At 51.1% G+C, this 218,413-nt stretch carries 200 protein-coding genes, 1 tRNA gene, 1 other RNA gene, 1 pseudogene and 1 riboswitch; of the genes and pseudogenes, 102 read left to right on the forward strand and 101 right to left on the reverse strand.

Annotation, left to right across the window (positions count from 1 at the left end; genetic code table 11):
* Positions 1–54: 54 nt before the first annotated feature.
* The 4 genes from dksA to HMPREF2952_RS02015 form a co-directional block, all read right to left on the reverse strand.
* Positions 55–471, reverse strand: coding sequence for an RNA polymerase-binding protein DksA (gene dksA / locus HMPREF2952_RS02000; protein ID WP_004519243.1), 417 nt, complete (start codon positions 469–471; stop codon positions 55–57).
* A 233-nt stretch (positions 472–704) separates the two neighbouring features.
* Positions 705–1,262 (reverse strand): YggT family protein, encoded by a 558-nt coding sequence (locus tag HMPREF2952_RS02005; protein ID WP_004519242.1) that lies wholly within the window; start codon positions 1,260–1,262, stop codon positions 705–707.
* A 2-nt stretch (positions 1,263–1,264) separates the two neighbouring features.
* On the reverse strand, positions 1,265–2,062 hold the full coding sequence (gene proC / locus HMPREF2952_RS02010; RefSeq protein ID WP_004519241.1) for a pyrroline-5-carboxylate reductase: 798 nt from the start codon (positions 2,060–2,062) through the stop codon (positions 1,265–1,267).
* A 76-nt stretch (positions 2,063–2,138) separates the two neighbouring features.
* Positions 2,139–2,834, reverse strand: coding sequence for a YggS family pyridoxal phosphate-dependent enzyme (locus HMPREF2952_RS02015; RefSeq protein WP_039861911.1), 696 nt, complete (start codon positions 2,832–2,834; stop codon positions 2,139–2,141).
* Positions 2,835–2,951: 117 nt separating this feature from the next.
* On the opposite strand from HMPREF2952_RS02015, the gene HMPREF2952_RS02020 reads away from it, so the two are divergent.
* The 3 genes from HMPREF2952_RS02020 (at position 2,952) to yccS (ending at position 7,615) form a co-directional block, all read left to right on the forward strand.
* On the forward strand, positions 2,952–3,998 hold the full coding sequence (locus tag HMPREF2952_RS02020) for a type IV pilus twitching motility protein PilT (protein ID WP_004519239.1): 1,047 nt from the start codon (positions 2,952–2,954) through the stop codon (positions 3,996–3,998).
* Between the two features lie 86 nt (positions 3,999–4,084).
* Positions 4,085–5,314 (forward strand): PilT/PilU family type 4a pilus ATPase, encoded by a 1,230-nt coding sequence (locus HMPREF2952_RS02025; RefSeq protein ID WP_039861910.1) that lies wholly within the window; start codon positions 4,085–4,087, stop codon positions 5,312–5,314.
* Positions 5,315–5,479: 165 nt separating this feature from the next.
* Complete coding sequence (yccS, locus tag HMPREF2952_RS02030; RefSeq protein WP_049335626.1) at positions 5,480–7,615, forward strand: YccS family putative transporter; 2,136 nt, start codon at positions 5,480–5,482, stop codon at positions 7,613–7,615.
* A gap of 167 nt (positions 7,616–7,782) precedes the next feature.
* On the opposite strand, the gene HMPREF2952_RS02035 is transcribed toward yccS, so the two are convergent.
* The gene (locus tag HMPREF2952_RS02035; RefSeq protein ID WP_004519232.1) at positions 7,783–8,961 is read right to left on the reverse strand and encodes a phosphoglycerate kinase; all 1,179 of its coding nucleotides are present in this window, start codon (positions 8,959–8,961) and stop codon (positions 7,783–7,785) included.
* A 195-nt stretch (positions 8,962–9,156) separates the two neighbouring features.
* Between HMPREF2952_RS02035 and HMPREF2952_RS02040 the strand changes: the two genes are divergently transcribed.
* The 3 genes from HMPREF2952_RS02040 (at position 9,157) to HMPREF2952_RS02050 (ending at position 12,354) form a co-directional block, all read left to right on the forward strand.
* Complete coding sequence (locus tag HMPREF2952_RS02040; protein ID WP_049335628.1) at positions 9,157–10,506, forward strand: M16 family metallopeptidase; 1,350 nt, start codon at positions 9,157–9,159, stop codon at positions 10,504–10,506.
* 58 nt (positions 10,507–10,564) lie between these two features.
* Positions 10,565–11,863, forward strand: coding sequence for a M16 family metallopeptidase (locus HMPREF2952_RS02045; RefSeq protein WP_070695219.1), 1,299 nt, complete (start codon positions 10,565–10,567; stop codon positions 11,861–11,863).
* 131 nt (positions 11,864–11,994) lie between these two features.
* The gene (locus tag HMPREF2952_RS02050; RefSeq protein ID WP_004519228.1) at positions 11,995–12,354 is read left to right on the forward strand and encodes a DUF2628 domain-containing protein; all 360 of its coding nucleotides are present in this window, start codon (positions 11,995–11,997) and stop codon (positions 12,352–12,354) included.
* Between the two features lie 78 nt (positions 12,355–12,432).
* Here HMPREF2952_RS02050 and glmS read toward each other — a convergent pair whose 3' ends face one another.
* The 4 genes from glmS to HMPREF2952_RS02070 form a co-directional block, all read right to left on the reverse strand.
* Entirely contained in the window at positions 12,433–14,271 is a 1,839-nt protein-coding gene (gene glmS / locus HMPREF2952_RS02055) for a glutamine--fructose-6-phosphate transaminase (isomerizing) (RefSeq protein WP_070624839.1), read from the reverse strand.
* 164 nt (positions 14,272–14,435) lie between these two features.
* The gene (glmU, locus tag HMPREF2952_RS02060; protein WP_070624841.1) at positions 14,436–15,809 is read right to left on the reverse strand and encodes a bifunctional UDP-N-acetylglucosamine diphosphorylase/glucosamine-1-phosphate N-acetyltransferase GlmU; all 1,374 of its coding nucleotides are present in this window, start codon (positions 15,807–15,809) and stop codon (positions 14,436–14,438) included.
* A 98-nt stretch (positions 15,810–15,907) separates the two neighbouring features.
* Positions 15,908–16,192: a membrane lipoprotein lipid attachment site-containing protein gene (locus HMPREF2952_RS02065; protein ID WP_070695293.1), complete on the reverse strand. Its 285-nt coding sequence runs from the start codon at positions 16,190–16,192 to the stop codon at positions 15,908–15,910.
* Positions 16,193–16,253: 61 nt separating this feature from the next.
* Positions 16,254–16,901, reverse strand: a complete 648-nt coding sequence (locus HMPREF2952_RS02070) for a pyrimidine 5'-nucleotidase (RefSeq protein WP_070695220.1) — start codon at positions 16,899–16,901, stop codon at positions 16,254–16,256.
* Between the two features lie 64 nt (positions 16,902–16,965).
* Between HMPREF2952_RS02070 and HMPREF2952_RS02075 the strand changes: the two genes are divergently transcribed.
* The 3 genes from HMPREF2952_RS02075 to HMPREF2952_RS02085 all read left to right on the forward strand — a co-directional run bounded on the left by HMPREF2952_RS02075 (position 16,966) and on the right by HMPREF2952_RS02085 (position 19,470).
* Entirely contained in the window at positions 16,966–17,967 is a 1,002-nt protein-coding gene (locus tag HMPREF2952_RS02075; RefSeq protein ID WP_070695221.1) for a thiamine ABC transporter substrate-binding protein, read from the forward strand.
* Between the two features lie 113 nt (positions 17,968–18,080).
* Positions 18,081–18,926, forward strand: coding sequence for a mechanosensitive ion channel family protein (locus tag HMPREF2952_RS02080; RefSeq protein WP_070587831.1), 846 nt, complete (start codon positions 18,081–18,083; stop codon positions 18,924–18,926).
* Positions 18,927–19,002: 76 nt separating this feature from the next.
* Positions 19,003–19,470: a CinA family protein gene (locus HMPREF2952_RS02085; protein WP_070695222.1), complete on the forward strand. Its 468-nt coding sequence runs from the start codon at positions 19,003–19,005 to the stop codon at positions 19,468–19,470.
* Positions 19,471–19,550: 80 nt separating this feature from the next.
* Here HMPREF2952_RS02085 and efeB read toward each other — a convergent pair whose 3' ends face one another.
* From efeB to efeU, 3 genes are all read right to left on the reverse strand, one after another.
* Positions 19,551–20,816: an iron uptake transporter deferrochelatase/peroxidase subunit gene (gene efeB / locus HMPREF2952_RS02090; protein WP_049344915.1), complete on the reverse strand. Its 1,266-nt coding sequence runs from the start codon at positions 20,814–20,816 to the stop codon at positions 19,551–19,553.
* Between the two features lie 135 nt (positions 20,817–20,951).
* Positions 20,952–22,118: an iron uptake system protein EfeO gene (efeO, locus tag HMPREF2952_RS02095; protein WP_070695223.1), complete on the reverse strand. Its 1,167-nt coding sequence runs from the start codon at positions 22,116–22,118 to the stop codon at positions 20,952–20,954.
* Between the two features lie 12 nt (positions 22,119–22,130).
* Complete coding sequence (efeU, locus tag HMPREF2952_RS02100) at positions 22,131–22,955, reverse strand: iron uptake transporter permease EfeU (RefSeq protein WP_049322979.1); 825 nt, start codon at positions 22,953–22,955, stop codon at positions 22,131–22,133.
* 380 nt (positions 22,956–23,335) lie between these two features.
* Between efeU and HMPREF2952_RS02105 the strand changes: the two are divergent.
* The 3 genes and pseudogenes from HMPREF2952_RS02105 (at position 23,336) to HMPREF2952_RS02115 (ending at position 25,355) form a co-directional block, all read left to right on the forward strand.
* Positions 23,336–24,512 (forward strand): annotated as a pseudogene (locus HMPREF2952_RS02105) (cytochrome-c peroxidase).
* A 138-nt stretch (positions 24,513–24,650) separates the two neighbouring features.
* A complete protein-coding gene (locus HMPREF2952_RS02110) occupies positions 24,651–24,980 on the forward strand; it encodes an FKBP-type peptidyl-prolyl cis-trans isomerase (protein ID WP_094192864.1) in 330 nt (109 codons plus the stop codon).
* Between the two features lie 126 nt (positions 24,981–25,106).
* Positions 25,107–25,355 carry a BolA family protein gene (locus HMPREF2952_RS02115; RefSeq protein WP_003686612.1) on the forward strand — a complete coding sequence of 83 codons (249 nt, stop codon included), beginning with the start codon at positions 25,107–25,109 and terminating at the stop codon, positions 25,353–25,355.
* A 145-nt stretch (positions 25,356–25,500) separates the two neighbouring features.
* Here the strand turns inward: HMPREF2952_RS02115 and HMPREF2952_RS02120 are convergent, their stop codons facing one another.
* Both HMPREF2952_RS02120 and bioH read right to left on the reverse strand, forming a co-directional pair.
* Positions 25,501–26,295, reverse strand: a complete 795-nt coding sequence (locus HMPREF2952_RS02120; RefSeq protein WP_070695224.1) for a class I SAM-dependent methyltransferase — start codon at positions 26,293–26,295, stop codon at positions 25,501–25,503.
* 60 nt (positions 26,296–26,355) lie between these two features.
* Complete coding sequence (gene bioH / locus HMPREF2952_RS02125) at positions 26,356–27,102, reverse strand: pimeloyl-ACP methyl ester esterase BioH (RefSeq protein WP_049329346.1); 747 nt, start codon at positions 27,100–27,102, stop codon at positions 26,356–26,358.
* On the opposite strand from bioH, the gene HMPREF2952_RS02130 reads away from it, so the two are divergent.
* From HMPREF2952_RS02130 to rnpB, 7 genes are all read left to right on the forward strand, one after another.
* A complete protein-coding gene (locus HMPREF2952_RS02130) occupies positions 27,101–27,817 on the forward strand; it encodes a ComF family protein (RefSeq protein ID WP_070695225.1) in 717 nt (238 codons plus the stop codon). The genes bioH and HMPREF2952_RS02130 overlap by 2 nt on opposite strands.
* A 64-nt stretch (positions 27,818–27,881) precedes the next feature.
* Entirely contained in the window at positions 27,882–28,346 is a 465-nt protein-coding gene (gene trmL / locus HMPREF2952_RS02135; protein WP_070695226.1) for a tRNA (uridine(34)/cytosine(34)/5-carboxymethylaminomethyluridine(34)-2'-O)-methyltransferase TrmL, read from the forward strand.
* A 48-nt stretch (positions 28,347–28,394) separates the two neighbouring features.
* Positions 28,395–29,114: a septal ring lytic transglycosylase RlpA family protein gene (locus tag HMPREF2952_RS02140; protein ID WP_070695227.1), complete on the forward strand. Its 720-nt coding sequence runs from the start codon at positions 28,395–28,397 to the stop codon at positions 29,112–29,114.
* 98 nt (positions 29,115–29,212) lie between these two features.
* Entirely contained in the window at positions 29,213–29,797 is a 585-nt protein-coding gene (ruvA, locus tag HMPREF2952_RS02145) for a Holliday junction branch migration protein RuvA (RefSeq protein WP_070695228.1), read from the forward strand.
* A 32-nt stretch (positions 29,798–29,829) separates the two neighbouring features.
* Complete coding sequence (locus HMPREF2952_RS10845; protein WP_083314041.1) at positions 29,830–30,045, forward strand: methionine-binding protein; 216 nt, start codon at positions 29,830–29,832, stop codon at positions 30,043–30,045.
* 54 nt (positions 30,046–30,099) lie between these two features.
* The gene (locus tag HMPREF2952_RS02150) at positions 30,100–30,807 is read left to right on the forward strand and encodes a hypothetical protein (protein WP_070695229.1); all 708 of its coding nucleotides are present in this window, start codon (positions 30,100–30,102) and stop codon (positions 30,805–30,807) included.
* A 53-nt stretch (positions 30,808–30,860) separates the two neighbouring features.
* An RNA gene (rnpB, locus tag HMPREF2952_RS02155) (RNase P RNA component class A) lies at positions 30,861–31,222 on the forward strand.
* Positions 31,223–31,328: 106 nt separating this feature from the next.
* Here rnpB and HMPREF2952_RS02160 read toward each other — a convergent pair.
* Together HMPREF2952_RS02160 and HMPREF2952_RS02165 are read right to left on the reverse strand one after the other, a co-directional pair.
* Complete coding sequence (locus HMPREF2952_RS02160) at positions 31,329–32,651, reverse strand: murein transglycosylase A (protein ID WP_004519206.1); 1,323 nt, start codon at positions 32,649–32,651, stop codon at positions 31,329–31,331.
* A gap of 89 nt (positions 32,652–32,740) precedes the next feature.
* The gene (locus HMPREF2952_RS02165) at positions 32,741–33,313 is read right to left on the reverse strand and encodes an RDD family protein (protein ID WP_004519205.1); all 573 of its coding nucleotides are present in this window, start codon (positions 33,311–33,313) and stop codon (positions 32,741–32,743) included.
* Positions 33,314–33,554: 241 nt separating this feature from the next.
* Here HMPREF2952_RS02165 and asd point away from each other — a divergent pair, with 241 nt between their 5' ends.
* Positions 33,555–34,670 (forward strand): aspartate-semialdehyde dehydrogenase, encoded by a 1,116-nt coding sequence (asd, locus tag HMPREF2952_RS02170; RefSeq protein ID WP_070695230.1) that lies wholly within the window; start codon positions 33,555–33,557, stop codon positions 34,668–34,670.
* A 90-nt stretch (positions 34,671–34,760) separates the two neighbouring features.
* Here asd and HMPREF2952_RS02175 read toward each other — a convergent pair whose 3' ends face one another.
* Positions 34,761–35,558 carry a factor H-binding protein gene (locus tag HMPREF2952_RS02175; protein WP_070695231.1) on the reverse strand — a complete coding sequence of 266 codons (798 nt, stop codon included), beginning with the start codon at positions 35,556–35,558 and terminating at the stop codon, positions 34,761–34,763.
* Between the two features lie 197 nt (positions 35,559–35,755).
* Here HMPREF2952_RS02175 and HMPREF2952_RS02180 point away from each other — a divergent pair, with 197 nt between their 5' ends.
* A complete protein-coding gene (locus tag HMPREF2952_RS02180; RefSeq protein ID WP_049335666.1) occupies positions 35,756–36,238 on the forward strand; it encodes a dihydrofolate reductase in 483 nt (160 codons plus the stop codon).
* Positions 36,239–36,320: 82 nt separating this feature from the next.
* On the opposite strand, the gene HMPREF2952_RS02185 is transcribed toward HMPREF2952_RS02180, so the two are convergent.
* On the reverse strand, positions 36,321–36,587 hold the full coding sequence (locus HMPREF2952_RS02185; protein WP_003686685.1) for a DUF3079 domain-containing protein: 267 nt from the start codon (positions 36,585–36,587) through the stop codon (positions 36,321–36,323).
* Between the two features lie 166 nt (positions 36,588–36,753).
* Here HMPREF2952_RS02185 and HMPREF2952_RS02190 point away from each other — a divergent pair, with 166 nt between their 5' ends.
* Complete coding sequence (locus tag HMPREF2952_RS02190) at positions 36,754–37,209, forward strand: GNAT family N-acetyltransferase (protein ID WP_049335668.1); 456 nt, start codon at positions 36,754–36,756, stop codon at positions 37,207–37,209.
* Between the two features lie 68 nt (positions 37,210–37,277).
* Here the strand turns inward: HMPREF2952_RS02190 and dinG are convergent, their stop codons facing one another.
* A complete protein-coding gene (gene dinG / locus HMPREF2952_RS02195; protein WP_049335670.1) occupies positions 37,278–39,428 on the reverse strand; it encodes an ATP-dependent DNA helicase DinG in 2,151 nt (716 codons plus the stop codon).
* A 164-nt stretch (positions 39,429–39,592) separates the two neighbouring features.
* Positions 39,593–39,811, reverse strand: coding sequence for a DUF2061 domain-containing protein (locus HMPREF2952_RS02200; RefSeq protein WP_070826381.1), 219 nt, complete (start codon positions 39,809–39,811; stop codon positions 39,593–39,595).
* A gap of 128 nt (positions 39,812–39,939) precedes the next feature.
* Between HMPREF2952_RS02200 and HMPREF2952_RS02205 the strand changes: the two genes are divergently transcribed.
* Positions 39,940–40,890, forward strand: coding sequence for a D-2-hydroxyacid dehydrogenase (locus HMPREF2952_RS02205; protein ID WP_070695232.1), 951 nt, complete (start codon positions 39,940–39,942; stop codon positions 40,888–40,890).
* 195 nt (positions 40,891–41,085) lie between these two features.
* On the opposite strand, the gene gnd is transcribed toward HMPREF2952_RS02205, so the two are convergent.
* On the reverse strand, positions 41,086–42,534 hold the full coding sequence (gene gnd, locus HMPREF2952_RS02210) for a decarboxylating NADP(+)-dependent phosphogluconate dehydrogenase (RefSeq protein ID WP_004519195.1): 1,449 nt from the start codon (positions 42,532–42,534) through the stop codon (positions 41,086–41,088).
* Positions 42,535–43,016: 482 nt separating this feature from the next.
* Here gnd and ggt point away from each other — a divergent pair, with 482 nt between their 5' ends.
* A complete protein-coding gene (gene ggt, locus HMPREF2952_RS02215) occupies positions 43,017–44,786 on the forward strand; it encodes a gamma-glutamyltransferase (protein WP_049335672.1) in 1,770 nt (589 codons plus the stop codon).
* Between the two features lie 237 nt (positions 44,787–45,023).
* Here ggt and lpxC read toward each other — a convergent pair whose 3' ends face one another.
* Positions 45,024–45,938, reverse strand: a complete 915-nt coding sequence (gene lpxC / locus HMPREF2952_RS02220; RefSeq protein WP_049335675.1) for a UDP-3-O-acyl-N-acetylglucosamine deacetylase — start codon at positions 45,936–45,938, stop codon at positions 45,024–45,026.
* A 652-nt stretch (positions 45,939–46,590) separates the two neighbouring features.
* Here lpxC and gap point away from each other — a divergent pair.
* Positions 46,591–47,595, forward strand: a complete 1,005-nt coding sequence (gene gap, locus HMPREF2952_RS02225) for a type I glyceraldehyde-3-phosphate dehydrogenase (RefSeq protein ID WP_049335677.1) — start codon at positions 46,591–46,593, stop codon at positions 47,593–47,595.
* A 95-nt stretch (positions 47,596–47,690) separates the two neighbouring features.
* On the opposite strand, the gene tsaA is transcribed toward gap, so the two are convergent.
* Entirely contained in the window at positions 47,691–48,365 is a 675-nt protein-coding gene (gene tsaA, locus HMPREF2952_RS02230; protein WP_049335679.1) for a tRNA (N6-threonylcarbamoyladenosine(37)-N6)-methyltransferase TrmO, read from the reverse strand.
* Positions 48,366–48,535: 170 nt separating this feature from the next.
* Here tsaA and HMPREF2952_RS02235 point away from each other — a divergent pair, with 170 nt between their 5' ends.
* From HMPREF2952_RS02235 to HMPREF2952_RS02255, 5 genes are all read left to right on the forward strand, one after another.
* Positions 48,536–49,171: a nicotinamidase gene (locus HMPREF2952_RS02235; protein WP_070695233.1), complete on the forward strand. Its 636-nt coding sequence runs from the start codon at positions 48,536–48,538 to the stop codon at positions 49,169–49,171.
* A 46-nt stretch (positions 49,172–49,217) separates the two neighbouring features.
* Positions 49,218–50,186 carry a lipopolysaccharide heptosyltransferase I gene (gene waaC, locus HMPREF2952_RS02240; RefSeq protein WP_049335684.1) on the forward strand — a complete coding sequence of 323 codons (969 nt, stop codon included), beginning with the start codon at positions 49,218–49,220 and terminating at the stop codon, positions 50,184–50,186.
* 186 nt (positions 50,187–50,372) lie between these two features.
* Positions 50,373–51,122: an electron transfer flavoprotein subunit beta/FixA family protein gene (locus tag HMPREF2952_RS02245; protein ID WP_003686610.1), complete on the forward strand. Its 750-nt coding sequence runs from the start codon at positions 50,373–50,375 to the stop codon at positions 51,120–51,122.
* Between the two features lie 10 nt (positions 51,123–51,132).
* A complete protein-coding gene (locus tag HMPREF2952_RS02250; RefSeq protein ID WP_049335686.1) occupies positions 51,133–52,065 on the forward strand; it encodes an electron transfer flavoprotein subunit alpha/FixB family protein in 933 nt (310 codons plus the stop codon).
* Positions 52,066–52,126: 61 nt separating this feature from the next.
* A complete protein-coding gene (locus HMPREF2952_RS02255) occupies positions 52,127–52,738 on the forward strand; it encodes an IMPACT family protein (protein WP_070695234.1) in 612 nt (203 codons plus the stop codon).
* 54 nt (positions 52,739–52,792) lie between these two features.
* Here HMPREF2952_RS02255 and HMPREF2952_RS02260 read toward each other — a convergent pair whose 3' ends face one another.
* Positions 52,793–53,104, reverse strand: coding sequence for a DUF4298 domain-containing protein (locus HMPREF2952_RS02260; protein ID WP_070695235.1), 312 nt, complete (start codon positions 53,102–53,104; stop codon positions 52,793–52,795).
* A gap of 140 nt (positions 53,105–53,244) precedes the next feature.
* Here HMPREF2952_RS02260 and purD point away from each other — a divergent pair, with 140 nt between their 5' ends.
* Both purD and HMPREF2952_RS02270 read left to right on the forward strand, forming a co-directional pair.
* Positions 53,245–54,516: a phosphoribosylamine--glycine ligase gene (purD, locus tag HMPREF2952_RS02265; RefSeq protein WP_070695236.1), complete on the forward strand. Its 1,272-nt coding sequence runs from the start codon at positions 53,245–53,247 to the stop codon at positions 54,514–54,516.
* 71 nt (positions 54,517–54,587) lie between these two features.
* Positions 54,588–55,157 carry an L-threonylcarbamoyladenylate synthase gene (locus tag HMPREF2952_RS02270; RefSeq protein WP_070695294.1) on the forward strand — a complete coding sequence of 190 codons (570 nt, stop codon included), beginning with the start codon at positions 54,588–54,590 and terminating at the stop codon, positions 55,155–55,157.
* Positions 55,158–55,490: 333 nt separating this feature from the next.
* Here HMPREF2952_RS02270 and HMPREF2952_RS02275 read toward each other — a convergent pair whose 3' ends face one another.
* A complete protein-coding gene (locus tag HMPREF2952_RS02275) occupies positions 55,491–55,931 on the reverse strand; it encodes a surface-adhesin E family protein (RefSeq protein WP_004519182.1) in 441 nt (146 codons plus the stop codon).
* A gap of 210 nt (positions 55,932–56,141) precedes the next feature.
* On the opposite strand from HMPREF2952_RS02275, the gene purB reads away from it, so the two are divergent.
* Complete coding sequence (purB, locus tag HMPREF2952_RS02280) at positions 56,142–57,512, forward strand: adenylosuccinate lyase (RefSeq protein WP_004519181.1); 1,371 nt, start codon at positions 56,142–56,144, stop codon at positions 57,510–57,512.
* Between the two features lie 622 nt (positions 57,513–58,134).
* Here purB and msrAB read toward each other — a convergent pair.
* Positions 58,135–59,703, reverse strand: a complete 1,569-nt coding sequence (gene msrAB, locus HMPREF2952_RS02290; protein WP_039861899.1) for a bifunctional peptide-methionine (S)-S-oxide reductase MsrA/peptide-methionine (R)-S-oxide reductase MsrB — start codon at positions 59,701–59,703, stop codon at positions 58,135–58,137.
* 145 nt (positions 59,704–59,848) lie between these two features.
* Between msrAB and ftsY the strand changes: the two genes are divergently transcribed.
* Entirely contained in the window at positions 59,849–61,381 is a 1,533-nt protein-coding gene (ftsY, locus tag HMPREF2952_RS02295) for a signal recognition particle-docking protein FtsY (protein WP_168165175.1), read from the forward strand.
* A 158-nt stretch (positions 61,382–61,539) separates the two neighbouring features.
* Here ftsY and HMPREF2952_RS02300 read toward each other — a convergent pair whose 3' ends face one another.
* From HMPREF2952_RS02300 to HMPREF2952_RS02320, 5 genes are all read right to left on the reverse strand, one after another.
* Positions 61,540–62,436: a polyprenyl synthetase family protein gene (locus HMPREF2952_RS02300; protein WP_004519176.1), complete on the reverse strand. Its 897-nt coding sequence runs from the start codon at positions 62,434–62,436 to the stop codon at positions 61,540–61,542.
* On the reverse strand, positions 62,420–62,647 hold the full coding sequence (locus tag HMPREF2952_RS02305; RefSeq protein ID WP_003681131.1) for an exodeoxyribonuclease VII small subunit: 228 nt from the start codon (positions 62,645–62,647) through the stop codon (positions 62,420–62,422). The genes HMPREF2952_RS02300 and HMPREF2952_RS02305 overlap by 17 nt, the downstream gene beginning before the upstream one ends.
* A 135-nt stretch (positions 62,648–62,782) precedes the next feature.
* Complete coding sequence (locus tag HMPREF2952_RS02310) at positions 62,783–64,639, reverse strand: ribonuclease catalytic domain-containing protein (RefSeq protein ID WP_049335695.1); 1,857 nt, start codon at positions 64,637–64,639, stop codon at positions 62,783–62,785.
* Positions 64,640–64,747: 108 nt separating this feature from the next.
* A complete protein-coding gene (locus HMPREF2952_RS02315; RefSeq protein WP_049335697.1) occupies positions 64,748–65,668 on the reverse strand; it encodes a patatin-like phospholipase family protein in 921 nt (306 codons plus the stop codon).
* Between the two features lie 99 nt (positions 65,669–65,767).
* Positions 65,768–66,385: a tellurite resistance TerB family protein gene (locus HMPREF2952_RS02320; protein WP_049335840.1), complete on the reverse strand. Its 618-nt coding sequence runs from the start codon at positions 66,383–66,385 to the stop codon at positions 65,768–65,770.
* A 151-nt stretch (positions 66,386–66,536) separates the two neighbouring features.
* Between HMPREF2952_RS02320 and rsgA the strand changes: the two genes are divergently transcribed.
* Positions 66,537–67,403, forward strand: a complete 867-nt coding sequence (gene rsgA / locus HMPREF2952_RS02325) for a ribosome small subunit-dependent GTPase A (RefSeq protein WP_004519172.1) — start codon at positions 66,537–66,539, stop codon at positions 67,401–67,403.
* A gap of 108 nt (positions 67,404–67,511) precedes the next feature.
* Here rsgA and HMPREF2952_RS02330 read toward each other — a convergent pair whose 3' ends face one another.
* From HMPREF2952_RS02330 to HMPREF2952_RS02355, 6 genes are all read right to left on the reverse strand, one after another.
* Positions 67,512–67,706, reverse strand: coding sequence for a hypothetical protein (locus tag HMPREF2952_RS02330; protein WP_003747785.1), 195 nt, complete (start codon positions 67,704–67,706; stop codon positions 67,512–67,514).
* 28 nt (positions 67,707–67,734) lie between these two features.
* A complete protein-coding gene (gene metG, locus HMPREF2952_RS02335; RefSeq protein WP_049335699.1) occupies positions 67,735–69,792 on the reverse strand; it encodes a methionine--tRNA ligase in 2,058 nt (685 codons plus the stop codon).
* 127 nt (positions 69,793–69,919) lie between these two features.
* Complete coding sequence (gene murA / locus HMPREF2952_RS02340) at positions 69,920–71,173, reverse strand: UDP-N-acetylglucosamine 1-carboxyvinyltransferase (protein ID WP_049335701.1); 1,254 nt, start codon at positions 71,171–71,173, stop codon at positions 69,920–69,922.
* 196 nt (positions 71,174–71,369) lie between these two features.
* The gene (gene ftsX / locus HMPREF2952_RS02345; RefSeq protein WP_003747810.1) at positions 71,370–72,287 is read right to left on the reverse strand and encodes a permease-like cell division protein FtsX; all 918 of its coding nucleotides are present in this window, start codon (positions 72,285–72,287) and stop codon (positions 71,370–71,372) included.
* Positions 72,284–72,934: a cell division ATP-binding protein FtsE gene (gene ftsE / locus HMPREF2952_RS02350; RefSeq protein WP_003681151.1), complete on the reverse strand. Its 651-nt coding sequence runs from the start codon at positions 72,932–72,934 to the stop codon at positions 72,284–72,286. The genes ftsX and ftsE overlap by 4 nt, the downstream gene beginning before the upstream one ends.
* Positions 72,935–73,179: 245 nt before the next feature.
* A complete protein-coding gene (locus HMPREF2952_RS02355; RefSeq protein WP_003747814.1) occupies positions 73,180–73,662 on the reverse strand; it encodes a TlpA disulfide reductase family protein in 483 nt (160 codons plus the stop codon).
* Between the two features lie 169 nt (positions 73,663–73,831).
* On the opposite strand from HMPREF2952_RS02355, the gene arsC reads away from it, so the two are divergent.
* Positions 73,832–74,191: an arsenate reductase (glutaredoxin) gene (gene arsC / locus HMPREF2952_RS02360; RefSeq protein WP_004519164.1), complete on the forward strand. Its 360-nt coding sequence runs from the start codon at positions 73,832–73,834 to the stop codon at positions 74,189–74,191.
* A gap of 25 nt (positions 74,192–74,216) precedes the next feature.
* Positions 74,217–74,873, forward strand: a complete 657-nt coding sequence (locus HMPREF2952_RS02365; protein ID WP_070695237.1) for a YdcF family protein — start codon at positions 74,217–74,219, stop codon at positions 74,871–74,873.
* Between the two features lie 70 nt (positions 74,874–74,943).
* On the opposite strand, the gene HMPREF2952_RS02370 is transcribed toward HMPREF2952_RS02365, so the two are convergent.
* Complete coding sequence (locus HMPREF2952_RS02370; RefSeq protein WP_070695238.1) at positions 74,944–75,195, reverse strand: hypothetical protein; 252 nt, start codon at positions 75,193–75,195, stop codon at positions 74,944–74,946.
* Between the two features lie 106 nt (positions 75,196–75,301).
* Entirely contained in the window at positions 75,302–76,396 is a 1,095-nt protein-coding gene (locus HMPREF2952_RS02375) for an ABC transporter substrate-binding protein (RefSeq protein WP_070695239.1), read from the reverse strand.
* 159 nt (positions 76,397–76,555) lie between these two features.
* On the opposite strand from HMPREF2952_RS02375, the gene gltX reads away from it, so the two are divergent.
* The gene (gene gltX, locus HMPREF2952_RS02380; RefSeq protein WP_004519161.1) at positions 76,556–77,950 is read left to right on the forward strand and encodes a glutamate--tRNA ligase; all 1,395 of its coding nucleotides are present in this window, start codon (positions 76,556–76,558) and stop codon (positions 77,948–77,950) included.
* Positions 77,951–78,029: 79 nt separating this feature from the next.
* On the opposite strand, the gene HMPREF2952_RS02385 is transcribed toward gltX, so the two are convergent.
* A complete protein-coding gene (locus HMPREF2952_RS02385) occupies positions 78,030–78,986 on the reverse strand; it encodes a DUF2167 domain-containing protein (protein WP_004519160.1) in 957 nt (318 codons plus the stop codon).
* A gap of 444 nt (positions 78,987–79,430) precedes the next feature.
* On the opposite strand from HMPREF2952_RS02385, the gene HMPREF2952_RS02390 reads away from it, so the two are divergent.
* The 9 genes from HMPREF2952_RS02390 to HMPREF2952_RS11155 all read left to right on the forward strand — a co-directional run bounded on the left by HMPREF2952_RS02390 (position 79,431) and on the right by HMPREF2952_RS11155 (position 86,275).
* The gene (locus tag HMPREF2952_RS02390; protein WP_004519158.1) at positions 79,431–79,769 is read left to right on the forward strand and encodes a hypothetical protein; all 339 of its coding nucleotides are present in this window, start codon (positions 79,431–79,433) and stop codon (positions 79,767–79,769) included.
* 59 nt (positions 79,770–79,828) lie between these two features.
* Positions 79,829–80,164 carry a zinc ribbon domain-containing protein YjdM gene (locus HMPREF2952_RS02395; RefSeq protein ID WP_004519157.1) on the forward strand — a complete coding sequence of 112 codons (336 nt, stop codon included), beginning with the start codon at positions 79,829–79,831 and terminating at the stop codon, positions 80,162–80,164.
* Positions 80,165–80,380: 216 nt separating this feature from the next.
* Positions 80,381–82,690 carry a DNA helicase RecQ gene (gene recQ / locus HMPREF2952_RS02400; RefSeq protein ID WP_004519156.1) on the forward strand — a complete coding sequence of 770 codons (2,310 nt, stop codon included), beginning with the start codon at positions 80,381–80,383 and terminating at the stop codon, positions 82,688–82,690.
* A 222-nt stretch (positions 82,691–82,912) separates the two neighbouring features.
* Positions 82,913–83,362 (forward strand): HvfX family Cu-binding RiPP maturation protein, encoded by a 450-nt coding sequence (locus tag HMPREF2952_RS02405; protein ID WP_004519155.1) that lies wholly within the window; start codon positions 82,913–82,915, stop codon positions 83,360–83,362.
* A gap of 83 nt (positions 83,363–83,445) precedes the next feature.
* Complete coding sequence (locus tag HMPREF2952_RS02410) at positions 83,446–83,763, forward strand: HvfA family oxazolone/thioamide-modified RiPP metallophore (protein WP_003686668.1); 318 nt, start codon at positions 83,446–83,448, stop codon at positions 83,761–83,763.
* 86 nt (positions 83,764–83,849) lie between these two features.
* Entirely contained in the window at positions 83,850–84,692 is an 843-nt protein-coding gene (locus HMPREF2952_RS02415) for an HvfB family MNIO-type RiPP peptide maturase (RefSeq protein WP_004519154.1), read from the forward strand.
* Entirely contained in the window at positions 84,682–85,368 is a 687-nt protein-coding gene (locus HMPREF2952_RS02420; RefSeq protein WP_004519153.1) for an HvfC family RiPP maturation protein, read from the forward strand. Before HMPREF2952_RS02415 ends, HMPREF2952_RS02420 begins: the two co-directional genes overlap by 11 nt.
* A gap of 142 nt (positions 85,369–85,510) precedes the next feature.
* Positions 85,511–86,089: a sigma-70 family RNA polymerase sigma factor gene (locus HMPREF2952_RS02425; protein ID WP_004519152.1), complete on the forward strand. Its 579-nt coding sequence runs from the start codon at positions 85,511–85,513 to the stop codon at positions 86,087–86,089.
* A 12-nt stretch (positions 86,090–86,101) separates the two neighbouring features.
* Complete coding sequence (locus tag HMPREF2952_RS11155; RefSeq protein WP_004519151.1) at positions 86,102–86,275, forward strand: anti-sigma factor family protein; 174 nt, start codon at positions 86,102–86,104, stop codon at positions 86,273–86,275.
* Positions 86,276–86,513: 238 nt separating this feature from the next.
* On the opposite strand, the gene HMPREF2952_RS02430 is transcribed toward HMPREF2952_RS11155, so the two are convergent.
* Positions 86,514–90,662 (reverse strand): translocation/assembly module TamB domain-containing protein, encoded by a 4,149-nt coding sequence (locus HMPREF2952_RS02430; RefSeq protein WP_004519149.1) that lies wholly within the window; start codon positions 90,660–90,662, stop codon positions 86,514–86,516.
* A 78-nt stretch (positions 90,663–90,740) separates the two neighbouring features.
* The gene (locus HMPREF2952_RS02435) at positions 90,741–92,582 is read right to left on the reverse strand and encodes an autotransporter assembly complex protein TamA (RefSeq protein ID WP_039861895.1); all 1,842 of its coding nucleotides are present in this window, start codon (positions 92,580–92,582) and stop codon (positions 90,741–90,743) included.
* A gap of 448 nt (positions 92,583–93,030) precedes the next feature.
* Between HMPREF2952_RS02435 and sstT the strand changes: the two genes are divergently transcribed.
* Positions 93,031–94,254, forward strand: a complete 1,224-nt coding sequence (gene sstT / locus HMPREF2952_RS02440; protein WP_004519145.1) for a serine/threonine transporter SstT — start codon at positions 93,031–93,033, stop codon at positions 94,252–94,254.
* 227 nt (positions 94,255–94,481) lie between these two features.
* Entirely contained in the window at positions 94,482–96,338 is a 1,857-nt protein-coding gene (locus tag HMPREF2952_RS02445) for an ABC transporter ATP-binding protein (RefSeq protein ID WP_004519144.1), read from the forward strand.
* Between the two features lie 111 nt (positions 96,339–96,449).
* Here the strand turns inward: HMPREF2952_RS02445 and HMPREF2952_RS02450 are convergent, their stop codons facing one another.
* Complete coding sequence (locus HMPREF2952_RS02450; RefSeq protein WP_039861893.1) at positions 96,450–97,178, reverse strand: LOG family protein; 729 nt, start codon at positions 97,176–97,178, stop codon at positions 96,450–96,452.
* 140 nt (positions 97,179–97,318) lie between these two features.
* Here HMPREF2952_RS02450 and truC point away from each other — a divergent pair, with 140 nt between their 5' ends.
* The 20 genes from truC (at position 97,319) to HMPREF2952_RS02555 (ending at position 117,296) form a co-directional block, all read left to right on the forward strand.
* On the forward strand, positions 97,319–98,035 hold the full coding sequence (truC, locus tag HMPREF2952_RS02455; protein ID WP_004519141.1) for a tRNA pseudouridine(65) synthase TruC: 717 nt from the start codon (positions 97,319–97,321) through the stop codon (positions 98,033–98,035).
* A 97-nt stretch (positions 98,036–98,132) separates the two neighbouring features.
* Positions 98,133–99,236: a peptide chain release factor 2 gene (prfB, locus tag HMPREF2952_RS02460; protein WP_003681666.1), complete on the forward strand. Its 1,104-nt coding sequence runs from the start codon at positions 98,133–98,135 to the stop codon at positions 99,234–99,236.
* A gap of 199 nt (positions 99,237–99,435) precedes the next feature.
* Positions 99,436–100,893 carry an oligopeptide:H+ symporter gene (locus HMPREF2952_RS02465; RefSeq protein WP_004519140.1) on the forward strand — a complete coding sequence of 486 codons (1,458 nt, stop codon included), beginning with the start codon at positions 99,436–99,438 and terminating at the stop codon, positions 100,891–100,893.
* A gap of 325 nt (positions 100,894–101,218) precedes the next feature.
* Positions 101,219–101,575, forward strand: coding sequence for an NADH-quinone oxidoreductase subunit A (locus HMPREF2952_RS02470; RefSeq protein WP_003686600.1), 357 nt, complete (start codon positions 101,219–101,221; stop codon positions 101,573–101,575).
* A complete protein-coding gene (locus tag HMPREF2952_RS02475; protein WP_002215610.1) occupies positions 101,566–102,048 on the forward strand; it encodes a NuoB/complex I 20 kDa subunit family protein in 483 nt (160 codons plus the stop codon). Before HMPREF2952_RS02470 ends, HMPREF2952_RS02475 begins: the two co-directional genes overlap by 10 nt.
* A 12-nt stretch (positions 102,049–102,060) precedes the next feature.
* Entirely contained in the window at positions 102,061–102,654 is a 594-nt protein-coding gene (locus HMPREF2952_RS02480) for an NADH-quinone oxidoreductase subunit C (protein ID WP_002216335.1), read from the forward strand.
* Positions 102,644–103,900, forward strand: coding sequence for an NADH dehydrogenase (quinone) subunit D (gene nuoD, locus HMPREF2952_RS02485; protein ID WP_004519139.1), 1,257 nt, complete (start codon positions 102,644–102,646; stop codon positions 103,898–103,900). The genes HMPREF2952_RS02480 and nuoD overlap by 11 nt, the downstream gene beginning before the upstream one ends.
* Positions 103,900–104,373, forward strand: a complete 474-nt coding sequence (gene nuoE, locus HMPREF2952_RS02490) for an NADH-quinone oxidoreductase subunit NuoE (RefSeq protein WP_004519138.1) — start codon at positions 103,900–103,902, stop codon at positions 104,371–104,373. Before nuoD ends, nuoE begins: the two co-directional genes overlap by 1 nt.
* 57 nt (positions 104,374–104,430) lie before the next feature.
* Positions 104,431–105,726 carry an NADH-quinone oxidoreductase subunit NuoF gene (gene nuoF / locus HMPREF2952_RS02495; protein WP_070695240.1) on the forward strand — a complete coding sequence of 432 codons (1,296 nt, stop codon included), beginning with the start codon at positions 104,431–104,433 and terminating at the stop codon, positions 105,724–105,726.
* 20 nt (positions 105,727–105,746) lie between these two features.
* Positions 105,747–106,097, forward strand: coding sequence for a hypothetical protein (locus HMPREF2952_RS02500; RefSeq protein WP_141752699.1), 351 nt, complete (start codon positions 105,747–105,749; stop codon positions 106,095–106,097).
* Between the two features lie 214 nt (positions 106,098–106,311).
* Complete coding sequence (gene nuoG, locus HMPREF2952_RS02510) at positions 106,312–108,573, forward strand: NADH-quinone oxidoreductase subunit NuoG (RefSeq protein WP_070695242.1); 2,262 nt, start codon at positions 106,312–106,314, stop codon at positions 108,571–108,573.
* A gap of 2 nt (positions 108,574–108,575) precedes the next feature.
* A complete protein-coding gene (nuoH, locus tag HMPREF2952_RS02515) occupies positions 108,576–109,652 on the forward strand; it encodes an NADH-quinone oxidoreductase subunit NuoH (RefSeq protein WP_002216340.1) in 1,077 nt (358 codons plus the stop codon).
* 80 nt (positions 109,653–109,732) lie between these two features.
* On the forward strand, positions 109,733–110,212 hold the full coding sequence (gene nuoI, locus HMPREF2952_RS02520) for an NADH-quinone oxidoreductase subunit NuoI (RefSeq protein WP_002218650.1): 480 nt from the start codon (positions 109,733–109,735) through the stop codon (positions 110,210–110,212).
* A gap of 11 nt (positions 110,213–110,223) precedes the next feature.
* Complete coding sequence (locus HMPREF2952_RS02525) at positions 110,224–110,895, forward strand: NADH-quinone oxidoreductase subunit J (protein WP_004519136.1); 672 nt, start codon at positions 110,224–110,226, stop codon at positions 110,893–110,895.
* Entirely contained in the window at positions 110,892–111,197 is a 306-nt protein-coding gene (gene nuoK, locus HMPREF2952_RS02530; protein ID WP_004519135.1) for an NADH-quinone oxidoreductase subunit NuoK, read from the forward strand. Before HMPREF2952_RS02525 ends, nuoK begins: the two co-directional genes overlap by 4 nt.
* Positions 111,198–111,199: 2 nt before the next feature.
* Positions 111,200–113,224, forward strand: a complete 2,025-nt coding sequence (gene nuoL, locus HMPREF2952_RS02535) for an NADH-quinone oxidoreductase subunit L (RefSeq protein WP_070504145.1) — start codon at positions 111,200–111,202, stop codon at positions 113,222–113,224.
* 76 nt (positions 113,225–113,300) lie between these two features.
* Positions 113,301–113,606, forward strand: a complete 306-nt coding sequence (locus HMPREF2952_RS02540; protein ID WP_004519132.1) for a chorismate mutase — start codon at positions 113,301–113,303, stop codon at positions 113,604–113,606.
* Between the two features lie 221 nt (positions 113,607–113,827).
* The gene (locus HMPREF2952_RS02545) at positions 113,828–115,324 is read left to right on the forward strand and encodes an NADH-quinone oxidoreductase subunit M (protein ID WP_004519131.1); all 1,497 of its coding nucleotides are present in this window, start codon (positions 113,828–113,830) and stop codon (positions 115,322–115,324) included.
* Positions 115,325–115,333: 9 nt separating this feature from the next.
* A complete protein-coding gene (gene nuoN, locus HMPREF2952_RS02550) occupies positions 115,334–116,776 on the forward strand; it encodes an NADH-quinone oxidoreductase subunit NuoN (protein ID WP_070695243.1) in 1,443 nt (480 codons plus the stop codon).
* A 220-nt stretch (positions 116,777–116,996) separates the two neighbouring features.
* On the forward strand, positions 116,997–117,296 hold the full coding sequence (locus tag HMPREF2952_RS02555; RefSeq protein ID WP_039861891.1) for a DUF2818 family protein: 300 nt from the start codon (positions 116,997–116,999) through the stop codon (positions 117,294–117,296).
* A gap of 150 nt (positions 117,297–117,446) precedes the next feature.
* On the opposite strand, the gene HMPREF2952_RS02560 is transcribed toward HMPREF2952_RS02555, so the two are convergent.
* Positions 117,447–118,052: a hypothetical protein gene (locus HMPREF2952_RS02560; protein WP_224783379.1), complete on the reverse strand. Its 606-nt coding sequence runs from the start codon at positions 118,050–118,052 to the stop codon at positions 117,447–117,449.
* A gap of 532 nt (positions 118,053–118,584) precedes the next feature.
* On the opposite strand from HMPREF2952_RS02560, the gene frr reads away from it, so the two are divergent.
* From frr to murJ, 13 genes are all read left to right on the forward strand, one after another.
* Complete coding sequence (gene frr / locus HMPREF2952_RS02565; protein ID WP_004519127.1) at positions 118,585–119,142, forward strand: ribosome recycling factor; 558 nt, start codon at positions 118,585–118,587, stop codon at positions 119,140–119,142.
* A 57-nt stretch (positions 119,143–119,199) separates the two neighbouring features.
* Positions 119,200–119,946, forward strand: coding sequence for an isoprenyl transferase (locus tag HMPREF2952_RS02570; RefSeq protein ID WP_004519126.1), 747 nt, complete (start codon positions 119,200–119,202; stop codon positions 119,944–119,946).
* A 5-nt stretch (positions 119,947–119,951) separates the two neighbouring features.
* A complete protein-coding gene (locus HMPREF2952_RS02575) occupies positions 119,952–120,746 on the forward strand; it encodes a phosphatidate cytidylyltransferase (RefSeq protein ID WP_049335758.1) in 795 nt (264 codons plus the stop codon).
* Between the two features lie 33 nt (positions 120,747–120,779).
* On the forward strand, positions 120,780–121,529 hold the full coding sequence (locus HMPREF2952_RS02580; RefSeq protein WP_003747899.1) for an SIMPL domain-containing protein: 750 nt from the start codon (positions 120,780–120,782) through the stop codon (positions 121,527–121,529).
* Positions 121,530–121,647: 118 nt separating this feature from the next.
* Positions 121,648–122,829 (forward strand): 1-deoxy-D-xylulose-5-phosphate reductoisomerase, encoded by a 1,182-nt coding sequence (ispC, locus tag HMPREF2952_RS02585; protein ID WP_070695244.1) that lies wholly within the window; start codon positions 121,648–121,650, stop codon positions 122,827–122,829.
* A gap of 131 nt (positions 122,830–122,960) precedes the next feature.
* A complete protein-coding gene (gene rseP / locus HMPREF2952_RS02590; RefSeq protein WP_004519122.1) occupies positions 122,961–124,301 on the forward strand; it encodes an RIP metalloprotease RseP in 1,341 nt (446 codons plus the stop codon).
* A gap of 3 nt (positions 124,302–124,304) precedes the next feature.
* Positions 124,305–126,707 (forward strand): outer membrane protein assembly factor BamA, encoded by a 2,403-nt coding sequence (gene bamA, locus HMPREF2952_RS02595; protein WP_070587898.1) that lies wholly within the window; start codon positions 124,305–124,307, stop codon positions 126,705–126,707.
* A 111-nt stretch (positions 126,708–126,818) separates the two neighbouring features.
* The gene (locus HMPREF2952_RS02600) at positions 126,819–127,328 is read left to right on the forward strand and encodes an OmpH/Skp family outer membrane protein (protein ID WP_049344946.1); all 510 of its coding nucleotides are present in this window, start codon (positions 126,819–126,821) and stop codon (positions 127,326–127,328) included.
* Between the two features lie 100 nt (positions 127,329–127,428).
* Positions 127,429–128,469, forward strand: coding sequence for a UDP-3-O-(3-hydroxymyristoyl)glucosamine N-acyltransferase (lpxD, locus tag HMPREF2952_RS02605; protein ID WP_049335762.1), 1,041 nt, complete (start codon positions 127,429–127,431; stop codon positions 128,467–128,469).
* A 73-nt stretch (positions 128,470–128,542) separates the two neighbouring features.
* Positions 128,543–128,992: a 3-hydroxyacyl-ACP dehydratase FabZ gene (fabZ, locus tag HMPREF2952_RS02610; RefSeq protein WP_003681704.1), complete on the forward strand. Its 450-nt coding sequence runs from the start codon at positions 128,543–128,545 to the stop codon at positions 128,990–128,992.
* Positions 128,993–129,066: 74 nt separating this feature from the next.
* Entirely contained in the window at positions 129,067–129,843 is a 777-nt protein-coding gene (gene lpxA / locus HMPREF2952_RS02615) for an acyl-ACP--UDP-N-acetylglucosamine O-acyltransferase (RefSeq protein ID WP_004519117.1), read from the forward strand.
* 159 nt (positions 129,844–130,002) lie between these two features.
* Positions 130,003–131,178 (forward strand): lipid-A-disaccharide synthase, encoded by a 1,176-nt coding sequence (lpxB, locus tag HMPREF2952_RS02620; protein ID WP_004519115.1) that lies wholly within the window; start codon positions 130,003–130,005, stop codon positions 131,176–131,178.
* Positions 131,179–131,187: 9 nt separating this feature from the next.
* Positions 131,188–132,726 carry a murein biosynthesis integral membrane protein MurJ gene (gene murJ, locus HMPREF2952_RS02625; RefSeq protein ID WP_004519114.1) on the forward strand — a complete coding sequence of 513 codons (1,539 nt, stop codon included), beginning with the start codon at positions 131,188–131,190 and terminating at the stop codon, positions 132,724–132,726.
* 91 nt (positions 132,727–132,817) lie between these two features.
* On the opposite strand, the gene thiC is transcribed toward murJ, so the two are convergent.
* Positions 132,818–134,707 (reverse strand): phosphomethylpyrimidine synthase ThiC, encoded by a 1,890-nt coding sequence (gene thiC, locus HMPREF2952_RS02630; protein ID WP_070695245.1) that lies wholly within the window; start codon positions 134,705–134,707, stop codon positions 132,818–132,820.
* 93 nt (positions 134,708–134,800) lie between these two features.
* Positions 134,801–134,900: riboswitch (TPP riboswitch) on the reverse strand.
* A gap of 109 nt (positions 134,901–135,009) precedes the next feature.
* Between thiC and HMPREF2952_RS02635 the strand changes: the two genes are divergently transcribed.
* Positions 135,010–135,086: transfer RNA gene (locus tag HMPREF2952_RS02635), tRNA-Met, on the forward strand.
* 151 nt (positions 135,087–135,237) lie between these two features.
* Here HMPREF2952_RS02635 and HMPREF2952_RS02640 read toward each other — a convergent pair.
* Positions 135,238–136,383 (reverse strand): FUSC family protein, encoded by a 1,146-nt coding sequence (locus tag HMPREF2952_RS02640; protein ID WP_070695246.1) that lies wholly within the window; start codon positions 136,381–136,383, stop codon positions 135,238–135,240.
* Between the two features lie 154 nt (positions 136,384–136,537).
* Between HMPREF2952_RS02640 and rnhB the strand changes: the two genes are divergently transcribed.
* Positions 136,538–137,131, forward strand: a complete 594-nt coding sequence (gene rnhB / locus HMPREF2952_RS02645; RefSeq protein ID WP_039861927.1) for a ribonuclease HII — start codon at positions 136,538–136,540, stop codon at positions 137,129–137,131.
* 56 nt (positions 137,132–137,187) lie between these two features.
* Here the strand turns inward: rnhB and HMPREF2952_RS02650 are convergent, their stop codons facing one another.
* Positions 137,188–138,192, reverse strand: coding sequence for a quinone-dependent dihydroorotate dehydrogenase (locus tag HMPREF2952_RS02650; protein ID WP_070504155.1), 1,005 nt, complete (start codon positions 138,190–138,192; stop codon positions 137,188–137,190).
* Between the two features lie 248 nt (positions 138,193–138,440).
* Here HMPREF2952_RS02650 and HMPREF2952_RS02655 point away from each other — a divergent pair, with 248 nt between their 5' ends.
* Positions 138,441–140,450: an OPT family oligopeptide transporter gene (locus tag HMPREF2952_RS02655; RefSeq protein ID WP_004519106.1), complete on the forward strand. Its 2,010-nt coding sequence runs from the start codon at positions 138,441–138,443 to the stop codon at positions 140,448–140,450.
* A 347-nt stretch (positions 140,451–140,797) separates the two neighbouring features.
* Here HMPREF2952_RS02655 and waaA read toward each other — a convergent pair whose 3' ends face one another.
* From waaA to HMPREF2952_RS02705, 10 genes are all read right to left on the reverse strand, one after another.
* Positions 140,798–142,060 (reverse strand): lipid IV(A) 3-deoxy-D-manno-octulosonic acid transferase, encoded by a 1,263-nt coding sequence (gene waaA / locus HMPREF2952_RS02660; RefSeq protein ID WP_004519105.1) that lies wholly within the window; start codon positions 142,058–142,060, stop codon positions 140,798–140,800.
* 138 nt (positions 142,061–142,198) lie between these two features.
* Complete coding sequence (locus tag HMPREF2952_RS02665; protein WP_004519104.1) at positions 142,199–142,630, reverse strand: plastocyanin/azurin family copper-binding protein; 432 nt, start codon at positions 142,628–142,630, stop codon at positions 142,199–142,201.
* A 70-nt stretch (positions 142,631–142,700) separates the two neighbouring features.
* Positions 142,701–143,465 carry an ABC transporter ATP-binding protein gene (locus HMPREF2952_RS02670; protein ID WP_004519103.1) on the reverse strand — a complete coding sequence of 255 codons (765 nt, stop codon included), beginning with the start codon at positions 143,463–143,465 and terminating at the stop codon, positions 142,701–142,703.
* 10 nt (positions 143,466–143,475) lie between these two features.
* Positions 143,476–144,522, reverse strand: a complete 1,047-nt coding sequence (locus tag HMPREF2952_RS02675; RefSeq protein WP_004519102.1) for a FecCD family ABC transporter permease — start codon at positions 144,520–144,522, stop codon at positions 143,476–143,478.
* Between the two features lie 117 nt (positions 144,523–144,639).
* Positions 144,640–145,755 carry an ABC transporter substrate-binding protein gene (locus HMPREF2952_RS02680; protein WP_070695247.1) on the reverse strand — a complete coding sequence of 372 codons (1,116 nt, stop codon included), beginning with the start codon at positions 145,753–145,755 and terminating at the stop codon, positions 144,640–144,642.
* Positions 145,756–146,270: 515 nt separating this feature from the next.
* Positions 146,271–148,034, reverse strand: coding sequence for a phosphoenolpyruvate--protein phosphotransferase (ptsP, locus tag HMPREF2952_RS02685; RefSeq protein WP_049335774.1), 1,764 nt, complete (start codon positions 148,032–148,034; stop codon positions 146,271–146,273).
* Positions 148,034–148,303 carry an HPr family phosphocarrier protein gene (locus HMPREF2952_RS02690; RefSeq protein ID WP_003683718.1) on the reverse strand — a complete coding sequence of 90 codons (270 nt, stop codon included), beginning with the start codon at positions 148,301–148,303 and terminating at the stop codon, positions 148,034–148,036. Before HMPREF2952_RS02690 ends, ptsP begins: the two co-directional genes overlap by 1 nt.
* 49 nt (positions 148,304–148,352) lie before the next feature.
* A complete protein-coding gene (locus HMPREF2952_RS02695; protein ID WP_049335776.1) occupies positions 148,353–148,781 on the reverse strand; it encodes a PTS sugar transporter subunit IIA in 429 nt (142 codons plus the stop codon).
* A gap of 58 nt (positions 148,782–148,839) precedes the next feature.
* Entirely contained in the window at positions 148,840–149,403 is a 564-nt protein-coding gene (locus HMPREF2952_RS02700; protein ID WP_003681752.1) for a hypoxanthine-guanine phosphoribosyltransferase, read from the reverse strand.
* A 113-nt stretch (positions 149,404–149,516) separates the two neighbouring features.
* The gene (locus HMPREF2952_RS02705) at positions 149,517–151,046 is read right to left on the reverse strand and encodes an ABC transporter permease (protein ID WP_049335779.1); all 1,530 of its coding nucleotides are present in this window, start codon (positions 151,044–151,046) and stop codon (positions 149,517–149,519) included.
* 232 nt (positions 151,047–151,278) lie between these two features.
* Here HMPREF2952_RS02705 and HMPREF2952_RS02710 point away from each other — a divergent pair, with 232 nt between their 5' ends.
* Together HMPREF2952_RS02710 and pdxA are read left to right on the forward strand one after the other, a co-directional pair.
* Positions 151,279–151,809, forward strand: coding sequence for a cytochrome b (locus HMPREF2952_RS02710; protein ID WP_079453682.1), 531 nt, complete (start codon positions 151,279–151,281; stop codon positions 151,807–151,809).
* Between the two features lie 157 nt (positions 151,810–151,966).
* Positions 151,967–152,971, forward strand: coding sequence for a 4-hydroxythreonine-4-phosphate dehydrogenase PdxA (pdxA, locus tag HMPREF2952_RS02715; protein WP_049335780.1), 1,005 nt, complete (start codon positions 151,967–151,969; stop codon positions 152,969–152,971).
* Positions 152,972–153,162: 191 nt separating this feature from the next.
* Here pdxA and HMPREF2952_RS02720 read toward each other — a convergent pair whose 3' ends face one another.
* The 13 genes from HMPREF2952_RS02720 to HMPREF2952_RS02780 form a co-directional block, all read right to left on the reverse strand.
* Positions 153,163–154,158 (reverse strand): S49 family peptidase, encoded by a 996-nt coding sequence (locus tag HMPREF2952_RS02720; protein ID WP_004519091.1) that lies wholly within the window; start codon positions 154,156–154,158, stop codon positions 153,163–153,165.
* A 54-nt stretch (positions 154,159–154,212) separates the two neighbouring features.
* The gene (locus HMPREF2952_RS02725) at positions 154,213–155,235 is read right to left on the reverse strand and encodes a lysozyme inhibitor LprI family protein (protein ID WP_004519090.1); all 1,023 of its coding nucleotides are present in this window, start codon (positions 155,233–155,235) and stop codon (positions 154,213–154,215) included.
* 105 nt (positions 155,236–155,340) lie between these two features.
* Positions 155,341–156,555 carry a sodium/glutamate symporter gene (gene gltS / locus HMPREF2952_RS02730; protein WP_004519089.1) on the reverse strand — a complete coding sequence of 405 codons (1,215 nt, stop codon included), beginning with the start codon at positions 156,553–156,555 and terminating at the stop codon, positions 155,341–155,343.
* Positions 156,556–156,772: 217 nt separating this feature from the next.
* Positions 156,773–158,179, reverse strand: coding sequence for an SEL1-like repeat protein (locus HMPREF2952_RS02735; RefSeq protein WP_004519087.1), 1,407 nt, complete (start codon positions 158,177–158,179; stop codon positions 156,773–156,775).
* 348 nt (positions 158,180–158,527) lie between these two features.
* Complete coding sequence (locus HMPREF2952_RS02740; protein ID WP_049335783.1) at positions 158,528–159,787, reverse strand: capsule biosynthesis protein; 1,260 nt, start codon at positions 159,785–159,787, stop codon at positions 158,528–158,530.
* Between the two features lie 136 nt (positions 159,788–159,923).
* Positions 159,924–162,038: a capsular polysaccharide biosynthesis protein gene (locus HMPREF2952_RS02745; RefSeq protein ID WP_004519084.1), complete on the reverse strand. Its 2,115-nt coding sequence runs from the start codon at positions 162,036–162,038 to the stop codon at positions 159,924–159,926.
* Between the two features lie 34 nt (positions 162,039–162,072).
* Positions 162,073–162,612, reverse strand: a complete 540-nt coding sequence (gene rfbC / locus HMPREF2952_RS02750; protein ID WP_070695296.1) for a dTDP-4-dehydrorhamnose 3,5-epimerase — start codon at positions 162,610–162,612, stop codon at positions 162,073–162,075.
* Between the two features lie 53 nt (positions 162,613–162,665).
* On the reverse strand, positions 162,666–163,532 hold the full coding sequence (gene rfbA, locus HMPREF2952_RS02755; RefSeq protein WP_004519082.1) for a glucose-1-phosphate thymidylyltransferase RfbA: 867 nt from the start codon (positions 163,530–163,532) through the stop codon (positions 162,666–162,668).
* Between the two features lie 73 nt (positions 163,533–163,605).
* Positions 163,606–164,673, reverse strand: coding sequence for a dTDP-glucose 4,6-dehydratase (rffG, locus tag HMPREF2952_RS02760; protein WP_049335785.1), 1,068 nt, complete (start codon positions 164,671–164,673; stop codon positions 163,606–163,608).
* A 116-nt stretch (positions 164,674–164,789) separates the two neighbouring features.
* Positions 164,790–165,806: a UDP-glucose 4-epimerase GalE gene (gene galE, locus HMPREF2952_RS02765; protein WP_070695248.1), complete on the reverse strand. Its 1,017-nt coding sequence runs from the start codon at positions 165,804–165,806 to the stop codon at positions 164,790–164,792.
* 285 nt (positions 165,807–166,091) lie between these two features.
* A complete protein-coding gene (locus HMPREF2952_RS10865; protein WP_083314043.1) occupies positions 166,092–168,395 on the reverse strand; it encodes a capsular polysaccharide synthesis protein in 2,304 nt (767 codons plus the stop codon).
* Positions 168,396–168,437: 42 nt separating this feature from the next.
* A complete protein-coding gene (locus tag HMPREF2952_RS02775) occupies positions 168,438–172,136 on the reverse strand; it encodes a CDP-glycerol glycerophosphotransferase family protein (protein WP_070695249.1) in 3,699 nt (1,232 codons plus the stop codon).
* A gap of 19 nt (positions 172,137–172,155) precedes the next feature.
* Positions 172,156–173,259, reverse strand: coding sequence for a stealth family protein (locus tag HMPREF2952_RS02780; RefSeq protein ID WP_049335791.1), 1,104 nt, complete (start codon positions 173,257–173,259; stop codon positions 172,156–172,158).
* A gap of 119 nt (positions 173,260–173,378) precedes the next feature.
* Here HMPREF2952_RS02780 and HMPREF2952_RS02785 point away from each other — a divergent pair, with 119 nt between their 5' ends.
* From HMPREF2952_RS02785 to HMPREF2952_RS02810, 6 genes are all read left to right on the forward strand, one after another.
* On the forward strand, positions 173,379–174,557 hold the full coding sequence (locus HMPREF2952_RS02785; protein ID WP_049335793.1) for a polysaccharide biosynthesis/export family protein: 1,179 nt from the start codon (positions 173,379–173,381) through the stop codon (positions 174,555–174,557).
* Between the two features lie 11 nt (positions 174,558–174,568).
* Entirely contained in the window at positions 174,569–175,738 is a 1,170-nt protein-coding gene (locus HMPREF2952_RS02790) for a capsule biosynthesis protein (RefSeq protein WP_036492193.1), read from the forward strand.
* Positions 175,738–176,535: an ABC transporter permease gene (locus HMPREF2952_RS02795; RefSeq protein ID WP_004519071.1), complete on the forward strand. Its 798-nt coding sequence runs from the start codon at positions 175,738–175,740 to the stop codon at positions 176,533–176,535. The genes HMPREF2952_RS02790 and HMPREF2952_RS02795 overlap by 1 nt, the downstream gene beginning before the upstream one ends.
* Entirely contained in the window at positions 176,532–177,182 is a 651-nt protein-coding gene (locus tag HMPREF2952_RS02800; protein ID WP_036492188.1) for an ABC transporter ATP-binding protein, read from the forward strand. The genes HMPREF2952_RS02795 and HMPREF2952_RS02800 overlap by 4 nt, the downstream gene beginning before the upstream one ends.
* Before the next feature lie 64 nt (positions 177,183–177,246).
* Complete coding sequence (locus HMPREF2952_RS02805) at positions 177,247–179,520, forward strand: Tex family protein (RefSeq protein ID WP_049335794.1); 2,274 nt, start codon at positions 177,247–177,249, stop codon at positions 179,518–179,520.
* A 200-nt stretch (positions 179,521–179,720) separates the two neighbouring features.
* The gene (locus HMPREF2952_RS02810; RefSeq protein WP_049335795.1) at positions 179,721–180,062 is read left to right on the forward strand and encodes a hypothetical protein; all 342 of its coding nucleotides are present in this window, start codon (positions 179,721–179,723) and stop codon (positions 180,060–180,062) included.
* A gap of 57 nt (positions 180,063–180,119) precedes the next feature.
* Here the strand turns inward: HMPREF2952_RS02810 and HMPREF2952_RS02815 are convergent, their stop codons facing one another.
* On the reverse strand, positions 180,120–181,010 hold the full coding sequence (locus tag HMPREF2952_RS02815) for a LysR family transcriptional regulator (protein WP_049335797.1): 891 nt from the start codon (positions 181,008–181,010) through the stop codon (positions 180,120–180,122).
* 127 nt (positions 181,011–181,137) lie between these two features.
* On the opposite strand from HMPREF2952_RS02815, the gene HMPREF2952_RS02820 reads away from it, so the two are divergent.
* Both HMPREF2952_RS02820 and HMPREF2952_RS02825 read left to right on the forward strand, forming a co-directional pair.
* Positions 181,138–181,533, forward strand: a complete 396-nt coding sequence (locus HMPREF2952_RS02820; protein ID WP_049335799.1) for a DoxX family protein — start codon at positions 181,138–181,140, stop codon at positions 181,531–181,533.
* Positions 181,534–181,548: 15 nt separating this feature from the next.
* Positions 181,549–182,154 carry a nitroreductase family protein gene (locus HMPREF2952_RS02825; protein ID WP_049335801.1) on the forward strand — a complete coding sequence of 202 codons (606 nt, stop codon included), beginning with the start codon at positions 181,549–181,551 and terminating at the stop codon, positions 182,152–182,154.
* A 112-nt stretch (positions 182,155–182,266) separates the two neighbouring features.
* On the opposite strand, the gene cysS is transcribed toward HMPREF2952_RS02825, so the two are convergent.
* The 15 genes from cysS to rpmE form a co-directional block, all read right to left on the reverse strand.
* Positions 182,267–183,688, reverse strand: coding sequence for a cysteine--tRNA ligase (cysS, locus tag HMPREF2952_RS02830; protein ID WP_070624952.1), 1,422 nt, complete (start codon positions 183,686–183,688; stop codon positions 182,267–182,269).
* A gap of 33 nt (positions 183,689–183,721) precedes the next feature.
* Positions 183,722–184,165 (reverse strand): SRA domain-containing endonuclease, encoded by a 444-nt coding sequence (locus HMPREF2952_RS02835; protein ID WP_070624954.1) that lies wholly within the window; start codon positions 184,163–184,165, stop codon positions 183,722–183,724.
* Positions 184,166–184,205: 40 nt separating this feature from the next.
* A complete protein-coding gene (gene obgE, locus HMPREF2952_RS02840; RefSeq protein WP_070695250.1) occupies positions 184,206–185,360 on the reverse strand; it encodes a GTPase ObgE in 1,155 nt (384 codons plus the stop codon).
* 143 nt (positions 185,361–185,503) lie between these two features.
* The gene (locus HMPREF2952_RS02845) at positions 185,504–185,992 is read right to left on the reverse strand and encodes a peroxiredoxin family protein (protein WP_070695251.1); all 489 of its coding nucleotides are present in this window, start codon (positions 185,990–185,992) and stop codon (positions 185,504–185,506) included.
* Entirely contained in the window at positions 185,989–186,372 is a 384-nt protein-coding gene (locus HMPREF2952_RS02850; RefSeq protein ID WP_070695252.1) for an acyl-CoA thioesterase, read from the reverse strand. The genes HMPREF2952_RS02845 and HMPREF2952_RS02850 overlap by 4 nt, the downstream gene beginning before the upstream one ends.
* Positions 186,372–186,734, reverse strand: coding sequence for a hypothetical protein (locus tag HMPREF2952_RS02855; RefSeq protein WP_003681812.1), 363 nt, complete (start codon positions 186,732–186,734; stop codon positions 186,372–186,374). Before HMPREF2952_RS02855 ends, HMPREF2952_RS02850 begins: the two co-directional genes overlap by 1 nt.
* Before the next feature lie 114 nt (positions 186,735–186,848).
* Positions 186,849–187,676 carry an MlaA family lipoprotein gene (locus tag HMPREF2952_RS02860; protein WP_070695253.1) on the reverse strand — a complete coding sequence of 276 codons (828 nt, stop codon included), beginning with the start codon at positions 187,674–187,676 and terminating at the stop codon, positions 186,849–186,851.
* On the reverse strand, positions 187,673–187,951 hold the full coding sequence (locus HMPREF2952_RS02865; protein WP_036493932.1) for an STAS domain-containing protein: 279 nt from the start codon (positions 187,949–187,951) through the stop codon (positions 187,673–187,675). Before HMPREF2952_RS02865 ends, HMPREF2952_RS02860 begins: the two co-directional genes overlap by 4 nt.
* Before the next feature lie 62 nt (positions 187,952–188,013).
* Positions 188,014–188,604 (reverse strand): MlaC/ttg2D family ABC transporter substrate-binding protein, encoded by a 591-nt coding sequence (locus HMPREF2952_RS02870; RefSeq protein ID WP_070695254.1) that lies wholly within the window; start codon positions 188,602–188,604, stop codon positions 188,014–188,016.
* Between the two features lie 32 nt (positions 188,605–188,636).
* Positions 188,637–189,131: an outer membrane lipid asymmetry maintenance protein MlaD gene (gene mlaD / locus HMPREF2952_RS02875; protein WP_049329454.1), complete on the reverse strand. Its 495-nt coding sequence runs from the start codon at positions 189,129–189,131 to the stop codon at positions 188,637–188,639.
* Positions 189,132–189,180: 49 nt separating this feature from the next.
* Positions 189,181–189,957 carry a lipid asymmetry maintenance ABC transporter permease subunit MlaE gene (gene mlaE / locus HMPREF2952_RS02880; protein WP_070695255.1) on the reverse strand — a complete coding sequence of 259 codons (777 nt, stop codon included), beginning with the start codon at positions 189,955–189,957 and terminating at the stop codon, positions 189,181–189,183.
* A 64-nt stretch (positions 189,958–190,021) separates the two neighbouring features.
* A complete protein-coding gene (locus HMPREF2952_RS02885) occupies positions 190,022–190,822 on the reverse strand; it encodes an ABC transporter ATP-binding protein (RefSeq protein WP_049344969.1) in 801 nt (266 codons plus the stop codon).
* A gap of 222 nt (positions 190,823–191,044) precedes the next feature.
* Complete coding sequence (locus HMPREF2952_RS02890; protein ID WP_224783382.1) at positions 191,045–191,932, reverse strand: hypothetical protein; 888 nt, start codon at positions 191,930–191,932, stop codon at positions 191,045–191,047.
* A gap of 148 nt (positions 191,933–192,080) precedes the next feature.
* Entirely contained in the window at positions 192,081–193,739 is a 1,659-nt protein-coding gene (locus HMPREF2952_RS02895) for an ArnT family glycosyltransferase (protein ID WP_049335814.1), read from the reverse strand.
* Between the two features lie 235 nt (positions 193,740–193,974).
* On the reverse strand, positions 193,975–194,190 hold the full coding sequence (rpmE, locus tag HMPREF2952_RS02900) for a 50S ribosomal protein L31 (RefSeq protein ID WP_003681847.1): 216 nt from the start codon (positions 194,188–194,190) through the stop codon (positions 193,975–193,977).
* A gap of 281 nt (positions 194,191–194,471) precedes the next feature.
* On the opposite strand from rpmE, the gene HMPREF2952_RS02905 reads away from it, so the two are divergent.
* Positions 194,472–195,005 (forward strand): acyltransferase, encoded by a 534-nt coding sequence (locus tag HMPREF2952_RS02905; RefSeq protein WP_049335816.1) that lies wholly within the window; start codon positions 194,472–194,474, stop codon positions 195,003–195,005.
* A 61-nt stretch (positions 195,006–195,066) separates the two neighbouring features.
* Here the strand turns inward: HMPREF2952_RS02905 and HMPREF2952_RS02910 are convergent, their stop codons facing one another.
* From HMPREF2952_RS02910 to HMPREF2952_RS02950, 9 genes are all read right to left on the reverse strand, one after another.
* The gene (locus tag HMPREF2952_RS02910) at positions 195,067–195,522 is read right to left on the reverse strand and encodes a four-helix bundle copper-binding protein (protein WP_049335818.1); all 456 of its coding nucleotides are present in this window, start codon (positions 195,520–195,522) and stop codon (positions 195,067–195,069) included.
* Positions 195,523–195,737: 215 nt separating this feature from the next.
* Entirely contained in the window at positions 195,738–196,592 is an 855-nt protein-coding gene (locus HMPREF2952_RS02915; protein WP_036492138.1) for an amino acid ABC transporter substrate-binding protein, read from the reverse strand.
* Between the two features lie 74 nt (positions 196,593–196,666).
* Positions 196,667–197,398, reverse strand: a complete 732-nt coding sequence (locus HMPREF2952_RS02920) for an amino acid ABC transporter ATP-binding protein (RefSeq protein ID WP_049344970.1) — start codon at positions 197,396–197,398, stop codon at positions 196,667–196,669.
* Position 197,399: 1 nt separating this feature from the next.
* Complete coding sequence (locus tag HMPREF2952_RS02925) at positions 197,400–198,068, reverse strand: amino acid ABC transporter permease (RefSeq protein ID WP_049344971.1); 669 nt, start codon at positions 198,066–198,068, stop codon at positions 197,400–197,402.
* Positions 198,058–198,717, reverse strand: a complete 660-nt coding sequence (locus tag HMPREF2952_RS02930; protein WP_003748035.1) for an amino acid ABC transporter permease — start codon at positions 198,715–198,717, stop codon at positions 198,058–198,060. Before HMPREF2952_RS02930 ends, HMPREF2952_RS02925 begins: the two co-directional genes overlap by 11 nt.
* A 164-nt stretch (positions 198,718–198,881) precedes the next feature.
* Positions 198,882–200,096: an MFS transporter gene (locus tag HMPREF2952_RS02935; RefSeq protein ID WP_049344972.1), complete on the reverse strand. Its 1,215-nt coding sequence runs from the start codon at positions 200,094–200,096 to the stop codon at positions 198,882–198,884.
* 301 nt (positions 200,097–200,397) lie between these two features.
* Positions 200,398–200,826 carry a hypothetical protein gene (locus tag HMPREF2952_RS02940; protein WP_049332858.1) on the reverse strand — a complete coding sequence of 143 codons (429 nt, stop codon included), beginning with the start codon at positions 200,824–200,826 and terminating at the stop codon, positions 200,398–200,400.
* Positions 200,827–200,834: 8 nt separating this feature from the next.
* Positions 200,835–201,350, reverse strand: a complete 516-nt coding sequence (locus HMPREF2952_RS02945; protein ID WP_049332857.1) for an outer membrane protein assembly factor BamE — start codon at positions 201,348–201,350, stop codon at positions 200,835–200,837.
* 459 nt (positions 201,351–201,809) lie between these two features.
* Positions 201,810–202,448 (reverse strand): MBL fold metallo-hydrolase, encoded by a 639-nt coding sequence (locus tag HMPREF2952_RS02950; RefSeq protein WP_070695256.1) that lies wholly within the window; start codon positions 202,446–202,448, stop codon positions 201,810–201,812.
* 107 nt (positions 202,449–202,555) lie between these two features.
* Between HMPREF2952_RS02950 and HMPREF2952_RS02955 the strand changes: the two genes are divergently transcribed.
* Positions 202,556–203,374 (forward strand): DNA ligase, encoded by an 819-nt coding sequence (locus HMPREF2952_RS02955; RefSeq protein ID WP_141754806.1) that lies wholly within the window; start codon positions 202,556–202,558, stop codon positions 203,372–203,374.
* A 65-nt stretch (positions 203,375–203,439) separates the two neighbouring features.
* On the opposite strand, the gene HMPREF2952_RS02960 is transcribed toward HMPREF2952_RS02955, so the two are convergent.
* Entirely contained in the window at positions 203,440–204,090 is a 651-nt protein-coding gene (locus HMPREF2952_RS02960; RefSeq protein WP_070646253.1) for an HAD-IA family hydrolase, read from the reverse strand.
* A 10-nt stretch (positions 204,091–204,100) separates the two neighbouring features.
* Positions 204,101–205,087, reverse strand: coding sequence for an RluA family pseudouridine synthase (locus HMPREF2952_RS02965; protein ID WP_039861877.1), 987 nt, complete (start codon positions 205,085–205,087; stop codon positions 204,101–204,103).
* 515 nt (positions 205,088–205,602) lie between these two features.
* On the opposite strand from HMPREF2952_RS02965, the gene HMPREF2952_RS02970 reads away from it, so the two are divergent.
* A complete protein-coding gene (locus tag HMPREF2952_RS02970; RefSeq protein ID WP_070695257.1) occupies positions 205,603–208,500 on the forward strand; it encodes an Rne/Rng family ribonuclease in 2,898 nt (965 codons plus the stop codon).
* A gap of 233 nt (positions 208,501–208,733) precedes the next feature.
* Positions 208,734–209,453 carry a hypothetical protein gene (locus tag HMPREF2952_RS02975; protein WP_199900426.1) on the forward strand — a complete coding sequence of 240 codons (720 nt, stop codon included), beginning with the start codon at positions 208,734–208,736 and terminating at the stop codon, positions 209,451–209,453.
* Positions 209,454–209,574: 121 nt separating this feature from the next.
* Here the strand turns inward: HMPREF2952_RS02975 and mscL are convergent, their stop codons facing one another.
* Both mscL and fabI read right to left on the reverse strand, forming a co-directional pair.
* The gene (gene mscL, locus HMPREF2952_RS02980) at positions 209,575–210,018 is read right to left on the reverse strand and encodes a large conductance mechanosensitive channel protein MscL (protein WP_070695258.1); all 444 of its coding nucleotides are present in this window, start codon (positions 210,016–210,018) and stop codon (positions 209,575–209,577) included.
* A 449-nt stretch (positions 210,019–210,467) separates the two neighbouring features.
* Positions 210,468–211,256 (reverse strand): enoyl-ACP reductase FabI, encoded by a 789-nt coding sequence (gene fabI, locus HMPREF2952_RS02985; protein ID WP_049335828.1) that lies wholly within the window; start codon positions 211,254–211,256, stop codon positions 210,468–210,470.
* A gap of 208 nt (positions 211,257–211,464) precedes the next feature.
* On the opposite strand from fabI, the gene ppk1 reads away from it, so the two are divergent.
* The 3 genes from ppk1 to HMPREF2952_RS03005 all read left to right on the forward strand — a co-directional run bounded on the left by ppk1 (position 211,465) and on the right by HMPREF2952_RS03005 (position 216,276).
* Complete coding sequence (gene ppk1 / locus HMPREF2952_RS02990) at positions 211,465–213,522, forward strand: polyphosphate kinase 1 (RefSeq protein WP_070695259.1); 2,058 nt, start codon at positions 211,465–211,467, stop codon at positions 213,520–213,522.
* A 102-nt stretch (positions 213,523–213,624) separates the two neighbouring features.
* Positions 213,625–215,640: a prolyl oligopeptidase family serine peptidase gene (locus tag HMPREF2952_RS02995; protein ID WP_070695260.1), complete on the forward strand. Its 2,016-nt coding sequence runs from the start codon at positions 213,625–213,627 to the stop codon at positions 215,638–215,640.
* 426 nt (positions 215,641–216,066) lie between these two features.
* Entirely contained in the window at positions 216,067–216,276 is a 210-nt protein-coding gene (locus tag HMPREF2952_RS03005) for an aminotransferase class IV (protein WP_049332839.1), read from the forward strand.
* Between the two features lie 44 nt (positions 216,277–216,320).
* Here the strand turns inward: HMPREF2952_RS03005 and HMPREF2952_RS03010 are convergent, their stop codons facing one another.
* Together HMPREF2952_RS03010 and HMPREF2952_RS03015 are read right to left on the reverse strand one after the other, a co-directional pair.
* Positions 216,321–217,796 carry a DUF389 domain-containing protein gene (locus HMPREF2952_RS03010; protein WP_049344980.1) on the reverse strand — a complete coding sequence of 492 codons (1,476 nt, stop codon included), beginning with the start codon at positions 217,794–217,796 and terminating at the stop codon, positions 216,321–216,323.
* 274 nt (positions 217,797–218,070) lie between these two features.
* Positions 218,071–218,413: IS1595 family transposase (locus HMPREF2952_RS03015; protein WP_141754807.1), on the reverse strand; the 343-nt coding region annotated here is incomplete at its 5' end.

Below are 218,413 nucleotides of genomic sequence, written 5' to 3' on the forward strand. Positions count from 1 at the left end.
AGGCCGTCTGAAATGCTCTTTCAGACGGCCTTTTGAGGTTTCTATATCTATATTTTAGTCGGCGAACTGTTTTTTCATTCGTTCGCGTCGCTCTTGCGCTTCTACGGACAATGTCGCGGTCGGACGTGCCAGCAGGCGCTTGAGGCCGATGGGTTCGCCGGTATCGGCACAGAAACCGTAATCGCCTTCGTCAATACTGCGGAGAGTCGCTTGCACTTTATTGAGAAGTTTACGCTCGCGATCGCGGGTGCGCAGTTCTAAAGCGTATTCTTCTTCTTGAGTAGCTCGGTCGGCTGGATCGGGAGCGGATTCGTGCTCTTGAAGATGGCCGGTAGTGGTGTTTGCATTTTCAATCAGTTCTTCTTGCATTTTAACCAGTAGTTCGCGGAAGAAGGCCAATTGGTCGCTGTTCATGTAGTCCTCTTCAGGACCATCCCAGTTTAAAATATCTTGTTCTGTCAGCTTTGCCATGGTGTCTGCTTTCGGTTTGTTGTTAATGATTTGGATGCTACGGGTTTGCTTTTATTGGGTTTTCTTGAATTTCCGTTTTGGAAATTGGGCAAATCATATCATGTTTTACCTATTCATTTGTTCTTTATATTTCGATTTGCACTTTTTTGCACTACCTTACGCCTAAATATATTAATACGCTTTTTAGGACGTTGTATTTTTGGTCGTTAATACCTGCTGCGCTTTCAGACGGCCTATTGAAGCAAACATAGGTTGGTTTGCTGGATAAGTTGGGGAAACCATCGGGCCAGCCACAACCATAATAAGAGTGCCAACAGACTGCCTGAAAAATCGTATCGTCCTGCGCGTAAGAAGGAAAACGGTTTGAGCAATGGCTGCAGAATTCGTTCGATGGCATAAGCCAACGGGGAATAGCGGCCCTGTATGCTGCTCACCATTCTAATAATCAGACCAATAAGTAATGTATAGGCCGCGGCTTTCAGCATATGGAGTGCGGCAAACCAGAAGTTTGCCAAAATCAGCTTATTGCTGATGGACAGCGCCGGCGAGATGAAAATAATGGCGGTACAGGCAAGGTAGTACACCAGAAAACCTGCGGGCAGGCAGTACCAATCGGTTTTCTCGCCGGATGGGAATGCTTTTTGCCAAGGTTTGGTCAGCCAGCCTGTTGCCTGTATGCTGAATTTGAGCAGGGGGTGTTCTGCTGCCAATCCTGCGTATCGGAGCAAAAAGCGCGTGATACACAGGATGGCAATAGCGTCTGCCAATAATAAGAGCAAGTCGCCGCGCATGTTCAGACGGCCTTATATTGTTGCGCCATTTCTTGCGAACGTTTGACGCAGGCTTCTACGCCCTGTTCGATGGCTTCGGCAACGTGACGGGCTTTGAAGGTTTCGATGGCTTCGTGTGTCGTGCCACCTTTGGAAGTCACGTTTTGCTGTAATTGTGCAAATGCTTCGCCGGTCTGTTCGGCCAAAGCCACTGCGCCTTTAAATGTAGCAAGGCTCAGTTCGCGTGCGTCTTGTTCGTTGAAACCTTGTGCCAAAGCCGCATTTTGGAGCGCGCCCAAAAGATAGAAAACATAGGCGGGGCCGCTGCCGCTGATGCCGGTAATATTGTGGAGTTGATCTTCCTCGTTCAGCCAAACGGTTGTACCGACAGAGCGCATGATGCCGTCGGCGGCTGTACGGTCAGCTTCTGAAACGCCTGCATCGGCAAACATACCGGATACGCCTAAACCGATTTTGGCCGGCGTATTGGGCATGATGCGCACGATACGGCGTGTGCCGCCCAGATACTGGCTGAGGGTATCGATGGACAAACCTGCCGCTACGGACAACACCAGCGCGCCATTCAAACGGATGTTTTGACAGGCTGCCTGCATGTCTTGCGGTTTAACAGCGAGAATGAGGACATCGTCCGCACTCAATTCGGGCAGGTTTTCAGAAGTGGCTACGCCCAATTCTTGTACCAGTTGCTCCCGTCTTTCGGCGCCGCGTTCGACAATGTGGACACGATAGCCGTCTTGTTTGACCAAACCGCCTGCAATGGCAGTCGCCATATTGCCGCCGCCGAGAAAATAGATATTCATATATATGTCACTCCTTTGTGATATCGATCAAGCCGTCTGAAACTGCTGTCTGCCCTGTTCAGACGGCCTATTACTTTTATTGAGGATAATGCCGCTTGCCGAAAATCGCGCTGCCGATGCGGACATGGGTTGCGCCGCATTCTACCGCGATTGGCATATCTCCGGACATCCCCATAGACAAAACATCTGCTTCGACGCCTGCCGCGTTCAACTCAGCCAACAGCCGCTGCATGGTATGAAACTGGCTGCGCAACTCATCATCGCTGCTGTCGGCCTTGGCCACACACATCAATCCGCGCACTTTAATATTCGGCAACTTGGCCACTTCAAGGGCCAGCGCAACCGCTTCAGTGGGCGCTACGCCGTGTTTTGCTTCTTCCGCGGCAATGTTCACTTCAATGCACACCTGCAACGGCGGCATTTCAGACGGCCTTTGTTCACTCAAGCGCCGCGCCGTTTTCAGACGGCCTATCGTATGCACCCAATGTGCGCGTTCGGCCACAAATTTGGTTTTATTAGACTGCACATCGCCGATAACGTGCCAAACAATATCCGGCAAATCGGCCAGCGTTTCCGTTTTTTCAAACCATTCCTGAATATAGTTCTCGCCGAAATCGCGCTGACCGGCCGCATACACTTCGCGAATATCGTCTGCTGGAAACGTCTTGCTGACCGCCACCAGCTTCACCGCATCCGCAGACCGTCCTGCAGCCTCAGCCGCCTGTTCAACCGCCCGGCATACGTCCTGATAGTTTTGTTGCAATACCGACATGGTTTTCTCCTTTAACCCGTTCATCACTCGGCATTTTGAAAATTTTACTTGGTCGAACGGATTTATCTATTTAAAATAAAGCGATTTTATTATTCTAAACCAAAACAAGGCCACATTATGCAGATTACCGACTTACTCGCGTTCGGCGTGAAAAACAAAGCCTCCGACCTCCATTTGAGTTCGGGCATTTCCCCCATGATACGCGTACACGGCGACATCCGCCGCATCAACCTGCCCGAGATGAGCTCGGAAGAAGTCGGCACCATGATTACCTCGGTCATGAACGACCACCAGCGCAAGCTCTATCAACAGGATTTTGAAGTCGATTTCTCATTTGAGCTGCCTAATGTTGCCCGTTTCCGCGTCAACGCCTTTATGACCGAACGCGGCCCGGCCGCCGTATTCCGTACCATTCCGAGCACCGTCCTGACGCTGGAAGAATTGCGTGCGCCGCGCATTTTCCAAAAAATTGCCGAAAATCCGCGCGGTTTGGTCTTGGTAACCGGCCCGACCGGTTCGGGTAAATCCACCACGCTGGCGGCGATGGTCAACTACATCAACGAAACCCAACCGGCCCACATTCTGACCATCGAAGACCCGATTGAGTTCGTCCATCAAAGCAAAAAAGCGCTCATCAACCAGCGCGAGCTGCATCAGCACACCCACAGCTTCACCAACGCCCTACGTTCCGCCCTGCGCGAAGACCCAGACGTGATTTTGATCGGTGAGATGCGCGACCCTGAAACCATCTCCCTCGCCCTGACCGCCGCCGAGACCGGCCACTTGGTTTTCGGCACGCTGCACACAACAGGCGCCGCCAAAACCATCGACCGTATTGTCGACGTATTCCCTGCAGGCGAAAAAGAAATCGTGCGCTCCATGTTGTCCGAATCCTTGCGCGCCATCATTTCCCAAACCCTGCTGAAAACCCGCGACGGCAACGGCCGCGTCGCCGCACACGAAATCCTGATTTCCACACCGGCCGTGCGCAACCTCATCCGCGAGAACAAAATCGCCCAAATCAACGCCGCCCTCCAAACCGGTCAGGCCCACGGTATGCAAACCCTCGATCAAGCCCTGCAAACCCTTGTCCGCCAAGGCACCATCAGCCCCGAGCTGGCACGCAGCAAGGCGCAAAACATCGAAAACCTCTCTGTTTTCTAAACCATACCCAGGCCGTCTGAACCCCATCATCCCGTTTTCAGACGGCCTTTGAGCCTGACCGAATACCCGTTTTAAAGAGAATCATCATGAGCGACCTCGCCCCTCTGCACGACCTGTTAAGCGAAATGGTGCAAGCCTACTCACAAAAAAACCAAGCACCGCACATCCCCACCCCGGCCGAAATCGGCACACATCTTCATCCCCTGCTCGACCGCATGTGTGAAGAGGCCGAAAAACGCAACGCGTCCGACATCTTCATCAGCGCAGGCTTTCCTCCTGCCATTAAAGTCGGCGGCACCCTCACGCCCATGCCCCACAAAGCGCTGACCGGCGCGGACACCGCCGCCATCGCCGAATCCACCATGAACCCCGACCAACTCGAAGCCTTCAACCGCGACTGGGAAATCAACTATTCCGTCCAATCGCGCAGCAACACACGCTACCGCGTCAACGCCTACCACGAGCAAGGCCGCGTCGGCATGGTATTGCGCCGCGTCAGCCAAGACATTCCCGAGATGAAAACCCTCGGTTTGCCCGAAAAGCTCCAAGAGCTTGCACTCGCGCCACGCGGCCTGCTGATCCTCGCCGGCCCGACCGGTTCGGGTAAGTCCACCACCATGGCCTCCATGCTCAACTACCGCAACCAAAAGCTGCCCGGCCATATCGTCACCATCGAAGATCCCATCGAGTTTATCTACAAACCTTGCCGCAGCATCTTCACCCAGCGCGAAATCGGCATCGATACCGACAACTGGAAAATTGCCGTTCAAAGCGCCATGCGTCAAGCACCCGATGTCGTCTGTATCGGCGAAGTCCGCAGCGAAGAAAGCATGGAATACGCCCTTCAACTGGCTCAAACCGGCCATCTGTGCGTTTTCACCATCCATGCCAGTACGGCCTCCCAAACCATCGAGCGCATTATCAACTTCTATCCGGAAGACCGCCGCCAACAAGTTTTGATGGATTTGGCGTTAAACCTCGTCGGCATCATCGGCCAACGCCTCACCATCAAGAAAAACCGCCAACGCACGGCCGTTACCGACCTCCTGCTCAACACTCCGGCCATGCAGGACCTGATTTTCAAAGGCGAATTGCTGGAAATCCGCGACCTGATGGCACGCTCCGGCAGCAACGGCATGCAGACGTTCGACCAAAACCTCTTCAACCTCTACGCACAGGGCCAAATCGAACTCAGCGAAGCCCTGCGCCAAGCAGTTTCCGCCAACGATTTGCGCCTGCGCATTCAAATGCACGACGAGGGCAACAATACCGAGCGTCTCTACGACCGCATCAGCGACCTCAACCTGATGACCTGATGGCGCAAGCCAAAAAAGGCCGTCTGAACAAATGTGGAAACGAAATCAAGTATTTCCCCGTATCCGTTCAGACGGCCTTATCCTATTTCAAACATTCTGAAACCGACTGAAAATCCTGTTAAAATCCAATCATTCACCTCATAACGAATAATAAACAACACCATCATGAACACTCCGCCGCTCAAACCTCTGATCATTGCCTCCCTGCCCGTCTTCGCCAGCGTGTTCATCGCCGCCACCCTCGTTTGGCACTTCAACACGCCTAAGCTCGTCATGCCCTTCGTACTCGGCATTATTGCCGGCGGTTTGGTCGACTTGGACAACCGCCTCACAGGCCGTCTGAAAAACATCGTCATCACCGTTGCCCTGTTCACCCTCTCCTCACTGCTTGCCCAAAGCACCATCGGCACAGGCGTTCCCTTCATCTTGGCCATGACCCTGATGACTTTCGGCTTCACCATCCTCGGCACCGTCGGCCTCAAATACCGCACCTTCGCTTTCGGTGCGCTCGCCGTCGCCACCTACACCACGCTGACCTACACACCCGAGACCTACTGGCTGACCAACCCCGTCATGATTCTGTTGGGCACTGTCCTATACAGCGTCAACACCCTGATCTTCCAAATCATCCTGCCCCACCGCCCCGTCCAAGAAACCGTTGCCAACGCCTACGACGCACTCAGCAACTACTTCGATGCCAAAGCCGACTTTTTCGACCCCGACGAAGCCGCATGGTTGGGCAACCGCCAAATCGACTTGGCCATGAGCAACACCGGCGTGATTACCGCCTTCAACCAATGCCGCGGCGCACTTTTCTACCGATTGCGCGGCCAACACCGCCATCCGCGTACCGCCAAAATGCTGCGCTACTACCTCAGCGCGCAAGACATGCACGAACGCATCAGCTCCGCCCACGTCGATTACAGCGAAATGGCCGAGCAGCTCAAAAACACCGACCTCATCTTCCGCATCCGCCGCCTGCTCGAAATGCAGGGTCAGGCATGCCGCAACATTGCCGCCACCCTGCGCAACAACAAACCCTACGCATACAGCAAACGCCTCGGCCGCGCCATGGAAGGCTGCCGCCAGTCCCTCGGCCATTTTGCCGAGACCCACGCCGACAATGCCAACCTCCACAATATCCGCCGCCTGCTCGACAACCTCAGCAGTGTCGATTACCAACTGCGGCAACTGCAAAACGATGCGTCCCTTGCCGAAAACGACAACACCGACACCCGCATCGCCGCCCTTGAAAACACCAAGTTCCGCAATATCGGCGAAACCGTCATCAGCCAACTCAATTTCGACTCCGGCGTCTTCCGCCATGCCACCCGCCTCTCCATCGTCGTGGCCGCGGCCTGCATCATCGTCGAAATCCTCCATCTCAACCTCGGCTACTGGATTCTGCTGACCGCCCTTTTCGTCTGCCAACCCAACTACACCGCCACCAAAAGCCGCGTGTACCAACGCATTGCCGGTACGATTCTCGGCGTGATTGTCGGTTCGCTCGTCCCCTACTTCACCCCGTCCGTTGAAACCAAGCTCTGGATTGTTATCGCCAGCACCACCCTGTTCTTCATGACCCGCAGCTACAAATACAGCTTCTCCACCTTCTTCATCACCATCCAAGCCCTGACCAGCCTCTCGCTTGCCGGTTTGGACGTGTACCACGCCATGCCCATCCGCATCATCGACACCATCGTCGGTTCCGTTATAGCATGGGCTGCCGCCACCTACCTCTGGCCTGATTGGCGTTACCTCACCCTCAGCCATACCGCCGCCCAAACCATTACTGCCAACGGCCGTTATCTCGACGCCATCCTCGACCAGCTGCAAAACGGCAGCCGCGACGATGTCGACTACCGCCTTACCCGCCGCCAAGCCCATGAAAGCACCGCCGCCCTCAGCAGCACCCTGTCTGACATGAGCAGCAACCCGAAAAAATACCAAGACCGCCTGCAAGACGGTTTTACCCTGCTCAAAACCAGCTATGCACTGACCGGCCACATTTCCGCGCTCGGCGCATACCGCGACCAAGTCCGAATCGACGGCAACGACGGCTTTGCGCCCTATGCCAAGCTGACCCACCACATCGCCGAGTTGCTGACCCAAATGCCCCAAACCGACCCCGAGGCTTTTGAAACGGCCATGACCCAAATCCGTCAGGAATTTGCCGAGCTTGAACAAAACACACAAGCGCAGCAAGACCACATCCTCAAACACCAGCTCGACCTGATCATCCGCCAGCTTACCCCGTGCTATCAGGCATTGCACCGACAGGCCGACGTAGAGGCCGTCTGAAAAGAGCCGGACGCTTTCCAGACTGTTTAGCAACAAGTCTGCCAACCATCGGCGTTGAATCCAGCTAAACACTTCCTCAAATAAAAACCAAAAAACAAAAGGCCGTCTGAAACCTGATTTCCAGATTTCAGACGGCCTTTATTTTTAACAATCGATATTAAAACCGATTATGCGCCGCGTTTTTCCAAAGCAGCAACAGCAGGCAACTCTTTACCTTCCAAGAACTCAAGGAACGCGCCGCCGCCGGTAGAGATGTAGCTGATTTGATCGGTTACGCCGAATTTGGCAATCGCCGCCAAAGTGTCGCCGCCGCCGGCAATCGAGAACGCATCGCTTTGGGCAATCGCTTCGGCCAATACTTTGGTACCGCCGGCAAATTGGTCAAACTCAAACACGCCGACCGGGCCGTTCCATACGACCGTACCGGCAGCTTTGAGCAAATCGGCCAAAGCAGCAGCGGATTTAGGGCCGATGTCCAAAATCATGTCGTCTTCGGCAACGTCGGCAATGTCTTTCACCACAGCTTCCGCATCGGCGGCAAAGGCTTTAGCGACAACCACGTCGGTCGGCAGCGGAACAGAGCCACCTTTAGCCGCCATTTTCGCCATGATTTTTTTGGATTCTTCCACCAAATCGTGTTCGGCCAAAGATTTGCCGATGGCTTTGCCTTCTGCCAACAGGAAGGTATTGGCAATGCCGCCGCCGACGATGAGTTGGTCGACTTTGTCGGCCAAAGATTCGAGGATGGTCAGTTTGGTGGACACTTTGCTGCCGGCAACGATGGCAACCATCGGATGAGCCGGTTGTTTCAGGGCTTTGCCCAAAGCGTCGAGTTCGCCCGCCATCAACACGCCGGCGCAGGCAACCGGTGCGGCTTGGGCAACGGCTTCAGTCGAAGCTTGGGCGCGGTGGGCGGTACCGAATGCGTCGTTGACGAACACGTCGCACAAAGAAGCATAGGCTTTGCCCAGCTCCAAGTCGTTTTTCTTCTCGCCTTTGTTGATGCGCACGTTTTGCAGCATCACGACATCACCGGCGTTCAAAGTCGGTTTGTTTTCACGCCAGTCGTTCAATACTTTCACGTCTTTGCCCAACAGTTTGCCCAAATGTGCGGCAACAGGCGCTACATCGTCTTCAGGATGGAATTCGCCTTCGGTCGGACGGCCGAGGTGGGTCATCACGATCACAGACGCGCCGTTGTCCAAGCAGTATTTGATGGATGCGAGCGAAGCGCGGATACGGGTGTCGTCGCTGATGTTGCCGTCTTTAAACGGTACGTTCATATCGGCGCGGATCAGAACGGTTTTGCCTTGAACATTTTGTTCGGTCAGTTTCAAAAATGCCATGATGATTCCTTTGTGATGGTTGGAAACGGGAATGTTTGGGATTATCCGCGAATGAGGCGCGACGGTAAAGATTGGCAACGGCCGCGCTTGATGTGAATCAGCAGATAAGGCCGCAGGCCGTCTGAAACATTCGGCCTATCTTTGCAGATTTTCCGCTATACTTTGGCGATTGATTTTCATTTTACGGATTGAACCATGTTACGCCGAATTGCTTTAATGCTTGCCTTCACGCTGCCTGCCGCCTCATGGGCGCAGACGCTTTCTGAAACCCTGCCCAACGGTCTGAAAATCATCGTCAAAGAAGACCACCGCGCGCCTGTGGCCGTTTCGCAAATTTGGTACAAAATCGGCAGCGTGGATGAGAAACCGGGCAAAAGCGGCCTGAGCCACGCTTTGGAACACATGATGTTTAAAGGCACGAAAGACGTTCCCTCCGGCGAATTCAACCGCCGCGTGTCCGAGCTGGGCGGACAAAACAATGCCTATACCAACCGAAATGAAACGGTGTATTACGAAAACGTCGCCGCCGCCAACCTGCCTGAGATCCTGAAGCTCGAGGCAGACCGAATGCACAACCTCAACTTCAGTGACAAAGAATTCCTCAACGAGATGAACGTCATCCGCGAAGAACGCCGCCAACGCACGGAAGACACAGCCGACGGCAAAATGTGGGAACAAGCCTATCTTGCCGCCTTTACCCAACCGTCCATGCGCGCCTCCGTCATCGGCTACATGAAAGATTTGCACACCCTCAAAGCCGATGACCTGCGCACGTGGTACAAACAATATTACGCGCCCAACAATGCTGTATTGGTCATTGTCGGCGATGTCGATGCCAAACAAACGCTTCAGACGGCCGCCAAACTCTTTAGCGATATTCCCGCCAAAGCCCAGCCGCCGCGCAACAAACTCCATACCGAACCCTATTTGCGCAAGCCTGTTACGGTCAAAGCCACTTCTCCGGTTACACACCAGCCGCTGATTGCCATCAACTTCCGTGTACCGAAACTCCAAAAACTCGATGACACGATGCCTTTCGCCCTCGACATCCTCTCCGATATTTTGGCAGGCAACGCGTCCAGCCGTTTTGATAAAAACCTCGTGCGTGGCAAGCAAACCGCATTGAACGCAGGAACGCATTACGACATCATCAGCCGTGAAATTCCGCTGTTCAGCGTGATGGCCATGCCTGCCGAAGGCGTGAAAACCGATACTTTGATTGCCCAGCTGCGCCAAGAAATCAAAGACATTGCCGACCACGGCGTTTCCGAAGAAGAATTGCAGCGCGTCAAAACCCAGGCAGCGGTCAGCGAAATCTACGCCAAAGACTCCATGTCTTCCCAAGCCTCCATGATGGGCCGCCTCGAAGCGCGCGGTTTCCAATATACCGACGAACAAGAAATCCACCGCCGCTTACAGGCAGTCAGCGCACAAGAAGTACAGGCCGCCGCCCGAATGTTGACCGACGAGCGCATGAGCACCGTCATCATCGAGCCGCAAAAACCTGCCGCCGCGCCAAGCAAAAAAGCTGCCAAACGCCGATAAACATCAGGCCGTCTGAAAGCCCATACCCTTTCAGACGGCCTTAACAGAAAGCCACAACATGAAACCCACCCTGCTCGCCCTTGCCCTACTCCTGCCCTTAAGCATCCAAGCCGCCACCGACATCCAGCGTTGGCGCAACCGCGACGGCACCCAAATCCTCCTTGTCGAACGCCACGAAAACCCCATCATCGACCTTGAAGTCAGCTTCAAGGGCGCAGGCAGCATCGCCAATCCGGACGGAAAAAGCCAAGTTGCCGAATTTACCGCCGCTCTCCTGACCGACGGCACCCAAGAGCTGGACGAAGAAGCCTTCAATGCCGAAGCCGACAACATCGGCGCACAAATCAGCAGCGACAGCAATGCCGAGAGCGCATCCGCAGGCTTCCGCAGCCTCAGCAAAGCCGACATCCGCGACAAAGCCGCCAACTTGCTCAACCACTCGCTGACCCGTCCGCGCTTTGACGAAGCCGTTTTCCGCCGCCGTCAAATCCAATCCATTACCGGCTTGCAACAACAGGAAACCACCCCCGACTACACCGCTACGCGCGAACTGACCAAGCTCATCTACCCGAATCACCCTTACGGCAGTGGCGCAAACATAACCGTCGACAGCCTTAAACAAGTTAGTCTGGACGACATCCGCGCCTTCCACCGCACCCACTACGGCAAAGACAACGCCATCGTCGCCATCGTCGGCGACCTCAACCGCAAACAGGCAGAGCAACTGGTCGAACGCGTCCTCAAAGACCTGCCGGCCAAAGCCACCGCAACCCATGCCATCCCGCCCGTTCCCAAACAAACCGCCCAACGCCGCGACATCCCCTTTGCCGGCACACAGGCACAAGTCCTGCTCGGCACTTCCCTCTTCAAACGCCACGACCCCGACTATTACGCCCTCGTTGCCGGCAACTACATCCTCGGCGGCGGCGGTTTCGACAGCCGCCTCATGAAAGTTTTGCGCGACCAACACGGCTACACCTACGGCGTATACAGCAGCCTCGCCCCGGCGACAGAAGAAGGCACGTTTGCCGTTTCCTACTCCACCCAAAAGAAAAACACCAAAGCCTCACTGGCCGACACCCAAGCCGTCATTGAGCAGTTTATCGCCGAAGGCCCGACCGAAGCCGAGCTGAAACAGGCCAAAGCCAACATCGTCGGCGGCTTTCCCCTGCGCTACGACTCCAACGACAAACTGCTCAACTACCTGAGCCTGATCGGCCTCTACGACCTACCCAACGACTACTTGGAAGCCTACCCCAAAGCCATCAACAGCCTGACCGTCGAACAAGTCCGCGACGCATGGCAACGCCGCATCAAATTCAAAGACCTCAACACCGTCGTTGTCGGTGCAGAATAAAACGCTTTAAAACAACAGGCCGTCTGAAAGATTTTTCAGACAGCCTGTTTTCTTAATTATTCAAATCGTTTATGTTATCGTGATACAATCACTTGTTTTTTCAATTTTTGATCGTAAAAGGAATATATTTTATGAAAACTTACAAAATATTCAAAAATCCGACAGGTCAATATGAAGCTGTCAAACAAGGTTGGTCTTGGCCTGCATTTTTCTTTGGCGGCATCTGGGCATGCGTGAAAAAAATATGGGGCTTGGGTATCGGAATCTTTGTTGTATTTATAATTTTGAATTTAATCGCCGGTGACAATCAGGCCATGGGAAGCCTTGTCAGCGCACTTGGCTTCGGTGTAGGCATTGTACTTGGCTTACAAGGCAACAAATTGCGTGAAGGAAATCTGAGAAAACGTGGCTATCAAGAAGCGCCTAAAGTCATTCAGGCCAGCAATCCTGAAGCTGCTGTTGCACAATACATTTCTGAATACGAAAAATAAATCGGATTCTTAAAATGAAAAGGCCGTCTGAAACCCAAATCTCAGGTTTCAGACGGCCTTTTTTAACCGGTCAATTACTTATTCAACCGTTACTGATTTAGCCAAGTTGCGCGGTTTGTCCACATCTGTACCGCGTGCAAGGGCGGCGTGGTAAGACAGGAGTTGCACGGGGATGGTGTGCACAATCGGCGAGAGTACGCCGACGTGGCGTGGGGCGCGGATAACGTGCACGCCTTCGGTGGCGTTGAAGTTGCTGTCGAGGTCGGCGAAGACGAAGAGTTCGCCGCCGCGTGCGCCGACTTCCTGCATATTGGCTTTCACTTTGTCCAACAGGCTGTCGTTCGGGGCAATCACGACAACAGGCATGTTCTCGTCCACCAAGGCCAACGGACCGTGTTTCAGCTCACCCGCAGGATAAGCTTCGGCGTGGATATAGGTAATCTCTTTCAGCTTCAATGCGCCTTCAAGGGCGATTGGGAAGTGGATACCGCGACCCAAGAAGAGTGCGCTGGTTTTCTTGGCAAATTTTTGCGCCCAAGCGGCGATTTGTGGCTCAAGGTTGAGAACGTGCTGAATGCTGCCCGGCAGTTGACGCAATTCTTCAACGTATTCACGCGCCTGTTCATCGGAAACCAGACCACGTTGTTTGCCCAAGGTAACGGCCAAGCCGAACAGGACAACCAGTTGGGTCGTGAATGCTTTGGTAGAGGCAACGCCGATTTCTGCGCCGGCGCGTGTGTACAGTACCAATTCGCTTTCACGCGGCAGGGCGGATTCCATCACGTTACAAATAGACAGGCTGTGTTTGTGTCCCAAGGATTGCGCGTATTTTAGGGCTTCCATGGTGTCCAAAGTTTCGCCGGATTGGGAAATGGTGATGACCAATTGTTTCGGATCGGCAATCACGTCGCGGTAGCGGTATTCGCTGGCGATTTCCACGTCGGTCGGCACTTTGGCGATGGATTCGAACCAGTATTTGGCGGTCAGCGCGGCATAGTAGGACGTACCGCAAGCAAGAATTTTGATGCTGTGGATATCGTCGAACACTTCGCGGGCGTTGGCGCCGAAGTTTTCAGGTTCGAAGCCGCCATCAAGGAAGACTTCGGCGGTATCGGCGATGGCGCGGGGTTGCTCGTGGATTTCTTTTTGCATGAAGTGGCTGTATGGGCCCAACTCCAAAGAAGCCAGAGACAATTCGGATACTTTAACCGCGCGTTCGGTTTGCGCACCGGTTTTATCGAGCAATTTTTCGATACCGTTTGCGTTCAACAGGGCGATGTCGCCGTCTTCCAAGTAAGCGATGCGGCGGGTAAAGGCGATCACGGCGGATACGTCGGAAGCGATAAAGGTTTCTTGGTCGCCCAAGGCTACCAACAGCGGGCAGCCCATGCGCGCAACAACCATTTGTTCAGGGTTGTCTTGTGCGATAACGGCAATGGCGTATGCACCATGGAAACGGGCAGTCGCAGCTTGGACGGCTTCAAACAGTTTGCCGCCGTTTTGTGTGTATTCGTGGTTGACGCTGTGGGCGATGACTTCAGTATCGGTTTGCGATTCGAAGGTGTAACCCAACGCTTTCAGGCGTTCACGTTCGGCTTCAAAGTTTTCGATGATGCCGTTGTGGACAACCGCGATCATGCCGCCGGAAATATGAGGGTGGGCATTAGGCTCGGTTACACCGCCGTGGGTTGCCCAACGGGTGTGGCCGATGCCGATATGGCCGAACACGCCTTTTTCGCGTGCCGCATCTTCCATCAGCTGCACGCGGCCGACACGGCGGACGCGTTTGATTTTGCCGTCCATGTTGACGGCGATACCCGACGAATCGTAGCCTCGGTATTCAAGGCGTTTGAGACCGTCGGTCAGAAAATCGACTACATTGTGATTGGCGCGAATAGCACCTACGATACCGCACATATTAAGTTCCTTAGTATCAAAAGTTTGAGAAAATGACTGCTGCTCCGGCTCCCGAAAGCGGCAGTCGGAAAACGCCGTTTTATATTCATTGAAATGGCAAATCTAGGTTTCAGACGGCCTTTTATGTTTCTCAAGGCCGTCTGAAAACAAATAAAAGACCGGCCTTACTTCTTATCGCCTTTTTCCGGACGCACCCAGCCTTCGATGACGGTTTGGCGCGAACGGGCGAGAACGAGTTTGCCGTCTTCGCAGTTGCGGGTAATCGCGCTGCCCGCGCCTGTCGTCACTTTGTTGCCGAGGGTAACGGGGGCAACCAGTACGCAGTTTGAACCGATGCGCACTTCGTCGCCAATGACGGTTTTGTGTTTGTTCACGCCGTCGTAGTTAGCAATAATCGTGCCGGCGCCGAAGTTGGTTTTGCTGCCGATCTCGGCATCACCGATGTAGGTGAGGTGGTTGGCTTTGGTACCATTGCCGATGGAGGCATTTTTGACTTCGACGAAGTTGCCGATGTGTACGTCGTCGGCCAGTTTGGCTTGCGGACGCAAACGGGCGTATGGGCCGATTTGGTTGTTTTCGCCCACTTCGCAACCTTCAAAATGGGAGAATGGCGCGATTTTGGTGTTGGCACCGATTTTGGCGTTTTTGATCACGCAGTTGGCACCGATTTCGACGTTGTCGCCGAGTTCGACTTCGCCTTCGATGACGACGTTGACGTCAATCACGACATCTTGTCCGTGTTTCAGACGGCCCCGTAAATCAAAACGTGCTGGATCGCGCAGGGTGACGCCTGCTTTGAGCAATTCTTGCGCCTGTTCGGTTTGGAAAATACGCTCGAGTTCGGCCAGTTGGAGTTTGTTGTTCACGCCGGCGGCCAGATGGGAGGCGCGGACTTGGACGGGATGAACTTTAATACCGTCGGCAACGGCTTTGGCGATGAGGTCGGTCAGGTAGTATTCGCCTTGGGCATTGTTGCTGGAAAGGCTGTTCAACCAAGTTTCGAGTTTGGCGTTGGGCAAAACCAAAATGCCGGTATTGATTTCTTTTACGGCTTTTTGGGCGGCATCAGCATCTTTTTCTTCGACAATGGCGGTTACGCTGCCGTTGCTGTCGCGGATGATACGGCCCAAACCTGTCGGATCGTTAGGCACGTCGGTCAACAGGCCGACTTCGCTGCCTGCGGCTTCGAGCAGGGTTTCGAGGGTGGCTGCGTCAATCAGGGGAACGTCGCCGTACAACACCAGCGTGCGGCCTTCGGCAGACAGGTGCGGCAGGGCGGTTTTGACGGCGTGGCCGGTACCGAGCTGTTCGGTTTGTTCAACCCAAACGACATCGCGTTTGACGGTGTCCAAGACTTGCTCTTTGCCGTGGCCGATGACGACGCAGATGTTTTGGGGATTCAGGGAGGCAGCGGTGTCGATAACGCGCTCAACCATGGGAAGGCCGCCGATGCGGTGCAGCACTTTGGGCATTTTGGAGTACATGCGCGTGCCTTTGCCGGCGGCGAGGATGACGATATTTAAAGCTGTCTGAGCCATGATACGGTTTCCGTTGTCGTTGTTTGAGGCCGTCTGAAAAGTGGGGCAACAAGTGTTGGTTATTTTTCACTCCGTTTCAGACGGCCTTGGGGATATTGTTATTCGGTTGCTGGCTGTTGGTTGGCAAATTGCGGTTTTTGCCAATGTTGGCCGCGTTCGCCGTGTTCAGCATGATCCGCTTGATTGGATTGGACGGCGCGGCGCTCTGGGCGGAACTGGTTGTAATTCATGTTTTTAGAATAAGTACCGTCCTGATAAACAATGGGTGTGCCGGTAGCATATTTTTGGCGTACGGCGGTACGGCCGGATTCGGTGGTGTAGGTTTCCCAAGAGCAACCGGCCAAAACGGCGGCGGCGGTCAGAATTAAAGCGAGTTTACGCATGATGTTGTCCTTGTTTTTAAATGTCGGCAATACCGTGTATTGTACTTGTTTTTTCAAAACTTCACGGCAGTTTTGTGCAAAATTCAAGCAAACCCTGCATATCTTTCGCTATGCCGTCGGCAAATGGTAACGGATGGGCTTTTTCGCCATACCAAACGGTCTTCATGCCCAAGGCTTTGGCTTGGTGCAGATTGTCGGCGCTGTCGTCCACCATAATGCACTGTTCGGGTTTGATACCCAACAGGCGGCAAACGTTGAGATAGGCTTGCGGATTGGGTTTGTAGAGCAGGCCGAAGTCGTCCGTGCCGAACAAGCCGTCAAAATGCGCTTCCAAGCCCAATGCCTCAACCAATGCGCGGACATAAAACGAAGGCCCGTTGGAAAATACGGCTTTTCGCCCTTTCAGACGGCCTAAAACGTCATCAGTTCCATCCATACCCTCCACCTTTGCCAAAATTTGCTTAAGTGGATGACTTTCACGCAAAAATTCATCGATATCGACTTCGGGATGGTGGATTTGCAAACCGGCAAGCGTCGCGCCGTATCGGTGCCAATAATCTTGGCGCAGGTGGGAGGCGGCTTCTTCGGAAAGTTTCAGACGGCCTGCCATGTATTCGGTCATGGCGCGGTTGATGATGTAGAAAATGCCGGCTTCGGCATTGTGCAAAGTGTTGTCGAGGTCAAACAGCCAAACGAGGGAATAATTCATATCGTGCCTTGATATGCAGATTTTGTTATGATATTTCGTATTTTACCCGCACAAAGGAAAGAGAATGAAACTGAAATTGTCCGCCGTGGCCCTGTTGTTGGCTTCTGCAAACCTGTACGCCCAAACCGAAGTGCGTTTGGCCGTGCACAAATCCTTCAGCCTGCCCCAATCTGTCATCGCGCAATTTGAAAAAGCCAATGATGCCAAAGTGTCCGTTATCAAGGCCGGCAGCGGCAACGAAATGCTCAACAAACTGATTTTGAGCAAGGCTAACCCGATTGCCGATGCGGTTTACGGTTTGGACAACGCCAACATCGGCAAAGCCAAATCCGCCGGCATCCTCGCCGCCAACCAACCCAAATCCGCGCCCGTAAACGCTTCCCTGCCCGATGCGCTGGCCGTTGATTACGCCTATGTCGCCATCAACTACGACAAAAAATGGTTTGAACAGAAAAAACTGCCCCTGCCGCAAACCCTGCAAGATTTGACCAAACCGGAATATAAAAACCTTTTAGTAACCCCGTCTCCCGCCACGTCCTCGCCCGGCCTCTCCTTCCTCTTGGCCAACATCGGCGGCATGGGTGAAGAAGGCGCGTTCAAATGGTGGGCGCAAATGCGCCAAAACGGCGTGAAAGTTGCCAAAGGCTGGAGCGAAGCCTACTACACCGACTTCACCCAAAACGGCGGCGCCTACCCCCTCGTGGTCAGCTATGCCACCAGCCCGGCGGCCGAAGTCCACTACTCCAAAGGCAAATACAGCACCCCGCCCACCGGCAACCTCTTTCTCAAAGGCGGCACATTCCACCAAGTTGAAGGCGCGGCCGTTTTGAAAGGCGCGAAACAACCCGAGCTGGCGGCCAAACTGGTGAGCTGGCTGCAAAGCGGTGAAGTGCAAAAAGCCCTGCCTGCCGAAATGTGGGTCTATCCGGCTGCCAAAAACACACCGCTGCCCAAAGTATTCGAGTTTGCCCAAACCCCGAAACACAGCGATTCCCCCAACCGTGCCGACATCAACACCAAACAAAAACAATGGGTGAGCCGTTGGAGCAAAACCGTTTTACGTTAAGCTGAAAAAAATTTAAGAAAGATTAAAGGCCGTCTGAAAAAACAAATCATTAGTTTTTCAGACGGCCTTGTTTTACAATAACCTTTTAAACAACTTCACACGCACACACAATTATGAATTTCGATCTTCAAGTCCTCTCTTCGTTCTCCGGCTGGGAGCAACTCGCCCAAACCGGCATGTCTTTCGGTACCAACCTGCTGGCCGCCTTAGCCATCTTCTTTATCGGCCGCTGGATCGCCACACGCTTGGTAACACTGATGAAAGCCGCGCTGACACGCGCCAAAGTCGATAAAACACTGGTCAGCTTCCTCGGCAACGTCGCCAACATCGGCCTGCTGATCCTCGTCATCATCGCCGCACTGGGCAAACTCGGCATCCCGACCACTTCCGTTACCGCCTTGATCGGCGGCGCAGGCTTGGCCGTGGCTTTGTCTTTGAAAGACCAACTGTCCAACTTCGCCGCCGGCGCGCTGATTATCCTGTTCCGCCCATTTAAAGTCGGCGACTTTATCCGTGTCAACGGTTTTGAAGGTATCGTCCGCGAAATCAAAATGGTGCAGACCTCTTTGAGTACGCCGGACAACGAAGAAGTCGTCCTGCCCAACAGCGTGGTCATGACCAACAGCATCACCAACCGCTCCTCCCTGCCCCTGTGCCGCGCCCAAGTCGTTGTCGGCGTCGACTACGCCTGCGACTTGAAAGCCGCCAAAGCCGCCGTATTGAGAGCGGCAACCGAGCATCCATTGTGTGTTCAAACCGAAGAACGACCTGCCGTCGTATACATTACCAACCTTGGCGACAGCGCCATCGAAATTACCCTTTGGGCGTGGACGCAAGAAGAAAATCTCGGCCCGTTCCGATTCGCCCTGAACGAGCAAGTGGTTGAAAACCTGCGTGCCGCCAACATCAACATCCCGTTCCCACAATGTGATGTCCACCTCATTCAGCCGAAAGCCTGATTTCAGCTTTCAGGCCGTCTGAAACCCGGCGGGTCAAACGCCCGCCCCATTCCACCCTTTTCCATAAGGAGCCGCCATGTCCCATCTGCAAACCATCGCCGAACACCTGACCAGCCGCCGCCAAACCGTTACCTGCGCCGAGTCCTGCACCGGCGGCCTACTTGCAGGTGCGCTGACTTCCATTCCCGGCAGCTCGCAGTGGTTTCACCAAAGCTTCGTCACATACAGCAACCAAGCCAAACAAGACCGCCTCGGCGTCATGCCCGACACCTTGCTGAAACACGGCGCGGTCAGCCGCGAGACCGTCTATGAAATGGCTCGCGGCGCAAAAGCCGTCGCGCAGGCAGATTACGCCTTGAGTATTTCAGGCATCGCCGGCCCTGGCGGCGGCAGCGCGGCCAAACCGGTCGGCACAGTCTGGTTCGGCCTGGCCACGCCCGAAGACTCGTTTGAGCAAACCGCGCTATTCACAGGCGACCGCGAAGCAGTAAGGGCGCAAGCCGTCGAATACGCATTGGCTTTCTTGGCGAAACATTTAGTTTGATAGAAAAAACTCAGGCCGTCTGAAATCTGGAAATCAGTTTTCAGACGGCCTTTTATTATCTATTCAAACCATCGGCGGATTTATACGCCCAAAAGCTCTTTGCCGAGGAAGCTGCCTTTTTCGACACCCGGCAGGACGAAGAAATAGCCGCCGCCAAACGGGCTGATGTATTCCTCCAGCGGTTCGCCGTTGAGCAGGTTTTGCACGAAGATGAAGCCGTCGGCAAGGTTGGCCTGATAGCAGATGAACACCAAGCCGACATCGAGCTGGCCGTTGGCGGCGAGGCCGCGCGAGTAATTGAAGGCGCGGCGGTAGAGCAGGTGTTTTTTCATGAACTCCGGATCGCGCGGATTGGCAAGGCGCATATGGCTGTCTTTGGGCGTAATTTTGCCGTCGGGGTCTTTGGCGAAATCGGCGGTATCGCCCTCTTTTTTACCGTCCATGGGTGCGCCGCTGTATTTGCGCCGGCCGAAAATATCGGTTTGTTCCTGCATCGGGGTGCGATCCCAAAACTCGACAAAGTGGCGGATAAGGCGGACGGCCTGATAGCTGCCGTTTTTCGCCCATGCCGGTTCATCCAAGCTGTTGGCGGCAACGCCCGTCCACAGGACTTGATCGGCGACTTTGGGATCTTCGACTTTGGGATTGCCTGAGCCGTCGCGGAAACCTAAAAGATTGCGCGCGGCAATGGCGCCGGGTTCGGCTTTAGGGAGCCAACCGTCTATGCTCCAGCGGATCACGGCAAACTGGGCGGTGTTTTTGATGATGTCGCGCAGGGCGGCTTGGCAGGTTTCGGGGGAAAACGCGCAAATTTGCAGGCTGAGGTCGCCGTCGCACCAAGATTTTTGGAGTTTGTCGTTGGGGAAGTCGCGCATTTCCTGCAGGTGTTTCGGCTTTTTGTCTTTGAGGCCGAAGCGGTCGTCAAAGAGGCTGCTGCCGACACCGACGGTAACCGTCAGCCCGTCGGGACGGAATTGTTTGCCGAGGATGCCGCTGCCCGCAGGCGGGAGCTTGTCATCGCCATCTTGGTATTCGCCGCCTTGGGTGAGGAATTCGATGCGGGCGGTCAGGGCGCGGAACAGGTTTTCAAGTTGTTTGGCGTCTTTGGCGGTAACGTCAAAGGCACACATGATGCCGAAGAGCTGGTGTGGCGTGACAATGCCTGCCTGATGCTCGCCATAACACGGATAGGCCAGCTCGGAATGTTGGTTGTTTTGGGTCTCGGCGGCGGCTTCGCCTTGTTTTTTACCGGCAAAATAACCGGCAACGCCGATGGCGCCGGCGGCAAGGGCAGTTTTGAAAAGGGTTCGTTTTTCGGGTTGTGCCGGTTGCTTGTTTTGGCTCATGGTCTGCTCCTTGGCAGGGAACGGAAAGATTGCAATCGTGTGAAGTAAGGTCGGTTTTCAAGCATATTTTGTGTGGACGTCAATAAGATTCAGACGGCCTTTCAATATCCAAAGGCCGTCTGAAAACGCGTTATCTTATTTCAAACCCAAAATGCCACGCAGTTTGGCCAAATCTTCTGCCAAGGCATTAATCGGCGCCTGCAGGGCTTTGCGATCTTCTTCGCTCAGTTTGTCATACGGCTCGAAACCGTTCGGGGTTTTGTATTTCGCCAAAATGTCTTCAACCTGTTTGAAGTTGGCATCGGTTTTTTCCAACAACGCTTTGTCTTTGGCTTCGATCAGCGGACGGAACAAATCAACGATTTTTTTGGAGCCTTCCACATTGGCTTGGAAGTCGCTCAAGTCGGTATGGCTGTAACGGTCTTCTTCGCCGCTGATTTTGCTGCCGGCCACTTCTTCAATCAGTTCGGACGCGCCGCCGACCACTTTGCCTGGAGGGAATGCCAATGCGTCGATTTCTTTTTGCAGGGCTTCAACATCGGTCATCAGTTTCGCTGCAATTTCCTTCACGCCGGATACGTCTTTTTCTACCCAAAGGGCGTGTTCGATACGGTGGAAGCCGGTAAATCCGGCATCTTTCGCACCGTCTTTGAAGTCGTCTTCACGCGCATCGATGACGGGGTCGAGTTCGCTGAAAAGCTCGGCAATCGGTTCGATACGTTCGTAGTGGAAGCGGGTGGCGGCAAACAGGGATTTCGCTTTTTCGATGTCGCCTGCTTTGACGGCTTCGGTAAAGACTTTGGTTTTAGCGACCAACTCTTTGGCTTCCGCCTGAACATAAGCTTTATAGTCGGCCAGAGGTTGCGCCAGTTTTTCCAAATCGGCTTCGTTGGCCGTGTCTTTGAAGCCGCTGTCGGTAACAATCAGCTTACCGCGCGGATTGGTCAACAGGCCGCAAGTCATTTCGTATTCGCCCGGCAGCAGGGTAACGGTCATTTTGTCGGATAAACCCGGAGCGATGTTTTCACGCTCGTCCACCACCATCACGCCTTTCAGAATTTCCCATTCCAGCTTGCGGCCGCTGTCGTTTTTAATGTTAAACACGACTTGGCCGCTGGGGACGGTCAATTCCATTGGTTCACAAGCAGTATCGTTCACGCCGATATTGACCGAACCGTCGGCATTGGCGGCAGCGGATGCGCCTGAAGCGGCAGGCGCGGCTTTTTCGGCTTCAGGCGGCTGACACGCGGTCAAACCCAGAGCCAACATTACGGACAAAGCAGTCAGATTGAATTTTTTCATTTTCATTCCTTTTTATTTAGTTAACGTTTTTGCCGGTGCGCTGCCGCGCAAAAACCAAATCATGACGGGAACCAGATACAGCAGCCAAATCAGGACTTCGCCTTCGGTCGGGTGGTCGGTATAGCCGAAGAAACCGCCGAGCAGCACCCCTAAAGGGCTGTCTTCATGCAAATATTTCGATGTGTCGAAAGCAATATCCTGCATCACATTCCATACGCCGGCCTCATGCAGCGCACGAAACGAACCGGCCAACAGACCGGCCGCCACCACAATCAGAAACGCGCCCGTCCAACGGAAAAACTTCGCCAAGTTCAGGCGCATACCGCCCTGATAAATCAGCGTACCGATGACAACCGCCACCAACAGCCCCAACACCGCGCCTATCGGCATAGACCATGTCGGGCTTTGCTGGAACACGGCCAGCAGGAAAAACACGCTCTCCAACCCTTCACGCGCCACAGCCAAAAACGCCATGCCGACCAAGGCCCAACCCTGGCCGCTGCCGCGGTTCAAGGCCGACTGAACAGAATCCTGAAGATGCTGTTTCATCGAACGTGCGGCCTTTTTCATCCACAAAATCATGTACGTCAGCATGGCCACGGCCACCAGGCCGATGACGCCGACCACCAATTCCTGTTCTTTTTGCGGAATCTCGCCAGTAGCGGAATGAATGCCGTAACCAATACCCAAACACATGACCGAAGCCAAAAACACGCCCAGCCAAACCTTCGGCATCAGCTCGCTGTGTCCCGACTGTTTCAAAAAACTGGCAACAATGCCGACGATCAGGGCGGCTTCGATGCCCTCGCGCAGCATAATCAATAAAGCAATCAGCATAAAAACTCTAAAGTGAAACGTTCATTTGTTAACGCATTTATAACGCTTTATGTTTAATAATGCAAATTATTTTTATTTTTTAATAACCCTATATTTATTAAGATTTTTTAAAAGAAAATAACGAACGTAATCAATAAAAACTAAAAGGCCGTCTGAATTTTATTTTTTCAGACGGCCTTAATTTATCTAAGTAATTGTAAATAAATAATAAAAAAGTTCCATAGTATAAATTTCCCTATCAGTGATATTTTCAAAATTTATCAAATTTAAAAGGTTGATTTACAACAAAAATTAAAACCGCCTTATCTTTTATAGTTGGCATATTGCTGGTGCAATCAGCAATCCATGACATAACAAACGCATAACAAAGGAACCCTCCTATGCCACGTTTAAAACTCCACCAAATCGCTTTGGCTTTGGCCGTTTCTGCCGCGCTGACCGCCTGCGGCGAGAAAACGGCTCAAACAACCGAAACCCCTCAAGCAGCTTCTGCCGCGAGCGGTGCCGATGCTGCCGCAAGCACCGCCGCTGTTTCGGCCCCTCAAAATTCTGCCGATGTTTCTGCCGAAGACAAAGCCCTGTTGGAACGCGCGCAAGCTACGTTCAAACCTTTGCCTGACTTAGCCGAAATGCAAAAAGTTCGTCCGTTTACCGAAGAACAGGTCAAACTCGGCCAACAACTTTGGTACGAAAACCGCCTGTCCAAAGGCAACACCGTCAGCTGTAACTCTTGCCACAACTTGGCAACTGCCGGCGTAGACAACATGCCGACCAGCGCGGGTCACAAAAGCCAATTCCGGCGGCCGTAACTCCCCAACTGCCCTGAATGCCGCCTTGTTGGGCAGCCAATTCTGGGACGGCCGTGCAGCCGATGTGGAAGAACAAGCCGGCGGCCCATTGCTCAACCCGGTTGAAATGGCCAACGCTACCGAAGCCGATGCCGCCGCCAAAATCGCCGGTATCCCTGAATACCAAGAAAAATTCAAAGCCGCATTCCCTGAAGACGGCGCGGTTTCCTTTAAAAACATCACCACTGCATTGGGCGCGTTTGAACGTACCCTGCTGACTCCGACCCGTTGGGACGACTACCTGAAAGGCAACGTATCTGCCCTGAGCGAACAAGAACGCAAAGGCGTACGCGCATTTATGGACAACGGCTGTATCGCTTGTCACAACGGCGTCAACTTGGGCGGTACCATGTTCCAAAAATTCGGTTTGGTGGATGGTCCTTACTGGAAACACATCGACGATCCTAAACACGACAAAGGCCGTGCGGACGTAACCAAAAAAGCCGAAGACGAATTCTTCTTCCGTGTTCCCGGCTTGAGAAACGTTGAACGTACCTATCCATACTTCCACAACGGCAGCGTTTGGGAATTGGATAAAGCCGTCAACATCATGGCGAAAGCTCAATTGGGTAAAACCCTGGCTCCGGAAGACACTGAAAACATCGTTGCCTTCTTGAAAGCCCTTTCCGGCAATGTTCCGGAGTCTGCCCGAACCATGCCTGAGCTGCCCGTCTCCCACGATGTCAAATCCCAACCTGACAACAAATAAGGGTTAGCATAAAACAAGGCCGTCTGAAAATCCGTTTCAGACGGCCTTTTTGCTGCCGGCCATATGGGCAGCTTTGTTTCACGATTGCGCACAATATGGTAATCTTGAGCCGATTTTCACCATACATCCGAAAGGAACATCATGAGCCTGATTATTGAAGACTTGCAAGAAGGCCACGGCAAAGAAGCCGTCAAAGGCAAAGAAATCACCGTACATTACACCGGCTGGTTGGAAGACGGTACCAAATTCGACTCCAGCCTCGACCGCCGTCAACCGCTGACCATCACCCTGGGCGTCGGCCAAGTGATTAAAGGTTGGGACGAAGGCTTCGGCGGCATGAAAGAAGGCGGCAAACGCAAGCTGACCATTCCTTCCGAAATGGGCTACGGCGCACACGGTGCCGGCGGCGTGATTCCTCCGCACGCAACCTTGATTTTTGAAGTCGAGCTGCTGAAAGTGTACGAATAAGCATTTGACGCTTCAAAAGACCGAGGCCGTCTGAAACTCGAAGTTTGGTTTTTCAGACGGCCTGTTTTTATCAAGATTCGGTATAATGCCCTCTTTTACAAGCAAACCATTTCCCAAGGAACCCCCATGCTTTTACCCGAACAAGTCAAAACCCTGATTGAAGGCGTTACCCCTTGCGAACACGTCGAAGTCGAAGGCGACGGCCATCACTTCTTCGCCGTAATCGTTTCCTCCTCATTTGAAGGCAAAGCCCGCCTCGCCCGCCACCGCCTGATTAAAGACGGCCTCAAGCCGCAACTCGAAAGCAACGAATTGCACGCGCTGTCGATTTCCGTTGCCGCCACTCCGGCCGAATGGGCTGCCAAACAGGCTTAATTTGGAATCAAATAAAAGGCCGTCTGAAAACTTTTCAGACGGCCTTTTTCATACATATTAAACAGCGCAGGCAATCAATACAAACGCCAAACTGCATTCCACAATACGCAATCGCGGTGTAAACCTTACCGGCACAACCGCCAAACTAGCCCTGCCGTTTCGGGAAAAACTGCACCACATTCTCCCCTTGCGGCAACACCAATTTCTTCACGGCATGGCCGTACACGGTTTCAAGCGTGATGTTCAGACGGCCTTCGTTGGCAAAAATCTTATCCACACATTCCTTGGCCGCTTGCGGATTGCTGAACTTCAACGCGTTCCACAATCCCAAGGTTTCCATGTCCTGCCAAAACGTCCCGGCTTTTTTATAGCTCAACTCAAGCTTGGCCGTGTCGGTTACCGGATCGTAAAAGCCGTTGTCGGCGAGCATATCGCCCAAGTCGTGCATATCAATCAGCGTGGGCGCTTCGCATTCGATGCCTTCATGGTTCAGACGGCCTGTCAGCTCGGTCAGACTGTCGCGGCCAAAGTGCGTGAAAAACAATAATCCGTCGGTTTTCAAAGCAGCGGCCCAGTTTTTCAATACCGGCAAAATATCGTCGGCGCGGCTGAGGCTGAGGTTGGCCCACAACATATCGGCGGCAGCTTCGGGCAACGGCGCGGTCAGTGCTTGGCAATGCTGCGGAATGGTTTTCCCCGTCAGCTTCTGCCAGAAACCGCCTTTGCGCGCGACGGCGGCGGTTTTCAAAAAGTCGGCATTCGGATCGTATTCTTCAAACACGGCGTCGGGATAACGCGCGGCCAGCAGGCTGCGGCTGATGTCGGCATCGGCACCAATCAGCATGATGCGTTTGGGTGCATTGCGGACCAGCTGCAGGCGCTCGTCGGTGTCTTGGGCGAGATGGCGGTGAATCTGCCAGCGTTTGTCTTGTTCGGTCATGGTGGGTCGTGTCAGCGGGCTTTGCCCGACAATATTCTGTTTTTATGGTTGAAGTCTTTTTCAGACGGCCTTTTCGACAAAGTTGCGGTAGGTTTCAGCAAATTCGTCGGCATGGCTTAAAAAGGGCGCGTGGGCGGCTTTGTCGATAAGGACCAGCTCGCTGTTGCTCAAATGGCGGTGTAAATATTCGCCCATGCGTGGCGGCGTGATGGCGTCTTTCTGTCCAAACACCAGCAATGACGGCGTTTGAATAAGCGGCAACAGCGGACGCGCATCGGCATGGTTGACCGCTTCAAGCGCGGCCTGTAAGGCGGAAGGCGTGCCGCAGCGCGCCAAATCAGGCAATACCCGGTTTAAGATTTCGCCCGAATGCGGCGTGTGCAGCAGTTGCAGTTGTAGAAACTGTTTAATATGTTTGGCATAATCCTGCTGGAATGCGCCGACCATCTTGCCCAAGGCAGGTTGCGCCAAGCCTTCGGGATAATCCGTATCGGCAGTCAATCGGGCAAAACTTGCCGTCAGACAGAGCGATTGGATTTTGTCGGGATAAAGCGCGGTCAGATACAGGGCAACCAGTCCACCCAGCGACCAGCCGAGAATGTGTGCCGGCGTGTCGATTTGTCCGGCAAAGGCTTCGGCAACGGCGGCAATATCAAACGGTTCGGCAAAAGGCGCATCGCCGTGTCCGGGCAAATCAAGCGCGCGGACGTCCCAATCGGCAGGCAGGCGCGGTATCAAATCGTCGAATACATGGCGGTTCGCCGCCCAACCGTGTATCAGATAAACTTTTTTGGCGGAGTGTGGCATGAATGTTCTTTCTTGGTGGCGCAGTTTGAAACAGCTCAATGCGCGACGTTGCGTATTATGCCACGATTCCGTTTCAGACGGCCTTTGCCGAGGCTGCGCAAACGATTTGACGGAATATTTTATCGACGCGGCACAAAGCTGCCCTTTGTGTTTCCGCCATATCGCGGGCGGGACAGTGTGCGGCAGTTGTCAGAAAAAGCCGCCCGCATTTGATAGAATGTGGGCCTCGCTGTATTACGAACCGCCCGTCAGCAGCATGATACGCGAGCTGAAACACTTGGCCGATTTGGGCATGAGCCGTCCGTTGGCGGATTTGATGAGCCAAAACGCACCGGACTGGCTGGCGACGGAACATTTCGATTTCGTCCTGCCCATGCCTTTGAGCAAAGAGCGGCGGCTCAAGCGCGGATTCAACCAAAGCGAGGCGTTGACGGATATTTTGGCGAAACGCTACGGCTGGACGCTGCTGCCGCGCCACGCGGTTTTCAGACGGCATGGCGAGCCGCAAAGTACGCTGAAAAGCGACGAACGTCGGCGAAATATCAAGAATGCATTTAAAATCAAAGCCGAATTGCCAAAGGCGTGTAATATTCTGTTAATTGATGATGTCTTCACCACCGGCTCGACTTTAAACGAATTGGCGAAAACGCTGAAAAAATCAGGCGCAGGTAAGATTTTTTGCTGGAGCTTGGCGCGGCCGCCAATGAAAAAATAGCTTAAAGTTTTTGACACCCATGGAACATTTCGGCATTATGCCACTCTATAAGTGATTGATTTATATGTTTACCATAGTTTTGTACCAACCCGAAATCCCGCCCAATACGGGCAATATCATCCGCCTGTGCGCCAATACCGGTGCCGATTTGCACTTGGTCAAGCCGCTTGGTTTCCCTTTGGATTCGTCCAAAATGAAGCGTGCGGGCTTGGATTATCACGAGTTTGCCAAACTGACGGTACATGAGAATTTCGAAGACTGCCTCAAGGCACTCAAAGGCCGCCGTATTTTCGCGCTGACCACCAAAGGCTCTACCCGCCCCGACGAAGTTTCCTTCCGCGAAGGCGACGTGTTGCTGTTTGGTCCCGAAACGCGCGGCCTGCCTGCCGAAGTTCTCGACAGCCTGCCTGCCGGACAAAAAATCCGCCTGCCGATGATGCCCGACAGCAGGAGCATGAATCTTTCCAATACTGTCGCCGTGATTTTATTTGAAGCATGGCGGCAAAACGGTTTTGCCGGCGGCGTATAGCAGGCCGTCTGAAACCGCTGCGTTATCAACTCAAGAACGGAACCCGTTTTGACTTTTACCAAAAAAACCCTCCTTTCCTTAGCCGCCGCCACCATCGGCGTCCTTTCCATCAATGCCGCCGTCGCCGACAGCGTGGTCCGAGTCGAAAAACTGCATCCTTCTGCCAACCGCAGTTACAAAGTTGCCGGCAAACGCTACACGCCGCTGACCCAAGTTTCCTCTTTCAGCCAAACCGGCAAAGCCTCATGGTACGGCAACCAATTCCACGGCCGTAAAACTTCCAGTGGCGAGCGTTACAATATGAACGCCCTCTCCGCCGCCCACAAAACCCTCCCTATTCCCAGCTACGCACGCGTGACCAATATGCAAAACGGCAAAAGCGTCATCGTCCGTGTCAACGACCGCGGCCCTTTCCACGGCAACCGCGTCATCGATGTTTCCAAAGCCGCCGCCCAACAATTGGGTTTCATCAACCAAGGCACAGCCAACGTCAAAGTTGAGCAAATCATCCCCGGCCAAACCGCCGCTCAAACCATTATTTCCCCAAACAACAAAGAATTTTTTGTTGATTTGAAATCCTTCGGTACCCAACGCGAAGCGCAGGCTTATTTGAACCAAGCCGCACAAAGCCTGCCGTCAGACAGCAAAGTCATGCTTGAAAAACGCAACTACGAATACGTTGTCAAAATGGGTCCGTTCAGCAGCCAAGAACGTGCCGCTGAAGCAGGCGAACGCGCCCGTCATCTGAACCTGGCATCCGCCATCTGATTTCGTCCGCGTTACCGCTGAAGTTTGATACAATACAAGGCCGTCTGAAACCCGATTGCAAGGTTTCAGACGGCCTTTTTTAATCACAGGGGAACACCATGATCAGCAGGCTCACAGGCAAATTGATTGAGAAAAATCCGCCGCAGGTCGTTATCGACGTCAACGGCGTCGGTTATGAAGCCGACGTTTCCATGCAGACTGTCTACAACCTGCCCTCCGTTGGCGAAACCGTCCATCTCTACACTCAGCTTGTCGTCCGCGAAGACGCGCATTTGCTGTTTGGTTTCGCCTCAGCCGAGGAACGCGCCACCTTCCGCCAACTGGTCAAAGTCAGCGGCATCGGTGCCAAAACCGCATTGGGCATTTTATCGGCCATGAATGCCGACGAGCTGGCGCAAGCCATCGCCGAAGAAGACGTGAAACGCCTCTCCTCCGCCCCCGGCATCGGCAAGAAAACCGCCGAACGCATGGTATTGGAACTGCGCGGCAAACTCGTATCCCATACCGTTTCAGACGGCCTGTTTGCCCCTGATGCCGTTGCCGACGAAAGCCAAGACATCATCAACACCCTGCTTGCCCTCGGTTATAACGAACGCGAAGCCAAAGCCGCCACCAAAGGCATTCCCAAAGGCACGGAAGTCGGCGAAGGCGTGCGCCTGGCCTTGAAAAACCTGCTTAAATAAGGCCGTCTGAAACATGAAAACCGCCGTCCTGAGTGCCGCCTTGTTTCTTAAGCGCGTGCGTCTATACCGAGACTCCGTATGGGCGCACCGCCGTCTTAGACCTGCCCGTCCACTCGCAAACCACCGTCAACAAAACCGTGAGCATCAACGCCCCGCCCGGGACGACTGTCATCTATCAAGACAGCGAACCCGTCCGCAATTACCCAGCCTATCCCGTTTATCCCCGCCGGGTTTATCGTTATCGATAAACAACGCTGACCGTTTGAAACCATAGGTTCAGACGACCTGTTGAGAGACCAACCATGAAATACATCCTTCCCCTGCTTTTACTCCTGAGCGCCTGCACACCGGACACCAAGACCACGGATGCCGCATCCGACCCCAAAACACACGGCTTTGCACACCGCCTGACCGAAGGCGAAAAACTGCTGACCCAAGCCCTCATCAAACAAGACCTCGCCACCTACTTCAAACACGAAACCGGCGGCGCATTTGCCGAACAAGCCCCCTTATTCTCGGCCCAACAACTTGCCGAACAGAAAAACATCCCCCAAAACGATGCCATCGGCGTTTACGGCAAAATCATCAAAACCCAAGGCCGCACCGCCTGGCTGCAAACCGACAAGCAAACCCTCAAACTCGATTTGGCCGAACCGCTGCAAGAAACTCAAGGCGAAGTTACCTTTGTCTGCCAACATGAAAACACCGTATTCCAAGACTGCCAAACAGAAGAAAACTTCGCCCGACGCTTTACCGAACAAATTTTCTCGGCGGTCGAGTCCGGACGTGTATCCGCCCAAACAGACGCACCGGCCGAAGAAATCATGGCCGGCCGCCTCATCCCGTTTTTGAGTGCCGCCAGCGACTTTACCGGCAACTTCAAAGCCTGCGCCACCACCATGACCGAATACTGCACCAGCCGCCTGGCACGCGAAATGCCCGAATCCGCAGTCCGCAAAAAAGCACAGGAATTGGGTTTGACCGAAATAGCATTTAAAAAGAAAAAATAAATATTTAGGCCGTCTGAACCCTATGGCGGCTGTGTTATAATCCGCACCTCATACAGGTCGGACAGACAGTCGCCGCGTATCGCGTAAGGCATACGGGGAGGAAAGTCCGGGCTCCACAGAGCAGAATGCCGGCTAACGGCCGGGCGCGGCAACGCGACGGAAAGTGGAACAGAAAGCAATACCGCCGATGATTGCCTTCGGGCAAAACAGGTAAGGGTGAAAAGGTGCGGTAAGAGCGCACCGTGCATTTGGTAACAAAGCGCAGCAGGCTAAACCCCATTCGGAGCAAGACCAAACAGAACGCGATGACGCTGCTCGCCGAGCGTTCGGGTAGGTTGCTTGAGCACACCAGCAATGATGTGCCTAGAGGAATGACTGTCCGCGACAGAACCCGGCTTACCGTCCGAGCTGTATGTCCCCATACCGCGGCAGGTTTTAAAAACCTGCCGCATTTTTATAGAAATAAAAAGGCCGTCTGAAACCTGAATCTTGGTTTCAGACGGCCTTTTTTAAACCGCTGTTTATGGACGGTATTCCGGTTTCATGCCGTTGGGCAGGAGCTGCCATACATAGCCGGTGGTTTTCATTTTACCGGCCACTTCGCCTGCTTCGTCGCCATAGCCCCAGAAATAATCCACACGGACTGCGCCTTTAATCGCGCTGCCGGTATCTTGCGCCATAATTAAGCGGTTGAGGGCTTTTTTGGTGATCGGATGGGCAGTGGCGACAAATAATGGTGCGCCAAGCGTGATGTAGTGACGGTCGATGGCACCGGCGTATTCGCCCATCAACGGCGTACCCAATGCGCCCACCGGGCCTGAATCACTGCTGCCGGTCAGCTCGCGGAAGAAGACGTAGCTTGGGTTTTGTCCCAAAACTTCGGCAAGACGGCCGGGGTTTTGCTTCATATAGGCCTTGATGCCCTGCATGCTGGTCTGACCCAGCGGCAGATAGCCTTTGTCCGCCATATAGCGGCCGATGGAAACATACGGATGTTCGTTTTTATCGGCAAATCCGACGCGGATGTATTTGCCGGACGGTGTTTTCAGACGGCCTGAACCTTGAATGTGCATAAAGAAAAGTTCGACCGGATCATCTGCATAACCCAAAATCGGCGCTTTGCCGTTAAGCGCGCCGCCGTTGATTTGGCTGCGGGTGTGGTAAGGAACAAAACGGCTGCCTTCAAAACGGCCTTTCAGCGCAGTGCTGCGTGCTGTAATCGGGAATCTGGACAAGTCGGCCGTGTATGTGCCGCTGTTGTCGATGACGCCGCTGTTTGGGCCGGTTTGGCGGATGCGGACGGTGGCTTTGCTGCCCCTCAAGTTTGCAGCCAGCGGAACGGAAACAAAATCGTTCGGAATGCCGTAAATCGGGAAACGGGATTGGCTTGTGGCTTTGTCGTCGCCGTGCAGGACCGGTTCGTAATAGCCGGTAATGGTGCCGGCAGGATTGCCGCCGTTATCGACGCGCCATGCGGTGAAATAGCGTTCAAAGAAGTGTTTGGCTTGGAAATGGTGCACCGGTGTTTGCATGGCTTGGATACAAACGTCCTGCCAGCCTTGGCGGTTTTTAAGTTTTTCACAGCCTAAACGGAAAGACTGCAGGCTTTTGGTAAAGTGTTGGAGATCCCAGTGCGGCAATTCGTTGTAGGAAACTACGGTATAGTTTGCTCCTCCCCCACTCACTGTCGTACCGATGGGATCGGGCGTACCGGTGGGGCGGTCAGGGCCTTTGATAACGCTGGTGTCGGTTTCGGGGAGGTTTTTAATGCTTTTGCTCGGACAGGCGGCAAGAATGGCTGCGGCAATACTGACGAGCGTGATGCGGTACAGATGTTTTTTCATGGAATCAATAGCGTGTCGAAAGGCCGTCTGAAAGCTATTTTTCAGACGGCCTATGTTGGAAAGTGCTGATTTTAACACAAAAAAGCCATTTATCGGCGCGGCGGCAATTTGACGACAACCGTATCGGCCAGCATATCGTAGAGCGTGCGGCGGTCGCGTTTGACGGAGAAGAGCATGATGAAGTTAATGAAGGCTATAAGCAGAGAAATCAGGTTTCCACCCGTGTCACTTATTGCCAACGATACAATAGTTACCACAACACCAACAGCAAGCGCCCAGACAACTTCGCGGATTAAAACCGTTCCTTCAAAGCCCGGATTGCTTCCGTCATTTTTTAACACCCGGATGCCCATAATTTTTTTACCTAAAGACTGACCGTCCCGGCTCATGTAATACAGTTGGACAATACCAAAAACCAAATAAACAGCCAAAGAAATAAAAAATGTTATGGCAAAATATTCAGGGGTATTAAAAAGAGAAGATTCCGAAACTAATTTTTTGCTTTCATCTAAAGTGAAAACTACCATCACGATGAATGGCAACCATATCAAAAAAGTAAACAGATTATTCAACAAATATGCCGCAACCCTCGCCCCCGGCGAAGCAATATGGACATCTACTATTTCTGTTTTAGGCAAATCCGACAAATTGATTTCGCTCATTTAATCTTCCTCTGTGCTATTTAATGAGATGCAATTTCATTGCCATCTTAACCTATTTTTCCATCATTCTAAAAAATTTCGATAAAAACCTTTACATTTTCCGCAGACGGCGTTAAAACGTTTGTTTTCCCCTTTTTTATAGTGGGTTAACAAAAGTCTGAACAAAACGGCAGGCGATGCCGTTCCGATTTTTGTTAATGCACTATAAACTTATCCGGATTTTCTTTGTAAGGAGTAACACATGAAAGTAGGTTTTGTCGGCTGGCGCGGTATGGTCGGCTCTGTTTTGATGCAGCGTATGAAAGAAGAAAACGACTTCGCCCACATTCCCGAAGCGTTTTTCTTTACCACTTCCAACGTCGGCGGCGCTGCCCCTGATTTCGGTCAGGCAGCCAAAACATTGTTGGATGCCAACGATGTTGCCGAATTGGCAAAAATGGACATCATCGTTACCTGTCAGGGTGGCGATTACACCAAATCCGTCTTCCAACCCCTGCGCGACAGCGGCTGGAACGGCTACTGGGTTGACGCGGCTTCTTCCCTGCGCATGAAAGATGATGCCATCATCGTCCTCGACCCTGTTAACCGCAACGTCATCGACAACGGCCTCAAAAACGGCGTGAAAAACTACATCGGCGGCAACTGTACCGTTTCCCTGATGTTGATGGCTTTGGGCGGCCTGTTCCAAAACGATTTGGTTGAATGGGCAACCAGCATGACCTACCAAGCCGCTTCCGGCGCGGGTGCGAAAAACATGCGCGAACTCATCAGCGGCATGGGCGCGATTCACGCCAAAGTGGCAGACGAGCTTGCCGATCCTTCCAGCGCGATTCTCGATATCGACCGCAAAGTGTCCGATTTCCTGCGCAGCGAAGACTATCCGAAAGCCAACTTCGGCGTACCGCTCGCCGGCAGCCTGATTCCGTGGATTGACGTGGACTTGGGCAACGGCCAGTCCAAAGAAGAATGGAAGGGCGGCGTAGAAACCAACAAAATCCTCGGCCGCAGCGACAATCCGACCGTAATCGACGGCTTGTGCGTGCGCATCGGCTCTATGCGCTGCCACAGCCAAGCCCTCACCCTGAAGCTGAAAAAAGACCTGCCTGTTTCTGAAATCGAAGCCATCTTGGCAGGCGCAAACGATTGGGTGAAAGTTATCCCCAACGAAAAAGAAGCCAGCATGCACGAGCTGACGCCTGCCAAAGTTACCGGCACACTGTCTGTTCCTGTCGGCCGTATCCGCAAACTGGAGATGGGCGGCGAATACATCAGCGCGTTCACTGTCGGCGACCAACTCTTGTGGGGCGCTGCCGAACCGTTGCGCCGCGTATTGCGCATTATCTTGGGCAGCCTGTAATTGAGGTTGGCATGAAAAAAAGCAACGGTTTGAGCCGTTGCTTTTTTTGTCACGAAAAGGCCGTCTGAACCTTTCAGACGGCCTTGTTTCCTATTCTTTCTTGCCGGCCAAACCGATTTCTTTAGTGGAATCGCCAACTTTGATTTGCGCCTTACCGGCAATTTCTTCAGCCTGCGGTCCGAAGAGCTTCAAATCATAACGGCCGTTTTCCACGCCATTCAAACTGGTTTTACCGCTGATGGCGGCTTTGCCATTGTTATTGGCAATGCCTGCGGCAAGCAGGTCAACATTATTGTGGGAAGCCATGCTGCTGATTTTGCCGTAACCTTGTTTTTTATCGAAATCGACGGTGTATTTCAGACGGCCGCTGCGGTCATCGCCGTTAAACGCGATACCCGAATACTGATAGCTGCCTTGTTTGGGCAAATTGCGATACGCTGTTTCATCGCCTTGGACTTCGCCGACGGTGAATGTGTATGTATCGAGGTTTTGCAGCTTGCCTGCATCATCGGCTTTTTGTTTGGCGTAACGCGCGGCAACAGTGGAATAATTTTGTTTATACACTTGGAAGTCGCCCGTTTCCAAAGTGATGACTTGGCCGTTTACCTTGATTTTTTGGGCGTAGTCGTAAGAAGATACTTTATCGGTTTTCAAAAAGCCGGTATCGAGTTTGCCGCCTTTTTGCAGGGTTTGCGTTTTACCGTTGGCGGTCAGCTCCAACGTACCGTTTTCAGGGACGGATTCGTTCAATTCAACGGACAACACGCCTTTCGGATGCGGATTGAGCGGCTCGGTCACGGCATTCGACAAGCCGCTTGTTGCGCCGCCGCAGGCAGTCAACATCAAAGACAGGGAGGCAGTCAAAGCAGAAATACAGAGGGTTCTCATCATTTTTTCCTTTCCTTTTTTATTTGATATGATATTTATCATATACCTAAAAAAATGAACAATAAATGATTTTTGTCAAAATTAAGTATTTTGAATATTGATTTTATAAATGTTGAAACATTTTTATAATATCGGGCATTCAGTCCTTCCCGCCTCCCTTCCGCTATAATCATTCTATTTTGCAAACGGATTTCATTATGCCTAAAATCACCCTTATCGCCGCCTATGCCGCCCGCCGCTGTATCGGCATCAACAACACCATGCCTTGGCATTTGCCCGAGGATTTTGCCTTTTTCAAATCCTACACTAACGGCAAACCCGTCATTATGGGCCGCAAAACATGGGAGTCGCTGCCGCGCAAACCGCTGCCCGGCCGTCAAAATATCGTCATCACCCGCCAAGATTATCAGGCCGAAGGCGCGCAAACGGCGGCCTCTTTGGAAGATGCGCTGGCTTTGTGTCAGGGGGTTGAAGAAGTCATCATCATGGGCGGCGCGCAAATTTATGCACAAGCCCTGCCGATTGCCACGGATTTGCGTTTGACCGAAGTCGGTTTGGATGTGGACGGCGATGCGTTTTTTCCTGAGTTTTCCACAGAAACATGGCAAGAAGCTTCTTGGGAAAACCATGTTTCCGCCAAAGGCATCGAATACGCGTTTGTGCATTATGTGAAGGCATAATCCGACAGCACAAAGGCCGTCTGAAATCCTGTTTTTCAGGTTTCAGACGGCCTTTTTATTTCGTTTATTTACGGCATACCGTTTAAGCTGTTTTATTTTTCAAAGGCAGTTTGATATGCGGTTTGGCCGGCTTGGGCGCTTCTTTCAGTCCAAGTTCAATTTGCTGCTCTTCGCTCAACAAATTGCTCCAGTCGCCTTTTTTATACCAGTCGCGGCCGTCCAACTCGATGGGATGTTGGATACGCTCGCAACCGTTGCCGCATTGCAAATCGTCCTCTTTGCAATATTTGTCGCAACCCCAGCAGATACGCTCGGGATTTTTCGGGAAAATGGGAAATTTCTTGGCCATGATGTTCTTCTTTTGTTTGTGTGCGGTACGGCAGAATTATAAGTGATTTGAATGGGACTGGCGGCGGGTTTATCGTGTTTTACGCTGATTTTTTAAGATGTGTTAACCTTTCAGACGGCCTATACTGCAAAAATAATCCCTACGCGGTACAACAAAAGGACCCGATATGAACATATGCCGTCTGAAGCCTGAATTTGTCGAGCCTTTAGCCCTCGCGCTGTTTGAGGAGTGGCACGATTTTGCGCCGTGGTCGTCTCTGGACAAAATCCGTGCGTATTACGCGCAGTGCCTTGATGGGGATAACTTGCCGCTGGCGTTTGCGGCTGTGAATAATGAAGGGCGGCTGATGGGTTCGGCAGCATTAAAGCGGTTTGATATGGCGTGTTTTCCCGAACACGAATATTGGCTGGGCGATGTGTTCGTTTTGCCGCAATTTCGCGGTTTGGGCGTAGGCAGGCAGCTGGTTTCGTTTTGTCTGGATAAAGCACGCGAACTGGGTTTGCCGCATCTGTTTCTCTATACGCCGGATGTGCAAGCCGTGTATGAAAAGTTCGGCTGGAAAGAAATCACGCAGACTTGGCACAACGGGGAAACCGTATCCGTCATGAAATTGGATTTATAGTTTGAAAAGAATAAAAGGCCGTCTGAACATTTGATTTCAGACGGCCTCTGCCTTTGAATTATCCACAACTACCCTATCCGCTTAAACGGCGGCAGACAAGCCAATAATTGTTGGCCGTAGCGTTGCGTTTTGACGCGGTTGTCGAGGATGGTCACGCGGCCGTAATCCTGTTCGGTACGGATAAGGCGGCCGACAGCTTGGATCAGTTTGATGCTGGCTTCGGGCACCGTAATTTCGATAAAAGGATTGCCGCCGCGTTGTTCAATCCAACGGTTTTGGGTTTTCTCGATGGGATTGTCCGGCATCGCAAACGGCAGCTTGGCAATAATGACTTGCACGCAGGCCGTACCGGGCAGGTCGAGGCCTTCGGCAAAACTGTCGAGGCCGAAAATAATGCTGGCTTTACCTTCGGCAATAGCTTGATGGTGCCTTTGTAAAAGAACGGCCTTGGGCAACTCGCCCTGCACAAGCAGAAGCGGTAAGTATTCGTCAGGCAGTCGTAAGGCGACATCCTGCATTTGCTTGCGCGAGGAAAACAACACCAGCGTACCGATGGCTTCAACCGGCGAAACCAGCTTCGGCAACCATTCGACAATGGCGGCCGTATGCGCATCAGGGTCTTTGGGGCTGGCTTGAACCGGCGGAATATACAGCTCGCCTTGCGCATCGAAATTAAACGGGCTTTCCAATGCAAGCGTGGTGGTTTCGGGCAACCATAATAGGCCTGTTTGGCGCAAAATCAGGTTGAAGCTGCCGAGCGATTGCAGGGTGGCCGAAGTCAACACTGCGCCTGCCGCGTGCCGCCACAGGCTGTTGGCAAGGTGGGATGCGCTGCTGATGGGGCTGGCGTTGAAAATGTAGTCGTTTTTGTCGTCGGCACGGCGGGTTATCCATTTCGCCAACGGCTCTTCGCCTTCAATGGGAACGGTGGAGAGCAAATCCCAAACCGCGCTGATTTGTTCGATACGGGCGATAAAAAGGCCGAACTCGCTGGTCAGACGGTCGAGGAGCGCGCCGTCCTGCTCTTTTTCGCGGCGCGCGGCGGAAAGCGCATCGTTCAGGCCGATAACGTGTTTGAGCAGGCTGCGCGCAGCAATGGCCGTATTGGAAACTGTGGTTTCCAGGCCTTCGGGGATTTTGCCGTCTTCCCACAGCCAAGTCGGTTCGTTGTGTTTCCGCCTGTCGTTTTCAGACGACCCCAGACTTAAAGACGGCTCTTCCGCCAAATGGAACTGCCATTCATGCAGGCTATCGAGCAAGGATGTGGCAGCTTCGTCAGCAAGGTTGGCAAGTTCGGCTTTATCGGTCAGCGCGGCAATTTTGCCGGTAAGCTGCGGCAGTTTTTCCAGCGTCCAAACGGCAATATTCCATGAATGTTCGGCGGCAAAGCGGCTGAGGGCTTTTTTGGACAGGTGGTGCGCTTCGTCTATGCAATAGAAACTGTTTTCAGGCGCAGGCAGAATCACGCCGCCGCCCATACTGATGTCGGCAAGCAGAAGATCGTGATTGGCAACGACGACATCGACGGTTTCCAAGACATCGCGTGCCAGGTAAAACGGGCATTCCGGACGGTTGGGACAGGCGGATTTCAGGCAGCCGTGGCGGTCGTTGGTCACTTTGAGCCAAATCGTGTCATCGATTTTTTCCGGCCAAGTGTCGCGGTCGCCATTAAAGCGGCGGGCGGAAAATTCATCGGCAATGTCGCGCAGCAGGTTCAATTCTTCAGGCTTGGGTTTGCTGTCCCACAACACTTCCGGCGCTTCAAAACCAAGCAGGTTTTGCTGGGCATTGTTTTGCGTCAGTTGATAGAGTTTGTAGGGGCAAAGATAACGGCCGCGTCCCTTGGCAAGCGCAAAGGTCAGCTCCAAACCGCTTTTTTCGACCAGAAACGGCAAATCGCGGTCAACCAACTGCTCCTGCAAAGCCACCGTCGCACTGCTGACGATCAACCATTTGCCGCGCGTTTGCGCCATGATGCCGCCGGCCAAAAGGTAGGCCAACGATTTACCCACACCGGTCGGCCCTTCGATCACGGCAATGCTCTCACCCTCGCGTTTGGGCGCTTCTTCGCCTTCTTCACGCGTCAACGTCCGCGAAAAAGCGTTGGCAATCGCCGCAATCATTTCCCGCTGCGAAGCGCGCGGACGGAAACCGGGCAGGTTTTTGCCAATGTTTTGGTAATGGTCGCGGATGGCGTTTTTTTCTAAATCGGTGAGCATTGAGGCCGTCTGAATGGGTTTGCAAGAATAGCGTATTTTAGCATTTTTACCTTAATGAAGCCTTCGTAAAGTCTTACTCTATTTTAGGGTTTGGCATTTTGATGGCAATGGACGAACCGAAAAACCATAATCGGTTTTAACCAAGCAAAAGGCCGTCTGAAACTTTAGCCGCACTGATGCAGAGGCACCCACAATTTTTGCTTTTCGGATTTGTTTTTCTCGTAGCGGTTCCACGCTTTTTCATGAAAATAAAAGACGACGGTATTGACGATGGGTTCGACCAAAGCCACCGCGCTGGAAACGCCGATACTGCCGGTCAGAATATAGGCGACACTAAATGCGACGCTGAAATGCAAAATAGCAAATGTAATGGTTTTAATCATGCTGTTTTCCTGATACATTGATGTTTTAATAGCTACATAATAATTATTATCAACTAACACGTATATTTTAAATCCTTTATCCTGATTTAGATTTTATAAATCGATATTTTATTTTTGATAGGAATTTTATGAATCCGCTCCAAATTGTCGTCCTCGACCGCGATACCCTCGTCAATCGCCCGTTTGAATTTGATTTTCCACACACATTAAGCAGCTACGGCACAACCGAAGCGCACGAAACGCTGGCGCGCATACGGGGTGCGGACATCATCATTACCAACAAAGTCGTGATTTCCACCGAACACATCGCCGCCAACCCGCAGCTCAAACTGATTGCGCTAGCCGCGACGGGCGTCAACAATGTGGACGTTGAGGCCGCCAAACAAAATGGTACGGCAGTGTGCAATATCCGCGCTTACGGCAATGAATCCGTGGCGGAACACGCGTTTATGATGATGATTACCCTGATGCGCAACCTGCCTGCCTACCAGCGCGACGTTGCGGCAGGCTTGTGGGAAAACTCGCCGTTTTTCTGCTACCTCGGCGCACCGATGCGCGATTTGAACGGCAAAACGCTGGCGATTTTCGGTCGCGGCAATATCGGTAAAACACTGGCAACTTATGCTCAGGCTTTCAAAATGAATGTCGTGTTCGCCGAACATAAAAATGCCCAAAGCGTCCGCGACGGCTATGTTTCCTTTGACGAAGCCATCCGCTCCGCCGATGTCGTGTCGCTTAATTGTCCACTCACACCGCAAACGGCAAACATGATAGGCGAAGCCGAATTGCAACAAATGAAACCCGGCGCCATCCTCATCAACTGCGGGCGCGGCGGCTTGGTCGATGAAGCCGCTTTGGTTGCGGCGTTGAAATACGGCCAAATCGGCGGTGCAGGTTTTGACGTGTTGACACAAGAGCCGCCGCGCGACGGCAACCCTCTGCTGAAAGCCCGACTGCCCAACCTCATCGTCACGCCACACATTGCATGGGCAAGCCAAGAAGCCGCAAACCGCCTGTTTGACATCCTTTTGGATAACATCAACCGCTTCGTGGCCGGCAATCCGCAAAATCTGGTTTAATCTATGGAAAACCTGTTGATAAGGTTGTGAACAATTTTAAAGGCCGTCTGAAATATTCAGACGGCCTTTATTTATCTTTATTTATTTCATAAAGTTATCTATCAAGTAGATTAAATCATTTCATTCTTCATTGTGGATAACCCTATAAAAAGGCCGTCTGAAATACTCAGACGGCCTTTTGTTTGCCCGGGCAAATTAAATATCGTATGTGGTTGAAGCGGTATCGCCGCCCTTGCCTGTCCAGTTGGTATGGAAAAACTCGCCGCGCGGTTTGTCGGTACGCTCGTAAGTGTGCGCGCCGAAGTAGTCGCGTTGGGCTTGCAGCAGGTTGGCGGGCAGACGCTCGGAAGTGTAGCCGTCAAGGAAGGTAATTGCGGAAGCCATGCAAGGCATCGGAATACCGCACTCAATCGCTTTGGCCACCACTTTACGCCATGCAGGCAGACAAATTTCCAATACGCCTTTGAAATAAGGATCGGAACCCAAGAAGACCAAATCAGGATTGGCCTCGTATGCGTCGCGGATGTTGCCCAAGAACGCGCTGCGGATAATGCAGCCTTCGCGCCACAAGAGGGCAGTATTGCCGTAATTCAATGCCCAATCGTTGTTTTCGCTGGCTTCGCGGATCAGCATAAAGCCTTGTGCATAAGAAATGATTTTGGATGCCAACAGGGCTTGGCGTAGGGCTTCGACCCATGCGGCTTTGTCGCCTTCAATCGGGGTAATGGTTTTGCCAAACAGGCTGTTTGCTTGGGTGCGTTGGTCTTTAAACGCGGACACGCAACGTGCAAATACGGCTTCGGAAATCAGGGTCAACGGGATACCCAAATCGAGGGCATTGATGCCGGTCCATTTACCTGTACCTTTTTGACCTGCGGTATCGAGGATTTTTTCGACCAAAGGTTCGCCGTTTTCATCTCTGTAACCCAAAATCGCGGCGGTAATTTCGACCAGATAAGAATCCAGTTCGGTTTTGTTCCACTCGTTGAAGATTTGGTGCATTTCGTCATAAGACAGGCCCAAACCGTCTTTCATGAATTGGTACGCTTCGCAAATCAACTGCATGTCGCCGTATTCGATGCCGTTGTGCACCATTTTGACGAAGTGGCCCGCACCGTCACGGCCGACCCAGTCGCAGCAAGGTTCGCCTTGAGGCGTTTTGGCGGAGATGGCTTGGAAAATCGGTTTGACGGCAGGCCATGCGGCTTCATCGCCGCCGGGCATGATAGAAGGACCGTGACGCGCGCCTTCTTCACCGCCGGATACACCGGCACCGATAAAGCGGATACCTTTTGCCGCCAGCTCGTGGGTGCGGCGGGTGGAATCGGGATAGTTGGCGTTGCCGCCGTCAATAATAATGTCGCCTTGGTCCAAAAGCGGGACAAGTTGCTCGATAAAGTCGTCCACAACAGAACCAGCGCGTACCATCATCATGATTTTGCGTGGTTTTTCTAATTTATTAACCAGATCTTGCAGTGAATATGCACCGATAATATTGGTATTTTTGGCTGCGCCGTTTAAAAAATCATCTACTTTGCTAGTCGTCCGGTTGTATGCGACAACTTTAAAGCCGTTGTCGTTCATGTTGAGAATCAGGTTTTGCCCCATTACGGCAAGGCCGATTACGCCAATGTCGCCTTTCATTTTGTGAAACTCCGTTATTGATTAATTTTATCTAGCGTAACTCTAGCTGATTTACACGTTTTTAACAATCCTTAACTTTTTAATTTTTTGAAAAGATGCCTTTACGTTTCAGACGGCCTTTGCCTTTAGGAAAATAAACTATAATTTAGATTTTAAATAATAAATAGAAGATGATATTGAGTGCTGCTACAGATTGTTGATAACTTTGATTACAAAAAATTTTCAAATACTTAGCTAATATTTTTTGATGAGGATAAAGTAAGGTCGGCCTTGTTTGCAGATGTGGATAAAATTTTCCTGCCGCTCCATTCTGTGGGTAACTTTTTGCCTGTGCACAATCTTAGCTTGTTTTATACTTCTCCAATTGGAACTGATTGACTAGAGAAATAGTCAAATGGTTTTTTATTTCAAGCTATTTTCATATTTCCTTTTATTTAAGCTGGGAAAAGGCCGTCTGAAAATATGTCAATAAGGGTGTGCATATGAAGTTTTCCTTTAGTATTAAACTGTTATCCGTTTTGATTTTGGCCGCTTGTGCGCAACAGCCGGTTCAAAAGCCCCAAGTTTCCCTGCCCTCTGTATCTGTGGACAACCATGCGCCGGAGCAAGGAACAGGTCTGACGGAGCAGAAATTAATCCGCGCCAAACATTATATGGCGGCGTCTGCCAATCCGCTGGCAACTGAAGCCGGTTATGAAATTTTGAAGCGCGACGGCAGTGCGATAGATGCGATGATTGCCATGCAGACAACTTTGGGACTGGTTGAGCCGCAGTCTTCCGGATTGGGCGGCGGTGCGTTTTTGGTGTATTGGGACAATAAGGCGAAAAAGCTGACGACGTTTGATGCCCGTGAAACGGCGCCGAAAGCGGCAACGCCGGGGCTTTTCTTGGACGAAAACGGCAAACCGATGGGCTTTATGAAAGCAGTGGTCGGCGGCCGTTCGGTCGGTGTGCCGGGGATTCCAAAGCTGCTCGAAGATGTCCACAAGCGTTACGGCAAATTACCGTGGGCAAGTTTGTTTGAGAAACCGATTACTTTGGCGGAACAAGGTTTTGCTGTTTCTCCGCGTATGGCGAAATCCATCGAGCAAAATTTGGAACCCTTGCAACGTTATCCGCAAACCGCCGCTTACTTCCTGCCTGACGGCAAACCTTTGGCTGCGGGAACGGTGTTGAAAAACCCTGAATTTGCGCGTTCCGTACGTCTATTGGCGGAAAAAGGCAGTGCGCCGTTTTATCAGGGAATGCAGGCGCAGAATATTGTTCGTGCCGTTACCAGTGCTGTGGATAATCCTGGCAAAATCAGCATGGCGGATTTGAAAAACTATCAAGTTATCGAGCGTAAGCCGGTTTGTGCGCCGTATCGTGAATATGAAGTTTGCGGCATGGGCGCGCCAAGTTCCGGCGCAATCGCTTTGGGGCAGATTTTGGGCGTATTGCAGAATCAGGATATGAAAGCGTTGGGATCGGAAAATATCCACAGTTGGCGCTGGATAGGCGATGCGTCGCGGATTGCTTTTGCCGACCGTGATTATTATGTCGGCGATCCCAAGTTTGTAAACGTTCCGACCCGTGCCATGATTTCTCAAGCTTATTTGAAACCGCGTGCCGAAGAAATCCGCAAGGCTGACAAGGCATTGGAAACTATTCAGGCAGGCAAGTTTGGCAAAGCATACGCGCAGGGCATGGCGGTCGAGCTGCCGTCCACCAGCCATTTGGTGGTTGTGGATAAAGACGGTAACGTTGTATCGATGACGACTTCGATTGAAAACGCGTTCGGTTCGGGGCTGATGGCAAACGGTTATCTGCTCAACAACGAATTAACCGATTTTGCCTTCAATCCTGTCGGAGAGGATGGTAAAACGGTGGCAAATAGCGTTGCTGGTGGAAAACGTCCGCGTTCTTCGATGGCGCCGACCATTGTGATGAAAGACGGAAAACCTTATATGGCAGTCGGTTCGCCGGGTGGCAGCCGCATCATCGGTTTCGTTGCCAAAACGCTGGTGGCGCATATCGACTGGGGCATGGACATTCAGGCGGCAATCTCTCTGCCGAATATGCTTAATCGCGGCAGCCAGTATGAGATCGAGGATAAAACCGCTGCGGCGGATAAAGCAGCTGCGTTGGAAAAATTGGGCTATAAAGTTCAAATCCGCGATTTGAATTCCGGCGTGCAAGGCATTGTGATCGGCAAAGAAGGTTTACTCGGCGGCGCCGACCCGCGCCGTGAAGGCAAAGTCATGGGCGATTGATTTTGTCGGTTGACATGAAAAAGGCCGTCTGAACAGCTTCGTTTCAGACGGCCTTTTTAGTTTGGGAAAATATATGGATAAGATGTGTATAAGAATAACATTAAATTTTAATATTTCTATTTTTCAATAAGATAAAAGGGATGAATATGTGGATAATTACTTGTGGAAAACAACATGATTTAGGCCGTCTGAAAGGTTCAGACGGTCTTTTCATTGGACTGCTTTATCTATTTTCTATCAGGCTGCCGGCAGCTCGTGAAAAGCGCTGGGCAAGTCTTCGTCATTGGCAAACTCAACCCATTCGTAAGCGCTTTCATCTGCCAAAACGGCACGCAACAGTGCATTATTGATGGCATGACCTGATTTGTAACCTTCAAATGCGCCGATAATCGGATGGCCGACAATGTACAAATCGCCAATTGCATCCAGGATTTTGTGGCGGACAAATTCATTGGGATAGCGCAAACCTTCCGGATTCAAAACGTCCATGTCGTCAATCACGATGGCGTTGTTCAAATTGCCGCCCAGTCCGAGATTATGGGCGCGCATCATTTCCACTTCGTGCATAAAGCCGAAGGTACGGGCGCGGGCAATCTCATTGATATAGGATTTTCCTGCAAAATCAATCTCGAAAGTAGGTGCGCTGCGGTTGAATACGGGATGGTCAAATTCGATGGTTAAAGTAACTTTAAAACCGTCATAAGGCGTAAAGCGTACCCATTTTCCGGTTTCTTTGATTTCAACAGGTTTGAGGATTCTCAAAAAACGTTTTTGGGCTTTTTGATCCACCACGCCTGCATCTTGTAAAAGGTAAATAAACGGCAGGCTGGAGCCGTCCATAATCGGAATTTCAGGCGCGTTCAATTCAATCAAGGCATTGTCAATGCCGTAGGCAGACAATGCCGACATAATGTGTTCAATCGTGCCGATGCGTACGCCTTTATCGGTAACGATGGTTGAAGAGAGGCGGGTATCGTTGATCAAATAAGGATTCAATTTGATTACTTCGCCCATTTCCCCACTTAAATCAGTACGGCGGAACGAAATACCGCTGTTTTCTTCGGCAGGATGCAAAGTCAGAGCGACCCTTTCGCCCGAATGCAGGCCGACGCCGGTAACGCTTACTGATTTGGCTAAAGTCCGTTGCAACATAATTGCTTCCTTTTAAAAAGTCTGATGGGCAAATGATACGTTAAAAAGGAAAAAACAAGCCATCATTTTTAATAGTATTTGCCAATATGGATGTTTTGCGGGTGTGAATTTCAAAATTTTAATTATCCACAATAGCATGTGAAATTGAAGTGGGTAATTTGGGTTTTATCCACAGAAAAATAGAAGAACTAAGATTCTATCCTTTTTTATTCCGGCATTCAGTTGGGGTTGGCTTCAAAGATAAAAATGAATTATCAAATTATTTTTAAAGAAAGTTATCCTGTTATCCACAGATAGTTTGGTTCTTCATCAAAATCATCATTTTAAGAATTAAAATATTATAATTTGAAGAAAACACTGAATTATCAACACAAAAATGGCAAAATAAGGAGGAAATAGAACTAAGTTTATGATTTCCATAAACTTATGAAACTTTTAAGATTGGAAAATGGTTTTTATGAAATAAAATATCAAAATTCAGGACTGATTCGATTTACCTGATATTTTCCTACAAACAAGAATTTCATGTTTTCTTTATTTAAATCAAACAACTTAAAAGTAATTATCTTTAATCCTAGAAAGTAATTTTATTTCAGGATACAATGGCCTTACTGAAAAATTTTTCCCATTCCATCTAATTAGGAGTAGCAAAATGAGTATTAAAGTAGCGATTAATGGTTTTGGCCGTATCGGTCGTCTGGCATTACGTCAAATTGAAAAAGCCCAAGGTATCGAAGTCGTTGCTGTTAACGACTTGACTCCTGCCGATATGCTGCTGCACCTCTTTAAATACGACAGTACTCAAGGCCGCTTTGAAGGCTCTGCCGAATTGAAAGATGATGCGATTGTTGTGAACGGCAAAGAAATCAAAGTATTTGCCAATCCTAATCCTGAAGAATTGCCTTGGGGCGAGCTGGGTGTGGACGTTGTCCTCGAATGTACTGGTTTCTTTACCAATAAAACCAAAGCGGAAGCCCATATCCGTGCCGGTGCGCGCAAAGTTGTAATTTCGGCTCCTGGCGGCAATGATGTGAAAACTGTCGTATACGGCGTAAACCAAGATATTTTGGATGGCAGCGAAACCGTCATCTCCGCCGCTTCTTGTACGACTAACTGTCTGGCCCCTATGGCTGCGGTATTGCAAAAAGAATTCGGTATTGTTGAAGGCCTGATGACCACTATCCACGCTTATACCGGCGACCAAAACACCCTTGACGCGCCACACCGCAAAGGCGACTTCCGCCGCGCCCGTGCCGCTGCCTTGAATATCGTACCGAACAGCACCGGTGCCGCTAAAGCCATCGGCTTGGTTATCCCTGAATTGAACGGCAAACTTGATGGTTCTGCCCAACGCGTTCCTGTAGCCACCGGCTCTTTGACTGAACTGGTTTCTGTTCTCGAACGCCCTGTTACCAAAGAAGAAATCAATGCAGCCATGAAAGCTGCCGCCAACGATGCTTTAGGCTACACTGAAGATCAAATCGTATCTTCCGACGTTATCGGTATTGAATACGGCTCACTCTTCGATGCCACTCAAACCCGTGTGATGACAGTTGGCGACAAACAATTGGTGAAAACCGTTGCTTGGTACGACAATGAAATGTCTTACACTTGCCAATTGGTTCGTACCTTGGAATTTTTTGCCAGCAAAATCTAAAGGATAACAGGCTGAATCAATCAGTCTGTGGATAATTAAAAGGCCGTCTGAATATTTCAGACGGCCTTTTGTTTGTAGATAGATTCAATTTGCAATCAGATTGTGGATAGTTTAATCACAGTGGCACATTTGTTTTCTATCCTAAACTGTACTTCATAATCCGCAATATTCATTACATAAATCCGTTCAGGAATATCTTGATAGGCAGGACGAGGATCTTGGGCGATGCTTTGCTCAATGAGATGTTTTTCTTCTGTGGATAAATGTTCTGCAAGCGTACTTTCTGCCCAGACAACGTTCAATTCTTCAGGTTTGCCGCTGACAAAGCCTGATGATGCGTCAGGTTTGGATTCGATAAACGGGATGTAGGGTTTGATATCCACTACCGGAGTACCGTCTAATAGGTCTGCGCCGCTGCAATAGATGCGGACAGGTTTGCCTGTTTCGATGCGTTTGAGTTTCAGCAGGGATAAACCGAGATGATTGGGGCGGTGCGGGCTGCGCGTGGCAAATACGCCCATTTTTTGTTTGCCTCCAAGCCGTGGCGGACGCACCATTTGCGCCCAACCTTCATCCAATACGCCGTGGAAAATAAAACTTATCCACACATAGTCAAAATCTTCCAAGCCCCGAACGCTGTCTGCGGTAAATTCAGGAGTGAGTTCAATGCAAATTTCTGCTGCAGGAACCAAACCGGGTTGGCGGGCAATGCCGAATTTTTGTTTGTAGGGGGAATGAACGGTTGCAATAGGCGTAATAGAATAGGACATAATTTGTGGATAAATATTCTGTGCAAACTGTCATCATATCACAGATGTTTTCCCACATTTTGTAGTAGTAATTTGTTATAATACAAAGCATTTATTCCAAATGTCCGTATATGGGCAATAAATGAATAATTTAAATTATTTAAAATAAAATCAATAGGTTATATTAATACATGATTGTTTCTATCGATGTAGATGCACAAAAAACGTTTACGCCTTTGTGTCCGAAAGAATTGCCCGTTGCCGAAGGTCACCTGATTGCGGATGAACTCAATGCCCAAGCTGCATTGGCGGATTTACGCGTAATGACGAAAGATGCGCATCATGCCGCGGCAAAATGGCTTGTGGATAATCCTGTTGATATGTTGAAACCGACGGGTTTACCCGATGCGGATTTGACTTGGGTATCGCATGCGATGGTTGGAACATATGGCTATGATTTGTTGGATGGCCTGCCTTCAGCCAAAGAATACGATTATTGCGTTTGGAAAGGCGTCGATCCTGAGTTACATCCTTACGGCGCATGTTTTCACGATATTGAAGAAAAGCTCAGTACAGGTTTGATCGAATGGTTGCGCTGTCAAAATGCAGATACAGTCATTGTCGGCGGTTTGGCAACGGATTATTGTGTGAAAACGACAGTTTTACAGTTGCTTAAAGGCGGGGCTTGGAAAGTCATCGTCAATCAGGCTGCTTGTCGCGGCATTGCTCCGGAAACGGTTGAATCAGCATGGCAGGAAATGTATTCTGCCGGGGCTATTATTTTAGAAAACGTCAAAGAAATAAAAAAATACATTAATAATCAATAAATTATATTTAAAATTCTGTTGTTTCACGTGAAACATTTTCCAAAATATGAAGATTTTACTTGTCCGCTTGTCCAGTATGGGCGATTTAATTCATACGTTGCCCGCAGTTGAAGATTTGGCGCGACAATGTCCTGAGGTAGAGCTCCATTGGCTGTGTGAGGCAGGGTTTGCAGATATTGCCCGCTTACATCCTTTTGTCAAAAAGGTTCATGTAATGAAATGGCGGCAGTGGCGCAAACACCTTTTTCAGGCTGAAACATGGCGTGAAATAGGCCGTCTGAAAACGGATTTACAGGCTGAATCTTTTGATTTTGTTTTAGATAGTCAAGGACTGATTAAAAGCGCATGCTTTGCCAAAATGGCGAAATCCCCTATTTACGGTTTGGATAAACACAGCGCGCGTGAAAGTTTGGCTGCCTTTGCATACAGTAAAACATTTGCCGTACCGAAAGGTAAAAATGCGGTCTGGCGAAACCGTGAATTATTCGCCCAAGCATTTGGTTATACAATGCCTGAAACGCAGGTATTTGGTTTGTTGGTTCCTGAATCAGGCCGTCTGAAAAATTTGCAATCCCCCTATTACGTTGCTTTGCATGCAACCAGTCGCGACAGTAAATTATGGCCGGTAGAACACTGGTATGCATTATTGAAAAAGTTGAATGAAGAACAACAATGCAATGTGTATCTGCCATGGGGAAATGAAACCGAAAAAATGCGTGCCGAACAGATTGCAAGCGATTTACCGTTTGCTTCGGTTTGCGACAAAATGAATTTATTACAGGCTGCATTTTTATTGAAAAACGCAGAGGGTATTATTGGCGTAGATACCGGATTGTTGCATCTTGCCAATGCGTTGGAAAAGCCTGTTGTAGGAATTTATACAGATACAGATCCGGCCAAGACCGGCGTTCAAGTTTCGGCTTATGCAAAAAATTTAGGTGGTATTGCTCAAATTCCCAATGTTGACGAGGTTTATCAAACCTTGATGGATTGTATTGCAGCGTACGGTAAATAATTGCTGGAGGGGGTGGATTTATTTTCTGAGTAAATGCTTTAGAAATGATATAATTCCGCTCTATTTGCCAAGATTTATACAAATTTGGTTTTATCATGTTGGTGAAAGATCGAATTGGATTTTATATAAAGAATGTATCAAAAGCAGTATGCTTGATTTGATGGACATTCTTTTTAGGAGAATTGAATGAAAGCACTGGTCGCAGTAAAGCGCGTAGTGGACTACAACGTCAAAGTTCGTGTGAAAGCCGATGGTTCCGATGTGGATATCGGTAATGTTAAAATGTCGATGAACCCGTTTGATGAAATCGCAGTAGAAGAAGCTGTCCGTCTGAAAGAAGCCGGAAAAGTAAGCGAGATTGTTGCTGTTTCTCTTGGCGAGAAAAAATGTGAAGAGACGTTGCGTACTGCTTTGGCGATGGGTGCCGACCGTGCGGTTCACGTTGAGACTGATGCGAAGTTGGAGCCTTTGGCTGTTGCTAAATTGCTGAAAGCTGTTGCGGATAAAGAAAATCCGCAAATTTTACTGTTGGGCAAACAGGCAATTGACGATGACGCCAACCAAGTTGCCCAAATGCTGGCTGCGTTGTTGAATGCGGCTCAAGGTACTTTTGCATCAAAAGTGCAAATTGAAGGCGAAGAAGCATTGGTAACCCGTGAAATTGACGGCGGCGAAGAGACTGTTGCATTGAAGCTGCCTGCGGTCATCAGTGCAGATTTGCGTTTGAACGAACCACGTTTTGTCAAACTTCCTAATATCATGGCGGCAAAGAAAAAGCCTTTGGAAAAATTAAGTCCTGCCGATTTGGCTGTGGATATTTCTCCACGTTTGAATACCGTGAAATTTGCCGAACCTAAAGCACGTCAAGCCGGTGTAAAAGTGGCTGATGTTGCCGAATTGGTTGAAAAGCTGAAAAACGAAGCCAAAGTGATCTAAGGAGTATGAAATGAGCGTATTGATTATTGCGGAACATAATAACCAACATTTGAATCCTGCCACTTTGCATGCGGTAACGGCTGCTACTAAATTTGGTAATGTAGATTTATTGGTTGCCGGCAGTAATGCTGCTGCGGTGGTTGAAGAGGCAAAACAGGTTGCAGGCGTAGTGAAAGTTTTGGTAGCCGATGCGCCCTATTACGCTGAAGGTTTGGCAGAAGAATTAGCGCCTTTGGTTGTTAAACTGGCTGCGGATTACCGCTATGTGGCTGCGACTGCAACTGCGTTTGGTAAAAATCTGTTGCCCCGGGTTGCTGCCCTGTTGGATGTACCACAAGTTTCCGATTTAACCGAAGTTGTGGATAACTCGACATTTGTCCGTCCGATTTATGCCGGTAATGCATTTGAAACCGTTCAATCCAATTCTGAAAAACTGGTGCTGACTTTCCGTGCAACCGCATTTGATGCTGCCGGACAAGGCGGTAATGCAGAAGTGGTCAATGTTGAGGCAACGCCTGCTCAAAACCTGAGCCGTTTCGTAAACCGTCAACTTTCCCAGTCTGACCGCCCTGAATTGACTCAGGCAAAAGTGATTGTTTCCGGTGGCCGTGCATTGGGTAGTGCGGAAAAATTCAATGAAGTGTTGACTCCTTTAGCGGATGTTTTGGGTGCCGCGATTGGTGCTTCCCGTGCGGCAGTGGATGCCGAGTATGCGCCAAACGATGCTCAAGTCGGTCAAACCGGTAAAGTGGTTGCGCCGCAACTGTACTTTGCTATCGGTATTTCCGGTGCCATCCAACACGTTGCCGGTATGCAGGACAGTAAAGTGATTGTCGCCATTAATAAAGATGCTGACGCTCCGATTTTCAATGTAGCAGATTACGGCTTGGTTGGTGATTTGTTTGAAGTTGTGCCTCAACTGACTGAAGCACTGAAAAACTGATGTTTCACGTGAAACGTTCAGACGGCCTTTTACAACAAAGGCCGTCTGAAAATATTTTGGCATGATTACGACCTATAAAACCATTATCACACCGACACAGGCTGAATTTAAAGATAAAGGCAGCCGCTTCATCGCATACGCCTATCCGATCCGCACTTTGGCCGATGTGAAGAAATATCTCGACCCATTAAAGGAAGGGCATCACAAGGCACGACATTGGTGCTACGCCTATCGATTGGGTGTGGATGGAATGCAGTTTCGCGCAAACGATGATGGAGAACCGTCCGGAAGTGCAGGCCGCCCTATTCTGGGACAGATTGATTCTGTCGGCGTAACGGATGTGTTGGTTGTGGTTGTGCGCTATTTTGGCGGTACGCTATTGGGTGTTCCCGGTTTGATTCATGCTTATAAGGAATCAACGGCTCAGGCATTGGCGATAGCTGAAGTTGTTGAAAAGAATGTTGAAAAGACAGTTTGGTTGAAATGTGAATATTCTATTTTGAATGAGGCTATACGGATTGCCAAACAATATCAGGCCGATATTGTGGAACAGGATTTGCAACTGGATTGTAAGTTGACAGTGAAAATAGCGTTGGCCGATTATGAAGCTTGTATTGCTGCTTGGAAAAATACGCGCCAAATTGAAGTAGATACTGAAAAGCCGTTTGAATAAAAGGTCGTCTGAACATATTTGAGAAATCAAAAGTTTCAGACGGCCTTTGATGTTTTAGCTTTGGTATCTGTCTAAAGCATTTACGCTTGAGCGCAGGTGTTCCCAAGCCAGTTGATGAAATTCCCCCAGTGCGTTCCATAGGGCATCTTCGCTCATAATGCTGTATTCGCCCTGTGTACGCAAATCAACATCTGCCCCTTCTTCAATGGCTTGATGGCATGCTTGGTATTCGTTGGTATAGAAGTCATCCATGTCTTGCATGAGGATTGCAGCATGTTTCCAGCGGGCGATATCTGCTTCCAGTTGCGGCAGTAATTCGCACCATTCGCGGTATTTGCTTTGAATTTCGTCAATACGTTTTTGCATGATTTGTCCTTTCGTTGTTTGAAATTAGAGTATGGTTGTCTTGGTGCGATATTATTCTTAATTTGAAACAGCTATGCAAGATGGAACAATATTCCATCGATTGAATTTTATTTACAACATCTATTCTTCAAGGAGATGGTATGAAATTGCTCGTTATTGGTAATGGTGGACGTGAACACGCACTGGCTTGGAAATTAGCGCAGTCGTCTAAAGTAGAAACTGTCTTTGTTGCACCTGGTAATGCCGGAACGGCAATTGAGCCTAAACTGCAGAATGTGGCGTTGACGGCGCATCAAGATTTGATTGATTTTTGCCGTAATGAAAATATTACCTTTACCGTAGTCGGCCCTGAAGCGCCTTTGGCTGCGGGTGTGGTGAATGATTTCTGTGCTGCCGGATTGAAGATTTTTGGTCCGACTCAATACGCGGCTCAGTTGGAGAGTTCAAAAGATTTTGCTAAAGCATTTATGGCAAAATATAAGATTCCAACCGCGCAATACCAAACCTTTGAAAATGCCGATGCGGCACATGATTACGTCAACCAAAAAGGTGCACCAATTGTTATTAAAGCGGATGGTTTGGCTGCCGGTAAAGGCGTGATTGTCGCTATGACTTTGGATGAAGCCCATGCGGCTATCGACGATATGTTGTTGGGCAATAAAATGGGCAATGCAGGCGCGCGCGTCGTGATTGAAGATTTCTTGCAAGGCGAGGAAGCGAGCTTTATCGTTATGGTGGACGGCAATCATGTTTTACCGATGGCAACCAGCCAAGACCATAAACGCCTGCTGGATGACGACAAAGGCCCTAATACCGGCGGTATGGGCGCATACAGCCCTGCTCCGGTGGTAACGCCTGATGTGTATGAGCGCGCGATGAATGAAATTATTTTGCCGACTGTGGCCGGTATGAAAGCAGAAGGTCATGAGTTTACCGGTTTTTTATACGCGGGCTTGATGATTGATAAAACCGGTGCGCCTTATACCATCGAATTTAACTGCCGTTTCGGCGACCCTGAAACCCAGCCGATTATGAGCCGTTTGGATAGCGATTTGGTGGATTTGGTTGAAGCAGCAATCGATGGCAAACTGGATAGTGTTACCGCCGAATGGAATCCGCAGACTGCGGTAGGCGTAGTGTTGGCCGCACAAAACTATCCTGATTCTCCGAAAAAAGGCGATGTGATCTTTGGCTTGGATAAGGCCAATCAAATCGGTAAAGTTTTCCATGCCGGTACTGCAACGAATGAAAAAGGCGAAGTGGTAACCAACGGCGGCCGTGTGTTGTGTGTAGTCGGTTTGGGCGATGATGTTGCACAAGCTAAAAGCAAGGCTTATGAGGCATTGGAAACAATCCGTTTTGACGGTATGCAATACCGTAAAGACATTGCCGATAAAGCCATCAACCGTTAATAATGAATAGAAATAGGCCGTCTGAACACAGATTGTCCGACAATCACAGTTTCAGACGGCCTTGGTATATGATGATGTTCCCCAGAATTTTATCGGCTGCAGCCCAACGCATGCTGCAGGCGCATCTTAAAAAAGGTGGTTTGGTCGCCTATCCTACCGAGTCTTGCTATGGCTTGGGCTGTGTCCCTACTTTGCCTAAAGCACTCAATCAACTGATTCATCTGAAAAAACGACCGCAACACAAAGGCATGATTGTCATTGGCCATAGCTTGGAACAGTTGCAACCTTTGCTGCAAAGGCCGTCTGAAAATATCCAAACCATGCTGTATGAAGCATGGCCTGCTCCGAAAACTTTTTTATTGCCGGCCGGCAAAAAAGTATTGCCCTTATTGCAGGGAAAAAGACGCAGTAAATTAGCTGTCAGGGTTCCTGCGCACGCAGGTGCAAGACGTTTGTGTCAGGTTTTGGAAATGCCTTTAGTCTCTACTTCATGCAATCGTGCAGGCAAACGAGCGTGCAAAACGGAAAGGGAAGTCAGAAGACAGTTTGGCAGGAAAGTCTGGGTTGTAGGCGGATTGATAGGTAAGCAGAAAACGCCCAGCCAGATTATTGACGGAGAAACAGGGGCAAGGCTGCGTTAAAGAAGAATTGTATTTTCAAAGGAAAGGTATTTATTTGGAGAAGCAAATTTTTTCCAAAAGATTGGAATACCTGTGTGAAAAGCATTTAGCGCAGATCCAGTTTGATGCATAGCAGTCTAGAGGATAAAGCAGTATTTTGTGAAAGAATGAAGCAAATTTTGAGCGTAAATGAATCGCTTTAATAAATTATTTTTGAATAAACAAATTTTGTGGATAAATTTGAAGATAAATTTCCATAAAAACATAAAAATGCCGTCTGAAACTTGATATTCAAAGCATTCAGACGGCCTTTTAAATATTTAAACTGTGGATAACTTTGTGAATAAGTGTGGATTAAAGCTTATGTCCGCACACAGTTTCGTATTGTTTTTCAGTAATCGTACCGCTCATGACGCTCATTGGGCGGATGCTGGTCGGAGTATAGCTTTGGTTGGAAATTACCCGGCCGTGTTCGTCCATCAGTTGCAGCGCTGCCAGGCGATAGGTTTTGTTTGAGCAATGAATTTCCCAGCTGCCGATGGCTGTTTTATAGGCCGGCGTGTTGACGAAACGTTCCTCTTTCAGTTTGGAAACGGTTTTTTTATCGCGGAAAGTAACCAGTGCGCCATTTCTTTTAATGCTGCTTCTATCAATAGCCACTTTGATATTGCCTTCAGAGATGGTGCCGATGTTGGTCCAGCTGCCGCCGCCGCTCGATGTGGTGGTTGTTTCACAGGCACTCAACATCAAAGCCGCAAATACGGTTGCAGCTAGGGAAAAACGTTTGATATTCATAAAACCTCATTATTTACAGAAAGTCAGCCGATATTATCCGTGAAGATGGCATATATCGTAAATCGATTTTGCAAAGTTGAACCTCTGAAAAGAATTTTATGAAAAATACGCTGAAAAGGCCGTCTGAAACCTGTCTTTCAGACGGCCTTGGAGTGTAAAATCATGTATAATTGCAAACAATTTGGTTTTCATCCCATAGGAAGATCCGACATGATTAACCCTATCGCTGCACTTTCCCCATTAGATGGCCGCTACGCCAAATCCGTTGAAGCATTGCGTCCGATTTTCTCCGAATACGGCCTGATGCGTGCGCGTGTCAAAGTTGAATTAAACTGGCTCAAAGTCCTTGCCGCCGAACCTAAGATTGTAGAAGTTCCTGCTTTCAGCGATTTTACGCTTGCCGAAATCGACAAAGTGATCGAAAACTTCTCGCTTGAAGATGCTGCCGCCGTCAAAGCTATTGAGGCGACCACCAATCATGATGTCAAAGCCATCGAATATTGGCTTAAAGAACGCTTCTCCGGCGTGCCTGAAGTGGCTGCTGCCAGCGAGTTCATCCACTTTGCCTGCACCAGCGAAGACATCAATAACCTGTCCCACGCTTTAATGCTGCAAGAAGCGCGTGAGACTGTTTTGCTGCCGAAACTGGCCGAAATCATCAAAAAACTGACCGGCATGGCGCATGAGTTGGCTGCCGTCCCTATGATGAGCCGCACGCATGGCCAGCCTGCGACACCAAGCACATTGGGTAAAGAAATCGCCAATGTCGTGTACCGCCTGCAACGCCAGTTCAAAAACCTGCAAGCGCAAGAGTTCCTCGGCAAAATCAACGGCGCAGTCGGCAACTACAATGCCCATATGGTCGCTTATCCCGATGTGGATTGGGAAACCCATTGCCGCAACTTCGTTGAAATCAGCCTCGGCCTGACCTTCAACCCCTACACCATTCAAATCGAGCCGCATGACTATATGGCGGAATTCTTCCAAGCCATCAGCCGTGTCAACACGATTCTGATCGACTTCAACCGCGATGTTTGGGGCTATATTTCTTTGGGTTACTTCAAACAAAAAGTTAAAGCAGGCGAAGTCGGTTCTTCCACCATGCCGCACAAAGTCAATCCGATTGACTTTGAAAACTCCGAAGGCAACCTCGGTATGGCCAATGCCGTATTGGGCTTTTTGTCTGAAAAACTGCCGATTTCCCGTTGGCAGCGCGACCTGACCGACAGCACCGTATTGCGCAATATGGGCGTAGGCGTGGGCTATACCATATTGGGCTTTGCCGCCCATCTGCGCGGTCTGAACAAGCTTGAGCCGAATCCTGCCGCCCTTGCTGCCGATTTGGACGCTACTTGGGAGCTGCTGGCCGAGCCGATTCAAACCGTAATGCGTCGTTACGGCGTAGCCAATCCTTACGAGAAGCTGAAAGACCTGACACGCGGTAAAGACGGCATTACGCCTGAAGTGTTGAAACTCTTTATCGAATCGTTGGAAATTCCGGCAGAAGCCAAAGCCAAATTGCTTGAGCTGACCCCTGCGTTGTATGTGGGTAAGGCCGAAGAGTTGGCAAAACGAATTTGATTTATAAAAAAGCCATTTGAATCTTCAAATGGCTTTTTTTGAATTAAATATATAGTATGAAAATAATGAAGAAAGTTTTAGATGTTTAAATATTTTCCAAGTAAGGAAAATTTGATTATATGGTTACCAATCGGCTTGTTAGTCAGTATATTACATTTTCATGGAAAAATTCCTTTTAAAAATATATTTGATACTTTTATGGGTTTGACTCCAATATATGTATTATTGGCATATCTTCATTTTCTTAGGTTTCTACAATTATGTAATTTTCCGTATCTTGTTTCTATTCAAATAGAGGCAAGAATTATTGATGTTTTAAATAGTATTGTCTCTTTTCTAATTGGATTTTCGATATGTACAAGTTTTTTTATACCCTTTTGGAAAGAAAGTTCTAAAGGATATCTCTTTCTTTTATGTTTTAATATTGCGGTTCTAGTGTTTACGATGCTTCCTATATGCTTGCATTTATGGAAAGAAATTAGAGATAAAAAAATTAAATATATTTTGATATCAGTAATGTATTTAATACTTTCTGTTGCATCATTTTATGACATGACCAAATAAATTATAAATTTAAGGCCGTCTGAAATCTTTTTCAGACGGCCTTTTTCGATTCAATCCGTTATTTCACTTTGTCTTTCAATGCACCGTAGCCGGCTGCGTCCATTTCTTCCAAAGGAATGAATTTCAAACTTGCGCCGTTGATGCAATAGCGCAGGCCGCCTTTGTCTTTCGGGCCGTCGGGGAAGACGTGTCCCAAGTGTGAGTCGGCGGCGTGGCTGCGCACTTCGGTGCGGCGCATGTTATAGCTGAAATCGTCGTGTTCGGTAACGGCGGAGGCATTAATTGGATGGGTAAAACTCGGCCAGCCGCAGCCGGAATCAAATTTGTCGGCAGAGCTGAACAGGGGTTCGCCGCTGACGATGTCCACATAAATGCCGGGTTTGAACAAGTGGTCGTATTCGTGGCTGAAGGCGTATTCGGTCTCGCTGTTTTGGGTAACCTGGTATTGCTCTTCGGTCAGAATGCGTTTGAGTTCAGCAGCGCTGGGTTTTTTATACGTTGCCGCGTCAAAGCCTTTGCCTTGAGGGACGGCTTTGGTTTTGCTCGGCAGCGGTTCGTCGGCTTTGCGGATGTCGATGTGGCAGTAGCCGTTGGGGTTTTTAATCAGGTAGTCCTGATGGTATTCCTCGGCGTCGTAGAAGTTTTTTAGCGGCTCGTTTTCGACGACGAGGGGAAGTTTGTATTTTTGCTGCTCGCGTTTGAGTGCGGCGGCGATGACGGCTTTTTCGGCGGGGTCGGTGTAGTACACGCCGCTGCGGTATTGCGTGCCGGTGTCGTTGCCTTGTTTGTTGAGGCTGGTTGGATCAACGACGCGGAAGAAATATTGCAGGATATCGTCTAGGCTGAGTTTGTCGGCATCATAGGTGACTTTAACGGTTTCGGCATGGCCTGTATCGCGGTAGGACACGTCTTCGTAGCTTGGGTTTTCCGTTTTGCCGTTAGCGTAGCCGGATACTGCGTCAACCACGCCGTCTATGCGTTGGAAATAGGCTTCCAAGCCCCAGAAGCAGCCGCCGGCGAGGTAGATGGTGCGCGTATTCATGATTGCTGAATCCTTTTTCTGTGTGTCGGGTTTGTAAAATGTGTTTTTCAGACGGCCTATATCGGCATTCGGGTCGCGGATTAAAGCCAATGCCTGCGCTTCGTTGATGCTGCCTTTGACGATGCGCTGCACGTCGCCGTCTTTGCCGATTAATGCCCAAGAAGGGTAAACACTGATATTCAGGCTTTGGGCGATGGTGCCGCCGTTGTCGGTCACAACGGGCAGCTTAGGATAGTTCAAACCGGAATACCATTTTTGAAAATCGCCGTCTTTTTTCTCGTGTAGAAAACCGGGCGAGGCAACGGTAATCAGGTTGGCAGAACCGAATTTTATATCTTGCGCCCATTTTTCGGTTTGTCCCAATTCGGACAAACACAAAGGACACCAACTTGCCCAAAATTTAATCAGGGTGGGTTTGTCTTTTTTTAGGAAAACACTGGCAGGGCGGTTGTCAGGGGTTTTTAATGAGGACAATGCCTGCGGTACGGTTGCGGCTTCGGTATCCATCATTTTGGATGAGCAGGCGCCAAGCGCAAGCAGGCAGCCGAACTTGGTGCAAAGTGAAAATAATGTGCGGGGATTCATCTCTATGTTTCCTGTATGGATGGTTTATCTTATTAGACGTTGGAAATGCCAAAACCTGACAACCTTGATTTTCAGACGACCTTGCCACGTAAAATACGCTACAATACTCCCTATTTCAAGTTTCTAAAATTAAAAGGAAAATTTAATGTTCAGCTTCTTCCGTCGCAAGAAAAAACAGGAAACTCCGGCTCCCGAGGAGGCTCAAGTTCAGGAAACCGCAGCAAAAATAGAATCTGAAGTTGCTCAAGTAGTTGAAAATATTAAAGAAGATGCCGAATCTTTAGCAGAAAGCGTCAAAGGGCATGTTGAATCAGTTGTCGAATCGGCTGTTGAAACTATCAGCGAAACCGTCGAGCAGGTTCGGGAAACTTTGACCGAAACGCCGTCTGAAACAGTTGAAAAAGTAGAAGAACACGTTGAAGCGGCAAAAGAAGCGGCTGTTGAAACCGCCAGCGAGACTGTTGAACAGGTAAAAGAAACCGTTGCCGAGATGCCGTCTGAAGTGGCCGAGGCTACTGAAGAAGCAGCGGAACAGGCTGAGGCGGCAAAAGAAGCAGCCGTTGAAACCGTCAGCGAGGCTGTTGAACAGGTTCAAGAAACCGTTGCCGAGATGCCGTCTGAAGTAGCTGAGGCTGCTGAAGAAGCAGCAGGACAGGCCGAAGCAGTCAAAGAAGAAGCTGTTGAAGCAGTTAGCGAGACTGTCGAGCAAGCTCAAGAAGCCGTTACGGAAACACCGGCTGAAGCCCCTGCTCCGGTAGAAGAACCCAAGCTCAGTTGGGCTGCGCGTTTGAAACAAGGCTTGACCAAATCACGCGATAAAATGGCGAAATCGCTGGCCGGCGTATTCGGCGGCGGACAAATTGACGAGGATTTGTACGAAGAGCTGGAAACCGTGCTGATTACCAGCGATATGGGCATGGAAGCCACCGAATACTTGATGAAAGACGTGCGCGACCGTGTCAGCCTCAAAGGCCTCAAAGACGGCAACGAATTGCGCGGCGCGCTGAAAGATGCGCTGTACGACTTGATTAAGCCTTTGGAAAAACCTTTGGTCTTGCCGGAAACCAAGGAGCCTTTCGTGATTATGCTTGCCGGTATCAACGGCGCAGGTAAAACCACATCTATCGGCAAATTGGCCAAATACTTCCAAGCGCAGGGCAAATCTGTATTGCTGGCGGCAGGCGATACTTTCCGTGCCGCCGCGCGTGAGCAGCTTCAAGCTTGGGGCGAGCGCAATAATGTGACTGTGATTTCGCAAACTACGGGCGATTCCGCAGCAGTTTGCTTCGATGCCGTCCAAGCTGCGAAAGCGCGCGGGATTGACATCGTGCTGGCCGACACCGCCGGACGCCTGCCAACGCAGCTTCATTTGATGGAAGAAATCAAAAAAGTGAAACGCGTGCTGCAAAAAGCCATGCCTGATGCGCCACATGAAATCATCGTTGTTTTGGATGCGAACATCGGTCAAAACGCCGTCAACCAAGTAAAAGCCTTTGACGAAGCTCTGGGTCTGACCGGCCTTATCGTGACCAAGCTCGACGGTACGGCCAAAGGCGGCATCCTTGCCGCCCTTGCCTCAGACCGCCCAGTTCCTGTCCGCTACATCGGCGTAGGCGAAGGCATCGACGATTTGCGTCCGTTTAATGCCAAAGCGTTCGTAGATGCCCTATTGGATTAAACAGACAGGTTGAGGTTTGTAAACGCAGTTTGCGGGGGATTTCTGAGCCGTATTTTGAAAGGCTTCGCATTCGGTTGGTACAAAAGCCAAACAGGCTGTTAAAAAGGCCGTCTGAAACCTAAAATCAGGTTTCAGACGGCCTTTATTTATTTACGGGTTTAGTTTTTCCGTGCGGTAACAAACTTTGCCAGTTGGCGCAGGCGCAGGGCTTTGTCGCCGAATGGCTCGATCAGGGCAACGGCTTCTGCAATCAGCGTTTCTGCGTAAGTGCGCGCGGCCTGCAGGCCCATCAGTTTGACGTAGGTCGGTTTGTCGTTGTCCGAGTCTTTGCCGGCGGTTTTGCCCAAGGTGGCGGTATCGGCTTCGCAGTCCAATACATCGTCGATCACTTGGAAAGCCAAACCTAATTTGGCGGCGTAGCGGTCTAAGGTTTGGATTTGAGCCGGTGTTAAGTCTGGGCAGGAAAGTGCGCCTAAGGCCACGGCCGCGCGGATGAGTGCGCCGGTTTTGAGGCTGTGCATCTGTTCCAATTCGGCCTGATTCATGGCTTTGCCGACATTGGCAAGGTCGATAGCTTGTCCGCCCGCCATGCCGAGGCTGCCGGATGCCTGGGCCAGCGTGGACAACATGGCAAGCTGACGTTCGGCAGGCAGGCCTGTCGGACGGCTCAGTACATCAAAGGCTTGGGTTTGCAACGCATCGCCGACCAAAAGGGCGGTTGCTTCATCGTATTGCACATGGCAGGTCGGTTTGCCGCGGCGCAGACTGTCGTTGTCCATCGCCGGCATATCGTCGTGAACCAACGAATAGACGTGTACCATTTCGATGGCCGCCATCGCCTGCTCGACGGCATTTTGGTTTGCTTCGCCCAATTCGGACGCGGCAAGCACCAAGAGTGGACGCAGCCGTTTGCCGCCGCCGAGGGTAACGTAACGCATGGCTTCGTGCAGCGTGTGCGGAACTTGGCTTTCAGACGGCAAGAAATGCGCCAGCAGCAATTCGGTTTGCGCTTGGGCTTTTTGTTGCCATGTTTTGAGTTCATTCGCCGGGTTCAAGGTTCAACTCCTTCAGTTCGCCGGCATCCAAGACTTGCAGTTTCTGCTCGACTTCCGCCAATTTGGTTTGGCAGTATCTGACCAATTCGTTGCCTTCCTGATAGGCAGCCAGGGCGTCTTCCAGCGGCATTTCGCTGCTTTGCATGGCCTGGGTCAGGGTTTCGAGGCGGGATAAGGCTTCTTCAAAGGATTGGGGGGCGTTTTTTTTCATGGTTTGAAATGATGGGCAGAAAGGGGGAATTGTAGCATTTTTAGATGATGAAGGCCGTCTGAACAGGGATGAAAACGAAATCAAAGATTTCTGTTTCTTTGTTCAGACGGCCTTTTTTCAAACGAAATAACGTTATCAACCCGGTAAAACGGCTTTTTGATAGTTGAGCGCGATAAACTGCTTCTCGGCATCCAATTCAGTGATTTTGAACAATGCCTGCGATTTGGGCAGCGCGTCAAACGGAATACCGGTCGCGCGCGTTACCAGCGGCAGGCCTTCAATGCGGACGAGGTCTTCTTTGAGGATGGTGGCCGTCAGCTCGCTCGTGCCTTGCTGCTGCAGATAGACGAGGCTCCAGTAGGCTTCCATTTGGCGTTGGAAGTCGGCGTAGGCTGTATAGGCGGCATCAAAGTCGCGCAGCGCGGCGAAAAGCTCGGCATCGCTGTTTTGATACAGTGGCTCGGCAGAGTCGTCGATCAGGCTGATCAGCTGCTTTTGGTTGATGTAGTCGGCGGCGCGGCGCAGAGGCGAGGTAAACCAGCCGTAATGCTGCACGCCCATGCCGATGTGCGGCTCGGATTTGGTGCTCATGCGCACTTTGCCTGCCGGTTGGACGCGGAAAAGGCCGGGCAGCTCGTTTTCATCCAGCATTTGTGCCCAAGTGCTGTTGGCAAGAATCATCATCTCGCTGACCAGCGTATCAATGGGCGAACCGCGTTCGCGGCGGACAACGGATACGTTGCCTTCCTCATCCAATTCGATGCTGTAATCGTATTGCGGCGCACGGTCGGGCTCGTATTTGCCGCGCGCTTTTTGTAAGGCGATGGCAAATTGATAGAACCAAATCAGGTCTTGATGGTGGGCAAACATCATTTCGCCTGCTTCGTCCAAGCCAGTTTCGGCGTTGAAATGCGGCTCGATGGTTTGAATGCGCAGGTTTTCGGCGATGTTGACCGCTTCGATTTTGCAGGTCGGCTCGCCGACGTTGAACTCGCTATCTACATCGAAATAAATGCTGATGGAAGGGCGGTATGCGCCTGCATCAAGGCTGAACGCGGCAATCCAGTTTTCGGGCAACATAGTGATTTTGCCGCCGGGGAAATAAACCGTGCTTAAGCGTTCCATGATGTTTTTTTCCATTTTGTCGCCTTGTTTAATGGCAAGCGACGGCGCAGCGATGTGGATACCGACGTGTTTCATGCCATTGCCCAAGTCGGTCAGGCTCAAGGCGTCATCGACTTCGGTGGTCGATTCGTCATCAATGGAAAAGGCGGTAACGTCAGCCTTAGGCAAGTCAGGCATTTCAGGAAGCGGAAGGTCGGGGAAGCCTGTTCCTTTTGGGAAATATTTGATTTCAAACCCGTCTTGCAGGTATTGGGGAATGGACGTAATACCGCCCGTTTTTTTCGCCAGTTCGTAGGCCGAGGTTTTCAATGCATCGGCGGCTTTGGTAAAGGCTTTGTAGGTCAGTGACTGCTTGTCGGGCGCGTGTAAGATGGTTTTCAAATCCGCCGCGATTTCAGACGGCATCTCGCCGCGTTTCAAGGCTTCCGCCCAAGCGTCGATTTGTGCGTCTTGCTGTTTTTTGCGTTCGATGGCGGCAAGCGCTTGTTTTAAGGTTTCTTCGGGCGCGGCTTTGAACACGCCTTTGGCTTTTTTGTAGAAATACATCGGCGCGGCGTAGAGTGCAATCAAAGTCGCCGCCAGCTCGGTTTTGGTCGGCGCATGGCCATAATATTCTTCGGCGATGGCTTCGGCGGTAAATTCCTCTTCGCCGCATACTTCCCACAATAAATCGGTGTCGATGTCCGCCGCCTGTGCCTGCGCGTTCTCCAAAAATGCCGCCATATCGCCGTCAAACTCAGCAAAGACATTGTTTGCCTTCACTTTGGTGCGTTTGCCGTGTTGGGTATCGACTTGGTAGGTGGCGTCGTTTTTTTGGACGATGGAGGCAACTTTGAATTGGCCGGACTCTTCGTAAAAGATATTCATTTTTTTAGGATTTTATGATTTGTAGGAAACGCGTGATTTTAGCAGATTTGCACAAGAAAGGCCGTCTGAAAAACATACTTTCAGACGGCCTGTTCAAATGGCGGATACTTAATACTGATATGTTGCCAGTTTGCGTTTGATTTCAGGCAGGGCGGCGCGTGCGGCCTGTTCGCCCAGTTGGATGGCGCGTTGTTTTTGGTCGAAACCGCCAACCGAACCCAGCTCCAAAACCTGCGGTTTGATGACCACATTGGCTTGGCCCAATTCTTGGCGCAACGCAGTTTGACTCATTACGTTGAAGGTCTGGTCAAGATAGGAGAACATACCTTGGCTGACGTTTTTGGCCGGACGGGCGGAAATATCGACGGCAATGATGAAGTTTGCGCCCATTTTTTTCGCCGCGCTGACCGGTACGGGTTGCGACAGGCCGCCGTCTACATATTTGCGGTTGCCGATGACGACAGGCTGGAACACGTTCGGAATCGAAGCAGAAGCGCGGACGGCCTGTCCGGCATTGCCTACGTTAAATACCACCGGTTTGCCGCTTTCAAAATCGGTCGCGACGGCGGCAAATTTGATGGGGAACTGCTGCATCGGACGGTTGCCGACTTTGCGGTTGATGTAGTTTTGCAGTTTTTCGCCTTTGATGAAGCCGCTGGTGGACAAGGTCAAATCTACCAAATCGGTTTTACCCAAAATTTCTGCTTCCAATTCGAGGCGGTCGGGCGACATTCCCGAAGCGTACATACTGCCGACAATCGAGCCTGCGGATGTACCGGTAACGATTTTTACCGGAATATTGTTTTCTTTCAAAACCTTAATAATCCCGATATGGGCAAAGCCTTTGGACGCGCCGCCGCCCAAAGCCAGCGCAACCGTGGCTTTCGGTTTGGGTGCAGTATGCGAAACCGTATTTTGACCCTGCGTAGAAGGTTTGGATTGCGGTGCGTTGCCGCTCGGACAGGCAGCCAATACCAATACGGACGAAGCGGCTAAAAACGTTTTGAATGTGGAAAAAAGTTTGTTCATGTTCAGACAGCCTTTAATATGTCGAAAGGGTTATTCTACTCTGAAATTAAGTCGAAAGGCCGTCTGAAATCAGGTTTCAGACGGCCTTTTAAATCAAGCTTAAGCCAATTCGAGCTGTTTTTCCAAACTTTCGACCAGTTGGTCGTCCAAATTCAAAGCTTGGGACAAACGGCTCAGGAACACGATTTCCTTGCGCGACAAGTCCGCGCAGACCAATCGGGCCGCCAAATAAGTTTCGGTTGCCAAAGCCTCGTCGCTGCCGACCGAAGCGGCAATTTGCTCGATGGAGGCCGGTTGCGCATATTCTGCCTGCAACCATGCCGCCGTTTCCGCATCACTGCCGCTTTCACGCTCGATGGCCGCGCGTTCCGCATCGTCAATCAGGCCGTCTGAAGCCGCCGCCGCAATCATTGTTTGTAAAATCACACGGCTGTGGTTTTCACCAATCAGACCGGCAGGTTGGAACGCACTTTGCGGTAATTCGTCCTGCTGGCGGTTTTGTTTCCAGTTTTGATAGCCTTTATAAGCCAGAAAACCCAAAGCAGCGACCGAGCCGGCCTTTACCAGCTTCTTCGTGTTTTTCTTTTTCAACAGCATCGATGCCAAAGCACCCGTCAGCGCACCGCCGCCGAAAGAATTGAGCGGGCTGTCCGCCACCGCTTTGCCGCCTTTTTGAGCCGCACCCAAAACCTGATTGAGCAACTGACTGAAATCCATAAAAAAATCTCCTGAAAACAAATACATTGCAAATATAGGGCAGAAACACCAAAAAACCAAGCCAAAGAAAGTTAAAAGGTGCAAACAAGTTTTCAGACGGCCATAGCCGACTTTCGGTACAATCACACCATTCCAAACAATAAACCCCATCATGACCGATACCGCCCAAATCATTACCAGCTATGGCCGCCGCTATATCGTCCGCACCCCCGACGGCCAAACATATGACGCCACCACCCGTAAAAAACGCGTCGATTTCGCCTGCGGCGACCAAGTCCGCATCAGCCCCATCAACGGCGACCAAGTCGTGATTGAAGACTACCTCCCGCGCGAAAGCCTGCTCTACCGCCAAGACGCGTGGAAAACCAAACTGATTGCCGCCAACGTTACCCAACTGCTCATCGTAACCGCCGCCAGCCCCTCACCCAGCGAAGCCCTGTTGCAACGCGCCCTCCTCGCAGCCGAAGCGGCCGGCATCGACGCCGTTATCGTCCTCAACAAAGCCGACCTCCCCGAAACCGCCCAATGGCGCGAGAAACTCAAATTCTACGAAACCCTCGGCTACTCCGTGGTCGAAACCAACGCATTGGAAAATGCCGACATCCTGCGTCCCATATTAGAAGGGCAAACCAACATCCTGCTCGGACAAAGCGGCATGGGCAAGTCCACCCTGACCAACGCCCTACTCGGCAACCAAGCCGCCCGAACCGGCGACATTTCCACTGCGCTCGACTCCGGCAAACACACCACCACCCACGCCCAACTATACGATTTAAACGCAGAAACCCGACTCATCGATTCCCCCGGCCTGCAAGAATTCGGCCTGCACCATCTCCAAGCCGCCGATTTATTGCAATACTTCCCCGACCTGCGCCACCTTATCGGCCAATGCCGTTTCCATAACTGCACCCACCGCGCCGAACCCGGCTGCGCCGTCAAAGCCGCTGCCGAATCAGGCAAAGCCAAACCCGAGCGTATCGAATTTCTGCAACGCGTTACCGATGAATTATTGAAATAAAGTTTTAACGGAAATAAGCGTTTGGATAAATAAAAAGGCCGTCTGAAAGTTTCAGACGGCCTTTTGTTGAAGCATAACCAAATTTACCTTTCAATCGGTATCGCTACCTTAGCGGGAAAGAGAAGGTGCTTTTCGTGGCGGATTGATCATGAGAAGCACGGCTTCTTCAATTTGTTTGTCCTCCCGATCATGGAGTTCTACCGGAAACTTCAGACGCAACACTGTAATAATAGCGCCAACCGATAAACCTGCATCATTAAGCAATTCGATTTCTTTAAGTACAGGAGCGGAAAGGTTTAACATGGTTTCTCCTTAAGATTTGATATAAGCCTTAGCCCACTTTATCCCCGGGCTGTGCGCCTGCGTCAACGTCGAGGAGCTTCAGTTTGCCCTCTGCCGTGGCGGCGGAGAGGATCATGCCTTCGGATACGCCGAATTTTGCCATTTTGCGCGGGGCGAAGTTGGCGACGGCGATGACCATGCGGCCGTTCAATTCGGCAGGATTTGGGTAAGACGCGGCGATGCCGGAGAAGATGATGCGTTTTTCAAAACCGAAATCGAGGTCGAATTTCAGGAGTTTGGTGCTGCCTTCGACAGCTTCGCAGTTCAATACTTTGGCGACGCGCATGTCGATTTTCATAAAGTCGTCGAAGCTGGCCTGTTCGGCGACTTTTTCGTATTTGCTCTCTTCGGCGGCAGGCGCGGCTGCGGCGGCGATGCTTTGTTTGTTGGCTTCGATTAAATCGTCCACTTGTTTTTGCTCCACTCGTTGCATGAGGTGTTCGTATTTGTTGATGGCGTGTTCGCCCAAGGTTTCGCGGGTATTTGCCCAAGTGATGGCTTCCAAATTCAGGAATTTGGCGGCATTTTCGGCCACTTTCGGCAATACGGGGGCGAGGTAGGCGGTCAACATGGTAAAGGCGTTGATGAGCTCGCTGCATACTTCGTGCAGGCGTGCGTCTTGGCCTTCTTGTTTCGCCAGTTCCCAAGGTTTGTTGGCATCAACGTATTCGTTGACAATGTCCGCCAATGCCATGATGTCGCGCAGGGCTTTGGCGTATTCGCGGCTTTCGTAGCATTCGGCAATAGCTTCGCTTTGCGCAGTCAATTTTGCCAGCAATGCGCTGTCGGCAACGTCTTTCAGACGGCCTTCAAAGCGTTTGGCGATGAAACCTGACGCGCGGGCGGCGATGTTGACGTATTTGCCGACGAGGTCGCTGTTGACGCGGCTGATAAAGTCTTGCAGGTTCAAATCGATGTCTTCGATTTTACTGTTGAGTTTGGCGGCGATGTAGTAGCGCATCCACTCGGGGTTCAGGCCTTGTTCCAAATAGGATTTGGCGGTGATGAAGGTGCCGCGCGATTTGGACATTTTTTGTCCGTCCACAGTCAAAAAGCCGTGTGCGTACACTCCGGTCGGGGCGCGGTGGCCGGAGAAATGCAGCATGGCAGGCCAGAACAGGGCGTGGAAATAGAGGATGTCTTTGCCGATGAAGTGGTACATCTCGGTTTGGCTGTCGGCTTTGAAGTATTCGTCGAAATCGACGCCGATGCGGTCGCACAGGTTTTTAAACGACGCCATGTAGCCGACGGGCGCGTCCAGCCAGACGTAGAAATATTTGCCCGGCGCGTCGGGGATTTCGAAACCGAAATACGGCGCGTCGCGGGAGATGTCCCAGTCGGACAGGGTGGTTTCTTCGCCTTCGCCCAGCCATTCTTTCATTTTGTTGAGGGCTTCGGCTTGCAGATGGGGCTTGCCGTCGTGCGGGTTGTTGCCGGAAGTCCATGCTTTGAGGAAGTCGGCGCATTCGCCCAGTTTGAAGAAGAAGTGTTCGGATTCGCGCAATTCGGGTTTGGCACCGGATACGGCGGAATACGGGTTGATCAGTTCGGTCGGGGAATAGGTCGTGCCGCAGACTTCGCAGTTGTCGCCGTATTGGTCTTGGGCGTGGCATTTCGGGCATTCGCCTTTGACAAAGCGGTCGGGCAGGAACATTTGTTTTTCGGGGTCGAAAAGCTGCTCGATGACGCGGCTCTCAATCTTGCCGTTGGCTTTCAGCGCGCGGTAAATGTCTTGGGAAAACTGTTTGTTTTCAGGGGAATGGGTGCTGTAATAATTGTCGTAGCCGATGTTGAAGCCGGTAAAGTCGGCGAGGTGCTCTTCGCGCACTTTGGCGATCATATCTTCAGGCGCAATGCCTTGTTTTTGCGCGGCAAGCATCACGGGCGTGCCGTGGGTGTCGTCGGCGCAGCAGTAGTAGCATTCGTGGCCGCGCAGTTTTTGGAAACGTACCCAAACGTCGGTTTGGATGTGTTCGACCATGTGGCCGAGGTGGATGCTGCCGTTGGCATACGGCAGCGCGGAAGTGACAAGGATTTTGCGTGTCATGGTTTGTGCTTTTAAAAACAATGGATAAAGATGTCGGGAATTATACCGCAAAACAATACGCAAAGGCCGTCTGAAACCCGATTGCCGGTGTTTCAGACGGCCTTTTATTTATCGGCTGCGTATGGGATCAACCGTGTACGCGTTCGATTTTTGCGCCTACGCCGCCAAGTTTTTTCTCGATGTATTCATAGCCGCGGTCGAGGTGGTAGATGCGTTCGACGATGGTTTCGCCTTCTGCGACCAAGCCTGCCATGACGAGGCTGGCAGAGGCGCGCAGGTCGGTTGCCATCACGACGGCGCCGGAGAGTTTTTCTACTCCTTTGATGTAGGCGGTGTTGCCTTCGGTGGTGATGTCTGCGCCCATGCGGTTGAGTTCAGGAACGTGCATGAAGCGGTTTTCAAAAATGGTTTCCACCACGCGGCTGCTGCCTTCGGCAATGGCGTTCATGGCCATAAACTGCGCCTGCATGTCGGTTGGGAAGCCTGGGTGGACGACGGTACGGATGTCCACGGCTTTGGGGCGTTGTTGCATGTCGATGGAAATCCAGTTGTCGCCTGCTTCGATGATGGCGCCGGCTTCTGTCAGTTTGTTTAACACAACTTCCATGGTTTTCGGTGCGGCATTGCGCAGGACAACTTTGCCGCCGGTCATGGCGACGGCGCAGAGGAAGGTACCGGCTTCGATACGGTCGGGAACGACGCTGTGTTCGCAGCCGTGCAGCTCTTTTACGCCTTCGATGGTCATGGTTGCTGTACCGATGCCGCTGATTTTTGCGCCCATTTTGACGAGGCATTCGGCCAAATCGACGACTTCGGGCTCGATGGCGCAGTTTTCGAGGATGGTGGTGCCTTCGGCGAGCGTGGCCGCCATCAGCAGGTTTTCGGTACCGCCTACGGTCACGACGTCCATGGTGACACGCGTGCCTTTCAGACGGCCTTTGGCTTTGACGTAACCGTGTTCGATGGTGATTTCCGCACCCATGGTTTCGAGGCCTTTGAGGTGTTGGTCAACCGGACGCGAACCGATGGCGCAACCGCCGGGCAGGCTGACTTGGGCTTCGCCGAAGCGGGCGAGGGTCGGGCCTAAAACCAAGATGGATGCGCGCATGGTTTTTACCAGCTCATAAGGTGCGCAGGTGTTGTTGACGGTGCCGCCGTTGATTTCAAATTCGGAGATGTTGTCGGTCAAAACGCGTGCGCCCATGCCTTGCAGCAGTTTTTGGGTGGTTTTGACGTCGGCGAGCATGGGTACGTTTTTCAAGCGTAAAGTGCCAGAAGTCAGCAGACCGGCACACATCAGCGGCAGGGCGGCGTTTTTCGCGCCGGATACGATGATTTCGCCGTTGAGGGGGCCGTTGGCAGAGATTTTGAGTTTGTCCACAGGATGTCTTTCGTTATTTGTCTATACGGCTTATGCCGCACAAATGAAATGAGATGGATAATAAACCATCAATTATAAGGGATTATGACCTTGCTGTTAGATGTGGCAGTATTAAATTTTCACAAGGTTTGTTTAAGTTGCGAAAGGATAAGATTTCAGGCCGTCTGAATGGTTCAGACGGCCTGTTTGCCAAGGCTTATTTTTTGGCTTTGAAGCCTAAGAGGTGTTGCGTGGTGGCCAGCCATGCGCCGAATACGCCCAGCGCGATGACGAAGCCGAATACCAGCGACACTTCGCTAAATGTGAAGAAACGCCAGCCGATGTTCAGACCGTAGGGTTTGAAAATCGCGTCCACCAGCGGCCGTACTTCGGCCAGCAGCCAGGCCGACAAGCCCAGGCTGACGGCGGCGGAGAAAATACTCTGCCACATTGCCTGATAAAGGAAAGGGCGGCGGATGAAGGAAGCAGGAGCACCCAACAGCTTGGTGATCTCCAACTCTTCCTTGCGGCTGAGGATTTGCAGGCGGATGGTGTTGTGTGCCACCAAGACAAAGGCCATGCCCAAAGTCAGCGAGAGGAACCATAAAATCTTGCGGATAAATTCGTTGATACGATAAAGGGTTTGTACCCATTCGGTATCCATGGTTGCCGATTCGACACGCGGCAGTTTGGTAATGTCTTTATAGATGGCCTGCATCTGATCCGGAGAAGTGGCAGGGTCGGGCGTAACGATAAAGACGTCGGGCAACGGGTTGCCATCGAGCATGGAAACGAGGTTTTGGTCGAGATTGGTTTGCAATTCTTCCAAACCTTCCTGCTTGCTGATAAAGCGGACTTTATCGATACGGCTGTCGCGTTGGAGCAGATTTTTCACCGTATCGGCATCAGAACTTGCCGCATCGGTGTCCATATAAACCGTAATCTGCGGCGACTCGTTGAGTTTGCCCAACACGCTTTGTCCGCTTTGGATGCCCAAATACATGAACAGCGGCAAGGTCATGGCAACGGCAAGCATGAGCAGGGTCAGCAGTGTGCCGATGGGTTGGCGCAGAAGCTCTTTGAGCGCGGCGCGCGCCGATTCGACGTGTAACGAGATGTAGTGAATCATGCTCATGCGAGGCGTCCTTTCTGCAGGCGCAAGACGCGGTGGCCGTAATCCGCCATCAGCGTTTCATCGTGCGCCGCAACAATCACGGTCGTGCCTGCTTCATGGAAGGTTTTGAACAATTCCATAATATCCAGCGCATAGGCGCGGTCGAGGCTGGCGGACGGCTCGTCGGCAATCAGCAGGCTGGGTTGGTGAACCACTGCACGCGCGATGCACAAACGTTGTTGTTCGCCGCCGGACAAAGTGATGGGCATATCGTTTTCGCGGCCTTTCAAGCCGACTTTCTCAATCGCAATACGCGCGCGCTCTTCAGCTTTGCGCGGCTGATAGCCACTAATCCGCAAAGGCAGGATAACGTTTTGCAAGACATTGCGGTCGTAGAGGATTTTGTGGTCTTGGAAGACAATGCCGATATGTTGGCGCATAAAGCCGATCTGATTGTCGCTCAAGGTGCCGAGGTCTTGATTGTTAAACCAAACCTTGCCTTTGGTGGGCTTGGTAATGCCTGAAATCAGCTTCAAAATGGTGGATTTGCCCGAACCCGAATGGCCGGCGATAAAAATCATCTCACCTTTGTTAATCTGGAAACTGACATTTTTCAGGGCTTCGAAACCGCCGGGATAGGTTTTGGAAACTTGTTCGAAACGGATCATGGGTTTTCCTGAAAATAGGGATTCAGACGGCCGGCGTCATCGATAGGGCAACATGCCGTCTGAAAAAATGGGGTTATTCACAGATTATAAATATTTCGGCTGCTTTTTGATAGTGAAACCCCGGTTCTGCCTGTGGATACACTGCCGGTTTGCAACACAAAGTATGGTTTGAAAAAAGGCCGTCTGAACGATTGGGTTTCAGACGGCCTCAGTATCAGCGTAGGTTAAGCACCCTATCCGCTGTTTTATTTACATTTGGTTTTGGCCAAATTCACGGCGGCGGTCAGGCTTTTTTCGTTGACTTCGCCGGTGATGGTTTGTTTGTAGCCGCATTTCGGCGCTTCGACGACTGTGAAGGGCAATACGCCGACATTGTTGCCGTGGGCTTTCATGAAGTTGCGGCTGTTGGCGCCGGTGTAACGCCAAATCGGGTAGCTGACCGGCGTTTGTTTCAGGAACTTGCCGATGTTGTCGGTCGTATCCAGCGCGATGCCGACCATATCGACGCTGCCTTTTTTCTGCGCTTTGTACCATGCCGACATGGCGGGCATTTCTTTACGGCAGGGGCCGCACCAGGTTGCCCAAAGGTTAACCACGCGCACGGGGGCTTTGAGTGACTCCAGGCTTTGCGGTTTGTTGTCCTGCCAACCTGCTGTTTCGTCGGCGGCAAAGGCCGGCGCAGCGGTAAAAACGGCAGCGGACAAGAGAAGGGCGGTTAAGGCTTTCATGGTTGTATCCTTGAGGTTGCCAATCGAAATAGTGTTTATTGTAAAACGGTTTGGTGGGTATGCCTACCGATTCATATCAAGATATCAAGTAAAAAGTTTGAGTAAAAATCAGTTGCAGACGATAATAACCGCCATCATTGAATGATTTTGCAATAATACGGAGATTTTCATGCCGTCTGAATTCACACTTTATCACAACCCGCGTTGCAGCAAATCGCGTGCCGCGCTGGCTTTGCTCGAAGAAAAAGGCGTTGCCGCCGACGTGGTCAAATATCTGGATACCGCGCCCGATTTGGCGACTTTGCAGGATATGTTTGCCAAACTCGGCATCGAATCGGTGCGCGGCATGATGCGCACGAAAGATGATTTGTACAAAGAATTGGGTTTGGACAATCCCGATTTGGACAATGCCGCCCTGCTTCAGGCAATCGCCGAACACCCTGCCCTGCTCGAGCGTCCCGTTCTGGTAACGCCTACGCGCGCAGCCATCGGCCGTCCGTTGGAAAACATTGCCGCCCTACTCGGCTGACGGGGTTGGAGAAGGCCGTCTGAAGATGATTTCCCTGCTTAAAAGCCGCAATGGCCTGCGATATTACCTGTTTCGCGGCCTTGCTTTGAGCGTTTTGCTGGTGTGCGGTATTTTTTTGACCGGCACATGGCAGATTTACCGGACAGGTTTGCAAACCTTGCCGAAGGAGGCTCATGCCGATGCGGCGGTGGTGTTGGGTGCGGCGGCGTGGGACAAACGCCCGTCGCCGGTATTCCGTGAGCGTATCAACCATGCCATCACGCTCTACCAAAGCCATCGGGTCGGCAAAATCATTTTTACCGGCGGTACGCCCAAAAAAGGATTTATGACCGAAGCCGAAGTGGGGCGCCGATACGCGCTCAAGCAGGGCATACCGGCGCACAATATCCTGTTTGAAAACACGTCGCGCAACACTTACGAAAACCTGCGCAATATCGTCCCCATCATGCACGCCAACGGAGTCGGCAGCATTATCGTTGTTAGCGACCCGTATCATTTGGCGCGTGCCGAAGAAATGGCCGCCGATTTGGGCTTGTCAGACGCGCAGTTCTCCGCCACTCCGACCACGCGCTTTGACGAGCGCAGCAAGAAAGCCAAGTTTCTGATGCAGGAGAGCTATTCTTTGTTTCTCTACCGTATCGGCAAATGGAGCGATGCGGTTTGGAATTGGATAGGTGGTTGAGCCTTCGGTAATCCATGTAAAAGGCCATCTGAATCCTTTTAGGTTTCAGACGGCCTAAATGTATGCTTACTTATTGATATTGATTTGCAGCTGCACTGCCAAAAATGACTACAGCTACAGCCAGTACCAGATAGATGACAAACAGAATCAAGGCAGCCTTGAAATAATTGGCTTTATTCGGATTGGTGTTTGAGCTGAATGCCCATACAAGCGTCATAACTATATTGACTAGCGGAATCATCAAAATCAAGTTTGTTATCAACCATTCTTTGACGCTTACAATCGGAGCCTGCTGATGGCCGATTTGGTTTTGTTCAATCATATCTTGTCCAATATATTAAATAAAAAGAATAATAATTATACATAATAAAGACTTATTAGTATAGCATACATATTCAGACGGCCTGAGCTTATGATTTTTGCAGCCGCTATTTCAATCGGATGTAAAACGTACCGTCCGGCACGACAGGCAGGTATTTGCGGTAGAAGTCCAGATAGGTCTTGTTTGGGTCTATGTCGGCAAACTGCTGCGGATACAGAGTTTTGGCGATAAATTGCGCGCTGGCCAAATCGGTGAGCGAGCGGGAGGCGGTGTGGTAGATGCCGTAAACGCGTTTGTTTTTGACGGCAGGAATGTCTGCCCAGCCTTTGCGTTTGACAAATCCGGCCAGGCGGCGTTGCGCATCAGCCTGGCTGATGCCTATGCCCATCGCCATAATGCCAGGCTTGTCTTTATGGCCGTTTTCCGTCCCCGAAATGACGATGACGTCGGGTTTGGCCGTCAGGAATTTTTCAGGGTTTATCGGTCCCCAGTTTTTAACGTAAGGCGCGGCGATATTGTTGCCGCCTGCTGTGTCGGCAATCGCGCCCCACATATCTTTGCCGAAGGTATAGCTGTATGCGGACGGGCCTTTGTCGCCGAACTCGATATAGATTTTCGGTTTGGACTGCTTGGCGCGCGCGACGCGTTTTTGGATGTCGGCAATGCCTCGGGCGTATTCGGCGGCAATTTTTTGGGCGCGCGCCTGCGTACCGTTGAGTTCGCCGAAAATTTCCGCACTGCGCGTGTGCCGCGCGACGGTTTCGGCGTTGAAATCGACCACGACGACGGGTATGCCTGCCGCTTTAATGCGCGGCAGATGGGTGGCGATGGCCTTATACTGCCAGTCGGCCAGAATCAATACGTCCGGCTTGAGCGCGAGCGTTTTCTCCAGTGAAAACGTGCCGGTGCTGATGTTGCCGATGTCCGCAATGTTTTGCAGCGTAGGCAGCTTCTGTTTGAACATCGCCCAGCTGCCGGGATTGAATTTCTCCCAAAACTCACGCGAAATGCCGATGACGTTTTTAAATTTGTCCGCGCCCGTTACCGCGATATAGTCGGGATAGTAAAACGCCAAAACCGCGCGTTTGACAGGGACATCGACTTTGACTTCGCGTCCCAATACGTCTTTGATAGTTTTGATTTCGGCTTGGGCAAAAAGGGGCAGGAGGGCGAGGGCGGTAAATAAAGCGCGTTTGTTCATGAGCGGATACTTTCAAAGAAATAATTATCATTTGTCTTGTTTTCAGTAGAAAAGTTCCCAGACGGTCCTTCTGCGCTGACATTATTTTCAGACGGCCGTACATTGTTTAAACTTTGCCGAAAAAGTAAAATACCTGTTTTAAAAGACTTTGGAGCCATCATGACCGTCAAAACCCGTTTCGCCCCCAGCCCCACCGGCTACCTGCACATCGGCGGCGTACGCACCGCCTTGTTTTCATGGGCGTTTGCCCGCCATCATAAAGGCGAGTTCCTATTGCGTATCGAAGATACCGACTTGGCGCGCTCTACTGCCGAATCCGTCAACATCATCCTCGACGGCATGAAATGGGTCGGCCTGAACTACGACAACGCCGACAACGTCGTGTACCAAACCCGCCGTTTCGACCGCTATAAAGAAGTCATCGCCGAACTTTTAGAAAAAGGCCATGCCTACTACTGCTATTGCAGCAAAGAAGAGCTGGAAGCCATGCGCGAGAAAGCAGAAAAAGAAGGCACGGCGACGTACGATCGCCGTTGGCGTCCGGAAGAAGGCAAAACTCTGCCCGAAATCCCTGCCGACGTTCAACCCGTCGTCCGCTTCAAAACGCCTTTGGACGGCGTTACGAAATGGACGGATTTGGTCAAAGGTGAAATCTCCATCCCCAACGAAGCACTCGACGACCTGATTATCGCCCGCGCCGACGGCACGCCGACCTACAATTTCTGCGTTGTCGTGGACGACTACGACATGGGCATTACCCACGTTATCCGTGGTGACGACCATGTGAACAACACCCCGAAACAAATCAACATCTTAAAAGCCATCGGTGCAAATCTGCCCGAATACGGCCACCTGCCCATGATTCTTAACGAACAAGGCAAAAAAATCTCCAAACGCAGCGGCGATACCGTTGCCATTACCGATTTCGGCGCGATGGGTATCCTGCCCGAAGCCATGCTCAACTATCTGGCACGTTTAGGCTGGGCGCATGGCGACGATGAATTCTTCACAATGGAACAATTCATCGAATGGTTTGATTTGAAAGACGTTTCCCCGTCTCCAAGCCGTATGGACTTGAAAAAACTCTACTGGATCAACGGCGAACACATCAAAATCACCGCCAACGAAAAACTGGCCGAAATGGTGAAACCGCGCCTCGCCCTGCGCGATATCCATGAAACAAGCAAGCCTGCTTTGGAAGACGTGTTGGCATTGGTCAAAGACCGTGCCCAAGACCTGAACACGCTTGCCGACGAGTGCCTCTACTTCTACGTCAAACAAACGCCGGCCGAAGCAGACATGCAGAAACACTGGGACGACGAAGCCGCCGCCCGTATGCTGCGCTTTGCTGAACGCCTCGAAGGGCTGGAAGACTGGACCGCCGAAGCCATCCACGACCTCTTCAAACCTTTCTGCGACGAAGAAGGCATCAAAATGGGCAAACTCGGTATGCCTTTGCGCCTCGCAGTCTGTGGTACGGCGAAAACCCCAAGCGTCGATGCCGTATTGGCTTTGATCGGCAAAGAAGAAGTGTTGAAACGGATCCGTTCGTAAGGCATGAATGATAAAAGGCCGTCTGAAAACTGGGAATGCCAAGTTTTCAGACGGCCTTTTTATTTTGAACAGGATTTATTTATTCTTCTTCGCTCGGTTTGTTTTTATCTTTTTTGCGCCATAGGCCTTTAAACAATGCACCTGCTGCAACAGCACCAAAAATAATCAGTTTGCCGAATTTAGCCAGTAATGCGCCGGCCAAAGCTAATAATCCCAGTTTTTTTGCAGCGATACCGCCAACCAAGGCAGCCAGTCCGTATTCGGCCACTTTGTCGGTTGCCGCATTGAAATCGCTGTAGCGCTTGCCTTCATTGAATTCGATATTGCCCAACAATTCTTGCACAATAGGTTTGTATTGATCTATGCTTTTCAAATCGGTGATCATAGTCAATTCAATATAGCCTTCGCGTCCCAGCTGGAAAGTATTGTAGTTGATGGCAGGATTGGGATCGGGTTCGTTTTTATTCAGAACGTCAATCGACCAAATCAGACGATGGGTCTTTGCATCATATTGCGGTTTTTCTACCCAGCCGCGTGTTTCCAATTCCGGCAGGTTGCGGGAGGCACGCTCTTTATTTTGTTCCTCGGTACCTTCTTTCAGCTGCTCGAGCATGGCCTCAACATCCCATTCTTTGGCATCATCGTCTTTGATATAGCCGGAATCGGTAAAGGTTAGGTCTACCATCCAATTAGTATCACCGTCCTCGTTTTCCGACTCGGGGAGAATCAGGCCGTAGCGGTTGGGATCTGTAGCGTTGCCTGCTTCTCTCATCATGGCATTGGCGCGATTTTTTTTCACAAAGACCATTTTTGCAGGTAGTTTCAGTTTGGCCTGATTGCCCAAATCAACGGTTGCTGGGCCTTGGACGATCTGGTCGTCAACGTAGTTTGCGATAGAGTCTGAGGCTTGTTGCGCTTCTTGCCCGGATGCCTCGACGGCAGAAGCAGTATCAGATTTGGCTGCAGAAGCCGGCAGGGTTTGGATAGATAGTAGGGCTGCCAAAACGGCATAGGCGAGATGGTTGCTTTTCATCATAGGGTTCTCATGGAAGAAGAATTAAAAAAGATGCAGACAGCCGCAACACCATATGCTCCGGCATGACTAAAGGATAAATTTTACAATAAATAAATCATATTTACATATTTAAATATGACTGTAATTTAAAAATACAGGAAAGCTTTTTGACGAGAGGCAGAGCCATCATTGTGAAACTCAAAAAGGCCGTCTGAAAATTTTTCAGACGGCCTTTTATAATAAAACCAGAAAATAATGGAATAAGGCGGAGAATATGAGAAAATAATAGCCGCCTGCCTGTTACAACTGCCGATTGAATTAACTTTTATCGGCAGCCTGAATGTCCGGATTGGATAAAATAAGCCATCAAGAACAAAGACCAACAAGCATATTATGTAAACTTGGCGGCGGAAAAATCGGCTCTGCGCTTTACTTTACAAATCAAACAACTTTAAAGGAAAACCCATGAAAAAAACCTTACTTGCCCTGATGATGTTATCCGCCGCTGCCGCGTATGCCGGTGAGGCGGAAGACCGTTTGCTGTCCGTCCAATCGGTTTACCGTGCCGCTTTGCATGAGCAAAACAGCAACGACAGCAAAATCATTTCCCTGCAAAGTGATTTGGAAAGCGCGCAGCGCCGTTTGCAGGCCGCACAATCCGATATTGACCGTTTGAAAGGCGAAATTCAGACGGCTTTGGCTCAGAAAGAGCAGCAAAATGCCAAGCTGCAACAAGCCGGCCAAATGTTGGACGCGGCTTGGAATGCCGTTTACGGCGTAGGCGGCAGCAAGGCGAATCAATAATTTAGACATTGTATTATTTGCGTTTTACGCTTCTTTTATCATATTTATAAGGAAACCTCATGTCCCTACCTTCCTGCCCGAAATGCCACTCCGAATACACTTACGAAGACGGTGCCCAATACGTTTGCCCTGAGTGCGCCCATGAGTGGAACGAGGCCGATGCTGCGGCTGCAAGCGATGATGCCTTGGAAGTCAAAGATGCCAACGGCGCGGTATTGCAAGATGGTGATACGGTTGTCTTGATTAAAGATCTGAAAGTCAAAGGCAGCTCTATGGTCATCAAGCAAGGCACCAAAGTCAAAGGCATCCGCCTGCAAGAGGGCGACCACAATATCGGTTGCAAAATCGATGGCAGCGCGATGAACTTGAAATCTGAGTTCGTCAAAAAAGCCTAAAGATTTTATTTTTGAAAGGCCGTCTGAAATCCGAAGATTAGGATTCAGACGGCCTTTGTGCATTTCATTTAAAACAAAATAAATCTTTATTTAAAATTAAATAACTTTAATAGAGTTGAATTTCAGGCCGTCTGAAAAAGCGGCGGCAAAATGTTCCGCACATACGCGGGTGTAAAACCGTTAAAATAACGCTTTCCCCTATTCTACGGAACCATTATGCTTCAGCCGACCTCCAAACAGATTTTGCACGAAGTATTCGGTTATCCCGAATTTCGTGGCAAGCAGGAGGCTATCGTCAATGCTTTGGCCGGCGGCGAGAGTTTGATGGTGCTGATGCCGACGGGCGGGGGCAAGTCTTTGTGTTACCAGATTCCGGCGCTGATGCGCGAAGGCGTGGCGGTTGTCGTATCGCCGCTGATTGCGCTGATGAACGACCAAGTAGCCAGCCTGCATGTGGCCGGGATTGAAGCGGCGGCAGTCAACAGCAGCACATCGGCAGATGAGGCGCGCGAGATTGCCGACAAGCTTGCCCAAGGCCGTCTGAAACTGCTTTATGTCGCACCAGAACGCTTGGTTACCGACCGCTTTTTGCGTTTTCTCGACCAACAAACCGTCAGCCTGTTTGCCATTGATGAGGCGCATTGCGTCAGCCAATGGGGACACGATTTCCGCCCCGAATATCAACAGCTCGGCATGCTTGCCGAACGCTATCCGAACGTCCCGCGCATCGCCCTGACCGCTACCGCCGATGCGGCCACGCGCGCCGACATCAAGCATTATCTACACTTGGACAATGCGCCCGAATTTATTTCCAGCTTTGACCGCCCGAATATTTATTATCAGGTTATCGAAAAAAATAATGGTAAAAAACAATTACTGGATTTCATCCGCAAGCAGATGCATGGGCAAAGCGGCATTGTGTATTGTTTAAGTCGCAAAAAAGTCGAGGATGTGGCGCAGTTTTTGTGTGAAAATGGCTTGGAGGCGATTCCGTATCATGCCGGTTTGAGCATGGACGTGCGCGAGGAAAACCAACGCCGCTTTACGCATGAAGACAATATTATCGTGGTGGCGACCGTGGCGTTCGGCATGGGCATAGACAAACCCGACGTGCGCTTTGTCGCCCATCTCGATATGCCCCAAAGTGTCGAACATTTCTATCAGGAATCGGGGCGCGCCGGCCGGGACGGTCTGCCTGCCGTGAGCTGGCTGTGTTACGGCTTGAACGATTGGGTGTTGCTGCGCGAACGGATTGCCGAAGGCAACAGCGACGAGGTGCAAAAGCAAATCGAAATGCAAAAACTCGATGCCATGCTTTCCGTCTGCGAAACCGCCGCCTGCCGCCGCGTACTGCTGCTCAAACATTTCGGCGAAGAATCCGAACCCTGCGGCCATTGCGACAACTGCCTGCATCCGCCCGTGCGGTTTGACGGCACGGTGTTGGTGCAAAAATTACTCAGCTGCGTGTACCGCGCCGGACAACGCTTTGCCGCCGGTTACATCACCAACCTTTTACGCGGTAAAAGCGACGATTGGATACTGCGCAACGGCCATGACAAGTTATCCACATTCGGCATCGGCAGCGAACAGACTGACAAGGAATGGCGCAGTGTCATCCGCCAGTGCATCAGCTTGGGCTATCTCACCGTCAACGTCGAGCAGCATCAAGCCTTGCAGCTGACCGAAGCGGCCAAAAAAGTCCTCAAGGGCGAAACCGAAGTCATGTTGCGTCCCCTGCGCCGCGAAAAAACGGCCACCCAAAAGCCGAAAGACGATTGGTTGCGCACCGAGCGCGAAGAGCGTTTGTGGCAGGCATTGCGCCAATGGCGTCAACAACGCGCCCAGGCGGAGGAAGTACCGGCCTATGTGGTTTGCGGCGACAAAACCCTGCGCGATATTGTCGAAAAAATGCCCCGAAGTTTGGAAGATTTACATCAAATCTACGGCCTGGGTGAGGCGAAAATCAATAAATTCGGTTTGGAGATACTCGACGTTTGCGAAACGGCCGAAGCCGGTACAGTTTCCACAGATAATATACAAGTTATCCACAGCTTGGGCGAGCGCGAACAGGCCTTAAAACAGGTTTTGGAAACTTGGCGCGAGCAGCAGGCAAGTGCCGATCAAGTGACGCTGGGAACGGTATTCTCCAACGAAAGCATGGACGATTTGCTGACCAATACGCCTGCCGAACCCATCGACCTTTTAGGCGTGTATAAACTCGGCGAAAAACGTATCGAGCAATACGGCGAGGGCATTTTAAACATCTGCCGCCCGTTTTCAGACGGCCTGAGCGAAGAGGATAAACGCAAACGCCGTTTGATGCGCCGTCTGCTTCAGTGGAACATCGATACTGCCCGCCATGAAGGCCTCGAAGCCTATCAGATATGCAGCAAAGTTACCCTGCGCGCGATTGCCGCCCGACGGCCGCAAGATTTGGCGGAGTTGGCGGAAATCCACGGCATGAATGAGGAGAAAATCGACAAATACGGCGCAGAAATTGTCGAATTGTGTAAACAAGCGGATTGATTGACCGCGTTCATCATTAAAGGCCGTCTGAAACCCAATCAAGCATGGTGTTTCAGACGGCCTTTTGAATTTTTAATCTTTATAAAACAATGAATAAGAAAATAACTTTATTTATTTCGTCAGTTTTTTAAAGCTGCCGCGTCTAAACAGGCATGAAATATGGGATGGTGCCGATTGATTTTTCGTCCCATCCCATTCAACACACATTGATTAGGAAAATAAATGAACACCTCATCCAACCCCTCTTGGCAGGCTGCTTTCGGTTTGTTGACGCTCAGGCTTTTTGCCGCGTATGAATTTCTTGAGTCCGGTTTGGAAAAATGGAACGGGGAAAACTGGTTTGCAGAAATAAACAGTCAATTTCCCTTTCCGTTCAATTTGTTGTCGGATACGGTCAACTGGAATTTGGCCATGTGGGCGGAACTGGTTTTGCCTGCGCTGCTCATCGTCGGCTTGGCAACGCGGCTGTCCGCGCTGGGATTGATGGTCGTAACGGCTGTCGCATGGTCTGCGGTACATGCCGGCTTGGGTTACAATGTGTGCGACAACGGTTATAAAATAGCACTGATTTATTTGGTGGTTTTATTTCCTGTCCTATTGCAGGGCGCAGGCCGTCTGTCTTTGGATGCCCTGCTGAAGAAACGCTGTTGTCGTATCAAGCATTTTCTTTAAGGATTAACGGTCGCGGGCCGACTTTAAATGCCCGATATTATCCCTTGATTTATTTAAACTCGTATTCTAAAAAGGAAGTTAAAATGAAAAAAAATGTAGCTGCTGCTTTGGCCGGTGCGCTGTCCCTGTCTCTGGCTGCCGGCGTTGTTGCCGCTGATAAACCGTTAAGCAGCAAAGCAGGTGTTCAGAAATCTGCTCAAGGCTCTTGCGGTGCGGTTAAAGCCGGTGAAGGTTCATGCGGTGCAAGCGCTGTTTCTAAAGCAAGCGAAGGCAAATGTGGCGAAGGCAAATGCGGTTCAACCGTGGAAAAAACTCACGCTAAAAAAGGCAAAGCATCTAAAGCCAAAGCTGCCAAAGTAGTAGAAGGCAAATGCGGCGAAGGTAAATGCGGTTCTAAATAATCCTGCAACATACCTTTAACAAAGTCGCATTTTATAAACGAAAATGCGACTTTGTCGTTCATACGGCACCATAACAGGACATCACCATGATTCAACACGCAGGCTTGGGCTACCGCCGCGACTTGGCGGAAGACTTCCTCTCGCTTTCAGACGACAGCCCGATACGCTTTATCGAAGCCGCTCCCGAAAACTGGCTGAAAATGGGTGGCAGGGCGCGCAAACAGTTTGACCGCGTGGCGGAACGGCTGCCGCTGGCGTTGCACGGATTATCCATGTCGTTGGGCGGACAAGCCCCGTTGGATACCGATTTGATAGACGGAATCAAAGAAATGATGCGCCGTTACGATTGCACGTTTTTCTCCGACCATTTGAGCTACTGCCACGACGGCGGTCATCTTTACGATTTGTTGCCGCTGCCTTTCACTGAAGAAATGGTACAACATACCGCGCGCCGTATCCGCGAAGTGCAGGATCGGTTGGGCTGCCGTATTGCCGTGGAAAACACCTCCTACTACCTGCATTCTCCGCTTGCCGAGATGAACGAAGTCGAGTTCCTCAACGCGGTTGCCCGTGAAGCCGACTGCGGCATTCATTTGGACGTGAACAATATTTACGTTAACGCCGTCAATCACGGCCTGTTGTCGCCTGAAGCCTTTTTAGAAAATGTGGACGCAGAGCGCGTGTGCTATATCCATATTGCCGGACATGACGTGGAAACGCCCGAATTGTTGATTGATACCCACGGCGCCGCAGTATTGCCGACTGTTTGGGATTTGCTCGAACTGGCCTATGCCAAACTGCCGACGATTCCGCCCACCCTGTTGGAACGCGATTTCAATTTTCCGCCTTTTGCCGAACTCGAAGCCGAAGTCGCTAAAATCGCCGACTATCAAATGCGTGCCGGAAAGGAATACCGTCATGCAGCCTGAAACCTCCGCCCAATACCAACACCGCTTTGCCCAAGCCATACGCGAAGGCAAAGCCGCAGACGGATTGCCGCAAGAGCGGTTGAATGTCTATATCCGCCTGATACGCAACAATATTCACAGCTTTATCGACCGCTGCTATACCGAAACGCTGCAATACTTTGACAGCGAAGAATGGGGCCGTCTGAAAGAAGGTTTCGTCCGCAACGCGCGCGCTCAAACGCCCTATTTTCAAGAAATCCCCGGCGAGTTCCTCCAATATTGCCAAAGCCTGCCGCTTTCAGATGACCTCTTGGCATTGATGGACTTTGAACACACCCAGCTGCTCGCCGAAACCGCTCAGACCGATAGCCAAACAACCCATGCCGATTCAGACGATTTGGCTTACACCCTTTCTCCCGCCGCCTTTGTGCGCCGTTATCAGTATGACGTGACGGACGAATTGCAGGAGGCGGAAACTGCTGTTTTGGTGTGGCGCGATAAGGAAGATGACGTGATGTACCAAACGCTCGACGATTTCGATGCCTTATTGCTGGAAACGCTGGCAGAAACGCCCACTTCCCTAAACGGCCTGCAGACCATGCTGGCAGAGTTCATGCCGTCTGAAAACGCTTGGCAGGACGCATTAAGGCAAAAATGGACGGAATGGTTGGAACAGGGCATTTTGGTTGCGGCATAAATCAAGGCCGTCTGAAACGGGTGCAGTCGGTTTCGGCGAAACAAAAATACTACTGAAATCGTTTATAGATTCAATCGCATGCTCTTGCCGTATCAGCGTAAAATCAAAAGTATATTGATCATTCATTTCATACTGATACATTATGGCCCTACCCGAACTGACCGATGCCGAGCTTGCCGAATCCCGCAAACTGCTGCTGCGCTTTGCCCATATCCAGCTGCCCGACCGCCCCGATTTGGCGGAAGACCTCGTACAGGAAACCATGCTTTCTGCCTACCGTGCGGCCGAGGGTTTCAAAGGCGACGCCCAAGTGAGCAGCTGGCTGTTTGCAATCTTAAAAAACAAAATTACCGACTGCCTGCGCCAAATCGGACGGCAACGCCAAGTTTTCATCACGCGCGACGAGGAAGCCTTGGATGAAGCCTTTGAAGGACATTTTGCCGCCGACGGGCATTGGACGGACGAAGGACAGCCTCAGGGTTGGGACTCGCCCGAAGCCAGTTTGAACAATAAAGAGTTCTACCAAGTTTTGCAGACCTGCCTCTACCATCTGCCGGAAAACACCGCCCGCGTGTTTACCATGAAAGAGATTCTCGGCTTTTCAAGCGATGAAATCCGCGAACAATGCGGCATCAGCCATGCCAACTATTACACCATCATGCACCGTGCGCGCGAAACCTTGCGCCAGTGCCTGCAAATCAAATGGTTCTCCCATGCCTGACAGGAAAACGCCATGAAAAAATGCCGCAAAATAACCGATCTGATTTCCAAACAGCAAGACCAAGTGCATCTCAGTCTTTTTAACCGCATTGCCCTTGCCGTCCACCTGTCGCTCTGCCCCCGTTGCCGCGAATATAAGAAACAGCTCGAATTAATTAGCAATGCCATGCATAAGTTGTTTCGATGATTCAAAAAAAGCCGTCTGAAACCTACCCCTGTCAGTTTCAGACGGCCTTTTTGCATCTGCTTTATTTATTGCTAACTTGGAATAAGCCATGGTTTGCCGTTCACTTTTTTAGCTGCATTTATTTTTAAACTTGCGCCGTTGGCCTTTGTTTTTTGAGGCATGGCTGAAGATTCTAATACGGTAGAACAAGATAAAGGCCGTCTGAAAGATGAATTTCAGACGGCCTTTTTCACGGCTTTTAGTGTTGTTCTTCCGGCTCGGGTTCGTCTTTGCCGAACCAGTTGTCAAAGCGGATGGTGTATTTCAACTCGCCGCCGGAGGAGCGCGTGCCGATGCGGGCAACGGCTTGGATGGCGCGGGTCAGTTGGTACACGAGTTTGACGGATTGTTCGGCGCTGGAAATGCCATATTCGTAACCTGCGTAGAGGTTGTTGGTGAGCTGTTTGCCGACGGTCAGGACTTGTTCGGCAGGGTTGAGCTCGCCTGTTTGGGCGTTGCGGCTGCGTTTGCTGGTAAAGCCCAAATCATCCACAAGGCCGATGCGGTCGTTGACTTGGCCGGCAAGCAGTGCGCTGGCGGCCGCGGAGAGCGTGGCGTTATCGCCGTCGCTGCCGCTGCTGGCACGGTTGAGGATGAGCCAGGAGAGTTTGTCTTTTTCGCTCATGGCTTCCTTGGCAACCAAGGTCACGCGCGGATTGTTGAGGCTGCCGAGGACTTCGACGCCAGCGCCGACCGGGGAGAGGCGGCGTTCGGCACGGATGTTAAGATTTGGATTGGTCAGCGGGCCGACAAAGGAAACCGATCCTTTGGTGATGTCGAGGTCTTGGCCGTAGGCTTTGTAGCGGCCTTTGACAACGCGCACGGTGCCGACGCCTTGGACGGCTTCGCCCGGACGTGATGTGATGGACAGTTTGCCGCCGATGGTAACGTCTGCGCCGTAGCCGACAAAACGGACATTGTCGTTGATGTTCAAGACAAGGTTCATATTAATCGGCGTGGTGGCCGTTGCTTCTTTTTTGGTTTCGCCCAGTACGACCACGTCGTCGTCGAGGGTCGGCATGGAGGATTTTTGCGAACCAAACCTGCCGTAGTCGGTGTTGAGCGTGCCGTTGAGCGATACGCCTTTTTCCGGATTGTAGAGGACTTTGGCCGCGCCGGAGAGCTGCAGTTGGCGGTTTGGACGCGAGAGGGTGCGGTATTTGTCGAAGACGATGTCCACGTCGACATCGGGGTTGGCGTTGGCAAGGTTGACCGCACCTTTGAGCTCAATCGTGCCGCCACGGTGGAATTTGAGGCTGTCGATCACCCATTTTTGACCCTGCAGGCGCGAACGCAATACGCCGTTGTCGAGAATCAGGCCTTGGGTTTGATGGCGGTAATAGAGGTTGTCGCCGTTAATCAGGCCGCTTAGTTGCGGATCGTTCAGACGGCCTGCCAAGTTGACGGCGGCGTTCAGACGGCCTTTGAGAGTTTGGCCGACGGGTAGGAAGTTGCGGAAGACTTCGAGGTTGGCGACGTTCAGGTTGAGTTTGCCGCTCAGAGGGGCAGTGTCGAAGCTGGTGCCTTGGCCGATGTTGACGGTACCGTCGGCACGGCCGTAATTGGTTTGGAGGTCGAGGTTGCTGTTGACGGTGGGCGAACCGAGTCGGCCGCCGATGGTGGCGGTCGCGTTCAGACGGCCTGCAATGCCTTGGGCTGTCGCCGGCATAAAGGATTTGAGCGAGCCTAAATCGGGAACGCTGATATTGACTTTGCCGCTGACGGGGGCGTTGTTGATGTTGTTGCCGAACTGTTGGGCGATGCCGAGCGTGCCGTCAACTTTGCCGAAGCGGGTGTTGCCTTCCAGCGTGCTGTCGATGCGGCCGTTTTGGAAACGGGTGCGCAGGGCGAGCGCGGAAAGTCCCAAAGGCTGTTTGTTTTTCGGATCTTTGCCCGGCAGGATGATGTCGCCGCTTTGACGGCTGATGTTGAGGAAGCCGCGCGCGTTTTGACTGTAAGCCAAATCCCAGTCGCCGCCCAAGACGAGGTTGTGTTCGATGGGCGGGGTGTAGAAGTTGTGCAACTCGGTAATGTGCAGATTTTGCGCGCTGCCTTTACTGGTAATGCCGGCTTTTTTGTCCCAAACGAAATTTTGCAGGTTGAGGCTGCCGCCCATGGCCGCCCAGCGCGCGCTGCTGAGGGAAACGCGTTCGCTGCCGGCCTCGAGGTTGAGGCGGTTTTGCAGTTTAAGGTTGAACGCGCCGCTAATGTCGAGCGTGTCAACCGTGCCTTTCCATTGGGTTTGGTCTTTGTTGAGGCCGCCGGTGGCGTCGAGGTCGAGCTTGTAGCGTTTGTTGTCCACCGCCATGCTGCTGTTGCCGCGGATGTGGTGGTGCGAACCTGTGCCGCTGATGAGCAGGTTGACGTTGTCAATCATGGCCGCGCCGCCGGAGACGGCGATGTGTTCGCCTTTAATATCGGCACTCAACGGACGGTTGGTATCTGGCGAACCTTTAAGTTTGAAGTCGAGGGTGCGGATATTGACGGTATCGGCGACTTTGAAGTTGCGCGCTTCGCCGTTCAAATCGGCTTCAAGGGTTTTGAGGCCGTCTGAAAAGCTGCCGGAGATGTAGCCGCGCGCGTTGAGCAGGCCACCCAAGCCGAAGCCGAAACGCGACAAATCGGGGGCGGTAATGTTGAGGTTAAGGCGGTCGCCTTTTTTGCCGAAGCTGCCGTTGGTTTTGACGATGTTGCTGCCGAGGGTCAGGTCGGTCAGGGCGCGCGAGAGGTGTTTGTTTTCATAGGCGACGTCGGCTTTGCCGCTGAGTGGAACGCCGTTGAGCGTACTCGGTGCGAACTGCATTTTGCCGGCGAATTTCTCTTGCGCCAGTATGCCGGTCAAGTTGATGTTGCCGTTGACGCTGCCTTGCGGAAGCTGCGGATCGATGCGTGCAGGGTTGAAGGCTTTGCTGACGATGTCCAGCTGCAGTTTGCGGTCTTTGAAGAGTTCGAGTGAGCCTTTGGCGTTGAGTTCGCCGCCGTTTTGCGGAACCAGGCGGACTTTGTCGAGCTTGAGCGTGCGCTGGCCGAGCTGTTTGTCGGTTTGGAAAAACAGCATGCCGTCTGTACGCGCAAATCCGCTGTCGAGATTCCAGTTGATGACAGGGGAGGAGGTTTCACCTTTGACGTCGATACTGCCGTTCAGACGGCCTGCAATGTTTTGACGCACAAAGTCGTCTGCGCCGGTATTGTTGATGCCCAGTGCGAGTTTGAGCTGGTCTTGGGCGGTATCGATAGAGCCGGATACGTCGATGCTGCCGTTTTTGAGCAGGCCGACGCCGATGTCTTCGATTTTGACCGTACCTTTGTCGTCGACGATGAATTCGCCGAGGATGCGTTTGACGGGGATATGGTTTTCATCGGCAAAACCGGCTTGGTCGTTTTCCAAGTCTATCGAGCCTTCCAGCGCAACGCCGTCTGTAAAGGACGGAATGGTGGTGGCGTCGAAATTCAGGCGCGCTTTGGGCAGGCTGGGCAGGAAGGCCTGCGGATTGATGTTGGAACCTTTAATCAGGATTTCGCCGACGGTTTCATTGAGGCTGTCGGCGAATGGGTGGATGGTGGATTTGGCAGACAAATGAACGTTGTCGCTGTCGAGCAGCAGGTCGGTGTACACGTCTTGCAGGCTGCCCCACAGGCGCACCGTGCCGTGTATGGTTTCGCCCTCAAGCTGGCCTTTGGTGTAGATGGCGGTATTGAGGACGTAGGGTTTGTTCAAACCGAGCACCACCGCGCCTGTCGAGCTGCTCCAGGGCGTGTCGGCGGTTTTGATGTGGAGGCGGTGTTCTTTTTTGTCGTAATGATAGGCCGCGTGCAGATGGTCGAGATAGACGGTCTGCTTGTCAAAACGCTTGCCCACGCTGATTTTGCCGGTTTCCAAACGGTCGAGATAGGCGGTAACGGGTAGGTCTATACTGTCGGGCAGGCCTTTTGAAGGCTCTTCTTCTTTGGGCGGCGTGCGCTTGGTCACGATGGCGATGTCGCCGGCCACGACTTCGGTAATATGTAAAGACGGACGGAACAGCTCGGACGGTTTCCAATCAAAGCGGAAGTTGCTGATTTTGATGTCCGCACCTTCTGTTTCAATCAACCATTTATCGCCTTCAAAACCTTCAATCAGCGTGCCTTTCAGTGTATCCGAAGAGATTTTGACGCCGAACCATGACGGGATTTTGTACAAACCGAAACGCAAACCCGATTCCGTACCGACCAGCCAGCCGATCGTGCCGGCGGAAACGGTCAATACGCCCAAGGCGGACAGGACAAAGCCGCGCAACAGGCGTTTTTTGCGCTTTGGCGGGGCGGGCTGTTGTTCAGACGGCGTGGAAGTGTTTGCAGTATCGGTCATGATATTTTTCTGTTTGTCTGTTGTTCAGACGGCCTGGAATGGCTGAGGCCGTCTGAAAGAATGGATGGTGTATGTTTGTTAAAACCTTGTGCCCAAGCTGATGTGCCAGCGGATTTTTTTGTCGTGGTGGCCGTAGGCAATGTCGAAGGAGAACGGCGCAACCGGGCTGAACCAGCGCACACCCAAGCCGGTACCGTGTTTTAAGGTCATGTGTTTGAAGTTGCTTGCCGCGTCGCCGACATCGTGGAAGATGGCGCCGGAGAAGCTTTTGGTAACCGGGAATTGATATTCGAGGCTGCCGACCACCAAGGCGCGTTGCGGCAGGACAGAGCCGTTGGGGCCTGCCAAGCCGATGCTGTCGAGTTCGTAACCGCGTACGGAAGTCGCGCCGCCGGTGCGGAACATCAGGCTGGAAGGCACTTCTTCGCCTTCGCGGGCGTAAACGTAGCCGGCCTGTCCGCGTACGATGAATGTACCGATTTTTTTGTTTTCAGGCGTGAAGAAATAGCCTGCGCGTGCCGTAGCGCGTGCCATTTGGGTGGAGGAGAGGAATTTGCCCAAGGTCAAGCCGATTTTGCCGTCGAGGTAATAGCCGTTTTGAGGATGCAGCTCGGTTTCGATGCTTTGCCGTTTCCATGAGGCGGTCAGCATGGTGGCATGGCTTCGGCCCAAATCGTAGCTGGTGTCGGGGACTTTGCGGTCTTCGGTAATGAATTCGAGGCCGAAGCGGGCATCGATATTGTTGCGGTCGCGGACATACCAAATGCCGCTGGACAGGGCGCGTTTTTCAAGGTTTTGCGTGGTCGAGCGGTTGTAGGAAACGTTGCTGGTCCAGTAGTTGCCGCGGTTGTTGCGCGGTTGGCTGATACCGGCGGCCAGCGTGGTTTCGTATTTGTCCATGTCCCAAACGATGGAACCGATGTAGCCCTTGTTAAAGAGGTTGTAATAGTCGTAGGCGATGCGGCCGCCGATTCCGTATTCGGAGTCGTAGCGGATACCGGTTTCCAGTTTGTGGCGTTTGACTTCGGTCACGTTGATTTTGACGGGAACGCGGTCGCCTTGCAGTTGGTCGAAGTCGGCCTGTACGGACGCACCGGAGTAGTGGCCGTTTTGCTCGAGCGCCTGTTGCAGGTCGAGGATTTTGTCCAAGTCGTAAGGCGAACCGGGTTGGAAGCGCGCCATGCCGGAAACCACGCTCTCAGGGTAGCGGCGCGTGCCGGTGATTTGGAACTCGCCAAAGTAAATGGGGCGGTTGCTCTCCAGGATGACGTTCAAGTCGGCTTTTTGGGTATTGGGATTGATGGTGGCTTGGGTGGTGGTGAGTTTCGCCAAAGGGTATTTCTTGCGTGTTACAGCGCTGAGGACGGAGGTTTTACTTGCACTCCAGCCGTCTTGGTCGAAGTTTTCACCAACGGGCTGCTGCCAGTTTTCCATCGCATTTTGGTAGTACTCGGCCAAGTTGTCGTCATTCAATACGTCGCCGAGGATGGCCACGCTGACGTTGTCGACTTTGGTGCGCGGGCCGGGGGTGACGTTGACGGTGTAGCTCTCGCCGTGGTCTTGAATATTGACATTGCTGTTGAAGTAGCCTTTGGTTCGGAGCATGGTTTTGACGTTGTCGGGTGCCTCTTCGGCGAGGAAGCCGACCTGCTCTTTGTCCAGCTCTTCTTCCTGCTGCTGGGTAATCAGCGGCAGGTATTCTTCAAGCATTTCTTTGACTTCGCTGTCTTGGGTGTCGATTTTGACGGGGAATTTGGGCTTGAGTTTGCCTGTTTGGTCGTCTTTGGGCTGCTTGGGCATTTCGGATTCGGGAACGGCCTCGTAGTCTTCCGCTTTGGGAACGGAAGTATCTACTGCCAACGCGTGTCCGTAGGCGAGCGCCAATGATGCAAATAAAACAGGGTAGGTCAGTTTGGTCATGATGTGTGTTCGACAGCGACAATTCTTCAGTTTGGGGATTTTAACATTATTTCTGCAAGCTTTCAGGCTATGGATATAAACGGAAATTTAGCGCGATAACGTTGCAAAATGCGGCTTAAGGGCGGATTTTGGTTTGTTTCTATCTGATTGTAATATTTATGTTTTTGTGTTTTGACTGATGAAGTTGCCTTTATATTCGGCCTTATGGCGCAGATTTCAGGCCGTCTGAAATCAAGATACAGAGGGATAAGGCAACGGTATGGGCATACTTTGAAAGTAGGGTTTGAGCGGGTTTGACCATATTTTTGGCATAAAGTGCCAACTGTGTCATAAATGCTAAACTTTAATGCTGTTTTTGTGAGGTGTGCATGAAAACCTCGCCGACAAATGATTTTTTATTTTAGAATGTAAGACTTTTTTAACATATCTTTAAATTGAAGGAACGGATATGGCAAGTGGCAATCCGCTTTTAAACGCGATCAACAGCGTCAGCCTGGTGGTACAAATCGCCATCGGCTTGGTTTTAGGTATTCTTGTGGGCGCAGTTGCGCCGCAAGTCGGTATCAGCGCAGGACTGCTGGGCAGCCTGTTTGTCGGTGCGCTTAAGGCTATCGCGCCGATTTTGGTATTCGTTTTGGTGACTGCCGCCATTGCGCAACACCAAAAAGGCAATCAGGCCCACATCAAACCGATTTTGATTTTGTATATTTTTGGTACGTTTGCAGCCGCTGTGGTGGCGGTTGTCGCCAGCATGGCATTCCCGACCACGCTGATTCTGCGTACGGCCGGCGATGTGTCCGTTGCGCCGCCTTCCGGCATTATCGAAGTGTTGAAAACGCTGCTGATGAATTTGGTGGCCAACCCGATTAACGCGCTGGCCAATGCCAACTATATCGGCATTTTGGCTTGGGCTTTGGTATTGGGCGCGGCTTTGCGCCATCACGGTTCGGATACGACCCGCCAAGTGGCGGCCGATTTGGCCGATACCGTTTCGACCGTTGTGAAATGGATTATCCGTTTTGCGCCGCTGGGTATTTTCGGCTTGGTGTCTTCTACCATTGCGGAAACCGGTTTTGAAGCGCTTGCCGGTTATATGCAGCTGTTGGCCGTATTGCTCGGCTGTATGCTGTTTATCGCTTTGGTGGTCAACCCGATTATTGTGTGGACGCAAATCCGCCGCAACCCTTTCCCGCTGGTGTTTACCTGCCTGCGTGAAAGTGGCGTGTATGCCTTCTTTACCCGTTCTTCCGCCGCCAATATCCCTGTGAATATGGCATTGGCGAAAAAACTGGGTTTGCACGAAGACACTTACTCCATCTCCATTCCATTGGGTGCGACCATCAATATGGCCGGTGCGGCAATCACCATTACCGTTTTGGCGATGGCTGCGGCGTACACGCAAGGCATTACGGTTGACTTCGCCACTGCCCTGCTGCTGAGCCTGGTGGCAACTGTCAGCGCGTGCGGTGCATCCGGTGTGGCCGGTGGCTCGTTGCTGCTGATTCCTTTGGCGTGCAGCCTGTTCGGTATCGATAACGATGTGGCCATGCAGGTGGTTGCCGTCGGCTTCATCATCGGCGTGATTCAAGACTCTGCAGAAACTGCGTTGAACTCTTCCACCGACGTTTTGTTTACTGCCGCTGCCGATTTGGGCCGTCAACGTAAAGAGTGATTTTTAAGGGCAACCTAAATTCAGCAAAGGCCGTCTGAAAACTTTCAGACGGCCTTTGTTTTATGCAAAGAAAATGGATTTTTAGATGGTCAAGCCGATAGATTGGTTTGATCGGACTGACGGTATCCGCTGTCATCAGTCGGATTTTTCCCGTAAAATACAGTCTTGAATGTATTTGAACACCTCTTTTCAGACGGCCTGACCGTCTTATCACATTTGTAAAAACAATGATTAAAAAAATATTCTCATGGTTCGAGTCCCGCATCGACCCTTATCCAGAAGCCGCGCCGAAAACGCCAGAAAAAGGGTTGTGGCGGTTTATTTGGAGCAACATTGAAGGCGTGCGCAAATGGATTGCCGTGTTGGCCGTATTTACGGTCGGTGTCGGCATCATGGAAGCCTTGATGTTCCAATTTATGGGCAAGGTGGTCGACTGGCTCGGCACTTATACGCCGCAAACGCTTTTTGTTGAAAAAGGCCATGCTTTAATCGGCATGATGGCCATGGTGGCATTTTTTGCCGTTTGGACCTTTTTCGCGTCCAGTGTGCGCCTGCAAACCCTGCAAGGCGTGTTCCCCATGCGCCTGCGCTGGAATTTCCACCGCCTGATGCTGGGTCAAAGCCTGGGCTTTTATCAGGACGAATTTGCAGGACGCGTGTCCGCCAAAGTGATGCAAACCGCGCTGGCGCTGCGCGATGTCGTGATGACCGTCGCCGATATGGTTGTGTATGTGCTGGTGTACTTCATCACTTCCGGCGTGATTCTGTCCTCATTCGATGCCTGGCTTATCGTGCCGTTTATCTGCTGGATGATTGGATTCGCGATGATTATGCGCTTCCTGATTCCCAAACTCGGCAAAACCGCTGCACGCCAAGCTGATGCGCGCTCGTTGATGACCGGCCGCATTACCGACGCCTATTCCAATATCGCTACTGTCAAACTCTTCTCCCACGGCGCACGCGAGGCCGCTTATGCCAAGCAGTCGATGGAAGAGTTTATGGTAACCGTCCATGCCCAAATGCGTTTGGCAACGCTGCTGCATACCTGCAGTTTTATCGTCAACAGCTCGCTGACCGTCGGTACGACCGCCTTGGGTATTTGGCTTTGGTATCACGGCCAAGTCGGCGTAGGCGCGGTAGCCACCGCCACGGCCATGGCATTGCGTGTGAACGGTTTGTCGCAATACATCATGTGGGAATCCGCCCGATTGTTTGAAAACATCGGTACCGTCAACGACGGCATGGCTACCCTGTCCAAACCCCACACCATCCTCGACAAACCGCAAGCCCTGCCGCTTAAAGTCACCCGAGGCGAAATCAAGTTTGATCACGTCGATTTCTCCTACGAAGCAGGCAAACCGCTCCTCAACGGCTTTAATCTGAACATCAAACCCGGCGAAAAAGTCGGCTTGATCGGCCGCAGCGGCGCGGGCAAATCCACCATCGTCAACCTGCTCCTGCGCTTTTACGAACCGCAAAGCGGCACGATTTCGATCGACGGCCAAAACGTGGACAGCGTTACCCAAGAAAGTCTGCGCGCCCAAATCGGTTTGGTGACGCAAGATACCTCCCTGCTGCACCGCTCCGTGCGCGACAACATTATCTACGGTCGTCCCGATGCGACCGAAGCCGAAATGATTTCTGCCGCCGAACGCGCCGAGGCCACCGGTTTTATTCCTAACTTAAGCGATGCCAAAGGCCGACGCGGCTATGATGCGCACGTTGGCGAACGCGGCGTGAAACTTTCCGGCGGCCAACGCCAACGCATCGCCATCGCCCGCGTTATGCTTAAAGACGCGCCGATTCTATTGCTTGACGAAGCCACCAGCGCGCTTGACTCCGAAGTCGAAGCCGCCATCCAAGAAAGCCTCGACAAAATGATGGAAGGCAAAACCGTGATTGCCATCGCCCACCGCCTCTCCACCATCGCCGCGATGGACCGCCTCATCGTCTTGGACAAAGGCCGCATCATCGAAGAAGGCAGCCACACCGAGTTGCTCGAGAAACAAGGCCTGTATGCCAAACTTTGGGCGCACCAAAGCGGCGGCTTCTTGAGTGAGCATGTCGAGTGGGAAAACAATTAAACGCTTTGAAAGAAGATAAAAGGCCGTCTGAAAACATTTTCAGACGGCCTTTATTAATGAAGCAAAGGGCAGGTGGGATAACCGCCTTTTTTCAGTTGAAACCTTAGTTGTTTACAGTCCCAGCGACCAAGCATTTTGGTGTTCGAACAAGTCTTCCAAGCGGTTTTCGTAATGGGCGAAGATTTCTTCGATGATTTCGTCTTCGTCGTCGATGGTGCGGATCAAGTTCAAATCCTCTTCCAAAATCAGGTTTCTGCCCAGCAACTGCTCGCGTATCCAGTCCAACAGCCCTGCCCAAAATGCTTTGCCCACTAAGATAATCGGGCGGTCGGGCGTTTTGCCGGTTTGCACCAAAGTCAGGCTTTCAAACAATTCGTCCAATGTGCCGAAACCGCCGGGCATGACGACATACGCCACGGCGTGTTTGACGAACATGACTTTGCGCGGGAAGAAGTGTTGGAATTTAATAGACAAATCCTGATACGGATTGGCTTTTTGTTCGTGCGGCAACACGATATTCAGCCCCACCGCCGGACTTGCGCCTGCAAACGCGCCTTTGTTGGCCGCTTCCATAATGCCCGGACCGCCGCCGGAAATGACGGAGAATCCGGCATCCGACAGTTTGCGCGCCAAGCGCAATGTGAACGCGTAGTCGGGATGGTTTTCGGGCGTGCGCGCGCTGCCGTAAATGCTGACGGCTGGCTGAATGGCGCGCAATTCTTCGCCGGCTTCGACAAATTCGGAAATAATCTTCAATACATGATACGACTCGCGCGCCTGAATATCGCGGCGTGTTTCGTCGGGCAGCATGGGTTTGGGCAGTTTTTTGAGCAGGCTCACAGCTTTTCCTTCGTGTTTTTATGTGCAGTATTGTAACCCGAAAGAGGCGGGCCGTCTGAAAGTTGGGTTTCGGCGGCAAGTGTGCCTGCCACATCTTCAAAAGCCCGTTACAATATCTGCTTTTATTCAACTGCTCCGCCATGCTCGATATTATCCACCGCGACAGCCGCACCGTTGCCGTCAACAAACCTGCCGGAATGCTGGTGCACCGAAGCTGGTTAGACAAACACGAAACCCGTTTTGCCGTGCAAACCCTGCGCGACCAAATCGGGCAGCACGTCTATCCCGTCCACCGCCTCGACCGCCCGACTTCCGGCGTCTTGCTGTTTGCCCTCGATACGGAAGCCGCACGGTTACTGACGCAGCAGTTTGAAAACAAAACCATCGAAAAAACCTATTGGGCGATTGTTCGCGGTCATCTACCTTCAGACGGCCTGATTGATTACGCCCTCAAATATATGCCCGACAAAATCGCCGAAGCGCAGACCGAAGCCACATTGCAGGAAGCGCAAACCACCTACCGTTGTCTGGCACAAACCGAGTTGCCGTTCCAATCCGCCCTGCGTTATCCGACTTCGCGTTATTCGTGGGCCGAACTCACGCCGCACACCGGCCGCAAACACCAACTCCGCCGCCATATGAAACACATTTTCCACCCCATCGTCGGCGACACCAACTACGGCGATTTGCGCCAAAACCATGCCGTTGCCGAACATATCGGCACGCAACGCTTAATGTTGCACGCGCAGAGCCTCAGTTTTCAAAGCATAGAAGACGGTAGTCGGATGACCGTACAAGCGCCGATAGACAACGACTGGCAGCTTTGGATGGAAAAATTTAAAACCGAGGCCGTCTGAAAACCCGAACCGTACATTTTCAGACGGCCCGGTCATGGAAAAAAACAGGCAAATCCCTTACAATACGCCCCTAAAATTTTGAAAGAACACAAGAATCATGGAAGCCGAAGTAATCAACCAGCTTAACAACACCCTAAACGACTTGGAGAAGCGCAGCGAAGACATCCGCGTCTATATGGACTATCAAGGCAAAAAAGACCGCCTTGAAGAAGTCGTCGGCCTCTCCGAAGATCCGGAACTTTGGAACGACCCCAAACGCGCCCAAGAAATCGGCAAAGAGCGCAAGATCCTCGAAGGCATCGTGGTAACCCTCGACAACATCGCCACAGGCATCGAAGACAACCGCATGCTGATTGAAATGGCCGTCGAAGAAAATGACGAAGAAGGTTTCGCCGCCGTACAGGAAGATGTGGCCGGTTTGGAAAAACAAATGGCCGACCTCGAATTCAAACGAATGTTCAACCAGCCTGCCGACCCGAACAACTGCTTTATCGACATCACCGCAGGCGCAGGCGGTACTGAAGCCGAAGACTGGGCGGGCATGCTGTTCCGCATGTACAGCCGCTACGCCGAGCGCAAAGGCTTCAAAATCGAAATCCTTGAAGAAGACGACGGCGAAATCGCAGGCATCAACCGCGCCACCATCCGCGTGGAAGGCGAATACGCCTACGGCCTACTGCGTACCGAAACCGGCGTTCACCGCTTGGTTCGTTACTCACCGTTTGACTCCAACAACAAACGCCATACGTCTTTTTCATCCGTGTTTGTTTACCCCGAAATCGACGATTCCATCGAAATCGAAATCAACCCTGCCGATTTGCGCATCGACACTTACCGCGCATCGGGTGCCGGCGGTCAGCACATTAACAAAACCGACTCCGCCGTGCGTATTACCCACGAGCCGACAGGGATTGTAGTGCAATGTCAAAACGACCGCTCGCAACACGCCAACAAAGCTGCTGCGATGGAAATGTTGAAATCCAAACTGTACGAATTGGAAATGCGCAAACGCAACGAAGAGAAACAGGCGTTGGAAGAAGGCAAATCCGATGTGGGTTGGGGCAGCCAAATCCGATCATACGTTTTGGACTCCTCACGCATCAAAGACTTGCGTACAGGCTACGAAGTCGGCAACACCAAAGCCGTATTGGACGGCGACTTGGACGGCTTCATCGAAGCCAGCCTGAAACAAGGCGTATAAACCGTAAAACATAAAATGCCGTCTGAAAGATTTCAGACGGCATTTTTCAGTTTGAAAGAAACATTATTTTGCAAATATTAAAACATGTTTTGCAAATGCAAAGATTGGCGGTAATATATAGTTTCTATAAAAATGATTGGTAGGTGCAATAGGCCGTCTGAAGCCTGATCCTGTCCGATATATTAGGAGAACTTATTAAATGTCCGGTCAAAAGCTGTCTTCTGCCGAGAAAACTTTCTTCGGCCATCCTTTGCAATTATCCACCCTATTCCATATTGAGCTGTGGGAGCGTTTTTCCTTCTACGGTATGCAGGGCATCCTGCTGATTTATCTATATTACGCCGCGAATCAAGGCGGTTTGGGTATGGATAAAGCCTTGGCCGGTGGCATTGTCGGCGCGTACGGCGGCAGCGTTTACCTGTCCACGATTCTCGGCGCATGGTTGGCCGACCGCATTTGGGGCGCGGAGCGTACCCTGTTTATCGCCGGCATCGTCGTGATGACCGGCCATATTTTATTGGCGATTGTGCCGGGTTTGATGGGATTGCTGCTGGGCTTGGTGTTTATCGCGCTGGGCAGCGGCGGCGTGAAATCGTCTGCCGGTTCGATGGTCGGCTCTTTGTATGAACGGGACGACCTGCGCGAATTGCGCGATGCCGGTTTCTCTATTTTCTATATTTCCATCAATATCGGCGGTTTCTTAGGCCCTTTGTTGACCGGTATTTTGCAAGACAGAATGGGATTCCATTACGGTTTCGCCGCGGCGGCCGTCGGTATGGCATTTGGCCTGCTGTGGTATTCGCGCGGCCGTAAAAACCTGCCGCATACGCCGGCTCCCAATCCGTTGCGCCCTGAAAAGGTACAGACTGCAATAGCTGTCGGTGTGTTGCTGGTTTTGGTGTTGAGCAGCGTGATTGCTTCCGGCGCGCTCAATCTTGAGAACTTTTCACGCTGGCTTTTAGGCGTGGTCATTATTACCGTTATCGCTTATTTTGCACGCCTGCTGGGCAGCAGCCAGGTTGAAGCGGCCAATAAACGCTATATTGTGGCCTATATTCCGCTGTTTTTGACCATTTGTATGTTCTGGGCGGTTTGGTTTCAGGTGTACACCGTTGCAACGGTTTATTTTGACGAAACGGTGGACCGTACTTTCTTCGGCTTTACCGTGCCTGTTTCATGGAAAGATTCGATACAGGCCATGTGGGTGGTCCTCTTTTCCGGCGTGATGGCGGCGGTGTGGACGAAAATGGGCAAACGCCAACCTAAAACGCCGTTGAAGTTTGCACTGGCCATGTTGGTAACCGGCGTCTCTTATTTGAGTTTTATTCCGTATATTTCATCCGGAACCCCGATGCCGATTATCGTGTTTATGCTGGTGTTGCTGGCGATTACGATAGGCGAGCTGATGCTGTCGCCGATTTCGCTGTCGTTTTCTACCAAAATCGCACCGAGCATGTTCAAAACACAAATGGTTGCTTTGAATTTCTTGGCATTGTCCATCGGCTTTACCTTGGGCGGAGTGTTGTTTAAAGACTACTACAATGCTCAGTCGCCATTGGATTTCTACTGGATGCTGGCCACCATCGGCGCGGTAACCTGCGGTATCCTGTTGGTACTCGCCCCGGTATTGAACCGCATGCTCAAAGGTGTCGATTGATTTTTCCATTTAAATGGATGTGATGTACGCAGGCCGTCTGAAAATAATCTATTTCAGACGGCCTCATGTTTTATTGGGAATCGGAAAGAGGGAGGATTCGGGGCATAAATTGAATAGGCGGAAAATTTAAATTAAATGATACATAATTAAACCGAAATTAAAATTTGGAAATATTAAATACAAATAAGAATTGTTCTCATAACTTTATTGAATTTATTGAGGTTTTTTTGCTGATTTGCTGATATTTACCTTTAAATGGCTTTTGAAATTCGATAAAATGGTAATCTATTTTTAAGATTTGTCTGTCAACCAGTTAGGTACGACCATGTTGGCCAGTTACTTTCCCGTCCTCGTATTCATCCTCGTCGGCCTTGCGGCCGGCGTGCTGTTTATTTTGCTCGGCACAATTTTAGGCCCGAAACGTCACTATGCCGAAAAAGACGCGGCTTACGAATGCGGTTTTGAAGCCTTTGAGAACGCAAGGATGAAGTTCGACGTGCGCTATTACCTCGTCGCCATCCTCTTCATCCTGTTTGATTTGGAGGTCGCGTTCATGTTGCCATGGGCAGTTGTGTTCAAAGATTTGGGCGCGTACGGCTTTTGGTCTATGCTAGTGTTTATCGTCGTTCTGACGGTAGGCTTTATTTACGAATGGAAAAAAGGTGCGCTGGAATGGGAATAGAAGGCGTTTTGAAAAAAGGTTTCATCACCACCAGCGCGGATACGGTGTTGAACTATATGCGTACCGGTTCATTGTGGCCGGTTACTTTCGGCTTGGCCTGCTGCGCCGTGGAAATGATGCATGCGGGTATGGCGCGTTATGACCTTGACCGTTTCGGCATCATTTTCCGTCCGTCCCCACGTCAGGCCGACCTGATGATTGTGGCAGGTACGTTGACCAACAAAATGGCACCTGCACTGCGCCGCGTGTATGACCAGCTCGCCGAGCCGCGCTGGGTATTGTCTATGGGCTCGTGTGCCAACGGCGGCGGCTATTACCACTATTCTTATTCCGTTGTGCGCGGTGCCGACCGCGTCGTGCCGGTAGACGTTTATGTGCCGGGTTGTCCGCCGACTGCGGAAGCCCTGATTTACGGCCTGATTCAGCTCCAACAAAAAATCAAGCGCACTTCCACCATTGCGCGTGACGAGTAAGGAGAGGACGATATGGCAAGCATTCAAAACTTATACGAGACCGTCGTCGGCGTGCTTGGCGATCAGGCAAGCAAAGTCATTTCAGCTTTGGGCGAGATTACCGTCGAGTGTCTGCCCGAACACTATATTTCAGTCATGACCGCATTGCGCGACCATGAAGAGCTGCATTTCGAGCTTCTGGTTGACTTGTGCGGTGTCGATTACAGCACTTACAAAAACGAAGTATGGCAGGGCAAACGCTTTGCCGTCGTCAGTCAGCTGCTTTCCGTTAAAAACAATCAACGCATCCGCGTACGCGTCTGGGTTTCAGACGACGACTTCCCAGTAGTCGAATCCGTCGTCGATATTTACAACAGCGCGGATTGGTACGAACGCGAAGCCTTCGATATGTACGGCATCATGTTCAACAACCACCCGGACTTGCGCCGCATCCTGACCGATTACGGTTTTGTCGGACATCCGTTCCGCAAAGACTTCCCGATTTCCGGCTATGTGGAAATGCGTTACGATGAAGAGCAAAAACGCGTGATTTACCAACCTGTTACCATTGAGCCGCGCGAGATCACGCCGCGTATCGTCCGTGAGGAGAACTACGGTGGCCAATAAATTAAGAAACTACACCATCAACTTCGGCCCGCAACACCCTGCGGCGCACGGCGTATTGCGTATGATTTTGGAGTTGGAGGGCGAAACCATCGTCCGTGCCGATCCGCACATCGGCCTCCTGCACCGCGGTACTGAAAAACTGGCTGAAACCAAAACCTATCTGCAAGCCCTGCCCTATATGGACCGTTTGGACTACGTTTCCATGATGGTCAACGAGCAGGCGTATTGCTTGGCGGTAGAAAAACTTGCCGGTATCGATGTACCTATCCGCGCCCAGTATATTCGCGTGATGTTTGCCGAAGTAACGCGCATCCTCAATCACTTAATGGGCATCGGTTCGCACGCTTTCGACATCGGCGCGATGACCGCCATTCTTTACGCCTTCCGCGACCGCGAAGAGCTGATGGACTTGTACGAAGCCGTTTCCGGCGCGCGTATGCACGCGGCCTACTTCCGTCCCGGCGGCGTTTACCGCGACCTGCCCGACTTCATGCCTAAATACGAGAGCAGCAAATTCCGCAACGCCAAAGTATTGAAGCAGCTCAACGAATCCCGCGAAGGTACCATGCTCGACTTTATCGACGCCTTCTGCGAGCGTTTCCCGAAAAACATCGACACACTCGAAACCCTCCTGACCGACAACCGTATTTGGAAACAGCGTACCGTCGGCATCGGTGTTGTCACTCCTGAGCGCGCCATGCAAAAAGGCTTTACCGGCGTTATGTTGCGCGGTTCCGGCGTGGAATGGGACGTGCGTAAGACACAACCTTACGAAGTGTACGACAAAATGGATTTCGACATCCCCGTCGGCGTCAACGGCGACTGCTACGACCGTTACCTCTGCCGTATGGAAGAAATGCGTCAATCCGTACGCATCATCAAACAATGTTCCGAGTGGTTGCGTGTCAATCCGGGTCCGGTCATTACCACAAACCACAAATTCGCTCCGCCCAAACGTACCGAAATGAAAACAGGTATAGAAGACCTGATTCACCATTTCAAACTCTTTACCGAGGGTATGCACGTTCCCGAGGGCGAGACCTACACCGCTGTCGAACATCCGAAAGGCGAGTTCGGCGTTTACATCATTTCAGACGGCGCAAACAAACCCTACCGCCTGAAAATCCGCGCACCCGGCTTCGCCCACCTGCAAGGCATGGACGAAATGGCAAAAGGCCACATGCTGGCCGACGTTGTTGCCATCATCGGTACGCAGGACATCGTATTCGGGGAGGTTGACCGATAATGTTATCCGCAGAATCTTTAAAACAAATTGACATCGAGTTGGCAAAATATCCTGCCGACCAACGTCGCTCCGCCATCATGGGCGCATTGCGTATTGCCCAAACCGAAAAAGGCTGGCTTGCTCCTGAGACCATCGCTTTTGTCGCAGACTATATCGGCATCTCGCCTGCACAAGCCTACGAAGTCGCTACTTTCTACAATATGTACGACCTTGAGCCTGTCGGCAAATACAAACTGACCGTTTGTACCAACCTGCCCTGCGCCCTGCGCGGCGGTATGGCAACCGGCGAATACCTCAAACAAAAACTCGGTATCGGCTACGGCGAAACCACGCCCGACGGCAAATTTACCCTTGTCGAAGGCGAATGCATGGGCGCATGTGGCGACGCTCCGGTCATGCTGGTCAACAACCACAGCATGTGCAGCTTTATGACCGCAGAAGCGATTGACAAGAAACTTGCCGAACTGAAATAAAAGGCCGTCTGAAAACAACGGCTGCAACCGATACGAAAACGAACAGGCACACCAAAAATGGCTATTTACCAATCAGGCGTGATTTTTGACCAAGTGGATACCGCCAATCCCGATTGCTGGACATTGGACGAATACGTCAAACGTGGCGGTTATACCGCCCTGCGTAAAATCCTGTCCGAAAACATCTCGCAAACCGATGTGATTGACGAAGTCAAAACCTCTGGCTTGCGCGGTCGTGGCGGTGCGGGCTTCCCGACCGGTTTAAAATGGAGCTTTATGCCCCGTTCCTTCCCGGGCGAAAAATATGTGGTTTGTAACACCGACGAAGGCGAGCCGGGTACATTTAAAGACCGCGACATCATCATGTTCAATCCTCATGCCCTGATTGAAGGCATGATTATCGCCGGTTACGCGATGGGTGCGAAAGCCGGCTACAACTACATCCACGGCGAAATTTTTGAAGGCTACCAACGCTTTGAAGCCGCTTTGGAGCAGGCGCGTGCCGCAGGCTTTTTGGGTAAAAATATTTTGGGTTCGGATTTTGAATTTGAACTCTTCGCCCACCACGGTTACGGCGCATATATTTGCGGCGAAGAAACCGCATTGCTCGAATCGTTGGAAGGCAAAAAAGGCCAGCCGCGCTTTAAACCGCCATTCCCTGCTTCGTTCGGCCTGTATGGCAAACCGACCACCATCAACAATACCGAAACCTTCTCCTCCGTCCCCTTCATTATCCGTGACGGCGGACAGGCATTTGCCGACAAAGGTATTCCGAATGCAGGCGGTACCAAATTGTTCTGTATTTCCGGTCATGTCGAGCGTCCGGGCAACTATGAAGTGCCGTTAGGCACGCCGTTTGCCGAAATCCTGAAAATGGCGGGCGGTATGCGCGGCGGCAAAAAACTCAAAGCCGTTATCCCCGGCGGTTCGTCCGCCCCCGTATTGCCTGCCGACATCATGATGGAGACCAATATGGACTACGACTCGATTTCCAAAGCAGGCTCGATGCTCGGTTCCGGCGCGATTATCGTGATGGACGAAGACGTGTGCATGGTCAAAGCCCTTGAGCGCCTGAGCTATTTTTATTACGACGAATCCTGCGGTCAATGCACCCCCTGCCGTGAAGGCACCGGCTGGCTCTACCGCATTGTCCACCGCATCGTAGAAGGCAAAGGCCGCATGGAAGACTTGGATTTGCTCGATTCCGTCGGCAACCAAATGGCAGGCCGCACCATCTGCGCCCTTGCCGACGCCGCCGTCTTTCCCGTCCGCAGCTTTACCAAGCATTTCCGTGATGAGTTTGTGCATTACATTGAACACGGCAAGCCGATGAAAGGGCACAAGTGGTGTTGAACGTAATGAGAAATATAAAAATGAAGAAACTGGTATTGATTGCTCTAACTGGATTGTTATTTGGTTGTTCTTCTGAGCATGATGATTTAAAGACTTTTATGAAATGTGGTATTGCTGCAAACCAGCTTGAGCAAGGTGCAGCATTAAAAATGATCTCGCAAAAAATGGAGCAGTACACAAAAGAAAAAAATATACAAGGTTCAGCTCGTGATGCCATGTATCTTGGACAAGAAGTCCGTGATGAGATGAACTTAGAAGGGCAGTCTTTTGAAGGACAAATTGAAACTCTGATTGATATTTACAACTCTTCGAAATGTGTCAAGTTGCATGAGCAACCAGAAATAGATGTGTCATCATTGCTGAATCATTAGCAAAGTAGCTTGGGTCTCGGCCCAACAAAAATCAAAGGTAGCAAGGCAGGTTGGGTCGAGACCCAACAAAAAATGAAAAAGGCCGTCTGAATCGGCCGCCATAAAAACCAAGCAGCACCCAAACACACACAACACACAGCAAAGGCCGTCTGAAACCCGTTCAGACGACCTGCAACAAAAATCTTCATTAAGAATCCGTAACTAGGAACGAACCATGTTACAAATCGAAATCGACGGCAAACAGGTATCTGTGGAGCAGGGTGCGACGGTGATTGAGGCCGCGCACAAGCTCGGTACTTATATCCCGCATTTCTGTTACCACAAAAAACTTTCCATCGCCGCCAACTGCCGTATGTGTTTGGTGGATGTGGAAAAAGCCCCCAAACCTCTGCCCGCCTGTGCCACGCCGGTTACAGACGGCATGATTGTGCGTACGCATTCGGCAAAAGCCCGAGAGGCGCAAGAAGGCGTGATGGAGTTCCTGCTCATCAACCATCCGCTTGATTGTCCGACCTGCGACCAAGGCGGCGAATGCCAGTTGCAGGATTTGGCGGTGGGCTACGGCAAAACCACCAGCCGCTACACCGAAGAAAAACGTTCCGTCGTCGGCAAAGACATGGGACCTTTGGTTTCCGCCGAAGAAATGAGCCGCTGCATCCATTGCACCCGTTGCGTGCGATTCACCGAAGAAATCGCCGGTTTGCAGGAAATTGCGATGGCGAATCGCGGCGAACACTCCGAAATCATGCCCTTCATCGGCAAAGCGGTGGAAACCGAATTGTCGGGCAACGTCATCGATTTGTGTCCCGTCGGCGCGCTGACCAGCAAACCGTTCCGTTTCAACGCGCGTACTTGGGAGCTGAACCGCCGCAAATCCGTTTCCGCCCATGACGCTTTGGGCAGCAACCTGATTGTGCAGACCAAAGACCATACCGTCCGCCGCGTGCTGCCGCTGGAAAACGAAGCGATTAACGAATGCTGGCTGTCCGACCGCGACCGTTTCGCCTACGAAGGCCTGTATCACGAAAGCCGTCTGAAAAACCCGAAAATCAAACAGGGCGGCGAGTGGATGGACGTGGATTGGAAAACCGCGCTGGAATATGTCCGCAGCGCGATTGAATGTATCGCCAAAGACGGCAACCAAAACCAAGTCGGCATTTGGGCCAATCCGATGAATACGGTTGAAGAGCTGTATCTGGCCAAAAAACTCGCCGACGGCTTGGGTGTTAAAAACTTTGCAACCCGTTTGCGCCAACAAGACAAACGTCTTTCAGACGGCCTTAAAGGTGCGCAATGGTTGGGACAAAGCATTGAATCTTTGGCTGACAACGATGCCGTATTGGTAGTCGGTGTGAACTTGCGCAAAGAACAGCCGCTCCTGACCGCCCGCCTGCGCCGCGCCGCCAAAGACCGTATGGCCTTGAGCGTATTGGCCAGCAGTAAAGAAGAATTGTTTATGCCGCTTCTGTCTCAAGAAGCCGCACATCCCGACGAGTGGGCAGGCCGTCTGAAAAACCTGTCTGCGAATGCGGAACACGCAGTTACCGCCAGCCTGAAAAACGCTGAAAAAGCAGCGGTGATTTTGGGCGCGGAAGTGCAAAACCATCTTGATTACGCCGCCATTTATACCGCCGCGCAAGAGCTGGCAGACGCGACCGGCGCAGTGCTGGGTATTTTGCCGCAAGCCGCCAACAGCGTCGGTGCGGATGTCTTGAATGTAAACTCCGGCGAGAGCGTTGTCGAAATGGCAAGCGCGCCGAAACAGGCAGTCTTGCTGCTCAACGTCGAGCCTGAAATCGATACGGTTGACGGTGCAAAAGCCGTAGCCGCGTTGAAACAGGCGAAAAGCGTGATGGCGTTTACGCCGTTTGTCAGCGAAACGCTGCTGGATGTGTGCGACGTATTGCTGCCGATTGCGCCGTTTACCGAAACCTCGGGCAGCTTCATCAATATGGAAGGCCGTCTGCAATCCTTCCACGGTGTCGTTCAGGGTTTCGGCGATTCGCGTCCGCTGTGGAAAGTGTTACGCGTATTGGGCAACCTGTTTGACCTGCAAGGCTTTGAATACCACGATACCGCCGCGATTTTGAAAGACGCGTTGGACGCGGAAAGCCTGCCGTCCAAACTGAACAACCGCGCCGCTTCGACTCAAAAAGATTTTCAGACGACCTCAAGCCGCCTCGTGCGCGTGGGCGGAGTCGGTATTTATCACACCGATGCCATCGTGCGCCGTTCCGCGCCGTTGCAAGCGACCAGCCATGCCGCCGTGCCCGCCGCGCGTTTGAATCCGAACACATTGGCGCGCTTAGGCCTGCAAGACGGACAAACCGCCGTCGCCAAACAAAACGGCGCAAGCGTATCGGTTGCAGTCAAAGCCGATGCCGGTTTGCCTGAAAACGTGGTGCATCTGCCGCTGCATACCGAAAATGCCGCGCTGGGTGCGTTGATGGACACTATTGAACTGGCGGGAGCTTGATCATGCAAGAATGGTTCCAAAACCTCTTTGCCGCAACGCTCGGTCTGGGCGATTTGGGTATCACCGTAGGCTTGGTGGTATCCGTCATCGTCAAAATCGTGATTATCCTGATTCCGCTGATTCTGACCGTTGCCTACCTGACGTATTTCGAACGTAAAGTCATTGGATTTATGCAGCTTCGCGTCGGCCCGAACGTAACCGGCCCATGGGGTCTGATTCAGCCGTTTGCCGACGTGTTCAAACTCTTGTTTAAAGAGGTAACCCGTCCGAAGCTGTCAAATAAAGCCCTGTTCTATATCGGCCCGATTATGTCGCTTGCTCCGTCTTTTGCGGCGTGGGCAGTGATTCCGTTCAACGAAGAATGGGTGCTGACCAATATCAATATCGGCCTTTTGTACATCCTGATGATTACCTCGCTGTCGGTTTACGGCGTGATCATCGCGGGCTGGGCTTCCAATTCCAAATATTCGTTCTTGGGCGCAATGCGTGCCTCCGCGCAAAGCATCTCCTACGAAATCGCCATGAGCGCCGCGCTGGTGTGTGTCGTGATGGTGTCGGGCAGCATGAACTTCTCCGATATCGTCGCTGCGCAGGCAAAAGGTATCGCGGGCGGTTCTGTGTTCTCGTGGAACTGGCTGCCGCTGTTCCCAATCTTCATCGTCTATCTGATTTCCGCCGTTGCCGAAACCAACCGCGCACCGTTTGACGTGGCAGAGGGCGAGTCCGAAATCGTTGCCGGCCACCACGTCGAATATTCCGGCTTCGCGTTCGCGCTGTTCTTCCTCGCCGAATACATTTTCATGATCCTGATTGCCGCGCTGACATCGCTGATGTTCCTCGGCGGCTGGCTGTCCCCGTTCCCGCAAAGCTGGGGCTTTATCGGCACGCCTTCCGCATTTTGGATGTTCGTGAAAATGGCGGCGGTGCTGTACTGGTACCTGTGGATCCGTGCAACTTTCCCACGCTACCGTTACGACCAAATCATGCGTTTGGGCTGGAAAGTGCTGATTCCGATCGGCTTCGCCTACATCGTGATTTTGGGCGTGTGGATGATTTCACCGCTGAATTTGTGGAAATAAGTTTCAGACGGCATCTTGAGGCCGTCTGAACAAAGCGATTTTGAATACCTAACGAAATCCCTGTTTTGAGGGAACATAATATGGCTAACTTAGTAAAAACCTTTCTGCTTGGCGAATTGGTAAAAGGCTTGGGCGTAACGCTCAAAAACTTTTTTGCCCGCAAAGACACAATTTATTTCCCAGAAGAGAAAACGCCGCAATCCGTGCGTTTCCGCGGCCTGCACGCGCAACGCCGTTATCCGAACGGCGAAGAGCGCTGTATTGCGTGTAAATTGTGCGAGGCAGTTTGTCCGGCAATGGCGATTAACATCGAATCGGAAGAACGCGAAGACGGCACCCGCCGCACCAAGCGTTACGACATCGACCTGACCAAGTGCATCTTCTGCGGTTTCTGCGAAGAGGCTTGCCCGACCGATGCGATTGTGGAAACCCATATTTTTGAATACCACGGCGAGAAAAAAGGCGACTTGCACATGACCAAGCCGATTCTTTTGGCCATTGGCGACAAATACGAAGCTGAAATCGCCAAACGCAAAGCCGCTGACGCGCCGTATCGTTAAGGAGCAGACGAATGACTTTTTCCGCGATTCTGTTCTATATTCTTGCCGCCATCGTTTTGTACGGTGCGGTTCGTACCGTTACCGCTAAAAACCCTGTTCACGCCGCTTTGCATCTGGTGCTGACCTTCTGCGTGAGCGCGATGATTTGGATGCTGATGCAGGCTGAGTTTTTGGGCGTTACGCTGGTGGTGGTTTACGTCGGCGCCGTGATGGTGTTGTTCCTGTTCGTCGTGATGATGTTGAACATCGACATTGAAGAAATGCGCGCCGGTTTCTGGCGTCATGCGCCTGTTGCCGGTGTGGTCGGCACATTGTTGGCGGTTGCGCTGATTCTGATTCTGGTCAACCCGAAAACCGACCTTGACGCATTTGGTCTAATGAAAGACATTCCGGCCGATTACAACAATATCCGTGATTTGGGCAGCCGTATTTATACTGACTACCTGTTGCCGTTTGAATTGGCGGCGGTATTGCTGCTGTTGGGTATGGTGGCCGCGATTGCGCTGGTTCACCGTAAAACCACCAATCCGAAACGTATGGATCCTGCCGACCAAGTTAAAGTACGCGCCGACCAAGGCCGTATGCGTCTGGTGAAAATGGAAGCGGTCAAACCGCAAGTCGAATCTGCCGAAGAAAGCGAAGTTTCAGACGGCCTTAAGCCGGAAGGGGAGGGCAAAGCATGATTACCTTGACGCATTATCTGGTATTGGGTGCGCTCCTGTTCGGTATCAGCGCAATGGGTATCTTCATGAACCGCAAAAACGTGCTGGTATTGCTGATGTCCATCGAGCTGATGCTTTTGGCGGTGAACTTCAACTTTATCGCCTTCTCGCAATATTTGGGCGATACTGCCGGACAGATTTTCGTATTCTTCGTACTGACCGTTGCCGCTGCCGAATCTGCCATCGGTTTGGCGATTATGGTATTGGTGTACCGCAACCGACAAACAATCAACGTTGCCGATTTGGATGAGTTGAAAGGGTAATCATGAACGATATGACTTTATATTTGATAATTGCCCTTGTTCCGTTGGCAGGCTCGCTGATTGCGGGTTTGTTCGGCAACAAAATCGGACGTGCCGGCGCGCATACGGTTACGATACTCGGCGTGGCGGTGTCTGCCGTGCTGTCGGCTTATGTGCTGTGGGGATTCCTCAATGGTAGCCGTGCCAAGTTTGACGAGAACGTCTATACCTGGCTGACAATGGGCGGTTTGGATTTCTCCGTCGGCTTCTTGGTCGATACGATGACGGCGATGATGATGGTCGTAGTAACCGGCGTGTCGTTGATGGTGCATATCTACACCATCGGTTATATGCACGACGAAAAAGTCGGCTACCAACGCTTCTTCAGCTATATTTCTTTGTTTACTTTCAGCATGTTGATGCTGATTATGAGCAACAACTTCATCCAGCTCTTCTTCGGCTGGGAGTCTGTGGGCTTGGTGTCGTATCTCTTGATCGGTTTCTATTTCAAACGTCCAAGCGCAACATTTGCCAACCTGAAAGCCTTTTTGATCAACCGTGTCGGCGACTTCGGCTTTTTGCTCGGTATCGGCTTGGTGCTTGCCTATTTCGGCGGCAGCCTGCGCTATCAAGATGTATTCGCTTATCTGCCTAATGTTCAGACGGCCACTATCCAACTGTTCCCCGGTGTGGAATGGTCTTTGATTACCGTAACCTGTTTACTGTTGTTTGTCGGTGCGATGGGTAAATCGGCACAATTCCCGCTGCACGTCTGGCTGCCTGATTCGATGGAAGGCCCGACTCCGATTTCTGCATTGATTCACGCCGCAACCATGGTTACCGCCGGTCTGTTCATGGTATCGCGTATGTCGCCTATTTATGAGATGAGCAGCACTGCGCTGTCTGTCATCATGGTAATCGGTGCGATTACTGCTCTGTTTATGGGTTTCTTGGGCGTGATTCAAAACGACATCAAACGTGTGGTTGCGTATTCCACCCTGTCGCAACTGGGCTACATGACCGTGGCTCTGGGCGCGTCTGCCTATTCCGTAGCGATGTTCCATGTGATGACTCACGCTTTCTTTAAAGCCTTATTGTTCTTGGCCGCAGGTAGCGCGATTATCGGTATGCACCATGACCAAGACATGCGCCACATGGGTAACCTGAAAAAATACATGCCGATTACTTGGCTGACCATGCTGATCGGTAACTTGTCGCTGATTGGTACGCCGTTCTTCTCCGGCTTCTATTCCAAAGATTCGATTATCGAAGCGGCGAAATACAGCACCCTGCCGGGCAGCGGCTTTGCCTATTTTGCCGTCCTCGCCAGCGTGTTTGTTACTGCGTTCTACGCATTCCGCCAATACTTTATGGTGTTCCACGGCGAAGAGAAATGGCGCAGACTGCCTGAACATCATGACGATCATCATGGAGAAGAACATCACGGCTTAGGCAAAAACGACAATCCGCACGAAAGCCCGCTGGTTGTTACCCTGCCTTTGATTTTGCTTGCCATTCCGTCCGTCATCATCGGCTACGTTGCCATCGAGCCTATGCTTTACGGCGATTTCTTCAAAGACGTGATTTTTGTTAATGCCGACGCGCATCCGACCATGCATATCATGAAGGAAGAGTTCCACGGCGCATTGGCAATGGTGTCGCACAGCCTGCATTCGCCTGTACTCTACCTCGCTATCGCAGGTGTCTTGAGCGCATGGCTCCTGTACGTCAAACTGCCGCACCTGCCTGCGAAAATTGCACAGGTGTTCCGTCCGATTTACGTTTTGTTTGAAAACAAATACTACCTCGACGCCCTGTATTTCAATGTTTTCGCCAAAGGCACGCGCGCATTGGGTACTTTCTTCTGGAAAGTCGGCGATACCGCCATTATCGACAACGGTATCGTCAACGGCTCTGCCAAACTGGTCGGCGCGATTGCCGCGCAGGTACGCAAAGTCCAAACCGGCTTCATCTATACCTATGCCGCTGCTATGGTATTCGGCGTATTGGTACTGCTCGGCATGACCTTCTGGGGATTGTTCCGATAAAAGCGGGATTTCAGACGGCCTGTCTATAGTTTGTGTGTATAGGGGCCGTCTAAAAAAGAAAATTTGAGCAACAATAATGATTGAAGACAAATTACCGCAAACCCTGGACGAAGTCCGCGAAGCCATTGATGGTTTGGACAAGGGATTAATCGAATTACTCGCCCGCCGGCAGAAATTGGTACGGCAGGCTGGTCGTCTGAAACCTAAAAACGATGTGCGGGCGGTTTCCGCGCCTGAACGGGTGGCTCAAGTGATTACCTCGTGCCGCGCTTATGCCGAAAAGGCCGGTTTGTCGCCCGAAGTAGCAGAAGCAGTTTGGCGCAGCATGATTGATGCGTTCATTAAACTTGAGATGGACACCAACCGTACCGATGGAGCGTAGTCAAAATCTTCGGATAATGGTTTTGGCAAGAAAAATATGGAAGAGGCCGTCTGAAAAGAAGGTTTTAGGCGGTTATGGAATAAAAGAATGACGGTAGATATACGTTTTCTTGATTTTGCCATATACAAAATACACAATCTTTTTCAGACGGCCTCCTGAAATGGTGTCTGAAAACCAACCCATACAACTATATTTTTTATTTTAACCACAGGTTAACCACTATGTTTTCCAACTACCTACTCAGCTTGGCAATATGGATACCCATCGCCGCAGGTGTGCTGGTTTTGGCGACCGGTAAAGACAGCCGTGCGCCGCTGGCGCGTGTGCTTGCCTTCATGGGTGCGCTTGCCGGTTTCTTGGTAACGCTGCCCCTGTTTACCGGTTTCGACCGTTTGAGCGGCGGCTATCAGTTTACCGAGTTCCACGAGTGGATTCCGCTTCTGAAAATCAACTACGCATTGGGCGTGGATGGTATTTCAGTGCTCTTTATCATCTTGAATGCGTTTATTACGCTGTTGGTGGTATTGGCCGGTTGGGAAGTCATTCAGAAACGTCCGGCGCAGTATATGGCGGCATTCCTGATGATGTCGGGTTTGATTAACGGCGCGTTTGCCGCGCAGGATGCGATTCTGTTTTATGTGTTCTTCGAGGGTATGCTGATTCCGCTGTACCTGATTATCGGTGTATGGGGCGGTCCGCGCCGCGTCTATGCGTCGGTCAAGCTGTTCCTCTATACGCTGATGGGTTCGCTTTTGATGCTGGTTGCCATGGTTTACCTGCACTATCAAACAGGCAGCTTCTCTATTGTCGATTTCCAAAACATCAAACAGATTCCGTTGGGCGTACAACAGCTTTTGTTTGTGGCGTTCTTCCTGTCATTTGCTGTAAAAGTGCCGATGTTCCCTGTGCACACTTGGTTGCCGGATGCCCACGTTGAAGCGCCGACCGGCGGTTCGATGGTGTTGGCGGCAATTACGCTGAAACTGGGTGCGTATGGTTTCTTGCGCTTTATCCTGCCGATTATGCCGGATGCGGCACGCTATTTTGCCCCTGTAATCATCGTATTGAGCCTGATTGCCGTGATTTACATCGGTATGGTGGCTTTGGTGCAAACCGATATGAAAAAACTGGTGGCATACTCTTCCATCAGCCATATGGGTTTTGTCACTTTGGGCATGTTCCTGTTTGTGAACGGCCAATTGAATGACTGGGCATTGAAAGGCGCAATCATTCAAATGATTTCCCACGGTTTTGTGTCCGCCGCGATGTTTATGTGTATCGGCGTGATGTACGACCGCCTGCATACCCGCAATATTGCCGATTATGGCGGCGTGGTCAATGTGATGCCTAAGTTTGCGGCGTTTATGATGTTGTTCGGTATGGCCAATGCCGGTCTGCCTGCGACTTCCGGCTTCGTGGGCGAGTTTATGGTGATTATGGGCGCGGTTAAAGTGAATTTCTGGGTAGGTGCGTTGGCTGCCATGACCCTGATTTACGGTGCGTCTTATACCCTGTGGATGTACAAACGCGTTATTTTTGGTGCAATCCACAATCCGCACGTTGCCGAAATGAAAGACATCAATTGCCGTGAATTTGCGATTTTGGCGATTTTGGCGGTTGCTGTTTTGGGCATGGGTCTGTATCCGCAAGCGTTTATCGAAGTGGTGCATCAAGCGGCAAACGATTTGATTGCCCATGTGGCACAAAGCAAGATTTGAGGTGTGTAAATGAACTGGTCTGATTTGAATTTAATGCCCGCCATGCCCGAAATCGTGCTGCTTGCGCTATTGGGTGTCGTATTGCTGGCAGACTTGTGGATTTGCGATAAAAGCCGCTATCTGACCCATCTGATGAGTTTGGGAACGGTCATCATCGTGGCCGTCACCCAATTGGCGGTATGGGAGCAGGGTAGTGTCGATGCCTTTCACGGTATGTATATTGCAGATGGCATGTCCCGTTTGGCAAAACTGGTGCTGTATGCGCTGACGTTTGGTCTGTTTATTTACAGTAAACCGTACAACCAAGACCGCCAAATCTTTAAAGGCGAGTTTTACACCCTGTCATTGTTTGCCCTGTTGGGTATGAGCGTCATGGTCAGCTCGGCACATTTCTTGACTGCGTATATCGGTTTGGAATTGTTGTCTTTGTCGCTGTACGCCATGATTGCCCTGCGCCGCGACTCCGGCCGCTCTGCCGAGGCCGCGCTGAAATACTTCGTATTGGGCGCGTTGGCCTCCGGTTTGCTGCTCTATGGTATTTCTATGGTTTACGGCGCCACCGGTTCCCTTGATTTTGCTTCCGTCTTGGCTTCTGCTTTCAATGAGCAGGCCAATGAATGGTTGTTGAAATTGGGTATGGTATTTATCGTAGTCGCCATTGCATTTAAATTGGGTGCGGTTCCATTCCATATGTGGGTACCCGATGTGTACGATGGTGCGCCGACCTCTGTTACCGCCTTTGTGGGTACGGCTCCGAAAATCGCCGCCGTTGTCTTTGCGTTCCGTATCCTTGTTACCGGTATGGGTACCATACATTCAGACTGGGCGCCGATGTTGGCCATTCTTGCCGTTGCTTCTTTGGTGGTCGGTAACCTTGCCGCCATCATGCAAACCAATATCAAACGTATGCTCGCCTACTCCACCGTATCGCACATGGGCTTTATCCTGTTGGCGTTTATGGCAGGCGCAGTCGGCTTTACCGCAGGCCTGTATTACGCCATTACCTATGCTTTGATGGCGGCAGTCAGCTTCGGCGTTTTGATGGTATTGTCCACCAAAGACATTGAATGTGAAAACATCAAAGACCTCGCAGGCCTTAACCAACGCCATGCATGGTTTGCCTTCCTGATGCTGCTGTCCATGTTCTCCATGGCGGGTATTCCGCCGCTGATGGGCTTTTACGCCAAATTCGGCGTGATTATGGCGCTCTTGAAACAAGGCCATGTTTGGTTGTCCGTATTTGCCGTCATCATGTCGCTGATTGGTGCGTTCTACTACCTGCGCGTGGTCAAAGTCATCTACTTCGATGCGCCTGACCATGACCAGCCGGTCGGCAGCAACTATGCCGCCAAATTTGTCCTGACGGTCAATGCCTTCCTGCTGCTCCTGTGGGGTATCATGCCGCAAACCGTTATCGACTGGTGCGCCAAAGCATTGGAAAATACCCTGTAAGCTTCAAACAAAACCAACGGCGGCTGTTCCAAAGCCGCCGTTTTTGTTAGGATTCGCATTCGGATGAAATATACCCAAAGTTCAGACGGCCTCAAGCCTTTGAGCAATCATCAAGCGGGCATCATCAAGATATTGAATATTCCACGGATAATAATGGGCAAGAATGCCCATTTAACATGTTAAAATCACACACAGGCCGTCTGAAAACAGAAAGACCATCATGACCGCATCCATGTACATTCTTTTGTTGTTGGCACTTATCTTTGCCAACGCACCATTTATTACCACCAAATTCTTCGGCATCGTCGCCCTGAAACGCAAACATATCGGCCATCACTTGATCGAATTGCTGGCAGGTTTCCTTCTTACCGCGATCCTCGCCTATATCCTCGAATCGCGAGCTGGTGCCGTACATGCCCAAGATTGGGAGTTTTACGCGACCGTTGTCTGCCTCTACCTGATTTTTGCTTTCCCATGCTTTGTATGGCGTTACTTTTGGAATGAGAGAAATAGAGAGTAGGATTTGAATTAGGAAAAGGCCGTCTGAAAGATTTTCAGACGGCCTTTTTATATCAAGTAAGGATTGTTTTAGGGATGAGCTTTGGAACATTGACCTGGAGTTGCCATATTCAGTTTCATAATGGCAGCTTTGGCAACATCTTCAGAAATTTCAGTTACTGCCGGTATGGGTATTGGCTGTTTCTGGTAACAAGAAACCTTTGTTTTGCAAGTCACCTAAGCAATTAACAACAATATCTTTAGTTACAGAGATAAATGCCTGATCCAGATTACTATGGGGAGTCAGCTCTTTGGGTGTGGAGGTTAAACCAATAGTAGTCACAATAGCGTGATTAAATTCGGAACGGTTTAATTCTTTTTTGCCATCTGAGTAGCTACAGTAGAATTGATAGTAATCCTGAACTGTACTGCCTGCTAATCCGAAAGTCAGACCTGTTTTTATACCGTTACCTACTGCACCACCAATATTGGCGATATTGTTGGCATGGATTTTCAGGCTGTTTTGGGCTTGCGGGTCTACTGTTACAATCTTTGTTCCGTTTAGTGCAATTTTGGCAGCTTTTGTTAGAGCCGGATTTACTTTAGGGAAAGATTTACCATTACGCTCGAACTCTCCCTCTAAACGTATAGGATAAGGTTGATTTGGTACTTTCAAATCACTTTGTTTATATTTTTGATATTCGGTTGAAGTATAGGGATGTGGTACAACACAGGCAGAAAGCGCTAATGCTGAGCATAGGATGAGTAATTTGTTCATAGATATTCTCCAGTTAATTTGCATTTATCTGTTTGTTTTCAGGTGAATTAAATAACGTATTCGAATAAAACCAATTATAACGTAATACAGTTTTTATACAAATTTTGCAAACTAAATGTGAAAATTTGCATGGGAAGGCAGGTTGTTATATTGGATCTACCTTGCGAACTTCATTACTTTAGAGAGAAGGTTTCCGATAGTGATGGTAGATGTCGAGGGCAAGTTAACTTTAATTACCAAGAGTACAACTGTGAGCTTTTGAGTTATTAAGATTAGATTTCGATTGAAAATGATAGGGAGATTTCAGTTTGGGTCAGTTGGTAAATAAATTAAGCCAAAAGGCCGAGTTGATGTAGTTGCTTGAAACAATAAAGGTCGTCTGAAAGATTTTCAGACGGCCTTTATTTTGTTTGATGTTAAATATCGGTTAGAAAACAAGGCTGTTGGGGCGTAAAGCCTTGTCGTGGGGGCGGTTTAACGGTACTATTCTCGGTTAATTCTGTTTTATTCCTATGAAATTGAAAGTATTAAGATGATTAATGATATTCAAAAGACAGCTGAAGGCAAAATGCAGCGTTCTCTGGAAGTATTGAAAGACAATTTGGCTAAAGTACGTACCGGCCGTGCGCATACCGGCCTGCTCGACCAAGTGGAAGTGGAATACTGGGGCAGCATGGTACCTGTGAGCCAAGTGGCGAACGTGACGCTTTTGGATGCGCGTACGATCGGTGTGAAACCTTTCGAGAGCAATATGGCTTCAAAAGTTGAGAAAGCGATCCGTGATTCCAACTTGGGCCTGAACCCTGCTTCTGTCGGTGATTTGATCCGTGTTCCAATGCCTATGTTGACTGAGGAACGCCGTAAGGATCTGATCAAAGTGGTACGCAGCGAGGCAGAAGAGGGTCGTGTGTCTATCCGCAATGTGCGCCGTGATGCAAACGACCACATCAAAAAACTGTTGAAAGACAAAGAGATTTCTGAAGATGAAGCACGCCGTGGCGAGGAAGCGGTTCAGAAGTTGACCGACAAATACATTGCTGAGGCAGACAAGCTCTTGGCTGCCAAAGAAGAAGATTTGATGGCGATTTAATCCTGTGTGCAAACCGTTCAGACGGCCTTTGGACGGTTTGCTCCCTGAAAGGCAGACATGAAAAGCAGTACGCAGACGATTTTGGAACACTCTGCCATCCCCCGACATATTGCTGTGATTATGGACGGCAACGGACGTTGGGCAAAGAAGCGTTTTCTTCCCCGTGTGATGGGGCATAAGCGCGGCTTGGATGCGCTGGAGAACATGGTGAAGCATTGTGCTGAATTGGGTGTGCGGTATTTGACCGTGTTTGCTTTTTCGACTGAAAACTGGCGACGCCCCGAGGAAGAGGTTTCTTTTCTGATGGGGCTGTTTTTGCAGGCTTTGCAAAAGCAGGTGCGCCGTTTGCACGATAACAATATGCGCTTGAGAGTCATCGGCAGCCGTGAGCGGTTTAATGCTGAAATCCTGAAGGGGATTGAGGCGGCAGAAGCGTTGACGGCAAACAATACCGGTTTGACTTTGAGCATTGCCGCCGATTATGGCGGCCGCTGGGATATTTTGCATGCGGCAAATCAGTTGATTGCCGAGGGTGCAACTGAGATTACGGAAGAGGCGTTGTCGCGTTATTTGATGTTGGGCGATGCACCCGAGCCGGATTTGTTTATCCGAACCGGTGGCGAGACGCGCATCAGTAATTTCCTGCTGTGGCAGATGGCGTATGCGGAATTGTATTTTACGGATACGCTGTGGCCTGATTTTAATGAGAAATCGTTGAACGAGGCGATTGTTTCGTTCCAAAAACGGGAGCGCCGCTTCGGGCGGACTTCCGAACAGCTGCCGGTTGAGCAGCAACGGGGTTGAGAACTATGTTGAAACAACGAATTTTAACGGCGCTGTGGCTTTTGCCGCTGATGCTGGGTATGCTGTTTTATGCACCTATGTGGCTGTGGGCTGCGTTTTGCGGCCTGATTGCCATGCTGACTTTGTGGGAATATGCCCGCATGAGTGGCTTGGACAAGCTGAAAATCAACCATTATTTGGCTTCAACGCTGGTGTTCGGCGTGATTGCCTATGCCGGCGGTTGGCAGTTGCCTGATTTGGTTTGGTATGTCGTATTGGCGTTTTGGCTGATTGTCATGCCTTGGTGGCTGAAAGCAAAATGGAAGTTAAACGGCGGCTGGCAGGCTTACACAGTCGGTTGGTTGTTGGTGATGCCGTTTTGGTTCGCACTGGTTTACCTGCGCCCTCAGCCTGAAGACGCGCTGTCTTTATTGGCGATTATGGGTTTGGTGTGGGTGGCCGATATTGGTGCATATTTCTGCGGCAAATCGTTTGGCAAGCGCAAAATTGCGCCGACCATCAGTCCGGGTAAAAGCTGGGAGGGTGCGATCGGCGGCGCATTATGCGTTGCCGTGTACATGACCATCGTATGGAAAGCCGGTTGGCTGGCTTTTGAAGCCGGTTGGTTCAAAACGATTTTGATCGGCTTGATTCTGACCGTTGTCAGCGTGTGCGGCGATTTGCTGGAAAGCTGGCTCAAACGTGCGACCGGTATCAAAGACAGCAGTAATCTGCTGCCGGGACACGGCGGCGTGTTCGACCGTGTGGACAGCCTGATTGCCGTTATCAGCATTTATGCCACCTTTGTATATTTGTTTTAAACCGCCTGTCTCATATGGTTGGGGGAGCTGATTATGTCCGAACAAAAACAGATTTCATCTTTATCGATCTTGGGCGTATTGTTGGCACTCGGATTGATGGCTGCAGCGTTTATTTTGGGCGTGCAGTTTAAGAATCTGCGTCAGCCGGGGACGATTACCGTAAAAGGTTTGGCGGAGAAAAACTTCCAATCCGACAGCGCAACGTGGAATACGGGCGTGAACGCGCACGGCGAGAGCTATCAGGAAGTTTTGGATTTACTGACGGCAAGACGCAAGAAGCTGTCTAAGTTTTTGGGTGAGCAAGGCTTTACGGCGGCTGAAATGAAAGTGGGTCTGCCTGAAGTGTCGCGCGTCTTCAATGAAACCCGCGACGAATTAGGCAACGTAACCCGCACGCCCAACGGCTACGATGGCGACCTCAATATTGTGGTCAACACCAAAAAATTGGACAAAATCCAAGCCGCCCAGCGTGCCATTTTGAATTTCCGTGCGCAAAACGAATTTATCCGCTTCGACAATCCGCAATATTTGTTGGGCAATTTGGAAACCATCAAACGCGATTTGATTACGCAGGCGACTGAGGATGCGCAGAAACGCGCGGCCGAATTTGCCAAAACCGGCGGCGGCAAAGTGGGTGCCATGCGTTCTGCTTCGCAAGGCTCGTTCAACATCTATGCCGACACCGGCAGCAGCGAGGACGACGAGTACGGCGGCTCTTACGATAAAAGCACCGTCGGCAAACAAGTCCGACTGGTTGTTACCATCGAATACGGCATTGAGTAATTCGTTCAGACGGCCTTTTCAGCTGGGAGGCAAAAGGCCGTCTGAAAATTGGAAACGGCAAAGAAATTTATTTCAAACACAATGAATACCGTTTGCACAGCACACTAAAGAACACACCATGACACAACAAGTTCTGACCATATTAGGCAGTACCGGTAGCATAGGCGAAAGCACTTTAGACGTTGTCTCCCGCCATCCCGAAAAATTCCGCGTGTTCGCACTGGCAGGGCATAGGCAGGTGGACAAGCTGGCGGCGCAATGCAAACAGTTCCGCCCGGAATATGCCGTTGTCGGCGATGCCGGCCATGCGGCCGAGCTGGAAAAGAAACTCAAACAAGAAGGCATCAGTACGCAGGTTTTATATGGTTCTCAAGCCTTGATTGATGTCGCCTCTGCCGATGAAGTCAGCGGCGTGATGTGTGCCATTGTCGGCGCGGCCGGTTTGCCGTCGGCTTTGGCCGCCGCTCAAAAAGGCAAAACCATTTATCTGGCAAACAAAGAAACACTGGTGGTTTCCGGCGCATTGTTTATGGAAACCGCCCGTCAAAACGGCGCCACCGTCTTGCCGATTGACAGCGAACACAACGCCATCTTCCAAGTATTGCCAAGGGATTACACAGGCCGTCTGAATGAGCACGGTATCAATTCGATTATCCTGACCGCATCGGGCGGGCCGTTCCTTAATACCGATTTAAGTACATTTGACAGCATTACGCCCGAGCAGGCGGTTAAGCATCCGAATTGGAGCATGGGGCGCAAAATTTCCGTCGATTCCGCGTCAATGATGAATAAGGGCTTGGAGTTGATTGAGGCGCATTGGCTGTTTAACTGTCCGCCGGAAAAACTGGAAGTCGTCATCCATCCGCAATCCGTGATACACAGCATGGTGCGTTATCGCGATGGTTCGGTATTGGCGCAGTTGGGTAATCCCGATATGCGTACGCCGATTGCTTATTGTTTGGGTCTGCCTGAACGTATCGACTCCGGCGTGGGCGAGCTGGATTTCGGTGCATTGTCCGCGTTGACCTTTCAAAAGCCTGACTTTGACCGTTTCCCATGTCTGAAACTTGCCTATCAGGCCATGAATGCAGGCGGCGCCGCACCTTGCGTGCTAAACGCCGCAAACGAAGTTGCTGTGGCCGCTTTTTTAGATAAACGCATCAAGTTTACCGATATTGCCAAAGTTGTTGCCCACTGCCTTGCCCAAGATTTTTCAGACGGCCGTCACGATATTGAAGACCTGCTGGCGCAAGACGCGCAAACACGCAGACAGGCAGAAGCCTTTATCGGCAAACAATAAAGTTTCAATGACAGGCCGTCTGAAACGTCAACCGCTTGGCATTTAGGCAGACAAAATGGAACAACTGCCTTTATAATCGGTTTTCAGACGGCCTTATCCGTTGATCATCACATTCCATACAGGGGATTTTTTTGCAAACCTTTTTAGCCTTTATCGTCGCCATTCTGATTTTGGTCAGCCTGCATGAGTTCGGACACTATATTGTTGCCCGCTGGTGCGGCGTTAAAGTCGTGCGCTTTTCCGTCGGCTTCGGTAAGCCCTTTTTCACCCGAAAACGCGGCGATACCGAGTGGTGTCTTGCCCCGATTCCGCTGGGCGGTTACGTTAAAATGGTCGATACGCGCGAAGGCGAGGTGGCAGAAGCAGATTTGCCCTACGCCTTTGACAAGCAGCATCCGGCCAGGCGCATCGCCATTGTCGCTGCCGGTCCTTTGACTAATTTGATTTTGGCCGTTTTGCTTTACGGTTTGAGCTTTTCCTTCGGCGTGACCGAGTTGCGCCCCTATGTCGGCATGGTCGAACCTGCCAGTATTGCCGCCAAAGCAGGTTTTCAGGCGGGTGATAAGATTGTATCGGTCAACGGAATCGCCGTTAAAGACTGGAGCGATGCACAAACCGAGATGGTGTTGAACCTTGAAGCCGGTCCTGTAAAAGTTGCTGTTCAGACGGCCTCAAATACCCAAGCCATCCGCATAATTGATGCCGCCGGCACGCCTGAAGCAGGTAAAGTTGCGAAAAACCAAGGCAACATCGGCCTTTTGCCTTTTAGAATTACTAACCGCATCGGTAAAGTCTTGGCCAAAAGTCCCGCCGAAAAAGCAGGTTTGAAGGAAAACGACAAACTGCTGACTGCTGATGGGAAGCCCATCGAAAGCTGGCAAGCATGGACGGAACTCTTCCGCGCCAGCCCCGGCAAACGAATCGAGCTGACTTACGAGCGTGACGGTAAAATACTGGCGACCGCTATCCGGCCGGACAGCGTCGAGCAGTCAGCAGGCGTGCTGGTGGGTAGAGCCGGGCTTGCTGCCCAGGCGGATAAAGAGTGGGATAAGACCATCCGCTACCGTTATACACCTTCCGTTGCCCAAGCCTTTGAATTGGGTTGGAACAAAACCGTCAACTATTCGTGGACGACCCTCAAATTTTTCGGAAAACTGGTTACGGGCAATGCCTCTTTGAACCATATTTCCGGCCCCCTGACCATTGCCGATGTCGCCGGACAATCCGCCAAACTCGGATTGCAGAGCTACCTCGAATTTCTGGCCTTGGTCAGCATCAGCTTAGGCGTGTTGAACCTTTTGCCCATCCCCGTTTTAGACGGCGGACATTTGGTTTTTTATACCGCCGAATGGATACGCGGAAAGCCTTTGAGCGAGCGCATACAGGCAGTCGGCCTGCGCTTCGGACTGGCAGCCATGCTTTTGATGATGGCTGTGGCTTTCTTTAATGACATCAACCGTTTGTTTGGATAATTTATGAAACTGAACCAGATTGCTTCCGCTTTAATGGTATTGAGCCTGTCTCCACTGGCATTGGCTGACTTTACCATTCAGGACATCCGCGTCGAAGGCCTGCAGCGCACCGAGCCGAGTACCGTCTTCAACTACCTGCCCGTTAAAGTCGGTGATAATTTCAATGATGCGCGCAGTGAAGAAATCATCAAAAAACTCTACGCAACCGGTTTCTTTGACGACGTACGCGTCGAAACCATGGACAATCAAGTCCTGCTGACCGTGATTGAGCGTCCAACCATCAGCTCGCTCAATATTACCGGCGCGAAAATGCTGCAAAACGATGCCATCAAGAAAAACCTTGAAGCCTTCGGTTTGGCGCAATCCCAATACTTCAACCAAGCAACGCTGAACCAAGCCGTTGCCGGTTTGAAAGAAGAGTATTTGAGCCGTGGCAAACAGTCTGTCCAAATCACTCCGACTGTAACCAAACTCGCCCGTAACCGCGTATCTATCGATATTGCCATCGAAGAGGGCAAATCTACCAAGATTACCGATATTTCCTTTGAAGGCAACGAAGTTTATTCCGACCGCCGCCTGCTGAAACAAATGTCCCTGAGCGAAGGTGGTATGTGGACTTGGATCACTAAGAGCAATCAGTTCAATGAGCAAAAATTTGCTCAGGACATGGAAAAAATCACCAATTACTACCAAAACAACGGCTACTTCAACTTCCGTATTTTGGATACCGATATCCAAACCAACGAAGACAAAACCAAGCAGACCATTAAAGTAACCGTCAGCGAAGGCGACCGCTTCCGCTGGGGCAATGTACGCATCGAAGGCGATACGCTGGAAGTGCCGAAAGAAGATTTGGAAAAACTGCTGACCATGAAGCCGGGCAAATGGTACGAGCGCGCGCAAATGTCCAATTCGCTCGAAGCCATCCAAAACCGCATGGGTCAGGCAGGTTACGCATTCAGCGAAATCAATGTCCAACCGATTCCAAATGCCGAAACACATACCGTTGATTTCGTGCTGACCGTTCAACCGGGCCGCAAAATCTATGTGAACGAAATCAACATTACCGGCAACAACAAAACCCGTGACGAAGTCATCCGCCGCGAGTTGCGCCAAATGGAATCGGCGCCTTACGACTCTGCCAAACTGCAACGTTCTAAAGAGCGCGTTGAGTTGTTGGGCTACTTCGACAACGTTCAATTTGATGCGGTTCCTGTGGCCAATACGCCTGACCAAGTTGACCTGAACATGAGCCTGACCGAACGTTCTACCGGATCGCTCGACTTGAGCGCGGGTTGGGTTCAGGATACCGGTTTGGTGATGTCTGCCGGCGTGGCTCAAGACAACCTGTTCGGTACGGGTAAATCCGTTGCCCTGCGCGCTTCCCGCAGTAAAACCACAGTAAACGGCTCGTTGTCGTTTACCGACCCATACTTCACACCTGACGGCGTAAGCTTGGGCTACGACCTTTACGGCAAGTCTTACGACCCGCGTAAAGCTTCTTCCAGCGCGAAACAATATAAAACTACAACTTTCGGCGGCGGTTTGCGTATCGGTATTCCGGTTACCGAATATGACCGTGTAAACTTCGGTTTGGCCGCAGAGCGTCTGACCGTGAATACCTACAAAGGCGCGCCTAAACGCTATGCTGACTTTATCAACCAATACGGTAAAGGCGACGGTAGCGGCGTGGGTAACTTCAAAGGCTGGTTGTACAAAGGTACCATCGGCTGGGGCCGCAACAAAACCGACAATGCCTTGTGGCCGACCCGCGGTTACCTGACCGGCGTAAACGGCGAAATCGCCTTGCCGGGCAGCGACCTGCAATACTACACCCTGACCCACAACCAAACTTGGTTCTTCCCGTTGAGCAAAGATTTCACGCTGATGCTGGGTGGCGAAGTCGGTTATGGCAACGGCTACGGCAAAACCAAAACCATGCCGTTCTTTGAAAACTTCTACGGCGGCGGCTTAGGCTCTGTCCGCGGCTTTGAAAGCGGTACGCTGGGCCCGAAAGTCTATGACGAATACGGCGAGAAGATCAGCTACGGCGGTAACAAAAAAGCCAACGTTTCCGCAGAGTTGCTCTTCCCGATGCCGGGCATTAAAGATTCGCGTACCGTCCGTCTGAGCCTGTTTGCCGATGCGGGCAGCGTGTGGGATGACAAAACTTACAACGACAGCAGCAGCAATTCTTATTACACCAACGGCGCGCTCCAAAACGTGTATGGCGTAGGCACAACGCACAAATCGACATTCAAAAACGAATTGCGTTACTCTGCCGGTGCTGCCGTGACTTGGCTCTCTCCGCTGGGTCCGATGAAGTTCAGTTATGCTTATCCGATTAAGAAAAAAGAAGGCGACGAAATCCAACGCTTCCAATTCCAACTCGGTACAACATTCTGATGATGTTTAGGCCGTCTGAAACCGGGTTTGTCCGTTTCAGACGGCCTCATGGCAGATTGGCGGCAAGCTTATTGCAAACCGCCCGTTTGTTTTCAAGCAAGGATTTTTATCATGAGTAAAATAGCCGACACCCTCCGTGTCCTCGCCGTAGCCCTGCCGGGTTTCGTGCTTTTGCCGCAAGCGGCGGCGGATGGCGTGCAGAAAATCGGTTTTATCAATACCGAGCGCGTTTATCAGGAATCCAAGCAGGCGCAAAGCATTCAGATGACTTTGGAAAAAGAGTTCAAAAGCCGTCAAACCGCCTTGCAAAAGTTGCAGCAGGAAGGCGAGGCTTTGGAGCGAAAACTGAGCGGCGACAAGCTCAGCGACAGCCAAAGGGAAGCGGAAACCCAAAAGTGGCGCAATCTGGTACAGAAATTCCGCAAGCAGCAGGCCGAGTTGGCAGAAGACTACAATCTGCGCCGCAATGAAGAATTCGCCGCGCTCCAGCAAAATGCCAACCGCGTCATCGTCGATTTGGCCAAACACGAAGGTTACGACTTCATCTTGCAGGACGTGATTTACGTCAACGGCCGTTACGACATTACCGACAGCGTTATCAAAGCCCTAAATGCTCACTGACTCTGCTCGGCAGCGAATGTGATATATAGACAAACCTAAGGCCGTCTGAAACCCAAACCGGCATCTTTCAGACGGCCTGACATCTTGACGGCAGATTATCATGACTTCACAAGCATACACCCTGTCCCAAATCGTTTCCCAACTTGGCGGCGAATGGAAAGGCGAAGACATCGCCATTACCGCCGTCCGTCCGTTGGATCAGGCGCAGGCGGAACACATCAGCTTTTTGGCCAATCCGAAATACAAAGCCGAAGTGCACGACAGCCAAGCAGGCGCAGTGATTGTGTCGCCGAAAGCCGCAGACGAATTTGCGGGCCGCAACCTGATTGTGGCTGCCGACCCTTATCTTTATTTTGCCAAAGTGGCACGATTGTTCTCGCCGATTGTCAAAGCACAGGGTGGCGTACATCCGACTGCCGTTGTCGAGGCCAGTGCCAAAGTGCCGGCAAGCTGCGAAATCGGCGCGAATGCCTATATCGGCGCGAATACCGTATTGGGCGAAGGCTGCCGTATTTTGGCCAATGCCGTTGTTCAACACGATTGCACGTTGGGCGATGAAGTCGTGTTGCATCCCAACTCTGTCATCTATTACGGCTGTACTTTGGGCAACCGTGTCGAAATCCACAGCGGCGCCGTCATCGGCGCGGACGGTTTCGGCTTAGCCTTCGCCGGCGATTCATGGTTTAAAATTCCGCAAACCGGCGCAGTCACGCTGGGCGATGATGTGGAAATCGGTTCGAACACCAATATCGACCGTGGCGCAATGAGCGACACGACCGTCGGCAACGGCACCAAAATCGACAACCAAGTCCAAATCGGCCACAACTGCAAAATCGGTTCGCACACCGTTATCGCCGCCAAGACCGGCATTTCCGGCAGCGTCACCATCGGCAATTATTGCATTATCGGCGGCGGCGTCGGCACGGTCGGACACATCGAAATCGCCGATAAAACCACCATCGGCGGCGGTACATCCGTTACCCACAGCATTACCGAAAGCGGCCAGCATTTGGCCGGTATTTTCCCGATGTCGGGCTACAAAGACTGGGCGCGAAATGCCGTTTATATCCACCGTTTGAGCGAAATGAACAAACGCCTCAAAACGCTGGAAAAACAGCTTGCCGACAGCGACGAAGCCTAAAGGCGGCGCAAACAGTCCGCACTCCGCATCCGAATACGTTTAAACCCAATACAAACAAGGAAAGACGAACATCATGGACGTACAACTCCCGATCGAAGCCAAAGACATTCAAAAACTTATCCCACACCGTTATCCGTTTTTGCAACTCGACCGCATTACTGCGTTTGAACCGATGAAAACCCTGACTGCGATTAAAAACGTCACCATGAACGAGCCGCAGTTTCAAGGCCACTTTCCCGACCTGCCCGTGATGCCCGGCGTGTTGATTATCGAAGCCATGGCGCAAGCGTGCGGCACACTCGCCATCCTCAGCGAAGGTGGCCGCAAAGAAAACGAATTCTTCTTCTTCGCCGGTATCGACGACGCCCGTTTCAAACGCCAAGTCATCCCCGGCGACCAACTGGTTTTTGAAGTCGAGCTGCTGACCAACAAACGCGGTATCGGCAAATTTAACGCCGTTGCCAAAGTCGACGGCCAAGTTGCCGTTGAAGCCGTGATTATGTGCGCCAAACGCGTGGTGTAAGAATGGGACAGGCCGTCTGAAAGTTCAGACGGCATCTTGCAGGCAATACCTGTATCAGACAGCAAGGAGACAGCATGACCCTTATCCATCCGATCGCCGTCATCGACCCTAAAGCCGAACTTGACTCCAGCGTCAAAGTCGGCCCATACAGCATCATCGGCCCCAATGTGCAAATCGGCGCGAATACCGAAATCGGCCCGCACGTCGTCATCAACGGTCATACGACCATCGGTGAAAACAACCGCATTTTCCAATTTGCCAGCCTCGGCGAAATTCCGCAGGACAAAAAATACCGCGACGAGCCGACCAAGCTGATTATCGGCAACGGCAACACCATCCGCGAATTTACGACGTTCAACCTCGGTACGGTTACCGGCATCGGCGAAACCCGTATCGGCGACGACAACTGGATTATGGCCTACTGCCACCTCGCCCATGACTGCGTGGTCGGCAACCATACCATCTTCGCCAACAACGCCTCACTTGCAGGTCACGTTACCATCGGCGACTACGTCGTCTTGGGCGGCTACACGCTGGTGTTCCAATTCTGCCAAATCGGTGACTACGCCATGACCGCGTTTGCCGCCGGCGTACACAAAGACGTACCGCCGTACTTTATGGCTGCAGGCTACCGCGCCGAACCGGCCGGCCTCAACAGCGAAGGTATGCGCCGCAACGGTTTCACTGCCGAACAGATTGCCTCCGTCAAAGATGCGTATAAAACCATTTACCATCGCGGCATTCCGTTTGAAGAAGCTAAGACAGAGATTCTGAAACGCGCCGAAACCCAAAGCGAATTGGCGGTATTTAAAGACTTTTTTGCACAATCCACACGCGGCATTATCCGTTGATTGATGGATTGAAGGCCGTCTGAAACTTTTTCAGACGGCCTTTGGATTGCAAAAATCCGCGTAGTAGGGCAGGTTTCTGCCCGTTTGCTGTCGATGCCGTCTGAAAACGGTTGGGCAAATGACCGCCCCAAAATCTTTTAGCTTCCGAACCTCAACAATATGAACTCCAATCCTTCCCCCCTTATCGCCATCAGCGTCGGCGAAGCTTCCGGCGACTTGCTCGGCGCACATTTAATCCGTGCCATTAAGGCGCGTTGCCCGAATGCGCGGTTTACCGGCATCGGCGGCGAGCGCATGAAGGCGGAGGGTTTTGAGAGTTTGTACGATCAGGAAAAGCTGGCGGTGCGCGGTTTTGTTGAGGTCATCAAACGCCTGCCGCAGATTTTGAAAATCCGCAAAGGGCTGGTGAACGATTTGCTCCGCCTCAAGCCGGATGTGTTTATCGGCATCGATGCGCCGGACTTTAATCTCGGCGTGGCCGAAAAACTCAAGCAGGCAGGCATTCATACCATTCATTATGTCAGCCCGTCGGTTTGGGCGTGGCGGCGCGAACGGGTCAATAAAATCGTACATCAGGTCAACCGCGTGTTGTGCCTATTTCCGATGGAACCGCAGCTATATATCGATGCCGGCGGCAAGGCTGAGTTTGTCGGCCATCCGATGGCGCAAACCATGCCGGTGGAAGCGGATAGGGCGGCGGCACGGCAGAAGCTGGGCGTACCTGCGGACGTGCCCGTGTTTGCCATCTTGCCCGGCAGCCGCGTGAGCGAAATCGATTACATGGCGGCGGTGTTTTTTCAGACGGCCTTATTGCTGCTGAAACGTTATCCGAAGGCACAGTTTTTGCTGCCTGTGGCGACGGCCGCAACGCGCAAACGCATTAGTGAAATTTTGGCGCAGCCTGAGTTCGCAGCCCTTCCCATCACGCTGACCGACAAGCAGTCGGATACGGTTTGCGCCGCTGCCGACGTGGTATTGGTCACCAGTGGTACGGCGACTTTGGAAGTGGCCTTGTGCAAGCGGCCTATGGTTATCAGCTACAAAATTTCGCCGCTAACTTATGCGTATGTGAAAAACAAAATCAAAGTGCCGCATGTCGGTTTGCCCAATATTCTGTTGGGTAAAGCCGCCGTTCCCGAGCTGCTGCAACACGATGCCGTCCCTGAAAAACTGGCACAGGCCGTGGCAGACTGGTATGACCGCCCTGAAGCCGTGGCCGCGTTGGAACAGGATTTTCACGCCTTGCATCTGCTGTTGAAAAAAGATACGGCGGCATTGGCTGCGGCGGCAGTATTGGAAGAAGCCGGATTTTCAGACGGCCTGAAAGACAAGTAAGGAAAATACATGAATTTATTGGGAGCATTGGCCAAGGTTGGCAGCCTGACGATGGTGTCGCGCATTTTAGGCTTTGTGCGCGATACGATTATCGCCCGTGCGTTTGGTGCAGGCATGGCGACGGATGCGTTTTTTGTCGCGTTTAAACTGCCCAACCTGCTGCGGCGAGTGTTTGCAGAGGGCGCATTTGCCCAAGCCTTCGTACCGATTTTGGCGGAATACAAAGAAACCCGCTCGCCCGAAGCCACGCAGGCGTTTGTGCGTCATGTGGCCGGCATGCTGTCGTTTGTGCTGGTCATCGTTACTGCGCTGGGCATACTTGCCGCGCCGTGGGTGATTTATGTTTCTGCGCCCGGTTTTGCCAAAGAAGCCGATAAGTTTCAGCTCTCCATCGACTTGCTGCGGGTGACGTTTCCTTATATTTTTTTGATTTCTTTGTCGTCTTTTGTCGGCTCAATACTCAATTCCTATCATAAATTCGGCATTCCCGCCTTTACGCCGACTTTTTTGAACATCTCCTTTATCGTCTTTTCCCTGTTCTTCGTGCCGTATTTTGATCCGCCTGTTATGGCTTTGGCGTGGGCGGTATTTGTCGGCGGCGTGTTGCAGCTGGTGTTCCAACTGCCTTGGTTGGCGAAACTGGGTTTCTTGAAAATGCCCAAACTCAGCTTTAAAGACGCAGCGGTCAACCGCGTAATGAAACAGATGGCGCCGGCTATTTTGGGCGTGAGCGTGGCGCAGATTTCCTTGGTTATCAACACCATTTTTGCCTCGTTTTTACAGTCCGGCAGCGTGTCATGGATGTATTACGCCGACCGACTGATGGAATTGCCAACCGGTGTTTTGGGCGTGGCACTCGGTACAATCTTATTGCCTACCTTGTCCAAACACGCTGCCAGTCAGGATACCGAGCAATTTTCCGGTCTGCTCGACTGGGGTTTGCGCCTGTGCATGCTGCTGACCCTACCTGCCGCCGTCGGCCTTGCCGTGTTGTCTTTCCCGTTGGTTACGACCTTGTTCATGTACCGTGAATTTACGCTGCACGACGCGCAAATGACCCAACACGCGCTCATTGCTTATTCCTTTGGCTTGATCGGGCTGATTATGATTAAAGTATTGGCACCCGGCTTCTACGCGCGCCAAAACATCAAAACCCCCGTTAAGGTCGCTATTTTCACGCTGATTTGCACACAGTTGATGAACCTCGCTTTCATTTCGCCGCTCAAACACGTCGGTCTGTCCCTTGCTATCGGTTTGGGCGCGTGTCTGAATGCAGGTTTGCTGTTTTTCCTTTTGCGCAAACACGGCATCTATCGCCCCGGTAAATGTTGGGCAGCGTTTTTGGTTAAAATGGTCATCTCTTTGGTCGTCATGGGCGGCGGTTTGTGGCTGGCGCAATATTATCTGCCGTTTGAATGGGTACACGTCGGCGGCTTTAAAAAAGCAGGCCAACTCTGCGTCCTGATTGCCTTGGGCGGCGGCCTCTACTTCGTTTCCCTCGTCGCGCTCGGCTTCCGTCCGCACCATTTCCGCAGGGTGGAAAAATAAGCGGCCGTAGTGCGTATTGCTTTGGCTTAAAGGCTATTCACTAAAAAGGCCGTCTGAAACATTTTCAGACGGCCTTTTCTTGCTTTACGTTTTAACTGTAAAGCTTCGCTCCTTTTTTGACGAACTCAATCGCTTTTTCTTCCATGCCCTGCCGTTGGGCTTTTTGCTTGTCGGCGTAGTCGCGCACTTCCTGCGTGATTTTCATCGAGCAGAATTTGGGACCGCACATTGAGCAGAAGTGGGCGATTTTCGCGCCTTCGGCAGGCAGGGTTTCGTCGTGGAAGCTCTCGGCGCGTTCGGGGTCGAGGCTGAGGCGGAATTGGTCGCGCCAGCGGAACTCGAAACGCGCTTTGCTTAAGGCGTTGTCGCGCAACTGTGCGCCCGGCCAGCCTTTGGCGAGGTCGGCGGCATGGGCGGCGAGCTTGTAGGTGATGATGCCGGTGCGCACGTCTTCTTTGTCGGGCAGGCCGAGATGCTCTTTCGGGGTAACGTAGCAGAGCATGGCTGTGCCGTACCAGCCGATATTGGTCGCGCCTATGCCCGAGGTGATGTGGTCGTAGCCGGGGGCGATGTCGGTAACGAGCGGGCCGAGTGTGTAGAAAGGCGCTTCAAAGCAGTGTTGCAACTCTTCGGTCATGTTTTCTTTCACGCGTTGCAACGGTACATGGCCCGGGCCTTCGATCATGACTTGTACGTCGTGTTTCCACGCTTTGGCAGTCAATTCGCCCAAAGTGTGCAGCTCGGCGAATTGGGATTCGTCGTTGGCATCGGCAATGCAGCCGGGGCGCAGGCCGTCGCCGAGGCTGAACGATACGTCGTAGGCTTTCATGATTTCGCAGATTTCGTCGAAATGCGTGTAGAGGAAGTTTTCCTGATGGTGGGCAAGACACCATTTCGCCATGATGGAGCCGCCGCGCGATACGATGCCTGTGAGGCGGTCGGCCGTCATCGGCACATAGCGCAGCAATACGCCTGCGTGCAGGGTGAAATAGTCCACGCCTTGTTCCGCCTGCTCGATTAAGGTGTCGCGCACCAAATCCCAAGTCAAATCTTCGGCGATGCCGCCGGTTTTTTCCAAAGCTTGGTAAATCGGCACTGTGCCGATGGGGACGGGCGCGTTGCGGATAATCCATTCGCGCGTTTCGTGGATGTGCGCGCCGGTGGATAAGTCCATAATCGTGTCCGCGCCCCAACGCAGCGACCACACCATTTTTTCGACTTCTTCGGTCAGGCTGGAGGTTACGGCGGAATTGCCCAAGTTGCCGTTGATTTTGACGCGGAAGTTGCGGCCGATAATCATCGGTTCGAGTTCGGGGTGGTTGATGTTGGCAGGGATAATCGCGCGTCCGGCGGCGATTTCTTGGCGCACAAATTCGGGCGTGATTTGGTCGGGGTGGGTTGGGATGTTCGCGCCGAAACTTTGCCCTGCGTGTTGTTTCAAGAGTTTGGCGTATTCGGGCCGTCTGAAAAGCTCGTCCAACTTCATGCGTTCGCGTATGGCGGCAAACTCCATTTCCGGCGTGATGATGCCTTGGCGGGCGTAGTGAAGCTGGGTTACGTTTCGGCCTGCTTTGGCGCGGCGCGGACGGGTGATTTGGTTGAAACGCAGATGGGCGGTTTTCGGGTCGTGCGCGCGTTCGGTGCCGTATTCGCTGGAGAGCTTGGGCAGGATTTCGGTATCGCCGCGTTCGTCCAGCCATGCGGTGCGGACGTGCGGCAGACCCTGTTTCAAGTCGATGTGTGCCGCCGGATCGCCGTATGCGCCGCTGGTGTCGTACACCGGAATCGGCGGATTGGCTTCCGTACCTTGCGCAGTGTAGGTGTCGTCCTGACGGATTTCGCGCAAAGGCACGCGGATGTCGGCGCGGCTGCCCGGGATATAGACGCGGTCGGAGTTGGGATATTGGAAGCGGATGCCGATGTCTTCGCTCAAGTTGGAAAGACGGCGCGCCTCATCGCCGGTTTTTTTAGTAGTAGTCATAAAAATTGCTCCTGTTTCTCGGTTATGAAATGGAAACAGGAGCATTGCTTTTTTTCAGACGGCCTTGCGGATATCTTCAATCGACCGTCTAAAATCACATTTGCCGAAACTCCCCACGCAGGTATTATCCTGTTCGGGTGTAAAGGGTATTTCTCAGCCGCTCGGTTTGAAAGCAGCACCCCTGTTTCTTTATTAACGAAAATTAAACCACGCGGCCGGTTTTTTGTAAAGCAACGTTTGGATATTTTCTGTCAAAAACGCTTGACAGCAATTCCGCCTTTCTGTATAGTTACAACTTCTGACGCGGGATGGAGCAGCATGGTAGCTCGTCGGGCTCATAACCCGAAGGTCGTAGGTTCGAATCCTGCTCCCGCAACCAAATATAAAAATCCCCTGCAATCGCAGGGGATTTTGCTTTATGCGGCATTTATTGCTGATGAATTGATGGAAAGGCCGTCTGAACCATTGGGTTTCAGACGGCCTTTTGCTGTCTTGCGGCGGGGTTTGGGTAAAAATGCGACAGACTTTTTTCAGACGGCCTCTTCCGATTTGGGCTTGTTGTCGTTGCGCAGGTGTTCTTTGAGGCGTTGCAATTCTTTTTTGTCCAACCATTTATTGCGCGAACGTTGCAACAGAATCACCAATGCGGCGATTTCGTTACGCATATTGGTGCTGAGCCAGAGGAAGCCTTGCCAGTCGTAATGCAGGCGGGCGGCCGGTTTGCTTAGTTCGGCATTGAGCGAAGTATCGATGCGGATGCGGCGGGCGTAGTGGCCTTTGATGAGGCGGACGGTCAGGCGCAGTTCGCGTTGGAGTTGGTTGAAGTGGCGGTCGAGCAGGCGGATTTCGCTTTCGTTGAGCGTGGGCGCGCGCAGTTTGGCGGCGGTGGTCAGGAGCAGCTCGGTGGTGTTGACGATTTTGCGGTGGGCATGCTGCATGGCTTCCATCATATTGTTGCTGATGTGGCTTTCGCCGGATGTTGCGGCCAGATGGCTGCGGCTTTTGACCATGCGGGCGTTGATTTTGCGCATTTTAATCATGTTTTGCTCCAAGCGCTCGCGCGTCATGCGCTTGCCGTTGCTGATTTCGGCAATCATTTTGGCGCAGTCGGTGAGGTTGTCGGCAAGCATGAAGCGCCACATCAGGGTGGAGCGCAGGGGCAGGAGTTTGGCGGCGGCAATGGCGATGGCGGCACCAATCAAAACGTTCATGGCGCGCATCAGGCCGCTGTCGAGCCAGTGGTGGCTGCTGTCGCCGATGAGCATGCACATGGTCAAACCGGCAAGCATGGCGACATAGCCGTTTTTGCCGACCGCAGACCAACCGGCCACTGCGCTGGCGGCACCGATAATCAGATAGAAGAAAACGTCGTCTTGCAAATAATGTTGGTTCAACCATAAAACGGTCAACCCAACACCCAAACCGATGGCCGTGCCGAGCATGCGTTCGACCGCTTTGGAGTAAATCGCGCCTTGGAATTGCAGCATGCCGAGGACGACAAAGACGGTCATGCCGATCCACTCGCCGTGTTGCAGGTGGAAGACTTTCGCCAACAGGGTGGAGAACACGATTGCCAAGCCGAGGCGGAAGGCGTGGATATGGCGGCGATAGCGGTAGCGTTCGTAGGCGTTGAGCCAGCGTTCGGAAAAATGGAGGCGTTCGGATTGGGCAGGCATGTTGTAAGACGTATCAGTATGTGGGGATGTAAATTATAACTGATTGGTAAAGCAGATGAAATTTTAACTGCTCCCCAACGGCTTGTCCTATTGCGGATTTTATCTGCCGCAAGCGGATATAATGGCGGCTTTGAATCAGACAGGTGGTGAAGAAATGGCGACGGTTTTAAGCGCAGGCGTGGACGAAGCGGGACGCGGCCCTTTGGTCGGCAGCGTATTTGCGGCGGCAGTGATTTTGCCGGAACATTTTGACTTGCCGGGTTTGACCGACTCAAAAAAACTGAGCGAAAAAAAGCGCGATATGTTGGCGCAGATGATTAAGGAACAGGCGGTTGCGTGGAGCATTGCCTTTGCCGATCCTGACGAAATCCTGCAACTGAACATCCTGCACGCAACCATGGCCGCGATGAAGCGCGCAGTCGAGGGGCTGTCGGTCACTCCCGACAAAGTGTGGATAGACGGCAACCGCGTGCCGAAAGATTTGAATGTTCCTGCCGAAGCCGTGGTCAAAGGCGACAGCAAAATTATTGAAATCTCCGCCGCTTCGGTTTTGGCCAAAACCGCGCGTGATGCGGAAATGTATGAATTGGCGAAACGCTATCCGCAATACGGGTTTGACCGCCACAAAGGCTACGGTACGGCGCAACATTTGGCCGCGTTGAAACAATACGGCGTCTTGCCGGAACACCGCCGCAATTTCGCACCGGTCAAAACCTTATTGGCACAAGGCAATCTGTTTGAAGAATGAAAGCATATCAAAAGGCCGTCTGAAAGATTTCAGACGGCCTTATTTTTGGAAAAGTATTATTTCAACGCAGCCAAACACTCTTTAATCAACTCAGGGCCGCGATAAATCAAACCGCTGTACACTTGAACCGCACTGGCGCCCAAGCGGATTTTTTCTGCCGCGTCCGTGCCGTTCATGATGCCGCCGACGCCGATAATCGGCAGCTTGCCGTCAATGCGTTCCGCCAAAAGTTTCAACACTTGATTGCTTTTCTCGCGTACGGGCAAGCCGCTCAAGCCGCCTTGTTCGCCTGCGAGCGGATGGCTGCCCAAGCTGGATTTGTCGATGGTCGTGTTGGTGGCGATGATGCCGTCCATTTCCACGGATTTGACCACATGGGCGATGTCGTCGATTTGTGCTTCGTCCAAATCCGGCGCGATTTTAACCGCCAGTGGCACATATTTGCCATGCGCAGCCGCCAGTTGCGCCTGTTTGTTTTTCAAGGCTTCCAACAATGCGCTCAACTCGTCGCCGCCCTGCAAGGCACGCAGGTTTTTTGTATTGGGGGAGGAAATATTGACCGTGATGTAGCTCGCATGGGCGTAGGCTTTTTCCAAGCAAATCAGATAATCGTCGGCCGCGTTTTCAATCGGCGTAACGGCATTTTTACCGATGTTGATGCCCAAAATGCCTTTAAAGCGGCTGTTTTCAATGTTGCGGATCATCGCGTCGATGCCGTGGTTGTTGAAACCCATGCGGTTGATGATGCCTTGGTGTTCGGGAACACGGAAAAGGCGCGGCTGCGGATTGCCCGGCTGCGGCTTGGGCGTTACCGTGCCGATTTCGACAAAGCCGAAACCTAAAGCGGCAAACGCATCGATACACTCGCCGTTTTTGTCTAAACCTGCCGCCAAGCCGACCGGATTGGGCAGCTGCAAACCCATCAGCTCGGTTGGCCGGGTGTGGCTGTCCACCTTGGGCAGCAGGCCGAGTTTTTCGATAGAACGCAAACTGTTGAGCGTGAAATGATGGGCCTTTTCTGCATCGAAACGGAACAGTATGGGGCGGACGAGTGAATACATGGCGGCGGCTTTCTGAACGGTTGATGAATTTGGCGTTATTTTACCTGAAACCGTCAAACTGCCCCAAACGTCTGTATCGATATGATTTTATTGTTTGGCGTCAAATGAAAATAAATAGGGCTTTTGCGTGTAGTCGGATAGTTCATTAAAATGGTAAGAGAGAGGCTTTTCAGACGGCCTGATGGATGTATCAAAAGGCCGTCTGAAAAGTTTTGATTTGATTGTTTACCTGATACAGGAAGATTTTTATGAAACAGGCGGTTGATCCTTATGCGAGTTTCCGTGAACTGACGCTGCGGGGGATGATACTCGGCGCGTTGATTACGGTGATTTTTACGGCATCCAATGTGTATTTGGGCTTGAAGGTGGGCTTGACTTTTGCGTCTTCGATTCCGGCTGCGGTAATTTCGATGGCGGTTTTGAAGTTTTTTAAAGGCAGCAATATTCTGGAAAATAATATGGTGCAGACTCAGGCTTCAGCCGCGGGTACGCTCTCCAGTATTATTTTTATCTTGCCGGGTTTGCTGATGGCCGGTTATTGGGCGGGCTTTCCGTTTTGGCAGACTACGCTGCTGTGTATGTCCGGTGGTATTTTGGGCGTGATTTTCACTGTGCCTTTGCGTTATGCGATGGTGGTGAAGAGCGATTTGCCTTATCCGGAAGGCGTGGCGGCGGCTGAGATTTTGAAGGTTGGCGACCATGATGCGGACCAACAGGAAGGCGGCAGCGGTATCAAGGAATTGGTGTCGGGCGGCGCTCTGGCCGGTTTGATGAGCTTCTGCGCAAGCGGTTTGCGCGTGGTGGCGGACAGCGCGAGCTTTTGGTTTAAAGGCGGCGCGTCGGTGTTCCAAGTGCCGATGGGCTTTTCTTTGGCTTTGCTGGGCGCGGGCTATTTGGTCGGCCTGACCGGCGGTATCGCGATTTTGCTGGGTATTTCGATTGCCTGGGGTGTGGCCGTGCCTTATCTGTCGGCGCATATTCCGCAACCTGCCGATATGGAGATGATTCCTTTTGCAATGTCTTTGTGGAAGGAAAAAGTCCGTTTTATCGGCGCGGGTACGATCGGTATTGCCGCTATTTGGACGCTGTTGACTTTGATGAAACCGATGGTCGAGGGTATGCGCCTGTCTTTCCGCAATTTCGGCGGCGTGCAGATGACTGAGCGTACGGAACAGGATTTGTCGCCTAAGGCGATGATTGCCTGGGTGTTGGCGATGATGCTGGTGTTGGGCGTGTCTTTCTTCCACTTTATCGGCGACTCGCATATTTCCGGCGGTTTGGCTTGGCTGTTGGTGGTCGTGTGTACGCTGCTGGCTTCGATTATCGGCTTTTTGGTGGCCGCGGCTTGCGGTTATATGGCCGGTTTGGTCGGTTCGTCTTCCAGCCCGATTTCGGGTGTGGGCATCGTCTCTATCGTTATCATTTCGCTGGTGTTGCTGCTGGTTGGCGAATCCGGCGGCTTGATGACGGACGAGGCAAACCGCAAATTCCTGCTGGCGTTGACGCTGTTTTGCGGCGCGTCTGTGATTTGTGTGGCTTCGATTTCCAATGACAACCTGCAGGATTTAAAAACGGGTTATCTGGTAAAGGCAACGCCTTGGAAACAGCAGGTTGCGTTGATTGTCGGTTGCGTTGTCGGTGCATTGGTGATTTCACCTGTGTTGGAGCTTTTGTATGAAGCCTACGGCTTTACCGGCGCAATGCCGCGTGAAGGCATGGATGCGGCACAAGCCCTTGCCGCGCCTCAGGCAACTTTGATGACCACCATCGCCCAAGGTATTTTCTCGCACAATCTGCAATGGGATTATATTTTCACCGGCGTGGCCATTGGCGTGGCGTTGATTGCGGTCGATTTCACATTGCGCAAATCCTCCGGCGGCAAGCGCGCCTTGCCGGTATTGGCCGTGGGCATGGGCATTTACCTGCCGCCGTCTGTGAATATGCCGATTGTGATCGGCGCGGTATTGGCGGCTGTGTTGAAATCCGTCATCGCCCGTCGTCAAGAAAACCGTGAAGGCCGTCTGAAAAATGCGGAACGTATCGGTACGCTGTTCTCTGCCGGTTTGATTGTCGGCGAGAGCCTGATCGGTGTGATTATGGCGTTTATCATTGCCTTCTCCGTAACCAACGGCGGTTCGGATGCGCCTTTGGCCCTGAACCTGGAAAACTGGGATACGGCCGCCAAATGGCTGGGCTTGGCGTTTTTTGTCTTCGGTATGTTCGTGTTTGCACGTCGCGTGTTGAAAGCAGGACGTTAAGTTTGTAGGTTGAGAAAAGGCCGTCTGAAACCCAAAAAATTGGGGTTTCAGACGGCCTTTTTAGTGGAAATTTGTTTGGAATGATTTTAGGAAGTTTGGGTATAATTATCGCGGGGCTGGTAGCAAAAAAGCCCCATTGCAGTGGGGCTTTGTGCTGAAACCGCCCTAGAAAGGATGGTTTCAATCATGAAACATACCACTCGCACGGGTCGTTCATGGCTGAGACTGCGGACAGTCGTTAGGATTATCTTAACCCTGTTCCTGCTCTTAGTCAATTAAACGGCTGAAAACAAAAAACTGTTTTTCAGTTTCCGCCTGTTTGTCATGAACGGGCGGTTTTTTATTGTTTAACGCTGATTCAAACAATCTGCAATCGCTTTGGCAATTTTGGCACTGGCGCCTTGGTGTTGCGAAATGAATTGCTCGGTGTGGCTGATCAGTTGTTGGCGCAGGGTTTCATCGTCGAGGTATTGGCGCGTGGTTCTGTACCAGGCTTCGGCGGTTTCGACACGGACGGCGGCTTTGGCTTCGACTGCGCCTTTGCAGGCTTGGGCGAAGTTGTAGTTGGAGTAGCCGAAGAGGGTGGGGACGCGGCAGGAGATGGGTTCGATGATGTTTTGGCAGCCGGCATCAACGAGGCTGCCGCCGACGAAGGCAATATCTGCGCTGAGGTAGTAGGCGGCCAGTTCGCCCATGCTGTCGCCTATCCAAACTTGTGTATCTGGGGAAACGGGTTGTCCGTCGCTGCGTTTTTGGACGGTATAACCAAGCGATTTGGCGGTATCATAGGCCGTCTGAAAGTTTTCAGGGTGGCGCGGTACGATGACCAGCAAGGCATTGCCGCGGTAGCCCTGCCATGCTTTGAGGAGCAGCTCGGCTTCATCCGTGCCTTTGTACACGCGCGTGCTGGCGCAGACGACGACGGGGCGTGCGCCGATGCGTTCTTTAAAGGCGACGGCAAGCGGACGCAAGTCGTCGGGGGGCGCGATGTCGTATTTGGTGTTGCCGCAGACGTGGACGTTGGACGCGCCGATAAGGTGAAGGCGTTCGGCATCGGCGGCGGTTTGGGCAAAGCAGCCGGAGAGGCTCTGCATGGCAGGCTCGACCAGCTTGCGGATTTTGAGGTAGCCGCGTTGGGATTTTTCGGAGAGGCGCGCGTTGGCCAAAAAGAGGGGAATGCCTGCTTCTTGGCAGCTGTGCATCAAGTTGGGCCAGATTTCGGTTTCCATCAAAATGCCGCAGATGGGGCGGTGTTCGGCTAAAAATCGGGCTACCCATTCGGATTTGTCGTAGGGCAGGTAACGGCATTGCGCCTCGGGGAACAGGGATTGCGCGGTGGCGCGGCCGGTCGGCGTCATTTGGGTAATCAGAAACGGCGAGTCGGGAAAATGGCGGCGCAATGCCTGCACCAAAGGTTCGGCCGCACGCGTTTCGCCGACGGATACGGCGTGTATCCAAATCGGGCGTTGTACGGGATTGGGATACGCCTGCCCGAAACGCTCGCCCCAATGCTCGAGATAGGCTGGGGATTTGAGGGCGCGGCGGCGCAGGTGGCGGCGGATCAGGAAGGGGGCGAGGTGCCACAGCGTGGCGTAAAGGCGGCGTATCATGCTTACGGGTCTTGTGTCGGAATAGGCCTATTTTATCGGAAACTGAAACGGAAGATATAGCTTTGATGCGTGTTTTACGCAAAGGAAACAGGCCGTCTGAAAGGTTTCAGACGGCCTTTAATGCGGGCATAAACGCGTTTACTTCACTTGCGCCATGTATTTTTTCAGACGGCCTTTGCTTTGCATGGCGCGGTTTTCCATTTCATCGACAACGGCTTGTGCTTTGGCTTTGTTCACCGGTTTGCCGACCTGAATCACGCCGCTCATGTTCATCATGCGGTGCGGCGGGCAGGTGTAGACGTACACGCCTTCTTTGTCGAGCTTGAGGGTGAAGTCTTTACCGTCTTCGGAGAGGAAGTCGGCAACGCCCTCGGGCAGGGCTTTGCTTTGTACCCAGTGGCCACTGTTGGCGGCTTTGAAGGTAACAGTGTCGCCGACTTTGGCGTTGACGTAGCCGGGCTCGAACACCATGCTGCCGTCTTTGCCGTTGTCGAGCATTTTGATTTCGTGGTTGGTGGCGTATGCGCTCAGGGAAGCGGTCAGCATCAGGAGGAAGAGTGATTTTTTCATGGGAAAGTCCTTTTTTGTGAAGAGTATAAAATGATTGCTGGGGCTGGTTTCTTGATGGCAGATTTCCCAGCTAGGATTGCCGCATTGGGCGGATAACGGGCAGGCCTTTGCTGTCGTATAAGAGCTCGATGTCCACTTTATACAGCCTGCCGATCATGTCCGCCTGCAACACGTCCTGCGGCGCGCCCTGCGCCTGTACTTTGCCTTCGCCGAGCAGAATCACGCCGTCTGAAAACTGCGCGGCGAGGCTCAAATCGTGCAAGACCATCAGCGTAACCAGATTGTGTTCGTGCGTGTATTGCACCACGCGCTCCAAAAGATTGAGCTGATGGTGCATATCCAGCGCGCTGACCGGTTCGTCCAGCATCAGGATTTCGGGACGGCGCAGCATGACTTGGGCAAACATGACGAGCTGCCGCTGTCCGCCGGAAAGCCGCATGACGTCGCGGTGCGCCAGATGGCCGATGCCCAGCTCCGCCATGATACTTGCGGCTTCGTGCAGTAGTTCGTCGCCGACGTGCATATGCAGCGCGTCCATGCGGCCGAGCAACACGACTTCCAGCGCGGTCAGCGAGGCTTCGGCGGCGGTGTCCTGCGGCATATAACCTATGCGTTTGCGCCAGCTTTGCAGGTGGATTTTGCTCAACACTTCGTCGCCGTAGCGGATGGTACCTTTGTGTGCTACTTCGCCGAAAATCGTTTTCATCAGCGAGGATTTTCCCGTGCCGTTGGGGCCGAGCACGGAATAGACTTTGCCTTGTTCCAGCGTCAAATCGATATTGTCGGCGACTACATAATCGCCGCGCCGGATGTGTACGTTTTCAAGTTTCAACATTTCAGACGGCCTATCGTTTCGTTAATACAATCCAGAAGAAGAACGGCACGCCGACAAACGACGTAACAATCCCCACCGGAAACAGCGCGCCCGGGATAATCACCTTGGACAACACGCTGGCGACCGACAAAAACGCCGCCCCTGCCAGCATCGCGCCGGGCAGGAAGAAACGTTGGTCTTCGCCCAAAAGAATCCGCGCCACATGCGGCGCAACCAAGCCGATAAAGCCGATCACGCCGACAAAACTGATGGCCGTCGCCGTCATTACCGCCACCAACACCAGCGTTTTCAGGCGTAAAAATTGCAGATTGATGCCCAGCCCGACGGCGCGTTCTTCGCCCAAGCGCAGCGCAGTCAGCTTCCACACATCGCGCGAAAGCAGAAACACGCATACCGCCGTAACTGCCGCCGTAACGATGACTGTTTCCCAAGTTGCCTTGTTCAAACTGCCGAACAGCCAAAACAGAATCTGCTGCGAAATCTCAGGCGCGGCGATAAACTGAATCAGCGACAAAATCGACTGAAACAGAAACAACAGCGCAATCCCCACCAGCACCAACATCGCCGAGTTGAAGCGGCGTGCCGAGGCAAACAGAAACAAGATGCCCGAAGCCAGCATGGTCATCACAAACGCACCGATGGGAACGGCGACCGTTTCAGGCAGCCCGAAACCGCCGAACGCAATCACCGCCGACGCGCCCAAACCCGCCGCCGCCGCCAAGCCCAGCGTATAAGGGCTGGCCATCGGGTTGTTCAGGAGCGTTTGAATTTCCGCACCGCCGACACCTAAAGCCGCGCCGACCACCAAGGCCATCACCGCAATCGGCAGGCGCAAATCCATCACAATCAGGCGGTTCATTTCATCGACTTCGGGTTTGCCCAGCAAAACATTGACCACTTCGCCGACGGGCAGCGTGTCCGTCATCGCAGGGCCGGTGGCGATGTCGAATAGGAAACTGACCGCCGCGATGACTAAAAACATCAACACAATCAACCAACGCTTGCCTTCCAACTTGCGCTGGTTTTTCACAATCTCGGCGACAACCGAATCATTCATGTTTCAAACCTTTAAAAAAGAGTGTTGTGAAAGGGGAGAAACAGGTTTGCCTTTTTCTTCCGCAAAAATTTCAGACGGCCTTCCGATTTAAAAGGCCGTCTGAAAATCTAAATTACCTTATTGTCCTTTCGGATAGAGGTAGAACGTGCCGTTCGGTACGACGGGCAGGTTTTGGCGGTAGAAGTCCAGATAGGTCTTCTCAGGGTTGAAATCCTTAAACAACTGCGGATAAATCGCTTTGGTCATAAACTGAATCGACGCGCTGTCGGACAGCGTGCGCGAGTTGGCGTGGTAGGCGGCGTAGAGGCGGTTGTTTTTAATCGCAGGCAGGTTGGCCCAGCCGGCGCGTTTGGCAAAGCCTGCCAAGCGTTTTTCCGCTTCGGCTTTTGGAATGCCCCAGCCCATCACCATGGCGGCAGGGTTTTTCTTCAATTCGGTTTCGCGGCCGGTAATCACGATCACGTCGGGTTTGGCGGCGAGGACTTTTTCAGGATTGATCGGGCCGTAGAATTCGACCGAAGAAGCGGCGATATTGTTGCCGCCGACCAGTGTCGCCATCGAACCCCACATGCTTTTGCCGAAGGTAACGCTGTGTTCGGCAGGGCCTTTGTTGCCGAACTCGATATAGACTTTAGGCTTGGGCAGGTTGGCTTTTTGCACGCGCGCTTGGATGGTGTCGGCAACGCGTTTGTAGTCTGCCGCCAGTTTGTCGGCTTTTTGCTGCTGGCCGGTCAGCGTGCCGATAAGCTTGGTCGATTGGACGTGTTTGGCCACCGTTTGCGCGTTGTAGTCCAACACGACGATGGGGATGCCGGCCTTGTTGATGCGGTCGAGATCGGAACCCAAAGCCTTGTATTGCCATTCGGCCAAAACCAGCAAATCGGGTTTCAGCGCCAATACTTTCTCAATCGAGAAAGTGCCGACTTCCACTTCGCCCACGTCGGTCAGCTGATTCAGTTTAGGCACGGCTTTGCTGAATGCCGCCCAGCTCGGCGGCGCCCAGTCGGCCCAAACTGCTTTGGAAAAACCAACGACGTTGTCCAGCGCGGTTTTACCGCCGATGGCCATGTAGTCTTGGTAATAGAAGCCCAACACCACACGTTTGGCAGGCAGGTCGACAGTTACCTTACGGCCAACGGTATCGGTCAGCTGAACGGGTTTGGCAAAAGCGGATACGGAGCCGACTGATAAAGCTGCGGCGGCAATCAAAGCAGAAAGTTGCGTAAATCTCATGAATCATTCCTTTAAAATATTATGATAATTACTATCTTTTTATAAATTTATAAGGTATTGAATCTTTTTTCAAGTGAATGTAGGGATAGACATATTTCGAAATAAAAAGTTTCATCATTAAAACGAAGGGATAGTGTTTATATAGGGCTTTGGTGTACTGAAGACCTAGTAAAAAGGAATGATATGGGGTACCTAAAGCCATAGTGGGCAGTAGCTGGAATGGATCGGTAAAGGGTTTTTTATTGCAAAAAAATAAAAGGTATTCGGTTGAAAACAAGGCCGTCTGAAACCTTGCAATCAGGGTTCAGACGGCCTTTGGTGTCGGCATAAAAGTTTTATTTCACTTGCGCCCTATATTTTTCAGACGGCCTGTAAGCAGTGTTTGGGAAAAGTGAAAAAGGTTGGTTTTTGAAATGGCGAAATAGGGAAGAAGAGGGCTTGAGGGAGAGTTGGGCGTAAACCCAAAATGGGGACGAATAAAAGGGCGTGTATCGAAACACGCCCTTTTTAGAGATTCAGACGGCCTGTGATTCCGCCTGTTCGCTTTGGTTAAGGATTTTAATCAGTTTTTCGGCTTTTTCCGGGTCTTCGCAGCGCAGGATTTTGGCGGCATCGTTTTCGAGATGGCCGGTGTTGCTGTGCAGGATGATGTTTTTAACCGAAAGCAGGTTGTTGGGGTTCATGGAGAAGCGGCGCAGGCCCATGCCGAGCAACAGTCGGGTGAAGACGGTATCGCCGGCCATTTCGCCGCAGATGGACACGCCTTTTTCCATGCGGTTTGCGGTGCGGATAATGTGTTGCAGCGTTTTGAGGACGGCAGGGTGGCCGGGTTGGTAGAGGTGGCTGACGCTGTCGTCGCCGCGGTCGACCGACAGGAGGTATTGAATCAGGTCGTTGGTGCCGATGGAAACGAAGTCGACGAGCTTGAGGATGCTGCCGACGGTCATGGCGGCGGACGGGATTTCGATCATGCAGCCGATGCTGACCGGGCCGAAGGTTTCGCCGCGTTCGGTCAGTTGGCGTTGGGCCGTGTCCAGATGGATAAGGCATTGGCGCACTTCGGAAATAGACGTAATCATCGGCCACATCATGCGCACGGGGCCGTGGGTGGCGGCACGGAGGATGGCACGCATTTGGGTGCGGAACATGACCGGCTCTGCAAGGCACAGGCGGATGCCGGTCAGGCCGAGTGCGGGGTTGAGGCTGCCGTTGGGTGTGCTGTTTTGGCCGAACCAGCGCGGATTTTTATCGACGCCCAAATCGACGGTGCGGATGGTGATGTTTTTGCCTTTGAGTTTTTTGACGATGCCGGCATAGACTTCGTATTGTTCGTCTTCGGTCGGCATGTTGTCGCGGTTGAGATAAAGAAATTCGCTGCGGAACAGGCCGACGCCGTCTGCGCCGAAGTTGTGTAGGGCTTTGATGTCTTCTGCGGATTCGATGTTGGCTAAAAGTTCGATGTTGATGCCGTCGGCCGTGGTGGCGGCGGTTTTTTTGATTTTGTTGAGTTCGCGCTTGTGGCTGCGGTATTCGCGGGCGAGGCGGCGGTATTCGTTGAGGACGACTTCGTCGGGATCGATGATGAGGACGCCGTTGATGCCGTCGACGATGACGATTTCGTTTTCGGTAATGAGTTTGCGGGCGTTGTGCAGGCCGATGACGGACGGGATGTCGAGGCTGCGGCCTAAGATGGCGGTGTGGCTGGTCGGGCCGCCGGCATCGGTTACGAAGGCGGTAATGTGCTGCTCTTTGAATAGTACGGTATCGGCAGGCGAGAGGTCGTGCGCGATGAGGACGGTGTCGTCAAGCAGGTTGCCGGCGAGGTTGATTTCGTTGCTTTGGCCGACAAGGTTGTTGTGGATGCGGCGGACGACTTGGAGCATGTCCTGTTTGCGTTCGCGCAGGTAGTCGTCGTCAATGCTATCGAACTGGGCGGCAAGCTTGTCGCTTTGCAGTTTCAATGCCCATTCGGCGTTGATTTTCTGCTCGCACAAAATGTCGATGGGTTCGCGTGAGAGGGTGACGTCGGTCAGCAGCATCAGGTGCAGGGAGATGAACGCGCCCAATTCGGTCGGAGCATTTTCGGGAATCGCGCCGCGCAGCTGTTCCAGTTCTTTGCGCGTGGCTTTGATGGCGTTGTCGAAACGGGCGACTTCGGCATCGAGTTTGTCGAGATCAATGTCGTATTGGGGGACTTCCGTTGTGCCGCGCGTGATGAGGTGGGCGTGGCCGATGGCAATGCCTTTGCCCGCGGCTACACCGTGTAGGACGATGCTCATTATTCGCCCTCGCCGAAGTAGTCGTTGATGAGGTCGGTCAACGCCTGCATGGCGGCGGCTTCGTCTGCGCCTTCTGTTTCCAGCTCAATCACGGTGCCTTTGGCGGCGGCCAGCATCATCAGGCCCATGATGCTTTTGCCGTTGACGCGATTGCCGTTTTTGGTGACCCAGACTTCGCTTTGGAATTGGGAGGCGGTTTGGGTGAATTTGCTGGAAGCGCGCGCGTGCAGGCCGAGTTTGTTGATGATTTCGATTTCTTGTTTGAGCATGGATGTCCCCTAAATGTAATGTTCGTAAAGTGAATGTTTTCAGACGGCCTTAGCCGTGTTCTTTGCACACCAGGTCTTCAGGTGCGGATGTAATGGCGAAAATGCCCCGGATGGCGGCTTCTTTGACGGTTTCAGTGAAGTCGGAGAGGTTTTCGGCTTGTGATGAGTATTGGATGGCTTTAATCATCATCGGGGCGTTGAGGCCGGTCAGGATGGCGGATTTGTTTTCGCGCACCAGCCGGCGTGCGGCGTTGCATGGGGTTGCGCCGAAGATGTCGGTCATGATCAGCACGCCGCGGTTGTTGGGAAATTCCTGCAATGCGGCGATGGCGTTGTTGATGATGTCGTTTTGATCCTCGTCGGGCTGTACGCCGAGGATGTGGAGATTTTCGGGGAAGCCGTTGGGAAAGAAATGGTCGGCCAAACCGCGATAGGCTTCACCTATGGTTTCATGTGTAATGATTAACAAACCTATCATGATGTGTTCCTAGCATGGGGGTTGAGGCCGTCTGAAGATTTTTCAGACGACCTTTGTTTTATTTATTGTTTAAGGCGTAGATTTCGCCGAGGTTGCGCCAGCAGCCGGCGGCATCCATGCCGTAACCGAAGACGTAGCGGTTGGGCACGTCCAAACCGACATAATCGGCTTTGGTCGGTTTTTCTTTGTCGATCAGCTTGTTGGCAAACACGGCCGCACGGCAGCTTGCCGCGCCCATTTCCAACAGTTTTTCCTGAATGGCGGCCATGGTGTGGCCTTCGTCCAAGATGTCGTCCAAAACGACTACATGACGGCCTTTGATTTGCTCGGGGTCGGGCATGCGTTTCCAGTTGAACGCGCCGCCTGCGAGTTTGTCGCCGTAGCGGGAAACGTGGACGTAGTCAAAGTCCAAAGGAAAGCGCAACAGCGGCAATAACTGTCCTGTAAACACCACCGCACCACCCATGACAGGCAAGAGCAGGGGGTATTTGTCGCCCAAGTCGCGGGTAATGTCGTCGGCAACTTTTTGCAAGGCCGCGCGGCATTGTTCTTGGTCAAACAGCAAGTCGGCATTGTCCAGCATGGCTTGGGTTTCAAGGCGTTTGGTTTCTAAGTCGGTCATGATAGGTCGTGTTGAGTGCGGTTAAAAACAAATTATATAGCGGATTCAATCAATTTTCGATACAAGGCGCGGCAATAGTGTAGTGAAAGCGAAGGGATTTGAGCCGACCACGTTCAGACGGCCTTTTGTCCTTCCGCTTCGTCCACCAGCAAAAATGCCGTCAAAGCCAAAGCGGTCAATACTGCCGTCAACACCATCGCCCGTCCGTAATTGTCCGCACCGGCGCGCCCGAGATAATCGTAAATCAAAGTGGTCAGCGTCTGCCATTCGGGGCGCGACAGGAACAATGTGGCCGCAAATTCGCCGATACACGTTGCCGAAGCCAAAGTCAGACCGCGCCGCAAAGCCGGTTTCAATAAAGGCGCGGTTACATAACAGGCCGTCTGAAAACCGTTTGCGCCCATAGTACGCGCCGCCGCCGCGTAATCTTTGGGCAAACCGTCCCACGCGGCCAATACATCTTTGGCCACAAACGGATACGCCAACAGCGCGTAAGTCGCCGTCAGCAGCCACAGCGAAGCCGTCCACTGCGGATAGAGCAGCAATACGCCGAACGCAATGCACACGGGCGACACCATAAACGGCAAAAACATCAGCGCGCGCAACCACGCCATTTGCCGTGCCGCCGCCGCATACAGTACGCCCAATACCGTCGCCGCCGCCACTGCTGCCGCAGAGAAACGGACGGTGTTCCACACAGCCGTCCAAGTCTGCGCTTCAAACAAAACCGACCACGAAGAGCCTGCCGATACCGCCTTGAGCCACACCGCCGCCAAAGGCAGCAGGCAGCACACTGCCAACATGGTCAATACCGTTGCCGTCAGCCATTTTTCCCAAGCCCATATCGGCGCACGCGGAGGCAAAGGCGAGACTGACTTATCCACAGTCACGCGCCTGCTCCAATACGCATACAAACCGCCTGCCGCCGCCGTAACCGCCAGCACCAGCCACACCAACACCGACGCACGCGCCATGTCCAACTCATACGCCACCAGCCGGTAGATTTCCACTTCCACCGTCGCAAAACGTTCGCCGCCGAGCAGCAAGGCCAGCCCGAAGCCTGAAAAACAATATAAAAACACCAGGCACGCGCCACCGGCAACCCACGCGCGCACCACCGGCCATTCGACCCAGACAAACCGCCTCCACGCGTCCGCGCCCAAAGATTGTGCCGACAGCAACCGCGCCTGCGGCACACGCACAAATCCCTGATACGCCGAGCGCACCAAAACCGGCAGGTTGAAAAACACGTTGCCGTAAATCAGCAGCCACGGCGTGTCCTGCCAACCTGCCGCCAGCATACCGTGTGCACCAAACAAGGCGAGCACGCCCATGCCTGCCACCAAAGTCGGCATCACGAAAGGCAGCATCAGCAGGCGCAAAACCGTGCGCCGTCCGGCAAAGTCCATCCGCGCCAGCACCCACGCCGCAGGCACGCCCAAAGCCGTGACCAAGACGCAGGTCAAAACCGCCTGCGCCACCGTCCAGCCCAAGCGCAGGCGCATATAGTCATCAGCCACCACTTCCGCCCAAGCGCCTTCGCCGTCGTAAAACGCCAACGACAGCAAAGGCGCGGCCACCATAATCGCTAAGAAACCTAAAGGCAGAAGCAACAGCGCAAACCGCCGAATCCAAACCTGCATCGATGCGTACCCGAGAATAAAAATGCCTATTTTAGCCCGAGTTCGGCATAGAAGGTGGTATTCCTGCCCTTGTTTTCAGACGGCCTGTGTAGCTTTACGGATAAAACCGCCGTTTCTTCAAATTTTCCAAACATTTACGAAATCTCTTCAAAAAGGCAACATAATTGGTTGGGTATTTTTGATACAATCCGCCGCTTCAAAAAATCAAATAAATCAAAAACAAGGAAACATTATGACCGCTACACGTCCACAAACCTATGATGCCGTCGCGCGCGCGTTGCATTGGCTGACCGTACTCGGTTTCATCGGCATCCTCTCCACCATTACCGTTTGGACCATCTATGATGGCGAAGAATGGGTCAAATCGCTCTTTGGCGTGCATAAATCCATCGGTTTCATCACGTTGCTGGTGATTATCGTGCGCATTGTTTGGGCCTTGCTCAATGCGTCCAAACGTCCTGCCGCCGACAGCTTTGCCGCCAAAGCAGGCCACCTTGCCCTTTACGTCTTCATGCTCGCCGTTCCCGTTATCGGCATGATCCGCCAATATGGCGGCGGCCGTGGCCCGTTGAAAGTATTCGGTGTCGAAGTGATGCAGGGTTCGCCTGAAAAAATCGAATGGATGTCCAACCTCGGCAATATGGCGCACGGCAAACTCGGCTGGCTGCTCTTCGCGCTGGTCGCCGGCCACATCGCCATGGTTGTTGTCCACCGCATTCAAGGCCACGACGTTTTATACCGCATGATCGGTCGTCGTTCTTAAGTGTAAAACGGTAAACAGCCAAGGCCGTCTGAAAACAGTTTGATCAAGCAAAAACTGTTTTCAGACGGCCTTTTTGTATTTGTGTTAATCTGCAAAAGTAGGGCAGGCATTTTGCCTGACTGTTGTCTAAATACTGTAAACCGTACCGAGAAACACCATGACTGCTCCTATTCTCGCCATTACATCCGGCGAACCGGCCGGCATCGGCCCCGACATCTGCCTTGATTTGGCTTTCGCCGACCTTCCTTGTCGCCCCGTTGTTTTGTGCGACAAAAACCTGTTGGTAAACAGGGCCGAACAGCTCGGCAAATCCGTCATTTTGCGCGATTTTCAAGCTCAAGCGGCTGAACCGTTGCCCAAGGGTGAACTCGAAGTTCTGCATATTCCCTTAGATGCCGAGTGTCGGGCGGGCGAACTCAATCCTGCCAATGCCGCGTATGTGCTCCGACTGCTGGATACGGCGTATCAGGGCATTTCAGACGGCCTGTTTGCCGGTATGGTTACCGCGCCGCTGCATAAAGGCATCATCAACGATGCCCACGCAGACAACGGCTTTTTCAGCGGCCATACCGAATACCTCGCCGAAAAAAGCCATACCGAACAAGTTGTCATGATGCTGACCGGCGGCGGCCTGCGCGTGGCGTTGGTTACCACCCATCTGCCGCTGAAAGACATTTCCGCCGCCATCACGAAGCCTTTAATCGAGTCGGTTGTCCGCATTCTTGAACACGACCTGCGCCATAAGTTCGGCATAGCCAAACCGGTCATCCTCGTTACCGGCCTCAATCCCCATGCCGGCGAAGGCGGCCATTTGGGACACGAAGAAATCGACACCATTATTCCGGCGCTTCATGCCCTGCAGGCCGAAGGCATAGACGCACGCGGCCCTTATCCGGCTGATACTGTGTTCCAACCTTTTTTACTCAAAGATGCCGATGCCGTCCTCGCCATGTATCACGACCAAGGGCTGCCGGTACTCAAATACGCCGGTTTCGGCGAAGGCGTGAATATCACCCTCGGCCTGCCCTTTATCCGCACTTCCGTCGACCATGGCACGGCCTTGAACTTGGCAGGTACGGGCAAAGCTGATTCTGGCAGCCTGATTACCGCCGTCCGCGCCGCGCTTGATATGTCGCACAATATGCAGAAACAGGCCGTCTGAAACGTAGAGGTTTAATCGTTTGTAGGCGTAATGTGTTCCCGTAAAAGCATCATCAGGGAGCATCTGCATGCTGATTTGATGAAGTCGATGGATGTTTGGACAATAATCAGCGTTTTATTTTAAAAACCATATAAAAAAGGCCGTCTGAAGACCCATGTTTTGGGTTTCAGACGGCCTTTTGGTTTTTTGGTTTACCAAATTTCAGACAAAGTTTCTTTGACTTTGGCCTTCACTTCCGCACCGAAGCGACGGCTGAGCATTTTGCTGAAATCGTCTTGCGGCGTGTAGTTGACCAGCTCGGGGGCTTTGACAACATCGCGGGCAACGCTGTAAATGCTACCGAAGTCGTCAATCAGGCCGACCTGTTTGGCTTCTTTGCCGGTGTAGATGCGGCCGCTGAAAATATCGGGATACTGTTTGTCTTTCAACCTTGCGCCGCGGCCGAGTTTGACGGCTTTGATAAATTCTTGGTGAATATCGCCCAACATGGTTTCCCAAATTTGGGTTTGTGCCGGCGTTTCAGGCGTGAAAGGGTCACCCATGCCTTTGTTGCTGCCGGCGGTTTTCAGACGGCGTTTGACACCGGCTTTGTCCATCAGGCCGGTAAAGTCGAAACCGCCGCCGATCACGCCGATGCTGCCGACAATACTGGAAGGGTCGGCGTATATTTTGTCGGCTGCGGCGGCAATGTAGTAGCAGCCGGAAGCGCACATGTCTTCGGCAACGAGGTAGACCGGGATGTCTTTGTGTTCGGCTTTGAGGCGGCGGACTTCGTTAAAGGCCGTGTTGGACACGACAGGCGAACCGCCGGGGCTGTTGGCACGAATGATGATGGCTTTGGCGTTACCGTTTTCGTAGGCGGCTTCCATGCTGTCGCGCAGGATTTGGACTTGGTCGTCGATGTCGTTGCCGATTTCGCCGGTCAGGTCGATAACGGCGGTGTGTTCGCTGCGGGCTTGGATGCTCGTGGTTTTTCCTTCTTCTTCCGCAAGGCCGAAGATTAGGCTGAGGAAGATGAGGACGGCGACGCCGCGCCAGATATTGCGCCAAATGCGGGCGCGGCGCTGTTCTTGGTAGGCGGCGAGGAGGACTTCGCGCAGGGTGTTGCGCTCCCAGTTGTCGACGGGGGTGGAGGCTGAAGAGGGTGTGTTTTGGGCATCGCCTTCACGGTGGATTCGGTATTGCATGATGTGATGTGCTTTCTTGTAGGCCGTCTGAATGTTCAGACGGCCTTATCGGTTTTAGTTGATGGAATAGCCGCGCAGGTATTGCGTACGTTCGCGGGTCATACGGGTTTCACACTGCAGGCGCAGGTATTCTGCTTGTGCGGCGTTGTCTGCGGACGCGGCGGCTTGTTGGCAGTTGAGTTTTTTGCTTTGAATCCAGGCGCGTTGTTCGCCGAGGATTTGTTGTTTGACATCGCTGTCTAAGCCGCCCCAGAGGTCGTTGATCTCGCCGTCTGCCTGACGGTTTTGCGCGCGCGCGTTGTCGAGTTCGCTTTGGCTGAGGCCGGGCGGCTCGTTGCGCGGAGTTTCACGGTCAGGGTGCAGGACTTCGTAGTCTGAATCGTCGTCATTATCGGTCAAACCGACGGCTTGGCTGGCGGCGTTGTTTTCAAGGATGTCTTGCGGATTGAGGGTGGGTGGTTCTTCCGTGTTTTGGTTTTGCAGCAGTTTGATGGCCTGCTCTTTGGACACGGGTTTGCCGTCTATCATGACGATGCTTTTCACGCCGTAGGGCAGCAGGGTGGCGGAAAGGGTTTGGGCGGTGGAACTCAGGGTATTGTCTTCGAAAACCGGTTTGCCGTCTTTATCGGGGGTGTAGAGCAGGGTGGTGCTGAACGTGTTGTTTTCAAAAGTCAGGTTGCTGCCCATCAGTTTTTGTTCGAGCATGTCGGACAACGGGGTGTTGCCGTAAATCAGCGGGCTGTTGTCTATGGCCGTCTTGAGGATGGTGTCGGGAATGCGGATTTTGAGGTTGGCGCGGCAGATGGCTTTGCCGTCGTCTTCGGTTTCTTTGGGGTCTTCAAGCAGGGTTTCTAATTCGAGGCCGGCGGCGATGATTTTGTCGGCATCGACAAATTGGCGGTTGTCATTGCGGGCAAAGGAGCGCGCTTGTTGTTTGAGGGTGTCTTCGATGGTGGTACGGATGTTTTGCAGTGTGGCCGGTTGGGCGCAATCAAGTGCGGCTTTGGGCTCTTCTTTGCTGCATGCGGCAAGAAGAATCGTGCTTAAAATCAATACGGAAGCGGTTTTTTTGTACATGGGTACTCCTGAAGATGACGGCCTTTCAGACGGCCTGACGTGCTTATCATAACAAAAGCACTTGCAGCAAGTAAATGCGGCAAGTGCTTTTCTATGTCAGACGTATCAGCCTTTGATGACGCTGATGAAGCCGGAGAGGATGGCGGCGTTGAGCAAGTCAACGAAGAACGCACCCACCATAGGTACAATCAAGAAGGCTTTGTGAGACGGGCCAAAAGTTTGGGTAATGGACTGCATATTGGCAACGGCAGTCGGGGTGGCACCCAAACCGAAGCCGCAGTGACCGGCTGCCAATACGGCAGAGTCGTAATCGCGACCCATGAAGACGTAGGTAACGAAAGTGGCGTACAGAATCATCACGACGGTTTGTACGGCCAAGATGATGGTTACAGGGCCTGCCAGACCGGTCAATTCCCACAGTTTCAGGTTCAGAAGAGCCATAGACAGGAAGAGTGACAGGGAGGCGTTACCGAATACGTCGATGGCACGGTCAAACATATTGACTTTGAAGGCGGCAGTCAGGACGTTGCGGATGACCACGCCTGCAAACAGACACCATACGAATTTAGGCAAGTCGAAGAAGGCTTTGTCGTAGCTGTCCACGATTTCGGCAAAAGCCAAACATGCGGCAAACATCGCGAGCGTTTCGACAGCGGAGTCAGCCGTAATCAGGCGAGTGCGCTGTGCTTGTTCGAAGATGTCATCAGTAGCATCGTTGTCGTCGGATTTGGCAGTTTTGACGATAGGTTTACGGCCCATTTTGTTGATCAGACGGCGTGCAACAGGACCACCGATCAAACCGCCGAATACCAGGCCGAATGTTGCAGAAGCCATACCTAAGCCGGTTGCGCCGGTCAGGCCGAATTTGCTTTCAAAGTCAGGACCCCATGCACCGGCGGTACCGTGACCACCGGTCAGGGTAATCGAACCGGTAATCAGGCCAATCAGCGGATCCAAGCCCAATGCGCTCGCCAAGCCGACACCGACAAAGTTTTGGACGATGATAAATGCGCCCACCACGGCGGTAAAGATAACCAAAGGCAAACCGCCCGCTTTCAAACGGGAGAAGTCGGCGCTCAAACCGATGGATGTAAAGAAGATGAGCATGAACGCATCTTGCAGCGGTTTTTCAAATTTGAAGCTGACGCCGTAGGCTTCGTGCAGGGCGAACAGGACGATAGCGGCAACCAAACCGCCGGCGACCGGCTCGGGAATATTGAAGTCTCGTAAGAATTTGATTTTTTGAACCAGAAATTTACCAACCAGCAACACGAGTGTGGCGGCAATCAGTGTGTAATAACTGTTGAATTCCCATTCCATGTTGTTTCACCTCCTAGAAATGTTTTTCCGAGCATCCGTTTTTGTTCCGGATGTAGTGTGTTTCAACGCTTGGCGTTATCCGCCGAGTGTCATGGTATTGATGCGCGGGCAAGGTGTTTTCAGAAAGAAATGAAAACAATGACGTGTCCGTGAAAAATAACTGGCAAATATTAGGGGAATAGTTAAAGATTGTCAAAAAATGCGAGTGTAAATATTTTCAGACGGCCTTTTGACCGATGGCATGGTGCACTTCGCGGCGCCATTGTTCTAATAGGGATGTTAATGATTCGGCCGAAGTGTGGCCGTTGCTGATGGCGGCCTGCAGCCAGTAGCAGGCGGTCGGAACATGACAGCCGACACCTTGCCCGTGATAGTAAAAACAGGCGAGGTGGTATTGGGCGGAAGGGTGGTTTTGTTCGGCTGCGATTGCGTACCAGTGGGCGGCCGCCCGAGGGTCTTGCGCCGTACCGAGGCCGTAATGGTAGATGCGGCCTAAGGCTGCCGCCGCGTTTTTATGGTGGAATTCGGCTGCTTCCATGTAATTCTTGCGCGCGGCATTGTAGTCTGCGTAGCGACCGATGGCGTGGGCTTGTGCTTCCGCCAAACGGTAGATGGTTCCGATTTGTTGCTGTTGCAGGGCGGCTGTTTTGATTTGTTCGTATTGTTGCGGATGGTACAGTGCGGCGTCGCTGATGAGTTTTTGTGCCGCGGAGGCAGAACCTAACGTGGCGGCACGGTGGTAGTAATCGTGCGCGATATGGTTGTCGGCTTTGATGCCGAGGCCGTAGCGGTAGAGGTCGCCCATGATTTTCAGGGCTTCGGGATGGTTTTTTTCGGCAGCGGCTTTGGCGTAGCGTGCCGCTTGGAACGGGTCTCGTTCGGAAAGTTCGCCGGTCAGGGCGTATTGGGCCAGCTTGGCCTGTGCTTCCGCTTGTTCCTTATCGGCGGCACGACGATACCATTCTAAGGCTTCGGGTTTGCGTTGGGCGGCAAGAAGGTCGGCCAGCAGGGTTTGTGCGGCGATGTGGCCGGCTTGCGCGGCTTGTTCGAGATATTGTTCGGCTTGTGCGTGGTTGTGGCTGACGCCTGTGCCGTAGAAGTAGATTTGACCGAGTTGCCAGCAGGCAGCAGTCACACCGAGCGTGGCCGCTTTTTCGTATTGTTCGATGGCTGTTTCAACGTCGCCTTGGCGTTGATGATGGCGTGCCAGATGGTAATACGCAGGCGCAGCATATCGGGCAGCGGCAAGCTCCGCCCAGTAGAGGGATTGTGGATCATTGCGCTGTGCGTGGTAACGCATGAGGATTAATTGGGCTTCGAGGTGACCTTGCTCACCCAGCCAGGCGTATTCGTTAAGAAGCTGTCCGGTCGGGGTGCCGTTGTATTCGCGTTGTTGCAGCAGGGTGAAGAGTGCCATGGGGTGGCGTTGGGCAGCGGCGGCTTCCAACCATGAAAGTGCCTGCTCCAATTGGCCGTTTTGCAGCAGATGGTTGCCCAATGCGAAAGCAGCTTCCGCATAACCCTGCTCTGCCGCCTGTTGCAACAGGGGCAGGGCTTGGGCGGTATGGGATTGTTCCAAAAGGGCGGCGGCTTGCCGGTAGAGGATATCAGGAGCGGCGGTCATGGTTTGCGGGCGGATATAAAGTGGAAGACGGATGCTGTGGCATATGGGCGGCGATACCGGTTGAGGGCTTTGTAAAAATATTGCTCGGCATAGTTTTGCTGGCTTATCTTTAGGATGCTTAGCTTGTTATATTGTTTTGCCTAGGGGCATCCATATTTTGTGTGTTACAAAAGGCTCAGCTTGAGTCGGTATGCGCTCATGACAGCTCGGTCATTATACTGTCTTTGTAATTTATTGTTAATGATAAATGCAGGTTTTTGTGTTTGATTTACATGGAAGTAGCCAAGGTATTGATTGCTTCAGGCCGTCTGAAATATTTTCAGACGGCCTGAACTTTCCTTCGCTAAGTCAGGTTGTCGGTATGGAAGAGTCGGATGTGTCTTTGTTGGGGAAAAACACCTGACTGTAGAAGTTGCCGTTAATTTGGGTCACGTTGAGGTGGTACATACGGTAGGCATGGAACAGGTCGCTGTCAGGCGGTGTCGGATGATTCCAAAATTCTGCCAAGGTATTTTGGTCGGTTATGCCGGGAATATCATAATAGGCACGGCCGAGAACCTTAACTGGCATATTGTGAATCAGGCCGGACAGGCCGCTGGTGCTGTTGATGGTAACCATGCCGAGGCCGTGGCGCAGGAAAACGGGCAGGGGGACATCATGGACGTAAGTGATACGGCCTTTGAGTTTGGGGTGTTTTTTGATAAAGCGTTTGATGTCGCGCGAGTAGTCGATAAAGCCGCGGTCCATCGGATGATGCTTGATGATGAGGTTGGTATCGGCAGGCGCGTGCGCGGCAAAGGAGGCCAAAATATGGAGCAGGAAGCTGCGGACGCTGGAAAAGTCACAATGGATGCGGACTTGGCTGTCGTTGAATACCTGCAAGGGAACAATAAAAAATTTGCCGTATTTGCCCGCCTCCACGCGTTTGGCGATTTGGATGTCTTCAATATAGTAGTTCAAACGCTTGAGGATGGAGATCGACCACAGTTTGAGGTAATGGCCGGCATTGGATGCGCGGTGGTGGATGTAGTTCGGGTACTTGTTCGGGTTGCGGAACAATTCGATATAGTAACGGACGGCGTTTTTGGCCATGGGCATAAACCCGCCGCGTACCGGCGTCGGCGCTTTGTATTCTTGCTGTGCCAGCTTGGGGAATTGTTCCAAAAAAAAGTCGGCACGGCGCGGTAACGGGGAAAATGCGTTGACGCCGTCTTTTTCTAAGGTGATGTAGTAGGGGCGGAAATAACCTTCTTCAAACGCCCAGAAACCGACTTGGTTTTCGTTTGCAATGCGTTTTGCAATGACGTGATAAGGGCGTGTGTCGCCAAAGCAGACAACCGCCTGGATGTGATGTTGAACGATGTATTCTTGCAAAAATTCAGGAAAGGCATCGTAGTTGTCGTTAAAAACAACGGTATGAGCTTGAGTGGGCGGATAAAAATAGTCGTCGCCTGCATTAAAGTTGAATTTATGTACGGTTTTGCCGTTTTCAGTCAGCCAATTGGCAAGGCGCAGAAAAAAATCGCCGACAGGACTTTGAAGCAGCAGGATATTTTCTGCGCTTTCAAGCAGGTTTTGCAGGTTGTTTTTGAGGACGGTCTGTTTCATGTCGCAATGTGGTTTTGTTTTTTATGTAATAGTTTTGAGTTGAACTTTCAAGCATACGCCAAGCGTATTAACGATGCAAAGGCAATGATGCCGCAATTGAAGCTGGTTTATGACGCATTGTTAACTTTGATGGTGTTTATTTGAAAGATCGATATAGTTGTTTGATTTTACCTAATTTTTTAGCAAAGTACCCGCGATGTAATCCGTTGTTGTTTTTTTGCATATTTTTTTGTCGTATCAGGATTTGGGCAGCGGTTTCCGCATTAATGGCCTGATGGGTTTCGGGATGGATATAGTCGGGGTAGTGGATGAGCGTGCCGGCAATCAGCTGCCAAAGCTCAAGCCTGCGGCTGCGGCGCGGAATGGGGAGCAGATCTTGGGTAAGTCCCCAACCTGCGTAAAAAGGCAGACCGTAGCAGCTGACTTTTTTGCCGCGCAACAAGGATTCAAAACCAGTCAGCGAAGTCATGGTATGTATTTCGTCTGCGTATTGGAGACAGGTCAGGATATCGGCTTGTTCGACGGTTTGGTCGGCATATCGTGCCGTATCTTCAGGGGAAATATGGCCGATGCGGTTACCGCTGACTACATCTGGATGCGGTTTGTAGATGATATAGGCATCGGGATTGCGTTCGCGTACGGTACGGAGCAGATCCAGATTGCGATAGATTTGGGGCGAACCGTAGCGGATAGACGCATCATCTTCAACCTGGCCGGGAACGAGGATTACGGTTTTGTTGGTTGACGGGACCGTGAAGTCTGAGCTGCCGACGTTGTATTTACTGATGTGGTTTTCGGTCAGCATTTTTTGCAGCTTCAAGGCCGTCTGAAAGTCCTGGTCGTCGAAGTTTTGGTTTTGGAGGATGTGTTCAAGACGTGACGGGGTTTCGGCATTGAAATAAATGCCCATATCGTCGGTAACGAGCGACAGCGGTGGCACTAAATTAGAACCGAGTCCGACCGAGCGGATAAAGCCGTCTTCCATGCGCAGCAGGGGGATATTATGTTGTTCGGCAAAACGGACGATGGCCTCTTTGCCGTTGCCCCAAGCTAGGATGCGTGCATCGTCGGACAGTTTGACCCCTGCCAGTTTTTGGGTGGAGGAGATAAATTTCAGACGGCATGAGGGTACGTTAAAGAACGGTTTGGCAACCGCGCGTTTCCACAAAGACATGCCGACGCAATACAACTCTCCACGCAATTTGTCGTTTTTGCGTTTGACCGTTGCCAGATAGTCGATAACATCAAAGAGGCTGCCTGCTTCGCCGGTATTGGGGTTGAGGTAGCGGCTGTATTGCAGATAGGCTGCTGCGAAGAGTTGCAGCAAGTTGCGGCGGGCGCGGCGTTGGGTTTGAACAAGGCTGCCGATTTGTGGGTGGCGGTCGTCGCTTACGCCCCAGCCGGCATACCACGGCAGGCCGAAGGTGGTCAGTGGTTTGCCGCACAAAAGCGCCTCAAAACCCATTTGCGAGGTAACGCAATAAACTTTATCGACGTTTTGCAACAAAGAAATCGGATTGATGTCTTCTGCCAAAAGATGGGCGCGGTGTTGCTGCGCCAGTTGGGTCAGATAGCCTTGTTTTTTGCCGCACAAAACATCGGGATGGGTTTTTACCCAGATATCGGCTTGCGGGTTTTCATTCAAGGCCGTCTGAAACATCAGTTCAAACGTAGAGGCGTCTGCGCCGCCATATTGGATGGCCATATCGCCGAAGGTTTGGTCGATGATGAGGATGGTTTCGGGTTTGGATGGGGAGTGTAAAGGATGATCGTCTGAAAGCTCGGGCGCGTGATTGTATTTGGACAGGTGGTGTTGCAGGATGAAATCCATCGCCTGTTGCGCCTGAGCCAAGGTTTCAGACGGCATGGTATCGGCGGCGAGAATCAGTTGTTCCAAACGCGAAGGACGTGTGGTGTCGTAGTAGATGCCGATGTCGTCATAGACGATGGAATAGGGCGGATAACCGGCGACACCCAGTCCGAGCGAGCGTAAAAAACCGTCTTCCAACGCAATAAAGGGAAGCTGGTGTTCGGCGGCAAAAGCACGTGCTTTGTGTGTCGTCGGGCGCAAACCCCAGCCGACAACAGTCTCTGCACCTTTTCCGTCTTTGCAGATATGAAACTCAGGCAATAGGGTGGAGAGATGGGGGATTTTGCGGATGCCGCGAGAGGGAATGTAGGCGTTTTTCACAATGCGTTTTCGTCGATTATTGTTATTAATGGATTGTAGGCCGTCTGAAAAGAGGAACATTCTTTCAGACGGCCTGAATTATTTTTAAAACTTTTTAAAACGTGACTGCTTCGGTCAATACTTTGCCTGCCAAGTCTTTAGGCGACAGGTTCGGCTCACCTTGCAACGGCCAGTCGATACCGACGGTCGGATCATTCCAAATCAGCGAGTGTTCGGCTTTGGGGTTGTAATAGTCTGTGCATTTATAGACGAACTCGGCTTCATCGCTCAGTACATAGAAGCCGTGAGCGAAACCTTCGGGTACCCACAGTTGGCGTTTGTTTTCTGCAGACAAGATCTCGCCTACCCATTTGCTGAAAGTAGGGGAGTCTTTACGCATATCGACGGCCACGTCGAATACTTCGCCGACAACCACGCGCACGAGTTTGCCTTGTGTGTTTTCAGTTTGATAGTGCAGGCCGCGCAATACGCCTTTGCTGGATTTGGAGTGGTTTTCCTGCACGAAGGTGCGGTCGCAGACTTGGGTCTTGAACCACTCGTCGCGGAAAGTTTCCATAAAAAAGCCGCGCGCATCGCCGAAGACTTGCGGCTCAAGCAGTTTTACGTCAGGAATGGCGGTATCAATGATGTTCATTGTTTTATCTTTCATCTAAAGGCCGTCTGAAAAGTTTCAGACGGCCTCAAACATTATTTTTTCAACAGGCGCAGCAAATATTGGCCGTATTGGTTTTTCGCCATCGGGCGCGCCAGCTCTTCCAGTTTTTCATCGGAAAGCCAACCGTTGCGCCAAGCAATTTCTTCCAGGCAGGCGATTTGCAGGTCTTGGATGTTTTGTACGGTTTGGACGAATGAAGCGGCTTCGTGCAGGCTCTCGTGGGTGCCGGTGTCCAACCATGCGAAACCGCGTCCTAAAAGTTGAACCGACAATGAACCGTCTTCCAAATACATTTGGTTGAGGTCGGAAATTTCCAATTCGCCGCGGGCGGACGGTTTGATTTGTTTGGCGAACTCGACGACGCGTTGGTCGTAGAAGTACAAGCCGGTTACCGCCCAATCGGATTTGGGCTGTTGCGGTTTCTCTTCGATAGACAGGGCGTTGAAGTTTTCGTCAAATTCAACCACGCCGAAACGCTCGGGGTCTTTGACTTGATAGCCGAATACGGTTGCGCCGTGGGTCTTGGCGGCGGCCTGTTTCAATGTTTGCGTAAATGATTGGCCGTAGAAAATATTATCGCCCAAAACCAAGCAAACATTGTCGTTGCCGATAAATTCTTCGCCGATGATAAATGCCTGTGCCAAGCCGTCCGGACTGGGTTGCACGGCATAACTGATGGAAATGCCGAAATCGCTGCCGTCGCCGAGCAGGCGTTTGAAAGAGGCGTTGTCTTCAGGCGTGGTAATGACCAAAATATCGCGGATTCCTGTCAGCATCAATACGGACAGGGGATAGTAAATCATGGGCTTGTCGTACACGGGCAGCAGCTGTTTGGATACCCCGCGCGTGATGGGGTAGAGGCGAGTGCCGCTGCCGCCGGCAAGGATAATGCCTTTCATGGGTTTTCTCCTGAGTAGTGTGTGTTTGCGTGATTTTCAGACGGCCTAATATGGGAACAGGCCGTCTGAAAACTTATTTTCCGGTGCCTAAACGCTCTAAACGGTAGCTGCCGTTCAATACGTTTTGCCACCAGGTTTTGTTGTCCAAATACCATTGCACTGTTTTGCGGATGCCGGATTCGAATGTTTCTTGAGGTTTCCAGCCCAGCTCCCTGCCGATTTTGGCAGCGTCGATGGCATAGCGTACGTCATGGCCGGGACGGTCTTGTACGAAAGTAATCAAATCTTCATAACGTGCCACGCCGGCCGGTTTTTCAGGAACAAGCTCTTCCAGCAGGGTACAGATGGTTTTGACGACTTCAATATTGGCTTTTTCATTGTGGCCGCCGATATTGTAGGTCTCGCCGACAACACCTTCGGTAACAACCTGATACAGCGCGCGCGCGTGGTCTTCGACAAACAGCCAGTCGCGGATTTGCATACCGTCGCCGTAAACGGGCAGCGGTTTGCCGTCAAGCGCGTTCAGAATCATCAAAGGAATGAGTTTTTCCGGAAAATGGTAAGGGCCGTAGTTGTTGGAACAGTTGGTTACGATGGTCGGCAAACCGTAAGTACGCAGCCATGCACGGACGAGGTGGTCGCTGGACGCTTTAGAAGCAGAGTAGGGGCTGGACGGCGCGTATGGCGTGGTCTCGGTAAACAAATCGTCTGTGCCGTGCAAATCGCCATAGACTTCATCGGTAGAAATATGGTGAAAACGGAAGGCTTCGCGCTTTTCAGACGGCATTTGTTGCCAGTAGGCGCGGGCTGCTTCAAGCAGATTGAATGTACCGACGATATTGGTTTGGATAAATTCGCCTGCCGAATCGATAGAGCGGTCGACATGGCTTTCCGCAGCCAAGTGCATCACGGCATCAGGCTGGTGTTGTGCGAATACGCGGTCGAGTTCGGCGCGGTCGCAAATATCCACTTGTTCAAAAGCATAGCGAGGATTATTGGCTACCTCAGTCAAAGATTCCAAATTGCCGGCATAAGTCAGCTTATCGACATTGACGACAGAGTCTTGGGTGTTTTGGATAATATGACGGACAACGGCAGAACCGATAAAGCCCGCGCCGCCGGTAACAAGGATTTTTTTCATAAGTTTCAGAGGATAGTCAAAATAATATAAACGGATTATAGCAGACAGAAAGTGTGTTTTTCAGATAAAGAGGCCGTCTGAAAACATCTCTTTCAGACGGCCTGTATCAGGTCAACTTAATCGTCGTAGCCATTTGGATTGTTGCTGACCCAACGCCATGAGTCTTCCATCATCTGCGCCAAATCGCGTTTGGTTTCCCAACCGGTCTGCGCTTTGGTGTAGGCGGGATCGGCGTAGAAACAGGCCAAATCGCCATCACGACGCGGTTTGATTTGGAACGGAATGGTCAAACCGGAGGCTGCCTCAAAGGCACGGATGATTTCCAATACCGAATAAGCACGTCCCGAACCCAAATTAAACAGGTGTACACCCGAAACATCGCTTTTCGCCTGCATTGCCGCCACATGGCCTTCCGCCAAATCCATCACATGGATATAGTCGCGCATACCCGTACCGTCTGGGGTAGGATAGTCATCGCCGAAAACCGACAATTGCGGCAGCTTGCCTGAAGCCACTTGGCAGATATAAGGCAGCAGATTGTTTGGGATACCGTTTGGCTGCTCGCCGATCAAACCGCTTTCATGCGCACCGATAGGGTTGAAATAGCGCAACAAAATCACGCTCCAACGCGGATCGGCCTTTTGGATATCCGTCAAAATGCGCTCCACCATAGACTTCGACGTGCCGTAAGGGCTGGTCGTATCTCCCGGTTGCATATCTTCCGTATAAGGCACTTTGCCCGGATCGCCGTAAACCGTAGCAGATGAGCTGAACACAATCTTAAATACACCGGCACGCGCCATTTCTTCAGCCAAAACCAAGCTGCCCGACACATTGTTGTCATAGTATTTCATTGGTTCGGCCACGCTTTCACCGACTGCCTTCAAGCCAGCAAAATGGATGGCGGCATCAATATCGTGTTCTGCAAAGATTTGACACAACACTTCACGATCACGGATATCCCCTTGGTAAAAAGGCACAGACTTGCCAGTAATCTTTTCCAAGCGCGGGAGGATGTTGGCAGACGAATTGCATAAATTGTCAAGAATCACAACATCGTAGCCTGATGCAGTCAGGGAAACTGCGGTGTGCGAGCCGATAAAGCCCGTGCCGCCGGTAACGAGTATGCTCATAGCGTTTTCCTTATACAGAATTGTGGAACAGGCCGTCTGAAAGTGTTCAAGACGACCTATCTATATTTAAAAGTATAAATTATACGAATTGTTTCAGTTGGAAATTGTTGGGTTGCTTACACTCTTATGCAAAACGGCTTTTATCTTCTGCCTGAAAGGATTGTTTTAGGATTTCGGATTATCAAGAACTATGTTGTCGTGCCATTCGTCATTTTTAACAATACCTAAAATCCTAAAATTGATCTTCAGGCAGAAAAGGAAAAGTGTAAACAACGCTAGGATTTCTTATATATCCGGATAAGCAATTTCATCTTCTGCGTATGGATTATTGAGCAAAAGAGGGCGTTTCCAGAAAATATTTTCACGCATCACTTTTGCAGGCACACCAGCCAGTACACAGTTTTCAGGAAACTGTTTCTTGGCTAGAGAAAATGCCCCCAACACACAACCGCTACCAATATGTGCACCACCTAACACGGTTGCACCATAGGCTAGCCACACATGGTCACCGATAAAAATATCTTTGGAACGGTTGAGTCGTTTGCCGGTGTCTAAATCATAGATACCATGCGAATCATCGGTACGGATTTGGTTGTTGGTAGCCAGCATACAATCATTGCCGATATGGATATTGGTTTTTTCGGCACAAGTTACATAAACGGGATTGGTGCTAGTTACGCCATTACCAATTTTAATGTTGCAATCATGGCCAACACGAAATGTGCCGAAAATACCGGCTTTTTCTCCAATGCTGAAGGTTCCGTTATTGCCTTTAAATTCAATAAAAGTATTTTTTAAGGCTGAGTTGTTGTGTAGCACAACACGATTATTTTTACCGAAAAATTGGACTTGTACATTATGCAGGCCTGATGGTGCTTCAATAATGTTGTTGAATTCATCTTGATAATAACCGGTTACACTGATTTTTTCAGATTTAAATTTTTTAGGTACATAAAACACATCTACCGTGCCTAAATGAGCATTTTTCAAATCTTGTTTAATAATTAGCCGATTGCCTTGCTCAGAAAAATAAAAGTCCACTATTTCATGTTCAAAGTAAACCGGTTTTTGAGATTTAAGTACGAAAGTCGTATCAAAGCCGTTGATTTTGATTTTTAAGAATAGTTCGTAGCTTCCGGGAGGTATGTCCGAGATGTCTATGCCTTTGTAGCCCGGTGTGGCAAACCAACATTTGTCGTAGGAAATGCTCGGGTGAAAGGAGTAGGTTGCAGTTAAATCTGGGCGATGGACTTTTGCCAGACTTTTCACAAATTCGCTAGATTGGCTTTTAATGATCAATTTATAATCAATATCGCTGTATTCTTTGGCACTTTGGCCTGTAAGAATGCCGATGCCTTCTAAAATTAGTAAATTGTTTACAAGTTTGAACATTCTTAAATCAATCAGAGCATCTGTTCTAATATTAATTTTTTTATCATGTGTAATATCGTTTTTTATGCAATTGTAAGAGTTTAAGATCTCTCTCCAAATATTCTCCCCATTAGCGTTTGAAAGAAGGCTGCCTTTATTGCCATTGAAGGAAATCTTTCTAAAGTGGGATAAGTTCTTACATATTTCCGATGAAGTGTTGCGGAAAATAATGTCTATATCAAAATTTGCTTGATTTTCACTGATATCGAATGCGAAGTCTACATTGTTTACGGAAAAGTCTAAAACCAATAAATTTTTAAAATATTTTTTCTTATATGAAATCCCATTGGCGTCTAATTTCGAAGTGATTTGTGCTTCTAAAATAGGCAAGGTGATATAGGATTTCCCTGTGTTATTATTTAAAACATATGATAGAAGTTTAACAATAGGCTCTGATTTCAAGAATAGTGTCTCTTTGTCATAAAGATTTTTGTAGATGGTTGGCGACCAAGAGTTATGTAGAGAGATAACACCACAGGTAACTTTATCTAGAATATTTGGTTGGAAACCAAACTTTTCATCAAAGTAAAATTTCTTATAATCTGAAACCGGATCTTGCGAATTAGGGAATGCAACAGATTCTAAAATATTTCCACTTTGTGTGCGGTCGATGATATAAAAACTATCGCTGTATTCTGGTTTTTTAAATAGGGGATTAATAATACCATTGCCAAAATAGCTCCATGGATATTGTTTGGGTTTGTTGATTAAACGATCTTGAGCAGTTTTGCGCCATTCTGACAAAATAGGATTGCCAGGTTTGGCACAATATAAAACTGCAAGATGGATTGCGTTGGAGTCGGGTCGGCCAAAAGAAATTAATTTAGTATCAGATATTTTATTGAATATATCAAAAATATTGTCGGTAACAATGCAATCCAAATCTAAAAATAATCCTCCAAACTTTTCCAGGACGGCTGCTGAAATGATGTCTGACTGCATAGCGAAAGAGATGGATTTCAGTTGTTCCAGATCATAGGTATCGCCGATATATTGGTACAGATTACTGTGATTCAGAATGTGGATTTTGCAGTTGGGAATATTTTTAATCCATGATTCTTTGCATAACTCTAAATAAGCAGGAATGGGGTTGGGAGATTCCCAGAATGCAAAAATATTATTTTGAGAAAGGTCGACTGCTGAAAAAAAATGTTGCATGTTTTATTGCTCCACGTGAATGCCATTAAAATCTATGTTTGTTTATTGGTTACGTTTTAAAATATTGAGCTGCTCGGTCAAGCATATTGTTAACAATTCTTTATTACTGTTGATATAGGCCACTTCTGCAGCCAGTTTCCAATACTCAAAAGTATTGAGTTGCTTAATACCTTTAAATACCTGATTGACTGCTTCGGTATTTTTCAGACGGCATAAAGCGGTTGTATAAAGATACACCGTCTCCGGTGAGGTTTGTGCAAAATTAGCCAATATTTTGGTGACAGACTCCCAATCTTGGTTTTGGGCAAGTTTTTCAGCTTCATACAAGGCCAAAGACGGATTCTCAGGATATTTTTGGCGCAGTTGAGCCAATAGATATCCTTCGCCGTCAGTGTTGCCGGTAGCGTACATTTTTTTCAGGTAATCAACTGTTAAATCTTCAGGAATTAAGAGTAAGTTTTCTTCAAAGGCACGGTTAAGCTGGGTAAATAATTTTTCAGAGTCACCACGTAATTTTGCAAGTCTTGCAATGGCAATGCGACAACTTGGGTCGTTTTTTGTGTGCTTTTCAAAAGCAACCAAATACTGATGCGCGCCTTGTAAGTTGCCAAGTTTCATGCAGAGGTAAGAAGCCAACAGCTCGGGTTTGAGATAGCCTTTTTGGCGATCATCCAAGCTATCAATATACATTCTCAGTAAAGCCAATGCTACAAAATAATTCTGCTCCGATAGCTTTTGTGCTACGGTCAACAAAGGTTGATATGAGTCGGGTAAGTCTGTACCTATCCGGGAAAACAGTTTTTCATACGGCCTTTTTGCTTGGTGAAATGAGGCTGCAAGCAATGAGATAAGTAAATCATTTTGCGTTCCTATATGCTCGTTTTCAGCAAAAAATTCCGCCCCTTTAACAGCATTACCGATATATAAGTCTATTTTCGCATGCCAGTAACCAGCGGTATCGGGATAATCAGGTAACAGGTTTTGCAAAGTATCAAACTGTTTGCTCTCAAATAAAGCGTTCAGATAACGATGGCGATAATCAGCTGTTTCTTCCGCATTCAGACGGCCTGTATCAAGCAGGGTTTGGATACGGCTTGCAGCCAAGTCCCATACTTGATGATTCTCTGCTTGCTTAATCATATTGATTAAAATCGGCATATTGTCAGCGGTTTCGGCATGGTCAAGAGCAGTAATAGCTTGATACACACGTTCGCAGTTGCCACCTTCTTGGAAGGGGAAAGTATCGCGGATGCGAGCAAGATATTCGGGTTTGGCATGTCCTGATTTTAAAATGTTTTCTAATTCACCCAGCGTTTCATGCTGATTGATGGTAATAGGGCCAAATCCATCAGTTTCGTAAGAGAAATAGCCTTTTTGATAGGTGTGCGTACCTGAAAAGAAGGCTTCTTTATCAAATTGATAGTAAATAATTGCTTTATTCAGATAGGCCATGTCAAATGCTACTGATGAGTAGTCGGTAATCAATACGGCGCAACGTCCGAAAAGATACTGAATACTTTCAGTTTCACGCAGTCCACTCCAGATTTTTATATAGGTAGGGACATTCATTACTTCCAAATAGGGCTCGATATTTGGGTGTGGTGCAAAAATTACTTCGTAGCCGTAGGTTTCTGCCATTTCCTTCAGGCGCTGGTCGTGAAGCAGAGCCTGCCAGTAACGGGCATAGTCAGTTTCCATAAAAGCACTGTTGAGCGTACGAGTATTGCTACCTGTACCGATATTTTGACCGACAATGTTATTGCGCCAAGTTGGCATAATCAGGATCTTGCGACTGTCGGGCTTATTTTTTGATAGTAAGGAGTCGTAGCGTGGAAATCCAGTTAGTGCTACTTCTTTTTCGGTCAGCTTGTAGGTATTGAAGTCAGCCTTAATCGAGCGACTTTCTGGCTCAGTAGTGGTAATGAAACAGTGTAGGTTTTGCTTGCTATTTGTCCATGCAGAAAGATTGTCTTTAGTTACTCCGTGCTGAAGAAAGACAAATTTTTTGCTGTGTTCGTATAAATCCCCAAAATAATTGTTGATGTGTTTTTCCAAATGACTGGAAATGATTTTTTCAGCTTTACGTAGATGTCGTTCATATTCACTACCGCCGAATTCTACAAGTTTGAAGCCTTCTTGTTCGAGGCGGTTCCAGTCTGGGGCAGTTTTGTTGAGTACGAAATAGCAAGTTTGTTCAGGGTGGTTCTGCATCATATAACGATAAAAATGCTCAGCGTTGTCGTCAGCTTTAGTTTCCCTATCCATTAAGAGCCAGCTGCCGTCTGAAAGGTATTTTTCGGACGGCGTAAATAAACCGATAAGTTCATTTAATGCGATACCGTGCATAAAGGTTTTACCTTTAATTGAAATTCGCATTGCTTTTTTGTTAAGTAGAATATTAATTTTGGCATTGTCTGCAACATCACCATAGGGAACCCACAAACGTTTTTCGTAAACAAATAATTGTTCATTTAGCTTATTGACCACGCTTTTTGCATAGACAGGAATAAGATCACGCCCATCGGCTTGCACAGAATATGGCTGGTCGAAATAGGTAAAATAGCTGATAAGGAACTGTTTGCGTTCACGATCAATGTTTTCAATATAGGCGATTTGGAATGGCGGCTCGCTCTGTTTGAACATTCCAAGCATGCCAACTTTATGGAATAGCCATACTCCTGCTAAGCCAAATTCCATAATATTTTTTTGATCAATATAATCAAAAACCTGCTGCATTAGATCATAAAAATGTGATTTTTGTTTAGTATTCAACAAATCTAGACGTTCAGGTCTATTAAGCAATTGTTGAATATACCAAGCCATATCATATAATGCGGTTTTTTGTATTGAGGAGGGTACATACCCTAAGCGGTTTTTATAGTTTTTAAGCATAGGCAAGAAGCCATACTCAAAAACATTAGAAAACTTTTCTACTTTTTGCCAAGAAGTATCTAGAGTGGATGTGCCACTTTCACGTTTGCGATAGAAATAGACGGCATCTCTGTCAAACACAGCTTTTGCGTCCTGCAAATCTAATAAATAGTCTGCAATAAATTTGCCATCTTCAAAGTTTGGCTTAACATTGTGGTCAAACACCAAATTCTGTTTTTTAATATGGCTGACTCTGAAAAAGGTTGAGGCAGCAGACATATTGATAAATTTATCGAGCTTGGCAACATCAATAACGTGGGTTTTGTTAAAACGGAATCTTAGAGGATGACTATCTTTAATGATATTTTGATTTTCAAAGAAAAATTTCATATTAGTAGCTACAGTTACTGCCGACGGATGTTGGCTAATTTGAGTATCTACTGATTTGAAGTAGTCAGGGTGAAGATAATCGTCAGGGTCAGTAAATACTACCCATTCAGTTTGTGTATGTTGCAAACCCAGATTGCGTGCCGAGGCCTGGCCGCCATTTTCTTTGTAAAAATAATGGATATTTTGGGGAAACTTGGCTTGCCATCGTTTGATGATTTCTGCCGAATGGTCGGTTGATCCATCATCTACTAGAATGATTTGAATGTGTTTTTTGAAATTCAAGCTTTGTTTGACGATGCTGTCAAAGTATTCATCAAGGTATTTTTCGACGTTATAAACGGCTGAAACGATTGTAAATTGATTATTACCTTCGTATTTTAAGGGAAGGTATTTTTTGAGTTTCATTACGCGTTTGGCGTACATGTCGCGGAAAAAGAGTTTAGGGTCTCGTAAGAGCTTCCGAAATTTTTTATTGTTCATTTTTTTTAACCTTTTATTTTTATTTGGTTTTGAAGTAATTTTCCAGCATTTGAATCAGTTTGTCCTGGTAGTTTTCAATCTGTTGCTGGCTGTGAAAATCGTTGGCACAAAAAGAGTGTGGCTGCCGCCCATTTTTTTTATTTTCCAAGAGCTTGATATATTGGGCAGGCGCTTTGTTGGAGCGGATATTAAAATAATAACATATTTCATTACCTACTGTAGATTTCCTGTTTAAAAACATCAGCCAAGGTACGAGGAAGGTGGCAAGGTTGAGATCGTGGTTAGAACGGAAACGGTTGGATAAAAAGGCTTCAATCTCAGTACGGTAGTGTTGCCAAGCAAATTGAAAGCTGCTTTTATGCAGTGGAATATAGGTGTGTACTAACGGACGGTCGATGTGGCAGTCGTAGTGCTGTTGTAATAGTGTGATGCAGTTTTTTGAGGCGGAAAGAGTGGGTGTGTCGGTTCCTCTTTCGGACATTTGTTTTAGGCTTTTGTCTGCAATAAAAAGTGAAGCAATCCCGTTGGCGTGAAAAAAATGTTCCTTCGGTAATGGTCGGGCAACAAATACATCATCGTTAAAATAGATGAAGTGTTCATTTAGATTAGGAATGTTGTGCAAGTGTGCTTCGATTACATGCGAATTGAAGGTGGGCAGGTATTGCGGGTCAATGATTTGACTGTGATCTATTATGCTGACATTGGGATAGTCGGCAGGATTGAGCCAGTCGGGGCGTTGGTTGTCGGTAATGATGTAGATATGGTTGACCCACGACAGGAAGGTGCGCACGCTGTGAAGTGAATAGTAAAGTTCGTTGTGGTTGCTGAAACGGGCTTCGTCATTATTGTGGAGTGCGTTTTGTTCGGCAGTAGGGCTATGTTGGCGCCGACGTTTCTGCCATTTGGGATCTTGGTTATTTACCCATGTGAAAACGACATCAACTTTAATAGGGGGAAGGTCGATACTATTTTCAATTTCGGCTAAATACAGGCTGTTGTCGATAATGACCGGTTCGTCAGACTCTGTTGTACGCTGTTCGGCGTTTCGGACAGGGTATCTTTTGTTGAGATAGTCGCGGAAGAATACACCTGGTTGTCGAATCAGTTTTTTAAGTTTTCTCATGACGGTATTCGCTGTAATGTGATGTCTTTTGATGCTTATGTCAGGTTTTCAGACGGCCTAATATTTCATCAGGTGTTATAATGGCTGTGCGTAATTAAAAGTATAGTGAGATTTAATCAATGTTGAAAGCAGAATGTCTTACCCGCAGGGGCATGTTATTGTTGTGTGTCAGTCTGTTGGCTGCATGCTCTTCTCTTCCTACTTCCGGCCCAAGTACACGAAATGTTGTTGCTTTGGGGCAACAGTCGGCTACAGCCGAAGTGCCAGAGGTGGAGTTGATTGATGTGAATGGTGCGGTAGCTCAGTCGCTATATCAAGCGCAAGTTAATCAGTCATTTGCTCAGTTGGGCGATGGTACATCATCAATAGGGGCTATCAATATAGGTGATGTGCTGGACATTACGATTTGGGAAGCTCCTCCGGCTGTGTTGTTCGGCGGAGCTTTGTCGTCTACCGGTTCGGGTAATGCGCAGCAAACGAAGCTGCCTGAACAGATGGTCAGCTCTGCAGGTACGATTTCTGTGCCGTTTATTGGCGATGTGTCTGTCCTTGGTAAAACACCGGTTCAGGTGCAAAACATTATTAAAGGCCGTCTGAAAAAAATGGCAAACCAGCCGCAGGTAATGGTGCGCATGGTGCAAAACAATGCGGCGAATGTATCGGTTATCCGCGCGGGTAACAGTGTGCGTATGCCTTTGACGGCTGCAGGCGAGCGTGTGTTGGATGCGGTGGCTGCCGTGGGCGGTTCGACTGCGAATGTTCAGGATACGAACGTACAGCTGACACGTGGCAATGTTGTCAGAACGATTGCTTTGGAAGACTTGGTGGCGCATCCGCGTCAAAATATTTTGTTGCGCCGCGGTGATGTAGTCACAATGATTACTAATCCAAGCACGTTTACGTCTATGGGTGCGGTCGGTCATACGCAGCAGATTGGTTTCTCTGTGAAGGGCTTATCTTTGGCTGAGGCTGTGGGACGTATGGGCGGTCTGCAGGATTATAGTGCAGATGCGCGCGGCGTATTTGTATTCCGTTATGCGCCTTTGTCCGAGCTGCCTCCTGAGAAACAATCTAAATGGGTTGAAAAGGGTTATGGCGATCGTGCGGAGATTCCTGTGGTCTACCGTTTGAACCTGGCAGATGCGAATTCTATGTTTTGGATGCAGCGTTTCCCTGTGAAGGATAAGGACGTGGTGTACGTATCGAATGCACCGATGGCCGAAGTACGCAAGTTCTTGTCATTTGTGTTCTCGCCTGTGGTTAGCGGTGCGAACAGTATTAATAATTTAGTGAACTGATGGGGAAAATAATGTCTGAGCAAGTTTCTGCAAATGTGGATGTGAAACCGGAACAACCGGCTCCCGAAAAGAAAAAGGCCAAAAAGTCTTGGTTGCGTAAGATTAATCCGTTGCTTTGGGTAACGGTTATCGTGCCGACTTTGTGTTCCGGTGTGTATTACGGACTATTTGCTTCTGATCAGTTCACATCCCAGTCCAGCTTTGTGGTGCGTTCTCCTAAAAGCCAATCGTCTTTGAACGGCTTGGGCGCTATTTTGCAGGGGTCTGGTTTCTCTCGTGCGCAAGACGATATTTATACCGTGCAGGAATATATGCAGTCGCGTTCGGCTTTGGACGCGTTGCGTAAGAAAATGCCCGTTCGTGATTTTTATGAAAAAGAAGGCGACATTTTCAGCCGTTTTAATGGTTTTGGCCTGCGTGGCGAGGATGAAGCGTTTTATCAATACTACCGCGATAAGGTATCCATCCATTTTGACTCTGTCTCAGGCATTTCTAATTTGAGCGTTACATCTTTCAATGCCGGTGAATCTCAAAAGATCAATGATGCTTTGCTCAAACAGGGTGAGGTATTGATCAACCAGCTGAACGAACGTGCGCGTCAGGATACGATTCGTTATGCTCAGGAAGTGGTCAATTCGGCTGAAGAGAAAGTTAAAGAAGCTTCGGCTCAATTGACAAAATTCCGTGTGTCCAACGGTATTTTTGACTTGAAGGCGCAATCCGATGTGCAAATGGGTTTGGTATCCAAATTGCAGGACGAGTTGATTGTCATTCAAACTCAGCTTGACCAGGTAAAAGCCGTTACGCCTGAAAACCCGCAAATTCCAGGTTTGATTGCGCGTGAAAAGAGCTTGCGTAAAGAAATCTCGCAACAAATGAAAGCGATTTCCGGCGGTGGCGAGGGTTCGTTGTCCAATCAGGCGGCGGAATATCAGCGCGTGTATTTGGAAAACGAATTGGCTGAGAAACAATTGGCTGCAGCGATGACTTCTTTGGAAAGTGCGAAAGCGGAAGCAGATCGTCAGCAATTGTATTTGGAAGTGATTTCCCAGCCGAACAAACCTGACTTGGCGCATGAACCAAACCGTCTGTACAACATTGTGGCAACGTTTGTCATCGGTTTGATTGTCTATGGCATTGCCGTGTTGCTGTCTGCAAGTATCCGTGAGCATAAAAACTGATGAAAGAGCTACATAAAACATCGTTTTTGGAGTCGCTGCTTATCCAAAAAAGGGTAATCGGCGCGCTCTTAATGCGTGAAATTATTACTCGCTACGGTCGTAATAACATTGGTTTTTTGTGGTTATTTGTCGAACCTTTGCTGCTGACTTTGGTTATGGTGTTGATGTGGAAGTTTTTCCGCATGCACAACGTGTCGGCTTTGAATATCGTGGCTTTCACGCTGACAGGCTATCCGATGATGATGATGTGGCGTAATGCCTCTAATCGCGCCATCGGTTCGATTGCGGCCAACACAAGCCTGCTGTATCACCGAAATGTACGTGTTTTAGATACCATTTTTGCGCGTATGTTGTTGGAGATTGCCGGTGCCACCATTGCGCAGGTTGTGATTATGGCTGCATTGGTCGTCATCGGCTGGATTGATGTACCGGCAGATATTTTCTATATGTTGTTGGCTTGGCTTTTGATGGCAATGTTTGCCGTTGGATTGGGGCTGGTCATCTGTTCGGTGGCGTTTCACTTTGAGCCGTTTGGCAAAGTTTGGAGTACCATCAGTTTTGTGATGATGCCTTTGTCCGGCGTGTTTTTCTTCGTACACAACCTGCCTCAGCAGTTGCAACACTATGTGCTGATGCTTCCGATGGTGCATGGTACAGAAATGTTCCGTGCCGGATATTTTGGTAACAGCGTTACGACTTACGAAAATCCTTGGTATATTTTGTTGTGTAATTTAGTTTTGCTGCTGCTTGGTTTGGCGATGGTGGCGAGATTCAGCAAAGGGGTTGAGCCGCAATGATTTCAGTTGAACACGTTTCCAAACGCTATCTGACCCGCCAAGGTTGGCGGACAGTCTTGCACGATATCAACTTCAAAATGGAGAAGGGCGAGAAAATCGGTATTCTCGGCCGCAACGGTGCAGGTAAATCGACGCTCATCCGTTTGATCAGTGGCGTTGAGCCGCCGACCACGGGTGAAATCAAGCGGACGATGAGTATTTCTTGGCCTTTGGCATTCTCCGGTGCGTTTCAAGGCAGCCTGACCGGTATGGACAATTTGCGTTTCATCTGCCGGATTTACAATGTCGATATCGATTATGTGAAGAACTTTACCGAAGAGTTTTCCGAGCTAGGGCAATATCTTTACGAGCCGGTTAAGCGTTATTCTTCAGGTATGAAGGCGCGTTTGGCATTTGCTTTGTCGTTGGCGGTAGAGTTTGATTGCTATCTGATTGACGAAGTGATTGCGGTTGGCGACTCGCGCTTTGCCGATAAATGTAAGTACGAGTTGTTTGAAAAGCGCAAAGACCGTTCCATCATTTTGGTGTCGCACAGCCACAGCGCCATGAAGCAATATTGCGATAATGCGATGGTGCTGGAAAAAGGGCATATGCACCAGTTTGAAGATATGGACAAAGCCTACGAATATTATAATTCGCTGCCTTAAAGCGATTGTTTTTTAAATCAGGCCGTCTGAAATTTCAGACGGCCTGTCCGTTGGAATTCTATTGATGAACATTACTCAAATCCTCTCCCAAGAACTCTCCGCCACTGCCGCGCAAATCAATGCTGCGATTGAGCTTTTAGATGATGGCGCAACCGTACCTTTTATCGCGCGTTACCGTAAAGAAGCTACAGGCGGGCTAGATGATACGCAGCTGCGCCAGCTTGCCGAGCGGTTGCAATATCTGCGCGAATTGGAAGAGCGCAAAACCGTTGTTTTAAAAAGCATTGAAGAGCAAGGCAAGCTTTCAGACGACCTCAGGGCGCAAATTGAAGCCGTCGACAACAAAACCGCGCTGGAAGACCTGTATCTGCCCTACAAACCCAAACGCCGCACCAAAGCGCAAATCGCACGCGAACACGGTTTGCAGCCGCTGGCGGACGTGTTGCTTGCTGAGCAGCCGCAGGATGTTGAAGCCGCCGCACAGGACTACCTGAACGAAAACGTCCCTGACGTAAAAGCCGCGTTGGACGGCGCGCGCGCGATTCTGATGGAGCAGTTTGCCGAAGACGCAGAACTCATCGGCACGCTGCGCGATAAGTTGTGGAACGAAGCCGAAATCCACGCGCAAGTCGTTGAAGGCAAAGAAACCGAAGGCGAAAAATTCAGTGATTATTTCAACCACCGCGAACCCGTCCGCACCATGCCCAGCCACCGCGCGCTGGCGGTTTTGCGCGGCCGCAACGAAGGCATTTTGAACATCGCGCTCAAATACCAGCCCGACGACACGCCGATTACGCAGCGAAGCGAATACGAGCAAATCATCGCCCGCCGTTTCAAGGTTTCAGACGGCCACAAATGGCTGCGTGATACCGTGCGCCTGACTTGGCGCGCAAAAATCTTTTTGTCGTTGGAACTTGAAGCCCTAGGCCGTCTGAAAGAAGCCGCCGACACCGACGCGATTACCGTGTTCGCCCGCAATCTCAAAGACTTGCTGCTCGCCGCGCCCGCCGGACGGCTGACCACGCTGGGTCTCGACCCCGGCTACCGCAACGGCGTGAAATGCGCCGTAGTGGACGACACGGGCAAGCTGTTGGATACCGTCATCGTCTATTTGCATCAAGAAAACAATATGTTGGCAACGTTGTCGCGCCTGATTAAACAACACGGCGTGAAACTTATCGCCATCGGCAACGGCACCGCCAGCCGCGAAACCGACAAAATCGCGGGCGAACTGGTGGGCGGAATGCCGGAAATGGGGCTGCACAAAATCGTCGTTTCCGAAGCCGGCGCGTCGATTTATTCCGCGTCCGAACTGGCGGCGCGCGAGTTCCCCGACTTGGACGTTTCCCTGCGCGGCGCGGTGTCCATCGCCCGCAGGCTGCAAGACCCGCTCGCCGAGTTGGTCAAAATCGACCCCAAATCCATCGGCGTGGGGCAGTATCAGCACGACGTGAACCAAAGCCAGCTCGCCAAATCGCTGGACGCGGTGGTCGAAGACTGCGTGAACGCCGTCGGCGTGGACGTGAACACCGCCTCCGCCCCGCTCTTGGCGCGAATTTCCGGCTTAAATCAAACCCTTGCCCAAAACATCGTCGCCTACCGCGATGAAAACGGCGCGTTCGACAGCCGCAAAAAATTGCTGAAAGTACCGCGTTTGGGCGAAAAAACCTTCGAGCAGGCGGCAGGCTTTTTGCGGATTAACGGTGGCAAAGAGCCGTTGGACGCGAGCGCCGTCCACCCCGAAGCCTATCCTGTTGTCGCCAAAATGCTGGCGCAACAAGGCATTACCGCCGCCGAACTCATCGGCAACCGCGAGCGCGTGAAGCAAATCAAAGCCTCCGACTTCACCGACGAACGCTTCGGCCTGCCGACCATTCTGGACATCCTGTCCGAGCTTGAAAAACCCGGTCGCGACCCGCGCGGCGAGTTTCAGACGGCCTCATTCGCCGAAGGCATCCACGAAATCAGCGACTTGCAAGTCGGCATGATACTTGAAGGCGTGGTCTCCAACGTCGCCAACTTCGGCGCGTTCGTGGATATCGGCGTCCATCAAGACGGTTTGGTGCACATCTCCGCCCTGTCCAATAAATTTGTTCAAGACCCGCGCGAAGTCGTGAAAGCCGGAGATGTGGTGAAAGTGAAAGTGCTGGAAGTCGATGCTGCGCGTAAACGCATTGCACTCACCATGCGTTTGGATGACGAACCGGGCGGCACAGTCAAAGGCAACAGGCCGTCTGAAACCCGACATCAAGAACGCCGCGACCGCAAACCCCAACGCAACGACCGCGCCCCAACCAATTCGGCAATGGCGGATGCGTTTGCGAAGTTGAAGCGGTAAGGTAGAAAACCAATTGAAGGCCGTCTGAAAAGTGATGTTCAGACGGCCTTTATCGTATGAGGCGAATTAGATAATTAGTGGAATGGATATACTGATGCGCCCATTGAATGTTAACGATACATTTTGTAGTAGGCACATGCAAACAAGCGTATAGTTCCAAATATCACAAACCCATCATCACAACCTTAGGAGTTCAAACCATGAAACCTGTTTTGTTTGCCGTGCTGATTTCCTGTTTCTCCGTTGCTGCGTATGCAGCCTGTACCGACAGCCAGCAGCAGTGCGTGATTTATAAAAACGGCAATGTTGCGACAGAAGGCGGCTGTACGGTCAGTAAGTGCCAAAGTGCCGATGCGCAAGTGTTGAAATGGAAGCTGAAAAACGGCAAAGGCGTAACCGTGGAAATCGGAAAAAACGGTAAGGTTTTGGTGAACAAGAAACCGGGTGCGAAAGCGAACAACAGTAATGCGTCAGGCATGGGTTTGACATGCTATGCCGCCGATGCGGACAAACGCGAACAGTTCTGCTCGACCAATTATTGATTGGATTGTTGCTTTGATTAAAGGCCGTCTGAAAAGTGTTTCAGACGGCCTTGATGTTTATCTTTCCGATATTTTTTCATTGAGAAAGTCGATAAAGCTGCGTACTTTCGCACTGAGAAATGCCCTGTCGACATAGGTGGCGTTCAGTTGGTCTGTCCAGATGGTGTAATCGGGCAGAAGTTGGATCAATGTACCATCCTTCAATTCCTGCTGAACTGCCCAAAGGGGCTGATAGCCTATGCCTGCGCCTGCTTTAATCAGCTCGCGTATCATCAGTGTGTTGTCGCTGCGGATAACCGGGGAGAGATGGAGAATGGCTTTTTCTCCGGTAATGCGGTGGGTAATCTCCCAGTTTTGTTGACTGGTATAGGAAGGCAGGATGGCTTGATGCTGCATGACGGCTTCGGGCGTATCGGGTGTGCCGTGTCGGGCCAGATAGTCGGGAGCGGCAAGCAGGACGAACTCGATTTTGGCCAGCGGTTTGACGATCAGCGAAGGGGAGGGGGTTTTGGAAACGCGTAAGGCGAGGTCGAAACCTTCGGCAATGAGGTCGATATGGCGGTTGTCGAGGACGAGGTCAAGCGTGACTTTGGGATAACGCTGGCGGTATTCTGCTAGCCATGCGCTCATATTGCCACCTGCAAACCATAGGGGCATGGTAACGCGCAACATACCTTGCGGCGTGTCGGTACCGCCTGCCGCTTTTTGGGCAGCGGTGTCCAAGGTATCCAGCGCGTAGCTGCACTGGCGGTAGTATTCTTCGCCTGCTTCGGTCAGATGAAGGTTGCGGCTGTTGCGGTGTAAGAGCTTGGCTTGAATGGTGTTTTCCAGATGGCTGACGTGTTTGCTGGCCATGGCGGTGGAGATATCGAGCTGATCGGCGGCACGGGTAAAGCTGCCGCTTTGAACAACTTGGCGGAAAACTTTTAGGCTAAATAGGGTATCCATTATTTCTTATTAGGAAACGTTGTATCAATAATTCGAGTATATATCTCTTACTGGGAATTATCTATACTGCACTTATTGAAATTGCTCCATACCTCTTCAGGTAGCCATTAAAATAAGGATTATTAAGATGTCAGCCCTCAAATCATTCCAACCTGTTGTATTGTCTGTCTTGCGTATTGTTGCGGCGTATCTGTTTTTGCTGCATGGTACGGCCAAGTTTTTCAGTTTTCCGATGTCTATGGGCGGTGCGCCCGAAGGCTTGATGCTGGTGGCCGGTGTTTTGGAAATTGTCGGTGGTATCTTATTGATATTGGGCCTGTTTACGCGTCCGGCCGCGTTTGTTTTGTCCGGTCAGATGGCAGCCGCCTACTTTATGGCCCACGCGTCTTCTGGTAATGTTTTGTTCCCATTGGCCAACCATGGCGAATCTGCCGTTTTGTTCTGCTTCGTGTTCCTGTATCTGGCAGTAGTCGGTGGCGGAGCGTGGGCTTTGGATAACGCTTTTGGTAAAGATAAAGATTAATTTAAGGAAAAGATCATGACTTATTCTGTTTTGCAACAAGCTGCTGAAACCCGTCGTTCTATCTATGCATTGAGCAACACCCTGCCTCTGTCCAATGAGGAAGTAACCAAAATCATCGAACACGCCGTTTTGCATACGCCGTCTTCTTTCAATTCGCAATCTGCCCGAGTGGTCGTATTGTTTGGCGAAGAACATGCCAAAGTGTGGCATTTTGTTGAAGAAGCTTTGCGTGCAATTGTTCCTGCCGAGCAGTTTGAAGCCACTGCGCAAAAACTGAACTTGTTTAAAGCAGGCGCGGCGACAGTTTTGTTCTTTGAAGATCAAGATGTTGTCAAAGGCTTGCAAGAGCAGTTCCCATCTTATGCGGCCAACTTCCCGATCTGGGCGGATCAGGCAAATGCCATGGTTCAATATGCTGTGTGGACAACATTGGCGGCTGCCGGTATCGGCGCCAATCTACAACACTACAATCCACTGCCTGATGCGGCCATTGCCAAAGAATGGAACTTGCCGGAAAGCTGGTTGTTGCGTGCGCAAATGGTGATTGGCGGTATCGCGGCTTCAGCCGGTGAAAAAGCCTTCCAACCAATCGAAGGCCGTCTGAAAGTATTTGGCGCATAAGTGAAATGATGTGTTAAACAAAGGGCGCGATGTTTGCGCCCTTTTTGAAATAACAAAATTAAAAAGGCCGTCTGAAAACAGTTTCAGACGGCCTTTTATCTATGCCATAAAATCAACCGCGGCGCCAAGTCGTACCGCCGGCGTTGTCTTCCAGAATGATTTTGTGTTCGTTCAGAAGGTCGCGGATACGGTCGGATTCCGCCCAGTTTTTATCCGCACGTGCCTGTTTGCGGCGGGCGATCAAATCGTCGATTTCCTCGTTGGACAGGCCGTCTGAAACCGCGCCGCCTTGCAGAAACTCGGTCGGATCACGTTGCAGCAGGCCGATGATGCCACCCAAAGCTTTCAGGCAGCCGGCGAGGTGCGCATCATTGGTTTTGTTCACTTCGCCTGCCAGCTCAAACAACACGGCAACCGCTTCGACCGTACCGAAATCGTCGTTCATGGCGGCGTAGAAGCGGCGGGTGTAGTCATTGGCGTTTTCAGATAAATCAAACTCAGCCGCTGGTGTGTTTTTCAACGTGGTGTACAGACGGGTCAGCGCGCCTTTTGCGTCGTCTAAATGCGCGTCGGAGTAGTTCAACGGGCTGCGGTAGTGGGCGCGCAGGATGAAGAAACGCACGACTTCGGGATCGTATTGTTTCAACACTTCGCGGATGGTGAAGAAGTTGCCCAGCGATTTGGACATTTTTTCGCCGTCCACGCGGATAAAGCCGTTGTGCAGCCAGTATTTGACGTGGCTGGAGATGCTTCGACCGTGGTGGGTTTGCGCGTGGTCGTGGCCGCAGGTATGTCCTGTCGCGCCGACACTTTGGGCGATTTCGTTTTCGTGGTGCGGGAACTGCAAGTCCGCACCGCCGCCGTGGATATCGAAAGTATCGCCGAACAGGTTTTCACTCATGGCAGAGCATTCAATATGCCAACCCGGACGGCCGTTACCCCAAGGGCTTTCCCATGCAGGTTCGCCTGCTTTGGCCGCTTTCCACAATACAAAATCAAGCGGATCGCGTTTGAAACCGTCCACTTCCACACGTTCGCCTGCGCGCAGGTCATCCAGCGATTTGCCCGATAATTGGCCGTAAGCGGAAAACTCTCGCACGGCGTAATAAACGTCGCCATTTGCGGCAGGATATGCCTTGCCGTTTTGAATCAAGGTTTCAATCATGGCAATCATTTGCGGGATATTTTCCGTTGCCTTTGGCTCGATGTCGGGACGCAACACACCCAAAGCATCTGCATCTTCATGCATGGCCTGAATGAAACGCGCGGTCAGCTCGCCGATGGTTTCGCCGTTTTCAGCCGCACGGGCAATGATTTTGTCGTCGATGTCGGTAATATTGCGCACATAAGTGAGCGGATAACCGCACTTGCGCAGCCAGCGGGCAATCATGTCGAACACAACCATCACACGGGCATGGCCTAAGTGGCAATAGTCGTAAACGGTCATGCCGCAAACGTACATACGCACGTTTTTAGGGTCGATGGGGGCAAAGGGTTCTTTTTGACGGGTAAGGGTGTTGTAGATGGTGGTCATGGAATTTTCAAAATTTGTATAAACTGGGGTAAATTATTTGGATTTTTTGTGCAAGCAAAATTCAAATACGTTTCGTTCTGGGCCATTATTAGTTGCATGTGCTTTTTTAACTATATAAGGCTGATGCTCATCTAATGTAAATTCACCGATGTATCGGACATGAGCATTTAGTGTGTCATTAGCAAAAACACGGATGGCTTTTCCTGTCTGTTTATGTTCCAAGAGAGCTTTATTCCCATTGATCATACGCTGATCACCACGTTGTCCTTCGCCACAATAAAACAGGGTGGTTCCCTTCTCATCCCAGCGATCATAATAGCCGTGGTCTTCGCCTTTTTCTGGGTGAGTAAAGAGGAAGATATTGGGCGTTTTTGCCGAAGCAGCAATGCCACTTTGTCTATTGCCACCGTATTGGTCATGTAATTCTGAACGTTTAATAATATCGTTTTCTTGTAAAGAAAAAGAGTTGGAAGACATGCGACTCTCCATTTTATTAAAAAGGCCGTCTGAAATTTTTTTACTCCGGCTTAAACACGCCAGTATCCGTTTTAGGCTGCTGCTCGGCAATTTCGGCTTTTGCCACTGCCTGTTCCGCTTCTGCTTTTTCGGCTTCGATGCGTTTTTTCTCGGTTAGGTATTGGTTGATTTGGTGTACCAATTCCTGCGTACCTTGGTGGGTTAGTGCGCTGATTTGGAAGAGGCGCGGGGTTTCCATGTCGAATTGGAAGCGGTCATCGGGTTTGGGGTAATCCCAGCCGATGGCTTCGAGGAAGGCGGCGCTACGCGCTTGGGCTTCTTCTTCATCAAGCATATCGAGTTTGTTCAGAACCAGCCAGCGTGGTTTGTCGTAGAGTTCTTCGTCGTATTTGCGCAATTCGTTGATGATGGCGAGGGCTTCTTCGGCGGGATTGACGGCTTCGTCGAAGGGGGCCAAATCGACAACGTGCAACAGCAGGCCGGTGCGTGATAAGTGTTTGAGGAAACGGTGGCCTAGGCCTGCGCCTTCTGCCGCGCCTTCAATCAGGCCGGGGATGTCGGCCATGACGAAGCTGTGGTTTTCGTCGATGCGCACGACGCCTAAATTCGGATGCAGGGTGGTAAAGGGGTAGTTGGCGATTTTTGGACGTGCGGCGGATACGGCGGTAATCAGGGTGGATTTGCCGGCGTTGGGCATGCCTAACAAGCCGACGTCGGCGAGGACTTTAAGCTCGAGTTGCAGGGAACGGGTTTCGCCTTCTTCGCCGGGAGTGGATTGTTTGGGCGCGCGGTTGACGGAGGATTTGAAGTGGATGTTGCCCAAGCCGCCTTTGCCGCCTTTGGCAAGGCAGACGCGCTGGCCGTGGTAAGTCAGGTCGGCGACGATTTCGTCTGTATCGAGGTCGCGGATGAGGGTGCCGACGGGCATTTTGAGGACGATGTCGTCCGCACCTGCACCGTAGCGGTCGGAACCGTGGCCTTTTTCGCCGTTTTTGGCTTGGTAGCGTTTGACGAAGCGGTATTCGACGAGGGTGTTGGTGTTTTCGTCGGCTTCTGCCCAAACGCTGCCGCCTTTGCCGCCGTCGCCGCCGTCAGGGCCGCCGCGGGGTACGAATTTTTCGCGGCGGAAACTGGTTGCGCCATTACCGCCTTTGCCTGCGGCGACTTCGATTTTTGCTTCGTCGATGAATTTCATGGTGTTCTCTTATGGGTATTCGGTTGTTTCAGACGACCTTTGTTGATAGAGGAGCTTGGTGTCTGAACGGATAAAATGTTGCTTATTATAAAGGATATTTCGGTTTTAGGCCGTCTGAAATATGGTTTCAGACGGCCTTGGATTTATTGGGCGAGGGCTTGGTCGATTTCTTGGTAGAGTTGGGTGAAATTGGGTTCGCCAACGTAGGTTTTAAGGATATTACCGTTTTTGTCGATCAGGACGGAAGTCGGGTAAACCTGTGTGCCAAAGGCTTTTGCGGCCGTTTTGTCGGCATCGTACATGACGGTGAAAGGCAGGCCGTATTCTTTGACGTACTGATGGACGCTTTCGATAGGGTCGATGGGCTGGGCAATGCCGAGGACTTGGAAATTTTTGCCTTGATAGTCTTGGGCGGTTTTGATGATTTTAGGCATCTCGCTCACGCAGCCGGGGCAGGAGGGAAACCAGAAGTTAATGAGGGTAACTTTGTCTTTCAAATCGGAGTTGGTAATGATTTTGCCTTGCAGGTCGGGCAGGGCAAAATCAGGGGCGGCTTTGTTGCTGGGGATAAGGACGAAGGCAAGAAGTGCGCCGATCGTGGCAACGACAAGGAGTGTGAGTATTTTTTTCATGATGTGAGGTTTTGAATTGCGTGTGCTAAGGTTTGGGGAACGCTGATGCTGTGGCCGCTTTCGCTGCTGACGGGCATAAGGGTAACTTCGGCTTCGATGGCGGCTTTGCTGTTGGGCAGGGTCGCGGTTTGGCTGAGGATGATGTGGCGTGTGCCGATGTCTTTCAGACGGCCTGTAAAGGTCAAAACGTCGCCTTCAAGCGACGGGCGGCGGTAGCGGATATCGACGCGTGCAACAACGAGCATGATGCCTTTGAGTTCGGACAGAAGGTCATGCTCTTGGAAAAACGTCCAGCGCGCTTCTTCTAGAAATTCGAGATAGCGCGCATTGTTGACGTGGCCGTAGCCGTCGAGGTGGTAGTTGCGGACGGTCAGTTTCATCAGTTGAGATTGATGGGTTGGAACTCTTCGCGTGCGATTGGTTCGTGTTCGAGGTCGGTAATCACGGTGGAAAGTTGGATGTCGAACCATTCGTTGAAAATGTCGGCGTCCAAATCCGGCCATTCGCTTTCGTCTTCGCACCAGTCGGCCAATTCGGCAGCAAAAATGTCTTCAAAACGCGCTTCGATCTCGTCCCATACTTCGTCGGCAGTTTCGCACGGGCGAACGAGGTAGGAGTTTGCATCGGCTTGGATATCTTCAAGCGTCAGGCCGTCAAGATGATTGCCGGGCAGGGATTTCAGCCAGTTCCAAAAAGGATCGAGGGGGATAAGCAGGAAGACGCTGCGGTTGACTTCGTACATGGTGTTTTCCTTGGTTTCTGTATAGTTGAATGATATAGCAAAGGTGGTGGACTGGCTATCTTTTGGGGGATAAAGGCCGTCTGAATTTCAGACGGCCTTTATTTTTGGAAACAATCAGAGGTTTTCTGATGGTGTTTGATACAGGGTTTGGGGATTGGCTGTATCGGGAATTTCTGCCGGAGCGGTTTGAGGGGCTGTTACCGGTTCGGAAGTGGCATTGCTGTCCACCAAGTCATCGATGTCGATATTGTCGTCTTCGCTTTGAGGGAGCGTGCCGCCGGTTTGTTGGGTGCGGACTTTCATGTAAAGGTCGCGTGTGTAGCTGTATTTGTCGATGGCTGCGCCTTCGAGGCTGTCGGTCAGGTCGAGGAGCTCTTCACGGGTGTTGATGGCTTGCAGGCCGATTGTGCCCCAGCGTCCTGCTCTGGTGTGGAAGACGGCGTTTTTAACCGGATAGACGGTGGTAACGGCGTTGCCGACGGTATCGCGTACGGTAGACGGGCCGAGTAGGGGGACAACGAAGTAGTTGCTGTTTTTCCAGCCCCATGAGGCGAAGGTGTCGCCGAGGGTGTTTTTATTGCTGGGTACGCCGCCTGCACCGGCTACGTCGATTAAACCGCCAAGGCCGAAGGTGGTGTTGATGCCGACGCGGACGAGGTCTTCGCTGGCGCGTTTGACGTCAAGGCGCAGCACGTTGCTGCCGAAGCTGACGACATCGCGCAGGTTGTTGAAGAAGTTGATCACGCCGGTACGCACCGGTTTGGGCGTTACTTTGCGATAACCGCGTGCGACGGGGGAAAGGACGTATTTGTCTGCTTTGTCGTTGAACTTGGAAACAGTACGGTTGTAGCCTTCGTAAGGGTCGGCCGGATTGCGTTCGGCAAGTGCGGGAGCGGAGGCTATGCTGATGAGGAGGCAGAGGGAAGCGGTGGTTTTTTTCATGATTGCAACCAGTCTTTGATTTCGTAAAGTTCGGCCAGTGCGCGGACGGAATCGGGAATGTTTTGAATGGTCGGTTTTTTGTCTGTCCGGCGCAGAGCGTTGAGCAGCAGGGAAACGCAGGCTGAATCTGCTTTGCCTACTTGGCTGAAGTCTATGCTGTCTGTTTCTTTCAGACGGCATTGTTGTTCGTAGCGCGCAAAGGCGGAGGCAGTCAGGGTTTTGACGGTAACGTCGCCGCTGATGTAGAGCGTGCCGTTGCGTATTTCTGTTTGCATGGTGTCTTTATGATGTAAGGCACCATGCCGTCTGAACATCAGGCAGCATGGTGCGGGGTGGATTATTTACCGCCGTTTTTGGCTTTCAAGTCGGCAATCAGGCCGTCGATGCCTTTGGCTTTGATGGTTTCGCCGAATTGGTTGCGGTATACGGTAACCAAGCTTGCGCCTTCGACTGCGACATTGTATGCGCGGTATTTGTTGCCGCTTTGGTAAGTGGTGAAGTCCATGTTGACCGGTTTTTGGCCGGAAACATTGATTTCAGCGCGGACAACGACTTCTTTACCGCCTTTGTTTACGACAGGGTTGTCTTTGATGTTGACCTTGGCATTTTTGAATTTCAGCATGGTGCCGGAGTAGGTGCGGATCAGCAGGGTTTGGAACTCTTTGGTCAACGCTTGTTTTTGTGCGTCAGTTGCAGTACGCCATGGGTTGCCGACGGCCAAAGCGGTCATGCGTTGGAAGTCGAAATAAGGAATGGCGTAGGCTTCGGCTTTTTGGCGTGCAGTGTTGGCATCGCCGCTGTTGAGGATTTTCAGCACTTGAACGGAGTTTTCACGGACTTGGTTGACTGCGTCGGCAGGAGAGGCAAATGCCATGCTGATGCTCAATACGCCGATGCTCAATGCGCTGATGAAGGAAGTTTTTTTCATGGGAGTGTCCTGAATATTGGGTTGATATGTGTTTATTGTTTGTTTTGACCGGCAGATTCACTGTCTGCGTTTTTCTCGGCAAAGCTGGTCATGAATTTGCCGATAAGGTTTTCCAAAACCATGGCGGAGCTGGTGACGGTAATGGTGTCGCCTGCTGCCAAAGAATCGGTATCTCCGCCTTGTTGCAGGCCGATGTATTGTTCGCCCAACAGACCTGAAGTCAGGATTTGTGCGGAAACGTCGCTGCTGAACTGATATTGGCTGTCCAGATTGAGGGCGACTTTTGCCTGATAGGATTTAGGGTCGAGCTGAATAGAGGCAACGCGGCCCACCAGTACGCCTGCGGATTTGACCGGGGCGTTGGTTTTCAAGCCGCCGATGTCGCTGAAATCGGCATAGACGGTGTAGGTTTGTGATGATTTGCCGAACGATTGTCCGCCGGCGGCGCGGAAGGCGAGAAAGCCGATAGCGGCCGCGCCCAATAAGACAAACAGTCCTACCCAAAATTCCAAAGCATTTTTTTTCATGTGCTATTGTCCTTGTTTCATTCTTTTCAAGTGTCGTTTCAGACGGCCTTTAGTCGGTAAACATCCACGCGGTCAACATAAAGTCGACGGCGAGGATGGTCAGGGCGGAAGACACTACCGTGCGTGTACTGGCGCGCAAAATACCTTCGGAAGTCGGTACGCAGTGGAAGCCCTGATGTACGGCGATCAGCGTAACGGCTACACCGAAGGCGGCGGATTTGATTAAGCCGTTGAGTACGTCGTAATGGAAGGTAATGTTGTTTTGCATTTGCGACCAGAAAATACCGCCATCCAAACCCAGCCATTCGACGCCGACCAAATACGCGCCGTAAATGCCGGCAACATTGAAAATTGATGCCAACAAAGGCATGGAAAACACACCCGCCCAAAAGCGCGGCGCAACCACGCGTGCCACAGGGTCGACCGCCATCACGTTCATTGCTTCAAGCTGCTCAGTGGTTTTCATTAAGCCGATTTCGCTGGTCATGGCACCGCCCGCGCTGCTGGCAAACAGAATCGCCGCCAATACGGGACCTAATTCGCGCAACAGGGAAGCGGCAACCATATAGCCCAAAATATCGGCGGATTTGAATTTTGCCAGCTGCGTATAGCCTTGCAAGCCCAATACCATGCCGACAAACAGGCCGGACACAGCAACAATCAGGACAGACAACACGCCTGCAAAGTAAACCTGGCGGATGCTCAGGCGTGGGCGGGTAAATGCCGTACCTGATTTGGCCAGGATGTGCAGGAAAAACAGCGTAATGCTGCCCAGCGATTGGATGAAGCCGAGGGTTTTTGCCCCGACGAAACGGATAAAATTCATAGGTTTCAGTTGATTGGTTAAATGGTTTCAGACGGCCTTGTTTAAGTTTCAGGCCGTCTGAACATCAGCCCAGCAAGTCTTGTTTTAAAGTCGTTTGCGCCGGATAGCGGTAGGCGACGGGGCCGTCTGCCAAACCGCCGACAAACTGGCGTACCCAAGGCGAGTCGAGTTCGCGCATTTCTTCGGGCGAGCCGGAGAACATGATTTCGCCGTGTGCCAAGAAAATGACTTGATCGACAATTTCCAGTGACCTTTCAATATCATGTGTTACCATGACGCTGGTCGAGCGCAGGGCTTTGTTGGCACGGCTGATGAGGTGGGCGATAACGCCCAGCGAAATCGGATCGAGGCCGGTGAAAGGCTCGTCATACAACATGATTTCAGGGTCGAGCGCAATCGTACGCGCAAGGGCGACGCGGCGCGACATACCGCCGGAAAGCTCGGAAGGCATCAGGTTTTCAACACCGCGCAAACCGACTGCATTCAGTTTCAACACCACCAAATCGCGGATGACTGCTTCGGGCAAATCCGTCAGCTCGCGCATGGGGAAGGCGATGTTGTCGAAGACGGATAAGTCGGTGAACAATGCGCCGTGTTGGAACAAAACGCCCATGCGGCGGCGGTGTTCGTACAGCTCCTGCGCCGAAAATGCGGCCAAATCTCGCCCTTCAATCAGCACTTTTCCCGATTGTGGGTGAATTTGACCCGTAATCAGGCGCATCAGCGTGGTTTTACCGCTGCCCGAACCACCCATTACGGCGGCGAAATTGCCTTGTGGAATGCTGAAGTTGATGTTGTTCAGAATAGGACGGTCGCCATATGCGAAGGCAACGTCTTTCATTTCGATGAAGGGTGTGGAACTCATGCAGGAGAGGGGTGTCGAAAAATGTATTTTAATTACGGGTATTGTAAAGGGTATTGGATATTCGGGCAATTTTCAGACGGCCTGTGCTTAAGAATAACGGGTAAAAACGTGTGAAAGAATGCAGAAGCGTTGGTGGTACGGTCGTTTTGCAGCGTGTTGTGTCAAACATACAGACAGCTGTGTAGGTATATAAAGAGGCGGGCAAACATGCCCGCCTTGTTTTTAATATTTTTGCAAACCTTCTACCTTGATTTCTTTGGCATTGGCATTTATGAAGGCTTGGGTCGCCTTCATCGTGGCTTGGATGCGCGGATCGTTCCAGCGCACGATTTGGTTGTTTTCATCGCGCTTGTCCGACCAAATAATCACGCCGTCGGTGTATTTTTTGCTGATTTCGAGCATTTTGCGCCAGCGGGCGGGGTCGATGAATTGCTTGAAATAAGGGCTGTTGGTGGCCGAATAATATTGCGGCCAAATGTAGCCGATGATTTTTTTGTTGGGAAAGCGTTGGTGGATGTCGTCAACGGCGGTTTTCACGTCTTTTTCCCATTGCACCAAATCGGGGGAAGTGATGTAGAACACGGGATTGGCATAGTCGCTGATGGCGGCGGTGGGTGCACGGCGTTTACTGACTTGCCGCCATTTGGCCAAGATGGTTTCGTTGTCAACGTTGGGGCGGTAGTGGCGGATGCCGTGCAGGTGTTCGGAAGGCATGCCGTAGTTGCTGATGACGGCGCGCGGGTTTTCTTCTCTGAAGATTTGGTACATTCGCGCGAAGTCGGTTTTCAATTCGTCGGGGGTCAGCAGTTGGCCGTCTTTTTCGGCAAACCAGCTTTCGATGTCGGTGGAAATGGTGCGGTAGCCTTCGCGGCGCGATTGTTTGGCCAATTCACGGATGCGCGCTTCGTTGAGTACGCCGTGTTTGAGTTTGCCCGTCGGATCGGGTTTGACCAGCTCGCTTTCGTAAACCAAGAACACTTTGGAGAGTTTGTCGGCAGTAAGGTCGGGTTTGCCGACATAGTCCATGCGGTCGTAGATAATGAAATCTTTGGCATGGGCGGAGAGGGCAGTCAATAAGAGGACGAAGGGCAAAAGGCGGTTGGGTTTCATATTTTTAGGCAGATAAGGGAAAAGGGCCATTGTACGGGAAGCGGTGTTAAAGTAAGTCAAAGGCCGTCTGAAAGGATAAAAGTTCTTTCAGACGGCCTTTTATTTGAATGTAGCAGGAATATTCAGCTTTATGGCTAGTGTCACGGATTTATTGCGCTGAAGTTTTCTCTAAGAATAGGAAAGTCTCGGCTTTGTTGCGCGGTCTTGCGCCTTGCCACAAGGTCTGCCAACCCGAAGGTGCGCCGATGTTGGCGGCTTGACGGATGAGGCGGTAGCGGCAGGAGGCGTTGTCGGTCGTGGTTTTAATATGGCTGTATTGTGTCCACGCGATGCGTGTGCGCTGGTCTTGGCCGTCGATGCTGATACATTCGAGGCCGTCTGAAAGTTTCTGTTTCAATTCGAAAGAAAGCGCGGCTTCCATTTGGTGTACCACCGGCGCATGGCTTTTGGCGGCGTTGAGCCACGGTAAAAACAGGGTCATCAGCAAAGCCCAAGCCAAGGTCACGCCGGCCGCCCAGTTGGTGACGGCTTGGCGGCCGCGGATGTTTTTACGCGTAATCGCCCAAAGCCACAATGGGGTAAACAGCAGGGCGACTGCCATCGGAATCGGGTCGATGTCGGGGATGTAATACGGGCTAAAATAGGCGGCGCGTTCGGCCAGTTTGGTAGGCCAGCCGTAGTTCATGGCGAAGAAGCCCAGCCACAGGAAGACGGCAATCAGACCAAATGCCATGATGCCGAACCAGTTGATAAATGCCACTGCACCGCGACGCAGGCCGTCCAGTTGTGCCGCGCCGAGCAGGGCAAGCGGCGGCAACAGCCAAACGAGGTTGTCTTGCAGGCGTTGAGGATTGATGGCGAGCAGGGCTGTCATGATAACCAGCCACGACAGGCTCAGAATGCCCCAATTTTTATCGTGGATACGCGTGCGGCTGAGCGTCCATGCTGCCAGCGGCCAGGCAGGCAGGGCAAACCACAGCAGGTTTTTCAGATAATAGGGCAGGTTGAAGGCCGTCTGAATCTGATGGAAGCCGCCGAATACGCCTAAGGAATAATGGTTGAACCAAATATCAAACCATTCGGGATTGGTTTTTGATAAAACCAGCGGATACAGAATCAGTAGGGGCAGGGAAACGACGATGGCGCCAATCAGGGTCAGCAGATAGCGTTTGCTTTGCCAAGTAGAATGGAACGATAGGGCAAGTGCCAAAAACATCATGGCCGCGGTCAGCAGATAGCCTGAGGAAAGGGAGAGTAAAACCCAACCGCCGCACAACAACAAAATGGCGATAATGACGCGGCGGTGTGCCAGTGAAAAGCCGCACAGAATCAATCCAAACGCGGCAAAAGCGGCCGACATGGGATTGAGGAAGTGGGCGATGGGCAGCAAACCGATGCTGCCGATAAGGATTAAGACAACGCTGCGGCCGTGATGTCTGCCGAGAAAGTTGAAACCAGCAAATCCGCAGGCCGTCAGTCCGATGGTGGTGAATACCACGCCGGCAAAACGCGCGGCATCATAGGCATCGGCCGCCCAAGGCGAAAACAGGGTTTGGAATGCGGTTGCCACCCACAAAAAAGCAGGGGAGATGGTGAAGTCGGGTTGGCCGAAGATTTGTGCAACCAACAGGCTGCCGCCGTTTTTCATGGATTCGGAGGCGGTAAAGAGGGAGGGTTCGGCAGGGTTCCACAAGTCATGCGAGAACACGCCCGGCCACAGCCAGGCAAAGGCCATCAGCAGCAGAAGCCATGGTTTTTCATGGGTTTTTTGGGGGCGGCGCGGATCGGGCGGTGTGTAAGTCAGCATGGAAGGTCAAAAAACGGTTAGTTTGAATAGTAATGGTACAGGGTTTGACAGGTTTGCGCGATATGCCGGACCGGAGAGCTTTGTAAAATAATGCTTATGGCTCGTTTTTATCGGGTGTTTGGAATGATATGGTATTCGGTTGACGACAAAAAGCTCAGGCCGTCTGAAAGAAATATTTCAGACGGCCTGAATGCAAAAAAGACTGCACGAAGCAGTCTTTTTGACAAAGCGGCAATTAGCGTTTGAACAGGTTGCCGAATTTGTTGTTGAATTTGTCCACACGACCGGTAGTGTCGACGATTTTTTGAGTACCGGTGTAGAAAGGGTGGCACAGGGAGCAAACCTCAACGTTGAAGCTGTCTTTTTCCATTGCGGATTTGGTCACGAATTTGTTGCCGCAAGAGCAGGTAACGTTGATTTCGTGGTAGTTCGGGTGAATACCTTGTTTCATTTGATTTCCTTTCGATTAAGCGGGCACAGGGGTTTTGCCTGTACTTCAGTTAAGCGTGGGATTTTCGCTATTTTTGGCTGTTTCGTCAAGCGGATATTTTGCGTAGCGGGCAGTTTCGCAACAGGCGAGAACAGTTTAGAATAGAGTTTCAAACCAAATATTGTGTAATCGGGCTGTAATTCAACTGAAAAGAGGATGTAAAACCTCTTCTAGATGTGAAACTTTAAGAAAAATAATAGTCTGATTAATATTTACGCTTTTACGAACAGGAGACGGAATCCATGCAAAAAAGGATATTGACGCGTATTTTGCGTGTCTGGGGAGGAATGTTGCCTCCGTCTTATTGCAAACCATTCGGCAGAATTGCGCAAAAATTCCGCGCCGCTTTGGCTGCGTGCATTTCCCCAAACATCGGAAGAAACGTCAATATTGAAAAAGGCGGATATGTTTTTCCGGATACGGTAATCGGCGACAATTCGGGTATCGGCGTCAATTGCGAAATCTGCCACGGCCTGACCCTCGGCAAGAACGTGATGATGGGACCGGAATGCCTGTTTTATTCAACCAACCACAAATTCAACCCTGAAACCCGCCGCTTTGAAGGCTATACGGACATTCGCCCGATTGTGATTGAAGACGATGTTTGGATTGGTAGACGTGCGATTATCATGGGCGGCGTTACCATCGGTAAGGGTGCGGTAATCGGCGCAGGTTCGGTGGTTACTAAAGATGTGCCGCCTTATTGCGTGGCAGCGGGCAATCCTGCGATTGTTCGGAAAAATCTGCTTGATGAGCAAGAGCTTGCAGCCGAATAGCGTAAACAAAATAGCAAAATAAAAGGCCGTCTGAAATTCAGCCGGCCTTTTTTAATATTGATTAAGCAGCAATTTTTTCGCATTCTTTAATGCAAGCCAAGCAAGATTCGTAGCAGGCTTTGCATTCAGCGTGGTGGCCGGCGTGTTCTTTGCAGGCGGCAGAACATTGTTTGCAGGCTTCGATGCACACTTTTGCCAAAGACGGAGTCAGGCGTGAATTTTGGGCGGCGAGGTTTTGCAAGGTGCCGCACAGTGCCAGCATTTGGTTAACGCCGGCTGCGCAGTCTTTCATGGAGGTATCGCCTTCGCTCAACAGGGCAATGCAGTGCGCCAAACAGATTTGACCGGCTTCAACGCAATGTGCGGCCGCTTTGCGCGCAGCTTCGTAGGCGCGCGGTGCAGAGTGCGCGTGACCAGCATGACCGGCGTGGTGTGCATGGTCGTGAGCACGGGCAAAAGAAGCGGCGGCGGTGAGAGAGACAGCAGCGGCGCTGCCGATAAATTGACGACGGTTCATCATAGTTTCCTTTTTGCTTTGTAGAAATATCGGACGAATTATTTCATCCGTTATTAAAAGGTTATCATGTTATTCGTTTTTAAACAATGGGCCGTCTGAAGGTATCGATAACACGTTCAGACGGCCTGTTGTTGGATATGATATTTGTTTAAATTAATCACAAATCGGATAGCTGAAATACGGCCAAGTGACTTTTTGCCGAGAAAATAGTCGGTTTATTCCGCCAACAATTCTTCCGGTTTGACTTTCTCGCCATACACGGGTAAGAGGGTTTTTTCATAGGCGGCTTTCAGACGGCCGTCTTTTTTCATGGCGGCGATTTCGCCGTTGACCCAGTTCAGGAGGTCGGTGTTGCCTTTTTGAACAGCCGGGGCGATGAATTCGGCAGGGCCGAGGTTGCCGATGGCGACTTCAAAATTCGGGTTTTCTTTTGCCCATGCCCACAGCAGGGCGTTGTCGTGGGCGAGTGCTACGCCGCGGCCGTCTTTCAGCGCGTCGAAGGTTTCGGTATTTTGGTCGAATTTCAGCAGTTTGACTTCAGGATGGCTTTTGGTGAAGAAGGCGTCGGCGGTGGTGCCTTTGTTGACCAGAAGGGTTTGGTCTTTCAATTGTGCAACGTCGGTAATCGGTTTGTCTTTGGGGGAAACTACGCCCAAGGCCACTTTCATGTAAGGATCGGCGAAATCGACGGCTTCGGCGCGTTCGGGTGTTTTGGTGAAGTTGGCGAGGATGAGGTCGACTTTGCCGGAACGGACGTATTCGACGCGGTTTGCGGCCTCGGTCAGGACGAATTCGACTTTGTCGGGGCTGCCGAGCAGGTCTTTGGCCAGGTCTTTGGCGATTTCAACGTCAAAGCCTTGGTTTTTGCCGTTGGCGTCAACATAGCCGAACGGAGGCTTGTCGCCGAATACGCCGATACGGATGACGCCTTTTTCTTTGATGGCGGCAACGGTTGCTGCGCCGCTGCTTTGTGAAGATTGGGCATCGCCGGAGCCGCCTCCGCAAGCAGTCAGGCCGACGGCGATGGCGGCGGAGGCGAGGAGGGCTTTGAATTTGGCGTTCAATTGCATGAGTGTTTCCTTTTCAAATGTTTGGTTGAAAGTGGAGGCCGTCTGAAAAAGGGTTGGACGGCCTGAAAATAAAATCAGTAGTCCATGCCTGCCAAGAATTGGCGGGCGCGTTCGCTTTTCGGGGCGGAGAAGAAGGTTTCGGGGTCGGTCGATTCGACGATGCCGCCTTTGTCCATGAAGACGATGCGGTCGGCAACTTTGCGGGCAAACCCCATTTCATGGGTTACGATGAGCATGCTCATGCCTTCGCGGGCGAGTTCTAAAACCACTTCCAAAACCTCGCGCACCATTTCGGGGTCGAGTGCGGCGGTGATTTCGTCCAGCAGGATGACTTCCGGATTCAGGCACAGGGCGCGGACAATGGCGATGCGTTGTTTCTGGCCGCCGGAGAGTTCGCGCGGATAGGCGTTTTTGCGGTCGATCAGGCCGACGCGTTCCAACAGTTTGTCGGCTTGTGCCTCTGCTTCGGCGCGGTTGCGGTTTTGTACTTTCACCGGGCCTAAGAGGATGTTTTCGATGACGGTCATGTGGGCAAACAGTTCATAGCTTTGAAAGACCATGCCGACTTTTTGCCGGGCGGTTTGCCAGGAAACGTCTTTGCCGAATTCGCCGACCCCGTCCATCACGATGCTGCCGCCTTGGTGCGGCTCCAAACCGTTGACGCAGCGCAGGAGGGTGGATTTGCCGCAGCCGGACGGGCCCAGCAGTACGATGACTTCGCCTTTTTCCAAGTCCAAGTCTAAGGATTGAATGGCGGTTACGTTGCCGTATTGTTTGTGCAGGTTGCGGATGCTCAGTAAAGCCATGTCAGTGTTCCCATTTTTGTTCAAGTTTTGCCGCCAGCAGCGACAGCGGCCAGCAACAGAAGAAATACAGCATAAAAATCAGGCCGTAAACCCAAAATGAAGCATTGGGTTGCGTCAGCAGCGAGTTTTCGATGATTTGCTGGCCGACTTTGACGACTTCGATGACGCCGATAAGGGAGGCGAGCGAGCTGGTTTTGATCATGCGCGTAAACAGATTGACGGCGCCGGGCAATACGCGGCGGATGCTTTGCGGCAGCTCGATGTAGCGGAATACCTGCCCGCGGCTCAAGCCGAGTGCCAGGCCTGATTCGACCTGGTGTTTTTCAATCGATTCCAATGCGCCGCGGACCAAATCGCCCATTTCGGCGATACCCCACATGGTAAATACCCAGACACAGACCCAAAATCCGTCGATGTGGATGCCTGTCCAGACGGATAGGCCGAAATACAGGCCGAACAGCCACACCAAAATCGGCACGATTCGGATGGTTTCGAGATAAAACCGTCCGATAAAGCGGATGAGCCGGTTGCGCGAACGCAAAACCAAGCCGAACAGCGTACCCAATACGCAGGAAGCGGCAACGGAGGCCAGGGAAATCTGCGCCGTTAACAACAGGCCTTCGCCCAAGCGTGCCGCGTTTTGTCCTTCAAACAGCCAGTCAAACACCATATTTTGCACTCCGTACGCGGTTTTCGGCCCAGCGCGCCAGAAGCGAAACGGGCAGAAGGATGATCAGGTAGCTGGCAAACAGCAGGAACAAGGCTTCGTTGGTTTTGTAGTCCATGCCGATGATGTCTTTGGTAACGAACAACAATTCTGCAATGCCGACCGCGCTGACGATAGATGTTTCTTTCATCAAAAACAATACGTTTGCGCCGATGGCGGGAACGGCGACCGCCCATGCCTGAGGCAATTCGACATAGCGGAACACTTGAAAGCGGCTCAAACCGATGGCCTTGCCCGCTTCGATCTGTCCTTTGGGGACGGCCAAAATACCGGCGCGGATGGCTTCCGCCATATAGCTTGCGCCCAAGAAAACCAGTGCGATCACGCCGCAGGTGAAACCGTCCCATTTAATGCCCATTTTCGGCAGGCCGTAATACAGGAAAAACAATTGGATCAGCAGGGGCGTATTGCGCGACAGCTCGATATAGGCGCGTGCCAATGCGTAGAAGGGGCGGATGCGGTATGCCGTAACCACGGCAACGGGCAGGCCGAACAGCAACGACAAAACGACGCCATATACCGACAATTCCAGCGTCAGCTTTGCCGCATCGACAAATTTAGGGATGGCATCGATCAGATAAGACCAGTTCATCAGAGTCAGACAATCAGCATGATAAAGGCAGTATTTTAACGGGTTTGTAAGAGAGTGTTAAATAATGGATAGGAATATCGATTGTGGATAAAACATAAAAAATGGAATAAGGCAAAGGCCGTCTGAAACGTTTCAGACGGCCTTAGAATGTCAAGGTTTCCGCGTCAGGCGGCAGCCGCTTTCCGTTCATGAATCAGTAAATTCAACAGGGCGGCCGTGCCTGCCAAGACTGCGTCGGCGTACCACATCCAGCCGTAATCGTTGAAGCGCGTGATGACGATGCCGCCGATGTACGAACCCAAAAAGCCGCCGATTTGGTGGCTCAACATGGTCAACCCGAAGAGGGTGGCCAAGTAGCGCGTACCGAAAAGTTTGCCGGTAATGGCGGCGGTGGGGGCGACGGTTGCCAGCCAAGTGAAACCGAGTCCGGCGGCGAAAAGATAGAAGTTCAAATCGGTTTTAGGGGCGGCCAGATAAATCAATATCATGGCGACACGCGAAGCATATAAACCGAAGAGGACGTATTTGCCCAAAAATCTGCCGGTACACCAGCCTGAAAAAATACAGCCAGCGATGTTTGCCAAACCAATAATGGCAATGGAGGTCGAAGCGACCGTAGCAGGGAGGCCGCAAAGTGAAATTTCGGTTGGCAGGTGGGTAACCAAAAAGGCGATGTGGAAACCGCAGGTAAAGAAACCCAAATGCAGCAAGATATAGCTGCGGTTGGCGAAAGCCTTGCAGACGGCCTGCTTCAGGGTTTGGCCGTCGTCGGTATGGACGGTATGAGCAGCATGTTTGCCGCCGGCCAGCCACCAAGAAATCGGCAAAATCAAGATGGCAATGACTGCCCAAACGTAAAATGTCCCCGTCCAGCCGACGTGGGGGAGGGCAATCAAACCTTGAACCAGCGGCGCGAACAAAAATTGCCCTGCGGACCCGCCTGCATTGACCAGGCCGGAAGCCAAGCCGCGCCGATGAGGCGGCGTTTTGGCGGCGACCTGTCCCATAATGATGGAAAATCCGCCCGAACCCGTACCGAATGCCAACAATAAACCGATACCCAGCATCAGCCCCCAATAAGTCGGCATTTGCGGCACCATCAGACAGGCGGCAATCAATAGAACCGTCCCGCCGGCTAAAACCTTAAACGCGCCGAAACGGTCGGCCAACGCGCCGGACAAGGGTTGCGATATGCCCCACATCAATTGGAAAACGGCAATAATCAGGCTGAACTGGGTCATGCTCAATTCGGTCGAGTTGACGACGGGCAGGACAAAAAGCCCTAAAGTCATCCTCATGCCGATGGTAATCAGCAGGATGGAGGCGGCAGCGGCGATCAGCAGCCACAAATTGGGTAATTTGGCAGAAGAATCGGTCATGATGTTTGTGTATGTAAGGGGCAGGGAATAAAAGCTATTCCTGCCACTATATTATTTATTTGATTTCTCGGCGAGCCGATATATAAACGCGCGATTCTAGCATTGGGCGGGAAACGGCATAAATAACCGTTGGTTCTTTGGATATGGTAAAAAGTGATATGGTTTGAGGATGAATTGAGGATGAAGCGGTCAAATATTCTTCGTTTGGTACTGACGGAGCAAGCAAATTGCCGTTGAATTTTCGTTTGAGAAGAAAGGCCGTCTGAAAAGTTTCAGACGGCCTTTGTTTGACTGACTTACATCAGATGATTTCCAGAATGAAATACTGACGCAGTTTTTCGTACACATTATTTTGTACGTTGATACAACCATTGGTTATGATGCGGTCGGCCACATGAGGAGAAGCGATGCGTTCCATGCGTCTTTCCTGCGGCTTGAGCGTCCATACCCTGTGTAACGCAAACAGAAAGTCATTTTCTTCTTTGAAGCCGATAACCTCGCCACCGTAACCCGGTTTGCTGGTCATCATCGGCGTCATATTGAATTTGCCTTTCGGCGTGGTCTTGCCAATCAGTACCGGATGGCACTGACCGTCATCGGCAAAGCAAAGCTCCGCCTTAGCTGTATTGACCACAACTTTTTTACGCTGGATATAGTCACTGACAGCATCGGCAGCAGCCAAAGAATTCAGACCTGCTGCCAAGGCTATACCCAATAGGATCCGTTTCAAATTTGTCCTTATTGACGGATGCGTTTAGGAGCTTCTTTAATGATCTCGCGGATGATCACTTGAGGCTCTTGTTTAGGTGTAGGTGCTGGAGGAGGACATACAGCATCTTTAGGGAATACTGGATTCCAGAAGAAGCTGCGTGCAAATTTGTCTTTGTCGAAGATCACTTTGTATTGACAAGTAGTGATGCCTTCAACGCCGGAAGTGTTTTCAGGGTCAACTCCTACGCCTGGGGTGTAGAAGTGGAACAGGTAGTCCCATTCACGCACGCCAACCATGCCTTCGTCGTAGTGAGGACGGCCGAGGATTTTGTAGATGTCGTCTTTGGTCAGACCAGGACGCATTTGATCCAACTCGTCAAAAGTCGGGAATGTACCACGGTCTTTGTTGAAGGTCAGAGAGTAAGGTTTAGGGAAGCGTGGCTCGTCGGTAGTGCCTTCAGGAGTGATTTTGCTCTTAGTAGCACAGGCGGCCAGCAGGCCGGTAGCCAGCAGGACGAAGCCCACTTTTGCGATTTTTTTCATTTGATAATCCTTTTATTGATTTTACCAGCCGAACTTTTCAGACGGCCTGTTAGTGCCGGCAGCGAGTTTGCCGGTTTACCCAAATAATGTTGTGCTTCTTAAAGATGTACCCGACGGTTTGACAAACAGAACATCGGCACATTCCGGCAGGGCATTGCGCCTCATCTCCGTTGTATCCGCCTGAATCGGCAGAACCGTTCAGACGGCCTGACTGACATTTATTGTCACTTTGTAACAATTTCACTGCGAGTAAGGCTTGGGGTTTAGAGATGTCCAGTTTTCGATAAATCAGGTTGTATTGCGTAATACCTTGTTATCTTTGTGCTTTAGTTCATTTTGGCATTTGCCGGAGATTAGGTACTTAATCTTTCGGATGTTATCCCTGCAAATTGTATGCCAGTTTTCCTTTATACGCATAATCTGTGTATGCCAGAATGTTGGCTTTATACAACATTCATATTAACGAACCAGAAACGGATTGTACCTTTTCTCATGCTCGATACTGGTCATGCGACCGTGCCCGGCTATAACTTGCGTGGTTTCGGGCAGGGTTAATAGTTTAGCGCGGATATTGTTTATGAGGTCATCATGATTGCCGCGCGGAAAATCTGTGCGACCAACGGTCTCATAAAATAAAACATCGCCTGCGACTAAAAGACTGTTTTCGGCGTTGTAAAAAACGACTTGGCCGGGAGTGTGGCCGGGAATGTGGAGGACTTGGAAGCTATGGTTGCCGACTTTGAGCGTTTCCCCTTCTTCCAGCCAGCGTGTCGGCGTGAATGACGGAGAAACAGGGAAGCCGTATTGCGCCGTTGTTTGCGGAAGGGCTTGGAGCAGGAATTCGTCGTCTTTGTGCGGACCGAGAACGGGTACGTCGCAGGTTTTCAAAAGTTCAACCACGCCGCCTGCGTGGTCAAGATGGCCGTGGGTCAGCCAAATGGCGGTCAGCTTGAGGCCTTTGCTTTGGACTTGTTGCAATAAATAAGGGACGTCGCCGCCGACATCGGCCAACACGGCTTCTTTGGTTTCATCGTCCCAAATCAGCGTGCAGTTTTGACGGAAGGGGGTAACGGCGTTGATTTCAAATTGGAGTGCCATGGGTGTTCCTAGGAAATGCTTATTTAATGTTGTTTACGTTTCAGACGGTCTTTTGTTATTATGCATATATAATAACAAAAGCAAGTATGGAAAAGTGTCTTATGAATATGAATAATGTAATGCGAACCATGATACCGATTTTTGCGGCTTCTTTCATCTCTGCGGCGTTTGGTGCAGATTTGTTGTTGGCGCAGGAATATAAAAATCAAGATATTGCCGGTTGGGCCATGAGTGAAAAGTTGGATGGCGTACGCGCGTATTGGGACGGCAGGCAGCTGGTCAGTCGTCAGGGCTATGCGTTTACACCGCCCAAAGGTTTTACAGCAGGTTTTCCGCCGTTTCCGATGGATGGCGAGTTGTACAGCGGACGAGGGCGGTTTGAGCAAATTTCCGCGACGGTGCGTTCTGCCTCGGGAAATTGGGACGGCATCCGTTTGCATGTTTTTGATGTGCCGCAGGCGCAGGGCAATCTGTATCAGCGGCTGGAAACGGCTTCGAAATGGCTGAAATCACACCCGTCGGCACGGTTTACGGTTATTCCGCAAGTCAAGGTGCGCGACAAACAGCATGCTTTGGATTTTTTGAAACAAGTCGAAGCGCTGGGTGGGGAAGGTGTGATGCTGCGTCAACCTGAAGCCCGTTATGCAAGCGGTAGAAATGGGCAGCTGTTGAAGCTGAAAAGTGAATATGATGATGAATGTACAGTGACGCGTCATTATGAGGGCAAAGGGCGAAATGTCGGGCGTTTGGGTGCGGTAGGATGCAAAAACCAATATGGCGAGTTTCGTATCGGCAGCGGTTTTAAGGATAAAGACCGCGACCATCCGCCGAAAATCGGTGCGCTGATTACTTACCGTTATCGTGGTTTTACGCAAAAGGGAACGCCGAAATTTGCAACATTTGTCAGGGTGCGCTCGGATCGATAAAACAAATTAAAGGCCGTCTGAAAATAGGTTTCAGACGGCCTTTAATATAGATGTTGCATAGTCTTTTATAAGGTTTCCAATACATCGGGCAATTCGGCCAAGCTTTTGAGCATGGCGATATGGGGCAGGGCGGAAAGTTGTTGGGCAGTGTGTGCGCCGGTGGTGACAGCGATGGCGCGGATTTTGGCATTGGCAGCCATTTCTAGGTCGTGGGTGGTGTCGCCGACGACGACGGCCTCTTCCGGCTCAACACCCAGTCGGTCGCAGAGGGCGAGTACCATGTCGGGCGCGGGTTTGGACGGATATTCGCTGGCGCAGGCGGTTTCCAGCCAAAAGGCTTGGGTGTCGGTTTGTGCAATGGCTTTGTCCAAGCCGCTCCGGCCTTTGCCGGTCGCTACTGCAAGCCAATAGCCTTGTTGTTTCAAGCGTTGCAGGCAGGGCAGGGCTTCGGTGAACAGGGTCATGTTGCGGTTGTTGGGATTGAGGTAGTGCGCGGCATAGGTCTCAATCAGGGTTTCCTGAACGTGTTCGCTGACGTTGTGGGCAAGGCGGCGGATGATGCCGGACAGGCTGTATCCGATGAGCGGACGGATTTGGTCGGCTTCGGGAACGGGCAGGCCACAATCGGCAAAGCTTTGTTGAAAGGTGTGGATGATGGGGTTGGTGGTGTCGGCAAGCGTGCCGTCCCAGTCGAAAATAATGAGTTTGGGTTTCATGGGTTTCCTTTCAGACGGCCTTTTCCTGATTTTCCAGCATTAAAACAAATTGCGCTAATTCTTGCGGCAGGTGGGCTTTCAGGATTAGTTTTTCGCCGGTCAGCGGATGGGCGAGGTGCAGCTCGGAAGCGTGCAGGAACATTCTTTTCAAACCGAGTTTCTGCAGGCGTTTGTTGGCCTGATAGTCGCCGTAGCGTTCGTCGCCGGCAATGGGGCAGTCTTGCGATTGTAGGTGGACGCGGATTTGGTGGGTGCGGCCGGTTTTCAGGGTGGCTTCGACAAAGGTCAGGTCGGACAGGCCGACTTGGTGCAAAAGGCCGTCTGAAAAACGGTTTAACACGCGGAAGATGGTGTGGGCGGATTGGCCGTCTTCGCTGACGCGCACCATTTTTTCACCTTGTGCGCCGGTGTATTTGAACAGGGGAAGCTTGACGTGGAAGCGGTCGTTCGGCAGCCTGCCGACACCCAGCGCGAGATAGATTTTTTTCGGATGGTCGTTGCGGATGGCTTCGTGCAGTTTCACCAAGGCGCTGCGTTTTTTGGCTATCATCAAAAGGCCGCTGGTGTCTTTGTCGAGGCGGTGGACGAGTTCGAGATAACGCGCTTCGGGACGGGCGCGGCGGATTTGTTCGATGACGCCGAAGCTCACGCCGCTGCCGCCGTGGACGGCAACGCCGGACGGTTTGTTGATGACCAAAAGCGCATCGTCTTCGTAAACGATGTCAAACTCGCGTGCTGGCGCGGCCTGGTTTTCAGCCGGCCTTTGTTTTTCTGCGATGCGTATCGGCGGAATGCGAATAGTATCGCCTGCCTGAATGCGGTTGTCGGGTTTGCAGCGTTTTTTGTTCAGCCGCACTTCGCCGGCGCGGATAATGCGGTGGATATGGCTTTTCGGGACGCCTTTGAGGATTTTTATCAGATAGTTATCAAGGCGTTGGCCTTCCTCGTGTTCGGCAACGGCAATCAGGCTGACTGAATCTTTGCGTATTGCGTGCATTTTCTCTATAATCCCAAACGTCCGTTTCGGGACTCGAACCTGCCGTCGCAGGCCGTCTGAAACGGATTTATTGTTAAAACGAGATTTTATATTAAAAACGCACTCCGCAAAGCATTTCCTTGTGTTTGTTCAAAGCCGGCAAACGCAATCCCGTAATTAAGTTTGAATTGAACCTGCCGTCCGGCCGGGCGTAAGACGCAGTCCGCGCAGCACCGTCCGAAATTACCGGCGCTACGATAATAAGAAGATGTAGGCTGCCTTAATTTTGTCCGAAGCATCAGCATTCGGACGGCAGCGGAACCATCAACCTTTCCGCCGCATTGTTCTTTATTTCCTTCTTTATCCGAATCCGTCCGCACATGGCTTGAGTTCAAGCATGCAACCTTGCGGATTTCAAATCAAATACTGGTTACACGGGGATTTTCCCATCTTGCCTTTGAAGAGTGCCAACCGGACAGACAGGCCGTCTGAAAAAGATATTCACAAATCAAACGGCCGCTGTTCACGAGGTGACTATGAAAAGAATGTTATTCAACGCAACGCAGGCCGAAGAGCTGCGCGTTGCCATTGTCGATGGCCAAAACCTTTTGGACTTGGACATCGAAACGCTGGGCAAAGAACAGCGTAAAGGCAATATCTACAAAGGTATCATTACCCGCATCGAGCCGTCGCTGGAAGCGTGTTTCGTCGATTACGGAACCGACCGCCACGGCTTTTTGCCGTTTAAGGAAGTATCGCGTTCATATTTCCGCGACTACGAAGGCGGCAGGGCGCGTATTCAGGACGTGCTCAAAGAGGGCATGGAAGTTATCGTCCAAGTCGAAAAAGATGAGCGCGGCAACAAAGGCGCGGCACTGACCACCTTCATCAGCCTGGCCGGCCGCTATTTGGTATTGATGCCGAACAACCCGCGCGGCGGCGGCGTATCCCGCCGTATTGAAGGCGAAGAGCGCCAAGAGTTGAAAGCCGCCATGGCCGAACTCGACATTCCGAACGGTATGAGCATCATCGCCCGCACCGCCGGCATCGGCCGCAGCGCGGAAGAGTTGGAATGGGACTTGAACTACCTCAAACAGCTCTGGCAAGCCATTGAAGAAGCAGGCAAAGCACACCATGACCCTTACCTGCTCTTTATGGAAAGCTCGCTGCTGATTCGTGCGATTCGCGACTATTTCCGTCCCGATATCGGCGAGATTTTGGTGGACAATCAAGAAGTTTACGACCAAGTTGCCGAATTCATGAGCTACGTCATGCCGAGCAATGTAGGCCGTCTGAAACTCTATCAAGACCACACGCCGCTGTTCTCCCGTTTCCAAATCGAACACCAAATCGAAAGTGCGTTCTCACGCAGCGTCAGCCTGCCTTCCGGCGGCGCGATTGTGATCGACCATACCGAAGCCCTGGTTTCCATCGACGTCAACTCTGCGCGTGCCACACGCGGCTCGGATATTGAAGACACCGCGTTCAAAACCAATATGGAAGCCGCCGAAGAGGTCGCCCGTCAAATGCGCCTGCGCGACTTGGGCGGTTTGGTCGTCATCGACTTCATCGATATGGAAAATCCGAAACACCAACGCGATGTTGAAAACGTCCTGCGCGACGCGCTCAAAAAAGACCGCGCACGCGTGCAAATGGGCAAACTTTCGCGTTTCGGCCTTTTGGAGTTGAGCCGCCAACGTTTGAAACCGGCTCTGGGAGAAAGCAGCCATGTTGCGTGTCCGCGCTGTGCCGGTACAGGCGTCATCCGCGGCATCGAATCCACCGCCCTGCACGTTTTGCGCATCATTCAAGAAGAAGCAATGAAAGACAACACCGGCGAAGTACACGCACAAGTGCCTGTCGATGTTGCCACCTTCCTGTTGAACGAAAAACGCGCCGAGCTGTTTGCGATGGAAGAGCGCTTGGATGTGAACGTCGTCCTGATTCCAAACATCCACTTGGAAAATCCGCACTACGAAATCAACCGCATCCGCATTGATGACGTAGAAGAAGACGGCGAACCGAGCTACAAACGCGTTGCCGAGCCGGAAGAAGACGAATCCGCCAAACCTTTCGGCAGCGAAAAAGCCAAAGCTTCCCGTCCTGAGCCAGCTGTCAAAGGCGTACGCCATACCCAGCCTGCACCGACTGTCGCCCCTGAGAAAAAAACCTCTTGGTGGGACAGCTTCAAAGCTTGGTTGAAACGCATTTTCGGCGGCGAGCCTGCACCTGTCGCAGTTGCTCAAGAGCCTGCCGAAAAACGCACTACAAACAACCGCAGCCAAAACAGTAACCGCCGTTCAAACAGCCGCCGTCAAAATCCACGCCGCAACAACAAAAACGACGGCAGCAAAGTCGAAGTGCGCGAAGTGAATGCCGAAGCTGTCGACAGTAAGTTTGAAGAAAACAAATCAAACGAAAGCCGCAACGACGAGCGTAAAGACACCCGCCGCAACCGCAACCGTAACAACCGCCGCGATGATCGCAACAACGAGCGCAATCGTGTTGAGGAAGTGGTTGAAGACGTAAACGTTCAGGAAGTGGCTGCACTGGCTGAGATGCCGTCTGAAAACCAAGCGGAACAAAACGGCAATAAACGCCGCCGCAACAACAGTCGCAACGAGCGCAACCGTCATCAACCTGCGGAAAACCGTGTTGAGGACGTGAACGTTCAAGCCGATGGCGAACAGGCGCAAGTCGAAGCGGACGACAACGCCCGCAGCGAAGAGGGTGTGAAAAACAACGGCCGTCAAGGACGCGACTGCAACAACCGTCAGCGCAACAACCGTCAGCGCAACAACCGCAACGACCGCCGTTCTAACAGCAAAAAACGCAATATTCCGTCTTCAGCAAAAATCGAGCAATACCTGAACATTACCGATACCGCCGACAAAGTTCTCTTTGCTGTGGCGCATGTTTTGGGTTTGAACGAAACGGTTGAAGCTGCAAATGCGACATTGTCTTCTGAAAGCGATCAAGCCGAGCCGCTGGTGATTGTAGTATCCGAGCCTGAAGTGACCAGCGCAGAGCCATTCGTATTTGCGATTGAAAGCGAAGACGAGCCTGCCGTAGCGCAAACTGAAGGCGCTGATGCCGAACAAGCCCTGCTTGCTTCTGCAGTCAGCAATGTCAAAGAAGCCATTGCTGCGGTATTGTCTCCAAATGCAACGGCTACTGTTGCATCGGTTGAAGCACCAGCCGAAACTGTTGTCACACAAACTGAAGCCGTAGCTGAAGCAGCGCCTGTCGCAATCGTTGTGCCTGAGAGCTTGGGCGATTTGATCTTCGTTGAAACCGATCCGCAAGCCGTTGCCGCTTTTGCCGCGCAGCCACAACCTGAACCGGTTGCTAAAACACGCCGTTCGGATGTGCCTAAAGTAGAAGTGGAAGACACAGCAGTCGAAATGATTTTGGTGGAAACACGCAAAGACTAAGATTGGTTTTCCAGTTAAAAGCCCGATGTTGAACGCATCGGGCTTTTTTACAGGAGAAGTGCTACGACTATAGGGAATAGTTAAGAAAAGGAAATTTCTTTTGAGGAGAGTGAGAAGTATGAAGCATCAAGAAGTTGGAGTTATCGATATTTAAAGGTCAGAATCATTGCTACCTTGAAAGACTTAGCCTTTACATAGGGTTGGTCCTGTATAAAAAATAAGATCATGGAAGTATGAATATGAAGTTAAGATATTTTGAATTAGATAGACCTTATGTGGAAAATCGCCAAAGGATCGAGGAGTTGATGGACTCAGCTTCATTAAGATACGAGGAGGCCAGGATAGAGGACTACAATCAAAATTGGAAATGCCGTAGAAAAGCGTTTGTATATGAATCGAAGTGTATGACATCTATGTTGGAGCGACTCTTCAAGCCTGTTCCAACTAAGGATTGTTGGAAAATCATCATAGAATGCATGGATAAGGTCTGCAATCCTTGTATCATAAACTTACTTGGTGTCTATACTGTTCAGGTTCCATTTGATTTTTGTACCTATGAAGCTTTAGATCCTGTTGATAAGAAAAAGATGCTCTTGGCTGCCTTAGTCGAAGGGGCAAACCGTGTATTTCATAAGCTTTCTATTCCATTCTGCTTACTTGGGGATGTAGTGAATGAAATAGAGAGAAACCATTATGAAAATAGTTGGGTATGGAAAAAGAAGAAGATTCAATCCACCACTTTTTCCATTCAAGTGGAACATCAGATCGATAAAGTTGACTTGTTTTGGAATATTGAAAATAAAGACAAGAGTATTCGTCATTTGATTAAAACCTGTCCTGCTCATGAAATGGATTATGGCGTTTACCTTGGTAAATTAGAGGTAAATGATAATTTCCTTTATCTATTGGGTAAAAATAATGAGGTCGTAAGCAAGGTTTCTATAAATAAATGAAGGATAGCTGCTTGTAGTTTTTCTTAAACAGCCAACTATGTCAGAGCGATGGAGTTAGAAAAGGCCGTCTGAAATGGTTTCAGACGGCCTTGGTTTGTGTGTGTATGTTTAGGTATTGTGATTATTTTTTGTTCAGAGAGTCACGGATTTCGCGCAACAACAGAACTTCTTCGCTAGGCTCTGCCGGTGCTTCTTCAGCAGGAGCGTCGGTTTTTTTCAAGGAGTTGATGGCTTTAACCACGCAGAAGATGGCAGCGGCAACGATCAGGAAGCTGATCACAGTGTTGATGAACAGACCGATGTTCAGGGTAACGGCACCGGCTGCTTGAGCGGCTGCCAGGTTGGCGTAACCTTCAGCAGGAGCGGCTTGTGCGCCGTTTTTCAGGGTGATGAACAGGTTGGAGAAATCAACGCCGCCGATTAGTAGACCGATAGGAGGCATGATTACATCGTCAACCAATGATTTGACGATGCCGCTGAATGTTGTACCGACAACCATACCGACTGCGAGGTCGATCACGTTGCCACGCATAATAAATTCTTTAAATTCTGAAGCGATTGACATAATTAATCTCCTGTATGTGTTTGAGTCAAAATCAGATGTAGTTCAATAAAACGGCAGGCATATTAACGCTTTATCAGTTAAGAAAATTTCAATAATGTTAAATTTTGTATTTCATGCTAAAAATGCCCGGCTTCTATGCCTTCTGTATGAAAAACAGGCCGTCTGAATTTTTTTTGTTACTTTTTTGCACCACTTTTTATCCGTGGCTAAGTATCAGATAATATGAATGTTATCTTTAGAATCAATGCTCTATCGAATCTTTAGGTTAAGGTGGAATGATAATATAATAATGTTGAAAACATAATCATTGAAAGCCTGTAAAGTTAATGTTTCGTATCCGTATTTGACTTTCAGACGGCCTTTTTGGTTATGCAGTTATTCAAGCCATAATGTAACGGCCATAAAAAAACGCACTTTCATGATGAAAGTGCGTTTTGCGTGTAAACCGTTTAGTTTTCTTCGTCGTTCAGCGCGTTGATGCTGTAACCGCCGTCAACGTAGGTAATCTCGCCGGTGATGCCGGAAGCGAGGTCGGACAGCAGGAAGGCGGCTGTGTTGCCAACTTCTTCAGTGGTAACGTTGCGGCCCAATGGGTTGTGGGAAGCGACGTGGCCCAAGAGTTTGCTGAGATCGGCGATGCCGGAAGCAGCCAGGGTTTTGATCGGGCCTGCGGAGATGCCGTTGCAGCGGATGCCTTCTTTGCCCAGGCAGGCAGCAGTGAAGCGGATGCCGGCTTCGAGGCTGGCTTTGGCCATGCCCATAACGTTGTAGTTAGGAATGGCACGAACGGCGCCCAAATAGCTCAGGGCAACGATTGCGGCGTTGCGGCCCTGCATCATCGGACGTGCGGCTTTGGCCAGCGCAGGCAGGCTGTATGCGGAGATTTCGTGAGCGGTGTTGAATGCTTCGCGGCTAATGCTGTCGAGGAAGTCGCCGCTCAAAGCTTCTTTCGGGGCAAACGCGATGGCGTGCACCAAACCGTCGAGGCCGTCCCAGTGTTTGCCCAAGTCAACGAAAACTTGGTTGATTTCGTCGTCGCTGGCAACGTCGCAGCGGAACACGAGTTCGGAGCCGAGTTCGGCCGCCATTTTACGGACGCGCTCTTCCAGTTTGTCGACAACATAAGTGAATGCCAATTCCGCGCCTTGTTCGCGGCAGGCTTTGGCGATGCCGTAAGCGATGGAACGCTCGGAGATCATGCCGGTAATCAGAATTTTTTTGCCTTGCAAAAAGCCCATTTTCTTATCCTTTAGCAGTGGTATTGCGGTTGCATTAAACGGCGCATTATAGCAAAAACCGCTGTTTCGGTAAAGAAAACAACGGATAACCCTTTGTCTTGCCTCAAATAGGGATAAGGTTTTCTGTCAAGGCCGTCTGAAACCTGACGGAACGTCGGCAAAACGTTATACTTGATGGTGTTAATGACCGATGTTTCAGGAGTGAACCATGCCCGAGCAAAACCGCATTCTCTGCCGAGAACTCAGCCTGTTGGCGTTTAACCGCCGTGTACTGGCTCAGGCGCAGGATACGAAAGTTCCTTTGTTGGAACGTTTGCGTTTTCTGTGCATCGTGTCTTCCAATTTGGACGAATTTTTTGAAGTCCGCATGGCGTGGTTGAAACGCGAAAACAAACTGCGTCCGCATCAGCCGCTCGACAACGGAAAAACCGCGGCCGAAACCATCGAAGCGGTGGCGAAAGAGGCGCAGGCTCTGATCCGCGAGCAGTACGATCTGTTTAACAAAGTATTGCAGCCGGCACTCAGCCGCGCCGGCATTCATTTCTATCGCCGCCACAAATGGACGGCTGCGCAGAAAAAATGGATCGAAAACTATTTCGACAACGAGCTGTTGCCCATTCTCACGCCTATCGGCCTTGATCCGTCACACCCGTTCCCGCGCCCGTTAAACAAATCGCTCAACTTTGCCGTCGAACTCGAAGGCACGGATGCGTTCGGCCGTCCGTCCGGAATGGCGATTGTTCAGGCTCCGCGCATTTTGCCGCGCGTGGTCCCCATGCCGTCTGAAATTTGCGGCGGCGATGCAGGCTTTGTGTTCTTGTCTTCGATTTTGCACGCCCATGTCGGCAAACTCTTTCCCGGCATGAAGGTTAAAGACTGCCATCAGTTCCGCCTCACGCGCGACAGCGATTTGACGGTTGATGAAGAAGATTTGAAAAACCTGCGTGCCGCGATTCAAAACGAATTGCACGACCGCGAATACGGCGACGGCGTGCGCTTGGAAGTAGCGGACACTTGTCCGGCGCATATTCACGACTTCTTGCTTGCCCAGTTCAAGCTGACTTCTGCCGAGCTGTATCAGGTCAAAGGGCCGGTCAATTTGGTGCGCCTCAATGCCGTCCCCGATTTGGTGGACAGGCCGGATTTGAAGTTTCCGCCACGCAATGCAGGCCGTCTGAAAGCCTTGCGCAAAAACGGTTCCGTGTTCAAACTGGTTAAACAGTCGCCGATTTTGTTGCACCACCCGTATCAGTCGTTTGATCCGGTTGTCCAAATGATACGCGAGGCCGCAGCCGATCCGGATGTGTTGGCCGTCAAAATGACCATTTATCGTACCGGCAGCAATTCCGAGCTTGTGCGCGCATTGATGAAGGCCGCACTGGCGGGTAAGCAAGTTACCGTCGTGGTCGAACTGATGGCGCGTTTTGACGAGGCCAACAACGTCAACTGGGCGAAACAGCTCGAAGAGGCGGGCGCGCACGTCGTGTACGGCGTATTCGGCTACAAAGTCCACGCCAAAATGGCTTTGGTTATCCGTCGCGAAGACGGCGTGCTCAAGCGTTATGCCCACCTCGGTACCGGTAACTACCACCAAGGCACATCGCGCATCTACACCGACTTCGGCATCATTACCGCCGACGAACAAATCACTGCCGATGTGAACACTTTGTTTATGGAAATCACAGGCTTGGGAAAGCCGGGCCGTCTGAACAAGCTCTATCAAAGCCCGTTTACCCTGCACAAAATGGTCATCGACCGCATCAAGCAGGAAACCGAACACGCCAAAGCCGGCAAACCAGCGCGGATTACCGCCAAGATGAACTCACTCATCGAGCCGAGTGTAATTGATGCGCTGTATCAAGCCAGCGCGGCAGGCGTGCAAATCGATCTGATTGTGCGCGGTATGTGTACTTTACGCCCGGGTGTAAAAGGCTTGTCCGAAAACATCCGCGTCCGTTCCATTATCGGCCGCCAACTCGAACACTCGCGCGTGTATTGCTTCCATAACAACGGCGCAGACGATACCTTTATCTCCAGCGCCGACTGGATGGGGCGCAACTTCTTCCGCCGCATTGAAGTTGCCACGCCGATTACCACGCCCGAACTCAAAGAACGCGTGATCCGCGAAGGTTTGGAAATGGCCTTGGAAGACAATACCCAGGCTTGGCTGATGCAGCCTGACGGCAGCTACATCCGCACCCAGCTGAAAGATGGCGAGCCTGCGTTTGGTTTGCAAGAAGGTTTGTGGAAAATATACGGACGTTAAGTTGAATAATGTCTCAGGCCGTCTGAAACGCAGGTTTCAGACGGCCTTTTTTGATTTTGCCGTTATAATTCCGTTTCCCAATCTTTCAGACGGCCTTTTCTTATGAAATCTTACCCCGATTCCTATCTCCATTTTGAAAACCTCGAATCTCCCGAAACGCAAAATTTTGCCGCCGCGGCGCATGCCGAAACGCGCAAGCGTTTTTTAGAAAACGACAAGGCGCGCGAATTGTCTGACGGCATTTTGGCGCAGTTGCAGGACACGCGGCAGATTCCGTTTTGTCAGGAACACCGTGCGCGGATGTACCATTTTCATCAGGATGCGGAATATCCGAAGGGCGTGTACCGCGTATGTACCGCGGCGACTTACCGTTCCGGCTATCCCGAGTGGAAAATCCTGTTTTCAGTGGCGGATTTCGATGAATTGCTCGGCGACGATGTATATTTGGGCGGCGTGTCGCACTTGGTGGAAAAGCCCAACCGCGCGTTGTTAACACTGAGCAAATCGGGCGGCGATACGGCGTACACGCTGGAAGTGGATTTGGAAGCAGGGGAGTTGGTAGAAGGTGGTTTTCACTTTCCGGCAGGCAAAAACCATGTGTCGTGGCGCGATGAAAACAGCGTGTGGGTGTGTCCGGCTTGGGATGAACGCCAGTTGACCGAATCGGGCTATCCGCGCGAAGTATGGCTAGTGGAACGCGGCAAGAGTTTCGAGGAAAGCCTGCCGGTGTATCAAATTGCCAAAGACGGCATGATGGTAAACGCGTGGCGTTACCTCGATCCGCAGGGTTCGCCGATTGATTTGATTGAAGCGTCGGACGGTTTTTACACCAAAACTTATTTGCAGGTGTCGGCCGAAGGCGAGGCAAAACCGTTAAACCTGCCCAACGATTGCGACGTGGTCGGCTATCTGGCCGGACATCTTTTGCTGACGCTGCGCAAAGACTGGAATCGCGCGAACCAAAGCTATCCGAGCGGCGCATTGGTGGCAGTAAAATTAAACCGTGGCGAATTGGGCGCGGCGCAGCTTTTGTTTGCGCCCGATGAAACGCAGGCATTGGAAAGCGTGGAAACGACCAAGCGTTTTGTCGTGGCGAGCCTGCTGGAGAACGTACAAGGCCGTCTGAAAGCATGGCGCTTTAGCGACGGTAAATGGCAGGAAGTCGAACTGCCGCGCCTGCCCTCGGGCGCGTTGGAAATGACCGACCAACCGTGGGGCGGCGACGTGGTTTACCTTGCTGCCAGCGATTTCACCACGCCGCTGACGCTGTTTGCATTGGATTTGAACGTGATGGAACTGACCGTCATGCGCCGTCAGCCGCAGCAGTTCGATTCAGACGGCATCAACGTGCAGCAGTTTTGGACGACTTCGGCCGATGGCGAGCGCATTCCTTATTTCCACGTCGGTAAAAACACCACGCCCGACACGCCGACTTTGGTTTATGCCTACGGCGGTTTCGGCATTCCCGAATTGCCGCATTATCTCGGCAGTGTCGGCAAATATTGGCTGGAAGAGGGCAATGCCTTTGTGTTGGCGAACATCCGCGGCGGTGGCGAATTTGGCCCGCGCTGGCATCAGGCGGCGCAGGGAATCAGCAAACATAAAAGCGTTGATGATTTATTGGCAGTCGTACGCGATTTGTCCGAACGCGGCATGAGTTCACCCAAACACATCGGTTTGCAGGGCGGTAGCAACGGCGGCCTGATTACCGCTGCCGCCTTCGTGCGCGAGCCGCAAAGTATCGGCGCGCTGGTGTGCGAAGTGCCGCTGACCGACATGATCCGTTATCCGCTGCTGTCCGCCGGTTCAAGCTGGACGGACGAATACGGCAATCCGCAGAAATATGAAGTCTGCAAACGCTGGCTGGGCGAATTGTCTCCGTATCACAATCTTTCAGACAGCATCGATTATCCGCCCGCACTCATCACTACCAGCCTCAGCGACGACCGCGTCCATCCCGCCCACGCGCTCAAGTTCTACGCCAAACTGCGCGAAACCTCGCCGCAATCTTGGCTCTACTCGCCTGACGGCGGCGGCCATACCGGCAACGGCACCCAACGCGAATCCGCCGACGAACTTGCCTGTGTCTTGCTGTTTTTGAAAGAGTTTTTAGGGTAGAAGCAAGCAGCAGGATTGACTGTTTTGTAAAGTTGAGAAACAAAATACTCTTGTTTCGGCAAGTGAAAAGAAGGCCGTCTGAAAAACGAATATTAAAGTTTTTCAGACGGCCTTCTTTTCTTTTAACTTTCAACATATCCCGATAAAATGGACACTTTGTAAGTGATCATTGATGGAAGACGCAATTATGGCAACCGAACCGAAAAATTATACACGATTTAGAAAATAATTTCAAACAAAACAATATATTAAAACTTAAACAAATCTTTCCCGAAGTCTTTTGCGAAGACCAAATCGACTTTGAGAAACTCAAACTTGTCCTTGGCGCAGAAAACCTTGCCGGTGTGGGCGAACGTTATCAACTCGATGCTGTAGAAACTAGTAGCGTTGTTTACAGTATTTCTAGGAGAATACTGAAACATGAACATGCACAAAAACACCCGTCTCACCCCGTCTCTGGATTTGGATATCCTCAACGGCATCATGCGCCAAGCCGTGTTGCAGCAGCTGCAAACCTACTTGGGCGCGGACACCATCATCGAAACACACATCACCCGCGATATGCTCGAACGCGCAGAAAAAATCCGCCTCTCCAACGCCTTGAGAGGCGTGTTTGAGGCGGATTTGGTGTACTAGGAACAATCAATGATTTCTCGGAAATGGATAAAGCCTGAAGGCGATTATTCGTTAGACGGTTTATCTGTCTGAGACGGTTTATCTGTCTGAGACTTGTGCGTTTGCAATATGCTCACTACCTTACCCTCATAACGCTGGCGTAACCACGCCTGTATCCGCTCGTAATCTTTGGCAGGTAGTGGCTGCTCCAATTCGAGAGAGACAACGACGATATCGTCATATGTATCTGTCTTCGGTTCTGCGTTTTTTTGGCTTTCAGACTGTTCGGAAACAGGCGTTGTTTGCGCTTTATCCCAAGCCAAGCCGCGTCCGACAACGATTTTTTCCGCTTCCGGATATTGGGCTTTTAATTCCTTAAGTACCGCTGCATCGTCGATATCGGAGGCTTTGCCTGCCAGTACGGTATCGATATAGGCCTGTTGCTCTTTCAGCTCATTTTGCTGCTGAACCGGGTTGTTTTGGCTTGCCAGCAATTCTTCGATTTTGGCATTGTCCCCTCCCGCATAGACCACGTTGACCTTCGGCTCTTTCACACCTGACGCTTCAAGGCTTTTCACGAGCAAGGCGGAAATTTTCTCGGCATTGCCCGTTCCATTGACAACCAGACTGACTTTATTTTCTCTATGGTTCAACATCTTACGCAGCACGAAAAAACCTTCCTGTTGCTTCGCAGTGGCAATGGCAGCATTGGCTCTGGTGTTGAAGATCTCCTGACGCACCAGTCCTGATGCCATATAGCCGCTCGGAATCATCACAGCCAACACGACGGCAGTAATAATGATGCTTTGCAACCGGCGTTTGGATTCCGTTACCAACCCCCTGCGCGGCAGCTTGAGCAGCTTGGAAAACAACAAGGTCGAAAAAGCGATGAACACGCAGTTGATGGCAAAAAGATATGAAGCACCGAGAAAGTAGTGCCAGTTGCCATGTGCCAGTCCGTAGCCCGCAGTACACAGGGGCGGCATCAATGCGGTAGCAATCGCCACACCCGGTATGGCATTGCCTCCTTCTTTTCGAGTCAGCGCCACAATACCCGCACTACCGCCGAAGAAGGCAATCAACACATCCCAAAGGGTCGGCTGAGTACGCGCCAAAAGCTCGCTTTGCGCCTCTTTAAGCGGGGTTAACAGGAAATACAACGTAGCGGTAATCAAGCTGATGACGACGAATATAATAATATTGCGCACGGCTTGACGGATCAGCGCAGTATCCCCTACCGCCAAACCGTAACCCATACCTACAATCGGCCCCATCAACGGCGAAATCAACATCGCGCCGATCACTACCGCCGTGCTGTTTACATTTAGACCGATACTCGCCACGGCAATGGCAAACATCAATACCCACATATTGGTTCCGGACACCCGAGTATTGGCGCGGATGACGGCATCAATTTTATCGGGATGGGCCTGGTCATGCGCAAGATTGAACACATCTTGCAACTTGGTCATGGCACCATTGTCTTCTTTTGGCTGATTTTCTTGTTCTTCTTGGTTTTTAATGTTTTCTTGGTCTTGCATTTTCATCCTTAAATCAATCTTAACGATTGTCTCTGAATATTTAATTAACTGGAATTTCGGATACTGATAATTATGCTTTAATACTGATTTCAAATATGATTAAGCAGATACCTTGCAGAAGGTTAGCATACACATGAAAACGCTGACAACGCTGATCCTGCGTAGGCCTTCACGAAACCAGCATATGCAAAAACCTTCTCTCAAATCCAATTTCTACTTTTTCAGCAGCAACCGCCATCAAAATTTTTTAAGGGGCTGTACTAGTAGATTAGCCCTAAATTTCACACCATTTTTGCAGGATTTTTAGCTGCCGGGACGGTGTGCCGAAGTTAAATCGAAATTCGCATTCTTTCAAGAACAACGGGAAAGATTTGCGATCGATTCCGTTGTATTTTCGCAAGACACGTTTTGCCTGATTCCAAAAATTCTCAATGCCGTTAATGTGGTTCTGACGGTCGGCAAATTCCTTGGAATGGTTGATGCGGTAATGGATGAAACCGCTCACGTCCAACTTGTCGTAGCTACTCAGACTATCGGTATAAACAATACTGTCCGGCATGATTTTCTTTTTGATGACAGGGAGTAACGTTTCAGACTTGGCATTATCCACCACAACG

It is taken from the genome of Neisseria sp. HMSC068C12, from assembly GCF_001814095.1.
In the GTDB taxonomy this organism is placed as follows: Bacteria; Pseudomonadota; Gammaproteobacteria; order Burkholderiales; family Neisseriaceae; genus Neisseria; species Neisseria perflava.

Coding starts and splice junctions, on each gene's coding strand:
- HMPREF2952_RS02470 (WP_003686600.1), top strand. CDS start 101,219: ATGTTGGCCAGTTACTTTCCCGTCCTCGTATTCATCCTCGTCGGCCTT.
- HMPREF2952_RS02420 (WP_004519153.1), top strand. CDS start 84,682: ATGCAGCCTGAAACCTCCGCCCAATACCAACACCGCTTTGCCCAAGCC.
- HMPREF2952_RS02780 (WP_049335791.1), bottom strand. CDS start 173,259: ATGAGAAAACTTAAAAAACTGATTCGACAACCAGGTGTATTCTTCCGC.
- HMPREF2952_RS02275 (WP_004519182.1), bottom strand. CDS start 55,931: ATGAATATCAAACGTTTTTCCCTAGCTGCAACCGTATTTGCGGCTTTG.
- HMPREF2952_RS02200 (WP_070826381.1), bottom strand. CDS start 39,811: ATGATTAAAACCATTACATTTGCTATTTTGCATTTCAGCGTCGCATTT.
- thiC (WP_070695245.1), bottom strand. CDS start 134,707: ATGACTACTACTAAAAAAACCGGCGATGAGGCGCGCCGTCTTTCCAAC.
- HMPREF2952_RS02720 (WP_004519091.1), bottom strand. CDS start 154,158: ATGCAATACCGAATCCACCGTGAAGGCGATGCCCAAAACACACCCTCT.
- cysS (WP_070624952.1), bottom strand. CDS start 183,688: ATGACCACCATCTACAACACCCTTACCCGTCAAAAAGAACCCTTTGCC.
- HMPREF2952_RS02370 (WP_070695238.1), bottom strand. CDS start 75,195: ATGATTGAACAAAACCAAATCGGCCATCAGCAGGCTCCGATTGTAAGC.
- nuoG (WP_070695242.1), top strand. CDS start 106,312: ATGTTACAAATCGAAATCGACGGCAAACAGGTATCTGTGGAGCAGGGT.
- truC (WP_004519141.1), top strand. CDS start 97,319: ATGCTCGATATTATCCACCGCGACAGCCGCACCGTTGCCGTCAACAAA.
- HMPREF2952_RS02415 (WP_004519154.1), top strand. CDS start 83,850: ATGATTCAACACGCAGGCTTGGGCTACCGCCGCGACTTGGCGGAAGAC.
- HMPREF2952_RS02700 (WP_003681752.1), bottom strand. CDS start 149,403: ATGACCGACTTAGAAACCAAACGCCTTGAAACCCAAGCCATGCTGGAC.
- HMPREF2952_RS02320 (WP_049335840.1), bottom strand. CDS start 66,385: ATGGATTTCAGTCAGTTGCTCAATCAGGTTTTGGGTGCGGCTCAAAAA.
- fabZ (WP_003681704.1), top strand. CDS start 128,543: ATGGACGTACAACTCCCGATCGAAGCCAAAGACATTCAAAAACTTATC.
- mscL (WP_070695258.1), bottom strand. CDS start 210,018: ATGTCAATCGCTTCAGAATTTAAAGAATTTATTATGCGTGGCAACGTG.
- HMPREF2952_RS02670 (WP_004519103.1), bottom strand. CDS start 143,465: ATGTTGAAACTTGAAAACGTACACATCCGGCGCGGCGATTATGTAGTC.
- HMPREF2952_RS02680 (WP_070695247.1), bottom strand. CDS start 145,755: ATGAGATTTACGCAACTTTCTGCTTTGATTGCCGCCGCAGCTTTATCA.
- waaA (WP_004519105.1), bottom strand. CDS start 142,060: ATGATACGCCGCCTTTACGCCACGCTGTGGCACCTCGCCCCCTTCCTG.
- HMPREF2952_RS02925 (WP_049344971.1), bottom strand. CDS start 198,068: ATGGTGTTTGACTGGCTGTTTGAAGGACAAAACGCGGCACGCTTGGGC.
- efeO (WP_070695223.1), bottom strand. CDS start 22,118: ATGAAAAAATTCAATCTGACTGCTTTGTCCGTAATGTTGGCTCTGGGT.
- HMPREF2952_RS02735 (WP_004519087.1), bottom strand. CDS start 158,179: ATGACCGCCGCTCCTGATATCCTCTACCGGCAAGCCGCCGCCCTTTTG.
- HMPREF2952_RS02970 (WP_070695257.1), top strand. CDS start 205,603: ATGAAAAGAATGTTATTCAACGCAACGCAGGCCGAAGAGCTGCGCGTT.
- HMPREF2952_RS02860 (WP_070695253.1), bottom strand. CDS start 187,676: ATGAAAAAAACCACCGCTTCCCTCTGCCTCCTCATCAGCATAGCCTCC.
- HMPREF2952_RS02445 (WP_004519144.1), top strand. CDS start 94,482: ATGATTAAAAAAATATTCTCATGGTTCGAGTCCCGCATCGACCCTTAT.
- HMPREF2952_RS02540 (WP_004519132.1), top strand. CDS start 113,301: ATGATTGAAGACAAATTACCGCAAACCCTGGACGAAGTCCGCGAAGCC.
- ppk1 (WP_070695259.1), top strand. CDS start 211,465: ATGCCCGAGCAAAACCGCATTCTCTGCCGAGAACTCAGCCTGTTGGCG.
- nuoL (WP_070504145.1), top strand. CDS start 111,200: ATGAACGATATGACTTTATATTTGATAATTGCCCTTGTTCCGTTGGCA.
- nuoF (WP_070695240.1), top strand. CDS start 104,431: ATGGCTATTTACCAATCAGGCGTGATTTTTGACCAAGTGGATACCGCC.
- lpxD (WP_049335762.1), top strand. CDS start 127,429: ATGACTTCACAAGCATACACCCTGTCCCAAATCGTTTCCCAACTTGGC.
- HMPREF2952_RS10865 (WP_083314043.1), bottom strand. CDS start 168,395: ATGCAACATTTTTTTTCAGCAGTCGACCTTTCTCAAAATAATATTTTT.
- HMPREF2952_RS02120 (WP_070695224.1), bottom strand. CDS start 26,295: ATGACCGAACAAGACAAACGCTGGCAGATTCACCGCCATCTCGCCCAA.
- HMPREF2952_RS02180 (WP_049335666.1), top strand. CDS start 35,756: ATGCCTAAAATCACCCTTATCGCCGCCTATGCCGCCCGCCGCTGTATC.
- HMPREF2952_RS02930 (WP_003748035.1), bottom strand. CDS start 198,717: ATGAACTGGTCTTATCTGATCGATGCCATCCCTAAATTTGTCGATGCG.
- HMPREF2952_RS02305 (WP_003681131.1), bottom strand. CDS start 62,647: ATGAAAAAAAACGCCCCCCAATCCTTTGAAGAAGCCTTATCCCGCCTC.
- HMPREF2952_RS02655 (WP_004519106.1), top strand. CDS start 138,441: ATGAAACAGGCGGTTGATCCTTATGCGAGTTTCCGTGAACTGACGCTG.
- bioH (WP_049329346.1), bottom strand. CDS start 27,102: ATGCCACACTCCGCCAAAAAAGTTTATCTGATACACGGTTGGGCGGCG.
- HMPREF2952_RS02915 (WP_036492138.1), bottom strand. CDS start 196,592: ATGCAATTGAACGCCAAATTCAAAGCCCTCCTCGCCTCCGCCGCCATC.
- yccS (WP_049335626.1), top strand. CDS start 5,480: ATGAACACTCCGCCGCTCAAACCTCTGATCATTGCCTCCCTGCCCGTC.
- murJ (WP_004519114.1), top strand. CDS start 131,188: ATGAATTTATTGGGAGCATTGGCCAAGGTTGGCAGCCTGACGATGGTG.
- HMPREF2952_RS02315 (WP_049335697.1), bottom strand. CDS start 65,668: ATGAACAAACTTTTTTCCACATTCAAAACGTTTTTAGCCGCTTCGTCC.
- HMPREF2952_RS02560 (WP_224783379.1), bottom strand. CDS start 118,052: ATGAACAAATTACTCATCCTATGCTCAGCATTAGCGCTTTCTGCCTGT.
- HMPREF2952_RS02790 (WP_036492193.1), top strand. CDS start 174,569: ATGTCTGAGCAAGTTTCTGCAAATGTGGATGTGAAACCGGAACAACCG.
- nuoE (WP_004519138.1), top strand. CDS start 103,900: ATGTTATCCGCAGAATCTTTAAAACAAATTGACATCGAGTTGGCAAAA.
- HMPREF2952_RS02825 (WP_049335801.1), top strand. CDS start 181,549: ATGACTTATTCTGTTTTGCAACAAGCTGCTGAAACCCGTCGTTCTATC.
- lpxC (WP_049335675.1), bottom strand. CDS start 45,938: ATGTTGCAACGGACTTTAGCCAAATCAGTAAGCGTTACCGGCGTCGGC.
- ggt (WP_049335672.1), top strand. CDS start 43,017: ATGAAGTTTTCCTTTAGTATTAAACTGTTATCCGTTTTGATTTTGGCC.
- ftsY (WP_168165175.1), top strand. CDS start 59,849: ATGTTCAGCTTCTTCCGTCGCAAGAAAAAACAGGAAACTCCGGCTCCC.
- HMPREF2952_RS02480 (WP_002216335.1), top strand. CDS start 102,061: ATGGCAAGCATTCAAAACTTATACGAGACCGTCGTCGGCGTGCTTGGC.
- HMPREF2952_RS03010 (WP_049344980.1), bottom strand. CDS start 217,796: ATGCAAGACCAAGAAAACATTAAAAACCAAGAAGAACAAGAAAATCAG.
- HMPREF2952_RS02065 (WP_070695293.1), bottom strand. CDS start 16,192: ATGCGTAAACTCGCTTTAATTCTGACCGCCGCCGCCGTTTTGGCCGGT.
- HMPREF2952_RS02385 (WP_004519160.1), bottom strand. CDS start 78,986: ATGATGAAAAGCAACCATCTCGCCTATGCCGTTTTGGCAGCCCTACTA.
- HMPREF2952_RS02395 (WP_004519157.1), top strand. CDS start 79,829: ATGTCCCTACCTTCCTGCCCGAAATGCCACTCCGAATACACTTACGAA.
- HMPREF2952_RS02690 (WP_003683718.1), bottom strand. CDS start 148,303: ATGCTCAAACAAGAAATCGAAATCATCAACAAACTCGGCCTGCACGCG.
- ftsX (WP_003747810.1), bottom strand. CDS start 72,287: ATGAGCATGATTCACTACATCTCGTTACACGTCGAATCGGCGCGCGCC.
- HMPREF2952_RS02600 (WP_049344946.1), top strand. CDS start 126,819: ATGAGTAAAATAGCCGACACCCTCCGTGTCCTCGCCGTAGCCCTGCCG.
- HMPREF2952_RS02245 (WP_003686610.1), top strand. CDS start 50,373: ATGAAAGCACTGGTCGCAGTAAAGCGCGTAGTGGACTACAACGTCAAA.
- HMPREF2952_RS02835 (WP_070624954.1), bottom strand. CDS start 184,165: ATGTCTTCCAACTCTTTTTCTTTACAAGAAAACGATATTATTAAACGT.
- HMPREF2952_RS02995 (WP_070695260.1), top strand. CDS start 213,625: ATGAAATCTTACCCCGATTCCTATCTCCATTTTGAAAACCTCGAATCT.
- HMPREF2952_RS02965 (WP_039861877.1), bottom strand. CDS start 205,087: ATGCACGCAATACGCAAAGATTCAGTCAGCCTGATTGCCGTTGCCGAA.
- HMPREF2952_RS02820 (WP_049335799.1), top strand. CDS start 181,138: ATGTCAGCCCTCAAATCATTCCAACCTGTTGTATTGTCTGTCTTGCGT.
- HMPREF2952_RS02895 (WP_049335814.1), bottom strand. CDS start 193,739: ATGCTGACTTACACACCGCCCGATCCGCGCCGCCCCCAAAAAACCCAT.
- HMPREF2952_RS02800 (WP_036492188.1), top strand. CDS start 176,532: ATGATTTCAGTTGAACACGTTTCCAAACGCTATCTGACCCGCCAAGGT.
- glmS (WP_070624839.1), bottom strand. CDS start 14,271: ATGTGCGGTATCGTAGGTGCTATTCGCGCCAATCACAATGTAGTCGAT.
- HMPREF2952_RS02740 (WP_049335783.1), bottom strand. CDS start 159,787: ATGAAACAGACCGTCCTCAAAAACAACCTGCAAAACCTGCTTGAAAGC.
- metG (WP_049335699.1), bottom strand. CDS start 69,792: ATGACACGCAAAATCCTTGTCACTTCCGCGCTGCCGTATGCCAACGGC.
- ruvA (WP_070695228.1), top strand. CDS start 29,213: ATGATCAGCAGGCTCACAGGCAAATTGATTGAGAAAAATCCGCCGCAG.
- HMPREF2952_RS02375 (WP_070695239.1), bottom strand. CDS start 76,396: ATGAACAAACGCGCTTTATTTACCGCCCTCGCCCTCCTGCCCCTTTTT.
- glmU (WP_070624841.1), bottom strand. CDS start 15,809: ATGGCTCAGACAGCTTTAAATATCGTCATCCTCGCCGCCGGCAAAGGC.
- HMPREF2952_RS02775 (WP_070695249.1), bottom strand. CDS start 172,136: ATGAACAATAAAAAATTTCGGAAGCTCTTACGAGACCCTAAACTCTTT.
- dinG (WP_049335670.1), bottom strand. CDS start 39,428: ATGCTCACCGATTTAGAAAAAAACGCCATCCGCGACCATTACCAAAAC.
- rfbA (WP_004519082.1), bottom strand. CDS start 163,532: ATGAAAGGCATTATCCTTGCCGGCGGCAGCGGCACTCGCCTCTACCCC.
- HMPREF2952_RS02865 (WP_036493932.1), bottom strand. CDS start 187,951: ATGCAAACAGAAATACGCAACGGCACGCTCTACATCAGCGGCGACGTT.
- trmL (WP_070695226.1), top strand. CDS start 27,882: ATGTTTACCATAGTTTTGTACCAACCCGAAATCCCGCCCAATACGGGC.
- HMPREF2952_RS02855 (WP_003681812.1), bottom strand. CDS start 186,734: ATGTACGAAGTCAACCGCAGCGTCTTCCTGCTTATCCCCCTCGATCCT.
- HMPREF2952_RS02035 (WP_004519232.1), bottom strand. CDS start 8,961: ATGGCATTTTTGAAACTGACCGAACAAAATGTTCAAGGCAAAACCGTT.
- HMPREF2952_RS02640 (WP_070695246.1), bottom strand. CDS start 136,383: ATGCCTGCCCAATCCGAACGCCTCCATTTTTCCGAACGCTGGCTCAAC.
- HMPREF2952_RS02330 (WP_003747785.1), bottom strand. CDS start 67,706: ATGTTAAACCTTTCCGCTCCTGTACTTAAAGAAATCGAATTGCTTAAT.
- galE (WP_070695248.1), bottom strand. CDS start 165,806: ATGAGCATACTCGTTACCGGCGGCACGGGCTTTATCGGCTCGCACACC.
- frr (WP_004519127.1), top strand. CDS start 118,585: ATGATTAATGATATTCAAAAGACAGCTGAAGGCAAAATGCAGCGTTCT.
- HMPREF2952_RS02910 (WP_049335818.1), bottom strand. CDS start 195,522: ATGAACCGTCGTCAATTTATCGGCAGCGCCGCTGCTGTCTCTCTCACC.
- gltX (WP_004519161.1), top strand. CDS start 76,556: ATGACCGTCAAAACCCGTTTCGCCCCCAGCCCCACCGGCTACCTGCAC.
- HMPREF2952_RS02405 (WP_004519155.1), top strand. CDS start 82,913: ATGAACACCTCATCCAACCCCTCTTGGCAGGCTGCTTTCGGTTTGTTG.
- msrAB (WP_039861899.1), bottom strand. CDS start 59,703: ATGAATCCCCGCACATTATTTTCACTTTGCACCAAGTTCGGCTGCCTG.
- HMPREF2952_RS02795 (WP_004519071.1), top strand. CDS start 175,738: ATGAAAGAGCTACATAAAACATCGTTTTTGGAGTCGCTGCTTATCCAA.
- recQ (WP_004519156.1), top strand. CDS start 80,381: ATGCTTCAGCCGACCTCCAAACAGATTTTGCACGAAGTATTCGGTTAT.
- efeB (WP_049344915.1), bottom strand. CDS start 20,816: ATGAGCCAAAACAAGCAACCGGCACAACCCGAAAAACGAACCCTTTTC.
- dksA (WP_004519243.1), bottom strand. CDS start 471: ATGGCAAAGCTGACAGAACAAGATATTTTAAACTGGGATGGTCCTGAA.
- prfB (WP_003681666.1), top strand. CDS start 98,133: ATGGAAGCCGAAGTAATCAACCAGCTTAACAACACCCTAAACGACTTG.
- gnd (WP_004519195.1), bottom strand. CDS start 42,534: ATGAAAGGCGACATTGGCGTAATCGGCCTTGCCGTAATGGGGCAAAAC.
- HMPREF2952_RS02205 (WP_070695232.1), top strand. CDS start 39,940: ATGAATCCGCTCCAAATTGTCGTCCTCGACCGCGATACCCTCGTCAAT.
- HMPREF2952_RS02575 (WP_049335758.1), top strand. CDS start 119,952: ATGTTGAAACAACGAATTTTAACGGCGCTGTGGCTTTTGCCGCTGATG.
- HMPREF2952_RS02745 (WP_004519084.1), bottom strand. CDS start 162,038: ATGTTCCTCTTTTCAGACGGCCTACAATCCATTAATAACAATAATCGA.
- HMPREF2952_RS02165 (WP_004519205.1), bottom strand. CDS start 33,313: ATGAGCGAAATCAATTTGTCGGATTTGCCTAAAACAGAAATAGTAGAT.
- HMPREF2952_RS02040 (WP_049335628.1), top strand. CDS start 9,157: ATGTTACGCCGAATTGCTTTAATGCTTGCCTTCACGCTGCCTGCCGCC.
- HMPREF2952_RS02885 (WP_049344969.1), bottom strand. CDS start 190,822: ATGAGTTCCACACCCTTCATCGAAATGAAAGACGTTGCCTTCGCATAT.
- HMPREF2952_RS02085 (WP_070695222.1), top strand. CDS start 19,003: ATGTCCCATCTGCAAACCATCGCCGAACACCTGACCAGCCGCCGCCAA.
- HMPREF2952_RS02175 (WP_070695231.1), bottom strand. CDS start 35,558: ATGAGAACCCTCTGTATTTCTGCTTTGACTGCCTCCCTGTCTTTGATG.
- HMPREF2952_RS02945 (WP_049332857.1), bottom strand. CDS start 201,350: ATGAAAAAAATCGCAAAAGTGGGCTTCGTCCTGCTGGCTACCGGCCTG.
- HMPREF2952_RS02845 (WP_070695251.1), bottom strand. CDS start 185,992: ATGAAAAAAATACTCACACTCCTTGTCGTTGCCACGATCGGCGCACTT.
- mlaE (WP_070695255.1), bottom strand. CDS start 189,957: ATGAATTTTATCCGTTTCGTCGGGGCAAAAACCCTCGGCTTCATCCAA.
- HMPREF2952_RS02015 (WP_039861911.1), bottom strand. CDS start 2,834: ATGTCGGTATTGCAACAAAACTATCAGGACGTATGCCGGGCGGTTGAA.
- HMPREF2952_RS02815 (WP_049335797.1), bottom strand. CDS start 181,010: ATGGATACCCTATTTAGCCTAAAAGTTTTCCGCCAAGTTGTTCAAAGC.
- HMPREF2952_RS02190 (WP_049335668.1), top strand. CDS start 36,754: ATGAACATATGCCGTCTGAAGCCTGAATTTGTCGAGCCTTTAGCCCTC.
- rfbC (WP_070695296.1), bottom strand. CDS start 162,612: ATGAACATCATTGATACCGCCATTCCTGACGTAAAACTGCTTGAGCCG.
- rpmE (WP_003681847.1), bottom strand. CDS start 194,190: ATGAAACAAGGTATTCACCCGAACTACCACGAAATCAACGTTACCTGC.
- HMPREF2952_RS02960 (WP_070646253.1), bottom strand. CDS start 204,090: ATGAAACCCAAACTCATTATTTTCGACTGGGACGGCACGCTTGCCGAC.
- HMPREF2952_RS02005 (WP_004519242.1), bottom strand. CDS start 1,262: ATGCGCGGCGACTTGCTCTTATTATTGGCAGACGCTATTGCCATCCTG.
- HMPREF2952_RS02020 (WP_004519239.1), top strand. CDS start 2,952: ATGCAGATTACCGACTTACTCGCGTTCGGCGTGAAAAACAAAGCCTCC.
- HMPREF2952_RS02260 (WP_070695235.1), bottom strand. CDS start 53,104: ATGCAAAAACGTATTGACGAAATTCAAAGCAAATACCGCGAATGGTGC.
- HMPREF2952_RS02555 (WP_039861891.1), top strand. CDS start 116,997: ATGACCGCATCCATGTACATTCTTTTGTTGTTGGCACTTATCTTTGCC.
- HMPREF2952_RS02955 (WP_141754806.1), top strand. CDS start 202,556: ATGAATAATGTAATGCGAACCATGATACCGATTTTTGCGGCTTCTTTC.
- HMPREF2952_RS02705 (WP_049335779.1), bottom strand. CDS start 151,046: ATGCAGGTTTGGATTCGGCGGTTTGCGCTGTTGCTTCTGCCTTTAGGT.
- arsC (WP_004519164.1), top strand. CDS start 73,832: ATGCCGTCTGAATTCACACTTTATCACAACCCGCGTTGCAGCAAATCG.
- fabI (WP_049335828.1), bottom strand. CDS start 211,256: ATGGGCTTTTTGCAAGGCAAAAAAATTCTGATTACCGGCATGATCTCC.
- HMPREF2952_RS02935 (WP_049344972.1), bottom strand. CDS start 200,096: ATGACCGATTCTTCTGCCAAATTACCCAATTTGTGGCTGCTGATCGCC.
- obgE (WP_070695250.1), bottom strand. CDS start 185,360: ATGAAATTCATCGACGAAGCAAAAATCGAAGTCGCCGCAGGCAAAGGC.
- HMPREF2952_RS02365 (WP_070695237.1), top strand. CDS start 74,217: ATGATTTCCCTGCTTAAAAGCCGCAATGGCCTGCGATATTACCTGTTT.
- HMPREF2952_RS02075 (WP_070695221.1), top strand. CDS start 16,966: ATGAAACTGAAATTGTCCGCCGTGGCCCTGTTGTTGGCTTCTGCAAAC.
- HMPREF2952_RS02430 (WP_004519149.1), bottom strand. CDS start 90,662: ATGACCGATACTGCAAACACTTCCACGCCGTCTGAACAACAGCCCGCC.
- HMPREF2952_RS02115 (WP_003686612.1), top strand. CDS start 25,107: ATGCTTTTACCCGAACAAGTCAAAACCCTGATTGAAGGCGTTACCCCT.
- HMPREF2952_RS02525 (WP_004519136.1), top strand. CDS start 110,224: ATGACTTTTTCCGCGATTCTGTTCTATATTCTTGCCGCCATCGTTTTG.
- rsgA (WP_004519172.1), top strand. CDS start 66,537: ATGACCGATACCGCCCAAATCATTACCAGCTATGGCCGCCGCTATATC.
- efeU (WP_049322979.1), bottom strand. CDS start 22,955: ATGCTGATTGCTTTATTGATTATGCTGCGCGAGGGCATCGAAGCCGCC.
- HMPREF2952_RS02475 (WP_002215610.1), top strand. CDS start 101,566: ATGGGAATAGAAGGCGTTTTGAAAAAAGGTTTCATCACCACCAGCGCG.
- HMPREF2952_RS02580 (WP_003747899.1), top strand. CDS start 120,780: ATGTCCGAACAAAAACAGATTTCATCTTTATCGATCTTGGGCGTATTG.
- ptsP (WP_049335774.1), bottom strand. CDS start 148,034: ATGAGCATCGTCCTACACGGTGTAGCCGCGGGCAAAGGCATTGCCATC.
- HMPREF2952_RS02255 (WP_070695234.1), top strand. CDS start 52,127: ATGATTACGACCTATAAAACCATTATCACACCGACACAGGCTGAATTT.
- HMPREF2952_RS02850 (WP_070695252.1), bottom strand. CDS start 186,372: ATGAAACTGACCGTCCGCAACTACCACCTCGACGGCTACGGCCACGTC.
- gap (WP_049335677.1), top strand. CDS start 46,591: ATGAGTATTAAAGTAGCGATTAATGGTTTTGGCCGTATCGGTCGTCTG.
- gltS (WP_004519089.1), bottom strand. CDS start 156,555: ATGGAATGGGAATTCAACAGTTATTACACACTGATTGCCGCCACACTC.
- HMPREF2952_RS02950 (WP_070695256.1), bottom strand. CDS start 202,448: ATGGCACTCCAATTTGAAATCAACGCCGTTACCCCCTTCCGTCAAAAC.
- HMPREF2952_RS02920 (WP_049344970.1), bottom strand. CDS start 197,398: ATGGCTTTACTGAGCATCCGCAACCTGCACAAACAATACGGCAACGTA.
- lpxB (WP_004519115.1), top strand. CDS start 130,003: ATGAACTCCAATCCTTCCCCCCTTATCGCCATCAGCGTCGGCGAAGCT.
- nuoI (WP_002218650.1), top strand. CDS start 109,733: ATGGCTAACTTAGTAAAAACCTTTCTGCTTGGCGAATTGGTAAAAGGC.
- pdxA (WP_049335780.1), top strand. CDS start 151,967: ATGACTGCTCCTATTCTCGCCATTACATCCGGCGAACCGGCCGGCATC.
- HMPREF2952_RS02185 (WP_003686685.1), bottom strand. CDS start 36,587: ATGGCCAAGAAATTTCCCATTTTCCCGAAAAATCCCGAGCGTATCTGC.
- proC (WP_004519241.1), bottom strand. CDS start 2,062: ATGAATATCTATTTTCTCGGCGGCGGCAATATGGCGACTGCCATTGCA.
- HMPREF2952_RS02355 (WP_003747814.1), bottom strand. CDS start 73,662: ATGAAAGCCTTAACCGCCCTTCTCTTGTCCGCTGCCGTTTTTACCGCT.
- HMPREF2952_RS02650 (WP_070504155.1), bottom strand. CDS start 138,192: ATGTATTCACTCGTCCGCCCCATACTGTTCCGTTTCGATGCAGAAAAG.
- HMPREF2952_RS02390 (WP_004519158.1), top strand. CDS start 79,431: ATGAAAAAAACCTTACTTGCCCTGATGATGTTATCCGCCGCTGCCGCG.
- HMPREF2952_RS02160 (WP_004519206.1), bottom strand. CDS start 32,651: ATGAAAAAACATCTGTACCGCATCACGCTCGTCAGTATTGCCGCAGCC.
- HMPREF2952_RS02080 (WP_070587831.1), top strand. CDS start 18,081: ATGAATTTCGATCTTCAAGTCCTCTCTTCGTTCTCCGGCTGGGAGCAA.
- waaC (WP_049335684.1), top strand. CDS start 49,218: ATGAAGATTTTACTTGTCCGCTTGTCCAGTATGGGCGATTTAATTCAT.
- HMPREF2952_RS02235 (WP_070695233.1), top strand. CDS start 48,536: ATGATTGTTTCTATCGATGTAGATGCACAAAAAACGTTTACGCCTTTG.
- HMPREF2952_RS02465 (WP_004519140.1), top strand. CDS start 99,436: ATGTCCGGTCAAAAGCTGTCTTCTGCCGAGAAAACTTTCTTCGGCCAT.
- HMPREF2952_RS02805 (WP_049335794.1), top strand. CDS start 177,247: ATGAACATTACTCAAATCCTCTCCCAAGAACTCTCCGCCACTGCCGCG.
- HMPREF2952_RS02410 (WP_003686668.1), top strand. CDS start 83,446: ATGAAAAAAAATGTAGCTGCTGCTTTGGCCGGTGCGCTGTCCCTGTCT.
- HMPREF2952_RS02675 (WP_004519102.1), bottom strand. CDS start 144,522: ATGAATGATTCGGTTGTCGCCGAGATTGTGAAAAACCAGCGCAAGTTG.
- purD (WP_070695236.1), top strand. CDS start 53,245: ATGAAATTGCTCGTTATTGGTAATGGTGGACGTGAACACGCACTGGCT.
- HMPREF2952_RS03005 (WP_049332839.1), top strand. CDS start 216,067: ATGCACAAAAACACCCGTCTCACCCCGTCTCTGGATTTGGATATCCTC.
- asd (WP_070695230.1), top strand. CDS start 33,555: ATGAAAGTAGGTTTTGTCGGCTGGCGCGGTATGGTCGGCTCTGTTTTG.
- tsaA (WP_049335679.1), bottom strand. CDS start 48,365: ATGTCCTATTCTATTACGCCTATTGCAACCGTTCATTCCCCCTACAAA.
- HMPREF2952_RS02025 (WP_039861910.1), top strand. CDS start 4,085: ATGAGCGACCTCGCCCCTCTGCACGACCTGTTAAGCGAAATGGTGCAA.
- lpxA (WP_004519117.1), top strand. CDS start 129,067: ATGACCCTTATCCATCCGATCGCCGTCATCGACCCTAAAGCCGAACTT.
- HMPREF2952_RS02785 (WP_049335793.1), top strand. CDS start 173,379: ATGTTGAAAGCAGAATGTCTTACCCGCAGGGGCATGTTATTGTTGTGT.
- rffG (WP_049335785.1), bottom strand. CDS start 164,673: ATGAAAAAAATCCTTGTTACCGGCGGCGCGGGCTTTATCGGTTCTGCC.
- HMPREF2952_RS02050 (WP_004519228.1), top strand. CDS start 11,995: ATGAAAACTTACAAAATATTCAAAAATCCGACAGGTCAATATGAAGCT.
- HMPREF2952_RS02665 (WP_004519104.1), bottom strand. CDS start 142,630: ATGAAAAAATCACTCTTCCTCCTGATGCTGACCGCTTCCCTGAGCGCA.
- HMPREF2952_RS02425 (WP_004519152.1), top strand. CDS start 85,511: ATGGCCCTACCCGAACTGACCGATGCCGAGCTTGCCGAATCCCGCAAA.
- nuoH (WP_002216340.1), top strand. CDS start 108,576: ATGCAAGAATGGTTCCAAAACCTCTTTGCCGCAACGCTCGGTCTGGGC.
- HMPREF2952_RS02890 (WP_224783382.1), bottom strand. CDS start 191,932: ATGAAACCCAACCGCCTTTTGCCCTTCGTCCTCTTATTGACTGCCCTC.
- HMPREF2952_RS02710 (WP_079453682.1), top strand. CDS start 151,279: ATGACCGCTACACGTCCACAAACCTATGATGCCGTCGCGCGCGCGTTG.
- HMPREF2952_RS02435 (WP_039861895.1), bottom strand. CDS start 92,582: ATGACCAAACTGACCTACCCTGTTTTATTTGCATCATTGGCGCTCGCC.
- HMPREF2952_RS11155 (WP_004519151.1), top strand. CDS start 86,102: ATGAAAAAATGCCGCAAAATAACCGATCTGATTTCCAAACAGCAAGAC.
- HMPREF2952_RS02270 (WP_070695294.1), top strand. CDS start 54,588: ATGATGTTCCCCAGAATTTTATCGGCTGCAGCCCAACGCATGCTGCAG.
- HMPREF2952_RS02905 (WP_049335816.1), top strand. CDS start 194,472: ATGCAAAAAAGGATATTGACGCGTATTTTGCGTGTCTGGGGAGGAATG.
- HMPREF2952_RS02695 (WP_049335776.1), bottom strand. CDS start 148,781: ATGATAGGTTTGTTAATCATTACACATGAAACCATAGGTGAAGCCTAT.
- HMPREF2952_RS02870 (WP_070695254.1), bottom strand. CDS start 188,604: ATGAAAAAAACTTCCTTCATCAGCGCATTGAGCATCGGCGTATTGAGC.
- HMPREF2952_RS02975 (WP_199900426.1), top strand. CDS start 208,734: ATGAATATGAAGTTAAGATATTTTGAATTAGATAGACCTTATGTGGAA.
- sstT (WP_004519145.1), top strand. CDS start 93,031: ATGGCAAGTGGCAATCCGCTTTTAAACGCGATCAACAGCGTCAGCCTG.
- rnhB (WP_039861927.1), top strand. CDS start 136,538: ATGGCGACGGTTTTAAGCGCAGGCGTGGACGAAGCGGGACGCGGCCCT.
- HMPREF2952_RS02045 (WP_070695219.1), top strand. CDS start 10,565: ATGAAACCCACCCTGCTCGCCCTTGCCCTACTCCTGCCCTTAAGCATC.
- mlaD (WP_049329454.1), bottom strand. CDS start 189,131: ATGAAAAAAAATGCTTTGGAATTTTGGGTAGGACTGTTTGTCTTATTG.
- purB (WP_004519181.1), top strand. CDS start 56,142: ATGATTAACCCTATCGCTGCACTTTCCCCATTAGATGGCCGCTACGCC.
- HMPREF2952_RS02810 (WP_049335795.1), top strand. CDS start 179,721: ATGAAACCTGTTTTGTTTGCCGTGCTGATTTCCTGTTTCTCCGTTGCT.
- nuoK (WP_004519135.1), top strand. CDS start 110,892: ATGATTACCTTGACGCATTATCTGGTATTGGGTGCGCTCCTGTTCGGT.
- bamA (WP_070587898.1), top strand. CDS start 124,305: ATGAAACTGAACCAGATTGCTTCCGCTTTAATGGTATTGAGCCTGTCT.
- nuoN (WP_070695243.1), top strand. CDS start 115,334: ATGAACTGGTCTGATTTGAATTTAATGCCCGCCATGCCCGAAATCGTG.
- HMPREF2952_RS02725 (WP_004519090.1), bottom strand. CDS start 155,235: ATGTACAAAAAAACCGCTTCCGTATTGATTTTAAGCACGATTCTTCTT.
- HMPREF2952_RS02570 (WP_004519126.1), top strand. CDS start 119,200: ATGAAAAGCAGTACGCAGACGATTTTGGAACACTCTGCCATCCCCCGA.
- HMPREF2952_RS02500 (WP_141752699.1), top strand. CDS start 105,747: ATGAAGAAACTGGTATTGATTGCTCTAACTGGATTGTTATTTGGTTGT.
- HMPREF2952_RS02130 (WP_070695225.1), top strand. CDS start 27,101: ATGAATGTTCTTTCTTGGTGGCGCAGTTTGAAACAGCTCAATGCGCGA.
- ftsE (WP_003681151.1), bottom strand. CDS start 72,934: ATGATCCGTTTCGAACAAGTTTCCAAAACCTATCCCGGCGGTTTCGAA.
- ispC (WP_070695244.1), top strand. CDS start 121,648: ATGACACAACAAGTTCTGACCATATTAGGCAGTACCGGTAGCATAGGC.
- HMPREF2952_RS02310 (WP_049335695.1), bottom strand. CDS start 64,639: ATGAATATCTTTTACGAAGAGTCCGGCCAATTCAAAGTTGCCTCCATC.
- HMPREF2952_RS02150 (WP_070695229.1), top strand. CDS start 30,100: ATGAAATACATCCTTCCCCTGCTTTTACTCCTGAGCGCCTGCACACCG.
- HMPREF2952_RS02545 (WP_004519131.1), top strand. CDS start 113,828: ATGTTTTCCAACTACCTACTCAGCTTGGCAATATGGATACCCATCGCC.
- HMPREF2952_RS02070 (WP_070695220.1), bottom strand. CDS start 16,901: ATGAATTATTCCCTCGTTTGGCTGTTTGACCTCGACAACACTTTGCAC.
- HMPREF2952_RS02250 (WP_049335686.1), top strand. CDS start 51,133: ATGAGCGTATTGATTATTGCGGAACATAATAACCAACATTTGAATCCT.